At 73.7% G+C, this 226,967-nt stretch carries 217 protein-coding genes, 4 pseudogenes and 2 riboswitches (2 of these 223 only partly in view); of the genes and pseudogenes, 90 read left to right on the top strand and 131 right to left on the bottom strand.

Features of this window, described 5'->3' with window-relative positions; translation table 11 throughout:
* On the bottom strand, positions 1-51 hold the beginning of the coding sequence (locus tag FHX75_RS19830; RefSeq protein WP_154941762.1) for a hypothetical protein. 390 nt of this gene lie to the left of the window's left edge; the window shows 51 of its 441 coding nt (coding positions 1-51); it begins with the start codon at positions 49-51; its stop codon lies off the left edge, out of view.
* A 258-nt stretch (positions 52-309) separates the two neighbouring features.
* Here FHX75_RS19830 and FHX75_RS19825 point away from each other — a divergent pair, with 258 nt between their 5' ends.
* Complete coding sequence (locus FHX75_RS19825; RefSeq protein WP_154941761.1) at positions 310-726, top strand: helix-turn-helix domain-containing protein; 417 nt, start codon at positions 310-312, stop codon at positions 724-726.
* A gap of 33 nt (positions 727-759) precedes the next feature.
* Here FHX75_RS19825 and FHX75_RS19820 read toward each other — a convergent pair whose 3' ends face one another.
* The 4 genes from FHX75_RS19820 to FHX75_RS32015 all read right to left on the bottom strand — a co-directional run bounded on the left by FHX75_RS19820 (position 760) and on the right by FHX75_RS32015 (position 6,352).
* Entirely contained in the window at positions 760-1,932 is a 1,173-nt protein-coding gene (locus FHX75_RS19820; RefSeq protein WP_342799213.1) for a hypothetical protein, read from the bottom strand.
* The gene (locus FHX75_RS19815; RefSeq protein ID WP_154941760.1) at positions 1,925-2,152 is read right to left on the bottom strand and encodes a heavy-metal-associated domain-containing protein; all 228 of its coding nucleotides are present in this window, start codon (positions 2,150-2,152) and stop codon (positions 1,925-1,927) included. Before FHX75_RS19815 ends, FHX75_RS19820 begins: the two co-directional genes overlap by 8 nt.
* Positions 2,153-2,315: 163 nt before the next feature.
* The gene (locus FHX75_RS19810) at positions 2,316-4,436 is read right to left on the bottom strand and encodes a RecQ family ATP-dependent DNA helicase (protein WP_154941759.1); all 2,121 of its coding nucleotides are present in this window, start codon (positions 4,434-4,436) and stop codon (positions 2,316-2,318) included.
* 38 nt (positions 4,437-4,474) lie between these two features.
* A complete protein-coding gene (locus FHX75_RS32015) occupies positions 4,475-6,352 on the bottom strand; it encodes an AfsR/SARP family transcriptional regulator (protein ID WP_154941758.1) in 1,878 nt (625 codons plus the stop codon).
* Between the two features lie 142 nt (positions 6,353-6,494).
* Here FHX75_RS32015 and FHX75_RS19800 point away from each other — a divergent pair, with 142 nt between their 5' ends.
* Positions 6,495-7,289, top strand: a complete 795-nt coding sequence (locus FHX75_RS19800; protein WP_154941757.1) for a hypothetical protein — start codon at positions 6,495-6,497, stop codon at positions 7,287-7,289.
* Positions 7,290-7,349: 60 nt separating this feature from the next.
* Here FHX75_RS19800 and FHX75_RS19795 read toward each other — a convergent pair whose 3' ends face one another.
* The 6 genes from FHX75_RS19795 to FHX75_RS19770 form a co-directional block, all read right to left on the bottom strand.
* On the bottom strand, positions 7,350-8,474 hold the full coding sequence (locus tag FHX75_RS19795; protein WP_154941756.1) for a branched-chain amino acid ABC transporter permease: 1,125 nt from the start codon (positions 8,472-8,474) through the stop codon (positions 7,350-7,352).
* Complete coding sequence (locus FHX75_RS19790) at positions 8,471-9,361, bottom strand: branched-chain amino acid ABC transporter permease (protein ID WP_154941755.1); 891 nt, start codon at positions 9,359-9,361, stop codon at positions 8,471-8,473. The genes FHX75_RS19795 and FHX75_RS19790 overlap by 4 nt, the downstream gene beginning before the upstream one ends.
* Positions 9,358-10,086: an ABC transporter ATP-binding protein gene (locus FHX75_RS19785; RefSeq protein WP_154941754.1), complete on the bottom strand. Its 729-nt coding sequence runs from the start codon at positions 10,084-10,086 to the stop codon at positions 9,358-9,360. The genes FHX75_RS19790 and FHX75_RS19785 overlap by 4 nt, the downstream gene beginning before the upstream one ends.
* Entirely contained in the window at positions 10,083-10,826 is a 744-nt protein-coding gene (locus tag FHX75_RS19780; RefSeq protein ID WP_154941753.1) for an ABC transporter ATP-binding protein, read from the bottom strand. The genes FHX75_RS19785 and FHX75_RS19780 overlap by 4 nt, the downstream gene beginning before the upstream one ends.
* 3 nt (positions 10,827-10,829) lie before the next feature.
* On the bottom strand, positions 10,830-12,035 hold the full coding sequence (locus FHX75_RS19775; protein WP_154941752.1) for a substrate-binding domain-containing protein: 1,206 nt from the start codon (positions 12,033-12,035) through the stop codon (positions 10,830-10,832).
* A 697-nt stretch (positions 12,036-12,732) separates the two neighbouring features.
* Complete coding sequence (locus tag FHX75_RS19770) at positions 12,733-13,869, bottom strand: glycerophosphodiester phosphodiesterase (RefSeq protein ID WP_154941751.1); 1,137 nt, start codon at positions 13,867-13,869, stop codon at positions 12,733-12,735.
* 143 nt (positions 13,870-14,012) lie between these two features.
* On the opposite strand from FHX75_RS19770, the gene FHX75_RS19765 reads away from it, so the two are divergent.
* Positions 14,013-15,347: a TrkH family potassium uptake protein gene (locus tag FHX75_RS19765; RefSeq protein ID WP_154941750.1), complete on the top strand. Its 1,335-nt coding sequence runs from the start codon at positions 14,013-14,015 to the stop codon at positions 15,345-15,347.
* Positions 15,337-16,002 (top strand): potassium channel family protein, encoded by a 666-nt coding sequence (locus FHX75_RS19760; protein ID WP_154941749.1) that lies wholly within the window; start codon positions 15,337-15,339, stop codon positions 16,000-16,002. Before FHX75_RS19765 ends, FHX75_RS19760 begins: the two co-directional genes overlap by 11 nt.
* A gap of 39 nt (positions 16,003-16,041) precedes the next feature.
* Here FHX75_RS19760 and FHX75_RS19755 read toward each other — a convergent pair whose 3' ends face one another.
* The 7 genes from FHX75_RS19755 to FHX75_RS19725 form a co-directional block, all read right to left on the bottom strand.
* Complete coding sequence (locus FHX75_RS19755) at positions 16,042-17,688, bottom strand: serine/threonine-protein kinase (RefSeq protein WP_154941748.1); 1,647 nt, start codon at positions 17,686-17,688, stop codon at positions 16,042-16,044.
* A 71-nt stretch (positions 17,689-17,759) separates the two neighbouring features.
* The gene (locus FHX75_RS19750; RefSeq protein WP_154941747.1) at positions 17,760-19,313 is read right to left on the bottom strand and encodes a fused MFS/spermidine synthase; all 1,554 of its coding nucleotides are present in this window, start codon (positions 19,311-19,313) and stop codon (positions 17,760-17,762) included.
* A gap of 36 nt (positions 19,314-19,349) precedes the next feature.
* Positions 19,350-20,363, bottom strand: coding sequence for a coiled-coil domain-containing protein (locus tag FHX75_RS19745; RefSeq protein ID WP_154941746.1), 1,014 nt, complete (start codon positions 20,361-20,363; stop codon positions 19,350-19,352).
* 302 nt (positions 20,364-20,665) lie between these two features.
* Positions 20,666-21,475 (bottom strand): inositol monophosphatase family protein, encoded by an 810-nt coding sequence (locus FHX75_RS19740; protein ID WP_154941745.1) that lies wholly within the window; start codon positions 21,473-21,475, stop codon positions 20,666-20,668.
* The gene (locus tag FHX75_RS19735) at positions 21,468-21,920 is read right to left on the bottom strand and encodes a response regulator (RefSeq protein ID WP_154941744.1); all 453 of its coding nucleotides are present in this window, start codon (positions 21,918-21,920) and stop codon (positions 21,468-21,470) included. Before FHX75_RS19735 ends, FHX75_RS19740 begins: the two co-directional genes overlap by 8 nt.
* The gene (locus tag FHX75_RS19730) at positions 21,917-23,683 is read right to left on the bottom strand and encodes a sensor histidine kinase (protein WP_154941743.1); all 1,767 of its coding nucleotides are present in this window, start codon (positions 23,681-23,683) and stop codon (positions 21,917-21,919) included. The genes FHX75_RS19735 and FHX75_RS19730 overlap by 4 nt, the downstream gene beginning before the upstream one ends.
* On the bottom strand, positions 23,680-24,897 hold the full coding sequence (locus tag FHX75_RS19725) for a PP2C family protein-serine/threonine phosphatase (protein WP_154941742.1): 1,218 nt from the start codon (positions 24,895-24,897) through the stop codon (positions 23,680-23,682). The genes FHX75_RS19730 and FHX75_RS19725 overlap by 4 nt, the downstream gene beginning before the upstream one ends.
* Positions 24,898-25,168: 271 nt before the next feature.
* On the opposite strand from FHX75_RS19725, the gene FHX75_RS19720 reads away from it, so the two are divergent.
* Positions 25,169-27,613 (top strand): M28 family peptidase, encoded by a 2,445-nt coding sequence (locus tag FHX75_RS19720; RefSeq protein ID WP_425463502.1) that lies wholly within the window; start codon positions 25,169-25,171, stop codon positions 27,611-27,613.
* Between the two features lie 60 nt (positions 27,614-27,673).
* On the opposite strand, the gene FHX75_RS19715 is transcribed toward FHX75_RS19720, so the two are convergent.
* The 5 genes from FHX75_RS19715 to FHX75_RS19695 all read right to left on the bottom strand — a co-directional run bounded on the left by FHX75_RS19715 (position 27,674) and on the right by FHX75_RS19695 (position 31,503).
* Entirely contained in the window at positions 27,674-28,852 is a 1,179-nt protein-coding gene (locus FHX75_RS19715) for a PP2C family protein-serine/threonine phosphatase (protein ID WP_246158220.1), read from the bottom strand.
* A gap of 83 nt (positions 28,853-28,935) precedes the next feature.
* Positions 28,936-29,742, bottom strand: a complete 807-nt coding sequence (locus FHX75_RS19710; protein ID WP_154941740.1) for an alpha/beta fold hydrolase — start codon at positions 29,740-29,742, stop codon at positions 28,936-28,938.
* Positions 29,743-29,901: 159 nt separating this feature from the next.
* Positions 29,902-30,156 (bottom strand): Smr/MutS family protein, encoded by a 255-nt coding sequence (locus FHX75_RS19705; protein WP_030329768.1) that lies wholly within the window; start codon positions 30,154-30,156, stop codon positions 29,902-29,904.
* A 118-nt stretch (positions 30,157-30,274) separates the two neighbouring features.
* A complete protein-coding gene (locus FHX75_RS19700) occupies positions 30,275-30,643 on the bottom strand; it encodes a tetratricopeptide repeat protein (RefSeq protein ID WP_154941739.1) in 369 nt (122 codons plus the stop codon).
* Between the two features lie 89 nt (positions 30,644-30,732).
* The gene (locus FHX75_RS19695; protein ID WP_154941738.1) at positions 30,733-31,503 is read right to left on the bottom strand and encodes an ROK family protein; all 771 of its coding nucleotides are present in this window, start codon (positions 31,501-31,503) and stop codon (positions 30,733-30,735) included.
* 89 nt (positions 31,504-31,592) lie between these two features.
* Between FHX75_RS19695 and FHX75_RS19690 the strand changes: the two genes are divergently transcribed.
* Genes FHX75_RS19690 through FHX75_RS19680 form a run of 3 tightly spaced genes read left to right on the top strand, consistent with a single transcriptional unit; the run spans position 31,593 to position 34,370 of the window.
* Positions 31,593-33,230 (top strand): ABC-F family ATP-binding cassette domain-containing protein, encoded by a 1,638-nt coding sequence (locus FHX75_RS19690; RefSeq protein ID WP_154941737.1) that lies wholly within the window; start codon positions 31,593-31,595, stop codon positions 33,228-33,230.
* 38 nt (positions 33,231-33,268) lie between these two features.
* Positions 33,269-33,586, top strand: coding sequence for a hypothetical protein (locus tag FHX75_RS19685; RefSeq protein WP_154941736.1), 318 nt, complete (start codon positions 33,269-33,271; stop codon positions 33,584-33,586).
* A 58-nt stretch (positions 33,587-33,644) separates the two neighbouring features.
* Positions 33,645-34,370, top strand: coding sequence for a methyltransferase domain-containing protein (locus tag FHX75_RS19680; RefSeq protein WP_154941735.1), 726 nt, complete (start codon positions 33,645-33,647; stop codon positions 34,368-34,370).
* A gap of 21 nt (positions 34,371-34,391) precedes the next feature.
* On the opposite strand, the gene FHX75_RS19675 is transcribed toward FHX75_RS19680, so the two are convergent.
* A complete protein-coding gene (locus tag FHX75_RS19675) occupies positions 34,392-35,399 on the bottom strand; it encodes a LacI family DNA-binding transcriptional regulator (protein WP_154941734.1) in 1,008 nt (335 codons plus the stop codon).
* Positions 35,400-35,540: 141 nt separating this feature from the next.
* Between FHX75_RS19675 and arfA the strand changes: the two genes are divergently transcribed.
* Genes arfA through FHX75_RS19650 form a run of 5 tightly spaced genes read left to right on the top strand, consistent with a single transcriptional unit; the run spans position 35,541 to position 41,243 of the window.
* Positions 35,541-37,052: an arabinosylfuranosidase ArfA gene (arfA, locus tag FHX75_RS19670; protein WP_154941733.1), complete on the top strand. Its 1,512-nt coding sequence runs from the start codon at positions 35,541-35,543 to the stop codon at positions 37,050-37,052.
* A gap of 40 nt (positions 37,053-37,092) precedes the next feature.
* On the top strand, positions 37,093-38,421 hold the full coding sequence (locus FHX75_RS19665) for an ABC transporter substrate-binding protein (protein WP_154941732.1): 1,329 nt from the start codon (positions 37,093-37,095) through the stop codon (positions 38,419-38,421).
* Positions 38,422-38,427: 6 nt separating this feature from the next.
* Complete coding sequence (locus FHX75_RS19660) at positions 38,428-39,390, top strand: carbohydrate ABC transporter permease (RefSeq protein ID WP_154941731.1); 963 nt, start codon at positions 38,428-38,430, stop codon at positions 39,388-39,390.
* A 9-nt stretch (positions 39,391-39,399) separates the two neighbouring features.
* Positions 39,400-40,224: a carbohydrate ABC transporter permease gene (locus FHX75_RS19655; RefSeq protein WP_154941730.1), complete on the top strand. Its 825-nt coding sequence runs from the start codon at positions 39,400-39,402 to the stop codon at positions 40,222-40,224.
* On the top strand, positions 40,221-41,243 hold the full coding sequence (locus FHX75_RS19650; protein ID WP_154941729.1) for a glycoside hydrolase family 43 protein: 1,023 nt from the start codon (positions 40,221-40,223) through the stop codon (positions 41,241-41,243). The genes FHX75_RS19655 and FHX75_RS19650 overlap by 4 nt, the downstream gene beginning before the upstream one ends.
* Before the next feature lie 33 nt (positions 41,244-41,276).
* On the opposite strand, the gene FHX75_RS19645 is transcribed toward FHX75_RS19650, so the two are convergent.
* Positions 41,277-42,773 (bottom strand): amino acid permease, encoded by a 1,497-nt coding sequence (locus FHX75_RS19645; protein ID WP_154941728.1) that lies wholly within the window; start codon positions 42,771-42,773, stop codon positions 41,277-41,279.
* Between the two features lie 306 nt (positions 42,774-43,079).
* Here FHX75_RS19645 and FHX75_RS19640 point away from each other — a divergent pair, with 306 nt between their 5' ends.
* Both FHX75_RS19640 and FHX75_RS19635 read left to right on the top strand, forming a co-directional pair.
* Positions 43,080-44,744 (top strand): glycoside hydrolase family 10-like protein, encoded by a 1,665-nt coding sequence (locus FHX75_RS19640; protein WP_154941727.1) that lies wholly within the window; start codon positions 43,080-43,082, stop codon positions 44,742-44,744.
* Positions 44,745-44,917: 173 nt separating this feature from the next.
* Positions 44,918-45,457, top strand: coding sequence for a phospholipase (locus FHX75_RS19635; RefSeq protein WP_154941726.1), 540 nt, complete (start codon positions 44,918-44,920; stop codon positions 45,455-45,457).
* Positions 45,458-45,509: 52 nt separating this feature from the next.
* Here FHX75_RS19635 and FHX75_RS19630 read toward each other — a convergent pair whose 3' ends face one another.
* Complete coding sequence (locus tag FHX75_RS19630; RefSeq protein WP_154941725.1) at positions 45,510-48,341, bottom strand: ATP-binding protein; 2,832 nt, start codon at positions 48,339-48,341, stop codon at positions 45,510-45,512.
* 153 nt (positions 48,342-48,494) lie between these two features.
* Positions 48,495-48,716, bottom strand: a complete 222-nt coding sequence (locus FHX75_RS19625; protein WP_154941724.1) for an FmdB family zinc ribbon protein — start codon at positions 48,714-48,716, stop codon at positions 48,495-48,497.
* Positions 48,717-48,754: 38 nt separating this feature from the next.
* Between FHX75_RS19625 and FHX75_RS19620 the strand changes: the two genes are divergently transcribed.
* From FHX75_RS19620 to FHX75_RS19610, 3 genes are all read left to right on the top strand, one after another.
* Complete coding sequence (locus FHX75_RS19620; protein WP_154941723.1) at positions 48,755-50,239, top strand: lytic murein transglycosylase; 1,485 nt, start codon at positions 48,755-48,757, stop codon at positions 50,237-50,239.
* Positions 50,240-50,311: 72 nt separating this feature from the next.
* Positions 50,312-51,328, top strand: a complete 1,017-nt coding sequence (locus FHX75_RS19615) for a GNAT family N-acetyltransferase (RefSeq protein ID WP_154942055.1) — start codon at positions 50,312-50,314, stop codon at positions 51,326-51,328.
* A 97-nt stretch (positions 51,329-51,425) separates the two neighbouring features.
* The gene (locus FHX75_RS19610) at positions 51,426-54,698 is read left to right on the top strand and encodes a lamin tail domain-containing protein (RefSeq protein ID WP_154941722.1); all 3,273 of its coding nucleotides are present in this window, start codon (positions 51,426-51,428) and stop codon (positions 54,696-54,698) included.
* Positions 54,699-54,760: 62 nt separating this feature from the next.
* On the opposite strand, the gene FHX75_RS19605 is transcribed toward FHX75_RS19610, so the two are convergent.
* The 6 genes from FHX75_RS19605 to FHX75_RS19580 form a co-directional block, all read right to left on the bottom strand.
* A complete protein-coding gene (locus FHX75_RS19605; protein ID WP_154941721.1) occupies positions 54,761-55,261 on the bottom strand; it encodes a helix-turn-helix domain-containing protein in 501 nt (166 codons plus the stop codon).
* Positions 55,262-55,691: 430 nt separating this feature from the next.
* On the bottom strand, positions 55,692-56,675 hold the full coding sequence (gene hemB / locus FHX75_RS19600) for a porphobilinogen synthase (protein WP_154941720.1): 984 nt from the start codon (positions 56,673-56,675) through the stop codon (positions 55,692-55,694).
* Between the two features lie 12 nt (positions 56,676-56,687).
* The gene (locus tag FHX75_RS19595; protein ID WP_154941719.1) at positions 56,688-58,268 is read right to left on the bottom strand and encodes a bifunctional uroporphyrinogen-III C-methyltransferase/uroporphyrinogen-III synthase; all 1,581 of its coding nucleotides are present in this window, start codon (positions 58,266-58,268) and stop codon (positions 56,688-56,690) included.
* Positions 58,265-59,233: a hydroxymethylbilane synthase gene (hemC, locus tag FHX75_RS19590; protein WP_154941718.1), complete on the bottom strand. Its 969-nt coding sequence runs from the start codon at positions 59,231-59,233 to the stop codon at positions 58,265-58,267. The genes FHX75_RS19595 and hemC overlap by 4 nt, the downstream gene beginning before the upstream one ends.
* Entirely contained in the window at positions 59,230-60,600 is a 1,371-nt protein-coding gene (locus tag FHX75_RS19585) for a glutamyl-tRNA reductase (protein ID WP_154941717.1), read from the bottom strand. The genes hemC and FHX75_RS19585 overlap by 4 nt, the downstream gene beginning before the upstream one ends.
* Positions 60,597-61,367, bottom strand: coding sequence for a redox-sensing transcriptional repressor Rex (locus FHX75_RS19580; protein ID WP_154941716.1), 771 nt, complete (start codon positions 61,365-61,367; stop codon positions 60,597-60,599). The genes FHX75_RS19585 and FHX75_RS19580 overlap by 4 nt, the downstream gene beginning before the upstream one ends.
* 431 nt (positions 61,368-61,798) lie before the next feature.
* Between FHX75_RS19580 and FHX75_RS19575 the strand changes: the two genes are divergently transcribed.
* Positions 61,799-63,085: a sensor histidine kinase gene (locus FHX75_RS19575; RefSeq protein ID WP_154941715.1), complete on the top strand. Its 1,287-nt coding sequence runs from the start codon at positions 61,799-61,801 to the stop codon at positions 63,083-63,085.
* A 36-nt stretch (positions 63,086-63,121) separates the two neighbouring features.
* The gene (locus FHX75_RS19570; RefSeq protein ID WP_088960141.1) at positions 63,122-63,775 is read left to right on the top strand and encodes a response regulator; all 654 of its coding nucleotides are present in this window, start codon (positions 63,122-63,124) and stop codon (positions 63,773-63,775) included.
* A 24-nt stretch (positions 63,776-63,799) separates the two neighbouring features.
* Here FHX75_RS19570 and FHX75_RS19565 read toward each other — a convergent pair whose 3' ends face one another.
* Genes FHX75_RS19565 through FHX75_RS19555 form a run of 3 tightly spaced genes read right to left on the bottom strand, consistent with a single transcriptional unit; the run spans position 63,800 to position 66,329 of the window.
* Complete coding sequence (locus FHX75_RS19565; RefSeq protein WP_154941714.1) at positions 63,800-64,450, bottom strand: HAD family hydrolase; 651 nt, start codon at positions 64,448-64,450, stop codon at positions 63,800-63,802.
* Between the two features lie 21 nt (positions 64,451-64,471).
* Positions 64,472-64,726, bottom strand: coding sequence for a glutaredoxin family protein (locus FHX75_RS19560; protein ID WP_154941713.1), 255 nt, complete (start codon positions 64,724-64,726; stop codon positions 64,472-64,474).
* The gene (locus FHX75_RS19555; RefSeq protein WP_154941711.1) at positions 64,716-66,329 is read right to left on the bottom strand and encodes an AMP-binding protein; all 1,614 of its coding nucleotides are present in this window, start codon (positions 66,327-66,329) and stop codon (positions 64,716-64,718) included. Before FHX75_RS19555 ends, FHX75_RS19560 begins: the two co-directional genes overlap by 11 nt.
* 469 nt (positions 66,330-66,798) lie before the next feature.
* Here FHX75_RS19555 and FHX75_RS19550 point away from each other — a divergent pair, with 469 nt between their 5' ends.
* The 3 genes from FHX75_RS19550 (at position 66,799) to FHX75_RS19540 (ending at position 69,815) form a co-directional block, all read left to right on the top strand.
* Positions 66,799-67,731, top strand: a complete 933-nt coding sequence (locus FHX75_RS19550) for an ECF subfamily RNA polymerase sigma factor, BldN family (RefSeq protein WP_154941710.1) — start codon at positions 66,799-66,801, stop codon at positions 67,729-67,731.
* Positions 67,732-67,962: 231 nt separating this feature from the next.
* Positions 67,963-68,835: a DUF5667 domain-containing protein gene (locus FHX75_RS19545; protein ID WP_154941708.1), complete on the top strand. Its 873-nt coding sequence runs from the start codon at positions 67,963-67,965 to the stop codon at positions 68,833-68,835.
* Positions 68,836-68,939: 104 nt separating this feature from the next.
* Positions 68,940-69,815 carry an HAD family hydrolase gene (locus tag FHX75_RS19540; RefSeq protein ID WP_154941706.1) on the top strand — a complete coding sequence of 292 codons (876 nt, stop codon included), beginning with the start codon at positions 68,940-68,942 and terminating at the stop codon, positions 69,813-69,815.
* A gap of 120 nt (positions 69,816-69,935) precedes the next feature.
* Here FHX75_RS19540 and FHX75_RS19535 read toward each other — a convergent pair whose 3' ends face one another.
* The 11 genes and pseudogenes from FHX75_RS19535 to FHX75_RS19485 all read right to left on the bottom strand — a co-directional run bounded on the left by FHX75_RS19535 (position 69,936) and on the right by FHX75_RS19485 (position 80,753).
* Entirely contained in the window at positions 69,936-70,823 is an 888-nt protein-coding gene (locus FHX75_RS19535; protein WP_154942054.1) for a lysophospholipid acyltransferase family protein, read from the bottom strand.
* A 323-nt stretch (positions 70,824-71,146) separates the two neighbouring features.
* Positions 71,147-72,220: an NAD-dependent epimerase/dehydratase family protein gene (locus FHX75_RS19530; RefSeq protein ID WP_154941704.1), complete on the bottom strand. Its 1,074-nt coding sequence runs from the start codon at positions 72,218-72,220 to the stop codon at positions 71,147-71,149.
* A 120-nt stretch (positions 72,221-72,340) separates the two neighbouring features.
* Positions 72,341-72,442 carry a 30S ribosomal protein bS22 gene (locus FHX75_RS19525; RefSeq protein ID WP_007465623.1) on the bottom strand — a complete coding sequence of 34 codons (102 nt, stop codon included), beginning with the start codon at positions 72,440-72,442 and terminating at the stop codon, positions 72,341-72,343.
* Positions 72,443-72,661: 219 nt separating this feature from the next.
* Positions 72,662-72,871 (bottom strand): helix-turn-helix domain-containing protein, encoded by a 210-nt coding sequence (locus tag FHX75_RS19520; protein ID WP_088960133.1) that lies wholly within the window; start codon positions 72,869-72,871, stop codon positions 72,662-72,664.
* 258 nt (positions 72,872-73,129) lie between these two features.
* Positions 73,130-74,314 carry an ABC transporter permease gene (locus tag FHX75_RS19515; RefSeq protein WP_154941702.1) on the bottom strand — a complete coding sequence of 395 codons (1,185 nt, stop codon included), beginning with the start codon at positions 74,312-74,314 and terminating at the stop codon, positions 73,130-73,132.
* Between the two features lie 203 nt (positions 74,315-74,517).
* Positions 74,518-75,360: pseudogene (locus tag FHX75_RS19510) on the bottom strand (ABC transporter ATP-binding protein); the annotation flags it as partial.
* An 84-nt stretch (positions 75,361-75,444) separates the two neighbouring features.
* Positions 75,445-76,824 carry an efflux RND transporter periplasmic adaptor subunit gene (locus FHX75_RS19505; RefSeq protein ID WP_154941700.1) on the bottom strand — a complete coding sequence of 460 codons (1,380 nt, stop codon included), beginning with the start codon at positions 76,822-76,824 and terminating at the stop codon, positions 75,445-75,447.
* Positions 76,825-76,917: 93 nt separating this feature from the next.
* A complete protein-coding gene (locus FHX75_RS19500) occupies positions 76,918-78,456 on the bottom strand; it encodes a hypothetical protein (protein ID WP_170285407.1) in 1,539 nt (512 codons plus the stop codon).
* 611 nt (positions 78,457-79,067) lie between these two features.
* Positions 79,068-79,403: a YrdB family protein gene (locus FHX75_RS19495; RefSeq protein ID WP_154941698.1), complete on the bottom strand. Its 336-nt coding sequence runs from the start codon at positions 79,401-79,403 to the stop codon at positions 79,068-79,070.
* On the bottom strand, positions 79,403-79,969 hold the full coding sequence (locus FHX75_RS19490; protein WP_154941696.1) for a TetR/AcrR family transcriptional regulator: 567 nt from the start codon (positions 79,967-79,969) through the stop codon (positions 79,403-79,405). The genes FHX75_RS19495 and FHX75_RS19490 overlap by 1 nt, the downstream gene beginning before the upstream one ends.
* Positions 79,962-80,753 carry an alpha/beta fold hydrolase gene (locus FHX75_RS19485; protein ID WP_154941694.1) on the bottom strand — a complete coding sequence of 264 codons (792 nt, stop codon included), beginning with the start codon at positions 80,751-80,753 and terminating at the stop codon, positions 79,962-79,964. Before FHX75_RS19485 ends, FHX75_RS19490 begins: the two co-directional genes overlap by 8 nt.
* 81 nt (positions 80,754-80,834) lie before the next feature.
* On the opposite strand from FHX75_RS19485, the gene FHX75_RS19480 reads away from it, so the two are divergent.
* Entirely contained in the window at positions 80,835-81,239 is a 405-nt protein-coding gene (locus tag FHX75_RS19480) for a VOC family protein (RefSeq protein ID WP_154941692.1), read from the top strand.
* 1 nt (position 81,240) lies between these two features.
* Here the strand turns inward: FHX75_RS19480 and FHX75_RS19475 are convergent, their stop codons facing one another.
* On the bottom strand, positions 81,241-82,161 hold the full coding sequence (locus tag FHX75_RS19475) for a proline dehydrogenase family protein (protein ID WP_154941690.1): 921 nt from the start codon (positions 82,159-82,161) through the stop codon (positions 81,241-81,243).
* 141 nt (positions 82,162-82,302) lie between these two features.
* Here FHX75_RS19475 and FHX75_RS19470 point away from each other — a divergent pair, with 141 nt between their 5' ends.
* The 3 genes from FHX75_RS19470 to FHX75_RS19460 are packed head-to-tail and all read left to right on the top strand — an operon-like array spanning position 82,303 to position 84,347.
* Positions 82,303-82,581: a hypothetical protein gene (locus FHX75_RS19470; protein ID WP_246158216.1), complete on the top strand. Its 279-nt coding sequence runs from the start codon at positions 82,303-82,305 to the stop codon at positions 82,579-82,581.
* Position 82,582: 1 nt separating this feature from the next.
* Positions 82,583-83,749 carry a glutathionylspermidine synthase family protein gene (locus FHX75_RS19465; RefSeq protein WP_154941688.1) on the top strand — a complete coding sequence of 389 codons (1,167 nt, stop codon included), beginning with the start codon at positions 82,583-82,585 and terminating at the stop codon, positions 83,747-83,749.
* 19 nt (positions 83,750-83,768) lie between these two features.
* The gene (locus FHX75_RS19460) at positions 83,769-84,347 is read left to right on the top strand and encodes a CGNR zinc finger domain-containing protein (RefSeq protein ID WP_154941686.1); all 579 of its coding nucleotides are present in this window, start codon (positions 83,769-83,771) and stop codon (positions 84,345-84,347) included.
* Positions 84,348-84,387: 40 nt separating this feature from the next.
* On the opposite strand, the gene FHX75_RS19455 is transcribed toward FHX75_RS19460, so the two are convergent.
* The gene (locus FHX75_RS19455) at positions 84,388-85,194 is read right to left on the bottom strand and encodes a sugar phosphate isomerase/epimerase family protein (RefSeq protein WP_211364500.1); all 807 of its coding nucleotides are present in this window, start codon (positions 85,192-85,194) and stop codon (positions 84,388-84,390) included.
* Positions 85,195-85,270: 76 nt separating this feature from the next.
* Positions 85,271-86,215: a Ppx/GppA phosphatase family protein gene (locus FHX75_RS19450; protein WP_154941684.1), complete on the bottom strand. Its 945-nt coding sequence runs from the start codon at positions 86,213-86,215 to the stop codon at positions 85,271-85,273.
* 74 nt (positions 86,216-86,289) lie between these two features.
* Between FHX75_RS19450 and FHX75_RS19445 the strand changes: the two genes are divergently transcribed.
* A complete protein-coding gene (locus FHX75_RS19445; protein ID WP_154941682.1) occupies positions 86,290-87,099 on the top strand; it encodes a DUF3109 family protein in 810 nt (269 codons plus the stop codon).
* Between the two features lie 9 nt (positions 87,100-87,108).
* Here FHX75_RS19445 and rraA read toward each other — a convergent pair whose 3' ends face one another.
* The 5 genes from rraA to FHX75_RS19420 form a co-directional block, all read right to left on the bottom strand.
* The gene (gene rraA / locus FHX75_RS19440; RefSeq protein WP_154941680.1) at positions 87,109-87,591 is read right to left on the bottom strand and encodes a ribonuclease E activity regulator RraA; all 483 of its coding nucleotides are present in this window, start codon (positions 87,589-87,591) and stop codon (positions 87,109-87,111) included.
* A 179-nt stretch (positions 87,592-87,770) separates the two neighbouring features.
* Positions 87,771-88,163 (bottom strand): universal stress protein, encoded by a 393-nt coding sequence (locus FHX75_RS19435; RefSeq protein WP_154941678.1) that lies wholly within the window; start codon positions 88,161-88,163, stop codon positions 87,771-87,773.
* On the bottom strand, positions 88,160-89,665 hold the full coding sequence (locus tag FHX75_RS19430) for a tripartite tricarboxylate transporter permease (RefSeq protein WP_154941676.1): 1,506 nt from the start codon (positions 89,663-89,665) through the stop codon (positions 88,160-88,162). The genes FHX75_RS19435 and FHX75_RS19430 overlap by 4 nt, the downstream gene beginning before the upstream one ends.
* Positions 89,665-90,399, bottom strand: coding sequence for a tripartite tricarboxylate transporter TctB family protein (locus tag FHX75_RS31715; protein WP_246158211.1), 735 nt, complete (start codon positions 90,397-90,399; stop codon positions 89,665-89,667). Before FHX75_RS31715 ends, FHX75_RS19430 begins: the two co-directional genes overlap by 1 nt.
* Before the next feature lie 5 nt (positions 90,400-90,404).
* On the bottom strand, positions 90,405-91,412 hold the full coding sequence (locus tag FHX75_RS19420; protein ID WP_154941675.1) for a Bug family tripartite tricarboxylate transporter substrate binding protein: 1,008 nt from the start codon (positions 91,410-91,412) through the stop codon (positions 90,405-90,407).
* A 144-nt stretch (positions 91,413-91,556) separates the two neighbouring features.
* Here FHX75_RS19420 and FHX75_RS19415 point away from each other — a divergent pair, with 144 nt between their 5' ends.
* On the top strand, positions 91,557-93,206 hold the full coding sequence (locus FHX75_RS19415) for a sensor histidine kinase (RefSeq protein ID WP_246158210.1): 1,650 nt from the start codon (positions 91,557-91,559) through the stop codon (positions 93,204-93,206).
* The gene (locus FHX75_RS19410) at positions 93,203-93,877 is read left to right on the top strand and encodes a response regulator (protein WP_170285406.1); all 675 of its coding nucleotides are present in this window, start codon (positions 93,203-93,205) and stop codon (positions 93,875-93,877) included. Before FHX75_RS19415 ends, FHX75_RS19410 begins: the two co-directional genes overlap by 4 nt.
* Before the next feature lie 4 nt (positions 93,878-93,881).
* On the opposite strand, the gene FHX75_RS19405 is transcribed toward FHX75_RS19410, so the two are convergent.
* Together FHX75_RS19405 and FHX75_RS19400 are read right to left on the bottom strand one after the other, a co-directional pair.
* The gene (locus FHX75_RS19405; protein ID WP_154941669.1) at positions 93,882-94,565 is read right to left on the bottom strand and encodes a response regulator transcription factor; all 684 of its coding nucleotides are present in this window, start codon (positions 94,563-94,565) and stop codon (positions 93,882-93,884) included.
* Positions 94,566-94,585: 20 nt separating this feature from the next.
* Complete coding sequence (locus FHX75_RS19400) at positions 94,586-95,857, bottom strand: sensor histidine kinase (RefSeq protein WP_211364530.1); 1,272 nt, start codon at positions 95,855-95,857, stop codon at positions 94,586-94,588.
* 232 nt (positions 95,858-96,089) lie between these two features.
* Between FHX75_RS19400 and phoU the strand changes: the two genes are divergently transcribed.
* Entirely contained in the window at positions 96,090-96,743 is a 654-nt protein-coding gene (gene phoU / locus FHX75_RS19395) for a phosphate signaling complex protein PhoU (RefSeq protein WP_154941667.1), read from the top strand.
* Between the two features lie 48 nt (positions 96,744-96,791).
* On the opposite strand, the gene FHX75_RS19390 is transcribed toward phoU, so the two are convergent.
* A complete protein-coding gene (locus FHX75_RS19390) occupies positions 96,792-97,559 on the bottom strand; it encodes a phosphoglyceromutase (RefSeq protein ID WP_154941665.1) in 768 nt (255 codons plus the stop codon).
* A 151-nt stretch (positions 97,560-97,710) separates the two neighbouring features.
* On the opposite strand from FHX75_RS19390, the gene FHX75_RS19385 reads away from it, so the two are divergent.
* Both FHX75_RS19385 and FHX75_RS19380 read left to right on the top strand, forming a co-directional pair.
* Positions 97,711-99,042: an MDR family MFS transporter gene (locus FHX75_RS19385; RefSeq protein WP_154941663.1), complete on the top strand. Its 1,332-nt coding sequence runs from the start codon at positions 97,711-97,713 to the stop codon at positions 99,040-99,042.
* Between the two features lie 578 nt (positions 99,043-99,620).
* Positions 99,621-100,964: an MFS transporter gene (locus FHX75_RS19380; protein WP_154941660.1), complete on the top strand. Its 1,344-nt coding sequence runs from the start codon at positions 99,621-99,623 to the stop codon at positions 100,962-100,964.
* 417 nt (positions 100,965-101,381) lie between these two features.
* Here the strand turns inward: FHX75_RS19380 and FHX75_RS32265 are convergent.
* From FHX75_RS32265 to mshA, 3 genes and pseudogenes are all read right to left on the bottom strand, one after another.
* Positions 101,382-101,756 (bottom strand): annotated as a pseudogene (locus FHX75_RS32265) (hypothetical protein); the annotation flags it as partial.
* 948 nt (positions 101,757-102,704) lie between these two features.
* Entirely contained in the window at positions 102,705-103,220 is a 516-nt protein-coding gene (locus FHX75_RS19370; RefSeq protein ID WP_154941658.1) for a type III secretion system chaperone family protein, read from the bottom strand.
* A gap of 57 nt (positions 103,221-103,277) precedes the next feature.
* On the bottom strand, positions 103,278-104,642 hold the full coding sequence (mshA, locus tag FHX75_RS19365; RefSeq protein ID WP_154941656.1) for a D-inositol-3-phosphate glycosyltransferase: 1,365 nt from the start codon (positions 104,640-104,642) through the stop codon (positions 103,278-103,280).
* 182 nt (positions 104,643-104,824) lie between these two features.
* Here mshA and FHX75_RS19360 point away from each other — a divergent pair, with 182 nt between their 5' ends.
* Entirely contained in the window at positions 104,825-105,592 is a 768-nt protein-coding gene (locus FHX75_RS19360) for an SDR family NAD(P)-dependent oxidoreductase (protein ID WP_154941654.1), read from the top strand.
* Between the two features lie 31 nt (positions 105,593-105,623).
* Complete coding sequence (locus FHX75_RS19355) at positions 105,624-106,403, top strand: class I SAM-dependent methyltransferase (protein WP_154941652.1); 780 nt, start codon at positions 105,624-105,626, stop codon at positions 106,401-106,403.
* 149 nt (positions 106,404-106,552) lie between these two features.
* On the opposite strand, the gene FHX75_RS19350 is transcribed toward FHX75_RS19355, so the two are convergent.
* On the bottom strand, positions 106,553-107,644 hold the full coding sequence (locus FHX75_RS19350) for a UDP-N-acetylmuramate dehydrogenase (RefSeq protein WP_154941650.1): 1,092 nt from the start codon (positions 107,642-107,644) through the stop codon (positions 106,553-106,555).
* A 70-nt stretch (positions 107,645-107,714) separates the two neighbouring features.
* Here FHX75_RS19350 and FHX75_RS19345 point away from each other — a divergent pair, with 70 nt between their 5' ends.
* The 6 genes from FHX75_RS19345 (at position 107,715) to FHX75_RS19320 (ending at position 114,351) form a co-directional block, all read left to right on the top strand.
* Complete coding sequence (locus FHX75_RS19345) at positions 107,715-108,473, top strand: maleylpyruvate isomerase family mycothiol-dependent enzyme (RefSeq protein ID WP_154941648.1); 759 nt, start codon at positions 107,715-107,717, stop codon at positions 108,471-108,473.
* Between the two features lie 264 nt (positions 108,474-108,737).
* Positions 108,738-110,045 (top strand): ABC transporter substrate-binding protein, encoded by a 1,308-nt coding sequence (locus tag FHX75_RS19340; protein ID WP_154941646.1) that lies wholly within the window; start codon positions 108,738-108,740, stop codon positions 110,043-110,045.
* Positions 110,046-110,116: 71 nt separating this feature from the next.
* Positions 110,117-111,106, top strand: a complete 990-nt coding sequence (locus FHX75_RS19335; RefSeq protein WP_154941644.1) for a carbohydrate ABC transporter permease — start codon at positions 110,117-110,119, stop codon at positions 111,104-111,106.
* Positions 111,103-111,936, top strand: coding sequence for a carbohydrate ABC transporter permease (locus tag FHX75_RS19330; protein ID WP_154941642.1), 834 nt, complete (start codon positions 111,103-111,105; stop codon positions 111,934-111,936). Before FHX75_RS19335 ends, FHX75_RS19330 begins: the two co-directional genes overlap by 4 nt.
* On the top strand, positions 111,933-113,324 hold the full coding sequence (locus tag FHX75_RS19325; protein WP_154941640.1) for a GH1 family beta-glucosidase: 1,392 nt from the start codon (positions 111,933-111,935) through the stop codon (positions 113,322-113,324). Before FHX75_RS19330 ends, FHX75_RS19325 begins: the two co-directional genes overlap by 4 nt.
* Before the next feature lie 19 nt (positions 113,325-113,343).
* Positions 113,344-114,351 (top strand): LacI family DNA-binding transcriptional regulator, encoded by a 1,008-nt coding sequence (locus tag FHX75_RS19320; RefSeq protein ID WP_154941638.1) that lies wholly within the window; start codon positions 113,344-113,346, stop codon positions 114,349-114,351.
* A gap of 42 nt (positions 114,352-114,393) precedes the next feature.
* On the opposite strand, the gene FHX75_RS19315 is transcribed toward FHX75_RS19320, so the two are convergent.
* Together FHX75_RS19315 and FHX75_RS19310 are read right to left on the bottom strand one after the other, a co-directional pair.
* The gene (locus FHX75_RS19315) at positions 114,394-114,909 is read right to left on the bottom strand and encodes an O-acetyl-ADP-ribose deacetylase (RefSeq protein ID WP_154941637.1); all 516 of its coding nucleotides are present in this window, start codon (positions 114,907-114,909) and stop codon (positions 114,394-114,396) included.
* A gap of 1 nt (position 114,910) precedes the next feature.
* Positions 114,911-115,702: an EI24 domain-containing protein gene (locus FHX75_RS19310; protein WP_154941635.1), complete on the bottom strand. Its 792-nt coding sequence runs from the start codon at positions 115,700-115,702 to the stop codon at positions 114,911-114,913.
* A gap of 54 nt (positions 115,703-115,756) precedes the next feature.
* On the opposite strand from FHX75_RS19310, the gene FHX75_RS19305 reads away from it, so the two are divergent.
* On the top strand, positions 115,757-116,740 hold the full coding sequence (locus tag FHX75_RS19305; RefSeq protein ID WP_154941633.1) for a helix-turn-helix transcriptional regulator: 984 nt from the start codon (positions 115,757-115,759) through the stop codon (positions 116,738-116,740).
* On the opposite strand, the gene FHX75_RS19300 is transcribed toward FHX75_RS19305, so the two are convergent.
* Positions 116,731-117,648 (bottom strand): SDR family oxidoreductase, encoded by a 918-nt coding sequence (locus tag FHX75_RS19300; protein ID WP_154941631.1) that lies wholly within the window; start codon positions 117,646-117,648, stop codon positions 116,731-116,733. The genes FHX75_RS19305 and FHX75_RS19300 overlap by 10 nt on opposite strands.
* Positions 117,649-117,725: 77 nt before the next feature.
* Here FHX75_RS19300 and FHX75_RS19295 point away from each other — a divergent pair, with 77 nt between their 5' ends.
* Entirely contained in the window at positions 117,726-118,403 is a 678-nt protein-coding gene (locus FHX75_RS19295; RefSeq protein WP_154942047.1) for a nucleotidyltransferase domain-containing protein, read from the top strand.
* Positions 118,404-118,529: 126 nt separating this feature from the next.
* A complete protein-coding gene (locus FHX75_RS19290; protein ID WP_246158206.1) occupies positions 118,530-119,501 on the top strand; it encodes a GNAT family N-acetyltransferase in 972 nt (323 codons plus the stop codon).
* A 49-nt stretch (positions 119,502-119,550) separates the two neighbouring features.
* On the opposite strand, the gene FHX75_RS19285 is transcribed toward FHX75_RS19290, so the two are convergent.
* The 5 genes from FHX75_RS19285 to FHX75_RS19265 all read right to left on the bottom strand — a co-directional run bounded on the left by FHX75_RS19285 (position 119,551) and on the right by FHX75_RS19265 (position 122,818).
* The gene (locus FHX75_RS19285; protein WP_154941628.1) at positions 119,551-120,285 is read right to left on the bottom strand and encodes an alanyl-tRNA editing protein; all 735 of its coding nucleotides are present in this window, start codon (positions 120,283-120,285) and stop codon (positions 119,551-119,553) included.
* 11 nt (positions 120,286-120,296) lie between these two features.
* Complete coding sequence (locus FHX75_RS19280; RefSeq protein WP_154941626.1) at positions 120,297-121,184, bottom strand: alpha/beta fold hydrolase; 888 nt, start codon at positions 121,182-121,184, stop codon at positions 120,297-120,299.
* A complete protein-coding gene (locus FHX75_RS19275; protein ID WP_154941624.1) occupies positions 121,181-121,495 on the bottom strand; it encodes a DUF2516 family protein in 315 nt (104 codons plus the stop codon). The genes FHX75_RS19280 and FHX75_RS19275 overlap by 4 nt, the downstream gene beginning before the upstream one ends.
* A 73-nt stretch (positions 121,496-121,568) precedes the next feature.
* Entirely contained in the window at positions 121,569-122,237 is a 669-nt protein-coding gene (locus tag FHX75_RS19270; protein WP_154941622.1) for a hypothetical protein, read from the bottom strand.
* A complete protein-coding gene (locus FHX75_RS19265; protein WP_154941620.1) occupies positions 122,234-122,818 on the bottom strand; it encodes a helix-turn-helix domain-containing protein in 585 nt (194 codons plus the stop codon). Before FHX75_RS19265 ends, FHX75_RS19270 begins: the two co-directional genes overlap by 4 nt.
* Before the next feature lie 116 nt (positions 122,819-122,934).
* Here FHX75_RS19265 and FHX75_RS19260 point away from each other — a divergent pair, with 116 nt between their 5' ends.
* Positions 122,935-123,726 carry an alpha/beta fold hydrolase gene (locus FHX75_RS19260; protein WP_154942045.1) on the top strand — a complete coding sequence of 264 codons (792 nt, stop codon included), beginning with the start codon at positions 122,935-122,937 and terminating at the stop codon, positions 123,724-123,726.
* A 278-nt stretch (positions 123,727-124,004) separates the two neighbouring features.
* Here the strand turns inward: FHX75_RS19260 and FHX75_RS19255 are convergent, their stop codons facing one another.
* The 5 genes from FHX75_RS19255 to FHX75_RS19235 all read right to left on the bottom strand — a co-directional run bounded on the left by FHX75_RS19255 (position 124,005) and on the right by FHX75_RS19235 (position 128,216).
* Complete coding sequence (locus FHX75_RS19255) at positions 124,005-124,964, bottom strand: asparaginase (RefSeq protein ID WP_154941618.1); 960 nt, start codon at positions 124,962-124,964, stop codon at positions 124,005-124,007.
* 94 nt (positions 124,965-125,058) lie between these two features.
* Complete coding sequence (locus FHX75_RS19250) at positions 125,059-125,886, bottom strand: beta-keto acid cleavage family enzyme (protein ID WP_154941617.1); 828 nt, start codon at positions 125,884-125,886, stop codon at positions 125,059-125,061.
* 125 nt (positions 125,887-126,011) lie between these two features.
* The gene (gene ygfZ, locus FHX75_RS19245) at positions 126,012-127,124 is read right to left on the bottom strand and encodes a CAF17-like 4Fe-4S cluster assembly/insertion protein YgfZ (RefSeq protein WP_154941615.1); all 1,113 of its coding nucleotides are present in this window, start codon (positions 127,122-127,124) and stop codon (positions 126,012-126,014) included.
* A complete protein-coding gene (locus tag FHX75_RS19240; protein WP_088960086.1) occupies positions 127,121-127,525 on the bottom strand; it encodes a Fur family transcriptional regulator in 405 nt (134 codons plus the stop codon). Before FHX75_RS19240 ends, ygfZ begins: the two co-directional genes overlap by 4 nt.
* Before the next feature lie 31 nt (positions 127,526-127,556).
* On the bottom strand, positions 127,557-128,216 hold the full coding sequence (locus FHX75_RS19235) for a TetR family transcriptional regulator (RefSeq protein ID WP_154941613.1): 660 nt from the start codon (positions 128,214-128,216) through the stop codon (positions 127,557-127,559).
* A gap of 125 nt (positions 128,217-128,341) precedes the next feature.
* Between FHX75_RS19235 and FHX75_RS19230 the strand changes: the two genes are divergently transcribed.
* Positions 128,342-128,791 carry a helix-turn-helix domain-containing protein gene (locus FHX75_RS19230; RefSeq protein WP_154941612.1) on the top strand — a complete coding sequence of 150 codons (450 nt, stop codon included), beginning with the start codon at positions 128,342-128,344 and terminating at the stop codon, positions 128,789-128,791.
* 54 nt (positions 128,792-128,845) lie between these two features.
* Entirely contained in the window at positions 128,846-129,694 is an 849-nt protein-coding gene (locus FHX75_RS19225) for an aminotransferase class IV (RefSeq protein WP_154941610.1), read from the top strand.
* Between the two features lie 69 nt (positions 129,695-129,763).
* Here the strand turns inward: FHX75_RS19225 and FHX75_RS19220 are convergent, their stop codons facing one another.
* On the bottom strand, positions 129,764-130,366 hold the full coding sequence (locus FHX75_RS19220; RefSeq protein ID WP_154941608.1) for a heme-binding beta-barrel domain-containing protein: 603 nt from the start codon (positions 130,364-130,366) through the stop codon (positions 129,764-129,766).
* A gap of 64 nt (positions 130,367-130,430) precedes the next feature.
* Positions 130,431-130,535, bottom strand: coding sequence for a small membrane protein MtfM (gene mtfM, locus FHX75_RS32005; protein ID WP_267897534.1), 105 nt, complete (start codon positions 130,533-130,535; stop codon positions 130,431-130,433).
* A 12-nt stretch (positions 130,536-130,547) separates the two neighbouring features.
* Between mtfM and FHX75_RS19215 the strand changes: the two genes are divergently transcribed.
* The 3 genes from FHX75_RS19215 to FHX75_RS19205 all read left to right on the top strand — a co-directional run bounded on the left by FHX75_RS19215 (position 130,548) and on the right by FHX75_RS19205 (position 133,436).
* Positions 130,548-130,922: a DsrE family protein gene (locus FHX75_RS19215; RefSeq protein ID WP_154941606.1), complete on the top strand. Its 375-nt coding sequence runs from the start codon at positions 130,548-130,550 to the stop codon at positions 130,920-130,922.
* An 82-nt stretch (positions 130,923-131,004) separates the two neighbouring features.
* The gene (locus tag FHX75_RS19210; protein WP_154941604.1) at positions 131,005-131,385 is read left to right on the top strand and encodes an SCP2 sterol-binding domain-containing protein; all 381 of its coding nucleotides are present in this window, start codon (positions 131,005-131,007) and stop codon (positions 131,383-131,385) included.
* Positions 131,382-133,436 (top strand): amylo-alpha-1,6-glucosidase, encoded by a 2,055-nt coding sequence (locus tag FHX75_RS19205; protein ID WP_154941602.1) that lies wholly within the window; start codon positions 131,382-131,384, stop codon positions 133,434-133,436. The genes FHX75_RS19210 and FHX75_RS19205 overlap by 4 nt, the downstream gene beginning before the upstream one ends.
* Positions 133,437-133,525: 89 nt before the next feature.
* Here FHX75_RS19205 and FHX75_RS19200 read toward each other — a convergent pair whose 3' ends face one another.
* The 6 genes from FHX75_RS19200 to FHX75_RS19180 all read right to left on the bottom strand — a co-directional run bounded on the left by FHX75_RS19200 (position 133,526) and on the right by FHX75_RS19180 (position 138,002).
* Positions 133,526-134,368 carry a hypothetical protein gene (locus FHX75_RS19200; protein ID WP_154941600.1) on the bottom strand — a complete coding sequence of 281 codons (843 nt, stop codon included), beginning with the start codon at positions 134,366-134,368 and terminating at the stop codon, positions 133,526-133,528.
* Between the two features lie 121 nt (positions 134,369-134,489).
* Positions 134,490-134,810 carry a DUF1416 domain-containing protein gene (locus tag FHX75_RS19195; RefSeq protein ID WP_154941598.1) on the bottom strand — a complete coding sequence of 107 codons (321 nt, stop codon included), beginning with the start codon at positions 134,808-134,810 and terminating at the stop codon, positions 134,490-134,492.
* Between the two features lies 1 nt (position 134,811).
* Complete coding sequence (locus tag FHX75_RS19190) at positions 134,812-135,660, bottom strand: sulfurtransferase (protein WP_154941596.1); 849 nt, start codon at positions 135,658-135,660, stop codon at positions 134,812-134,814.
* 203 nt (positions 135,661-135,863) lie between these two features.
* A complete protein-coding gene (locus tag FHX75_RS32105) occupies positions 135,864-135,941 on the bottom strand; it encodes an Ms5788A family Cys-rich leader peptide (RefSeq protein ID WP_323135737.1) in 78 nt (25 codons plus the stop codon).
* A 118-nt stretch (positions 135,942-136,059) separates the two neighbouring features.
* Positions 136,060-136,848 carry an LmeA family phospholipid-binding protein gene (locus FHX75_RS19185; RefSeq protein ID WP_154941595.1) on the bottom strand — a complete coding sequence of 263 codons (789 nt, stop codon included), beginning with the start codon at positions 136,846-136,848 and terminating at the stop codon, positions 136,060-136,062.
* Between the two features lie 107 nt (positions 136,849-136,955).
* Positions 136,956-138,002 carry a hypothetical protein gene (locus FHX75_RS19180; RefSeq protein ID WP_154941593.1) on the bottom strand — a complete coding sequence of 349 codons (1,047 nt, stop codon included), beginning with the start codon at positions 138,000-138,002 and terminating at the stop codon, positions 136,956-136,958.
* Between the two features lie 249 nt (positions 138,003-138,251).
* Here FHX75_RS19180 and FHX75_RS19175 point away from each other — a divergent pair, with 249 nt between their 5' ends.
* From FHX75_RS19175 to pstB, 8 genes are all read left to right on the top strand, one after another.
* Positions 138,252-138,980, top strand: a complete 729-nt coding sequence (locus tag FHX75_RS19175) for a winged helix-turn-helix transcriptional regulator (protein ID WP_154941591.1) — start codon at positions 138,252-138,254, stop codon at positions 138,978-138,980.
* A gap of 212 nt (positions 138,981-139,192) precedes the next feature.
* Positions 139,193-140,056: a polysaccharide deacetylase family protein gene (locus FHX75_RS19170; RefSeq protein WP_154941589.1), complete on the top strand. Its 864-nt coding sequence runs from the start codon at positions 139,193-139,195 to the stop codon at positions 140,054-140,056.
* Positions 140,057-140,087: 31 nt separating this feature from the next.
* Positions 140,088-141,014 (top strand): mycothiol synthase, encoded by a 927-nt coding sequence (mshD, locus tag FHX75_RS19165; RefSeq protein WP_154941588.1) that lies wholly within the window; start codon positions 140,088-140,090, stop codon positions 141,012-141,014.
* Positions 141,015-141,035: 21 nt separating this feature from the next.
* Complete coding sequence (pstS, locus tag FHX75_RS19160; protein WP_154941586.1) at positions 141,036-142,082, top strand: phosphate ABC transporter substrate-binding protein PstS; 1,047 nt, start codon at positions 141,036-141,038, stop codon at positions 142,080-142,082.
* Positions 142,083-142,364: 282 nt separating this feature from the next.
* A complete protein-coding gene (gene pstS, locus FHX75_RS19155; RefSeq protein WP_154941584.1) occupies positions 142,365-143,468 on the top strand; it encodes a phosphate ABC transporter substrate-binding protein PstS in 1,104 nt (367 codons plus the stop codon).
* Positions 143,469-143,513: 45 nt separating this feature from the next.
* Positions 143,514-144,608 carry a phosphate ABC transporter permease subunit PstC gene (pstC, locus tag FHX75_RS19150; RefSeq protein ID WP_154941583.1) on the top strand — a complete coding sequence of 365 codons (1,095 nt, stop codon included), beginning with the start codon at positions 143,514-143,516 and terminating at the stop codon, positions 144,606-144,608.
* A complete protein-coding gene (pstA, locus tag FHX75_RS19145) occupies positions 144,605-145,693 on the top strand; it encodes a phosphate ABC transporter permease PstA (RefSeq protein WP_154941581.1) in 1,089 nt (362 codons plus the stop codon). Before pstC ends, pstA begins: the two co-directional genes overlap by 4 nt.
* Positions 145,694-145,713: 20 nt before the next feature.
* Positions 145,714-146,490, top strand: coding sequence for a phosphate ABC transporter ATP-binding protein PstB (gene pstB / locus FHX75_RS19140; protein WP_088960067.1), 777 nt, complete (start codon positions 145,714-145,716; stop codon positions 146,488-146,490).
* Positions 146,491-146,659: 169 nt separating this feature from the next.
* On the opposite strand, the gene FHX75_RS19135 is transcribed toward pstB, so the two are convergent.
* Positions 146,660-147,493 (bottom strand): NUDIX hydrolase, encoded by an 834-nt coding sequence (locus FHX75_RS19135; RefSeq protein ID WP_154941579.1) that lies wholly within the window; start codon positions 147,491-147,493, stop codon positions 146,660-146,662.
* A 69-nt stretch (positions 147,494-147,562) separates the two neighbouring features.
* On the opposite strand from FHX75_RS19135, the gene FHX75_RS19130 reads away from it, so the two are divergent.
* On the top strand, positions 147,563-148,531 hold the full coding sequence (locus FHX75_RS19130) for a Gfo/Idh/MocA family protein (protein ID WP_154941577.1): 969 nt from the start codon (positions 147,563-147,565) through the stop codon (positions 148,529-148,531).
* Between the two features lie 51 nt (positions 148,532-148,582).
* On the opposite strand, the gene FHX75_RS19125 is transcribed toward FHX75_RS19130, so the two are convergent.
* The 3 genes from FHX75_RS19125 to FHX75_RS19115 all read right to left on the bottom strand — a co-directional run bounded on the left by FHX75_RS19125 (position 148,583) and on the right by FHX75_RS19115 (position 151,332).
* Positions 148,583-149,587 (bottom strand): inorganic phosphate transporter, encoded by a 1,005-nt coding sequence (locus tag FHX75_RS19125; RefSeq protein WP_154941575.1) that lies wholly within the window; start codon positions 149,585-149,587, stop codon positions 148,583-148,585.
* A 4-nt stretch (positions 149,588-149,591) separates the two neighbouring features.
* Positions 149,592-150,218 carry a DUF47 domain-containing protein gene (locus FHX75_RS19120; RefSeq protein WP_154941573.1) on the bottom strand — a complete coding sequence of 209 codons (627 nt, stop codon included), beginning with the start codon at positions 150,216-150,218 and terminating at the stop codon, positions 149,592-149,594.
* Positions 150,219-150,348: 130 nt separating this feature from the next.
* Positions 150,349-151,332: a PPK2 family polyphosphate kinase gene (locus FHX75_RS19115; RefSeq protein ID WP_154941571.1), complete on the bottom strand. Its 984-nt coding sequence runs from the start codon at positions 151,330-151,332 to the stop codon at positions 150,349-150,351.
* 242 nt (positions 151,333-151,574) lie between these two features.
* On the opposite strand from FHX75_RS19115, the gene sigJ reads away from it, so the two are divergent.
* Positions 151,575-152,537, top strand: coding sequence for an RNA polymerase sigma factor SigJ (gene sigJ / locus FHX75_RS19110; RefSeq protein WP_425463521.1), 963 nt, complete (start codon positions 151,575-151,577; stop codon positions 152,535-152,537).
* A gap of 7 nt (positions 152,538-152,544) precedes the next feature.
* Here the strand turns inward: sigJ and FHX75_RS19105 are convergent, their stop codons facing one another.
* Positions 152,545-153,051: a DUF402 domain-containing protein gene (locus tag FHX75_RS19105; protein WP_154941567.1), complete on the bottom strand. Its 507-nt coding sequence runs from the start codon at positions 153,049-153,051 to the stop codon at positions 152,545-152,547.
* A gap of 120 nt (positions 153,052-153,171) precedes the next feature.
* Between FHX75_RS19105 and FHX75_RS32260 the strand changes: the two are divergent.
* Positions 153,172-154,530: pseudogene (locus FHX75_RS32260) on the top strand (ATP-dependent DNA helicase); the annotation flags it as partial.
* Between the two features lie 132 nt (positions 154,531-154,662).
* Positions 154,663-155,349 (top strand): annotated as a pseudogene (locus FHX75_RS32255) (ATP-dependent DNA helicase); the annotation flags it as partial.
* Positions 155,350-155,498: 149 nt separating this feature from the next.
* Here the strand turns inward: FHX75_RS32255 and FHX75_RS19095 are convergent.
* Positions 155,499-156,968: an AI-2E family transporter gene (locus FHX75_RS19095; protein WP_425463520.1), complete on the bottom strand. Its 1,470-nt coding sequence runs from the start codon at positions 156,966-156,968 to the stop codon at positions 155,499-155,501.
* On the opposite strand from FHX75_RS19095, the gene FHX75_RS19090 reads away from it, so the two are divergent.
* Together FHX75_RS19090 and FHX75_RS30880 are read left to right on the top strand one after the other, a co-directional pair.
* Positions 156,957-157,304 carry a GroES family chaperonin gene (locus FHX75_RS19090; RefSeq protein ID WP_154941561.1) on the top strand — a complete coding sequence of 116 codons (348 nt, stop codon included), beginning with the start codon at positions 156,957-156,959 and terminating at the stop codon, positions 157,302-157,304. The genes FHX75_RS19095 and FHX75_RS19090 overlap by 12 nt on opposite strands.
* 98 nt (positions 157,305-157,402) lie before the next feature.
* Positions 157,403-157,570 carry a hypothetical protein gene (locus tag FHX75_RS30880; protein WP_170285404.1) on the top strand — a complete coding sequence of 56 codons (168 nt, stop codon included), beginning with the start codon at positions 157,403-157,405 and terminating at the stop codon, positions 157,568-157,570.
* Positions 157,571-157,606: 36 nt separating this feature from the next.
* Here FHX75_RS30880 and FHX75_RS19085 read toward each other — a convergent pair whose 3' ends face one another.
* On the bottom strand, positions 157,607-159,088 hold the full coding sequence (locus FHX75_RS19085) for a PrsW family intramembrane metalloprotease (RefSeq protein WP_154941559.1): 1,482 nt from the start codon (positions 159,086-159,088) through the stop codon (positions 157,607-157,609).
* Between the two features lie 23 nt (positions 159,089-159,111).
* Positions 159,112-159,233, top strand: a riboswitch (SAM riboswitch).
* A gap of 48 nt (positions 159,234-159,281) precedes the next feature.
* On the opposite strand from FHX75_RS19085, the gene FHX75_RS19080 reads away from it, so the two are divergent.
* Entirely contained in the window at positions 159,282-160,553 is a 1,272-nt protein-coding gene (locus FHX75_RS19080) for an aminotransferase class V-fold PLP-dependent enzyme (RefSeq protein WP_154941557.1), read from the top strand.
* 52 nt (positions 160,554-160,605) lie between these two features.
* Here FHX75_RS19080 and FHX75_RS19075 read toward each other — a convergent pair whose 3' ends face one another.
* Positions 160,606-161,865, bottom strand: a complete 1,260-nt coding sequence (locus FHX75_RS19075; protein ID WP_246158340.1) for an FUSC family protein — start codon at positions 161,863-161,865, stop codon at positions 160,606-160,608.
* A gap of 65 nt (positions 161,866-161,930) precedes the next feature.
* On the opposite strand from FHX75_RS19075, the gene FHX75_RS19070 reads away from it, so the two are divergent.
* Positions 161,931-162,566 (top strand): HD domain-containing protein, encoded by a 636-nt coding sequence (locus FHX75_RS19070; RefSeq protein ID WP_154941553.1) that lies wholly within the window; start codon positions 161,931-161,933, stop codon positions 162,564-162,566.
* A 122-nt stretch (positions 162,567-162,688) separates the two neighbouring features.
* Here the strand turns inward: FHX75_RS19070 and FHX75_RS19065 are convergent, their stop codons facing one another.
* Positions 162,689-162,961: a DUF4031 domain-containing protein gene (locus FHX75_RS19065; protein WP_154941551.1), complete on the bottom strand. Its 273-nt coding sequence runs from the start codon at positions 162,959-162,961 to the stop codon at positions 162,689-162,691.
* Positions 162,962-162,996: 35 nt separating this feature from the next.
* On the opposite strand from FHX75_RS19065, the gene FHX75_RS19060 reads away from it, so the two are divergent.
* On the top strand, positions 162,997-164,397 hold the full coding sequence (locus FHX75_RS19060; RefSeq protein ID WP_154941549.1) for an FAD-binding oxidoreductase: 1,401 nt from the start codon (positions 162,997-162,999) through the stop codon (positions 164,395-164,397).
* Positions 164,398-164,427: 30 nt separating this feature from the next.
* On the opposite strand, the gene FHX75_RS19055 is transcribed toward FHX75_RS19060, so the two are convergent.
* Together FHX75_RS19055 and FHX75_RS19050 are read right to left on the bottom strand one after the other, a co-directional pair.
* A complete protein-coding gene (locus FHX75_RS19055; RefSeq protein ID WP_154941547.1) occupies positions 164,428-164,940 on the bottom strand; it encodes a hypothetical protein in 513 nt (170 codons plus the stop codon).
* Positions 164,941-165,016: 76 nt separating this feature from the next.
* Positions 165,017-166,849 carry a glycerol-3-phosphate dehydrogenase/oxidase gene (locus FHX75_RS19050; protein WP_425463501.1) on the bottom strand — a complete coding sequence of 611 codons (1,833 nt, stop codon included), beginning with the start codon at positions 166,847-166,849 and terminating at the stop codon, positions 165,017-165,019.
* 162 nt (positions 166,850-167,011) lie between these two features.
* On the opposite strand from FHX75_RS19050, the gene FHX75_RS19045 reads away from it, so the two are divergent.
* The 3 genes from FHX75_RS19045 (at position 167,012) to FHX75_RS19035 (ending at position 170,945) form a co-directional block, all read left to right on the top strand.
* Complete coding sequence (locus FHX75_RS19045) at positions 167,012-169,585, top strand: S8 family serine peptidase (protein ID WP_154941545.1); 2,574 nt, start codon at positions 167,012-167,014, stop codon at positions 169,583-169,585.
* Positions 169,586-169,631: 46 nt separating this feature from the next.
* Positions 169,632-170,552, top strand: coding sequence for a GNAT family N-acetyltransferase (locus tag FHX75_RS19040; RefSeq protein ID WP_154941543.1), 921 nt, complete (start codon positions 169,632-169,634; stop codon positions 170,550-170,552).
* Between the two features lie 150 nt (positions 170,553-170,702).
* Positions 170,703-170,945 (top strand): hypothetical protein, encoded by a 243-nt coding sequence (locus tag FHX75_RS19035; protein WP_238449538.1) that lies wholly within the window; start codon positions 170,703-170,705, stop codon positions 170,943-170,945.
* Positions 170,946-171,007: 62 nt separating this feature from the next.
* Here FHX75_RS19035 and groL read toward each other — a convergent pair whose 3' ends face one another.
* The 3 genes from groL to FHX75_RS19020 form a co-directional block, all read right to left on the bottom strand.
* Positions 171,008-172,630, bottom strand: a complete 1,623-nt coding sequence (gene groL / locus FHX75_RS19030) for a chaperonin GroEL (protein WP_154941541.1) — start codon at positions 172,628-172,630, stop codon at positions 171,008-171,010.
* A gap of 275 nt (positions 172,631-172,905) precedes the next feature.
* Entirely contained in the window at positions 172,906-173,949 is a 1,044-nt protein-coding gene (locus FHX75_RS19025) for a YciC family protein (RefSeq protein WP_170285403.1), read from the bottom strand.
* Between the two features lie 102 nt (positions 173,950-174,051).
* Positions 174,052-174,255, bottom strand: a complete 204-nt coding sequence (locus FHX75_RS19020; RefSeq protein WP_088960044.1) for a cold-shock protein — start codon at positions 174,253-174,255, stop codon at positions 174,052-174,054.
* 221 nt (positions 174,256-174,476) lie between these two features.
* On the opposite strand from FHX75_RS19020, the gene FHX75_RS19015 reads away from it, so the two are divergent.
* Positions 174,477-175,007 carry a GNAT family N-acetyltransferase gene (locus FHX75_RS19015; protein ID WP_154941537.1) on the top strand — a complete coding sequence of 177 codons (531 nt, stop codon included), beginning with the start codon at positions 174,477-174,479 and terminating at the stop codon, positions 175,005-175,007.
* Positions 175,008-175,191: 184 nt separating this feature from the next.
* On the opposite strand, the gene paaN is transcribed toward FHX75_RS19015, so the two are convergent.
* The 3 genes from paaN to thrC form a co-directional block, all read right to left on the bottom strand.
* Positions 175,192-176,865, bottom strand: a complete 1,674-nt coding sequence (paaN, locus tag FHX75_RS19010; protein ID WP_211364498.1) for a phenylacetic acid degradation protein PaaN — start codon at positions 176,863-176,865, stop codon at positions 175,192-175,194.
* Between the two features lie 67 nt (positions 176,866-176,932).
* Positions 176,933-177,952, bottom strand: coding sequence for a GNAT family N-acetyltransferase (locus tag FHX75_RS19005; RefSeq protein WP_154941533.1), 1,020 nt, complete (start codon positions 177,950-177,952; stop codon positions 176,933-176,935).
* Positions 177,953-178,365: 413 nt separating this feature from the next.
* A complete protein-coding gene (gene thrC / locus FHX75_RS19000) occupies positions 178,366-179,655 on the bottom strand; it encodes a threonine synthase (RefSeq protein ID WP_154941531.1) in 1,290 nt (429 codons plus the stop codon).
* 10 nt (positions 179,656-179,665) lie between these two features.
* Positions 179,666-179,798: riboswitch (SAM riboswitch) on the bottom strand.
* 135 nt (positions 179,799-179,933) lie between these two features.
* Here thrC and FHX75_RS18995 point away from each other — a divergent pair.
* Positions 179,934-180,635 (top strand): hypothetical protein, encoded by a 702-nt coding sequence (locus FHX75_RS18995; RefSeq protein ID WP_154941529.1) that lies wholly within the window; start codon positions 179,934-179,936, stop codon positions 180,633-180,635.
* Between the two features lie 54 nt (positions 180,636-180,689).
* On the opposite strand, the gene FHX75_RS18990 is transcribed toward FHX75_RS18995, so the two are convergent.
* The 3 genes from FHX75_RS18990 to FHX75_RS18980 form a co-directional block, all read right to left on the bottom strand.
* Positions 180,690-181,139 (bottom strand): DoxX family protein, encoded by a 450-nt coding sequence (locus FHX75_RS18990; RefSeq protein WP_154941528.1) that lies wholly within the window; start codon positions 181,137-181,139, stop codon positions 180,690-180,692.
* A 114-nt stretch (positions 181,140-181,253) separates the two neighbouring features.
* Positions 181,254-182,162 (bottom strand): ABC transporter permease, encoded by a 909-nt coding sequence (locus FHX75_RS18985; protein WP_154941526.1) that lies wholly within the window; start codon positions 182,160-182,162, stop codon positions 181,254-181,256.
* A complete protein-coding gene (locus FHX75_RS18980) occupies positions 182,162-185,029 on the bottom strand; it encodes an alpha/beta fold hydrolase (protein ID WP_154941524.1) in 2,868 nt (955 codons plus the stop codon). The genes FHX75_RS18985 and FHX75_RS18980 overlap by 1 nt, the downstream gene beginning before the upstream one ends.
* Positions 185,030-185,407: 378 nt before the next feature.
* Here FHX75_RS18980 and FHX75_RS18975 point away from each other — a divergent pair, with 378 nt between their 5' ends.
* The 7 genes from FHX75_RS18975 to FHX75_RS18945 are packed head-to-tail and all read left to right on the top strand — an operon-like array spanning position 185,408 to position 193,990.
* Entirely contained in the window at positions 185,408-186,610 is a 1,203-nt protein-coding gene (locus tag FHX75_RS18975; protein ID WP_154941522.1) for a hypothetical protein, read from the top strand.
* Complete coding sequence (locus tag FHX75_RS18970; protein ID WP_154941521.1) at positions 186,597-189,365, top strand: nitrate- and nitrite sensing domain-containing protein; 2,769 nt, start codon at positions 186,597-186,599, stop codon at positions 189,363-189,365. The genes FHX75_RS18975 and FHX75_RS18970 overlap by 14 nt, the downstream gene beginning before the upstream one ends.
* On the top strand, positions 189,362-189,832 hold the full coding sequence (locus FHX75_RS18965) for a roadblock/LC7 domain-containing protein (RefSeq protein WP_154941519.1): 471 nt from the start codon (positions 189,362-189,364) through the stop codon (positions 189,830-189,832). Before FHX75_RS18970 ends, FHX75_RS18965 begins: the two co-directional genes overlap by 4 nt.
* The gene (locus FHX75_RS18960; RefSeq protein WP_154941517.1) at positions 189,829-190,317 is read left to right on the top strand and encodes a DUF742 domain-containing protein; all 489 of its coding nucleotides are present in this window, start codon (positions 189,829-189,831) and stop codon (positions 190,315-190,317) included. The genes FHX75_RS18965 and FHX75_RS18960 overlap by 4 nt, the downstream gene beginning before the upstream one ends.
* Positions 190,304-191,047: a GTP-binding protein gene (locus FHX75_RS18955; RefSeq protein ID WP_246158199.1), complete on the top strand. Its 744-nt coding sequence runs from the start codon at positions 190,304-190,306 to the stop codon at positions 191,045-191,047. Before FHX75_RS18960 ends, FHX75_RS18955 begins: the two co-directional genes overlap by 14 nt.
* A 44-nt stretch (positions 191,048-191,091) precedes the next feature.
* On the top strand, positions 191,092-191,610 hold the full coding sequence (locus FHX75_RS18950; RefSeq protein WP_154941515.1) for a hypothetical protein: 519 nt from the start codon (positions 191,092-191,094) through the stop codon (positions 191,608-191,610).
* Between the two features lie 40 nt (positions 191,611-191,650).
* Entirely contained in the window at positions 191,651-193,990 is a 2,340-nt protein-coding gene (locus tag FHX75_RS18945; RefSeq protein WP_154941513.1) for an AAA family ATPase, read from the top strand.
* A 29-nt stretch (positions 193,991-194,019) separates the two neighbouring features.
* On the opposite strand, the gene FHX75_RS18940 is transcribed toward FHX75_RS18945, so the two are convergent.
* The 16 genes from FHX75_RS18940 to FHX75_RS18865 all read right to left on the bottom strand — a co-directional run bounded on the left by FHX75_RS18940 (position 194,020) and on the right by FHX75_RS18865 (position 204,977).
* Positions 194,020-194,388 (bottom strand): gas vesicle protein K, encoded by a 369-nt coding sequence (locus FHX75_RS18940; RefSeq protein ID WP_246158197.1) that lies wholly within the window; start codon positions 194,386-194,388, stop codon positions 194,020-194,022.
* Positions 194,385-194,645 (bottom strand): gas vesicle protein, encoded by a 261-nt coding sequence (locus FHX75_RS18935; protein ID WP_211364497.1) that lies wholly within the window; start codon positions 194,643-194,645, stop codon positions 194,385-194,387. The genes FHX75_RS18940 and FHX75_RS18935 overlap by 4 nt, the downstream gene beginning before the upstream one ends.
* A complete protein-coding gene (locus FHX75_RS18930; protein ID WP_154941511.1) occupies positions 194,639-195,457 on the bottom strand; it encodes a GvpL/GvpF family gas vesicle protein in 819 nt (272 codons plus the stop codon). Before FHX75_RS18930 ends, FHX75_RS18935 begins: the two co-directional genes overlap by 7 nt.
* Positions 195,441-195,809: a gas vesicle protein GvpJ gene (gene gvpJ, locus FHX75_RS18925; RefSeq protein WP_154941509.1), complete on the bottom strand. Its 369-nt coding sequence runs from the start codon at positions 195,807-195,809 to the stop codon at positions 195,441-195,443. The genes FHX75_RS18930 and gvpJ (FHX75_RS18925) overlap by 17 nt, the downstream gene beginning before the upstream one ends.
* Before the next feature lies 1 nt (position 195,810).
* Entirely contained in the window at positions 195,811-196,161 is a 351-nt protein-coding gene (locus tag FHX75_RS18920) for a gas vesicle protein GvpO (RefSeq protein ID WP_154941507.1), read from the bottom strand.
* A 5-nt stretch (positions 196,162-196,166) separates the two neighbouring features.
* The gene (locus FHX75_RS18915) at positions 196,167-196,520 is read right to left on the bottom strand and encodes a gas vesicle protein GvpG (protein WP_154941506.1); all 354 of its coding nucleotides are present in this window, start codon (positions 196,518-196,520) and stop codon (positions 196,167-196,169) included.
* Positions 196,521-196,523: 3 nt separating this feature from the next.
* Positions 196,524-197,300, bottom strand: a complete 777-nt coding sequence (locus FHX75_RS18910) for a GvpL/GvpF family gas vesicle protein (RefSeq protein ID WP_154941504.1) — start codon at positions 197,298-197,300, stop codon at positions 196,524-196,526.
* Between the two features lies 1 nt (position 197,301).
* Positions 197,302-197,736: a gas vesicle protein GvpJ gene (gene gvpJ / locus FHX75_RS32250; protein WP_154941502.1), complete on the bottom strand. Its 435-nt coding sequence runs from the start codon at positions 197,734-197,736 to the stop codon at positions 197,302-197,304.
* The gene (locus FHX75_RS32000; RefSeq protein WP_154941500.1) at positions 197,733-198,941 is read right to left on the bottom strand and encodes an SRPBCC family protein; all 1,209 of its coding nucleotides are present in this window, start codon (positions 198,939-198,941) and stop codon (positions 197,733-197,735) included. Before FHX75_RS32000 ends, gvpJ (FHX75_RS32250) begins: the two co-directional genes overlap by 4 nt.
* Positions 198,942-198,943: 2 nt before the next feature.
* A complete protein-coding gene (locus FHX75_RS18895) occupies positions 198,944-199,369 on the bottom strand; it encodes a hypothetical protein (RefSeq protein ID WP_154941498.1) in 426 nt (141 codons plus the stop codon).
* A gap of 287 nt (positions 199,370-199,656) precedes the next feature.
* Positions 199,657-200,166 carry a GNAT family N-acetyltransferase gene (locus FHX75_RS18890; protein ID WP_154941497.1) on the bottom strand — a complete coding sequence of 170 codons (510 nt, stop codon included), beginning with the start codon at positions 200,164-200,166 and terminating at the stop codon, positions 199,657-199,659.
* 154 nt (positions 200,167-200,320) lie between these two features.
* The gene (locus tag FHX75_RS18885) at positions 200,321-201,220 is read right to left on the bottom strand and encodes a hypothetical protein (RefSeq protein WP_246158193.1); all 900 of its coding nucleotides are present in this window, start codon (positions 201,218-201,220) and stop codon (positions 200,321-200,323) included.
* 219 nt (positions 201,221-201,439) lie between these two features.
* The gene (locus FHX75_RS18880) at positions 201,440-201,904 is read right to left on the bottom strand and encodes a DUF3263 domain-containing protein (RefSeq protein WP_154941495.1); all 465 of its coding nucleotides are present in this window, start codon (positions 201,902-201,904) and stop codon (positions 201,440-201,442) included.
* Between the two features lie 136 nt (positions 201,905-202,040).
* Positions 202,041-203,063 (bottom strand): ABC transporter permease subunit, encoded by a 1,023-nt coding sequence (locus FHX75_RS18875; RefSeq protein ID WP_154941493.1) that lies wholly within the window; start codon positions 203,061-203,063, stop codon positions 202,041-202,043.
* Positions 203,060-204,070 (bottom strand): ABC transporter ATP-binding protein, encoded by a 1,011-nt coding sequence (locus tag FHX75_RS18870; RefSeq protein WP_154941491.1) that lies wholly within the window; start codon positions 204,068-204,070, stop codon positions 203,060-203,062. The genes FHX75_RS18875 and FHX75_RS18870 overlap by 4 nt, the downstream gene beginning before the upstream one ends.
* Before the next feature lie 121 nt (positions 204,071-204,191).
* Positions 204,192-204,977 (bottom strand): DeoR/GlpR family DNA-binding transcription regulator, encoded by a 786-nt coding sequence (locus FHX75_RS18865; protein WP_154941489.1) that lies wholly within the window; start codon positions 204,975-204,977, stop codon positions 204,192-204,194.
* Positions 204,978-205,176: 199 nt separating this feature from the next.
* Here FHX75_RS18865 and FHX75_RS31270 point away from each other — a divergent pair, with 199 nt between their 5' ends.
* The 3 genes from FHX75_RS31270 to nagA are packed head-to-tail and all read left to right on the top strand — an operon-like array spanning position 205,177 to position 208,144.
* Positions 205,177-206,106 (top strand): SIS domain-containing protein, encoded by a 930-nt coding sequence (locus FHX75_RS31270; RefSeq protein WP_154941487.1) that lies wholly within the window; start codon positions 205,177-205,179, stop codon positions 206,104-206,106.
* Positions 206,103-207,032, top strand: coding sequence for an ROK family protein (locus FHX75_RS18855; RefSeq protein ID WP_281290817.1), 930 nt, complete (start codon positions 206,103-206,105; stop codon positions 207,030-207,032). Before FHX75_RS31270 ends, FHX75_RS18855 begins: the two co-directional genes overlap by 4 nt.
* Before the next feature lie 2 nt (positions 207,033-207,034).
* Entirely contained in the window at positions 207,035-208,144 is a 1,110-nt protein-coding gene (gene nagA, locus FHX75_RS18850; protein WP_154941485.1) for an N-acetylglucosamine-6-phosphate deacetylase, read from the top strand.
* Positions 208,145-208,451: 307 nt separating this feature from the next.
* Here the strand turns inward: nagA and FHX75_RS18845 are convergent, their stop codons facing one another.
* Positions 208,452-209,663, bottom strand: a complete 1,212-nt coding sequence (locus FHX75_RS18845; RefSeq protein WP_154941484.1) for a DUF4032 domain-containing protein — start codon at positions 209,661-209,663, stop codon at positions 208,452-208,454.
* Positions 209,664-209,774: 111 nt separating this feature from the next.
* Between FHX75_RS18845 and FHX75_RS18840 the strand changes: the two genes are divergently transcribed.
* Positions 209,775-210,542 carry a phosphatase PAP2 family protein gene (locus FHX75_RS18840; RefSeq protein ID WP_154941482.1) on the top strand — a complete coding sequence of 256 codons (768 nt, stop codon included), beginning with the start codon at positions 209,775-209,777 and terminating at the stop codon, positions 210,540-210,542.
* A gap of 10 nt (positions 210,543-210,552) precedes the next feature.
* Entirely contained in the window at positions 210,553-211,788 is a 1,236-nt protein-coding gene (locus tag FHX75_RS18835; protein ID WP_154941480.1) for an APC family permease, read from the top strand.
* Positions 211,789-211,928: 140 nt separating this feature from the next.
* Here FHX75_RS18835 and FHX75_RS18830 read toward each other — a convergent pair whose 3' ends face one another.
* Positions 211,929-213,710: a potassium channel protein gene (locus tag FHX75_RS18830; RefSeq protein WP_154941478.1), complete on the bottom strand. Its 1,782-nt coding sequence runs from the start codon at positions 213,708-213,710 to the stop codon at positions 211,929-211,931.
* 87 nt (positions 213,711-213,797) lie between these two features.
* Between FHX75_RS18830 and FHX75_RS18825 the strand changes: the two genes are divergently transcribed.
* The 3 genes from FHX75_RS18825 (at position 213,798) to FHX75_RS18815 (ending at position 216,935) form a co-directional block, all read left to right on the top strand.
* Entirely contained in the window at positions 213,798-214,289 is a 492-nt protein-coding gene (locus FHX75_RS18825) for an MSMEG_6728 family protein (RefSeq protein WP_088960012.1), read from the top strand.
* A 38-nt stretch (positions 214,290-214,327) separates the two neighbouring features.
* Positions 214,328-215,854 (top strand): FAD-dependent oxidoreductase, encoded by a 1,527-nt coding sequence (locus FHX75_RS18820; RefSeq protein WP_154941477.1) that lies wholly within the window; start codon positions 214,328-214,330, stop codon positions 215,852-215,854.
* Positions 215,855-216,491: 637 nt separating this feature from the next.
* Entirely contained in the window at positions 216,492-216,935 is a 444-nt protein-coding gene (locus FHX75_RS18815; RefSeq protein WP_154941475.1) for an HNH endonuclease, read from the top strand.
* 79 nt (positions 216,936-217,014) lie between these two features.
* On the opposite strand, the gene FHX75_RS18810 is transcribed toward FHX75_RS18815, so the two are convergent.
* Positions 217,015-217,635: a TetR/AcrR family transcriptional regulator gene (locus FHX75_RS18810; protein ID WP_246158190.1), complete on the bottom strand. Its 621-nt coding sequence runs from the start codon at positions 217,633-217,635 to the stop codon at positions 217,015-217,017.
* A 71-nt stretch (positions 217,636-217,706) separates the two neighbouring features.
* Here FHX75_RS18810 and FHX75_RS18805 point away from each other — a divergent pair, with 71 nt between their 5' ends.
* Entirely contained in the window at positions 217,707-218,291 is a 585-nt protein-coding gene (locus FHX75_RS18805; RefSeq protein ID WP_246158187.1) for a peroxiredoxin-like family protein, read from the top strand.
* A gap of 104 nt (positions 218,292-218,395) precedes the next feature.
* Here the strand turns inward: FHX75_RS18805 and FHX75_RS18800 are convergent, their stop codons facing one another.
* From FHX75_RS18800 to FHX75_RS18790, 3 genes are all read right to left on the bottom strand, one after another.
* Entirely contained in the window at positions 218,396-218,881 is a 486-nt protein-coding gene (locus FHX75_RS18800) for a DUF6228 family protein (RefSeq protein WP_425463500.1), read from the bottom strand.
* Between the two features lie 116 nt (positions 218,882-218,997).
* A complete protein-coding gene (locus FHX75_RS18795; protein ID WP_154941471.1) occupies positions 218,998-219,765 on the bottom strand; it encodes an enoyl-CoA hydratase/isomerase family protein in 768 nt (255 codons plus the stop codon).
* Positions 219,766-219,876: 111 nt separating this feature from the next.
* A complete protein-coding gene (locus FHX75_RS18790; protein ID WP_154941469.1) occupies positions 219,877-222,264 on the bottom strand; it encodes a M4 family metallopeptidase in 2,388 nt (795 codons plus the stop codon).
* 359 nt (positions 222,265-222,623) lie between these two features.
* Here FHX75_RS18790 and FHX75_RS18785 point away from each other — a divergent pair, with 359 nt between their 5' ends.
* The gene (locus FHX75_RS18785; protein WP_154941468.1) at positions 222,624-222,956 is read left to right on the top strand and encodes a protealysin inhibitor emfourin; all 333 of its coding nucleotides are present in this window, start codon (positions 222,624-222,626) and stop codon (positions 222,954-222,956) included.
* Between the two features lie 7 nt (positions 222,957-222,963).
* On the opposite strand, the gene FHX75_RS18780 is transcribed toward FHX75_RS18785, so the two are convergent.
* Positions 222,964-223,848, bottom strand: coding sequence for a LysR family transcriptional regulator (locus FHX75_RS18780; RefSeq protein WP_154941467.1), 885 nt, complete (start codon positions 223,846-223,848; stop codon positions 222,964-222,966).
* Between the two features lie 72 nt (positions 223,849-223,920).
* Here FHX75_RS18780 and FHX75_RS18775 point away from each other — a divergent pair, with 72 nt between their 5' ends.
* Entirely contained in the window at positions 223,921-224,583 is a 663-nt protein-coding gene (locus FHX75_RS18775; RefSeq protein ID WP_246158180.1) for a type 1 glutamine amidotransferase domain-containing protein, read from the top strand.
* A 70-nt stretch (positions 224,584-224,653) separates the two neighbouring features.
* Here FHX75_RS18775 and FHX75_RS18770 read toward each other — a convergent pair whose 3' ends face one another.
* From FHX75_RS18770 to FHX75_RS18750, 5 genes are all read right to left on the bottom strand, one after another.
* On the bottom strand, positions 224,654-225,079 hold the full coding sequence (locus FHX75_RS18770) for an ASCH domain-containing protein (RefSeq protein ID WP_154941464.1): 426 nt from the start codon (positions 225,077-225,079) through the stop codon (positions 224,654-224,656).
* A gap of 29 nt (positions 225,080-225,108) precedes the next feature.
* Complete coding sequence (locus FHX75_RS18765) at positions 225,109-225,723, bottom strand: histidine phosphatase family protein (protein ID WP_154941462.1); 615 nt, start codon at positions 225,721-225,723, stop codon at positions 225,109-225,111.
* Positions 225,724-225,795: 72 nt separating this feature from the next.
* The gene (locus FHX75_RS18760) at positions 225,796-226,461 is read right to left on the bottom strand and encodes a DUF998 domain-containing protein (RefSeq protein ID WP_154941460.1); all 666 of its coding nucleotides are present in this window, start codon (positions 226,459-226,461) and stop codon (positions 225,796-225,798) included.
* A gap of 13 nt (positions 226,462-226,474) precedes the next feature.
* Complete coding sequence (locus FHX75_RS18755) at positions 226,475-226,894, bottom strand: VOC family protein (RefSeq protein ID WP_154941459.1); 420 nt, start codon at positions 226,892-226,894, stop codon at positions 226,475-226,477.
* Positions 226,895-226,929: 35 nt separating this feature from the next.
* Positions 226,930-226,967 carry the end of a helix-turn-helix domain-containing protein gene (locus tag FHX75_RS18750; protein WP_154941457.1) on the bottom strand. It continues 367 nt past the right edge of the window, so only the last 38 of its 405 coding nucleotides appear in the window; its start codon lies off the right edge, out of view; it ends in the stop codon at positions 226,930-226,932.

Below are 226,967 nucleotides of genomic sequence, written 5' to 3'. Positions count from 1 at the left end.
CATACTGACCGCACCCGGGCGGTGCGGCACCGGAAGGACGGGGTCGGCCATGCTGCTCCTCATCGGTGCGCCGGGACTCGTCAGCGCCACGTCGCTGGTGGCGCCGGCGCGTCGAGCTTAGTTGATATCTGACTATCGACGCTGGACACCGGACCGGCACAAATGCCGGGATGCGGCGCCCACCGACGCCGAAGTCCTGTCGGCGGGACCTTCGGGTCGATCGGTCGACGGCTCCGACGCCTTGTCGTACTACCCTGGGAGGGGCGCACCGAATCTGGGCTCCGGCCGGAAAGGGAAGACCCCGCAGGAATGGGTTCCGCAGAGGTATCACCGCAGATGGCCTTCGCACGTTTCGTGCGACGTGCCATCGACGACGCCCGCGACGAGCGGGGTTGGACGGTGAGCGACCTGGCGGCGCACACCGGGGTCGGCCGCTCCACCGTCTTCCGCTGGCTCGCCGGCGACTGGCAGGACTATCCCGAGCTGGCCAAGGTACGCGGGTTCTGCGCGGCCCTCGACCTGCCCGTCGCGGCGGCGTTCCGGGCGCTCGGGCTGCCCGACGCCGGTCCCGCGCCGCGCCGCCGGGTCGACGACTCCCCGGTCGAGGCGGACGTGCGGGTCATCCTGGAGCGGCTGGCCGACCCGACCGTGCCGGCCGAGGAGAAGCACCACATCCGCGACCTGCTCCGCTACCTGGCCCGCCGGCCGGTCCGCCGAGCCGGCTGAGCGACCGGTCCCCCGGCCGCCCGTGCGCCGTCGTCAGGGCACGGTGACGGTGAACTCGGCGGTGCGCACCACGCCCGCCACCTGGAAGTCCAGGTACATCCGGTAGCGGCCCGGCCCGGGGGCGGTCACCCAGAAGGTGACCGTGTCGCCCGCCGGCGTCGCCACCGGGTGCACGTGCAGGTAGCCCAGGTCGCCCTCGCGGAGGGCGACCAGGTGGCCGTACGCGCCGAGGTAGCGTTCCAGCGCGGCGGGCGCGCCACCGGCGCTGACGGTGAAGCGCAGCGGGAGGGCCCTACCGACCTCCGGGGTGCCGTCGTACCCGACGGTGAAGCCGTCGACGGTCGTGGTGGGGGCCGGGGCGGGCAACGGCCGAGGGGCGTAGCCGCCGGGCGCGACCAGGTCCACCCCGAGGGTCGCCGCCGTCTGCCGGCCGTCATCGGCGACCGCGGTGAAGTCGGCGTACGCCCGCCAGACGCCCGGCTGCCCGAGGGTCAGCGGTACGGACCAGGTGCCGTCGGGCGCCATCGTCGGGTGCAGGTGCTGGTAGCCGCTGAGGTCCCGGCGCACCACGACCAGGTGCATCGGCTTGTCGTGCACGACGGCGAACCGGGTGACCGGCCGGCGCCGCTCGTCGCGTACCTGGAAGCGGAACTCGCCGGCCCGGCCGGCGCCGAACTCCACCGCCGACGGGGTGAGCGTGTAGCCGCCGGAGCTGACCGAGAGACCGCCCGCGCCGCTGTCGGCGGCCTGGTCGGTGCCGGCGCCGTGGTCGTGCGCGCCGGTGCCGGGGGCGTGGGTGTGGTCGGCGGTGGCCGCGGCGGCGCTCGTCGCCGAGGGCGTGCCCGGGCCGGGGTTGGCCCGGCCGAGGCCGAAGCCGAGCAGCACCGCGAGCACCAGCCCGCCGACGGTCAGCGCCAGCCGCAGCGTGCTCCGGTCCGCCCCCACCGGCTGCCCGCCGACTGCACCGGTCGGGAGTGCGTCGATCAGCTCAGCCCGCTCGTCGTCGGCCGGACGCACCCCGAACACCGGTGGACCCGCGTCGCCCACCGGGTGCGCGTCGGCCGGGCCGGACCGCCCGCCCTCGACCGGGGGCCCGTCGATCACCGGCGGGCGCGGGTCGGCCGCCGGTGGGGCGTCGGTCGCCCCGGAGCGCTCGCCGCCGGCGGACCCGGGAGGGACCGGCGGGGTGGGCGGGTGCTCAGGCACCGCCGACGGCCAGTTCGTACCCCGCCTCGTCCACGGCGGCCCGGACCGACGCCTCGGAGAGCGGCGCGGTGCTGGTCACCGTCGCGGTGCCGGCGGCCAGGTCGACCCGCACCTCGTCGACGCCGGGCAGCGCGGACAGCTCCTCGGTGACCGCGCGCACGCAGTGCTCGCAGGTCATCCCGGTGACGGCGTAGGTGTGCGTGACGGTTCCCTCGGCCATGCGCCCACGGTACCGCCGACCCGGCCGCCGTCCGCCGTCCCGACGCCCAGCGTGGCGACGGTCGCAATCCACCCGCGCCGGGAACTTTTCGCCCGCACCCGCCGACGACCAGCGGGAACGGTGCGACCGCGGGGAGCCGCGGGTTCCTCGGAAGGGGTGCCGTTCAGCCGGCCAAGGCGAGGGCGAGGGGGAGCACGTCCGGGGCGCCGGCCCGGCGCAGCAGCCCGGCCACCATGGTCAGCGTCCAGCCGGAGTCGACCAGGTCGTCGACGAGCAGCACCGGCCCGCCCAGTCCGGCCAGCGCGGCGGCGAGCTCGTCCGGCACGTCGAACGCGCCGTGCAGCGCGCGTACCCGCTGGGCGCTGTTACCGCGCGGCCCGCCGGCCCCGGCGGCGCCGGTCGGGACCACCTGGCCGAGCAGCGGCAGCCGGCCCACCGCGGCGATCCGCTCGGCCAGCGAGCCGACCAGCGCCGGGTGCGTGCGGGACCCGACGGCGACCACGCCGGCCGGGCGGCGCGGCCACGGGTCGTCGCCGTGCGCCCACGCCTTCAGCACCTCCACCACGGCCGCCGCCACGTCGTCGGGGACCGGGCCGTCGGCCGCGTCCGGGCCGACCAGACCGCGCAGCCGCCCACCCCAGCCCAGGTCCGACAGGCGTCCCACGGCCCGCCCGGGCAGCGCCTGCTCGCCGGGGGGAATCCGCCCCTTGAGGGGTACGCCGACCGCGTCCAGCCCGGTCGGCCAGAGCTTCTTCGGCGGGATCTCCACGCCGGGGCGGCCCAGGAAGGTCTGCGCGGCGGTCAACGCGGCGTCGGAGACCTCCGGGGTGAAGAGCGGCGCGGCGCAGCGGTCGCACCGCCCGCAGTCGCCCGCGCCGGCGTCGTCCAGGCACTCCCGCAGGTAGCGCATCCGGCAGCCGGAGGTGGTCGCGTACTCCCGCATGGCCTGCTGCTCGGCGGTGCGCGCCTGGGCGACGCGGCGCAACCGGGCCTCGTCGTAGACCCAGGGCTCGCCGGTGGCGAGCCAGCCGCCGCGGACCCGGCGGACCGCGCCGTCCACGTCGAGCACCTTGAGCATCAGCTCCAGCCGGGCCCGGCGCAGGTCGACCATCGGTTCGAGGGCCTGGGTGGAGAGCGGCCGGTCGGTGTGCAGCGCGCCGAGCACCGCCCGGACCTGCTCCTCCGGCGGGAAGGCGAGCGAGGCGAAGTACCGCCAGATGGCCGCGTCCTCGACGCCGGGCAGCAGCAGCACCTCGGCGTGCTCCACGGCCCGGCCGGCCCGGCCGACCTGCTGGTAGTAGGCGATCGGCGAGGGCGGCGCGCCGAGGTGCACCACGAACCCGAGGTCCGGCTTGTCGAAGCCCATGCCCAGCGCGGAGGTGGCGACCAGCGCCTTGATCTTGTTGTCGAGCAGGTCCTGCTCGGCGGCCCGCCGGTCGGCGTCCTCGGCCTGCCCGGTGTAGGAGGCCACCGACCAGCCCCGGGAGCGGAGGAACTCGGCCGTCTCCCCCGCCGCCGCCACGGTCAGGGTGTAGATGATCCCGGAGCCGGGGAGCCCGTCCAGGTGGTCGGCGAGCCAGGCCAGTCGGTGCGCCGGGCTGGGCAGGTCCAGGACGCCCAGCCGCAACGACTCGCGGTCGAGGGTGCCGCGCAGCACCAGGGCGTCGCCCAACTGCTCGGCGACGTCGGCGGTGACCCGCTCGTTGGCCGTCGCGGTGGTGGCGAGCACCGGGGTGCGCTCGGGCAGGTTGCCGAGGAAGGTACGCAGCCGGCGGTAGTCGGGCCGGAAGTCGTGCCCCCAGTCGGAGACGCAGTGCGCCTCGTCCACCACGAGCAGCCCGGTGGTGGCGGCCAGCTTCGGCAGCACGGTGTCCCGGAAGTCCGGGTTGTTGAGCCGTTCCGGGCTGATCAGCAGCACGTCCACCGCACCGGCGTGGATCTCGGCGGTGATCTCGTCCCACTCGTCCAGGTTGGCGGAGTTGATGGTGCGGGCCCGGATGCCCGCCCGGGCCGCCGACTCCACCTGGTTGCGCATCAGCGCCAGCAGCGGCGAGACGATCACGGTCGGCCCGTGCTCGCCGTGCTCCCGCAGCAGGGCCGTGGCCACGAAGTAGACCGCCGACTTGCCCCAACCGGTGCGCTGGACGCACAGCACCCGACGCCGGTCCACCACCAGCGCCTCGATCGCCCGCCACTGGTCCTCACGGAGCCGGGCGTGCTCGCCGGCCAGCCGGCGCAGCACCGCCTCGGCCCGCTCCCGTACCGCCGCCCGATCCTGGCTCATCCGGCATTTCTACCAGCCCCGGCTGACACCCCCGCCGGTCATCGGGGTCCGGCCGGCGCGGCCTCCCCCGATCCGACGTCGCCCGGGGGCGGGAGAAAGAGCAGGATGTCGCGGAGCCGGTCGGTCACCGCGAGCGGCAGCGGGCACCGCGCCGCCAGTTCCTCCATCGATCCGTACGGCCCGCGCAGCCACCGCTCCATCGCCACCTGCCGGCGTTGCTCGTCGGTGAGCCCCGGCAGCGTGGCGAGCACGGAGTCGGGTACGGCGTTGACGTCGACCAGCCCGCCGTCGTCGAAGGCGCGGGGCAGGTCCGGGCGACCGATGGCGAACTCCTGGCGGGCCGTGGGGTAGCGATGCACCAGATAACGCGCCTGCTCCCGGCGCAGCCGTTGCTCCTCGTCGCGGGCCCGGACCGCCAGGGGCCTGCCGGTGACCTTCCCCCAGACCCACCGGTTCAGCAGAACCACCTGCGCGGCGCCCACCAGCCAGCACAGGGTGACCAGGCCGAGCCCGAAGAACGCCTCCGCGACCGGCACCTCCGTTGTCGGATCGTCGGTGGCGATCAGGTACACCACCAGCGACGCGGCGGCGAGGTAGCCGACGGCCATCTGGCCGAGCCGCCAACTGCGCCGCCGCACCGCGTAGCCGAGGATCACCAGCCAGGTCACGAACCCGAACGACAGCAACACCAGGACGGTGCCGGCGATCGTGGCCATGGCGCTCACCCACCTCGGTAGCGGGTGGCGTTCCCGCCGCGGCCGTTCGGGCAGGATCGGGGGCACGCCGGCGGGGAAGCCGCCCGGTCCGGGGTACCGCGGCGGGGCGAAAGCCGCGTACGGCAGAGCCGGAGCGGGCTGCGGGGCCGGCGGGGCCGGCGGGGCCGGCGGTGGGACCGGAAGCGGCGGGGGCGGCTGTTCGATCGGGGGTGGGGCGGCGGCCGGTTCCGGAGCAGCCGGATGCCGGGCAGCCGGACCGGCGGGCGGCGCCGGCACCGGGGACGCCGCACCGTCGGCGGTACGCATGGTGGTGGTCGACGCGGGCAACCCCGGGGCCGGCTCGGCGGTGTCCGGAGGCGGTCCGGCGGGGCGGTCCGAGGCGGCGGCGGTAGTGGCCGGCGGCCCCGGGCGCGGGGACGGGACGGTGGGGGCGAGGGTCGGGTCGGCGCGGAGGATCCGTCGGTGCAGTCCCTGGAGCGCCTCGCCCGGCTCGATGCCGTACTCCTCGCGGAGCAGGTCGTCGATCTCCCGGTACGCGGCGAGCGCCTCGGCCTGCCGTCCACTGCGGTACAGCGCCAGCATGTACTGGTGGCGCAGCCGCTCCCGGACCGGGAACTCGGCCACCAGCTCAACCAGGCCGCCGATCAACTCCCGGTGCCGGCCCTGCTCCAACTCGAGCTCGGCCCAGGTCTCCAGCGCGGTGGCCCGAGTCTCCACCAGGCGCTGCCGGGCCGCCTCCAGCACCGGCCCGCTGAGGCCGCCGAACGGCTCACCGTGCCACAGCTCCAGCGCCGCGCGGAGCTCCGCCGCCGCATCGGCGGTACGTCCCGCTGCCCGGTGCCGCTCGGCCCGCCGAACGCCCCGCTCGAAGCGGACCGCGTCCACGGCCTCCGGATCCACCCGCAGCAGGTACCCGGCGTCGGTCAGGCTCAGCACCTGCCCGGGGGTACGGGGGGAACGGTCCGGCTCCAGCACCCGGCGCAGCCCGGCGACGTACTTCTGCACCACGTTGGGGCCGTTCGCGGGCGGCTCCTCCGGCCAGACGGCCTCCACAATTTGCCCGGTGGACACCGGACGACCGGCGGAGAGCAGCAGTACGGCCAGCACGGCGCGCTGCTTGCCGGGGCCCAGGTTGAGCTGCCGGTCGGCGTACCAGGCCCGCTGAGGCCCGAGGATCTCGAATCGCAGCGTTCCTGACATGCGAGTTTCCGCTCCTGACACCCCCATGGCTGCCGGACGGCAGTGCACGGCAGCCGGACGGCAGCATAGCGGCAGCCGAACCGCCGTGGCGGCCCGCAACATCGTCCTCGGCAGAAGCCACGCAGCGAGAAAGAGACGTGCGATGACACAGGCACCTGGCAGCGCCGGCACGATCCGACGGGCGGTCGGCACGGTCGCCGCCGCGCTGGCCGCGACCACCCTGCTCGGGGGTTGCGGGCCGAAGAGCGAACCGGCCGCCGAGCCCCGCACCAGCCCGAAGGAGGCCCTCCTCGACGCCGTCCCGGACGGGACGGAGGGCCCGTTCCGGTTCAGCGGAAAGGACTCGTCGAGCGCCGTCACCGGCCGAGTCGACCCGGAGTCGAAGGCCTTCGAGATCAACGCCGCCATGCCGCCGGACGAGGACGGCATCACCACGAAAACGTCTTTCCTGCTGATCGGCGACGACATCTGGATGAAGGCGAAGTTCACCGGGCACCCGGGCCTGCCGAAGTTCCCGGACAAGTGGATGAAGCTGGACCGCGCGAAGCTGACCGGCGACGCCGTCCCGGCCTACGACGGCGCGGATCAGGGCAACGCGGGTCCGCTCATCGACGCGGCCACCTCCGTCGAGGAGCAGGGTCCCGGCCGGTACGTCGGGCTCATCGACGTGAGCAGCGGAAACGCGGCGAAGGTGTTGGAGGACGGTGAGGCGGCGGCGCTCGGCGAGGCGGCAAAGCAGGTGCCGTTCACCGCGGCGGTCGGGCCGGACGGGCACCTGACCTCACTGACGCTGAAGATCCCCGCCGCCGGCAAGCGCAAGGCGTACGAGTACGTGGTCATGTACGCGGACTACGGCAGCACTCCGAAGATCACCGCGCCGACCGGTGGCGCGACGACGAAGGCGCCCGCGATGGCGTACGAGATGTTGAACAGCTGAGCCCGGGAGGCAGGGGGCGGCGGTCACACGGGGGACCGCCGCCCCCTGCTGCGTTGTCCCCTACGCGCGAGGGGTGGGGCGGAGAGCGCGGGTGAGGGGGGTGAGGCGGGAGGTGAGGCTGGCCAGGCCGCCGGGGAAGAAGTAGACGGCCAGGATGAAGACGGTGCCGAGGACGAACAGCGGCTGGCTCAGCGGGCGGCTGAGGACGGCCGGGAGGCTCTCCACGGCGTCGCTGGTGCCGAAGGCGGTGAGGCGGTGGTCCAGGTACATGTAGAGGATGCCGCCGAGCACCGGACCCCAGCGGGTGCCGGGGCCGCCGAGCACCACCATCACCAGCAGCGACAGCGTCAGCTCCGACGAGGTGATGTGCGGCGAGGCGCCGCCGACGATCAGGCAGTAGACCACCCCGCCGCTCGCGGCGAGGCCGCCGGCCAGGGTGAACGCCACCAGCTTGAACCGGTATGGGTCGAGCCCGAGCACCCCGATCCGCCGCTCGTCGTCGCGCAGCCCGGCCAGCACCCGCCCGGTGGGCGAGCCGGAGACCCGGTGCACCACCAGGACCACCACCGCCAGGTACGCCAGCGCCAGCCAGTACAGGTTGACCGTGTTGGTCACCCCGACCAGGGCCGGCGGCAGCCCGGACACGTCCAGCGGCAGCCCCTCCTCACCACCGGTCCACCCGCCGAAGTCCCGGGCCACCAGGATCGCGCCGACCTGGGCGAAGGCGAGCGTCACCATGGCGAAGGCGATCCCGACGGTGCGTAGCGCGACCGCGCCGAGCAGCGCGGCCAGGGTCGTCGCCCCGGTGACGGCGAGCAGCGCCGCCTGCCACAGCGGCAGGCCGGCCCGGGTGACCAGGATGTCCGTGCCGTACACGCCGGCGGCGAAGTAGAGCGCGTGCCCGAACGAGAGCATCCCGGTACGGCCGAACAGCAGGTCGTAGCCGGCCGCCAGCCCGCCGAAGACCAGGCAGACGGCGAGCAGTTGCAGGGTGCCCGGCGAGTTCAGCGGCCCTTCGAAGATCCCCGGCAGGCTGACCGTCGAGTACGGCAGGATCGCCGCCACCGCCAGCGCCGCCAGCGGCAGCCACGGCCGTACGCCGTGCCAGCGGCGGCGTCCCGGCGTCAGCTCGTCGGGCACCGCCGCGGGCGGGGCCGGGACCTCGGGACTCTTGACCTCGGTCATGCCGTTGCCACCTTTCCGGCGAAGCCCTGCGGACGCAGCAGCAGCACCACGGCGAGCAGCCCGACCACGCAGATGTCGCCCAGTCCGGACTCGCCGTAGTAGTTGACGAACTGTTGCAGCAGCCCCACCGCGACCGCGGCGTACGCGGACCCGACCACCGAGCCCATCCCGCCGATCACCACCACGATGAACGCGAAGATCAGCAGCGAGCCGCCCTGACCGGGCGAGACGGTGCCGAAGTAGACGCTGCCGAGCGCGCCGGCCAGCGCGGCGGCGGCCCCGCCGATCGCGAAGACCAGGGTGAACGCCTTGCGGACGTCGATGCCGAGCGCGGTCACCATCTCCCGGTTCTCCACCCCGGCCCGGATCACCAGGCCGTAGCGGGTCCAGCGGAGGAAGGCGAGCAGCGCGCCGAGCACCAGCACCGCGGCGACGATCAGCAGCAGCCCGCCGTTGGGCACGTTCGCGCCGAGGATCGAGGTCACCTGACGGGTCCACTCGGGGCGCGGGAACGGGCGCGCGTCGGCGCCCCAGGTCGCCTGGAGCAGCGCCACCCCGGCCAGTGACAGGCCGACGGTGACCAGCACCTGCTCGATGGTCCGCGAGTAGAGCGGCCGGATCAGCACCAGCTCCACCAGCACCGCGACGAGGGCACCGGCGAGCACCCCGAAGGCGACGGCCACCACGAAGCCGAACCCGTCGGAGCCGGCGCCGGGCAGGTTGCCCGCGGCCCACCAGGTCGCGTACGCGCCGACCCCGAGGAAGAGCCCGTGCGCGAAGTTGAGCACGTCGGCCAGGCCGAAGACCAGGGAGAGGCCGGAGGCGACCAGGAAGTAGAGCGCCGCCAGACCGAGCCCGGTCAGCGCCAGCAGGATCACCGTGGTCACGAGTGCACCTCCGCCGAGCCGACCCCGAGCAGCGACTTGGTCAGACCGGTCTCCAACAGCAGTTCCTGGGCGTCGCCGGCCCAGGCCACCTTGCCGGCGGCGAGCACCACCGCGTCGCGGGCGAGCCGCCGGACCACGGCCAGGTTCTGCTCGACCAGCAGCACCGGCACGGACTCGGCCACCCGTTCCAGCACCTCGGCCACCTCGGTCACCACCTTCGGCGCCAACCCCTTGGTCGGCTCGTCGACCAGCAGCAGCCGGTTGTCGTTGAGCAGCACCCGGCCGATGGCGAGCATCTGCTGCTGCCCGCCGGAGAGCGAGCCGGCCCGTTGCCGTCCGCGCCGGTCCAGCTCCGGGAAGAGCGCGAAGACCTTGTCGTACGCGGGGGTGGTGCCCCGCCGCTCGGCGAGCCGCAGGTTCTCCGCGACGGTGAGGCCGGTGAAGACGCAGCGGTCCTCCGGCACGTAGCCGAGCCCGCCGCGGACCAGCCGGTGGGTGGGGCGGGCGAGCAGGCTCTGCGCGCCCATCCGGATGGCGCCCCGGACCTCGCCGTTGCGCGGCGTCAGGCCGACGATCGCGCGCAGCGTGGTGGTCTTGCCGACGCCGTTGCGCCCGAGCAGCACGGTGACGCCGGTCGGCGCGACCGTGAACGACACGCCCTGGAGGATGTGCAGCCCGGCAATCCGCACGGACAGGTCCTCCACACTGAGAACCGGTTCACTCATAGCGATTCCCCCAGGTACGCCTCCTGGACGGTGGCGTTGGCCATCACCGTGTCCGGGGTGTCGCAGGCCAGCAGCGCGCCGTGGTGCATCACGGCGATCCGGTCGGCGAGTTCCAGGATCACGTCCATGTGGTGTTCGACCATCAGCACCGCCCGGCCGCTGTCGCCGGTCAGCGACTTGATCACCGCGACCAGCTCGGGCACGTCCTCGGCGCTGACGCCGGCCATCGGCTCGTCCAGCAGCATCACCCGGGGCTCCCCGGCGAGCAGCAGGGCGATCTCCAGCTTGCGCTTCTCGCCGTGGGCGAGGGTGCCGGCCAGCGCCGCGCCCCGGTGCTGCAGGCCGACGCGGTCGAGCGCCGCGTCGGCGGCGGCGGCCACCTCCCGGTCGGCCGCCGCCCGCCGCCACAGCTTCATCGAGCCCCCGCGGTACGCCTGCACCGCGAGCCGGACGTTCTCCCGGACGGTGAGCGAGCCGAAGACCGAGGACGCCTGGAAGGTGCGTCCCAGCCCGAGGCGGGCCCGCCGGTGCGGGGGGAGAGCGGTGACGTCCTCCCCGTCCAGCAGGATCCGACCCTCGGTGGGCCGGCGCAGGCCGGTGATCAGGTTGAACAGGGAGGTCTTGCCGGCGCCGTTCGGCCCGATCACGCCCAGGAACTCCCCGGGCGCCAGGTCGAGGTAGACGCTGTCGACGATGGCGACCTCTCCGATCCGCCAGGTCAGACCGCGGGTGGCGAGCACGGTTCAGCCCTTCATCTGGGTGACCGGCGGCGCGGTCTCGTCACCGGTCAGGCTCTTCTGGGCGGCGGCGGTGAACGCGGTGCCGCTGCCGGAGAGCTTGGCCTGGTACATCGGCTGGAGCAGCGCGTGGTCACCGGCCCGGATGGTCATCGACCCCTTCACGCCGTCGAACGTCCAGCCTTCGAGGGCCTTGACCATCTTCTCGACGTCGTCGCCCCCCTCCTGCACGGCGCGGACGACCATCTGCGCGGCGGCGAAGCCGTCCGGGTGGAACAGGTCGATGGTCCCGCCGGGGATCTTCGCCTTGGCGGCCTTCGCGGCCTCGGTGTCGCTGGCCCCGTCGAAGTAGTGCGACAGGAAGGAGATCTTGCTGCCGGCGGCGCCGAAGGTCGGCCAGGAGGCGCGGATGTCCAGACCGGTGACGACCGTGGTCGAGCTCAGCACGCCCTGCTGGTCGAGGGTCTGCCACATGGCCGGGGCGGTGGTGCCGGCCCAGGCGACGAAGAGCAGGTCCGGCTTGGCGGCCTTGATCTGGCTGGCGAACGGGGTGAACTCGGTGGCGCTGGCGGGGGCGCGGACGCTGCTGACGCTGGCCCCGGCGCCGCCGATCACGGCCTTCACGGCGGCCTCGTTGGCGTCGCCGAAGGCGCCGTCCTGCGCGAAGACGACGACCTTCTTGCCGGCCGGGTCGCCGATGAACGACTTGGCCGTCACCACGTCCTGGTACGACTGCCGGCCCGAGCGGAACGTGTACTTGTTCGCGCCGGTGATCGCGTCGGTGGCCGCCGGACCGGAGATGAACAGCACCTTGTTCTGGGCGGCGATCGGGGCCACCTGGAGCGCGACGCCGGACGCGGTCGAACCGGCAATGATCTTCGCACCCTTGCCGATCAGGTCCTTGGCGGCGGAGACCGCCTTGGCCGGGTCGCCGGCGTCGTCGACCTCGGTGAGCTCGATCTTGCGGTCACCGACCTTGCCGGTGCCCTTGGTGGCGTGGTCGAGGCCGGCCTTGAACCCCTCGATGTACTGCTTGCCGTAGCTGGCCAGCGCACCCGACTGGGAGTACACCAGGCCGACCTTGACCGGGGCGGCGGAGTCACCGCCACCCGAGGCGGTGTCCTGCGGGCTGCCGCAGGCCGTGGCGGCGAGCGCCGCGGCCATCATCGTGGCGGCGGAGAGGAACGCCCGCCGCGTGTGCCGGACCGTCATCGCGACTCCAGGTGAGGACAGGAAGCATGTGTCGGCTCACGCTAGAAGTGACGTCACCCACGAGCTATGTGGCCCCGGCACACAAGTGATACGGACGGGGTGGCCGTCCGTAACAATCACCGGGCGGGTGAAGGTTACCTCCCGCTTCGTGGTGGCTTGTGCCGCCACCACCCGGCCCGCCCCTGTGTCGCGTCCCGCCATCGCCCCCCGACAGCTGCGGCCGTTTCTCATTCCGCCCGCCCTCCGCTGTCGCTCGCCACGTTCGCCGCCACCCGCTCGGCACAGTAGGGGTTCTGAGCCTGTCGAGCTGATGTCGTAAACGACTCAGCCGATTCGATGCCGTGCGCCATCCCGCAGGATCATGCTCATCGGCCTGGTAGTGGCCCGCTGAGGCCGAGCGACACCACCACTTCCGGAATGGAGCGCACTCTCCGCCCGTCGCGGCACCCACCCCGACAGGGCTGATTCGTTCACGTCATCAGCTCCACAGGGCCGCATGACACCACCCCACTCCCCGCAGCGACTGCTGCTCGGCCCAGGCCATCAGGCGCCGCTCGGATAGCCCGGCCCCGCTCGGCTCCGTTCCGCCGAAAAGGGGGCGCCCGGCTGGACCGGACACCCCCTTTTCGCGTACCCGATGGGGACCGTTCGCCACCGCGAGCCGTCCCGGTGGGCGCGGCTCGCGGTGGCGCGGCGGTCAGCGCCCGGCGAGGCCGGCGCGGGCGGCGACCGCGGTGTCGGGCTGGTCGGCGAAGACGCCGTCCAGGCCGAGGCCGTAGAAGAGCTCGTACTCGGCGGTGATGTCGCCGCGGGCGTTCGGGTCGGCGCCGATCCGGAAGTCGGCCGGGAGGAACTGGTTTTCGGCGCGGAAGGTCCAGGCGTGCACCACCAGGCGCTCCCGGTGCGCGTCCCGGACCACCGTGGTCGGCGTCCGCAGCTTGCCGGTGGCGTCGCGGGGCACGATCAGGTTCTTGTTCAGGCCGACACCGTCGGCGTAGTCGGCGATCCACGCCAGCCCGGCCGGGGTAGCCAGGTCGGCGTAGGTGCGGGCGTCGCCGGCGGCGGTGAAGTCGTACGGGCGACCGGCGGCGTCCAGGAGCTGCACCAGCGGCACGTCGATCAGCGCGTCCAGCTTGCGCAGGTTGGCGGTCTCGAAGGACTGCACGAAGACCGGGTCGTTCCGGTGGGTCAGCCCGTTCCTACGCAGGACCGTGACCAGCGGCTCCTCCAGCGGCAGCCCGATGGCGGCGAAGTAGCTGGGGTGCTTGGTCTCCGGGTAGACGCCCACGGTGCGGCCCCGCTGCCGGCTCTCGGCGCGGGCCAGGTCGATGACCTCCTGGAACGTCGGCACCTCGAACCGGCCGTCGAAGGCGGTGTTCGCCACCCGGACCTGCGGCAGCCGCTCCTTGGCGCGCAGCGTCTTCAGCTCGGCGAGGGTGAAGTCCTCGGTGAACCAGCCGGTGACGGCGACCCCGTCGATGGTCCGGGTGGCCTTGCGGCCGGCGAACTCCGGCCGGGTCGACACGTCGGTCGTACCCGAGATCTCGTTCTCGTGCCGGGCGACCAGCACGCCGTCCTTCGTCGAGACCAGGTCCGGCTCGATGTAGTCGGCGCCCATCCGGATCGCCAGCCGGTAGGCCTCCAGGGTGTGCTCCGGGCGGTAGCCGCTCGCGCCACGGTGGCCGATCACGATGGGCCGATGGCTGGCCCGGTCCCGGCCGGCCTGGTCCGCGCGGTCGGCGTCGTCCTCGCGGGCCGACGCCGAGCCGGGAACGGCGACGGCCACCGCGAGCAGGGCGGCGGCCAGGCCGAGGGCGGAAAGGGTACGTCGCAACGCCGTCTCCTGTCGTCGAATGGTCGCCGCCCAGCAGACCGGTCCGGGCTGACCGCCAGTTGGTCGGCGACTGACCAGCCGGTGAACCCTGCGGGATACGCCATTCACCGACCCCAAGATGCCCGGAACCGGAAGATTGTCTGGTGCGCCGGTTCCTTCGTCACCCCGTCCGGCTGGTGCCGCTCGGCTTCCTGGTGGCGATCGCGATCGGCACCGGCCTGCTGATGCTGCCCTGGGCGACCAGCGAGCAGCGCTACACCCCGCTGGTCACCGCGCTGTTCACCGCGACCTCCGCCGTGTCGGTCACCGGTATGGCCGTCAACGACACCCCGAACTACTGGAACGGGTTCGGGCTGGCGATGATCACCGTGCTCACCCAGGTCGGCGGCCTGGGCATCCTCACCGGCGCGGCCCTGATCAGCCTCGCGGTGTCCCGGCAGCTCGGGCTGCGCAACCGGCTGCTGGTCCAGGCCGAGACGGCCGAGTACGGCGTCGGCGACGTCGGCTGGCTGCTGGCGCGCATCGCGATGACGGTGGTGGTCACCGAGGCGCTGATGACCCTGATCGTCAGTGGGCGGCTCTGGCTGGCCTACGGCTACCCGCCCGGCCGGGCGCTCTGGTCCGGCACCTTCCATTCGATCCAGGCCTTCAACAACGGCGGGTTCACGCTCTACTCCGACGGGCTGCTCGCCTTCTCCCGGGACCCCTGGGTGGCGCTGCCGCTGGGAATTGGCGCGATCATCGGTGGCCTCGGCTTCCCCGCCCTGTTCGAGGCGGCCCGGCACTGGCGCCGTCCGGGCCGCTGGGCGATCGCCACCAAGCTGACCATCTGGGGCAGTGTGGTGCTGGTGGCGGGCGGCTTCCTCGCCCTGCTGCTCGCCGAGTGGGGCAACCCCCGCACCATCGGCACGTACGACGCGCCCGGCAAGGTGCTCGCCGCGTTCACGCAGATCGCCCTCAGCCGCACCGGCGGCTTCGACGTGATCAACATCGAGTGGCTGAGCGAGGAGAGCTACCCCCTGCTCATCGCCCTGATGTTCATCGGCGGTGGCAGCGCCAGCACCGCCGGCGGCATCAAGGTTTCCACGTTCTTCCTGCTCGCCTTCGTGATCTGGGCGGAGGTGCGCGGCGAGCCCGACGTCGTGGTGGGCCGGCGGCGGGTGGTCGGGTCGAGCCAGCGGCAGGCGATCACCGTCGCGCTGCTCAGCGTCGCGCTGGTGGTCATCGGCACGGTCGGGCTGATCCTGATCACCGAAGGGGTCCGGTTCAACGAGTCGCTCTTCGAGGTGACCTCGGCCTTCAGCACCACCGGCCTGTCGGTGGGGCTCACCCCGAAACTGCCCGAGCTGGGCCAGTACGTGCTGACCGTCCTGATGTACATCGGCCGGGTCGGGCCACTCGCCCTCGGCTCGGCGATCGCCTTGAACACCCGGCGCCGGCTGTACCGCTACCCGAAGGAGCAACCCATTGTCGGCTAGAGGAACGAGCGACGGCGACATCGCCGTGATCGGGCTGGGCCGGTTCGGCTGCCACCTGGCCGGCGCGCTGACCCGGCTGGGCCACGAGGTGCTCGCCGTCGACCGGAACCCCGAACAGGTCCAGCGCTGGGCGCCGCACCTGGAACGGGTGGTGCAGGCGGACGCGACCGAGGAGCACGCGCTGCGCCAGCTGGGCCTGACCGACTTCCGGCGGGTGGTGGTCGCGATGGGCGTGTCACTGGAGGCGAGCGTGCTCACCGTCGTGGCGCTGACCGAGGTCGGCGTGCCGCAGATCTGGGCCCGGGCCACCTCGGACAAGCACGCGAGGATCCTCGCCTCGGTCGGCGCCCACCACGTGATCTTCCCGGAGGCGGAGACCGGGGAACGGGTGGCGCACCTGATCGTCAGCCGGATGCTCGACTTCATCGAGTTCGGCGACGACTTCGCCATCGCCAAGGTGCCGGTGCCGCCGTCCCTGGTCGGCCGGTCGCTGCGCGACCTGGGCCCCGAGCGCTACGGCGTGCTGGTGGTCGGCGCGAAGCTCCCCGGGGAACGCTTCCGGTACGCCACCGCGGACACCCGGATCAGCAAGGACACCGTGCTGATCGTCGAGGGGACGATCGCTCAGGTGCAGCAGTTCGCCAACCTCGGCTGACCGGTCACTTCCCCTTGCTCCTGCCCCCCTTCGTCGTCGCTACCGGCCGCCTTTTCCCTTGCTGTCACCCGACCCCTTGCCCTTGCCGGAGGTGCCGGATTTCGCCTTCGACGTGCCGGACCCACCGCTGCCCGAGGACTTGACCGTGGTCTTCGCCGGCGGCTTCTTCGTCGTCGCCTTCGGGGGTGCCTTCGGCGGCGCCTTCGGGGTCGGCGCGGTGGTCGGCATCGCCCCGGCCACCCCGGAGACCCGTACGCCGCAGGTGCTCTCGCCGATCTTGAATTCCAGCGGCAGCGGGTTGCCGCCGGCGTACCGGCCGGACAGGGCGATCTTCTCGGAGGCCCCGGGCGCCAACGACTCCCGGCCGGCGGCCGGGTCCACCCGGACCGTCCGGCCCTCCTGCCGCACCGTCGGGCCGGGGGCGGTGAGCGTCTGCTGGCCGGGGAAGGCGAAGCTCATCGTCCAGTCCCGCAGCTCGCGGGTACCGGTGTTGGTGAGGGTGAGCTGGGCGGCGAAGTCCTTGCCGGAGTCGCTGCGCAGCGCGTACTCGACCTCGCAGGGGGTCGGCTGCTCCAGGCCCATCCGCGCCTCGGTGGGCTGGTCGACGCCACCGCTGGCCGGGGTCTTCGAGGTCATCCCCCACATCGCCGCGGTGACCGCGACCAGGCCGGCGGCGGCCACCCCGGCCTCCACCCGACGCCGCCGGGTCGCCGCCCGGCGGCTGCGGGTCCGACCGGAGAAGGGCAGTGCGTCGGTGTCGGTCGACCAGGGCAGGATCGTGGTGCCGGCGCTGGCCAGCAGCGCCGGGTCGAGCGTGCCGGGCGCCGGGGAGACCGGCACGGCCGCGATCATCCCGGCCGCCTCGGCCAGGGTACGGGCCAGCTCGGCGGTGGTCGGCCGGTCCTCCGGCTGCTTGGCCAGGCAGCGGTGCGCCAGCTCGGCCACCTCGGCGGGCAGCCCCGGCACCTCCGGCATCGGCTCCGGGTCGTTGTACATGTGCGCCCGGAGCATCTCGGTGGTGGTGCTGGCCTCCCACGGCAGCCGGCCGGTCAGCATCCGGTAGAGCAGCAGCCCGACGGCGTACACGTCGGTGGCCGGCGAGACCTGGCCGTTGTCCAGCCGCTCCGGCGCCAGGTAGGCGGGGGTGCCCAGCAGGGTGCCGTCCGGCCCCTTCTCGCTCTCCCCCACCAGCGCGGAGATGCCGAAGTCGACGACCTTCACCCCGTTCGGGGTCAGCATGACGTTGCCGGGGGTGACGTCCCGGTGGACCACGCCCCGGGCGTGCGCGGTGGCCAGCGCCGAGGTGACCTCGGCGGCGATGGTGACCGCCTCGCGCCAGGCCAGCTTCCCGTCCCGGCCGAGCCGCACGGTCAGCGGGGCGCCGTCGACCAGCTCCATCACGACGTAGGGCACGGTCAGGCCGATCTGCTCGGACTCGCCGTAGTCGTACACGTTGGTGATGTTGGGGTGGCAGAGCCGCGCGGCGGCCTGGGCCTCGACCCGGATCCGGTGCCGGAAGGCCTTGTCGCTGGCCAGCCGGGAAGCGAGCACCTTCACCGCGACCTGCCGACCCAGCACCTCGTCGTAGCCACGCCACACCACGGACATGCCGCCGGCACCGAGCTGCTCGATCAGCCGGTACCGCTCACCCAGCAGCTGCGCGCCGTTCCGGATTCCACCACCCATGGTCGGACGTGTTGCCCGGGAAGGACCCCGCTACACCTCGCTGGTCGTAATCGGTCAGCGGATTCACCCGATCAGGCTGTCGCGAGCAGTTGGTCCACCGGCGCGTAGTCGTCGGTCAGGACCAGCGCGTCGTCGACGAAGGCGGCCAGCTCCCCACCGGCCAGCAGGTCCGGCACCGTGTCGAGGCGGCCCAGCCGCTGGGTGAGCGCGTCCACCGGCAGCGGCGCGTCCGAGGCGACGATGAGGAAGTTGGAACCCTGCTGACCGGCGATCGCGGCGGCCGGGGCGACCAGCGCGACGTGGCGGAACTCGGCGGCGACCGTGGCCAGCTCGCTGCGGATGAAGCGGCCCGGCGGATAGTCGATGACGTTCTGCACGTACATCCCGCCGGGCCGGAGCACCCGGCGGACCTCGGCGGCCATCTCCCGGGTCGCCAGGTGCCAGGGCACCACCAGGTGGCCGAAGGCGTCCCCGACCACGAAGTCGCGGCTGTCGGTGGGCTCGCCGCCGACCAGCATCCGGGCGTCACCCACCACCGCGCGCAGCCCCGGCCCCGGCCGTACGCCCAGCAGCCGCCGGTCCAGCTCGACCAGCTCACCGTCGATCTCGAAGACCACGTTGTCGGTGCCGGGGCGGGTGGCGCTCAGGTAGCGCGGCATGGTGAAGCCGCCCCCGCCCAGGTGCAGCGCGTCCAGCCGCCGCCCCGCCGGCGCGACCACGTCCGCCGCCGCGCCGATCCACCGCGTGTACGCGTACTCCAGGTGGGTGGGGTCGGCCAGGTCCACGTACGAGTGCTCGCCGGAGTTGAGGTAGAGCACCCGCCCGCTGGCGCGGGACGGGTCGTCGGCCACCCGCGCGCAGTGGTACGCCGTCTCCACGTCGCACGGGTTCGGGGCGACCGCGCTGAGTCCCGCCCCGAGCAGTCCGAGCACCGCGAGGGTGGCCTTGGTCCGGGTCGCGCCGGGCAGCCCGGCGCCCTCCTGCCGGCGCAGGTGGAACCCGAGCGCGAGGCCGGTGACCCCGAGCAGCACCGCCAGCGCGATCAGGATGACCGTGCTGGGCAGCGCTGCCACCAGCACGAAGCCGGTGACCAGGGTGGCGGTGATGCCGCCCAGCGTGCCGATGCCGGAGAGCCGCCCGACCACCTGCCCGGTGCGGCGCAGGTCGGCCAGTTGGAGCTTCACCACCAGCGGGGTGACCGCCGCGAGCAGGGCCGCCGGGACGAAGACGGCGAGCGCGGTGAGCAGCAGGATGGCGCTGGCGGCGCCGCCGCGCAGCACCTCACCGGCGTACCGGACCACCGGCAGGGTGACCGCCGTGGCGATGCCGGCCAGCACCAGCGCCGGGGCCAGCAGGCCGCGCGGGTCCCGCCGGTCGGCCAGCCAACCGCCCGTCCACGCCCCGTACGCGATGGCGGCCAGCGCGATGCCGATCACCGAGCTGGTGACCTGGAGGGTCACCCCGACGTATGGGCCGACCAGGCGGAGCGAGACCGTCTCCAGCACCAGCACGGCCCCGCTGGAGAGGAAGACCAGGAACGCGGCGAGCCCGTTGGGCAGCGCGCGGGCGGTGGCCGGGCCGGCGGAAGCCGGGCTGACCACGACGTCGGACGATGAGCTGCTCACCGTCGCGATGGTACGCAGCGTTCCTGGCGCTCCGGGTCAGTACATCGAAAGATGAACATGGTTTGTGTGGTCGGCGGCCGGGCTGCCGGAGCCGCTGTACGACCGCCAGCCCGTGTTCGGCATCCAGATCTGCCGGTACCAGATCACGTAGAGCACGCCGAGCCGGCTGGCGTTGTTCTTGAGGTAGTTGGCCAGGCTGTCGCCGTACGCCTTGTCCCCGCCGGTGGCCGTGCGGTCCTCGAACCCGCCGGTGGCGGCGGCGAAGTCGCAGGCCCGCCCCTTCGGGTGCTCACCGTCGCCGCCACTGCGGAAGCAGGAGACGTACCGCTTGTAGCCGGCGGCCTGGGCCTGCCGGAGGGCGTGCAGGGTGCGCGGGGTGATGCAGCCGTCGGTGGTCGGGTCGTTGACCGAGCAGGACTCCGACGGCCAGGACCCGTCCGAGTTGCGCGGCGCCGGGCTCGCCGAACGCGAGCCGCCGCTGAAGCCGGAACTCGTGCCGGAGCTGACCGTGGCGAGCGCCCGCTCGGCGTCCCGCTTCCGCTTGGCCAGCGCGGCGAGCTGCTTCTGCTGCTCGCGCACCTCGTTGTCGATGGCCGCCTTGGCCTGCGCGGCGGCCTGCTTGGCGTCGGTCAGCTCGCGCAGTCGCTTGGCGTCCCGCTGGCCCATCACGTCCAGCTCGGCGGCGCGTTGCAGCAGCGCCTGCGGGCTGGCGCTGTTCAGCAGCGCCGAGGCGGTGCTCAGCCGACCCAGCCGGTACGACTGCGCGGCGACCTCGCCGACCTGGGCGTTCAGCCCGACCAGCCGCCCCTCGACCGTCTTCAGCTCGCCGGTCAGGGCGGCCTGGCGACGCTTGGAGTTGTCCAGCTTCGCCTTGGCCTCGATGTGGCCCTTGGCGGCGGCCTCCAACGCCTCACGGAGCTTCTTGGTGCCACCCTCGTTCGGCTCGGCGGCGGCCGGCGCGACGCCGGCGCCGAGCAGCAGCGCCACGACGGCAAGCAGCACGATCAGCGGCCGGCGGGCAGCCGGCCTGGTGAGGCTGGTCCTCGGCACGACAGTGTCCTTCCTCGGCCGCCAGGGGGACGGCGGCGCGGCGGCGGCCCCGCCGGGCTCCGAAAGGACGGGCCTGCTGGCGGCGACCGCCGGACACGATACCGGACCCAGGCCGGTTGACCAGGCCCGCGACCGCCGAGGGCATAGATCGTCGACGCAGCGTCCCGACATCGTCGCGCAGCGCCGCGACAGCCGGCCGGCCTCGTCCGCACCGGCGTGATCCACTCCGATTGCGGTGTGTCGCGGCATCCGGCCGCCCCGACACCCCGACACGCCGCACAGCGCGCGCCGGAGGGGTCGGGTCAGCCGCCGAGGAGGGCGTCACGGACCTCGTGCCAGGTCCGCTCGTCGGCCGCGACCAGCAGCCCCTTGTCGTCGTCGGCCGGGTGGTACTCGGCGCCGTCGAACCGGCGGGCCACCCCGCCGGCCTCTCGCACCAGCAGCACCCCCGGGGCGTGGTCCCAGGGCAGGGTCCGCCAGAAGAGCACGAACTGCTGGTCGCCGGTGAGCAGGTCGAGGTACTCCCGCCCGGCGCAGTGCTGCCCGGCCAGCAGTTCGCCGATCCGCTCCCCACCCGCCTCGGCGGTCCGCCGGGTCTCCGGCGGCAGGAACCGGGTCATCGCGGTGCCGCGCAACGCGCCGAGCGGCGGTACGCCGTCGGCGGTACGCACCGGCCGGCCGTCGAGCAGGGTGCCCTCCCCGGCGACGGCCACCGCCAGCGTCTCCGCCAGCGGGTCGAGCACCCAGGCGGCGGCCAGCTCGCCGTCGGTGAGCAGCGCGACCATCAACGCGAACGGGCGTCGGCCGGCGGCGAAGTTGCCGGTGCCGTCGACCGGGTCGACCACCCAGACGTCGCCGTCGCCGCGCAGGTGGCGCAGCAGGGACGGATCGTCGGCGACCGCCTCCTCGCCGACGACGACCGAACCCGGTCGCAGCCGGCGCAGCGCGGCGGAGATCTTTTCCTCCGCCCGCCGGTCGGCCACCGTGACCAGGTCGCCGGGGGCCTTCTCGGCGACGTCGGCGTCGTCCAGCCGGCGGAACAGGGGCAGCACGACCTCGGCCGCGGTTTCCCGCAGCAGCTCGCCGACGTCGTCCCGCAGCCGGTCAGCCACGCGGCGGGAGCTTGACCACGCTGACGAAGAACTCGTCGATCTGCCGGACCACCGAGATGAAGCGCTCGAAGTCGACCGGCTTGGTCACGTAGGCGTTGGCGTGCAGCTGGTAGCTGCGCAGGATGTCCTCGTCGGCCTGGGAGGTGGTGAGCACCACGACCGGGATGCGGCGGAGCTGCTCGTCCTCCTTGATCTCCTCCAGCACCTCGCGGCCGTCCCGGCGGGGCAGGTTCAGGTCGAGCAGGATCAGGTCCGGCGTCACCGCGTCGCCGTACGGGCCCTCACGGCGCAGGTAGGCCAGCGCCTCGGCGCCGTCGGAGACGACGGTGAGCCGGTTGCGCAGCTTGTGCTCCTCGAACGCCTCCTGGGTCATCAACACGTCACCCGGGTCGTCCTCGACCAGCAGGACCTCGATCGGGCTCTTGCCGTCCGCTGGCGCGGTCATCTCACCGTCTCCTTCATGCCACCCGTTGTACCGTGCTCCGGTGCCGCCTCACGCGTGTCTGCGCCCGCCGGGCCGTCCGGCTGCCGGCCCACGGTCGGCGCGGAGGTCTCCGGCTCACCGTCGGCGTCAACCTCGCCCATCGCGGCCAGGTCGTCACCCGCCGGCTCCTCGCCGGTGACCGCCTCGGCCTCCGCCGCCGCGCGGGCCGCCTCGACGTCCTCGGGCAGCGCCGGCAGGGTGAAGCGGATCGCGGTGCCCTCGTCGGTGTCGGTGTCCACCCAGACCCGGCCACCGTGGTACTCCACGATCTTCTTGACGATCGCCAGGCCGATGCCGGTACCCGGGTACGCGTCCTTGGCGTGCAGCCGCTGGAAGATCACGAAGATCTTGTCGGCGAACTCCGGCTCGATCCCGATGCCGTTGTCCTGGCAGGTGATCTCCCACTCGTCGTCGACGAGTCGGGCGGAGACGTGCACCTTCGGCGTGACGTCCGGGCGGCGGAACTTGATCGAGTTGCTGACGAGGTTGGCCAGCAGGTTGGTCAGCAGCGGTTCCTCGCCGCGGATCACCGGCATCTCGTCCCAGGTCAGCTCGGCGTCGGCGTACTGGCGGGCGGCCTCGGTCTGCCCGGCCACGTCGCCCATCACCTTGTTGAGGTCGACCTCGGTGAAGCCGGTGGTGAGCCGGCCGATCCGGGAGAAGGCCAGCAGGTCGTTGATCAGGCGCTGCATCCGCTGCGCGCCGTCGACCGCGAAGGCGATGTACTGGTCGGCCCGCTCGTCGAGCTGGCCGGCGTAGCGGCGCTGGAGCAGCTGGCAGAAGCTCGCCACCTTGCGCAGCGGCTCCTGGAGGTCGTGCGAGGCCACGTACGCGAACTGCTCCAGGTCGCGGTTGGAGCGGGTCAGCTCCTCGGCCTGCTTCTGGAGCTGGCTGTTGACCCACTCGATGCTCTCGCGCGCCTCGCGCACCTCGGCGAGTTCCCGGGCGATCTTCTGCCGCATCGCGTCCACGTCGCCGGCGAGCTGTTGGAACTCCGGTGGGCCGGACCCGGCGATGCGGTGCTGGTAGTCGCCCTCGGCGACCTCCCGAATCTGCTCGGCCAGCCCGGTCAGCGGCTTGATCACCATCCGGTCCAGCGACAGCAGCAGCACCGAACCGGCCACCGCCACCACCACCGCCGCGACGATCAGCAGGACCACCAGGATGTTGCTGCTCTGGTAGACCTTGTCCGCCGTGCGCTGCCGCTCGTCGAGGATCTCGGCCTGGAGCACGCCGGCCGAGGCCCGGATCCCGTCGAACTGCTGCCGCGCCTGGTCGGTGATGAGTGCCTGGCCGGCCGCCGTGCCGTCCCGCTCGGTGGTGGTGATCACCGGCTGGGCGATGGAGCTGCGCCAGTCGGCCGCCTGCTGCTCCACCACGGCCAACGCCCGCTGGATGTCCGGATAGTCACCGATCAGCGCGTTCATCTTGCTGACGGTCTCGCGCTCCTGCTGGAGGCCGCTGTCGTACGGGGCGAGGTCGGCGCGGTCGCCGCTGACCGCGTACCCCCGGACGGCGGTCTCCTGGTCGAGCAAAGCGTTGAGCAGTTCCTGGCCCTGCACCCGCAGCGGGCCGGTCTTCACCAGCACCGCGTCCATGTTCTGCCGGGTCTTGGCGGCCAGCGCGGCCTCGGCCGCGGCGAGCCCGAGCAGCAGCACCACGACCACGGTGAGCAGCACGCTCACCCGCCGGCGCAGCGTCCAACCGGGGCGGTACGAGTTCACCGGCCACCGCCGCGGGTGACCAGCAGCATGGCGACGTCGTCGGCGAGCGGACCGCCGTTGATCTGCTCGGCCCGGCCGACCAGCCAGGCCGGCAGCTCGGCCAGCGGCACCGCCTGGTTGGCCGGCTCCTCCAGCAGGCCGGTCAGCCCCGGCACGTCCAACCGGTCGTCGCCGTCGCCCACCCGTCCCTCGATCAGGCCATCGGTGTACATCAACAGGGACCAGTCATCGGTGTCGAACTCCAGGTCGAACGCTACGGGTCGGCGAGGTCGTACCCCGAGGAGCAGGCCACCGCGCGCCGGGACCGGCGCGACCTTGCCCCCGGAGAGCAGCAGCGGCGGCGGGTGCCCGGCCAGCCGGACGGTGGCCCGGTTGCCGTCCAGGTGCAGCCGGACCGTGGCGACGGTGGCGAAGATCTCCTGGAGCCGGCGCTCGCTCATCAGCACCTGTTCCAGGGCGGGCAGCACGTCGTCGTCGGCGACCCCGGCCAGGATCAGCGCCCGCCAGGCGACCCGCAGCTCGACGCCGAGCGCGGCCTCGTCCACACCGTGCCCGCAGACGTCGCCGACGATCAGGTCGACCCGGTCGGGCCGGGTCTGCACGACGTCGAAGAAGTCCCCGCCGATCAGGGCGGCGTGCCGGCCGGGACGGTAGAAGGTGTGCACCGACACCTCGTCGGTGCTCATCAGCGGCTGGGGCAGCAGGCCGCGCTCCAGGCGGGCGGACTCGGCCTGGCGCAGCTCCACCTCGCGCAGCCGCCGGGCGTTCTCGTCGGCCCGCTTGCGTTCCACCGCGTAGCGCAGCGCGCGGGTCAGCAGGACGCCGTCGACCTGCCCCTTGACCAGGTAGTCCTGGGCGCCCTCGGCGACCGCGACGATGCCCAGGTGCTCGTCGGAGCGGCCGGTCAGGACGCAGACCGCCGCGCCGCTGGACATCTCCAGCACCTTGCGCAGGCCGTCCAGGCCCTGGGCGTCGGGCAGCCCGAGGTCGAGCAGCACGCAGTCGACGCCGGCGACCCGCTGCCGGGCCTCGCTGAGGCTGGTGGCGACCAGCAGGTCGATCATCGAGTTGGTCTCGGCGAGCAGCTCACTCACCAGGAAGGCGTCGCCCTCGTCGTCCTCGACCAGCAGAACCCGCAGCCGCTCGCCGGGCGGCAGGTTGGGGTTCGGCCCGAGGCCCCCCTGCGGGTACGGCGCCACGGAGGGACCGGCCATGCCGGGCCCCCGGTGCGGCCGGGTCACCGCCGCGAGACGCGGGAGTTCGCTGGTGATGTCGGGCTCCTTCCGAGTGCCCCGCTGATCCTGTATTAGACAACGGTCGCACACAACACGGCCGTGGCGGCACGGGCGTACCCGGGCAAGGCCGTCACACGGACAGCGGTCGGGCGGGAAGGAGCGTTACGGGAGGCCCCGGGGTGTCGCGGCTCACCCCCGGCGGGGTGCAGGATGATCCTCACCCTTCGCCCCACCCACCGAGGAGCCCGCCGTGGGCGCACCCGTAGTTCCCGCCGCCGAGGAGTCCGCCGGGCGCACCCCCGTGGTCCGCGCCGTCGACCGGGCGCTCGCCCGGCCGCGCCGTCGAGCGCTCGCCGCCGTCGCCGCGCTGGTCGCGCTGCTCGCGGTCGGTGCCGCCGTCCTGGTGGACCTGCGCACCCCGGAGCCGCGTCCGGCGGACGCGCCGGCCGGCGAGTTCAGCGCCGCCCGGGCGTACCGGACGGTGCAGACCGTCGCGGCACGCCCGCACGTCGCCGGCAGCCCGGCAAACGATCAGGTACGCGAGCACCTGGTCGGCGCGCTGCGCGGCCTCGGGCTGGAGACCGAGGTGCAGGACACCGTCGCCCCGGAGGCCGGCCAGCTCCAGCGGGGCAACGGCAACTACTCGATGGGCCGGGTCCGCAACGTGGTCGCCCGACTTCCCGGCACGGACCCGACCGGCAGGATCTTCCTGGTCGCGCACTACGACTCGGTGCAGTCCGGGCCGGGCGGCAACGACGACGGCGCCGGCACCTCCACCATCCTGGAGGTGGCCCGCGCGCTGACCACCGGGCCCCGCCCCCGTAATGACATCGTCTTCGTGCTCACCGACGCCGAGGAGGCGTGCCTGTGCGGCGCGTCGGCCTTCGTCTCCAGCCATCCGCTGGCCAAGGACGGCGGAGTGGTGCTCAACCTCGAGGCGCGCGGCTCGACCGGGCCGGTGATCATGTTCGAGACCTCGCGGAACAACGCAGACCTGGTGAACCTGTTCGGCCGGGCGGCGCCCCATCCGGTGGGCACCTCGTTCGCGGTGGAGATCTACCGACTGCTGCCGAACGACACCGACTTCACCCCCTTCCGCGACCAGTACGACCTCGACGACCGCCCGCGCTTCATCGGGTTGAACTCGGCCTACATCGACGGCGGCGCGATCTACCACACGTCCCTGGACACCCCGGAGGCGATGGACCGGGGCAGCCTCCAGCAGCACGGCGACAACGCGCTCGGCCTGGCCCGGGCGCTCGGCCGCTCCGACCTGCCGACGCTCTGGTCCGGAGACGACGCCACCTACTTCCCGGTTCCGGGTGGGCTGGTCCGCTATCCGGGCTGGCTGACCTGGCCGCTGGCGCTGGCCGCGGTGATCGGCGTCCTCGCGCTGGGCCGGCTCGCCCGGTCGCGGGGCCGGACCACCGGGAAGCGCCTGATCGCCGGCTTCGGCCTGGCGCTGGTCCCGATCGTCCTCGCCCCGCTGACCGCCCAGCTGTTCTGGGCGGCGGTCACCGCGATCCGCCCCGGCCATGCCGAGCTGCTCGACCCGTACCGGCCGACCTGGTACCGGCTGGCCGTGGTGGCGCTCGCCGCGACGGTGCTCCTCGGCTGGTACGCGCTGGTCCGGCGCTGGGCCGGGCCGATCGCGTTGGCGATCGGCGGGCTGGCCTGGCTGGCCCTGCTCGGGGTGCCTCTCTCCGTGTTCGCACCGGGCGGGTCGTACCTGGTCGTCCTGCCCGCCGTGGCCGGCGTCGTCGCCGGCTTCGTCGCGCTGAACGCCCGGATCGAGGGGCCGTGGCCGGTGGTCGCGGTGACCGCGGCCGCAGCGGTGGGGGTGGTCATCCTGCTGCCCACCGTGGTGCTGCTCTTCCCCGCGCTGGGCATGGCGATGGGCGGGGTCGCCGCCCTCTTCGCGGTGCTGCTCGGCCTGGCCGCGCTCCCGGTGGTCGACCTGCTGCACCCGCAGGCCGGTGGGGAGCGGGGGATGCGCGCGCTCCGCGCCCGGAGGCTGGGCGCGTTGCCGGTCGGCGCCGCCGCGCTCGCGGCGGCGGTCTTCGCCGGGGTGGGGCTGTCCGTCGACCGCTTCGACGCCGCGCACCCGGCGCCGACCCATCTGATGTACGCCATGGACGCCGACACCCGGCAGGCGCGCTGGCTCAGTCACGAGGAGGACCCGCAGCCGTGGACCGCGCAGTACGTCGGCGGGGTGGCCAGGGTCGGTGGCGAGTTCCCCGGCCTCGACGACGCGGAACTGCGCTCGGGGCCCGCGCAGCCGGCCGACCTGCCCGCTCCGAAGCTGGAGGTGTTGAGCGACACCGCCGACGGTGACGTGCGCCTGCTGCGACTGCGGGTGACCCCCCAGCGGCAGGTCCGCCTGCTCACCATGCACGTGGACGGGGAGAGCGCCGAGGTGCTGAACGCCGAGGCGGAAGGTCGGATGAACGAGCTCTCCGGGCCACCGCCCAACCCACCGTGGACCGCGGGGTTGACCTTCCACGCGCCCCCGCCGGAGGGGATCGAGGTCACCCTGAAGCTGCTGCGCAAGGGCGAGCGGGTCCGGATCCGGGTGATGGACGTCAGCGACGAACTGGACGGCCTGCCCGGCTTCCGCCCCCGGCCCGCGGGTGTCGGCGTGGCCGGCTCGCACAGCTCCGAGATGCTGGCGGTGGCTCGGACGTATCCGTTGTAGCCGGACCGGTGGGGGCCCGGCCTTCCGGTCGGGCCCTGTGGAGCTGATGTCATGAACGACTCAGGCAGCGCGCCGAGTGGGTGGGGCGCTGATGGCCATGACGGCGGTGTCGTCGGTGAGCCCGGCGCCGAAGGTGCCGAGCAGATCGGTGACGGCGGCGACGGCGTTGGCGGCGTTGGTGGGTGCGAGATTGGCGCCGAATCGGGCGAGGGCCGCGGTTCCGTACCGGCCGTCGGGGGTCTCGCTGCTGCCGGTACGGGCCTCGGTGAGTCCGTCGCTGTAGAGGAGCAACGTGTCGCCGGGGTTCGCCACGACGGTGGTGTTGGTGTACTCGGAGTTCGGAAAGGCCCCGACGATGCGGCCCTTCGTGCACTGGTAGTCGGCGGAGCCGTCGGCCCGTAGCAGCAGTGGTTCGGGGTGTCCGCCGCTGGCGATGACCGCGGTGAACCCGCCGACGGCCGGCGTGGGTGTGAGGATGCCGAAGACGACCGTGCAGTAGCGCGCGTCCTCGCGGTATTCCTGCCAGAGCACGGTGTTGAGGTTGTGCAGCGCGATGGCGGGGTCGGGGTTGTAGACGGCTGCGGCACGCAACGTGTAGCGGGCCAGGGCGGTGACGGCGGCCGCTTCGACGCCTTTGCCGCTGACGTCGCCGAGAAAGAATCCCCAGCGGCCGTCGTCAAGGGGGAACAGGTCGTAGAAGTCGCCGCCGACTTCGTCGGTGGAGGCCATCCGGTAGTACGCGGCGCTTTCCAGTCCGGGCGGGGTCTGCAGCACGGCGGGGAGCAGGCTTCGTTGCAGTTTGCTGACGAGTTGCCGCAGCCGTTCGTCCTCGCGTTCCGCGGCTCTGCGGGCGTCGAGGAGTTCTCGTTCGTAGCTGCGGCGTTCGGTGGCATCGAAGATGGCCGTGCGGATGAGTTGGGGTTGGCCGTCGCTGCCGGCCTTGACGACGGAGGTGACGAGGACCGGCATGCGGGAGCCGTCCCTGGTGCGAAGCTCCAGGGCGATACCGCGGATCTCGCCCTGCATGGCCAGCATGGGTGCGAAGTGGGTTTCGTGATAGATGCGGCCCCCGCCGGTGAGCAGGTCGCTGAAGCGGCGCCGGCCGACGAGTTCCTCGCGGGAGTAGCCGAGCCAGGCCAGCAGGGTACTGTTGATCTTCGCAATCGTGCCGTCCAGCAGGGTGGACAGGTTCCCGCAGGGCGCGTTCTCGTACAGGTCTTCGAGGTTGTCCTCGAGCAACGAAGGGAACCCCGCCTCGCTCGGCCGGGCGCTCCCGTCATCGCTCGGACCTTGGCCGTAGGGATCACGCCCGGCAGAGGGGGTCACCGGTAAGCGGCCCTGACGAATGACGTGATCGCTGCGGTCGTGGCCTCCGGAGCGCTCAACTGCGGGCAGTGCCCGGTCGCGTCCAGGGTGACCAGCCGACTTCCGGCGATCTGCGCGTGCACGAACGCGCCGACCTCAGGCGGCGCGATGGCGTCCTGGGCGCACTGCAGGATCAGGGTGGGAACCTTCACGGCGGCGAGGTCGGCACGGTTGTCGGACAGGAACGTGGCGCGGGCGAACACCTGCGCCATCGCGGGATCCGTCCGGCAGAAACTCGCCGTCAGCTCTTCACTGAGCTCCGGCCGCTCCGGATTGCCCATGATCAGGGGAGCCATGCTCGACGACCAGCCGAGGTAGTTGCTGTCGAGCGACTCGAGCAACTCGTCGATGTCGTCGCGGGTGAAACCGCCTCGGTAGTTCGCGTCATCGATGTAGCACGGCGACGGGGTGACCAGGACGAGTGCGGAGAAGCGGTCCGGTTCGCGGTTCGCCGCGAGGACGCCGATGCTCGAACTGACCGAGTGTCCGACGAAGATCGGCTGCTGAAGGTCCAGGTCCTGGCAGATGCTCAGCACATCATCGGCGTAGCCGTCCAGGGAGGCGTACCGATCGGCGTCCCAGGCCGCCGGGTCAGCCTTGCCTGATCCGACGTGATCGAACAGCACCACCCGGGCCCATTGTCCGATTTCGGCCGTCACGTGGCGCCACATGTGCTGGTCGCAGCCGAAGCCGTGCGCGAGCACGACGGTGGGACCGTCCTCGCGACCGACCACCCTCACGTTGTTGCGGTTCCGCACACGCATTCACCTATCTTCCATCCCCGGCACCTCGGGACCAAGTGCCCGCTCACCTGGGCAAATTCCGTCGTGCCCGGCCTGCGAGCTCCGCAGGACGGCACACCCGAGCGCGGGCAACGGCGGAAGATGCCGGGGGTGGTGTGGGGGGCCGGCGAGCCGGGACTCCTACTTCCAGCGGAAGTGCACGAAGAGCCGGCCGAAGTTCTTCGAGTCCTTCTCGACCCGGTGGTAGAGCTGCTTGACGTCCTTCTGGTCGAGGAACCGCAGCACCCGCTTCTTGAGCTGCCCGGAACCCTTACCGGGGATGATCTCGACGAGGGTGGCCTTCTTCGCCACCGCCTCGTCCATGATTCCGCGCAGCGCCCGGTCGATGTCGTGGCCCTTGTTGAAGATCTCGTGCAGGTCCAGCTTCAGCTTCATGCCGCGCCCACCGCCAGGTCAGCTCCCATGCGCACAATCGTAGGCGGGCCGGCGGGCGGCCTGCGGACACGCGTCGGGGCGGCCCCCGCCCCCGCAGGGCCGCCCCGAGGATCGTGCGTCAGCGACCGAGCCCGATCCGGGTCTCCACCCGGCGCAGCGCGGTCGTGTAGTCGTCGTTGGTCGAGTGCATCGCCGCGGCGATCCGCAGGTGCCGCAGCGCGTCGGCGTGCCGGTTCAGCCGCTCCAGCGTGCGGCCCAGCACGTGGTGCGCGTAGTGGTCGCTCGGGTCCCGCTCGACCAGCTCGCGCAGCTGTTCCTCGGCCCGGTTGAGCTGGGCCGACTGGAAGTACGCGCGGGCCAGCAGCTGGCGTACCGAGGAGTTGCCGGGCTCGGCCTCCACGATCGGCTCGAGCAGCCGGGCCGCTCCGGTCGGGTCACCCGCTTCGAAGAACATGGTCGCCCGCCGGTACTCCGCCAGAAGATCCATCCGACCCACCTCCTCCTGTCGAGCCGCCTCTCGTCCGACGCTGGCACAACACCGGCCGCTCCGCGAGTGTTCCGGGGCCGGAATCGCGCTCAGGGGGCCGGGTCGTACCGGCCGTCGATCAGCTCCCACGCCCGGACACCGCCCACGATCCCGGCCGTGTTCGGGACGACCACGACATCCTCGCCCATTCGGGCCAGTTGCTCCGGCCGGATCAGCCGGGAGTTGCCCCCGCCCAGGTAGAGCCGGTCCCAGCGGAACACCGGGCGCAGCCCTTCCACCACCTGCCGGATCCGGCGGGACCAGAACGCGTCGCCGAGCCGGCGCCGCTCCGGCTCCCCGACGTACGTGTCGTAGGTGGTGCCCCAGCGCACCGGTGCGTGCGACAGCTCCAGGTGCGGGGCGAGCCGCCCGCCGTCGAACAGCGCGCTGCCCAGCCCGGTGCCGAGGGTCAGCACCAGCTCGCAGCCGGTCCCGGCGACCACCCCGGCCCCGTGCACCTCGGCGTCGTTGAGCACCAGCGCCGGCACCCCGAAGGCGTCGCCGAGCGCGCTGCGGACGTCGTACCCGGACCACTCGGTGACCAGGTCCGGGTCGACCCGGCTGCGCGGCCCGGACCGGGTCACGTAATGCGGGGTGGCCACCACCACGCCGTGCCGGATCATGCCGGGCATCCCGACGGTCACCCGGTCCGCCGCGGGCAGCCGGGCGCCGAGTTCCACCAGCGTCTTGACGAAGAGCGCCGGCGGCAGGGGGTACGGCGTGGGCACCCGCAGCGGCCGGGCGCGCATCGTGCCGGCGGCATCCAGCACGCTCGCCTTGATCCCGCCACCGCCGCAGTCGATCGCCAGTGTGGTCACCACGGGAGTGAGTCTGCCTCGCGTCCCGGGGCCGCGTACCGCGGGTCGCCCGATCCGGGCGGGCGCGGCGGCGACGGTACGCTCGGCTCCTCATGAGCGCCACGCTGATCGTCAAGGACCTCGCCGCCGGCCACGGTGACCGGCTGCTCTTCTCCGACCTGGAGCTGGTGGTCGCCCCCGGCGACGTGGTCGGGCTGGTCGGGGTCAACGGGGCCGGCAAGTCCACCCTGCTGCGCACCCTGGCCGGGCTGCTGCCGGTGGAGCTGGGCAGCGTGTCGCTGAACCCGCCCACCGCCACCGTCGGCTACCTGCCGCAGGAGCCCGAGCGCCGGCCGGGCGAGGCCGTCCGCGACTTCCTGGCCCGGCGGACCGGGGTCACCGCGGCGCAGGCCGCGCTGGACGCGGCCACCGAGGCGCTGACCGCGGGCGGACCCGGCGCGGACGACGCGTACGCGGACGCGCTGGAGCGCTGGCTCGGTCTCGGCGGCGCGGACCTGGAGGAGCGGGCGGAGCAGGTCGCCGCGGAGCTGGGGCTGACCGTCGACCTGGACCACCCGATGACCGCCCTCTCCGGCGGTCAGGCGGCCCGGGCCGGGCTGGCGTCGCTGCTGCTCAGCCGGTACGACGTCTTCCTGCTCGACGAGCCCACCAACGACCTGGACCTGGCCGGTCTGGAACGGCTGGAGCGGTTCGTCACCGGGCTGCGCGCCGGCACGGTGCTGGTCAGCCACGACCGCGAGTTCCTGACCCGGACGGTGACCCGGGTGCTGGAGCTGGATCTCATCCAGCAGCAGGTCCGGCACTACGGCGGCGGATACGCGGCGTACCTGGAGGAGCGGGAGGTCGCCCGCCGGCACGCCCGCGCGGACTACGAGGAGTACGCCGACACCCGCGCGGCGCTGGAGGCCCGGGCCCGCACCCAGCGCGCCTGGATGGAGAAGGGCGTGAAGAACGCCCGGCGCAAGGCCACCGACAACGACAAGATCGGCCGCAAGTTCCGGGCCGAGGCGACCGAGAAGCAGGCGGCGAAGGCGAAGCAGACCGAGCGGCTGATCGAGCGGCTGGACGCGGTCGAGGAGCCGCGCAAGGAGTGGGAGCTGCGGATGGAGATCGCCGCCGCGCCCCGCGCCGGCGCGGTGGTGGCCTCGCTGCGCGGCGCCGTCGTCCGCCGGGGCGGCTTCACGCTCGGCCCGGTGGACCTCCAGATCGACTGGGCGGACCGGGTGGCGATCACCGGGGCGAACGGCTCCGGCAAGAGCACCCTGCTCGCCGCGCTGCTGGGCCGGCTGCCGCTGGACACCGGGCACGCCGCGCTCGGCCCGGGCGTGGTGGTCGGCGAGGTCGACCAGGCCCGGGGGCTCTTCCTCGGCGACCAACCCCTGCTGGACGCGTTCGGCGCTGCCGTACCCGAGCTGACCCCGGCGGACGTGCGGACGCTGCTGGCCAAGTTCGGCCTGCGCGCGGAGCACGTGCTGCGGCCGGCGGCGACCCTCTCCCCCGGCGAGCGGACCCGGGCGGCGCTGGCGCTGTTGCAGGGGCGCGGGGTCAACCTGCTGGTGCTGGACGAGCCGACCAACCACCTGGACCTGCCGGCGATCGAGCAGCTGGAGTCGGCGCTGGCCAACTACCCGGGCACGCTGCTGCTGGTGACCCACGACCGGCGGATGCTGGACGCGGTGAGCGTCAACCGGCGGCTGCGGGTGGACGCCGGACGGATCGCCGAGGATTGATCCGTGCCGACCGGCGCGCGGCGGGTGAGAATGAGCCCATGCTCAAGTGGGAGTACGCGCTGCTGGTGCGGCGACGTCAGGCGGCCACCAACGACATCGGCTGGGAGGTCGTCTTCGTCTGGTACGGCCCGGACGGCTCGATGGTCGACGTCACGCCGTACGGCGACACCGCGCTGGCCCACCTGAACCGGGCCGGCGACCAGGGCTGGGAGCTGGTGGCGATGAGCGAGGACCCGTCGCTGCCCGGCAACAACGAGCTGCACCGCTACCACCTCAAGCGGCCGAAGGCGAGCGCGGCGCCACGCCAGCGGATGCGGGGCGGCGGCCGGTCCGCCCGGCGCACCATTTCCGGCTGAATCGGGCGCGCCACGCATACCGGGCGGCGATGCGGGTAACGGCCGGCGGGAGGTGGCCATGGTCGCGCTGGCTCAACCGCCGCCCTCGGCCGACCGGCTGCGGGCGATCGACGGATTCCTCGCCGAGGCCTGGGCGGACCAGGTCCGCCACGACGAACGGCTGCGGGGGCTCGCCGTGGACGTGCGGTTCGACCGGGGGGTCGCCCACCTGACCGGTGCGGTGGCCGAGCCGGCCGAGCTGCGGATGGTCCGCGACCTGGTGGGCCGGCTGGCCGGGGTCTACGGCGTGTGGTGCCGGGTCGGCGTGGGCGGCCGGGAGCCGGTGGTGGTGGACCTGGGCTGCGGCGGCCAGAAGCAGTACCCGACCAACCTGGGGCTGGACATCTTCCCGGCGCCCGGGGTGGACGCCGTGGCGGACCTGTCCGGCTCGCTGCCGCTGGCCGACGACTCGGTCGACGTCTTCTTCGCGGTGCACATCCTGGAGCACCTGATCGATTTCCTGCCGCTGGTGGACGAGTGCCACCGGGTACTGCGCCCGGGCGGCGTGCTGCACGTGATGAGCCCCTGGTGGGGGCACGTCAACGCGGTGGCCGACCCGACCCACGTACGCCTGCTCGACGTGCAGACGATCAAGGGGATCTGCGGGCAGCGCCCGCCGGGCACCCCGCGCTGGTACCCCCTGCACGCCGGCTGCGACGGCGCCTCCATCTTCGCCGACCTCACCCCCCTGCCTCCCAGCGAGCCCCCACCCTCCCCCTCCCACCTGGCCCGCTTCTTCGCCTGACCCCCGCCAAGGAGAACGGGGTCAGTGGGGGTGGGTGCTCTCGCGGGGGGTGAGGCGGTAGGGGGCGGTGAGGTCGCGGGGTGGGGTCTCGCGGTCGCCGTCGACGCGGGCGGCCAGCATCTCGACCGCGAGCCGGCCGATGCGCTCCTTGTCGGGGGCAATGGTGGTCAGCGTGGGCACGCTGAACCGGCCGTCCTCGATGTCGTCGAAGCCGGCCACCGCGACGTCCTCGGGCACCCGCAGGCCGGCCTCGTGCAGGGCGCGTAGGGCGCCGAGGGCGAGGGTGTCGTTGAAGCAGAAGACGGCGTCGGGGCGTACCCCGGCGGCGAGCAGGTGGCGGACGGCGGCGGCGCCGTCCGCGCGGTGCCAGGCCGGCGCGGGCGCCACCAGGGCCTCGTCGTAGGCGATGCCGGCGTCGGCGAGCGCGGCGGCGTAGCCGGCCAGGCGCAGCCGGGCGCTGGCGCCCTCGGGGGTGCGCTGCGACCCGACGGCGGCGATCCGGCGGCGGCCGAGGCCGACGAGGTGGGCGGTGATCTCCCGCGCGGCGGCCACGTTGTCGATGCCGACGTGGTCGGCCGGGCCGTGGTCCACCCGCTCACCCAGCAGCACCATCGGCGTGCCGTCCAGGCCGGCGAGGTCCTCGGCGGTGAGCGCCAGCGGGCTGAGGATCAGGCCGTCGATCATGTGGTCGCCGATGCCGGCGGCGGCGACCCGCTCCCGCTCGGCCCCACCGCCGGTCTGGTCGATCAGCACGGTCCACCCGCGTTCGGCGGCGGCGGTGACCACGTGCCGGGCCAGTTCCGCGAAGTACGGGATGTCCAGCTCCGGCACGGCCAGCGCGATGACGCCGGTACGCCCCTTGCGCAGGTTGCGGGCGGAGAGGTTGGGCCGGTAGTTCAGCTCGGCGATCGCCTCCTCGACCCGGGCCCGGGTGTCCGGCCGGACGTGCAGGTAGCCGTTGACCACGTTCGAGACCGTCTTGACCGACACGCCGGCCCGCTCGGCCACGTCCTTGAGCCTGTGTCGCACGATCTCATCCCTCCCCGGGGTCGTCGTCCCCGGACTCTATCGCGCGCCGCCCTCTTTACAACGTTGCTTACAACGTTGTAGAAACCTGTGGTACGGGGTGACCGCAGTCACCCCGGGTACGACCAGGAAAGGTGGCACCCCTTGCGCAACGCCCGGCTGACGATCGATCCGGCCTTCGCGATCGGCCCCGCTGACCGGCGGCTCTTCGGCTCCTTCGTCGAGCACATGGGGCGCTGCGTCTACGGCGGGGTCTACGAGCCCGGCCACCCCACCGCCGACTCGCGCGGCCTGCGCGGCGACGTGCTCGCGCTCACCCGTGAGCTGGGCGTCTCCGTGGTCCGCTACCCCGGCGGCAACTTCGTCTCCGGGTACCGCTGGGAGGACGGCGTCGGCCCGGTCGGCGACCGCCCGCGCCGGCTCGACCTGGCCTGGAAGACCATCGAGACCAACGCCTTCGGGCTGGACGAGTTCATGACCTGGGCCGCCGAGGCCGACGTCGAGCCGATGATGGCGGTCAACCTGGGCACCCGGGGCGTGCAGGAGGCCTGCGACCTGCTGGAGTACGCCAACCACCCGGGCGGCACCCAGCTGTCGGACCTGCGCCGCAAGCACGGCGCCGAGGAGCCGTACGGGGTGCGGCTCTGGTGCCTCGGCAACGAGCTGGACGGCCCGTGGCAGGTCGGCCACAAGACCGCCGACGAGTACGGCCGGCTCGCCGCCGAGACCGCCCGGGCGATGAAGATGATCGACCCCTCGATCAGCCTGGTCGCCTGCGGCAGCTCCAACCGGCGGATGCCCACCTACGCCTCCTGGGAGGCGACGGTGCTGGAGCACACCTACGAGCACGTCGACTACATCTCCGCGCACACCTACTACGACCCGTCCGACGGCGACCGGGCCAGCATCCTGGCCTCGGCGGTGGACATGGACAACTTCATCCGCGAGGTGGTCGCCACCGCCGACCACGTGGCCGCCAAGCAGCGGCACCGGCGCAAGCTCAAGGTCTCCTTCGACGAGTGGAACGTCTGGTACGAGTCCCGGCTCAAGGCCGACCTGGACCGGCGCGGCTGGGTCGAGGCGCCCGCACTGATCGAGGACGACTTCACCGCGGTCGACGCGGTGGTCGTCGGTGACCTGCTGATCACCCTGCTCCGGCACGCCGACCGGGTCGGCGTCGCCTGCCAGGCACAGCTGGCCAACGTGATCGCCCCGATCCGCACCCGCACCGGCGGGCCGGCCTGGCGGCAGAGCATCTTCCACCCGTTCGCCCTCACCGCCCGGTACGCCCGGGGCACGGTGCTGCGCACCGAGCCGGTCACGCCGGACTACGAGACGAAGCGGTTCGGCGCGGTGCCGGTGCTGGACACCGTGGCGGTGCACGACGAGGAGTCCGGCGAGCTGACCGTCTTCGCGGTCAACCGGGGCTCCGACGATCTCCCGCTCGACCTCGACCTGCGCGGCCTGCCCGGCCTGCGCGCGGTCGAGCACCTGAGTCTCGCCGCCGGGGACGACCCGGAGGCGATCAACACCGAGGCCGAGCCCGACCGGGTGACGCCTCGCGCACTACCCACCCCCACCCTCGACGGCGGTCGGTGCTCCGTGCGCCTGCCCGCGGTCTCCTGGAACGTGCTGCGCTTCGCGTCTCGGCTCTGACCAGGGAATACTTTATCCCGTCCCCCAAGGAGAGAACCGCATGATGCACAACGAAATGAGCCGCCGGCGCCTGCTCGGGCTCGGCGTGGGCCTCGGCGCGGCCGCTTCGCTGACCCTGGCCGGTTGCGGCGGCGGCAGCGCCAGCAAGTCGACCGCGACCGGCAACGGTGGCAAGGAGTACACCGGCCCCAAGGTCTCGCTGAACCTGTGGAACGGCTTCACCGGCGGCGACGGCGACATCTTCAAGAAGCTGGTCGAGCAGTTCAACGCCGAGCACCAGAACATTGCGATCGCGGTGAACACCTACCGGTGGGACGACTACTACAGCAAGCTCCCCGGTGCGGTCTCCAGCGGCTCGGGCCCGGACATCGCGGTCATGCACATGGACCAGCTGGCCACCTTCGCCGCCCGCGGTGTGATCACCGAGCTGGACGACGTGGCCAAGGCCCTGGAGCTCAGCGAGAGCGACTTCGCGCCGACCGTCTGGAAGGGCGGGCTCTACAACAACAAGCGGTACGGCATCCCGCTGGACATGCACCCGCTCGGCTTCTACTACAACAAGGCCGTGATGCAGAAGGCCGGCCTGGACCCGAACAAGCCGCCGACCACCCGGGACGAGTTCACCGCCGCGCTGACCGAGCTGAAGAAGTCCGGCGTGCAGGGCTTCTGGATCAGCCCGTTCCAGTTCACCGGCGGCATGACGTTCTACTCGCTGCTGCACCAGTGGGGCGGCACCCTCTTCGACGCCGAGGTCACCAAGGCCACCTTCAACTCCGACCCGGCGGTCGAGGCGTGCACCTGGCTGGTCGACCTGATCAAGCAGGGGCACTCGCCGTCGAACGTCGGCCAGGACGGCGACTACCTCGCCCTCAAGAGCGGCAAGAACGCCTTCAACTTCAACGGCATCTGGCAGATCAACGACATCGCCAAGGACCCGAGCGCGCAGATCGGCGTCGCCGAGCTGCCGCAGATCGGCAGCCAGAAGGCCGCCTGGGCGAACTCGCACAACTTCACCATCGTCAAGCAGCGCAGCGCCGACAACAACAAGATCTCCGGCGCGAAGGTGTTCATCAACTGGCTCAGCGAGCACTCGCTGGACTGGGCGAAGGGCGGTCAGGTTCCGGCCCGCAAGGAGGTCCGGGAGGGTGCCGAGTTCAAGGCCATCCCGAACGTCGCCACCCTCGCCCCGGAGCTGGACTACGCGGCCTTCCCGCCGGCCGTTCCCGGGCTGGGCGAGGTGGTCACCACCTTCTACACCTCCTTCAACGAGGCCGTGCTGGGCAAGAAGTCGCCCAAGCAGGCCCTCGACGACGGCGCGGCCAAGGCGACCAAGCAGCTGGAGGACAACCGCAAGAAGTACGGGAGCTGATTTCCCGTGGCGGACGTGATCGAGGTCGGGGCGGCGCGCAAGGACGCGCCGCCCCCGGCGGGCGGGAAGAACCGCCGGGGCGCGACGGAGCGGGGCAGCCGCGCGACCCCGTACCTCTTCCTCGCGCCGTACCTGCTGCTCTTCCTGGCGTTCGGGCTGCTGCCGATCCTCTTCGGCGTCTGGCTGAGCGTCCACCAGTGGGATCTCCAACTGCCCAACCGGCCCTTCGTCGGGCTGGACAACTACCGTGACCTCTTCGACAGCGAGTCGGCCATCTACGGCGACTGGTGGTCCAGCGTCCGGGCCACCGCGATCTTCACGGTCTTCTCGGTGCCGCTGCTGGTGGTCGTACCGCTGGGGCTGGCGCTGCTGCTCAACCGGTCGTTCCCGGGGCGGACGTTCTTCCGGGCGCTCTACTTCGCGCCGTACGTGCTCGGGGTGGCGGTGATCGGCCTGCTCTGGCGCTTCCTGCTCGACGCCAACCTGGGCCTGGTCAACCGGCTGCTCGGCGCGGTCGGCCTGCCGTCGGACACCCCGTGGGTGACCGACGTGCCGTGGGCCTGGGTGTCGCTGGTCGGGGTGACCGTCTGGTGGACCTCCGGGTTCAACGCGGTGATCTACCTGGCCGGCCTGCAGGACATCTCGCCGGAGCTCTACGAGGCGGCGAGGATGGACGGGGCGAACGCCTGGGACCGGTTCCGCAACGTCACCCTGCCCGGGCTGCGCCCGGTCATGCTCTTCGTGCTGACCACCACGATCCTCGCCTCGGCGAACGTCTTCGGGCAGTCGTTCCTGATCACCCAGGGCGCGCCGGGCCAGCAGACCCGTACCGTGGTCTGGCGGATCGTCGACGAGGGGCTGCGGGACAACGACGCGGGCCGGGCCGCGGCGATGAGCATCGTCTTCGCGCTGGCGCTCACGGTGATCAGCATCGTCAACTTCCGGTTCTTCCGGTACCGGGAAGACTGAGGGGCCGACATGACGACTCTCCGCCGCTTCACGCGCTACGCGGTCCTGGTACTCCTGGCCCTGGTCTTCCTGACCCCGTTGCTCTGGATGGCGATCACCTCGGTGAAGACCTACGGCGACGCCCAGAAGATCCCGCCGAGCTTCGTGCCCCAGCCGTTCTCCACCTACGGCTACGAGCAGATCCTCGGCAACACCTCGAACCCGGTGCTGCGCTGGTTCGTCAACAGCATGCTGGCGGCCACCCTGCACGCGCTGCTGGTGCTGGTCACCGCCTCGATGGCCGCGTACGCGCTGGCCCGGCTCCGGTTCCGCGGCCGGGCGGTCAGCTTCGCGCTGATCGTCGGGACCCTGTTCATCCCGCCCACCTCGCTGATCATCCCGAACTTCGTGATCGCCGACCGGCTCGGCTGGCTGGACACCCTGACCGTGGTGATCGTGCCCGGCGCGGCCAGCGCGTTCGGGGTGTTCTTCCTGCGGCAGTTCTTCCTCAGCATCCCCGCCGAGTTGGAGGAGGCGGCGGTGCTGGACGGCGCCAACCACTGGCAGATCTTCACGCAGGTGCTGCTGCCGCTCTCCAAGCCGGCCCTGGCCACGCTGGCGGTGCTGTCGTTCCTGACCAACTGGAACGACTTCCTCTGGCCGATCTACGTGCTGTTCAGCCCGGAGCGGCTGACCCTGCCGGCGGGCCTGGGCCTGCTCCAGGGCGCCTACGTCAGCGACTACCCGGTGATCATGGCCGGGGCGGTGCTGGCCAGCGTGCCGGTGCTGATCCTCTTCGTGGCGGCCCAGCGGCACATCATCCAGGGCGTCTCGCGCAGCGGCCTGAAGGGATGAACGCCGGGCACACCCGGCTACGCGGTGCGGCGGCGGTTCTCGCCGCCGCACTGCTCGTCGCCGGCTGCGGCGAGAACGGTGCGGACGACCCAACGAGTACGCGGAGCGACCCGAGCATGTTCACCAACCCCGTGGTACGCGCCGACGCCCCCGACCCGCAGGTGATGCGGGCCGGCGACGCCTGGTGGCTGTTCCACACCAACAGCGGCGGCCGCAACGTGCCGGTGCGGCGCTCGGCCGACCTGGTCGCCTGGAGCGAGGCCGAGGACGCCCTGCCGGAGCTGCCCGACTGGGCGGACCCGGGGAAGACCTGGGCGCCGGAGGCAATTCAACTCGCCCCGGACCGGTACCTGCTCTACTACACCGTCGCCGGGCGGGATTCCGGCCGGCAGTGCGTGGGGCGGGCGGTGGCCGGCAGTCCGCAGGGGCCGTACCGGGACGACTCGACCGAGCCGTTCATCTGCCAGGCCGAGCTGGGCGGGGCGATCGACGCCAGCCCGTTCCGGGACACCGACGGCAGCCTCTGGCTGCTCTGGAAGAACGACGGCAACGCGATCGGGGTCGACACCTGGCTCTGGTCGCAGCGCCTCTCCGACGACGGGCTGAAGCTCATCGGCGAGCCGACGAAGCTGCTGAAGCAGACCGAGCCGTGGGAGGGCACCCTGATCGAGGGCCCGTTCTTCCACCGCCACGACGGGCGGTTGTATCTCTTCTTCGCCGCCAACGCGTACGACCGGGCCACGTACGCCGAGGGCTACGCCGTCTGCGAGAGCCCGACCGGCCCCTGCGTGAAGGCCGCCGAGAACCCGATCCTGAAGACCAACGAGGTCGCCTCCGGCCCCGGCCACGCCTCGATGGTCGTCAAGGACGGCCGGACCTGGCTGGTCTACCACGCCTGGCCGCCCGGCCAGGAGGGCAGCACGGACCCCGGCCGCCAGGTCTGGCTCGACGAGGTCACCTGGGAGAACGGCAAACCCGTCGTGAAGGGCCCCACCGCCACCCCCCAACCCCGCCCCTGACACCCCACACCCCCGCCCGTCGAGGGGGGTGGGTCAGCTGGTGGGGGTGGGAGTGCGGGGGGTGGGGGCGGGGTTGGCGGTGGCGAGGCGGTTGCGGCGGTAGCCGTAGCCGAAGTAGATGAGCGCGCCGAGCAGCATCCAGATCAGGAACCGGATCCAGGTCTCCACCGACAGGTTGAGCATCAGGTAGAGGCAGGCGAGCGCCGAGACGATCGGCAGCACCGGGGAGAACGGCACCTTGAACGGCCGGTCCAGGTCGGGGCGCTTGCGGCGCAGGATCGGCACCGCGACCGAGACCAGCACGAACGCGCAGAGCGCGCCGATGCTGACCAGGTCGGCCAGGGCCGACAGCGGCAGGAAGCCGGCGAGCAGCGCGACCGCCACCGTCATCACCGCGGAGATCCGGTACGGGGTGCCCCAGCGGGGGTGCACCTTGGCGATCGACGGCGGGATCAGGCCGTCCCGGGAGATGGCGAAGCCGATCCGGCCCATGGCCACCAGGTCGACCAGGATCACGCTGGTCAGGCCGGCGATGGCCGCGATGGAGACCAGCACGCCGGCCCAGCCCGCGCCGGCCGCCTTGAAGGCCGAGGCGATCGGGGCGCCCCGGTCGATCTCGGTGTACGGCACCATGCCGACCACGACCAGCGAGACGCCGATGTACAGCACGGTGGAGATCAGCAGCGTGCCGAGCAGGCCCAGGGTGAGGTCACGCTTGGGACGGCGGGTCTCCTCGCCGAGGTTCGCCACCGCCTCGAAGCCGGTGTACGCGAAGAAGACCACCGCGGCGGCGCTGAGCACCCCGACGAAGCCGAAGACCGAGGGCTCCAGCCCGAACAGCGCCTGGGTGACGGGCTGCTTGATGCCGTCGTCGGCGGCGCCGGCGGGCTCCGCGGGCGGGATGAACGGGGTGAGGTTGGCGGCTTTCACGAAGAACAGCCCGGCGGCCACGATGAAGACGCAGATGGCGACCTTGACCAGCACCAGCAGGTTGGTGACCCGGGCGGACTCCCGGATGCCGACGATGGCGACCACGCCGAGCAGCAGCACGATGCCGATCGCGCCGAGGTTGACCACGCTGCCCTCCTCGCCGAACCAGGCGGTGGGCAGGCCGAAGAGTTCCGCGAGGTAGCCGGACCAGCCCCGGGCCACCACCGCCGCGCCGAGGGCGAACTCCAGCAGCAGGTCCCAGCCGATGATCCAGGCGACGATCTCGCCCATCGTCGCGTACGCGTAGGTGTAGGCGCTGCCGGCGGTCGGCACGCTGGAGGCCAGCTCGGCGTAGCAGAGCGCGGCGAGCAGCGCGACCACCCCGGCGATGGCGAACGAGATCACCACGCCGGGCCCGGCGCTGTCCCGGGCCTCGATGCCGGTCAGCGTGAAGATGCCGGTGCCGATCACGATGCCGATGCCGAAGCCGGTGAGGTCGCGCGCGCCGAGGTGGCGCTTCAGCCCGGGCTTGCCGTCGCCCCCGTCGGCCTCGCCCTGGGCCAGCACGTCCTTGATCGGTTTGGTGCGCAGCACGGACACCGGCGTTCACCCCTTCCTTGACCGCCCCGTGGCGGCCGGTGACCGGCGATGCTACCCAGCACAGACCCTCGCCAATCACCACTTCACGGGCCGATCGGGCGCCGACCGGGCGTGTGGGGACCGTCACGGATCGCACCGTGGCCGGCTCGGCCACCCCGGGCGAGTTTGCCGGTATCCGGACATCCAGGTCGGACCCTTGCGCGAAGCCCATCAGGTGTGAAAATTTCCTACCAGCGGTAGATAGCCGCTGGCGAATCTTGCCACGGACGCCGCGACAACCGGGAGCCCGACGAAGGGACACACCGCATGAAGGCAACTCGGCTCCGAGCCGCCGGGCTGGCCGTGGCACTGCTCGGCGCGCTGGTCGCCGGCTCGCCCGCGAGCGCCGCACCGGACACGGCGGCCACCGAACCCGCCACCACCGACTGCATCACCGACCCGGCCACCCCGAAGCGCCAGTTCCGGGCCATGTGGATCGCGTCGGTCACCAACATCGACTGGCCCAGCAAGGCCTCGCAGACCGCCCCTGACCAGGTCGCCAAGCAGCAGGCCGAGTACCTGGCCTGGCTCGACCTGGCGCAGAAGCTCAACCACAACGCCGTCGTCGTCCAGGTCCGGCCGACCGCGGACGCGTTCTGGCCGTCGCCGTACGAGCCGTGGTCGGAGTACCTCACCGGGGTGCGCGGCCAGGACCCGGGCTGGGACCCGCTGAAGTTCCTCGTCACCGAGTCGCACAAGCGGAACCTGGAGTTCCACGCCTGGTTCAACCCGTACCGGGTCTCCATGCCGGCACCGGGTGGCGCCGGCGCGGACCTCACCAAGCTCGCGCCGAACCACCCGGCGCGGCAGCACCCGGAGTGGACCTTCGCCTACCCGCCGGCCGGCGTGGCCGGCAGCCGGCTCTACTACAACCCCGGCATCCCCGAGGTCCGCGAGTTCGTCCAGACCGCGATGATGGACGCGGTCAACCGGTACGACGTCGACGGCGTGCACTTCGACGACTACTTCTACCCGTACCCGAGCGGCACCCACCAGGTGCCGGACGACGCCACCTTCGCCGCCCACAACCGGGGCTTCACCGACAAGGCGGACTGGCGGCGGGACAACATCAACCTGCTGATCCAGGAGATGAACGCCAAGATCAAGGCGGTCAAGCCGTGGGTCAGGTTCGGGGTCAGCCCGTTCGGCATCTGGCGTAACAAGTCCGCCGACCCGCTGGGCTCGGACACCACCGGCAGCCAGTCGTACGACATCATCTCCGCCGACACCCGCAAGTGGATCAAGCAGGAGTGGATCGACTACGTGGTGCCGCAGCTCTACTGGTACATCGGCCAGTACCCGGCCGCCGACTACGCCCGACTGGTGCCGTGGTGGGCCGAGACGGTACGCGGCACCCGCGTGCAGCTCTACATCGGCCAGGCCGACTACAAGAGCGGTGACCCGGTGTACGGGCCGTTCTGGCAGAACCCGCGCGAGCTGTCCGACCATCTGACGCTCAACCGGTCGTACCCGGAGGTGCTCGGCAACGTGCACTTCTCGGCCGTGCAGGTACGGGCCAACCGACTCGGCGCCACCGACATCTACGCCGCCGAGCACTACTCCCGGCCGGCGCTGGTGCCGGCGATGCCGCACCTGCCCGCCAAGCCGCTGCTGCCCCCGGTGGTCACCGGGGCGGAGCGGTCCGACGACGGGGTGCGGCTGAGCTGGCGGCAGCCGGCCGACGGCCGGGGCCCGTTCGGCGACGCCACCTCGTACGCGGTCTACCGCTTCGACTCGGGCGAGCGGGTGGACGCCTGCGGCTTCGCCGACGCGTCCCACCTGGTCGGCACCCTGCGCGCCGACGACGCCACCGCGGTGCAGTCCTTCGTGGACGCCACGGCGGAGCCGGGGCGGACGTACACGTACCACGTGACCGCGCTGGACCGACTCTGGAACGAGAGCCTGCCCAGCCCGGCGCGGGTGGTGCGCTGACCCAGCCGCGAATGCCCCGGGCGGTCGCCGCCCGGGGCATTCGTCTGTTTCATCGTCTGTCATCAATAGTACCCGCCGGTAACACATCGAGTTATGGGAATTGCTCGAAACTGGTCCGACCCACGGTGACCCACCGGTCACCGGTCGTAGGCCACCCCCGCGGAGGTACCCGAATGCCCAGACGACTTGCCACCCTCTTCGCCGCCGGCGCGTTCGCACTGCTCGCCATGCTCGGCGTGAGCTCGCCCGCGTTCGCGGTGACCCCTGAGCAGAAGCTCTCGGTGCTCTCCAGCTGGACCCAGACCAGCGCCACCAGCTACAACGCCTGGAACTCCGCCCGGCTGAACAAGGCCGCCTGGGCCGACTACGCCTTCGACTGGTCCACCGACTACTGCTCGTCCAGCCCGGACAACCCGCTCGGGTTCAACTTCAGCCTCTCCTGCTACCGGCACGACTTCGGCTACCGCAACTACAAGGCGATGGGCCAGTTCTCGGCCAACAAGTCCCGCCTCGACAGCGCCTTCTACGCGGACCTGAAGCGGGTCTGCGCCACGTACAACATCGTGGTCCGGCCGGCCTGCTACAGCCTGGCCTGGACGTACTACGAGGCGGTCAGCGTCTTCGGTTCCGTCGCCGCCGTCCAGCAGTCCGACATCGACCGGGCCGCCCGGATGAAGGCCGACGCGGAGCGCCGCGCCGCCCTGCGCGGCTGACCCCGCCGCCGTCGACTCCGCCGGGCGTCCCAGACCGGGGCGCCCGGCGGTGTCAGGCCCGCTCCCGGCGGTCCAGCTCCTGCCGGCCCGGGCCACCCTGCCGGGGCGCGGCCGCCCCGGCGGTGCGGAACCGGATCGAGTCCGCCCCCAGGTCGGGGTGCTCCACCGCCAACGCCAGCGCCGCCGCCTCCTCCAGGCCCAGCTCGCCCCCCTCGCCGTACGCGGCGTCGAAGGCGGCGTCGCCGAGCACCCGGCGCAGCTCGGCCTGGCGCTCCAGCCAGTAGCTGCCGTAGATGCCCGGCGTGGCCCGCAGTTGCGCCCGGGTCGCCTGCGCCGCGCCGAAGAGCCGGGCGGCGGTGCTCAGCTCACCGCCGGCGGCGCAGCGGACCGCCACCGCGTTGACCGTGTCGCAGGCCCGGCCGTGGTAGCCGTGGCTCATCCGGGACCGGAGCGCCACCAGCAGGTGCTCGTGCGCGGCGACCAGGTCGCCCCGGGCCAGGGCGACCATGCCGAGCAGCATGTCCACCGACCGCCGGCCCCGCTCGACCGGTCGCGCCGCCTCCACCGGGCGGGCCGCGCCGAGCAGCTCCGCCGCCTCGTTCAGCGCGCCCCGCCGCCACAGCAGCTCGGCCAGGTTGTAGATCGCGAAGAGCGCGTCGCCGGTCACCTGCTGCTCGTGCGCCCAGTCGATCACCTCGCGACAGACCCGCTCCGCCTCGGCGAACTGCCCCATGTCGATCAGCGGCGCCGCCCGCCCGGCCAGCACCCGGGCGAGCAGCCCGGCGTCACCGGCCTGCCGGGCCGCCGCCTCCGCCCGCTGCGAGTAGCGCAGCTCCTCGGCGAACTCCCCGTCCGCACCGGCGTGCAGCGAGTGCAGGTGGTACGCCGCCGCCAGCTCCGCCTCCGGGATCGCCTCGCCGGTCTCGGCGATCCGCCCGTAGAGCCGGAACAGCCAGAGCCGCGCCTCCCGGGGCAGCCCCCGCTCCCGCCACCACTGGTCCAGCCCGCCGGCCAGCCGCAACCCGGCCCGGGCGCTGCCCCCGGTGGCGCACCACCGCAGGGCGGCCCGCAGCTCACTGGCCAGCGGGTCGAGCGCGTACAGCGAGAGGGTCACCGGTCGGCCGTCCGGGCCCAGGTGGGCGCGCTCCAGCGCGTGCGCCGACCAGGCGACGTGCCGGTCCCGCGCGGCCTGCTCCTCGCCGGCCTCCACCAGCCGGCGGGCCGCGTACGCCCGGATCGGGTCGAGCATCCGGTAGGTGCTGCCCGACGCGTGCGGCTCGGCCAGCAGCATCGACTTGTCCACCAGCACCGACAGCGGGTCGAGCGGGTCGTCGTCGAGCAGCCACTCCACCGTGGACAGCTCCACCGGACCGGCGAAGACCGCCAACCAGCGCAGCAGCCGCGACGCGCGCGGCCCCAACGTCCGGTACGACCAGGTGACCGTCGCCTGCATGGTGAGGTGCCGCTCGGTGGCGGAACGCTGCACCGCCCGGTGCGCGGCCGACGGGGGCACGGCCCCGGCCGCCGCGGCGACCAGGTCCACGGTGTCCTGCTGGTTGCCCATCCAGCCCCGGTCCGCCGGCGGCTCCGGCACGACCCGCCCGGCGTCCAGGGTGCCGAGCACGTCGTCGAGGCGGGCGGCGAGCTGCCCGGCGGAGAGCACCCGGAGCCGGGCGGCGGCCAGCTCGATCGCCAACGGGAGGCCGTCCAGCCGCCGCACCACCCGGCGCAGGTCACCGGCCTCCGCCCAGTCCGGCGGCCGGCCGCCCCGGGCCGCCGCCGTCCGGTCCAGCAGCAGCGCCACCGCGTCGCTCTCGGTACGCCCCGGCTGCGGGTCCACCGACAGCGGCGGGATGCGCCAGACCACCTCGCCCGGCAGGCCGAAGGATTCCCGGCTGGTGGCCAGCACCCGCACCCCGCTCCCGCCGGCGAGCAGCCGGGAGATCACCTCGGCGCAGGCCGCGGGCTGGGCGTCGCAGGTGTCCAGCACCACCAGCATCTGCCGGGCGGCGGCGTACTCGACCAGGGTGTCCAGCATCGGGCGGCCCGGCTCGGGCCGCAGCCCGAGCACCGCGGCGACCGCGAACGCCACCAGCCCCGGGTCGGTGACCGTGGCGATGTCGACGAACCAGACGCCGTCCGGGTACGCCTCGACCATCCCGCCGGCCAACTCGACGGCCATCCGGGTCTTGCCGGCGCCGCCGGCCCCGAGCACGGTGACCAGCCGGTGCCGGCGTACCAGCAGGTCGAGCTCCGCGCGCTCGGTCTCCCGGCCGATGAAGGAGGTGACCTGGGTGGGCAGGTTGTGCGGCACCGCGTCGGCGGTGCGCGGCCGGGGGAACTGCCGTTCCAGGCCGGGCGCGACGAGCTGGAAGAGCCGCTCCCGGTCGTCGAACCCGCGCAGCCGGTGCAGGCCGAGGTCGAGCAGGGACGCGCCGGACGGCAGCGGTTCGGCGTGCCGGGCGGTCGCCGCCGAGCAGAGCACCTGCCCGCCGTGGGCGGCGGCGGCCACCCGGGCGGCCCGGTGCACCTCGGGGCTGGCGTACTCGCCGTCGCGCGGCTCCGCGTAGCCGGTGTGCAGCCCCATCCGCACCTTGGGGGTGGCCTCCGGGGTGGGCCAGTCGTGGGTGGACAGCGCGCGTTGGGCGGTCAGGCAGGCGGTCAGCGCCGCCGCCGCGTCGGGAAAGGCGAGGAAGAACGAGTCGCCCTCGGTCAGCAGCTCCGCGCCGTCGGTGCCGGCGAGGGTGTCCCGGAGCAGCCGGCGATGCTCCCACAGCACGGGGCGGTAGCCCGACCCGAGCAGCTGGGCCAGCCGGGTCGAACCCTCGATGTCGGTGAACACGAAGGTCACCCACCCGCTCGGGAGGTGGATCCGTGGCGACATGCGTGGAACCTCCGCCCCTGACGTCGGCTTCATGCTGCCCTATGGTCGGGCCGTCACGCATCGTGAGAACGGCCGGGCGGCGTCCGCCCCAAGGTGCCATTGCCGCCGGTCAGCGGCAAGGTCTGCGCCGCCGAACGGGCCGGTCGTGGCCGCTCAGCAGCAGCCGCCACCGCCGCAGCAGCCACCGGCCGGCGCCGGCGGGGCGCCGCCCACCGGTCCACCACCGCCCCGGCCGGTCACCGCGACGGTGGAGAGCAGCTTGACCGTGTCGGCGTGTCCCTGTGGGCAGGACGCCGGATCACCGGCCCGGGCCATCGGGCGGTTGACCTCGAAGGTGTCGCCGCAGGCGCGGCAGCGGAACTCGTACCGGGGCATGCTCCCAGCGTACGGCCGGGCCTGACGGTCGCACCCGGATGGGTGATACTCGACGGGTGGCGAGCGGCGAGGAACCATCGACGGTGCGACCCCTGCGACCGGCGACGCCGCCCGACGGGCCGCTCGGCAGCTCCGGCGCCGCGCCGGACCCGACCCCGGTTCCCCGTCCCCGCCGCCCCTTCCTCGACCCGTCCGCCGCCGAAGCGTCGACCGCGACCGCCGCCGGCAGCGCGCCGACCACCGTGGAGTCGACCGACGGTGGCGCGGCGCAGGCCGGGCCGGGAGCGCACGGCACGGCGAAGGCGGGCGCCGGAACGACCGATGTGGCGGCGGCCGGCCGGGAGGACGCCGGCGCGAGCAAGGCCGGCGCGGACAAGACCGCCGAGACGAGCACCGGCGCGGACAAGACCGCCGAGACGAGCAAGGCCGGCGCGGACAAGACCGGCGCCGAAGCCGCGGCCACCCCCACAGACGGCTCGGAGAAGGACCTAGCCAAGGACGGCGCGAACGCGGCCAAGGACGGCGCGGAGCCGGCGAAGGACGATGCCAAGGCCGGCGGCGAGCCGGGACGGCGTCGCCGAGTGCCGTTCGCGCACGCCGTGCGGTTCCCCCCGCCCCGGCAGGCGGTCGTCGGCGCGGCCCGGGCCACCCGGGCCTGGTCCCGACGCCCGAGCGGCCGGCTGACCCTGCCCGGGGTGTTCCTCGTCGCGCTGGTCGCCGCCACCGCGGTGGTGGGCGCCGTGGTGGTGCCGTCGGCCGTCCGGTCGCCGAAGCCGGTGGCCGTGGACGCGACCGACGGCGCCGTGGTCGTACCCGCGCCGGGTGCGCTGCCCGGCGCGACCGCCGTGCCGGTGCTGCCCGGCGGGACCGCGCTCCCCGGGCTGCCGCCCGCGACCGCGCTGCCCGGCGGCGTGCCGCCGACCGGGCCGGTCGCCCCGCCCGTCACCGGCCGCCCGGCGGACGCCCTGGCCGCCTGGGCCCAGACCACCGGCGCGCGGGTCGACATCTCGCCGGTGGCCATGCAGGCGTACGGCTACGCCGAGCTGGTACTCGCCGAGACCAACCGCAGCTGCCAGCTGAGCTGGACCACGCTCGCCGCGATCGGGTACGTCGAGTCGCGGCACGGGCAGGCCAACGGCGCCAGCCTCCAGTCGACCGGCCGGGCCGAACCGGAGATCATCGGCGACCCGCTCGACGGGCAGGGCGGCCGGTCCCGGATCACCGACACCGACCGGGGGCTCTTCGACCGGGACACCGTCTACGACCGGGCGATCGGGCCGATGCAGTTCATCCCCACCACCTGGCAGGAGATCGGCGTCGACGCCGACAACGACGGCCGCAAGGACCCGCACGACCTGGACGACGCGGCGCTCGCCGCCGCCCGGTACCTCTGCAAGGGCGGGCGGAACATGACCATCCCCGGCGACTGGTGGGGCGCGATCCTGTCCTACAACGATGTGCGCCGGTACGCCCAGGATGTCTTCGACAAGGCCAACCAGTACGGGGTGGCCAGCCGTACGTGACGTGATCGTTCGCATACATTGCCGGACCGGACACTTCCCCCCGGCAGCCGATGACGGCAAGCTAGACGGGTGATGGTGCGCGAGTGGGATCCCCGGACCGCGTCGTCCGACGAGGTCGCGTCCGTGCTGGACACGCTGAACGCGGTCCTGGCGGCGGATCTCCCGCAGGACCCGCCCTGGCGGGAGAGTTCCCTGCGGGAATACCTCTCCGAGGTGATGCCGGGTGAGCGGCGGATCTCCTGGGTCGCCCAGGCGGAGCCCGGGTCGGACGGCGAGCCCGGCCCGATCCTCGGCCACGTGCACGTGCTGCTGCTCGGCGACATCGGCGTGCTGGAGGTGCTGGTGCACCCCGACGTCCGGCGTTCCGGGCTGGGCCGTGAGCTGGTCCTGCTCGCCGCCCGCCGGGTCTACCAGGAGGGCTTCCAGTCGATCGGCGTCGAGGTGGTCGGTGACACGCCGGCCGTCGCCTTCTACGAGTCGCTCGGCTTCACCCGGGAGTACGTCGAGACCCGCAGCGTGCTCGACCTCGGCGCGGTGGACTGGCCGGCGCTGGCCGAGATGGCCACCGGCATCGGCGCCGGCTACCACCTGGAGTTCTGCCCGGGCGGCCCGCCGGACGACCTGATCGAGGCGTACGCGCGGGCCAAGGCCGAGGTGCGCGACGTCGATGACGGCGAGCTGCGCCCCAGCTCGTACGACCCGCAGCGGCTGCGGGACAGCCTGGACACGCTGCACCGGCGGGGCATGAAGCCGTACATCGTGCTGGCCCTGCACGAGCACAGCGGCGAGGTCGCCGGGCTGACCGAGGTGGTGGTGCCGGCGCAGCACCCCACCCGGGCCGACCAGTACGACACGATCGTGGTGCAGGACCACCGCGGCTACGGCATCGACCGGGCGATCAAGGCCCGGATGCTGCTGGAGCTGCGCTCGGCCGAGCCCACGCTGGCCGAGGTGCAGACCTGGAACGCCCAGGCCAACGAGGCGATGCTCAAGGTGAACGCCGAGCTGGGCTACCGCCCCGACCGGGAGTGGTGCGAATACAGCGTGGACGTCGCCGAGCTGGTGCACCGACTCGACGCCGCCCGCTGACCGCGAGTTCACCACACCGCCCCCGGCGGGGGATGGACGGCGGCCAGCAACGACACTTAACGTGCGTTAGTCCCCGTCCACCCATCGTGGAGGCCTTATGCGCCCGCGCCGCAGATACGCCGCGCTCGCAACCGCCGCCGCCGTCACCCTTCCGGTCATCGGCGTCGCACCCACCGCGGCCATCGCCGCGCCCACCGACCTGTTCATCTCCGAGTACGTCGAAGGCTCGTCGAACAACAAGGCGATCGAGCTGTTCAACGGCACCGGCTCCCCGGTCGACCTCGCCACCGGCGGCTACCAGCTCCAGCTCTACTTCAACGGCTCGACCACGCCGACGAACGTCGCGCTCAGCGGCACCGTCGCCGCCGGCGACGCCTTCGTCTTCGCCGCCTCCTCGGCCGCCCCGGCGGTCCTCGCCCAGGCCGACCAGACCACCGGCGCGTCGCTGTTCAACGGGGACGACGCGATCGTGCTGCGCAAGGCCGGCGCGGTGCTCGACTCGATCGGCCAGGTCGGCGTCGACCCCGGTACCGAGTGGGGCAGCGGGCTGACCAGCACCGCCGACAACACGCTGCGGCGGCTGCCGTCGGTCTCCATCGGGGACACCGACCCGTCCGACGCGTTCGACCCGGCCGCCCAGTGGACGGGCCTGCCGAGCGACACCTTCGACGGTCTGGGCGCGCACACCGTGGACGGCGGCGGCCCGGTCGACCAGCCGGCCACGCTCAACTGCGGCGGCGCGCTGACCCTGGAGGCCGGCGCGACCGCCACCCGCCAGGTCACCGCCACCGACCCGGACGACACGATCACCGACCTCGCCGTCACCTCGGTCAACCCGACGCCGGCCACCGGCTCGATCAGCCGGACGGCCTTCACCCCGGCCACCGCCGCCGGCGGGACCGCCACCGCCACGGTCACCGCGACCGGCCTGCCCGCCGGGGCGTACGCGGTGACGCTGACCGCCAATGACGCCGAGGGCGGCACCGCCACCTGCACGCTGACCGTCCAGGTCACCACCGTGCTCTCGGTCGGCGAGGTGCAGGGCCCGACCCGGGACGACGAGAACGGCCACACGGACCGCTCCCCGCTCGCCCCGGCCAGCGGCAACGGCACCAGCTCCACGCTGTACGACGTGCGCGGCGTGATCACGCAGAAGTCGCTCACCCGCACCTCGGCCGGCGCCGACCAGTACGGCTTCTACCTGCAGAGTCGTACGGGCGCCGAGGACGGCGACCCGCTCACCTCGGACGGCCTCTTCGTCTTCACGGGCTCGTTCACCACGCTGATCGGCGGCTACGCGCCGACCGTCGGCGACGAGGTGGTGCTGCGCGGCCGGGTGTCGGAGTTCTTCAACCAGACCCAGCTCTCGGGCGCCTCGCTGGTGCGCAAGCTGGACTCCGGCCTGGACGTGAACACCGCCGTCGCGGTGGACGACGCGGTCCCGCCGGCCGAGGCGGCCGACGCGAATCGGTTCTGGGAGCGACACGAGGGCACCCGGATGCGGGTCCGATCGGGCAGCGGGGTGTCCGCCCCGCGCCACATCTTCGCCTCCACCGCCGACTCCGAGATCTATGTGGTGGACCGCGAGGACCCGATCATGAAGCGGACCGACCCGTACGCCCGGCGGGTGTTCCGGGACGCCCACCCGCTGGACGACATCCCAGGCACCCTCTTCGACAACGGCAACAACCAGCGCGTCCTGCTGGGCGCGGGCGGGGTCAAGGCCACGGCCGGCGACTCGGCCGCACTGCTGCCGCCGGCCCGCACCTTCGACACCCTCGCCACGGACGCGTTCGGCGCGGTCTCCTACGGCTTCAGCAAGTTCACCGTGCAGCCGGAGACGCTCTCCCTCACCGCGGGCGCCGACCCGTCGGCGAACAACCCGCCGCAGCCGGCCGACCGCAACCGTGAGGTCGCCGTCTCGACCTACAACGTGGAGAACCTGTACGACTTCCGGGACGACCCGTTCGACGGCTGCGACTTCACCGGCAACCCCGGCTGCACCGGGGTCCGGCCGCCGTTCGACTACGTGCCGGCCGACGAGGCCGACTACCGGGAGCACCTGGCCGCGCTCGCCGACCAGATCCGCACCGACCTGCACTCCCCGGACCTGATCCTGGTGCAGGAGGCCGAGGACCAGGACATCTGCACGGTCTCCGGCACCGAGCTGGCCTGCGGTGACAGCAACGACGCCGACGGCGCTCCGGACACCCTCCAGGACCTGGCGCTGACGATCGCGGCCGCCGGTGGCCCGGCCTACGCCGCCGCGTACGACCGGACCGGCGCGGACGCCCGGGGCATCACCTCCGCGTTCCTCTACCGCACCGACCGGCTCTCGCTGGCCGAGGCGACCGCCACCGACCCGCTGCTCGGCGCCACGCCGACGGTGGAGTACCGGTCGGCGGGGCTGCCGTCCAACGCGGACGTGCAGAACCCGAAGGCGCTCAACGCGCAGCTGCCCGCCGACACGGACACCTCGACGGGCAAGGACGGCGACAACGTCTTCACCCGCGCCCCCCAGCTGGGCAAGTTCGTGGTGCGGGCGACGCCGGACGGCTCGGAGTCCTACCTGCTGTACGCGCTGAGCAACCACTACTCGTCCGGCCCGGACACCAGGGTCGGACAGCGGACCGAGCAGGCGACGTACGGTGCCGCGATCGTCACCGCGATCGAGGAGTCGGACCCGCACGCCCGGGTGGTCTACGGCGGCGACATGAACGTCTTCCCCCGCCCGGACGACCCGATCGCCACCGCGGCGAACCCGACCCCGTCGGACCAGCTCGCCCCGCTCTACGAGGTCGGCCTGCACAACCTCTGGGACGACCTGGTCGCGGACGTGCCGGCGGCGGCGTACTCGTACACCTTCAGCGGGCAGGCGCAGACGCTGGACAGCATCTTCGTCAACGACGCGCTCCACGCCGACCTGGTGCAGGTGCGGACGGCGCACGTCAACGCCGACTGGCCGTCCGACGTCAGCGGCGACGGGTCGCGTGGCGCGAGCGACCACGACCCGTCGGTCGCGCGGTTCCGCGCCCAGCCGTCGCTGCGGGTCGGCGACGCCTCGGTGGTCGAGGGCGACAAGGGCGACAGCACGCTGACGTTCACCGCGACCGTGTCGCGGCCGCTGTCGGTGCCGACGACGATCTGTGCCGCCGCCGTCGGCCTGACCGCCACGGCCGGGTCGGACTTCGACCCGTACGTCGGCTGCAAGGTCCTGCCCGCCGGGCAGACCTCGCTGGCCTTCCCGGTGACCGTGCGCGGTGACCGGAAGGTCGAGGCGGACGAGAAGATCGCGTTCGCGGTCGCCGGCCCGCTCAACCTGCGGTTCGCCGACCCGCTGGCGGTCGGCACCATCACGAACGACGACTGACAACGTTCGACGTACGGGCGACGGCCCGCCGACCCGGGTTCTTCCCGGGACGGCGGGCCGTCTCAGTACCGCTCCCGCATGTCCTTCGGCGGCGGCAGGTGGCGGTGTTGCGCCACTCGCACCTCCCATTGGCTGCGGCGCCGGCGGGCCTCCCGGTCGATCGGGCAGCGGTGGAAGGTCTCCGGCGGCCGGGCCAGGCCGTAGATGTCGCCCCACCACTCCCCCGGCTCGGGGTCGAGGATGGTGTCCAGGTGGGAGGGGTATCGACGCCCCGCGCCGTCGCGGGTGTCGTCCCAGTCCGCCATCGGCTGGATGACCCGGCCGTCAGGGTCGACCACGGCGAGGTAGAGGCCCGCCGCGCCGAGCAGCCGTTCCAGCACCGCGAGACTGGGAGTCATCTCCCCCGTCTCCACTCGGCCCACCGTCGACGGGGCGACCCTCGCGAACCGGGCCATCTGGCGCTGCCCCAGGCCGGCGATGCGTCTGGCCTTGCGGACCAGCCCGGCGATCGGAAACTGGCCGACGGTGGGGCCGGTGGGCGGCGGGTCGAGCGCGGAAGCCATGCCGGCACCCTGCCGGCCGCCCTCCACCGGCAGCAATCCCTGTGGACGGGGCTGTGGAAAACCCGTGCCGCTGTGGTGGAGGCTGACGCACTGGCCGGCCGCCCGGATCCACCGACCACCCCCCTCGGACGCTTTGCTCTGCTGCCCCGACGGCAACACTGGAAGCGCTCCACCGTTGCGGGGGCGGCAGCAGAGCAAAGCGTGCGGGACAGGGAGGTGGCGGCAGCGGCCGAGTACAGGGCGTGCGCCACGGGCAGGGGCCGACTACGCCACAGGCAGGGGCGCTGACTACCGCCGCAGGCGAGGGGCCGCCGACGCCACAGGTAGGCACACCACCACTTACGCGACAGGACAGCGGCCGGCGGCAGCCGCCGGCGGGGCTACCGGTTGGCCGGGTTCACCGTCGCGGGCTCGGCGCCCGCGCCGGCGCTCAGTAGCGCTGGCGGAGCAGCTGGGCGGCCTCGACCGCCCAGTAGGTGAGGATGATCTGCGCGCCGGCCCGGCGGATCGAGGTGAGTGTCTCCAGGATCACCCGCTCCCGGTCGATCCAGCCGTTCGCGGCGGCCGCCTCGACCATCGCGTACTCGCCGGAGACCTGGTAGGCGGCGACCGGGACGTCCACCGCGGCCCGGACCGCCGCGACCACGTCGAGGTAGGGCAGCGCCGGCTTGACCATCACCATGTCGGCGCCCTCGGCGACGTCCAGCTCGACCTCGCGCAGCGACTCCCGCAGGTTGGCCGGGTCCTGCTGGTAGGTGCGGCGGTCGCCCTCCAGCGCCGACTCGACGGCGTCGCGGAACGGACCGTAGAAGGCCGAGGCGTACTTCACCGCGTACGCCAGCACCGCGACGTCCTGGTGACCGGCGGCGTCGAGGGCCCGGCGGACCACGCCGACCTGGCCGTCCATCATTCCGGACGGCCCGACCACGCCGACCCCGGCGGCGGCCTGGGCCACCGCCATCTCGGCGTACGCAGCCAGGGTGGCGTCGTTGTCGACGCCGCCGTCCGGGGTGAGCAGCCCGCAGTGCCCGTGCGAGGTGAACTCGTCCAGGCAGAGGTCGCTCATCACCACGGTGGCGTCGCCCACCTCGGAGACGATGTCCCGGATGGCGACGTTGAGGATGCCGTCCGGGTCGATGCCGCCGGAGCCGGTCGCGTCCCGCGACGCCGGCACCCCGAAGAGCATGATCCCGCCCACCCCGGCCTGGACCGCCTCGACGGCGGCCTTGCGCAGCGAGTCCCGGGAGTGCTGGAGCACTCCCGGGAGCGACGCGATGGCCCGTGGCTCGGTCAGCCCCTCCTTGACGAACATCGGCACGACCAGTTCGGCCGGGTCGACGCGGGTCTCGGAGACCAGCCGCCGCACGGCCGCGTTACGGCGCAGCCGGCGGGGCCGGATCTCGGGGTACGGCACGACAGCCTCCTGTCAGCGGAACCTCAGAGCGGTCGGCCCCTGCACCTTCGAGCCGCGGCGCTGCTTGGCCGGCATGGCGGCCAGCTTCTCGCGCAACTCGACGGCGTAGGCGGCGAGCGCCTCCACCAGGTCGGGCACCGAGGCGTGCGCAGGCTGCACGTCGACCCGCAGGCCGAACTCCGTCGCCGTCTCCGCCGTCTTGGGCCCGATGACTGCAACAACGGTACGCGCGTGCGGCTTCCCGGCGATACCGACCAGGTTCCGGACGGTGGAGGACGAGGTGAAGAGCACCGCGTCGAACCCGCCGGACTTGATCGCGTCCCGGATCTCGGCGGGCGGCGGGGCGGCCCGGACGGTCCGGTACGCGGTCACGTCGTCGACCTCCCAGCCGCGCTCGGTGAGCCCGGCGGCGAGCGTCTCGGTGGCGATGTCGGCGCGCGGCAGCAGCACCCGGCCCACCGGGTCGAGGATCTCGTCGTGCGGCGAGAACTCGGCCAGCAGCCCCTCGGAGGACTGCTCCCCGGACGGGATCAGCTCCGGCTGGATGCCGAAGGCGCGCACCGCGTCGGCGGTCGCCTCGCCGATGCAGGCGATCTTGACGCCGCCGAAGTGGCGGGCGTCCAGGCCGTGCTCGGCGAACTTCTCCCAGACCGCCCGGACGGCGTTGACCGAGGTGAAGATCACCCAGGCGTACCGGCCGTCGACCAGGCCCTTGACCGCCCGCTCCATCTGGGCGGGGGTGCGCGGCGGCTCGACCGCGATGGTCGGCACCTCGCACGGGATCGCCCCGTACGCGCGCAGCCGGGCGCTCATCGCACCGGCCTGCTCCTTGGTGCGGGGCACCAGCACCTTCCAGCCGTACAGCGGGCGGTTCTCCCACCAGCTCAGCTTGTCGCGCTGGGCGACGCCCTCACCGACGGTGAGCACGACCCGGCCGGTGAAGCCGAGCGCCGCCGCGACGAAGGAGTCGACGGTCGACGTGGTGGTGTACTGCGTCTCGCCGGTGCCGTCGCCGGTCACCCCGACGCCGGTGGTGCCGTCCACCCCGGCGGCCAGCAGGCCGTCCCGGATGGCGGCGAGGTCGCCCGCGTCGACCGCGAGGGCCAGCGAGCCCCGGCCGACGGCCGCGGCCAGCGCGTCGAAGTCCAGCGTGCTGACGTCCTCGACGTCGGCGGCGGTGCGCACGCCCGGCAGCGGAACACCGGCGTACGTGGCGACACCCTCGGCCTGGCCGACCCCCGGGACCACCTCGAAGTGCGCGGCGGTACGCGCCACCGCCTGCACCTCCTTGACCACCGAGTCGTGGCCGAACGGGTCACCGGCGACCAGGTGCACCGCGTTCAGCCCGGACCGGGCGGCGGAGATGAGCACCTTGGCCACGTCGCCCGGCGCACCCTCGGCGGGCGTGAACTGGGCGTCGGACCTGGCCTGGGCGCGGACGGCGTCGAGCAGCGACTCGGGGACCCCCCGGTCGTACACCACCTGGTCGGCGTCGACCAGGGCGTCGTGCGCCCGGCGGGTCAGCAGGCCCGGGTCGCCGGGGCCGGCCCCGACGAACGCGATCCGGCCTACGGGCTTACGGGTGCGGGTCATTCTGTGCTCCCAAATTGCTGGGTCCCCGGGCCGGTGTGTCCTTCGTGGCCGAGGATCGAGTCGGCGCCGAGTTCGAGGAGTTCGGCGGCGAGTGCCTTGCCGATCTCCGCCGCGTCGGCGGGCGTACCGGTGCGGGACAGCCGGAGGTCTCGGGTACCGTCCGGGCTGATCACCGCCCCGCGCAGGTAGATCTCATCACCGGCGTCGCCCTCGGCGAGTTCGGCGTAGGCGGCGACCGGAGCGGAGCATCCGGCCTCCAGGGTGGCCAGCAACGCCCGTTCCGCGGTGACCGCGGCCCGGGACGGTGCGTGGTCGAGCACCGCGAGCAGCTCGACCAGGTCGTGGTCGTCGGCCCGGCACTCCACCGCCAGCGCGCCTTGGGCGGGCGCGGGCAGCATCAGCATCGGGTCGAGCGTTTCGGTGATCACGTCGGTCCGGCCCAGCCGGGCCAGGCCGGCCCGGGCCAGGACGACGGCGTCGAGGTCGGCCTCCGGGCCGAGCACCCGCCGCAGGCGGCTGTCCACGTTGCCCCGCATCGGGGTGACCTCCAGCTGCAACCCGAGGGCGTGCAGCTGGGCGATCCGGCGCAGCGCGCCGGTGCCGACCACGGCGCCCGGCGGCAGCTCGGCGAGGGTACGACCGCCCGTGGCGACCAGCGCGTCGCGCGGGTCCTGCCGGGGCGGCACCGCCGCGATGTGCAGCCCGGCCGCCGCGGCGGTGGGTAGGTCCTTGTACGAGTGCACCGCGAGGTCGATGGTGCCGGCGGTCAGCGCGTCGCGCAGCGCGGAGACGAAGACGCCGACGCCGAGCCGGTGCACCGGGGCCGACGAGCGGTCACCGGCGGTGACCACCTCGACCAGCTCGACCTCGCGGCCGGTGGCCGCGGTCAGGGCCTCGGCGACGTGGCCGGACTGGGCCATCGCCAGGGCGCTGCCCCGGGTACCGAGGCGCAGGGGCGTGCTCATCGCTCACCTCCGGTGGGCGGGACGTCGACGACGTCGAAGGAAGGCCGGCCGTCGGCGTTCTCGACGACGTCGGGAACGGTGTCGACCGGCGAGGTCTGCGGCACCTGGAGGTCGAACAGCTCCCGCAGCAGGGCGGCGTACTGGTCGCCGCCGGGCTCGGCGGCGAGCTGGCGGACCCGCACGGTGGGCTGGTGCAGCAGCCGCTGCACCACCCGGTGCACCGTCCGGGCGACCTCGGCGCGCTGGTCGTCGTCGAGGTCGGGGCGGCGCTGGGCGAGCCGGCGCAGCTCGGCGGTGACCACGTCGTCGGCGCGGCCCCGCAGCGCGGCCACGGTGGGCGCCACGTCGGCCCCGCGCAGCCAGCTCAGGAACGACTCGACCTCGCCCGCGACGATCCGGGCGACCTCGGCGGCGTCGGCGGCGGCGGGCCCGTCGGCGAGGAGCGCGGCCATCCGGTCGATGTCGATCACCTCGACGCCGGGCAGGTCGGCCACCCCGGGCTCGACGTCGCGCGGCACGGCCAGGTCGAGCAGGACCAGCGGGCCCCGCTCCGCGTCGCGGCCGGCCAGCGCCCGGGTGACCCGGTCGAGGGTGAGGACCGGTTCGGTGGCCGCGGTGGCGGCCACTACGATGTCCACTGTGGAGAGCGCGTCGACGAGCTCGGCCATCGGCACGGCGTTCGCCCCGTACGACTCGGCCAGGCGTACCGCCCGGTCGGCCCCCCGGTTGGTGACGGTGAGCGGCCCGGCGCCCAGCCGGGACAGCGTCGCCACGCCCAGCGCGCCCATCGCGCCCGCGCCGACCACCATGGCGGGGCGGCCGGAGAGCTCGCCGTCGAGGTGATCGGCGGCCAGGTCCAGCGCGGCGGTGACCACGCTCTGCCCGGCGCGGTCGATGTTCGTCTCGGCGTGCGCCCGCTTGCCCACCCGCAGCGCCTGCTGCATCAGCTCGTGCAGCAGCCGCCCGGCCGAGTCGGCCCCGGTGGCCCAGTGGTACGCGTCGCGCAGCTGGCCGAGGATCTGCGCCTCGCCGACCACCATCGAGTCCAGCCCGGCGGCGACCCGGAAGACGTGGTCGACCGCGGCGGCGTCGTAGTGCACGTAGAGGTGGCTGGCCAGCGCCGCCGGCGGGGCGCCGGCCTGGTCGGCGAGGACGGCGCAGATGTCGCCGAGACCGCCGTGGAAACCGGACACGGCGGCGTAGACCTCCACCCGGTTGCAGGTGGAGACCAGCACCGCCTCGGCGACGTACGGCTGGGCGATCAGGCGGTCCAGCGTGCGGGTGAGGTCGGCGGGGGCGACCGCCAGCTGTTCCAGGGTGGCGACGGGGGCGGTGCGGTAGGACGCGCCGACGACGAGCAGTTTCACGTGCCGATCGCCTCCTGGGTATCGGTGGCCGCGAGCCCGCCGGGCAGAGCGGTGAGGGCGGACCCGCCGGTGGCGGGGAGCGCGGTCAGCGACGCCTTGCGGTGCTCGTGGAAGGACAGGATCTGCAGCTCGATGGCGAGGTCGACCTTGCGCACGTCGACCCCCTCCGGCACCGAGAGTACGCACGGCGCGAAGTTCAGGATGCTCGTCACGCCGACGGCGACGAGCTGGTCGGCGACCGGCTGGGCGGCCGAGGCCGGGGTGGCGATCACGCCGATCGAGATCAACTCCTCGGCGGCCACCCGGGCGAGGTCGTCGACGTGCTGCACGACCAGGCCGTTGATCACCTCGCCGACCCGGGACGGGTCCGCGTCGAAGAGCGCGGCGATCCGGAAGCCCCGGCTGGCGAAGCCGTCGTAGCCGGCCAGAGCGTGACCGAGATTACCCACTCCGACCAGGGCGACGGCCCGGCACTGGGTGAGCCCGAGCACGTACTCGATCTGCTCGATCAGCAGCGTGACGTCGTAGCCCACGCCCCGGGTGCCGTACGAGCCGAGGTGGGAGAGGTCCTTGCGGAGCTTGGCCGAGTTGACCCCGGCGGCGCTGGCCAGCCCCTCGCTGGAGACGGTCTCGTGACCGCTGTCGGCGAGGTTGTGCAGCGCGCGGAGGTACTCGGGGAGCCGCGCGACGGTCGCCTCCGGAAGATCCGGGAGCGCCGGTACGGCACCGGCGCGGCCGGGCGCGCCAGGGTGACGGTGCTGACTCATGAGACTCCGTGCGGTGCGATCCTCGGCCAGCTCCGGTGCCCGGCCGTTTCGGGACCCCCGCTCGCGGCCGAGAGTGCCGGCCGTGCTAGCGGGGCGCGTCGGAACTACAGAGTAGGCGCTTGTGAAGACGTGCACAAATCGCGATCTTGCTGACTCGCGACGCCCCTCCACCAGGCCCTCCATTCCGCAAGATCGATCCGGCGGCCTTGGCCGGCGCCGCTCGGCGATTATTGCTCAATCCCGACTTCTCTGACCAATCACACAAGGCGCGGCGGGCCCGTGGCGTACCCCTCACCAGCGCCGGAGCCGGTTTCACCCGGCGCGCCGGCCGGGCCCGGCGTGCGGTGCCGACCGGGGTAGGGCCAACCCGACCCCGAACGGGGCAGCCCGCCGGATGGGCATTCCGGGCCCGGCGTCCCTAGCCTCGGAGCATGACCACCGCCACCGCGGTCACGCAGGTACCGAGCGTGAGCCGCCAGCTGATGCGCGACACCGGGTACGTCCTGCTCGGCCTCCCCCTGGCGCTGTTCGGCCTGGTGGTGCTGACGGCCGGCCTCGCGCTCGGCGTCGGGCTGGCGGTGCTGGTGGTGGGCGTGCCGATCATGACCGGCACGCTCTACACCGCGCGCGGCCTGGCCGACGTGGAGCGGCTGCGGCTGCCCACGGTGCTCCGGATGCCCCGGATCCGCCCCCGCTACCTGACCCCGCCACCGGCGGCCGGCCCCTGGCGACGGATCTTCACCCCGATCCGGGACGGGCAGTCCTGGCTCGACCTGGCGCACGGCATCGCCCGGTCGGTGGTGGCGGTCGTCACGTTCGCCATCACCGTCGCCTGGTGGGTCGTCGCGCTCGCCGGCACCCTCTACCCCGCGTACGACTGGGCCCTCCCCTACGGCCCGGGCGACCGCAGCCTGGCCGACCTGCTCGGCCTCGGCGACGGACCGGTGGCCCGGATCGGCCTGAACACCGCGATCGGCCTGATCTTCCTGCTCACCCTGCCGATCGTGGTCCGCGGCTGCGCGCTGCTCCAGGCCGGCTTCGCGCGCGGCCTGCTCACCGGCGTGGCCGAGATGCGCGACCGGATCACCGTGCTGGAGGAGCAGAAGCGGGCGGCGGTGTCGGCCGAGGCGGCGGCCCTGCGCCGGCTGGAACGGGACATCCACGACGGCCCCCAGCAGCGACTGGTCCGGCTGGCGATGGACCTGAGCCGGGCCCGGCAGCAGCTCGCCACCGACCCGCAGGCCGCCGCCCGGACCCTGGACGAGGCGATCGCCCAAACCCGGGACACCCTGGCCGAGCTGCGCGCGCTCTCCCGGGGCATCGCGCCGCCGGTGCTGGTCGACCGGGGCCTGCCCAGCGCGGTGGCCGCCCTGGCCGGTCGCAGCCTGGTGCCGGTCGACCTGACCCTCGACGACCGGCTGGGCAACCCGAAGGGCCGGCTCGACCCGCTGGTGGAGAGCACCGCCTACTTCGTGGTCGCCGAGGCGCTGACCAACGTGGCCAAGCACAGCGGCGCGACCGGCTGCGCGGTGACCGTGCAGCGCCACGACGACCAGCTCGACGTCACCGTCAGTGACGACGGGGCCGGTGGTGCGCACGTGGCGAAGGGGCACGGACTCGCCGGCATCGCCGACCGGGTACGCGCCGCCGGCGGCGTGCTCCGGGTGGACAGCCCGGTCGGCGGCCCGACCGTCGTGCGGGCCGTGCTGCCGCTGTGACCCCGGCACCCGCCCGGACGTGGTAGACACCGCGACATGCGAGTACTGATCGCCGACGACGCCGTACTGCTCCGCGAGGGCCTGGTCCGGCTGCTCACCGAGCAGGGACACGAAGTGGTGGCCGCCGTCGGGGACGGTGAGGCCTTGGTGGAGGCGGTGGTGGCGCACCGGCCGGACGTCTCGATCGTCGACGTGCGGATGCCGCCCACCCACACCGACGAGGGGCTGCGCGCGGCCGTCCGGGCCCGCGAGCTGGTCCCCCGTACGCCGATCCTGGTGCTCTCCCAGTACGTCGAGGTGTCGTACGCCGACGACCTGCTGTCCACCGCGGGCGGGGGCGGCGGCGGGATCGGCTACCTGCTCAAGGAGCGGGTGGCCGCGATCGACGAGTTCCTCGACGCGCTGGCCCGGGTGGCCGCCGGCGGCACCGTGCTCGACCCGGAGGTGGTCGGCCAGCTGCTGGTCCGACGCCGCCGGGACGACCCGCTGGGCGAGCTGACCCCGCGCGAGCGGGAGGTGCTGGCGCTGATGGCCGAGGGCCGTTCCAACGCCGCCATCGCGAAATCCCTGGTGGTCACGGACGGCGCGGTGGAGAAGCACGTCCGCAACATCTTCACCAAGCTCCACCTGCCCCCGGACACCGACCACCACCGCCGGGTCCTGGCCGTCCTCGCCCACCTCCGCGCCTGACCCCGCGGCGGCGGGGGCCAGGAATCAGGGGAGACGGGTGGCCAGGGTCACCGCTTCGGTGAGGGTGTCGGCCGTGGGGTGGGGGGTGGCGCGCAGGGCGGCGGGGTCGGAGAGGCCGCCGGTGTAGAGGACGCAGCGGGCGCCGACGCTCTCGGCGGCGTGCGCGTCGTCGACCGAGTCGCCGATCAGCACCACCGACTCGCCGGCCAGGCCCAGCTCGGCCAGGTGCTTCTCCAGCCACTCCGCCTTGTGGCCGCCGCCGACCGTGGCGCGCAGCCCGTCCACCCGGGCGAAGTGCGGGGTCAGGCCGTAGGTGTGCACGGTCGGCACCAGCTCGTCGTGGAACCACATCGACAGCAGCGACTGGCTGCCCGGCCAGGCGGCGATCGCCGCCAGCGCGTCGTCGGCCAGCGCGCAGCTGGTCAGCCCGGCCCGGTACGCGTCGTGGAAGATCCGGTCGAGCGCGCCGAACGCCTCCGCGTCGATCGCCCGCCCCAGCATCTCGGCGTAGTAGTCGACGATCGGCCGGCGGAACCGCACCCGGTGCTCGTCGACGGTCACCGACGGGCCGCCGGCGCTGGCGAAGGCCACGTTGGTGGCCTGCACCACCAGGCTGAGGTCGTTGAGCAGGGTGCCGTTCCAGTCCCACACCAGGTGGTCGCGCGCAGGGGTCATCGCAGCAGCCTAAGGGCCCCCTCAGAGCTGCGGCGTGGTCAGGTCCCGCAGCAGCCGATCCTCCTCGACCCGCCAGTAGCCGTGCTCCTTGCCGTCGAGCAGCACCACCGGCAGCCGGTCCCCGTAGTCCCGCTCCGCCTCGACGTCGCCGGTGACGTCCTTCTCCACCCACTTGTCGCCGGTGACCGCCACCACCCGGTCCAGCGCGGCCTTGGCGTCCTCGCAGAGGTGGCAGCCGGGCCGGGTGATCAGGGTGAGCCGGGCGTCACTGGACATCGGGGACCTCCGTGCGTCGGGGCCGGGGCGGCGTCGCCGGGGACGGCGCCGACCGCAGCTGGGTCTTGCGTACCTTCCCGATCACCGAGTACGGCAGTTCGTCGACGAACTCGACGGCGGTCGGGCACTTGAACCGGGCCAGGTTACGCGCGCAGTGGGCGAGCAGCTCCTCGCCGGTGACCGGACGCCCCGGCGCCGGCACCACGTACGCCCGCACAGTCTCACCCGTACGCGGGTGCGGCACACCCAGGACGGCCGAGCCGACCACCCCCGGGTGCGCCTCGAGCACCAGCTCGACCTCGCGCGGGTAGACGTTGAAGCCGTTGACCAGGATCAGCTCGCCCAACCGGTCGACCAGGAACAGGTCGGAGTCGTCGTCGGCGTAGGCGACGTCGCCGGTGGCCCACCAGCCGTCCGCGTCCGGGCCGCCCCGGCCGTCCGGCCAGTAGCCGGCGAACAGATTCGCCCCGCGGACCACGATCTGGCCGGGGTCGGTGCCGGGCGAGGAGTCGGCGAGCCACGGGTCGTCGTCGGGGTCGTCGTCCGGCTCGGCGACGCCGTCGCGCCACAGGTCGGTCCCGTCGGCACCGACCAGGCGCAGCTCGACGCCGGGCAGCGGCCGGCCGATCGAGCCGGGTTTCGGCTCGCCGCCGACCAGGGTGGTGGTGAGCACCGGCGCGGTCTCGGTCAGGCCGTACCCGACGTGCACCGGATGCCCGGTGACCTCGGTGAAGCGCGCCGCAGCGGCCGGGTCCAGCGGCGCCGCGCCGCAGACCGCGACCCGCACCGACGCCATCGCCGCGACGACCGCGTCGGCGTCCGCCGTGGACCAGGCCAGGAACATCGACGGTACGCCGACCAGCACGCTGACCCGGTGCCGGGCGATCTCGTCGAGCGCGCAGCCGGGGCCGAGCTCGTCGACCAGCACCCCGGTCGCGCCGTGGTGGATCACCGCGCCCAGCCCCGTGTTCAACCCGTACGCGTGGAACAGCGGCAGCGCGAGCAGCACGGTGTCCTCGGGCCCGACCACCGGCGGGGAGATCCGGCCCACCTGGTCCTGGTTGGCGGCCAGCGCCCGGTGCGGCAGCATCGCGCCCTTGGGCTGCCCCTCGGTGCCGGAGGTGTAGAGCAGCACCGCGAGGTCGCCGCCCGGTCGCGCCGGCGGCTCCCCCGCCTCCTCGGGCAGGGTGGTGTGCACGGCGGTGAGCGCCGGCAGCTCGAGACCGGCCACCCGGTCCCGGACGGCCTCGGTGCCGCAGAGCAGCGTCGCGCCGGAGTCGGCGAGCACGTGCCGCAGCTCGCGGGCGGTGAGGCCGGGGTTGACCGGCACCGCGACCAGCCCGGCGCGCAGCGTGGCGAGGTAGGCGACCACGAAGTCCGGCGTGTTCGGCAACGCGATCGCCACCCGCGCCGGCGGGTCGGTCGGCGCGGCCGGCCCGGCGGCGACCAGGGCCCGGGCCACGGCGCTCACCCGGGCGTCCAGTTCGGACCAGGTCAGGGTCTGCTCGCGCCAGTGCAGCGCGGGTCGGTCGCCGTGGTCGGCGGCCGCCCGGCGGAGCCGGTCGGCGAGGTCGGGCGCGGAGCTGTCGGTGGCGTCCTGCACGGTCGCTGAGTCTGGCACAGCAGCCCCCGAGGGACCATGCTTGCGCCGGGGGCACGCCGCCCGTCCGGCGACACGCCGACACGCCGAAGGCGGTTCACTTCCGCTCCGACCTGGACTTTCCACTCGGGATCAAGGCGCGACGTGAAAGTCAACCGCACACGACGGACAACCGGTCCGCCATCTGTGCGACGGGGCGGGAAATACTTTGGCCCTGTGTAACGGACTTGCCACGCGCGGGTGACGTTGGCCCTATCATCACTCGGGTCGGCTCACCCCATTTGCCGTGAGTCGACACCCCTCAGCCCGAGGAGGCCCCCGTGCCTGTGAGCGCATTGGACCAGCACCTCAGGGGGATCTGCCGCCCGTCGGCACACCCCTGTGCGACCCTGCCCGCCCGAGGCGGACCGGACGCCGTGGCGACCCGTCGCCGCACCGCCCGGCCGGCCGGCGCGCGGACCGGGGAGGCGCGGTGACCACCTTCGGCTACGCGGAGCGGCCCGCCGGCCTGACCGGCCCGACACCCCGGACGTCGCCCAACGAGCGGTTGGACCCGGGGCACGGCTCCGATCGGCGCAACCGGCACAACGAGGCCCCGGCCCGGCCCGCCGTACCCGGTGGGAACGCGAAACCGGCCGGTGGCCGGGTCGCGTCCCCGGCCCGCCCGACCATGCCGGCGCAGAGCCGGCGGGTCGGCGAGCCGCCGGCGGTGACCGACCCGTCCGGCGCCGAGACCGCCGTGCTGCCGGCCGTGCCCGCCGCCGACACCGCCGTGCTGCCCGCCGTGCCGGCGACCACGACGCCGGCGACCGGCTTCCCGAGCCGGCCCGACCCGTCCGACCCGGCGACCGAGGTCTGGGCGCTGGTGGAGCGCGCGCAGGCCGGCGAGGCCGAGGCGTTCGGCCTGATCTACGACCGGTACGTCGACACCGTCTTCCGCTTCGTCTACTTCCGGGTCGGCAACCGCCAGTTGGCCGAGGACCTCACCTCGGACACCTTCCTGCGGGCCCTCAAGCGGATCGGCAGCTTCACCTGGCAGGGCCGCGACCTCGGCGCCTGGCTGGTCACCATCGCCCGCAACCTGGTGGCGGACCACTTCAAGTCCGGCCGCTACCGGCTGGAGGTCACCACCGGCGACGTGCTCGACGCCGACCGGGAGGACCGGGGCCCCGAGGGCAGCCCCGAGGCGGCGGTGGTCGAGCACATCACCAACGTCGCGCTGCTCACCGCCGTCAAGCAGCTCAACCCGGAGCAGCAGGAGTGCATCGTGCTCCGCTTCCTCCAGGGTTTCTCAGTTGCCGAGACGGCCCGCGCGATGGGCAAGAACGAGGGCGCGATCAAGGCACTGCAATATCGCGCCGTCCGCGCCCTGGCCCGCCTGCTCCCGGACGGTTTCCAGCCCTGAGCCCCTGCGACGACGATCACTCTTCGTGATTTCGGCAGCGGCCGGCCCGTAACCCGTGCCCGTCGCGGACCGTTTCTCCGGGTGCGACCGGTGGTTGCCCCGGCGCCCCCGGACCACCCGGTCCGGAGCAGCGCGGCCGGCCAACACCTTCGTCCGTCGGCGTACGCCGCCGCCGGTCGCTGGGAACCACCGCGGCCGACCGGCCGTGACCAGCGAGAGGGGGTGCCTGCGGTGGACAGTGACCTCTTCTCCCGTCGTCGGGCCGCACGTTTCGCCCAGCTTCTCGACGAGGCGAACGGCGGCCGGCGTCACCATGTCCGGTCCCGCGCCGACGACCGGCTCACCGCCCTGGTGGCGGTCGGTCAGCGACTCGTCGCCGAGCGGCCGGACGTCGAGGTGGACGCGGAGTTCCGCACCGGGCTCCGGGCCATGCTGGTGGCGACCGCGGAGCGGGAGGGCATGGCCGCGGCGACCGCGACCACACCCGCCCGCACGACCGAGGCGGCTTCGCGTGGCTCGCTGCTGGGCGCGGTGACCGCCCGCCAGATCCGCGCCCGGGGCGCCATCCTGGTCGGCATCGCCGCCGGCGCCGTCGCCGTGTCGGGCATCTCCGCCGCCAGCGAGGACGCGGTACCCGGCGACGCGCTGTACGGCATGAAGCGCTCCACCGAACGCGCCCAACTCGCCCTGACCAGCTCCGACCTCAGCCGGGGCCAGCTCTTCCTCGACTTCGCCCGTACCCGGCTGGACGAGGCCGGCATGCTCCGCGGCGATCTGGCCGGGTTCAGCGCGGTGCTGGACGACATGGACGCCGACACCCGCCAGGGCGTACGGCTGCTCACCACCGCCGCCGCCCAGCGCTCCGACCCGGCCGGGCTGGACGTGGTGAACACCTTCGTGTCCGGGCAGCGCAAGGCGGTCGGTGGCCTGCTCGACGGGGCCAGCCGCGCCGAGCGGGACCGGACCCGCCGTTCACTGGCCCTGCTGGACGCGATCCGGAAGCGCTCCGACGCGCTGCGCGCCGCCATCGCCTGCGGCCTGCCCGCGCCGGTCGGCAGCGACGCGCTCGGCCCGGCCCCGGCGACCTGCCCGAACGACCGCTGAGCGGCAGAGCCGTTCACGCCACACTTCCACCTTCGGACGCCCGCCCGTAACCGACCCCCGACTACCCTCAGGGGTGCAGCGGTCGTCGTACGGAGGGAGGTCGGATGGCCCGCACCCGCAAGGTCACGGTCAGCACCGACGTCCACGGGCACACCGCCGGCTGGGCCGACGCCGAGCTCGACCGGCCCGTCCCCGCCGAGCCGGACCCCACCGCCGCGGCCTTCTTCGACGTGGACAACACGATGATGCAGGGCGCCTCGATCTACTGGTTCGCCCGTGGGCTGGCCGCCCGCAAGTACTTCACCACCGGCGACCTGGCCCGGTTCGCCTGGCAGCAGGCCCGGTTCCGGCTGCTGGCCACCGAGAACGCCGTCGACATGTCGCAGGCCAAGGAGGCCGCCCTGGCCTTCATCGAGGGCTGGCGGGTGGACGAGATCGAGCGCCTCGCCGAGGAGATCTTCGACGAGCTGATGGCCCCGCGCATCTGGGCCGGTACCCGCCGGCTCGCGCAGCGGCACCTCGACGCCGGCGAGCGGGTGTGGCTGGTCAGTGCCGCCCCGGTGGAGATCGGCCGGGTGATCGCCACCCGGCTCGGCCTGACCGGTGCGGTCGGCACGGTGGCCGAGGTGGTCGACGGCGCGTACACCGGGCGGCTGGTCGGCGACCTGATGCACGGGCCGGCCAAGGCGGAGGCGGTCGCCCAGCTCGCCGCGGTCGAGGGGCTGGACCTGACGCGCTGCGCCGCCTACAGCGACTCGGCCAACGACCTGCCGATGCTCACCGCCGTCGGGCGGGCGGTCGCGATCAACCCGGACGGGACGCTGATGCGGCAGGCCCGCGAGCGGGGCTGGGAGGTGCGGGACTTCCGCACCGGGCGACGGGCGGTCAAGATCGCCGTACCGTCGACCGCCGCGGCCGGGCTGCTCGCCGGCGCGGTCAGCGCCGGCCTGGCCCTGCACCGCCGCCGCCGCACCCCCTGACCCCCACCACGAAGCGCCCACTCTTACCGACAAAGCGTGGCTATTCGCTGAGGAATAGCCCCGCATTCTCTGTAAGTGCGCCTCGGTAGGAGGGGCGACGGCCCCCCGGGGGGGGGTGGGTCAGGGGCCGAAGGGGTCGGGGCGGCGTTCCAGGAGTTTGTGCAGGGTGTGCTGGATCGTTTCGCGGACCTGGTCGGCGAGGTTGAACACGACCAGCGGGTCGTCGGCGGAGTCGGTGAGGTGCGCCGTCGGGATCGGCGGGCAGAACTCGATCAGCCACTTGCTCGGCAGCGGCACCATGCCGAGCGGCCCGAGCCACGGGAACGTCGGCGTGACCGGGAAGTACGGGAGCTTCAACAGCCGGGCGAGCGGCTTGATGTCGGCGAGCATCGGGTAGATCTCCTCGCCGCCGACGATGGCGACCGGCACGATCGGGGTGCCGGTACGCAGCGCCGCCGAGACGAAACCGCCCCGACCGAAGCGTTGCAGCTTGTAACGGTCGGAGTAGAGCTTGCCGATGCCCTTGAAGCCCTCGGGGAAGACGCCGACCAGTTCACCGTTGCCGAGCAGCCGCTCCGCGTCCGGGTTGCAGGCGACCGTACCGCCGGTCTTGCGGGCGATCTCGGAGACCACCGGCATCCGGAACACCAGGTCGGCACCGAGCAGCCGCAGGTAGCGGCGCGCCGGATGCTGGTCGTGCAGGGCGGTGGCGAGGATCAGCGCGTCCAGGGCCACCGTGCCGGAGTGGTTGCCGACGACCAGGCCCGCCCCGTCGGCCGGCACGTTCTCCAGGCCGGTGACCTCGGTGCGGAACCAGTCCCGGTAGAGCAGGCGCAGCAGCGGGTGGAAGACCGAGTCGGTCAGGTCCGGGTCGAAGCCGAACTCGTCGACCTCGTACTCGCCGGAGAGCCGTCGGCGCAGGAAGGCCAGGCCGGCGGCGACCTTGCGGTCCCAGTGGTCCCCCGGCCGGTCCGGCACCGCCGCCCCGGCCGGCGGGTCCGCCGTCATCCGCCCGGCCTCGTCGCCCTGGGTGGACCGGTCCCGCGCCCCGGTCGCCGGCTCGTCGGCCCCGCTGTTCAGCTCGTCGGTTCCGGTGCCGGGCTCGTCGGTCCCGGCGTCCGGCTCGTCGTTGGTGGACGGGGTCGTGCCGGCCCGGGCGGACGGGACCGGCTCGTCGGTGGCGGAGGTGTCCGGCTCGGCCGGGGCCGCCGGCTCCGGGGCGGCGGCGGCCGTGGCGCGCCGGTGCCCGTTGCTTCGCGCCGGCTGGACGTCCGGCCCGGCCACGGTCAGCGGTACGTCGTACCGGCCGTCGGGCCGCTCCTCGGACCGGCTCACGAGCGCTCCCGGACGGCCGACCGGACCTGGCGGATGCTCTCCAGCACCAGTTGCTCGGCGGTGGCCAGGCTGTCCCGGGTGAGCACCACGCCGCCGTGGTGCGCCCGGATGAAGTCCTCGAACGCGGCGGCGGTGGAGCGCGGGGTGAAGCCGTACTCCTGCTCCAGCCGGCTGGTGTCGACCACCCGGCCGTGCACGAAGAGGTCGACCTGGTCGAGGCCGTAACGGCCGAAGCCGAGGTTGCGGGCGAGCGCGGCGGCCCCGGACAGGCCCGGCTCCAGCACCGGCACGGCGACCCGACCGGCCCGGCGGATCGCCTGGGAGAGCGAGAGCACCCCCGGCCCGGCGACGTTGTAGGTGCCCGGGTGCTCCTCGGCGATGGACCGGTGCAGCACCTCCAGGGCGTCGTCGAAGTGCACGAACTGCAACCGCGGGTCGCGCCCGAAGACGGTGGGCACCACCGGCTGGGAGAAATAGCGGGTGAGCGTGGTGTCGGCGGTGGAGCCGATGAACGGCGCGAAGCGCAGCACGGTCGCGGTCACGTCGGGACGGCGGCGGCGGAAGCCGCGGACGTACCCCTCGATGTCGAGGATGTCGCGGCCGAAACCGCCGCGTGGCACCTCGCGCGGCTCGGTCTCCTCGGTGAAGACCGCCGGGTCGCGGAAGGACGCGCCGTACGCGGCCGTGGAGGAGCGGACCACCAGCTTGCGCAGTCGCGGCGCCCGCTGGCAGGCGGCGAGCAGCTGCATGGTGCCGATGACGTTCTGTTCCTTCATCGCCGCCCGGCCGCCGTGCTGGGGGTCGGGCGAGCTGACCAGGGCGAGGTGCACCACGGCGTCGACGTCCAGGTCGACGAGGAGCCCGCCGAGCGAGCCGAGGTCGAGCCGGACCCGCTCGACCCGGTCGAGCAGGTCGGTGAACTCGGGGCCGGGGGTGGCCGGGTCGACGCCGATCACCCGCTCGATGCGCGGGTCGGCGGCGAGCCGGGCGGCGACGTGCGCGCCGAGATAGCGGCCGACCCCGGTCACGACGACGACCCCCGGAGCACCTGAGGTGCCACCGGGGGTCATCTCGTACGCCCTGACCGGCAGACGGGACCGAGCCGGGACGTCCGCGGCCTGATCACCTGAGCCTCCGAGGGTCGACAGTTGGCAAGTGGTGCCGGAAGCCGGGCCGTGGCCCGGCCCCGGTCACTTGCCGAGACGGCGACGCTGGACGCGGGTCTTGCGCAGCAGCTTGCGGTGCTTCTTCTTAGCCATGCGCTTGCGGCGCTTCTTGACCACCGAGCCCATACGACAGCCTTTCAATGCAAACGTGCGGGGCGGACGAGTGGCGCCACGTCGGTGGCGCCGGTGACCGCTTGCGGACAACGGACCGGACCAGCCTGGTGGCGTCGGGGCTCACCGGCGAGGGTCACGATCGGCTCCAGGGTAGCCGGAGTGCGTCAGCAGGACCAACGCGGCCCCGTCGATGCCCGTTACGTCGCAGTCGGCGCACCGCCCGGCGACGGCTCAGGCGGTTTCCTGAAACGCGCCCCGGAGATAGTCGTGCACCGCGTGCTCCGGCACCCGGAACGACCGGCCGACCCGGACCGCGGTGAGTTCACCGCTGTGCACCAGGCGGTAGACCGTCATCTTGGACACCCGCATGACCGACGCCACCTCGGCGACGGTGAGGAACTTGACATCCGACAGCCGACCGTCGGACTGTGACCCGGCCATGGCTCACCCGACCCATCCCATGCCCGGCGCGTACCGAGCGACCGGAGCTTCCGTCCGGGCCGGCAACGCGCGTGTTACCAGTACGGTAGCGGGGCCGCTGTGACCGGCGCGATCCCTTCGTACAACTGATCATGCGTCGACCGCCGTTCACCCGACCGTGACCTGCCGTTTCGCCCCCGCCTGCGCCCAGCGTCCCGTTCCCGGGACCGGTGGCGGGCACCGGTCCCCGCGAGGCCCGCGCCGGCGGACGCGGGCGGCTCACTCGGCGCGCAGCGCGACCACCGGGTCGAGCCGGCCGGCCCGCTGCGCCGGCACCACCCCGAAGACGATGCCCACCGCCGCCGACACCCCGAACGCCAGCGCCAGTGACCACCAGGTGATCGCGGCCGGGATCGGCGACAAGGCGTCCACCAGCAGCGCGGTGCCGACGCCGAGCGCCATCCCGGTCAGCCCGCCGATCGCGGTGAGCAGCACCGCCTCCAGCAGGAACTGCACCCCGATGTCGCGGGGGCGCGCGCCGACGGCCTTGCGCAGGCCGATCTCCCGGGTCCGTTCGCGCACCGAGACCAGCATGATGTTGGAGACGCCCACCCCGCCGACGAGCAGCGAGATGCCGGCGATGGCGGCGAGCACGCCGGTGAGCACCCCGAGGATGTCGCCGAGCACGCCGAGGATCTGCTGCTGGGTGACCGCGCTGAACTCGGTGTCCGGGTGCCGGCGGGACAGCTCGGCGACGATCCGGTCGCCCAGCTCGCCGATCCGCTCCCGGTCCGGGGCCTTGACCGCGATGCCGTCCACCCGCTGGGTACCCCAGAGTCGCTGGGCCGCGGTGACCGGCACGTGCACCTCGTCGTCCCGGTCGACGCCGAGGCTCTGCCCGAGCGGCGCGAACACCCCGATCACCCGGAACCGGACGCCGGCGAGCGCGACCTGCTGGCCGAGCGGATCCCGGTCGGGAAAGAGCGCGCGGGCCACCGAGTCGCCGAGCACCGCCACCCGGCGGCTGGTGTCCACGTCGGCGCCGGTGAGGTAGCGACCCCGGGCGAGCGAGCGGGTGAAGACCGTCGGGGTGGTCTCCAGCACCCCCTGCACTGTGGTGAAGTCGGAACGGTTGCCGGCGCGGGCCGTCGCGCCGGAGGCGATGGTGACCGCGACCCGGCTGGGGTCGCCGACCACCCGGGAGACCGCGTCGACGTCGGCGAGGGTCAGCGGGGAGACCACCGGCGCGGTGCCCACGTCGATCCGGCCGGGTACCACCAGCAGCAGGTTGGAGCCGAGCCCCTCGACCTGCTGTTCGACCTTCTGCTTCGTACCGGTGCCGATGGCGACCAGCAGCACCACGGACGCCACCCCGATGATCACGCCGAGCATGGTCAGCGCGCTGCGCATCCGGTTGGCCCGCAGCGCGTCCAGCGCCACCCGCCACGCCTCGGCGAGCCTCACGACGCCCCGCCGGCCCGCTCGCCGCCCACCCGGTCCGCCCCGGCCGCGTCCACTCGGGAGGCGCCCCGGGTCGCGGCGTCCGCGCCGGATCCTGGTCCGGCCGCGGGGTCCGCGTCCGGTCGTGGTCGGTCGGCGGCGTCCACCCCGGATCCCGGTCCGGCCACCTCGGGGGTACGCCGGTCGGCCTCCGGATCGCGCGGAAGGCGTCCGGTGGCTCCGGTGGCGCCACCGGAGCCACCGGACGGGTGCCCCGGGCCGCTTCCGGACGCGGACCGGGGCTCCGCGCTGGGAGCGGCCCCCAGTGTGTCAGGTGCCGCCACGGGCCCGGATGCCGGTCGATCATGAACGGTCGAGGCGCTGTCCGACACCACCACCCCGTCGCGCATGACGATCCGCCGCCGGGCCCGGGCCGCCACCTCGTTGTCGTGGGTCACCATCACCAGCGCCACTCCGGACTCGACGTTGAGCTGCTCCAGCAGGGCCAGCACCGCCTGGCCGGTCACCGTGTCCAGGTTGCCGGTTGGCTCGTCGGCGAGCAGCACCGTCGGGTCGGTGACCAACGCCCGGGCGATCGCCACCCGCTGCTGCTCGCCACCGGAGAGCTGGTTGGGGCGGTGGTCCAGCCGGTGCCCCAGGCCGACCCGGCCGAGCATCGCGGCCGCCCGCTCGCGCCGCTGCCGCGCCCCGACGCCGCGGTAGACCAGCGGCAGCGCCACGTTGTCCACCGCCGACGTCCGCGGCAGCAGGTGGAACGCCTGGAAAACGAAGCCGATGGTCTCGTTGCGCAGCGTCGCCAGCTCCGGCGCGGAGAGGGCGCCGACGTCCCGGCCGCCGATCACCAGCCGACCGCCGGTGGGCTGGTCCAGCCCGCCGAGCAGGTGCATCAGGGTCGACTTGCCGGAGCCGGACGGCCCGACCACGGCCACGTAGTCCCCCGGCGCCACGGTCAGCGAGACGCCACGCAGCGCCGGCACGGAGACACCGTCGAGCTGGTACGTCCGGGAGACGTCCACCGCCTCGATCGCCGCCGGACCGCTCACGGCCATTCCCCCGTTGGCATGGTTCTCGGGCTCACCGGGTCACCTTCGTTCGCGACTGCGGGGCTCGCAGAACCGGCTCACTCCTCGCGCTCACCGGACTTCCTGGCCGTCCTGGACCTGGTCGGTGCCGCGCACCACGACGCGGTCGCCGGCCTGCACCCCGTCGAGGATCTGCACCAGGTCCTGCCCCTGGACGCCCACCGTCACCGGCGCCCGGTCCGCCCGGCCGTCGCGGACCAGCCAGACGGCGTCCCGGCCGTCGGCGGAGAAGACCGCCGAGGCGGGGACGGTGACTGCGTGGGCGGCCTCGCGTACCCGAAGGTGCACCACGGCGTTCATGCCGGGGCGGGGCGCCGGTGCGGCCTCGTCCTCGCCGAACCGGCCCGCGCCGAGCGAGAGCCGCACCCGGTAGGTGACCCCGCCCCGGGCGGAGCTGGTGGGCAGCACGTCGACCGAGCGAACCGTGGCGTCGTAGCTGGCGCCGGTGACCGCGTCCAGTTCGACGTCGGCGACCAGGCCGGGGCGGACCAGCAGCACGTCGGTCTCGTCGACCTCGGCGAGCAGACCGAGCGCGCCGGTGTCCACGATGGTCAGCACGGGCGTGCCGGCGGTGACCCGGCCGCCGGCGACCACCGCGTCGTCCACGCCCGGCGGCGGCCCGGCGCGGGACGGGGTGAGCGCCGACGGGTCGATCCCGGCGGGCACCTGCCCGCCGCCGAGCAGGGCAGACAGGTCGGTGCCGCCACCGGCGGGGGTGCCGCCGGGCTGCACGACTCCCCCGATCGGGGCGCGCAGGGTCAGCGCGTTGACGGTCGCCTTCGCCAGGTCGTACGCCTGCCGTGCCTGGAGCCGTTGCGCGGCCGACAGCGCGCCGACCGCCGAGTTGAGACCGGCGATTCCCCGCTGCACCGAGCGGACGGCCTGATCGGCGGTGCGCGCCGCGGCGGCGTACTGCTGCTGGGCGGAGGTCACCTGGGCGAGCAGCGCGTCCCGTACCTTCTGGTCGGCGATTTTTCCGGCGGCGTCCCGGGCGGCGTCGAACGCCTCGTCGGCGGCCTTGTCGGTGCCGCGACGGCGGGTGCCCAGGTCGCCCACGCCGACGCCCCGGCCGGCCCGTTCGGCGGCCCGGAGGGCGTCGCGGGCCTGGCGGAGGCGCTCCTGAGCGGACGGGGAGCTGATCACGGCGAGCACCTGACCGCGCCTGACCCGCTGGCCGGGCTGGACCCGCAGGCTGCTGACGGTGCCGTCGGCGGGTGCGGTGAGGGTGGCCGCGGCACGGGCGGTCACGGTGGCCGGAGCGTCGATCACCTCGGCGACGGCGGCCCGGCTGGCCGGGGCCAGCGCGACGGCGGACTCGTCGTCCCCGCAGGAGGCGGCGGTGGTGCCGGTGAGGACGACGACGGCGAGCAGGGCGGTGAGCAGGCGGGGCCGCGTGGCTACGGGGGGCCGCGGCGAATCGGGGCGGCGCACGGGCCAACCTTAGCCCGGCGTCGATACGACGCCGAGCGGCGCGATCGGCCTACCGGGCGGATCGCGTCCACCCGGCGACGGGTCCGTCCGCTGTCATCGGACGGTTGCCCGGACGTAGGCGACGCACTCGTCGTGCAGGGCGGTCCACGGGTCGCCGAGGACCTGCTCGGACGCGTCGTCCAGCGACCGCCGGTCGTGCACCACGGCCCGGAAGAAGTCGAGCACCTGCTGCTCGCCGTACCGGTCGACGAGGTGGCGGACGGCCAGGTAGCCGACGCCGTAGCTGCCGCCGACCCGGTCGGCCGGGGCGGCGTCGGCCGGGGTCAGGGCGTCCAGCCGGCCGTTCCACCCGCCGGCGACGAGCTGCCCGGCCTCGTCCAGCCCCTCGTAGCGGCTCACCGGTGCCCCGTCGGCGCCGGCGTACTCGGCCAGCCCCTCCACCAGCCACCAGGTCTGCTTGCCCGGGTAGCCCCGGGCGGGCAGCGAGGCGGCGTGGGTCAGCTCGTGCCGCAGCAGCTCCCCGGTGGCGGTGGCGGTCAGCCCGTCGGCGTTGAGCACCACCTCGTGGTGGCCGCCGCCGACGGTGACCGCGTACCCGGCGGTCCACTTCGGGCGGCCGCCGCCGTACCAGCGTCGCCACTCCGGGCCGCCGGCGTAGAAGATCCGGTAGCGGTCCGGCGGTGGGCCGGCGACCGCGTACCGGTCGGCGACCGTCGCCGCGGACTCGGCCTCGGCGAGCAGGCCGGGCAGCTTCCCGCGCAGCGCCGGGGTGGTGGCCACCATGGTGCGCGGGCCGACGGCGACGACCAGGTCGCTGACCTCCCAGGGTCGGACCCCGGCCTGCGCGGAGCGGGACTCCTCGACGGCGACCAGCAGCGGTGCGCCGCCGGTCTCCCGCCAGCGGGTGCCGATCAGGACCGGGCTGGGAGCGCAGTCCGGCACGAGGAAGCAGTACCGGAAGGTCACCAGTTGCCGCCACTGCCCCGCCTGCCCGGCGACCGGGGTGGGCAGCCCGGACGGCTCGGCCCGCCACACTGTCACCCGGAGCGCGCGCAGTGCGGCGAAGCGGCGGCCCAGGTCGGCGCGGGCGGAGGGGTCCGCGACGGCGAGGAAGCCGCGCCGATCCCCACCGAGCAGGGCGTCGGCCTGCCGGGCGAGCTGCGCGGAGAGCTGGTCGCCCATCCGGCGGGCAGCCGCCGTGGCCGGATCGGGCGTGCGGGCGGCGGGGCGGTCGACCGTGGCGCGGTCGGCGGTGCGGTCGACCAGGCCGGCCAGCAGCGCCGCCGGCACCCCGCAGCCCACCATCGCCAGCACCACCGCGACGGCGGCCCAGAGCGGCCAGCGGCGGCGTGGGTCCGGCTCGTCCACCTCGTCGGCCGGGCGCGACTCGTCGACCCGGTCCGTTGGGTGCGGCTGGTCAACCCGGCCAGTCGGACGCGACTCATCGCCGTCGACCGGACGCGGCTCGTCGCCGTCGACCGGACGCGGCTCGTCGCCGTCGACCGGACGCGGCTCGTCGCCGTCGACCGGGCGCGGCTCGTCGCCGTCGGTGAGGCGCGATTCGTTGCCGTCAGTAAGGCGCGACTCGTCCGCCCTGTCGGTGAGGCGCGGCTCGTCATGCCCGTCGGTCACCGGCGAAGGGTACGACCAATCGGGGCGATCCGGCCAGAGGCGCCCGCGCGTCGGCAGCATGCCGGCGGCGCCTGCACACGCGGTACGAGCCTCCTGCCGCATGACGGTGGCCTGCACGGACGGTGACCGGCGCGGCGTCGGAAGGGGTGGCTACTCGCCTATCGAGCTGATGACGTGAACGACTCACGGAAGGCCGACCCGGAGGCGGTGGCGACAGACGTCGTCTCTGCCGTCCGACAGAGAGCGGCGTCACCGGCCGCCGGACGACAGCCACGCGCGCGACGAGGTGGCCCGAATCGTTCACGACATCAGATCGAAAGGGCGCGACCACCGCAGGTGGGGTGCCGTGGACGCACCGCGCACGCAAGCCACCACCAGCGGTCGCTGTCGGCCGGTCACCCGAGCAGGCGCCGGGATCGGGCACGCCAGCAGCCACCACAGGAGGCGGGGCCATCAGTCACAAGCAGGCGCCGGGATCGGCCCGGCCAGCAAACCCACAGGAAGCGGGACCATCAGCCACCGGCAGGCGCCGAGGTCCGACCCGCCAGCAGACACCACCGGGAGGGAGGGCCACGAGTTGCCCGGCGGCCCGAGCAGGTGATCGGGGGCGGTCAGGCCGGGTGGCCGCCGTGGCTGAGCAGCGCCCGGTCCACGGCCCAGAGGGCGACCAGACCCACCGCGAGCAACGGGTGCCCGGCGAGGGCGAGCAGCACACCGGCGGCGAGGAAGCAGGCCGCCTGGACGGCGTACTTGGCGGGCGGGGCGAGCCGGACCCGGGCCCGGGGCGAGCAGAAGATGCCCCAGACCACGGCGATCAGCAGCGGCGCGCCGAGCCCGGCGAGCAGCCGGACGGCCAGGCCCGCATCGAGGGTGAAGCCCCACCAGCCGGCGGCGACGAGCATCGCCACCTCCACCAGGAAGGCGATCGTCAGCAGCATGGCCCTCATCAGGCCCTCCAGTCCCGGTACGCGGTGTCCAACGCGGCCACCAGCTGGTCGAAGGACCGGTCGATGCCGCGGGGCAGGCCGAAGCCACCGGCCGCCTCCAGGGTGATGAAGCCGTGCACGGCGCTGCGGAACAGGCGTGCGGCGTCGACCGCCGCGTCACCGGTCAGGCCGTACCCGCGCAGGATCGCGTAGATGGTGTCGAGGGCCCGCCGGCCGGCCGCGACGTGCTCGGGGTCGGCCGGGTCGGGCACCCGCTGCGCCGCCGGGTAGCGGCCGGGGTGCCGGCGGGCGTAGTCGCGCCAGGCGGTGGCGACCGCCCGCAGCCCGTCCACCCCGGCGCGCCCGGCGGCGGCCGAGGTCATCGCGTCGGCGAGTTCGTCGACGGCCAGCGCGGCCAGCTTCTGGCTCAACGCGTCGGCACCCTTGACGTGTTTGTAGAGGCTGGGCAGCGCGACGCCGAGGCGGCCGGCGAGCGCGGCCAGGGTCAGCCGCTCATAACCGACCTCGTCGGCGAGGCGGGCCGCCTCGCGGACCACCGTCGACGGGGTGAGCCCGGCCCTAGGCACGCGTGGTCACCGCCAGGAACTCGACCAGCTGCGCAGCGGTGGCCGCCGGCTGGTCGGCGTGCGGGTAGTGGCCGGAGTCGGCGATCATGCGGGCTTCGGCGGTGACGAAGAGGCGGCGGGCGGCGCGCGCCTCGCCCCCCGGGTCGGCGAAGTCGGGGTCCTTCGCACCCATCAGCACCAGCACCGGCTGCCGCACGTCGGCCGCCCGGGCCGTCCAGTGCGGGGCGACCGGCGCGACCACACCGCGGACCGCCGCCATCCGGCCGCGCAGGCTGGCGACCAGCTCCTTGCGGTACGCGGCGTCGTCGGCGGGCCGGCCACCGGGAAAGAGCGTCCGGTGGAACATGCCGAACAGCCGGGGACTGCGCAGCACCGCCGCCTGGGCGAGCCGCATCGCCGGGTTGGGCCTGGGCTGGGCGACGAACGCGCCGATCTGCACGATGCCGTTGACCAGCTCGGGCGCGTCCCCGGCGGCGAAGACGACGGCCGCCGCGCTGGACGAGCTGCCGACCAGGGTGGCCGGGCCGCCGAGGGTACGCACCACGGCCAGCAGGTCCGAGCCGACCTCGGCCGGGGCGTACGACGGCCAGTGGGCGCTGGAGTCGCCGTGCCCCCGGACGTCCACCGAGGCCACCCGGTAGCCGGCCGCGACCAGCAGCGGGATCAGGTGGCGGAAGGATCGCCGGTTCTCCCCCATGCCGTGCGCGAGGACCACCAGCGGCCCCTCGCCGTGCACCTCGTACGCGATGGTGCCGCCGTCCCGCTCCACCTGGCTAATACTCATAGCCGTAAAGCTAAGGGCATTAGCCTAACCTGTCAACGGCGGGCTTGACCTGAAGTCCGGTACAGGTCCGATGATCACCGCATGACGTCGACGGCAAGCCCACACCTTCGCATCGCCCGGCCGAGCCGCGACCTCGGTGCGGCCGAGCGCTTCTGGGTCGACGGGCTCGGCCTGAGCGTGCTGTACCGGGGCGAGGCCGCCGGGCCCGGTGAGCACGACCTGGTCATGCTGGGCTGGCCGGAGGCGGCCTGGCACCTCGAGCTGGTCGGCGGGGAGCACCTGACGGTCGCGCCCCGGCCGACGGAGGAGGACCTGTTCGTGCTCTACCTGGACGGGCCGGTCGAGGCGGACCTGGTCACGAGACTGGAACGGGCCGGCGGGACGAGAGTCTCCGCCGGCCCGTACTGGGACCGCTGGGGGGTGACGGTGGCCGATCCGGACGGCTACCGGTTGGTGCTGAGCACCCGGGGCTGGTCGAACGCCTGAGTCACTTCTTGGAGATCAGGGCCCGGCCGAAGAACATCAGGTTCGCGGGGCGCTCGGCGAGCCGGCGCATCAGGTAGCCGTACCAGTCCTCGCCGTAGGGCAGGTAGGTCCGCACGGTGTAGCCCTCGCCGACCAGCCGGGCCTGCTCCTCCGGCCGGATGCCGTACAGCATCTGGAACTCGAAGCGGTCCGGGCCGCGGTCGAACCAGCGGGCCCGGTCCTCGCCGATGGCGATCAGGCGCGGGTCGTGGGTGGCCAGCATCGGGTAGCCGTCCCCGGACATGAGCACGTTCAGGCAGCGGACGTAGGACTTGTCCACCTCGCGGGCCGACTGGTACGCCACCGACTCCGGCTCCTTGTACGCGCCCTTGCAGAGCCGTACCCGGGACCCGGCGCCGGCCAGCTCGCGGCAGTCCGACTCGGTCCGCCGCAGGTACGCCTGGAGCACCGCACCGGTCGACGGGAAGTCCTTGCGCAGGTTGGCCAGCATGCTCAACGTCGAGTCGGTGGTGGTGTGGTCCTCCATGTCGAGGGTGACCGTGGTGCCCGCCTCGTCGGCCGCCAGGCAGATCGCCCGCGCGTTGTCGTACGCCAGCTGCTCGTCGAACTTCTGGCCGAGGGCGGAGAGCTTCACGCTGACCTCGGCGGGCGGGGTGAGCCCGGCGGCGGAGAGCAGCTTCAGCAGCCTGAGGTACTCGTCGCGGGTGGCGTTGGCCTGCTCGGGGGTGACGGTGTCCTCGCCGAGGTTGTCGATGGTGACCGCGAGGCCGTCGGCGACGAGTTCGCGGGTGGCGCGCAACGCGTCGTCGGTGCCGGCGCCGGCGACGAACCGGCGGACGACGTCCCGGGTGAACGGGGCCGTCGCGATGAGCCGCTCGACCTGGGTTGACCGGGAGGCGGCGAGGATGACGGAACGGAGCATGAGCCGAGCGTAACGCCCGTGCACCGCGCTCCGTCGGGGGGCGGCCGAGCCGCCGCGACGACTCGTGACAGGCGTCCCAATGGCATCACGAGCACCGCCCGGGGGGCGACGGAAGTGGCGTCGATCAGCTACAACGATGCCGTGGATGGACACCCCCGCCGCCGGCTCCGGTCGGCCTCCGTGCAGCTGGGCGCGCTCACCGCCCTGGCGCTCGCGCTCTCCGGCTGCAACATGACCTCCGACGACGACGATGATGACGACTGCGCCCTGGGTCCGGCCGGCGGCGGGGACACGGTCGCGCTGGCGATGCGGGTACCGGCGGTCACCACCGGCACCACCGGCGCCGAGCCCCGGCCGGTCGCCGCGGCCCTGCCCGAGCGGGGCGGCTTCGGCACCCACCTCGCCTCCTGCGGGGGCTGAGGTGCGGCGCGAGGCGGCCACCCCCCGCCCGGGCTGGGACGCCGCCATCCGCGAGCAGGGCCTGGTGTACGTCGACACCGAGCTGCCCGACGGCGGGACCATGTCGTACTGGGACGAGACGGCGGCGTACGCCTTCGACCTGGCCGAGGTGCTGCGGCTGGAGGAGGCCACCGAGGAGCTGCACCGGATGTCGGTGGCCGCGGCCGAGCACGTCGTCGCCCGCGGCCGGTACGCCGAGTTCGGCATCCCGGCCTGGGCCGCCGAGGCGGTGGCCCGGTCGCTGCGCGAGCGGCCGCCGACCCTCTACGGCCGCTTCGACCTCGCCTACGACGGCAGCTGGCCGCCGAAGCTGCTGGAGTACAACGCCGACACCCCGACCGCGCTGGTCGAGGCGAGCATCATCCAGTGGTACTGGCTGGAGCAGACCCACCCGGACGCCGACCAGTGGAACAGCCTGCACGAGCGACTGGTGGGCGCCTGGGCCAAGATCGGCGCCGACCTGCACGACCGGCGGGTGCACGTGACCTGGTCGAACGAGGAGGAGTCGGGCGAGGACCAGATCACCGCCGGGTACCTGGCCGAGACCGCCCGCCAGGCCGGGCTGGACGTCACGCTGCTGCCGATCCAGCACGTCGGCTGGGACGGCCGGCGCTTCGTCGACGCCGACGACCGACCGCTGACCACCTGCTTCAAGCTCTACCCCTGGGAGTGGATGCTGGCCGAGCCGTACGGGCCGGCGGCGCTGGAGCCGGGCACCCCGACCACCTGGATCGAGCCGGCCTGGAAGCTGTTGCTGTCCAACAAGGCGCTGCTCGCCGTGCTCTGGGAGCTGTACCCGGGGCACGAGTACCTGCTGCCGGCGTACCTGGACTCGCCGCGCGGGATGCCGGAGTACGTGGCGAAGCCGCTGCTCGGCCGGGAGGGCGCCGCGGTGCGGATCGTCACCGGCGACACCGAGATCACCAATCCGGGCGACTACGGCGCCGAGGGCTTCTGCTACCAGGAGTTCCGGGCGCTGCCGGACTTCGCCGGCAACCGTACGGTGCTGGGGAGCTGGATCGTCGACGGCGAGTCGGCCGGCGTCGGCCTGCGGGAGAGCGAGAGTCTCATCACTGACGGTTACGCGCGGTTCCTGCCGCACTACATCGACGCGCCGCGCGCCCCGTGAGTCGTCTACCGTTGGTGTCGTGAACTTCGACGCGTACGCCCGGACCGGCGTTGATCTCGTCAACGCCCGCCTGGACGACCTCGACGACCTGCGGGCCATCTTCCCGGACGACAACGCGTGGATGCGCGACGAGGTCGCCGAACGGGACCTGGTGATCTTCCGGCGGGCGCAGAAGCGCCTGCGCGACGTGTTCGAGTTCGGCACCTCCGGGCGGGACGTCCAGGCGGTGGCCGAGCTGAACGCCCTGCTGGAGGCATTCCCCGTGCAACCGCGGATCTCCGGCCACGACTCCAGCGACTGGCACATGCACGTGACCAGCCGGGGCGCGTCGGTCAGCGCGGAATACCTGGCCGGCGCGGTCTGGGGCCTGTCGGTCTGGCTCTGCGAGTACGGCAGCGCCCGGTTCGGGGTCTGCGCGGACGAGCGCTGCGGCAACGTCTACCTGGACACCTCGTCCAACTGCTGCCGCCGGTTCTGCTCGGAGCGCTGCGCCACCCGCTCCCACGTGGCCGCCCACCGCGCCCGCAAGCGCGCCGCGGTCGGCGAGCAGCAGCTCCCCGTCCCCGCCCAGGCCGACTCCCTCACCCCCGTCCCCTGACCCACCCGACCGCGCGGTCGCGGCGGGGGCCGGGAGCGGGTCAGGCGTCTACCGGGGAGGGGGCGGTGAGGTGGGCGCGGGCGAAGGCGAGGGCCTCGCGGAGGTCGGCCTCGCGGTCGGCGCGGCTCTTCGCGCCCCGGGTGGTGACCTCGACGGCCACCGAGCCGGTGAAGCCCCGGCCGGCCAGTGAGCGCAGCAGCTCCGCGCAGGGCTGGCTGCCGCGCCCGGGCACCAGGTGCTCGTCGCGCCCCTCGCCGGTGCCGTCGCCGAGGTGCACGTGCGCCAGCCGGTCGCCCATCCGGTCGGCCATCGCCAGCGAGTCGGTGTGCGAGGCGGCGCAGTGCGACAGGTCGAGGGTGTACGAGGCGTACCCAGCCTCGGTCGGGTCCCAGCCCGGCACGTACGGCACGAACTGCCGGCCGGCCATCCGCACCGGGTACATGTTCTCCACCGGGAAACGCAGGTCCGGGTACTCGCCGGCGATCGCGTCGAGCCCCTCGGCGAAGTTGCGGGCGTAGTCCCGCTGCCAGGTGAACGGCGGGTGCACCACCACGACCGGCGCGCCCAGGGTGGTGGCCAGCTCGGCCGAGCGGCGCAGCCGCTCCCAGGGGTCGGGGCTCCACACCCGCTGGGTCACCAGCAGGCACGGCGCGTGCACCGACAGGACCGGCACGCCGTAGTGCTCGGAGAGGCCGCGCAGCGCGCCGGCGTCCTGGCTCACGGCGTCGGTCCAGACCATCACCTCGACGCCGTCGTAGCCGAGCGCCGCGGCGAGCTGGAACGCCGCTGCGGTCCGCTCAGGGAAGACCGAGGAACTGGACAGGAGCACGGGGACGCGGGAAGTCACACCCCTCAGGGTAGCCCGACCGGTCGCCACGCTTCAGGACGAGCGGCCTCAAATGACGCAGAACGACCGACGCGGATCACATCGGCTCGAGCTGATCCAACCGACGGAGGATGACGCCCTCACGCAGCGCCCACGGGCAGATGTCCAGCGCCGGGACGTCCAGGCGACGCATCACCGCCTCGGCCACCACCGCCCCGCCGAGCAGCTGGTGCGCCCGACCCGTGCTGACCCCCTCCAGCTCGGCCAGCTGGGCCGGCGGGATGTGCCGGATGAAGCCGAGCACCTGCTGCAGCCCGGTGCGGGTGAGACTGCGCCGGGCCCAGAGCCCGGCCGCGGACGGCGCCGCGCCGGCCAGCCGGGCCAGCATCCGGAAGGTCTTGGAGGTGGCGACGGGGCGCTCCCAGCCCACCCCGGCGAGCTTCTCCACCACCGGGTCGAGCAGCCCGTCGACGTACTCCCGCAGCTCCTCCACGGCCTCGGCGGAGGGCGGCACCTGCCCGGCCGGGTCCACCCGCAGCCGCTCCCGGCTCAACCGCCCGGCCCCCAACGGCAGGGAGACCGCGACGTCCGGGTCCTCGTCGATGCCGGCCGCCAGCTCCAGCGAGCCGCCGCCGATGTCCATCACCAGCAGCCGCCCCGCGGACCAGCCGAACCACCGTCGCACCGCCAGGAAGGTCATCCGCGCCTCGTCGGCGCCGGAGAGCACCTCCAGCCGTACGCCGGTCTCGTCGCGGACCCGGGCCAGCACCTCGGCGGCGTTGGTGGCGTCGCGCACCGCGGAGGTGGCGAAGGCGAGCAGGTCGTCGGCGGCCAGCCCGGCGGCGGCGGTACGCGCCATGCCGACCGCCTTGACCAGCCCGTCGGCGCCCTCCTCGGTCAACGCCCCGTCCGGGCCGATCTGCTCGGCCAGCCGGAGCACCACCTTTTCCGAGTGCGCCGGCCAGGGGTGCGCCCCGTGGTGGGCGTCGACCACCAGCAGGTGCACCGTGTTGGAACCGACGTCGAGGACACCCAGTCGCATGCTGTCGACCCTAGGGCCAACACGTTTCCGCGGCTCGCCGGCCGGCCCCGGTCACCCCGCGTACGCTGGTCCGGGTGACGAGCCAGGTGGAACTGCACGTACTGGTGGACGACCCGGGCGACCCGCGCAGCCGTGAGGTGGAGCTGGACTTCCCCCGCGAGTGGATCGAGTTCGTCGACCCGGCCGACGAGCGACACCTCGTCCGCGCCGACCTGACCTGGCTGCTGTCCCGCTGGACCTGCATCTTCGGCAAGGGCTGCCACGGCATCATCGCCGGCCGGGCCAGCGACGGCTGCTGCTCGCACGGCGCGTTCTTCACCGACGGCGACGACGAGAAGCGGGTCCGGGCGGCGGTCAAGCGACTCACTCCGCAGACCTGGCAGCACTTCCGCCGGGGCGTCAAGAACTGGACCGCGGACGACACGATCGACGGCAAGAACCCGGCCCGGCGCACCGCCACCCGGGACGTGGACGCGCCGTGCGTGTTCCTCAACGACGCGGACTTCCCCGGCGGTGGCGGCTGCGCCCTGCACGGTCAGGCGCTGCGCGACGGGGTTCACCCGCTGGAATACAAGCCGGACGTCTGCTGGCAGCTGCCGATCCGCCGCGAGCAGGACTGGACCAAGCGACCCGACAACACCAAGGTGCTGGTCTCTACGCTGACCGAGTTCGACCGGCGGGGCTGGGGCGCGGGCGGGCACGACCTGGACTGGTGGTGCACCTCGTCCACCGACGCGCACGTCGGCACCGAGCCGATGTACGTCTCGTACGGCCCGGAGCTGACCGCGCTGATCGGCGCACCCGCGTACGCCAAGCTGGCGGAGCTGTGCGGGGCGCGGCTGCGCCAGGGCCAGGTCGCCCCGCACCCGGCCAGCGAGGGCTGACCGCGGCCGCTACTCCCGCGCGTCGGCCGGCAGGACGACCACCCCGTCGTCGTCGCTGTGCACCTCGGCTCCCGGCGTGAAGACGCAGTTGCCGAACGACACCGGCACGTCCCGCTCGCCGGCTCCCGCCTTCGCGCTCTTGCGCGGGTTGGCGCCGAGCGCCTTGATGCCGATCGGCAGGGCGGCCAGCGCGGTGACGTCCCGGACCGCGCCGTTGATCACCACCCCCGCCCAGCCGTTCGCCGCCGCGGTGCCGGCGATCAGGTCGCCCATCAGGGCGGTGTGCACCGACCCGCCACCGTCCACCACCAGCACCCGGCCCTCCCCAGGCTCGGCGACGATCGACTTGAGCAGGGCGTTGTCCTCGAAGCAGCGCACCGTCACGGCCGGCCCGGCGAAGGCGCGGGCGGCACCGAACTGGCGTAGCTGGGTGTCGCACGAGCCGAGCACGTCGCCGTACCGGTCGTAGAGGTCGGCGGTCGGAGTCAGCATGGTTCTTCCCTCTCTGGACGGGGTGTCGGATCGGGGGTGGACCCGGGTGCAGTCCGGTCGCGCGGCGAAAAGGTGGCCCGCCTGCACCACGACGGTGTGCGCGAGCAGCAGGCCCGTCTGGGTACGCACGGGGACCCCGGTCAGCCCGGGATCCCCGTGCGCGACGCGCGACATCCCACTCAGTCGGCCTTCACGGCGAGCACCGGGCAGGGCACCCGGAGCAGGATCTCCTGCGCGGTCGATCCCATGATCAGCTTGCCCACCGGGGTGCGGTGCCGGATGCCGATCACCACCAGCGAGATCTCCTCCGCCTCGGCGATCTCGGCGATCTCCTCGGCCGCGTCCCGGCCCCGCATGAGCTGCCGCACGGTGTGCGGCACCCCGTCGGCGGTCAGCTCGCGGACCACCCGGGCCAGGTCGCCCTCCTGGGCGAAGCGCGGGTCGACGTAGGCGTCGCCACGCGAGGTGTTCACCACGAGCACCGGCTCGTCGCGGAACCGGGCCTGCTCCACGGCGGCCCGCAGGGCCGCCTCACCCAGGGCCGAGGGGACGTACCCCACCAGCACGGTCATCGGGTCACCAGCCTTTCCCGAACTCCTCGGACGACGAAGCGGCCGAGCACCGGCCAGAGCAGCACCACCAGGACGACGGCGTAGATCGTCCAGGACACCCAGCCGCCGAGCAGGCCGTGCAGCTCGCCGCCGGAGAGCTGCAACGCCCGCCGGCCCTGGAGTTCGGCGCGCGGGCCGAGGATCACCCCGACGATCAGCGGCAGGATCGGCAGCCCGAACCGCCGCATGCCGAATCCGAGCAGGCCGAGGGTGAGCAGCAGGAACAGGTCGAACGGCTGGGCGTTGACCGCGTACGCGCCCATCGAGGCGAAGAAGAGGATCCCGGCGTAGAGGTACGGGCGGGGGATCCGCAGCAGCCGCGCCCAGGCGGGCGCGAGCGGCAGGTTCAGCACCAGCAGCAGCAGGTTGCCCACGAAGAGGCTGGCGATCAGCGTCCAGACCAGACCGGACTCCCGCTCGAAGAGCAGCGGGCCGGGCTGGATGCCGTACTGCTGGAAGGCGGCCAGCATCACCGCGGCGGTGGCGTTGGTGGGCAGGCCGATGGCCAGCATCGGCACCAGCGTGCCGGCGGCGGAGGCGTTGTTGGCCGCCTCCGGGCCGGCGACGCCCTCGATCGCGCCCCGGCCGAACTCCTCCGGGTGCTTCGTCAGCTTCTTCTCGGTGGCGTACGAGAGGAACGTCGGGATCTCCGCGCCGCCCGCCGGCAGCGCCCCGAACGGGAACCCGTACGCGGTGCCGCGCAGCCACGGCTTCCAGGACCGCTTCCAGTCCTGCCGCCCCATCCAGGGGCGGCCGACCGGGATCACCTCGGCGGCGCGGCGGCGCAGGTGCGCGGCGATCCAGAGCGCCTCGCCGACGGCGAAGATGCCGACCGCCACGACCACCACGTCGATGCCGTCGGCGAGTTGCGGGATGCCCAGGGTGAGCCGCTGCTGGCCGCTCACCGCGTCGATCCCGATGGTGCCGATGACCAGGCCGATCAGCAGCGAGGCGAAGCCGCGGACCCGGGACGCCCCGAGCACCGCGGTGACGGCCACGAACGACAGCAGCATCAGCGCGAAGTAGTCCGGCGCGCCGAGGCTGATCGCGAACTGCACCACCGGCGGGGTCACCACCACCAGCAGCAGGGTGGCGATGGTGCCGGCGACGAACGAGCCGATCGCGGCGGTGGCCAGCGCCTGCGCCGCGCGTCCCGCCTTCGCCATCTTGTTGCCCTCGATCGCAGTCACCACCGAGGACGACTCGCCGGGGGTGTTCAGCAGGATCGAGGTGGTCGAGCCGCCGTACATGCCGCCGTAGAAGATGCCGGCGAACATGATGAACGCCTGGGTGGGCTCCATCCCGTAGGTGACCGGCAGCAGCAGTGCCACCGTCATCGCCGGGCCGATGCCGGGCAGCACGCCCACGGCGGTGCCGATGGTGACCCCGAGCAGCGCGATCAGCAGGTTCATCGGGGTCACCACGTTGGCGAACCCGTCGAGCAGGTTTCCGAGGTTGTCCATCACAGGATCCCTTGCAGCACGCCCGCGGGCAGGTTCACGCCGAGCCCGATGGCGAACGTGTAGAAGGTGATCAACGACAGCGCGACGGCGATCAGCAGGTTGCGCACGTGGTGCCGGTTGCCCAGCGCGAAGGCCGAGCCCCAGAAGAGCAGCGTCCCGCTGATCACCCAGCCGAGCCGGTCGATGAGCACCGCGTTGACCAGGAACGCGCCGATCAGCAGCAGTACCGTCCGCCAGTCGATCGGGGTGGTCAGGTCGACGTCCTCGCCGGCCTCCGGCTCACCGCTGCCGCCGCGGGCCACGTCCACCGCGTAGATCGCGGCGACGATCAGCAGCAGCACACCGAGCAGGATCGGCACCGGCTTCGGGCCGATCGGGTCGGCGGTGCTGATCGCGTGCCCGGTGCGGGCCGCGTCGACGATGACCAGCCCGCCGACCAGCGCCAGGAACGCGCAGACGGCGTACTGCGCCCGGTCCGGCTGCCCGGTCCGGGCCGCACCGTCGGCCGGGTTCGCGGCCGCGGGCGCGTCGTCGGCCGCGGCGGGCCGCACCACGGCCGGCAGGTCCGGCGTACGCTCCGCGGCCGGCGGGACCGCCTCGGCCCCCGCCGCGGGGGTCGCCGGATCGGCGGCCCCCGCGGTCGGCTGCGCCGGGATCGGCGGTACGGCGGGGACGGTCTCCCCGCGCGCCGCCGGGCGGGGCGGCGGGTCGCCACCCCGGTCCGGTGTCGTCATGCCGCTCATGCCAACCCGAGCTGCTTGAGCAGGTCGGCCACGGACTTGTCCTGCTCGGTGAGGAAGGTGGCGAACTGGTCTCCGGTGACGAAGGCGTCGGTCCAGCCCCGCTTGGCCAGCTCGGCCTTCCACTCGTCGGACTCGTGCATCTTGGTCAGCGCGTCGATCCAGACCTTCTTGTCGGCGTCGCTGATGCCGGGCGGCGCGACGATGCCCCGCCAGTTGGTGAAGACCAGGTCGATGCCGGCGGACTTCAGCGTCGGCACGTCCTTGAGCGCGTCGATCGGCGCCTCGCTGGTCACCGCGAGGACCCGGATCTGGCCGGCCTCGACCTGGTCGAGGAACTCGCCGAAGCCGCTGGCGCCGAAGGCCACCTTGCCACCGAGCACCGCCGGCAGCAGTTCGCCGCCGCCGTCGTACGAGACGAAGTTGACCTGGCGCGGGTCGATCCCGACGGTCTTGGCGAGCTGCATCGGCAGCAGGTGGTCCGGGCCACCGGGGGACGAGCCGCCGCCGACCGCGATGCCCTTGGGGTTGGCCTTCCAGGCCGCGACGAGGTCGCCGATCGTCTTGTACGGCGAGTCCTTCGGCACCACGATGGCGCCGGCCTCCTCGATCAGCTTCGCCAGCGGGGTGGTCTGGGTGAGCGTCGCCGACGACTTCGAGGTGTACGAGGCACCGACCACGCCCAGCCCCATCTGCATGGCGAGCTTGCCGTTGCCCTTCTCGTTCACCGTGCGTTGCAGGCCGACGGTGCCGCCCGCGCCGGGCAGGTTGAAGACCTGCACGCCCGTGGCGATCTTGGCGTCCTCCATCACCTTGGCCGCAGTGCGGGCGGTGGTGTCGTACCCGCCGCCGGGGGTGTTCGGCACCATGATCCGAAGTCCGGTGGCCGGTTTGCCGTCGCCGCCGGACCCGCCCTCGTTCTTGTCCGCGGTGGCCCCGCAGGCGCCCAGCGCCAGCGCCGTGGCGGCGGCGACGCCCATGACCAGCAGGTTTCTCCGAGTTGCCATCTTGTTTCTCTTCCGTTTCGAAGGAGTCCGGCGGCAAGATGATGACCCCCGGGCAGATCCCGCGTCTGCCTTGTGTCACCAGCGGAAATTGAGGTCTTTGTGGTCGCGGTCACGCCCCGCCGTACCTTGGCCGGGCAGTTGCTCGTGCTCCAGCTCGCGATCATCGTCGTGGTGCTGGTGGCCGTCGCCGCCGTGTCGCTCGCCCAGTCAGCGGCCACCTTCAACCGGGTCGAGGGGCGCCGGGTCGCCGACCTCGGCGAGCAGCTCGCCGTCAACCCGCTGCTGCGCGACGGGCTCACCCAACCCGCGCCGGGGGAACTCGTCGCCCCGTTGGTGCAGAACACACCGACCCAGTTCGGGGTGACCTCGGTGACCGTGGCGGACGCCCGGGGCCGGGTGGTCAGCTCCACCGACCCGACGCTGGTGGGCAGCCCCCTGGTGCTCGGCGACCCCCGGGTGGCGCAGGGTCGCAGTTGGTCCGGCGAGCTGGAGATCGACGGGTCGCGCGAGCTGGTGGCCCAGGTTCCGGTGATCGGCAGCGACCCGAAGAAGAACCTGGGAAAGCACCTGGGCGTGGTGGTGGTCGGTGAGGCGTCGCCAACCTGGTCACAGCGGCTGGTCGGCGCCTCGTCGTACCTCTTCACCTATCTCGGCATCGCCAGCCTGCTCGGGGTGGCCGGGTCGTGGCTGCTGGCCCGGCGGATCAAGCGGCAGACCCTGGGCCTGGAGCCACGGGAGATCGCCGGCCTGGCCGAGCACCGGGAGGCGCTGCTGCACGGCATCGCCGAGGGGGTGATCGCGCTGGACCCGCAGCAGCGGGTCACCCTGGTCAACGCGGTCGGCCGCCGGCTGCTCGACCTGCCCGAGCACTGCCTCGGCCGCAGCCTCGCCGACCTGGGGATCTCCGGGCGGCTGCGGGACGTGCTGGCCGGCGCCGACGGCGGCCCGGAGGCCCGCGACGAGGTGGTGGTCCGGGGCGGCCGGGTGCTGGTGATGAACCGGATGACGGTCGCCAAGGACGGCCGCCGGCTCGGCTCGGTGACCACCCTGCGCGACCGCACCGAGCTGGCCCGGCTGGAGCAGGAGATCGGCTCGTTCCGCAGCACCACCGAGCTGCTCCGGGCGCAGACCCACGAGTTCGCCAACCAGTTGCACACCATCTCGGGGCTGATCCAGATCGGTGAGCACGACGAGGTGGTCCGGTACGTCGACGCGCTCAGCCGGCACCGGGCCTCGCTCGACCTCACCGTCACCAGCCGGATCCACGACACGGCGGTGGCGGCGCTGCTGATGGCGAAGTCGGCGCTGGCCGCGGAGCGCCGGGTGGAGCTGCGGATCTCCGAGCGGACCGGCCTGGACCGGCTGGAGCCGGAGGTCGCGGCGGACGTGGCGACGGTGCTGGGCAACCTGGTCGACAACGCGGTGGAGGCGGTCGCCGGCGGCCGGGACGCACCGCTCGGCGCGACTACCGGTGGTCGCGACGGCGCTGCGGCCGGCGAGCCTGACCCGGACCGGCCGGCCTGGGTGGAGGTCGAGCTGCGTCGGGACGCCTCCTCGGTGGAGATCGTGGTCCGCGACTCCGGCCCGGGGATCGCCCCGCAGCTGGCCCAGGAGGTCTTCACCCACGGCTTCACCACGAAGGCGGCCCGGGGCGGCGAGCGGGGCATCGGGTTGGCACTCACCCGGCTGGTCTGTCACCGTCGCGGCGGCGAGGTGGCGGTGGCGAACACCGAGGAGGGTGCGATGTTCACGGCCCGGATGTCGGTGACCGGCACTCTGGAGGGGGTCCGGTGATCGACGTACTGGTGGTCGACGACGACTTCATGGTGGCCCGGATCCACCGGGGCTTCGTCGAGCGGATCGACGGCTTCCGGGTGGTGGGCACGGCCAGCACCGGCGAACAGGCGATCGCCGCCGTCGACGAGCTCCGCCCCGACCTGGTGCTGCTCGACCTCTACCTGCCGGACATGTTCGGCCTGGACGTGGTGACCCGGCTGCGGGCCGCTCGGCACGACTGCGACGTGCTGGTGATCAGCGCGGCCCGGGAGGCCGAGGCGGTCCGTCGGGCGGTCCGCTACGGCGCGGTCAACTACCTGCTCAAGCCGTTCGGCTTCGACGAGCTGCGGACCCGGCTGGAGCAGTACGCCGCCCGGCGCAACGCGCTGCGCGCCACGGTGGTGAGCGACCAGGCCGACGTCGACCGGGTGCTGTCCCGCAGCGGCGCGCACATCGCCACCTCGAAGCTGCCCCGGGGCCTCAGCGCGGAGACCGCCGAGCTGGTCGAACGTACCCTGCGGGGACACTCGGGGACGTTCTCCGCCGCCGAGTGCGCCAACGCGGTGGGCATCTCCCGGGTCAGCGCCCGGCGTTACCTGGAGCACTTCGCCGACACCGGGCGGGCCGAGGTCAACCTCCGGTACGGCTCCGCCGGCCGTCCGGAGCGTCGCTACGGCTGGGTCTCCTGACGGCCTACGGCTCGAACTTGTAGCCGAGGCCGCGCACGGTGACGATGAACCGCGGCGCGGACGGCTCCGGCTCGACCTTCGAGCGCAGCCGCTTGACGTGCACGTCCAGCGTCTTGGTGTCGCCGACGTAGTCGGCGCCCCAGACCCGGTCGATGAGCTGCCCCCGGGTGAGCACCCGGCCGGCGTTGCGCAGCAGCAGCTCCAGCAGCTCGAACTCCTTCAGCGGCAGCTGGACCGCGGCGCCGTCGACGGTCACCACGTGCCGCTCGATGTCCATCCGGACCGGGCCGGCGGCCAGCGTCGGCGCGCCCGACTCGGTCACCTCGGGGCTCTGCCGGCGCAGCACCGCCCGGATCCGGGCCACCAGCTCCCGCGGCGAGTACGGCTTGGTGACGTAGTCGTCGGCCCCGATCTCCAGGCCGACCACCTTGTCGATCTCACTGTCCCGGGCGGTGACCATGATGATCGGTACGTGCGAGCGCTGCCGCAGTTGCCGGCAGACCTCCGTCCCGGACATCTCGGGGAGCATCAGGTCGAGCAGGACGATGTCCGCGCCGGTCCGGTCGAACTCGGTGAGGGCGGAGGGACCCGTCGCGGCGACGGACACCTCGAAACCCTCCTTGCGGAGCATGTACGACAGGGCGTCGGAGAACGACTCCTCGTCCTCGACCACCAGAACGCGGCTCAACGGTGCTTCCTCTCGTGCGGTCAGACCTGGCGGAGCTCGGCCGGGCCGGCCTCGATCCCAGCCGACGGCAGTATCGTCTCCAGGTCGGCCGGGGGGCTGGCCGGTAACCGGAGAGTGAACGTCGAGCCCCCTCCAAGAGTGCTCGCCACCTCCACCCGGCCGCCATGGTTGCTGGCGATGTGTTTGACGATGGCCAGGCCGAGGCCGGTGCCACCGGTGGAGCGGGAGCGGGCCTGGTCGGCCCGGTAGAACCGTTCGAAGATCCGGTCCACCTCGTTGGGGGCGATGCCGATGCCCTGGTCGGTGACGGCGATCTCGACGTGTTCCTCGTCGGCCCGGGTGGCGACCCGGACGGTGGTGCCCTCGCCCGAGTAGTTGATCGCGTTCTCCACCAGGTTGGCCACGGCGGTGGCGATCTGGGCGTCGCTGCCGTACACGGTCAGCCCCTTCTGGCCCTCGGTCACCACCTGGATCTGCCGGGCGGCGGCCGTGGTCCGGGTCCGGTCGAGCACCTCGGCGACCACCCAGTCGACCGCGACCGGCTCCGGCGCCGGTTGCGGCTCCGCTCCCTGCAGCCGGGTCAGCTCCAGCAACTCCTGCACCAGCCGGCCCAGCCGGGTCGACTCGTGCTGGATCCGTTCGGCGAAGCGGCGGGCGGCGACCAGGTCCTCGGAGAGGTCCGGCGCGGCCGCCCCGGCGGGTTCGGTGGCGTCGAGCAGCGCCTCGGCGAGCAGTTGCAGCGCCCCGATGGGGGTCTTCAGCTCGTGGCTGACGTTGGCGACGAAGTCCCGGCGGACCCGGGCCAGCCGGTGCGACTCGGTGACGTCGGCGGCCTCGATCGAGATGTAGCCGGCGCCGAGCCCCATCGCCCGCAGGTGCACCCCGAGCGGGTTCACGCCGGGGTTGTCGCGGCCGCGCGGCAGGTCCAGCTCGATCTCGCGCCGCACGCCGGTGCGGCGCACCTGCCCGGCGAGGGTACGGATCAACGGGTGAGCGGCGATGGAGCCGGGCGTGGGGCCGGTGCGGAGCAGGCCCATCGCCCGGGCGGCCGGGTTGACCAGCACCGGCACGTCGTCCGGGTCGAGCACGACCACGCCGGCGCGCAGTGAGTCGATCGTCTTGCGGCCGAGCCCGGTGAGGCCGCCCTGCTGATCGTCGGGAATCCCGAGCCTCCCTGAGCTCCAGCGGGAGCCACCGCTCCCCGACGACGCCGCCCGGCGCCGCCGCTCGCGGACGGGCCCGGACAGCAGCAGACCGGCGACCAGGCCGGTCGCCAGCGCCACGGCCACCACGACCGCCACCACCCATTCCACCCGGCGATCGTAGGGTCATTGTTAACCTGGCTATCGCCCATAACGGGACGAATCATCCTCACTTCCGCAGAAGTTCACTCCCGGGTCCCGCGTCGTTCACCGGAGTTCACCTAAGGTCCGCTCCCCCCGCCTACGGTTGGCGCGCACCCGCTCGACCCGAATGCCGGACGCCCCTGCGCGGGGCCGGCGGCACCGACCCCAGGAAGTGACGATGCGCGACGAGTTCCGGGCCGACCTGCAGATTGTCAGCCAGCTGCTGGTGGACATGGCGGAAGGGGTCCGCGCCGCGATGCGCCAGGCCACCCGCGGCCTGCTGACCGCCGACCGCGAGGCGTCCGAGGCCGTGATCGCGCGGGACGCCGAGATCGACGACCTCTACCGGCACGTCGAGGAGCGGGTCTGCGACCTGCTCGCCCGGCAGGCGCCGGTCGCCTCCGACCTGCGGGCCATGATCACCGCACTGCACGTCGCGGCGGACCTGGAGCGGATGGGCGACCTGGCCGACCACGTGGCCAAGACGGCGCTGCGCCGGCACCCGTCGCCGGCGGTGCCGGCCGAGCTGCGGCCGGTCTTCACCGACATGGCCGCCATCGCCGACCGGATGGCGGAGAAGATCGGCACGGTGCTGGCCAAGCCCGACGCCGACCTCGCCGCCGAGCTGGACCGCGACGACGACGCCATGGACGACCTGCACAAGAGCCTGTTCGGCGTGCTGCTCGGCGACGACTGGCCGTACGGGGTGGAGACGGCGATCGACGCCACCCTGCTCGGCCGCTTCTACGAGCGCTTCGCCGACCATGCGGTGAACGCCGGCGAGCACGTGGTCTACCTGATCACCGGCGAGTCCACGTCCGCGCCGAACTGACCGGGCACGACGAAGGCCCCCGGCGGACCGGGGGCCTTCGTCGTGGCGTCAGCGGCCCTGGTTGGCCACCGCCGCGGCGGCCTCCTTGGCGGCGGTCGGGTCGAGGTAGGTGCCGCCCAGGGTGTGCGGGCGCAACTGGGCGTCGAGGTCGTAGCGCAGCGGGATGCCGGTGGGAATGTTCAGCTTGGCGATCGCCTCGTCGCTGATCTGGTCGAGGTGCTTGACCAGGGCGCGCAGCGAGTTGCCGTGTGCGGCCACCAGCACCGTACGGCCGGCCAGGATGTCCGGCACGATCGAGTCGTACCAGTACGGCAGCATCCGCTCGACGACGTCCTTGAGGCACTCGGTGCGCGGCATCAGCTCGGACGGCAGCAGCGCGTAGCGCGCGTCGCCGACCTGCGAGAACTCGTCGTCGTCGGCGATCGGCGGCGGCGGCGTGTCGTACGACCGGCGCCAGAGCATGAACTGCTCCTCGCCGTACTCCTCCAGGGTCTGCTTCTTGTTCTTGCCCTGGAGGGCGCCGTAGTGCCGCTCGTTGAGCCGCCACGACCGACGCACCGCGATCCAGTGCCGGTCGGCGGCGTTGAGCGCCAGCTCGGCGGTGCGGATCGCGCGGCGCATCACGCTGGTGTGCACCACGTCGGGCAGCAGGCCGTGCTCGCGCAGCAGCTCGCCGCCGCGCCGCGCCTCGTTCTCGCCCTTCTCGGTCAGGTCGACGTCCACCCAGCCGGTGAAGAGGTTCTTGGCGTTCCAGTCACTCTCGCCGTGCCGCAGCAGGACCAGCGTCCCGACGGTGGGCCCCTCGCTCGCAGTCATGCCGATCATCCTGCCGCACCCCGCCGGTGGACACGCGGGTGGTGGCCGTGACGACCACCACGTGGAAAAACCGATGACCCGCGTTCCGCGCCAGCACTAGGTTGTAAGGCGCTTAGAACATGGCGGTCATTACCGAAGCGGGGGCGCGGGCGTGCGGACGGTGCGAAGTTGGTTCCGGGACACCACCGGAGGGCTGCCGAGGACCTTCTGGTACCTCTGGACCGGCACCCTGATCAACCGGCTCGGCTCGTTCGTCCTGGTCTTCCTCGCCATCTACCTCACCCAGGAACGCGGCTTCTCCCCCACCCAGGCCGGCCTGGTGCTGGGCCTGTGGGGCGTCGGCGGCGCGGTCGGCACCACCGTCGGCGGCACGCTCACCGACCGCTGGGGACGGCGGCCCACGCTGCTCACCGCGCACCTCGGCGCTGCCACCATGATGCTCGCGCTCGGCTTCGCCCGGCCGCTCTGGGCGGTGGCCACGGGCGCGCTGCTGCTCGGCATGTTCGCCGAGGCGGCCCGGCCGGCGTTCGGCGCCATGATGATCGACGTGGTGCCGGAGAAGGACCGGTTGCGCGCCTTCTCGCTGAACTACTGGGCGATCAACCTCGGCTTCGCCTGCGCCGCGGTGCTCGCCGGGTTCGCCGCCCAGGCCGGCTACCTGCTGCTCTTCATGGTCGACGCGGCCACCACCGTGGTCACCGCGCTGATCATCTTCACTCGGGTGAAGGAGACCCGCCGGGCCTCGGCCGCACCCGCCCGCCCCGGTGCGGTCGCCCCGGCCGGTGCGCTGCGCACCATCGCGACCGACCGGGTCTTCCTGGGCTTCGTGGTGCTGAACCTCTTCGGCGCGCTGGTCTTCCTCCAGCACATCTCGATGCTGCCGATCGCGATGGGCGACTCGGGCCTGAGCGCCGCCACGTACGGCTCGGTGATCGCGCTCAACGGTGTGCTGATCGTCGTCGGGCAGCTCTTCGTGCCCCGGCTGATCAGGGGGCGCAGCCGGTCGCACGTGCTCGCCCTGGCCTCGCTGGTGATGGGCGTCGGCTTCGGCCTGACCGCGTTCGCCGACGCCGCCTGGTTCTACGGCCTCACCGTGCTCATCTGGACCCTCGGCGAGATGCTCAACTCGCCGTCCAACGCCACCCTCATCGCCGAGCTCTCCCCCGACCGGCTGCGCGGCCGCTACCAGGGCGTCTTCTCGCTGTCCTGGCAGATCGCCGGTGCGGTCGCGCCGATCCTCGGCGGCCTGGTCCGGGAACGGGCCGGCAACACCGAACTCTGGCTCGGCTGCGCCGCCATCGGCGCGCTGATGGCGGTGGCCCACCTGGTCTCCGGGCCGGCCCGGGAGCGGCGGGCCGCCAAGCTCCGGCCGGCCACACAGCCGGTCACGCCGGTCACCGCCATCCGGCAGCCGGCCCCACAGGCGGCCGAGGCCGCCGCCACCGCCCCGGCCGAGCCGGTCGCGGCCCACACCCCTTCCTGAGTACGCCGACCGCCGGCACCCCGATTGGGCACGCGGACCGCCAGGCCGCTGCCGCCCTACCGACCGCCGCACCCGACAGGACGCGCGGACCAGCCAGGGCCGCCGCCGCACCCGACAGGAACGCGCGGACCGGCCAGGGCCGCCCTGCCGACCGCCCCACCCGACAGGACGCGCGGACCAGCCAGGGCCGCCCTGCCGACCGCCGGCACGACCGGACGCCCGGACCAGCCAGGGCCGCCCTGCCGACCGCCGGCACGACCGGACGCGCGGACCGGCCGCGGCCGCTACCGCCCGCCCGGCGGCCTGCCGGGCTCGGACGAGGCAGGGCGCCCTGCGGGCCCTGTCGAGCTGATGACGTGAACGAATCAAGCCCATCGGACCCGGAGCCTGAATCGTTGACGACATCAGCTCGACAGGACTCCGACCACCGTCCCGCCTCCGGCCCGCCCGAACCCACCGTGCGGTAACGCGGGACACCGCCGGCGGGCCGCGCTGGTGATCACCGACACGGTGGCGCGGTCGGGCGAGGCTGCATACGGTCGGGAACGTAAATGGTTAACAAGGTTTCTGGAGGACGGGTGCGCGGGTTGCGGCGCTGGTGGGACGGAACTGCCGGCGGTCTGCCCGCCACCTTCTGGTACCTCTGGGCGGGGCTGCTGGTCAACCGGGCCGGCGCCTTCGCGGTGCTCTTCCTGTCGCTCTACCTCACCGCGGCGCGCGGAGCCAGCGAGTCGCTGGCCGGCGCGGTGGTCGGTGCGTACGGAGCGGGCGGGGCGGTCGGGGTGCTGCTCGGCGGGGTGCTGGCGGACCGCTGGGGCCGGCGGGCCACCCTGCTCGCCGCGCACCTGGCGGCGGCGGGGCTGATGGTGGGGCTGGCGTTCAGCCGGCACCTCGCGGTGATCGCGGCGCTGGCCGCGCTGGTCGGGATCGCGCACTCGATGCCGAGCCCGGCCTTCGTCGCGGCGATCGTGGACGTGGTCCCCGAGCACCGCCGCTCCCGCGCGTTCAACCTCCAGTTCTGGGCGTTCAACCTCGGCATGGCGGTGGCCTCGCTGCTGGCCGGACTGCTGGCCGAGGCGAGCTTCCTCGCGCTCTTCCTGGTTGACGCCGCCGCCACCCTGGCCGCCGCCGCGCTGATCGCCTGGAAGGTCCCGGAGACCCTGCCCCGCCGCCGCAGCGGACCGGCGGGGAGCCGCCCGCACCAGGCCGGGACCGGACGGGCTGCCGGGGAGCCGGTAGCCACAGACGCCCCGACTGTCGGCGAGCCGGTGGCTGCTGGCGCCGGGCGGTCCCGGCCGCCGGGGCTGCACACCGCGCTGACCGACCGGACCTTCCTGGTCTTCGTCGGGCTCACCTTCGTGCTGGCCGTGCTCACCATGCAGACCTCGACGATCATGCCGCTGGCCATGCGCGCGGACGGCCTGAGCCCGTCGGCGTACGGGACGGTGGTGGCGTTGGGCGGCGCGCTGATCGTGGTGGGGCAGCTCTTCGTACCCGGGCTGATCGACCGGCGTCGGGCGCACCGGGTGCTGGCCCTCTCCACCGGCCTGCTTGCGGTGGGGTTCGGTGCGCTGGCCGTCGCCGACCAGCTCTGGGTCTACCTGGCCGCCGCGGTGGTCTGGACGGTCGGCTCGATGCTCGCCGCGCCGCCGAACGCGCAGATCAACGCCGACCTGGCCCCGCCCGAGCTGCGGGCGCGCTACCAGTCGGTGTTCTACCTGACCTTCCCGGCCGCGTCCTTCGTCGCGCCGACGCTGGGCGGGGTGAGCCTGCAGTACCTCGGGGAGCGGCACTGGCTGGTGGTGGCGGCCCTGGGTCTGCTCGCCGCGGGCGGGCACCTGCTGGCCGGGCCGAGCCGGGAGCGCCGGGTGGCGGCGCGGCGGGTGGCCGCACCGGCGCGCGCCTCGCAGCCGGTGGGCTGACGGCTCCAGGCCGGAGCACTGGAGCCGTCGGCGCCGGCACCTTGGCCGCAACGGCAGAAGGCCCACCACGACCGTGGTCGTGATGGGCATCCGCACCGCTTGCCCGGCGGCGGCGGGCGACACTCACCCCCGTAAGCGTCGCCCGCTCGCGCCGCCGGTTCCACGGGTGGCACCGTCCCCCAACGATGTGCTCCACCCGTTTCTTGCGCCTCACTCAGTGCTCGGATCTGATCGATCCGCCGCTCCCCCGAACGGTTCCGAGCGTGGCGCGGTGCAATAAAGTTAGTTCGCCCGGATTCCGGATTCAACCCGGATCGCTGTCTCGCCGGTCACAGCGCCGGCCTGGCGTCCGACGCCCCTGCTCCGGGCCTCGCAACGGTCAACACGGCATACCCGGCGACCATTCCCGTAAACACCTCAGGCGTCCTCCCGATCGGGTGACTCCGTCCGGAAGAAATTGCTCTGCCGACCGTCGCGCAGCTCCTCCTGGTAGATGAGGTTCAGCCGGCGGGTGTCGAAGGTCCGGAACCAGTCGTCCCAGCTGATCACCTGGACCCGACTGCTCTCCCGGTAGCCCGGGATCTCGAAGGTCAGCACCCCCGGCCGGCCCTCGCGCTCGGTGCCGGCGATGGTCGCCGGTTGGGCGCCACGGGCCCGCGCCCAGTTCTGGATCACCTCGTGGTTGCTGGTGACCAGGCTGCGGCCGGGGCGCTCGGGGCGGTCCGCCGGGGAGGAGATCACCTGCGACGACCGTACCGACCGGGAACTGGACCGGCCGGTCCGTACGCCGGTGGTCCGGGCCGTGGCGGCCGCGCCGACGGCGGCCGGCGGGGCAATGACCCGCTGGGCGGGCGCGGCCCCGGCCTTCGCCGGCGTGGCCTTCGCCCGAGCCCCGGCCTTCGCCGGCGCGGCCTTCCTCGCCGGTGCGGTCTTCTTCGCGGGCGCGGCCTTCGCGCGTGCGCCCGCCTTGGCCGGCGCGGCCTTCGCCCGGACGCCCGCCTTGGCCGGCGCGGCCTTCTTCGCCGGGGCCGCCTTGGCCCGGGCGCCGGCCTTTGCCGGGGCCGTCTTGGCGCGAGCGCCGGCCTTCGCCGGTGCGGTCTTCTTCGCCGGCGCGGCCTTCGCGCGAGCGCCCGCCTTCGCGGCTGCGGTCTTCTTCGCCGGCGCGGCCTTGGCGCGAGCGCCCGCCTTCGCGGGCGCGGCCTTGGCTCGGGCCGCCTTGGCCGGTGCCGCCTTCGCCCGGGCGGTCGTCGCCTTGCGGGCCGCCGGGGCGGCCTTGCGGGCCGGCGCCACCTTGCGGGCGGGGGCCGGCGCGGCCTTCGCCCGGGCGGTCGTGGTCTTCCGAGCGGTCGTCTTCTTCGCGGCGGCCTTCGTCGCGCCGGCCTTCTTGGCGGGCGCCCGGCCCGCCGGGCCGGTGGCGCGGCGGGCTGCGGCGCCGGGGCGACCCTCGGACCGCAGGGTCCGCGCGAGCGTCTTGACCAACTCGGGCTTGCGCAGAGCGGAGATGCCGGAGACACCGCGACGCCGCAACTGGCCCCGGATGTCGTCGACCCGCATCCGCGAGATCTCCGACTCCGAGATCCCCGGGGTGTTCGGCGTCTGGTTGCCCGCCTGCTGTTTCGTCCTGGTCGCAGTTCCGCCGCGACCTGAGCTGTTCCGCTGAGCCATCGCACGCTCCTCGACAGTCCGTCTCGGCCTGCGGCGGGTCCCGTTTCGCCGCACCGCAGCGGTGCGGCATACCCGTCAGGACCGGTCCGAACCTCCGGCGGACGGCTCGAAAAGGTGGGCGAAGGCGGCGAGGTTGGCGGTGGACTCGCCCCGCTTGACCCGCCACTCCCACTCCCGGCGGATCGAGCTGCCGAAGCCGATCTCCAGCATCGTGTCGAACGACTCGTCCGCGTAGGTGAGCACCGCGCCGAGCAGCCGGTCCAGCTCGTCGGCGTCGATCCCGGCCGGGTTGACCCGCCCGGTGAGGTAGACGTCGCCCACCGCGTCGATGGAGAACGAGACGCCGTACATTCGGGCGTTGCGCTGCAGCAGCCAGGCCCACAGCTCCTCGCGCCGCTCGTCGGGCTGGCGCATCACGAACGCCTCGACCCGCAGCGCGTGCTCACCGACGATCAGGTTGCAGACCGTCTTGAGCTTGTGCGTGCCGGGCAGGGTGACCGCGTAGGAACCCTCGCCGGTCGACTCCCAGTCCAGCTCACGGTCGGTGCAGACGGACTCGATCAGGGCGGCCAGGTCGCTCTTCGCGCTCATCGCACCCACTCTACGGGCGCCCGCCGGAACGCACCGGACGCGCGGGAGTGGCCGGAGTCACCAGGAACAGGACAGCGCCGGGTCTCCCGCGAGCTGGGCGGCCAGCCGTCCCCGGTGCTGGGCGATCGCCTCCCCGTAGACGGCGAGCAGGCCGGAAACGGTGCGCTGCCAGGAGAAGTTACGGGCGTGCCGGGCCGCACCCGCCGCGAGGTCGGCCCGCAGCGCCCGGTCGGGCAGCAGGCGGGCGAGCGTAGCGGCCCAGTCGGCCGGGTCGTGGCCGTCGACGAGCACCCCGCTGACCCCGTTCCGCACGGCGGTGACCAGACCACCGACGGCGGCCGCCACGACGGGCGTACCGCAGGCCTGGGCCTCCAGGGCGACCAGGCCGAACGACTCGTTGTACGAGGGCACCGCGACCAGGTCGGCGGCCCGGTAGAGGGAGGGCAGGTCCTCGCCGGTCTGCGGGGGCAGGAAGCGCACCCGGTCGGCGACACCGAGCGATCCGGCCAGCTCCATCAGCGAGGTGGGCCGGTCGAGCCCGCTCCCGCTCGGGCCGCCGCAGATCACCACGGTCAACTCCTCGGCGAGGGCCGGGGCGCACTCGCGCAGTGCGGCGACCGCGCGGACCAGCACGTCGGGCGCCTTGAGCGGCTGGATCCGGCCGACGAAGGCCACCACGTACCCGTCGGTGGGCAGGCCCAGCCGGCGGCGGGCGGCGCGGGTGGCCGCGACCCGGTCGCCGGGGGCGGGACGGAAGCGGTCGAGGTCGACGCCGGGCTCGACCACGGCGACCCGGGCCGGTTCGGCGTCGTAGCGGCCGATCAGGTCGGCCGCCTCCACCCGGGTGTTGGCCACCAGTCGGTCGGCCTCGGCGACCACCTGCTCCTCGCCGATCACCCGGGCCTTGGGCTCGGGGCGGTCACCGGCGGCGAGCTGGGCGTTCTTGACCTTCGCCAGGGTGTGCGCGGTGTGCACCAGCGGCACTCCCCAGCGTTCCTTGGCCAGCCAGCCGACCTGGCCGGAGAGCCAGTAGTGCGAGTGGATCAGGTCGTAGTGGCCGGGCGGGCGGGCCGCCTCGGCGCGCAGCACGCCGGCGGTGAAGGCGCAGAGCTGCCCGGGCAGCTCCTCCTTGGTCAGCCCCTCCAACGGCCCGGAGGTGACGTGCCGGACGTGCACGCCGGGCGCCATCTCGACCACCGGGGGCAGGTCACCGGAGGTGGCCCGGGTGAAGATCTCCACCTCGACGTCGGCCTCGGCGAGCCGCCGGGCGACCTCCAGGATGTAGACGTTCATCCCACCGGCGTCACCGGTGCCGGGCTGGTGCAACGGGGAGGTGTGCACCGACAGGGTGGCGATCCGCCGGGGGCGCGGCCACGGTCGGGCACCTCGCTGACGACCGACGCCGGTGTGCATTTCCGCCACTTCCGCTCCTTCTGTCACGGTTTATGCCGTCCCGCACGACCGGCGCTTCTCGGTCAACTCACGCGCCGGGTGTCATCTTCCCCATCGGGCTACGGAAATGCGCCCGCACTCTCCCCCGGCGTGATCCAGTTCATCGACGGCCCCCGCCCCGGCCGGTCCGCGGCGGAGGGGACAATGTCCGGATGACCTCTGTCGCGATCGTCACCGGGGCGTCCAGCGGGATCGGCGCGGCGACGGCCCGCCGGCTGGCCGCCGAGGGCTTCCACGTGCTGGCCGCCGCCCGGCGTACCGACCGGCTGGCCGAGCTCATCAAGGAGATCGAGGCGGCCGGCGGCGCGGCCACGGCGGTGGCCTGCGACGTCACCTCCGACGAGTCGGTGGCCGGGTTGGCCGCCGCGGCGCAGGCGGCACCCGGACCGGTCACCCTGCTGGTGAACAATGCCGGCGGAGCGCGCGGGCTGGACCCGGTGGAGTCCGGCGCGATCGGCGACTGGCAGTGGATGTACGACGTCAACGTGCTCGGCACGCTCCGGGTCACCCAGGCGCTGCTGCCCGCGCTGGAGGCGTCCGGCGCCGGCACCATCGTGATCGTCTCCTCCACCGCCGGCTTCACCGTGTACGAGGGCGGCGGCGGCTACGCCGCGGCCAAGCACGCGCAGACCGCGATCGCCGGGACGCTGCGGCTGGAGCTGTGCGGGCGACCGGTCCGGGTGATCGAGATCGACCCGGGCATGGTGCGGACCGACGAGTTCGGGCTGGTCCGCTTCGGCGGGGACGCCGACAAGGCCGCCGCCACGTACGCGGGGGTGCCCGAGCCGCTGGTCGCCGAGGACGTGGCCGACTGCATCGCCTGGTGCGCCACCCGCCCGCACCACGTCAACGTGGACCGGCTGGTGGTCCGCCCGCTGGCCCAGGCCGCCCAGCACAAGGTGCACCGGGTCGGGCAGTGAGCCGGGCCGGTCGCGGGTGAGGACCGGGCCGGTGCGGCCCCAGGGCGTGGTGACCCGGGGGACGACGAACCCCAACCGGCTGCGGCGGGTGGACAACTGGATCGTGGCCACCTGCGGCGACCGGCTCCGCGCCGCCGCCGACCCGCTGGTGGTGGACCTCGGCTACGGCGCCACCCCGGTCACCGCCGTGGAGCTGCGCGCCCGGCTGGCCACCGGGGTCCGCGCCGACGTGCGGGTGGTCGGGCTGGAGATCGATCCGGTACGCGTGGCCGCCGCCGCGCCCGCCGCCGACCCGCCCGGGTTGACCTTCGCCCGGGGCGGCTTCGAGCTGGCCGGCCTGCGTCCGGTCCTGGTGCGCGCGTTCAACGTCCTGCGCCAGTACGACGAGAGCGAGGTCGCCGCCGCCTGGCGTACGGTCACCGACCGGCTCGCCCCGGGCGGGGCGCTGGTCGAGGGGACCTGCGACGAGCTGGGCCGGCTGGGCAGCTGGGTACTGGTCGACGCGGCCGGCCCGCGCACGCTGACCCTGGCGGCCCGCCTGGCGACCCTGGAGACCCCGGCCCAGCTTGCCGAACGCCTGCCCAAGGCGCTGATCCACCGCAACGTCCCCGGCGAGCGGGTGCACGACCTGATCCGCGCCCTCGACGACGCCTGGCAGGCCGCCGCCGGCTACGCCCCGTTCGGCCCCCGCCAGCGCTGGCTCCGCGCGGTCGGCGCCCTCAAGCAGGCCGGCTGGCCGGTCCTCGACCGCCCGCACCGCTGGCGCCAGGGCGAACTCACCCTCCCCTGGCCCGCCGTCGCCCCCCGCTGACCCGCCCGCCGCCCGACCACCCCGCCCGCGCCCGCGCCCGGGCCCGCACCCGGGTGATCAAGAAGTTTTGGTCAGGAATCCGGCCTGGGGTGACGCAAACTTCTTGATCAACACGGCCTGGGCCCGGAGGGGCGGGGGCCGGGGGTGGGTCAGATGGTGCAGTTGATCAGGACGGGTTCGGGGTGGAGGGTGACGGCGAAGCGGGTGTGGACCGTGTCGCGGATGTCGCGGGCGAGGGCGATCAGGGCCGCGGTGCTGGCCGTGCCGGTGTGGTTGGTCAGGGCCAGGGTGTGCTTGCTGGAGATCGCGGTGCCCTCGGGGCCGGGGTGGCCCTTGGCGAAGCCGGCCTTGTCGATCAGCCAGGCGGCGCTGACCTTCACCATGTCACCCGGGCAGGGCCAGGAGGGCGGCTCGCCCAGGTCGGTGGCGCGTTCGCGCAGCAGCTCGTACGCCTCCCGGTCGAGCACCGGGTTGGTGAAGAACGAGCCCACCGACCAGGTGTCCGGGTCGGTGGCGTCGAGCACCATGCCCTTGCCGGCGCGCAGCTTCAGCACCGTCGCGCGGGCGTCGGCCAGCGGCACCCGGTCGCCGACCTCGACGCCGAGCGCCCGGGCCAGCTCGGCGTAGCGCACCGGGCCGGAGAGCGTCGAGCGGCGCAGCCGGAAGTCGACCGAGAGCACCACCCAGCGGTCGTTGTACTTGAAGATGCTGGACCGGTAGGCGAAGCCGCAGTCCGCCGCCTCGACCCGGCCGAGGCTGTCGCCGGCGCGGTCGTACACCTGGACGCCGGTGATGCTCTCGGCGACCTCCTGGCCGTACGCGCCGACGTTCTGGATCGGGGTGGCGCCGGCCGAGCCGGGGATGCCGGAGAGGCACTCCAGCCCCGACCAGCCGTTGTCCACGGTGGCGGCGACCAGGTCGTCCCAGGGCTCGCCGGCCTCGACCCGTACGGTGACGGTGTCGGCGTCCTCGGCGACCACCCGCAGCCCCCGCGACCGGACCAGCACGACCGTGCCGGGGAAGCCCTCGTCGCCCACGACGACGTTGCTGCCGCCCGCGAGGATGAGGACGGGCTCGTCCCGCTCCCGCGCCTGGCGTACGGTTCGTACGATTTCCTCGGCGCTGGTGGCGGTCTCCAGCCGGCCGGCAGGGCCGCCGAGGCGCAGCGTGGTGTATCTCGCCAGGGTGGCCGGGTCGGCGGGGTCGGCTCCGGTTGTCGGCTGGGCGTAGACGTCTGACACGCCTCTCACCCTAGGCTGAGGGGTAGCCGCGGCACCCACTGGTGGCCCGGTCACCCCCGGGAGGATTGCGATGAGCAGGTTGCACGGCACGAAGGACTTCTGGATCGGGGCGCTCCGGGTGGACGGCCCGGCGTTCGCCGCTGCGGTGGCCGAGGCGCCGCCCGAGACACCGGTGCTGTCCTGTCCGGGCTGGACGGTCGCCGACCTCACCCTGCACCTCGCCGGCATCTACCACTGGGTGCACTCGTTCGTCGGCTCCGGCGAGACCGCCCAGCCGGCCCGCCGGGACCGCGCGGAGCTGCCCAGCGGGGTGTCCCCGCTCCAGCTGTGGCAGCACGGGTACGACCAGCTGATGACCCTCTTCGACACCCTCGACCCGGAGGCGCCGGCGTGGAACTGGGCGCCGCAGCCGAAGAAGGCCGGCTTCTGGCCGCGCCGGATGGCGCACGAGACCGCGGTGCACCGCTGGGACGCCCAGCTCGCCATCGCCGCCGGTGAGCCGATCGAGGCCAAGCTCGCGGCGGACGGGATCAGCGAGGTGCTGGACACCTGGCTGCCCGCCGGGCGCCGGGCGGTGCCGGGCCAGTGGCACGGGGTGGTGCAGCTCACCGCGACCGACGCCGCGCAGGACTGGTACCTGCGGCTGCGCGGCGAGGGGGTGGCCCTGCTCGACACCGCCACGGTCTTCGGCCACGAGGACCACCACGCCCGGGTCCAGGTCACCGGCACCGCCAGCGACCTGCTGCTCGCCCTCTGGGGCCGGATCGGGTACGACGCCCTGGGCGTCACCGGCGACCGCACCCTCCTGGACGGCCTGCGCACCGGCTGACCTCACCGGACCTCCCGGTCCGCGCTATCCGCGAAGAGTGGCCATTCCCCGCGAATGGCCACTCTTCGCGTATCCGGGGGTCGTCAGGTCACGGCTCGGACGTGACGAGAGAGCGCTCTCTTGACACCGGCCAAGGGAGCCGCAACGCTGTCGTGAGAGCGCTCTCTCAGCCCCTCACGATCGCCTCAGGACCCGGGCTGCGACTCGCTCACCAGCAGGTCCACCCGCTCCACCATCGATTGACCTGAGAGGAATCCGAGGAAGATGGGTACCTTTTCGCGCCGCCGTCTGGCGGCGGTGGCCCTGGTGGCCACCACCGCGCTGCTCGGCACCGCCGCCTGCGCCGGCGAGGACGACACCGCCAAGGACGGGCCGATCACGCTGACCGTCGACGTCTTCGGCCAGTTCGGCTACGAGGAGCTCTACAAGGAGTACATGGCCAGCCACCCCGACGTGAAGATCGTCGAGCGGGGCACCGGCAGCAACCTGGACGAGTACTCGCCGAAGCTCACCCAGTGGCTCGCCGCCGGCAAGGGCGCGGGCGACGTGGTGGCCATCGAGGAGGGGCTGCTGGTCGAGTACAAGGCCAACCCGCAGAACTTCGTCAACCTGCTCGACCACGGGGCCGCCGACCTCAAGGGCAACTTCCTCGACTGGAAGTGGAACCAGGGGCTCACCGCCGACGGCAAGCAGCTGATCGGCCTCGGCACCGACGTCGGCGGCATCGCGATGTGCTACCGCAAGGACCTCTTCGCCAAGGCCGGCCTGCCGACCGAGCGGGACCAGGTCTCCAAGCTCTGGCCGACCTGGCAGGACTACATCGCCACCGGCGAGAAGTTCAAGGCCGCCAACACCGGGGCGTCCTTCCTCGACGCGGCGACCAACACGTTCAACACGATCCTGCTCCAGACCGCCGGCAACACCTCCGGCTACAGCTACTACGACACCAGCGACAACCTGGTGGTCGACAGCAACCCGGCCGTGAAGCAGGCCTTCGACACCACCGTCGACATCATCGACTCCGGCCTCTCCGGCAAGTACGGCTCCTGGTCGGAGGAGTGGGTCTCCGCCTTCAAGCAGTCGAAGTTCGCCACCATCGCCTGCCCCGCCTGGATGACCGGCGTCATCGAGGGCAACGCCGGCCCGGCCGCCAAGGGCAAGTGGGACATCGCCCAGGTCCCCGGCAACGGCGGCAACTGGGGTGGCTCCTTCCTCGCCGTGCCGAAGCAGAGCAAGCACCAGGCCGAGGCGATCGAGCTGGCCAAGTTCCTGACCAGCGCCAAGGGCCAGATCGGCGCGTTCAAGGCCAAGGGCCCGCTGCCCTCGTCGCCGCAGGCGCTCGACGACCCGGCGATCGCCGACTCGACGAACGCGTACTTCTCCGCCGCCCCGGTCGGCAAGATCTTCGGCACTGGCGCCAAGAGCCTGAAGCCGGTCTACATGGGCCCGAAGAACCAGGCCGTCCGCACCGAGGTGGAGAACGCGGTGCGCACCGTCGAGCTGGGCCAGCGCACCCCCGAGCAGGGCTGGAACGACGCCGTCAACAACGCGAAGAAGGCCGCCGCCAAGTAGCCCGAGCCAGGCGGGCGGGCGGGATTCGGCGTCGCCGGTCCCGCCCGCCCGGCGGAGAAGGAGTCCACGGCATGGCCGTCCAGCTCGACGCGCGCCCCCCGGTCGTACCGGCGCCGCGCCACGCCCGCTCGAACCGGGGCAACCGGCTCGCCCGGTTCGACACCCGGTACTCGCCCTACCTCTACATCGCCCCGTTCTTCCTGCTCTTCGCGGTCTTCGGGATCTACCCGCTGGTCTACACCTTCTGGGTCTCGCTGCACGACTGGGACCTGCTCGGGGTCGACCCCACGTTCATCGGGGCGCAGAACTACACCCAGCTGATGGCCGACCCCGACTTCTGGCACTCGGTGGTCAACACCCTCGGCATCTTCGTCATCTCGACCGTCCCGCAGTTGCTCCTCGCGCTCTGGCTGGCCAACCTGCTGAACCGGCACCTGCGGGCGCGGACGGGCTGGCGGATGGCGGTGCTGATCCCCAACGTCACCTCCACCGCCGCGGTGGCGATCGTCTTCGGCGTGCTCTTCGGTCGCGAGTTCGGCATGATCAACTGGCTGCTCGACCTGGTCGGGATCGACGCCATCGACTGGAAGTCCAACCGGTTCGCCTCCTGGGTGGCCATCTCGACCATGGTCGACTGGCGGTGGACGGGCTACAACGCGCTGATCTTCCTGGCCGCGATGCAGGCCATCCCGCGCGACCTGTACGAGTCCGCCTCGATCGACGGTGCCGGCCGGGCCCGGCAGTTCTGGTCGATCACCGTGCCGCTGCTCAAGCCGACGATCATCTTCGCGGTCATCATCTCCACCATCGGCGGGCTCCAGCTCTTCACCGAGCCCCGCCTCTTCAACTCCGGCACCAACGCGATCCGGGGCGGGCCGCTGCGCGAGTCGCAGACGGTGACCATGTACATGTTCGAGAACGCCTTCGCGCCGCACTACAACTTCGGCTACGGCTCCGCCATCGCCTGGCTGCTCTTCGCGCTGATCGCGGTGGTCGCGGCCATCAACGTGCTGGTCCTGCGCCGGCTCGGCGGCGGCGGGCGCAAGGAGGAATCCCGATGACCCGACTCTGGTCGGCCGGCCGGCTCACCTACGCGGCACTGACCCTCACCGCCCTCCTGTCGATCTTCCCGATCTACTGGATGTTCGTGGTCGCCAGCCGCACCAGCGACGCGATGGGCGAGGTGCCACCCCCGGTCACCCCCGGCGGCAACCTGGGCGCGAACATCGCCCGGCTCTTCGCCAACACCGACGCGTACTTTTTGACCGGCCTGGTGAACTCCACGATCGTGGCGGTGTCGGTCACCGTGTCGGTGGTCTTCTTCTCCACCCTGGCCGGCTTCGCCTTCGCCAAGCTGCGGTTCCGTGGGCGCAACGCGCTGCTGATGGTCATCATCGCGACGATGATGGTGCCCACCCAGCTCGGCGTCATCCCGCTGTACATGCTGATGACGAAGCTGAACTGGAACGACCGGCTGCCGGCCGTGATCGTGCCGGCGCTGGTGACCGGCTTCGGGGTGTTCATGATGCGCCAGTACGCCGGCCAGGCGGTCAGCACCGAGCTGATCGAGGCCGCCCGGATCGACGGGTGCAGCACCGCGCGGATCTACTGGAACGTGGTGCTGCCCGCGCTGCGTCCCGCCGCCGCCGTCCTCGGCCTGCTCACCTTCATGACCACCTGGAACGACTTCCTCTGGCCGTACGCGGTGCTCAACGACCCGGAGAACCCGACTGTGCAGCTGTCGCTGCGGGCCCTGTCGGACGGGTACTACCAGGACATGTCGCAGGTGTTCACCGGTACGGCCATCGCGACCCTGCCCCTGCTGCTGGTGTTCATCGTGTTCGGCCGCCAGATCATCGGCGGCATCATGGAAGGTGCGGTCAAGGCGTGAGCGCGACGAGCGAGCTGCGTTTCCCCGAGGGCTTCGTCTGGGGCGCCGCCACCGCGGCGTACCAGATCGAGGGCGCGGTCCACGACGACGGTCGCGGCCCGTCGATCTGGGACACCTTCAGCCGTACGCCGGGGAAGGTCTTCCAGGGGCACACCGGCGACGTCGCCTGCGACCACTACCACCGGTACGCCGACGACGTGGCGCTGATGGCGGAGCTGGGGCTGGGGGCGTACCGCTTCTCGGTGGCCTGGCCTCGGATCCAGCCGGACGGCACCGGCCCGATCAACCCCCGTGGGCTGGACTTCTACGACCGGCTCACCGACGCGCTGCTCGACCAGGGCGTCGACCCGATCGTCACGCTCTACCACTGGGACCTGCCGCAGGCGCTGCAGGACCGGGGCGGCTGGACCAACCGGGACACCGCCGAGCACCTCGCCGACTACGCCGTCGCCGTGCACCGCCGGCTCGGCGACCGGGTCCGCACCTGGACCACGCTCAACGAGCCCTGGTGCTCGGCCTATCTCGGGTACGGCAACGGGGTGCACGCGCCGGGCGAGCGGGAGGCGGGGGCGGCCTTCGCCGCCGTACACCATCTCCTGCTGGGGCACGGCCTGGCGGCCCGCGCGCTGCGCGCGGCCGGCGCGCCGACCCTCGGGATCACCCTCAACCCGGCCGACGTGCAGCCCGCCGACCCGGCCAGCGCCGCCGACGTCGCCGCCGCCCGGCTGGTCGACGGCCTGCACAACCGGATCTTCCTCGACCCGCTGACCGGCGCCGGCTACCCGGACGACGTGCTGGCGCACCTCGGCCGGCTGGTGGAGCCGACGTTCATCCGGGACGGCGACGAGAAGCTCATCGCCGCGCCGATCGACCTGCTCGGAGTGAACTACTACGCCCCGACCTACGTCGCCGGCCGGCCGGACGCCGCCGGGGGCGGCGGGGCGTACCCGGGCACCGAGGGCGTGGTGGAGTTCCTGCCGCCCACCGGCCCGCTGACCGACATGGGCTGGATGATCGAGGCGACCGGGCTGACCCGGCTGCTGGAGCGGATCGCCCGGGACTACCCGGGACTGCCGATGCTGATCACCGAGAACGGCGGCGCCTTCCCGGACAAGCCCGGCGCCGACGGCCCGGACGGTCTCGGCCAGGTGATGGACACCGACCGGATCGCCTACCTCGACGGGCACCTGCGGGCGGCGCACCAGGCCATCGCCCGGGGGGTGGACCTGCGCGGCTATCTCGTATGGTCGTTGCTGGACAACTTCGAGTGGGCCGAGGGCTATCGGAAGCGGTTCGGGATCGTCCACGTCGACTACCTGACCCAGCGGCGCACACCGAAATCCAGCGCCCGGTGGTACCAGGAGGTGATCTCCCGGAACGGGCTGTGACGAGGTGGTGGTGACGGGGATGACGACCGCGCAGCGACCGACCCTGGAGGCGGTCGCCCGCCGGGCCGGGGTGTCCCGGGCGACCGTGTCCCGGGTGGTCAACGGCTCCACCACGGTGGCCGAGCCGATCCAGGAGGCGGTCCGCCGGGCCGTGGCCGAGCTGGGGTACGTGCCGAACCTGGCCGCCCGCAGCCTGGTCACCCAGCGGACCGACTCGGTCGCCCTGGTCATGCCCGAGGAGGCCACCCGGGTCTTCTCCGACGACCAGGTGTTCCCGGGGATCATCCGGGGGGCGGCCCAGGAGCTGGAGGCGGCCGACAAGCAGCTGGTGCTGATGCTCGCCGGGTCGGCGGCCGGTCACGAACGGGTCGAGCGGTACACCACCGGCCGGCACGTCGACGGGGTGCTCTTCGCCTCGCTGCACGGGGCGGACCCGCTGCCCGGCACCCTGGCCCGGCTCGGCATCCCGGTGGTCTGCGCCGGCCGCCCGCTCGACGGCGCGCGGGTGCCGTACGTCGACGTCGACAACGTCGGCGGGGTGACCCGGGCGGTGCGGCACCTGATCGAGAACGGTCGCCGCCGGATCACCAGCATCGCCGGCCCACAGGACATGATCGCCGGCATCGAGCGGCTCACCGGCTACCGGGAGACGGTCACCGCCGCCGGGCTGCCGGAGCTGGTCGCGTACGGCGACTTCACCCGGGAGTCCGGGGCGGCGGCCATGCACCAGCTGCTCACCGCGCACCCCGACCTGGACGCGGTCTTCGCCGCCAGCGACCTGATGGCGCACGCCGCCCTGCGGACCCTGCGCGAGGCGGGGCGGCGGGTGCCGGACGACGTCGCGGTGATCGGCTTCGACGACATCGAGACGGCGGCCTACACCGAGCCGCCGCTGACCACGGTGCGCTGGGAGATCGTGGAGCTGGGCCGGGAGATGACCCGGCAGTTGCTGCGGCTCGCCGCGGGCGAGGCGATCGAGGAGTCGGTGATCCTGCCGACCGAGCTGGTGGTGCGCGAGTCCGCCTGACCCAGCCTGTTGGCCGCGCCTAGGTCAGCTGAGCCGAACCGGTCAGTCCTCGGCGAGGACCCGCTGCGCGGTCGCGTGGGTGGCGGCGCCGAAGAGCACCAGCCGGGCCTCGGTGACGTGCGCCGGGGTTGCCGCGCGCAGCACGGTCAGCGCCTGGCGTACGGCGTCGTCGACCGGCCAGCCGTAGACGCCGGCCGAGATCAGCGGGAACGCCACCGTGGCGGCACCCAGCTCGTCGGCGGTCCGCAGGCTGTTGGCGTAGCAGTCGCGCAGCAGCGCCGAGCGGTCCTCGGTGGCCGAGAAGACCGGCCCGACGGTGTGCACCACCCAGCGGGCGGGCAGGTTCCCGGCGGTGGTGGCGACCGCCTGCCCGGTGGGCAGGCCCCGGCCGTACCGGGAGGCGCGCAGGGCGCGGCACTCCGCCAGGATCGCCGGGCCGCCCCGCCGGTGGATCGCGCCGTCCACTCCCCCGCCGCCGAGCAGGGACGAGTTGGCGGCGTTGACCACCACGTCGACCCGCTGCGCGGTGATGTCGCCCTCGACGAGGGTGATCTCCATGTCAGCTCTCCTGGACCGATTGACCGAGCGACCGGCGGGTGAGCAGGGTGGCCCCGGCGACGGCGGCCGGCATGACCAGCACCGCGCCGAGCGGGATCAGGAAGCAGAGGAAGACCGCCACGCCGAAGCCGAGCGTGGTGGGCCGGTCCGCCTTCAGGATCGACCGGCGGTCGGGCAGCCGCAGCCCGCGCCGGGAGAACGGCGCCCCCACCAGCTCGACGGCGAGCAGCCAGCCACCCACCGCCGCCCCGATCACCGGCACCACCGTCTGGCCGACCACCGGGATGAACCCGGCGGCGAAGAGCGGGATGCCGAACAGCACGGACAGCCCGACCAGCCGCAGCGAGTCGACGACGCTGCGCCGCAGCGAGGCCCAGAACGGCACCTCCACCCCGCCCGGGGTGCCACCGAGGCGCTCCTCCACCCGCTCGGAGATCTTCTCGTAGAACGGGTCACCGATGACCAGGGTGACCGCGGTGAAGCTGACCACCGCCAGCAGCCCGCCCAGCCCGAGGAAGGCCAACCCGGCGATCACCCGGACCAGGCTGCGCGCGGTGGTCGACCAGTCGTCGGCGAACGGGGTGACCAGCGCGGCCAGGTCGTCCACGAAGTACACCAGGGCGGCGAAGGCGGACAGGAAGACCGCACCGGAGATCAGCGCCGGCACGATGCCGAGCAGCATCAGCCCCGGGCTGCGGACGTAGAGGCCGAGGCCGCGCAGGAGCAGCCCGACGCCGGAGAGGAACCGACCGACGGCGCCGGTGACCGGCGCGGCGATGCTGGGTGCGTTCACGAGCGGAGAGCCTAGTGCTCACCGGCACGCCCCGCGTCCGGGCAGGATGGTCGGGTGCGCGCGTCCCGACTGATCTCCCTGGTGCTGCTGTTGCAGTCCCGCGAGACGATGACCGCCGCCGAACTGGCCCGCGAACTCGAGGTGTCCGAGCGGACGGTCTACCGGGACGTGCTGGCGCTCTCCGCCGCCGGGGTGCCGGTCTACGCCGACCGGGGCCGGGCCGGCGGGTACCGCCTCCTCGGCGGCTACCGGACCCGGCTGACCGGCCTGACCCGGGACGAGGCGGAGGCGCTCTTCCTCTCCGGCCTGCCCGGGCCGGCCGGTGAGATGGGGCTGGCGGACGCGGTGGCGGCCGCCGAGCTGAAGGTGCTCGCCGCGCTGCCGCCGAGCCTGCGGGACGCCCCCGCCCGCGCCGGGCAGCGGTTCCACCTGGACGTGCCGGGCTGGTTCCGGGAGTCCGCGCCGCCACCGTGGCTGGCCGAGCTGGCCCGGGCGGTCTGGCGGGACCGGGTGGTCGAGCTGCGCTACCGGCGCGGCGACCGGGAGGTCACGCGGGAGCTGTGCCCCTACGGGCTGGTCCTCAAGAGCGGGATCTGGTACCTGGTCGGCTGCGTCGGCGACCGGTACCGGACGTACCGGGTGGACCGGGTGACGGGCGTCGAGGTGGGCGGGGAGAGCTTCGACCGGGACGACAACTTCGACCTGGCCGCGTACTGGCGGGAGCAGGCCGAGGCGTTCCTGCGGAGCATGCTCCGGGCCGAGGTGACGATCCGCCTGAGCCCCGCCGGCCTGCGCCGGCTCCGGCACCTCGCCGACGCCCCCTTCGTGTACGCCGAGGCGCTCGCTGCCGCCGGCGAACCCGACGGGCTGGGGTGGGTGGTGACCCGGCTGCCCGTCGAGTCCGTCGAGGTGGCGTACTCCCAACTGCTGGGGCTGGGCCCGGAGGTGGAGGTTCTGGACCCGCCGGAGCTGAGGGAACGGCTGGCGGACGCCGCGAGGCGGTCCGCCGCCCTCTACCTCCCCACCGGTCAGCGGTAGCCCGTGACGTCGGCGGGCTTGCCGGCGTCGACCACCTCGGCGATGTAGCGGAAGGCGTCCGGCCGGCTGCCGTCGACGTCGGTGAACCCGTACACCTGGGACAGCTCGCCGGCCGAGACGGAGGCCTGGTTCCAACGGGCCTTCCCCTCGTCGGCGGCGAGCGCCGCGACCGCGCGTCCGACGAAGGCCGGGGTCTCCGAGATGAGGAAGTGCGGGTCCTTCGCTGCGCCGTCGCGCCAGTTTTCCTCGGTGACCTCGTAGTGCTCCAGCATGGCCTCGGACCGGATCCAGCCGGGAGTCAGCGCGACGGCCGTGCCCCCGTGCGGCTTCAGCTCGTGCCCCCAGCTGAACGCGAGCCGGTTCACCGACACCTTGGCCAGGTCGTAGAAGACCGAGAGCCGGTAGTTGGCGTCGTTGTACGCCTTGGTGCCGTCGCCGATCTCCACCACCAGCCCGCCTGGACGGCGGATCAGCAGCGGCAGCGCGAAGTGGCTGGTGATGATGTGCGTGTCGATCGCCAGCCGCAGCGTACGGAAGCCCGCGTCCAGGGGCTGTTCCCAGACCGGCTTCTCCCAGGTGATCAGCGGGTCGCCGCCCCAGATGTCGTTGACCAGCACGTCCAGCCGGCCCTGCTCCGCGTCGATCCGGGCGACCAGCTCGCGGACCTGCTCGGGCACCAGGTGGTCGACCCGTACCGCGATGCCGGTGCCGCCGGCGGCGGTGACCAGCTCGGCGGTCTCCTCGATGGTCTCCGGCCGGTCCATCTCCGAGCGGCCGGCGCGGCTGCTGCGGCCGGTGGCGTAGACGGTCGCCCCGGCCGCGCCGAGCTGGATGGCGATCTGCCGGCCGGCGCCCCGGGTCGCCCCGGCGACCAGCGCGACCTTCCCTGTCAGCGGTGTCGTCGTCATGAGTCGAGCCTGGCACCGATACCTGACAGCCGAAGTCCGGTTTTGCGGACGGGGTGGCGTCGGTCATGCTCACCGGCATGCACCTGCTGCTCTCCGGGATCGTCGGCTCGGTCGCGTACGGGCTGGCCGGGCCCGGCTCGGACACCGACCGGATCGGGGTCTTCGCCGCGCCCACGGTGGCCTTCCACGGGCTGCACCCGCCCCGGGAGTCGGTGGTCACCACCGACCCGGACGTCACCCTGCACGAGGCCGGCAAGTACGCGAAGCTGGCGCTGAGCGGCAACCCGACCGCCACCGAGCTGATGTGGCTGCCGGAGGACTGCTACGAGACCCGGACGGAGTTCGGCGAGCGGCTGATCGCGATCCGGTCGGCCTTCCTCAGCGCGCCCCGGGTCCGCGACGCCTACCTCGGGTACGCCACCCAGCAGTTCCGCAAGCTCACCACCCGCGACTCGTCAGTCGGCGGACGGCGGCGCTCCGCCAAGCACGCCCGGCACCTGGCCCGGCTGCTGCACCAGGGCCGGGTGCTCTACGCGACCGGCGTGCTGGAGATCCGGCTGGCCGATCCGGAGTGGTTCCGGGCCTTCGGCGAGCGGGTGGCCGGCGGCGCGTTGGACGAGGCGGAGGCGCTGGTCGCCGCGGCGCAGCGGGACTTCGACACCATCCGTACGCCGCTGCCGGAGCGCCCGGACGAGGCGACGGTGGAGGGTTGGCTGCTCGACGTGCGCGCCGCCCACCTGCCGCCGGCCGGCTGAGCGGTCACTGTCCCTCCGCTGCCCGGCCGAAAACCGCTCGGCCGGGCGCCGGCCCCGCGCTAGGCTTCGGCCCGCGTCCTCGATCAGCGAAAGGGAGGTGAGCGCGATGTCGACCACGACTGTCATGTGCTCCCACCCGACGGCGAGGACGCCGAGGTCCTGAACCGGGAGCACGTCACCACCCGGAAGGATCCCATGACCGACCTGGTCATCCGCCCGATCACCGCGGGCGAGGAAAAACTCTTCGACTCCCTGCCCGACCCCGCCCTCGTCGGCCGCGCCGCGTTCGGCGAGCGCTACCTCGACATGGCCGCAGCCGGCCAGTACCGCCCCGAATGGACCTGGGTCGCCCTGCGCGACGACGTCGTCGTGGCCCGCGCCGCCTGGTGGGGTGGGCCGGACGACGACCAGCCACTGGCTCTCGACTGGTTCGACTTCACCGACACCGACGCCGCGGTGGAGCTGCTCCGGACCGCACCGCTGCGGGCGGAGTACTCGCTCTCGCTGCCACCCGGCTGGCGCGACGATCCCGCCGTCCGGGCACAGGCGCAGGCGCGGATCGACGCCGCCACGGCCGCCGGCATGTCGGTGCTGGTCGAGCGGTACCGGTACCGCTGGACCACCGGGTGTGGACTGCCCGACCGGCCGGGTCGGCTCACGTTCCGCCCCGAACCGGACGACGCCGTGATCCTCGATGTCCTCCGCCGCGTCGGCGAGGGCAGCCTGGACGCCCACACCCGGCACACCGCCGCCACCTCGGGGCCGGACGCGGCGGCCCGGGAGGAACTGGATTTACTGCTCTGGCTGCCGAGCCCGCGTGACTGGTGGCGACTGGCCTGGACCGCGAGCGGCGAGCTGGTCGGCATCATCGTGCCGGCCCGCAACCACACCGATCCGATCATCGGCTTCGTCGGCGTGGTCCCCGAGCAGCGCGGCCACGGATACGCGTACGACCTGCTGGTCGAGGGGACGCACCTGCTGGTCGAGGGCGGCGTGACGGAGATCGTGGCCGCCACGGATCAGACCAACCACCCGATGGCCGCCGTCTTCGCCCGGGCGGGCTACCCGATCGAGCGGGAACGCGTGGACCTCGTCTGACCCGGCGTCCCCGGCACCGGTCCACCGGTGCCGGGGACACACCATCCGCTCAGTCCGCCAACCTGACCCGGACCCGGCGGTTGGCGCGGCCCTTGCTCTCCACCTTGACCACCTGCACCTTGCCGATCTGGGCGGTCGAGGCGACGTGGGTGCCGCCGTCGGCCTGCACGTCCAGCCCGACGATGTCGACGATCCGGACCTCCTGCTCGTCCGGCGGGATCAGGTTGGACTGGGTACGGATGATGTCCGGCAGGGCCAGCGCCTCGGCCCGGGGCAGCACCCGCACGGCGACCGACCGGTCGGCGGCCACCTCGGCGTTGACCAGCTCCTCGATCCGGGTCTTGAAGTCCGGCGGCACCTCGGGCAGGTTGAAGTCCATCCTGGCCTCTCCCGGCTCCATGTTGCCGCCGGTGACCAGCGCGCCGAAGTCGCGGAACACGACGCCGCAGAGCACGTGCAGGCCGGAGTGGGTGCGCATCAGGCGGCTCCGCCGCTCGTCCTCCACCGCGCCGGTGACCGTGGTGCCGACCGGCGGCACCGGATCTCCCTCGGCCGGGATCAGGTAGAGGTCGTCGCCCTTGCGGGTGCCGACGATCCGGGTCTGCACGCCCTGCCAGAGCAGCACGCCGTGGTCCGGCGGCTGGCCGCCGCCGCCCGGGTAGAACGCCGACCGGTCCAGCACGAGGCCCTGCTCGTCGGCGGCGAGCACCGTGCACTCCCACTCCCGCAGGGTGGGGTCGGCGAGGTCGAGACGGTGGGTACGGCCGTGGTGTGTGACGCCCATGACAGCAGACGCTACCCGTTGAGGAACCCCGAGATCCGCTCCCGCAGGTCGGCGCGGTCGGTCCAGGCGAAACCCGGGCGGTCGTAGAGGTGCAGGGTGGCGTGCGGCAGCGCGGCGGCCAGCTCCTCGGCGACGTGCGCCGGGTGCAGGTCGTCGCCGGCACAGCCGATCACCAGCGCCGGGGCGGTCACCGCGGCGAGCGCGGAGACGTCCCGCAGTGGGGCCTGCTCCGGCAGGTCGGCCAGCCCGGGGGCGAGCCCGTCGCGGAGCAGCTGGTCGAGCCGCTGCCGCAGGTACGCCCAGCCGGCCGGGGTGTTGCGCACCGCCGCCGGCACCTCCAGCGAGACCACGTCGGCGACGGCCGAGGCGTCACCGTCGGCCACCGCGTCCAGCAGGTCGGTCAGCCGTTGCCGGGCGACCGGGCCGCGCGGTTTGTCGAGCACCGCGGGCAGGAAGAAGACCAGCTTCTCGAAGCGGTCGGGACTCTCCAGCAGCAGCCGGCAGAGCGCTCCGGCCCCGAGGCTGGCTCCGAACGCCCGGGTGGCGCCACCGAGGTCGGCGACGGCCCGCAGGTCGCGGGCGAGGTCCAGGTAGCTCCACGGGCCCGGCGGCGCGTCGGAACGCCCGTGCCCGCGGAACTGGAAGAAGATCTTGCGGCCGGTGACGGCGCTGCCGAACGGGCGGGTGGTGGCGATGCCGTTGCCGAGCCCGTGCGCGAAGACGGTGGCCGGGTCACCGGCGCCGGTGACCAGCCGCTCCAGCCGTACGCCGTGCGGCGTGGTGACCAGCTCGGTCTCCGGCTCGGGCAGGGCCGGTCGGCCGGTACGCGGCGCTCCCGGACCGGGCCCCCAGGTGCGGGGTCCGCCGTCGGGCGGCGGGGGCCAGCGGAAACCTCTCACCAGAATCCTTTGCCGTCGTGCAGGTCGCGCAGCCCGACCCGGACGTCGAGCAGGTAGATCAGGCCCGCCGCGATGCCGATCAGCCCGAAGATGCTGAGCGCGCCGAAGCCGAGCAGGGTGAGCACCAGACAGACCGCCAGGATGGCGATCCAGCCGCCCTTGGGCAGGGTGCCGATCGCCGGAAACGCGTCGGACCGCTGGGTGATCGCGTGCACCAGGGCGACACCCTGCACGATCAGCGCGAACACGAGCAGGATCCGGTCGATCACGAAGACGACATCGAAGACGAAGATCGGCGCGGCGATGGCCATGCCGGCCAGCATATGCCGACGACCCCGGAAACGTCCCACAGGACGCTTCCGGGGTCGTACCGGTTTGCGACGGTTACTCGGCGGCCGGACGGGTCCGCTTGGTGGCCTTCGGCAGCTTCGCCGACGGGGTGGCGGCCGGCTTGGCGGCCCGCGCCCGGGGGGTCTTCGCGGTGGCCGGCTTGGCCTCGACGACCTCGGCCACCTCGGCCGGGGTGGGGATCTCCGCCTCGGCCGGTGCGGCGGTGGCGGTCGTCGCGACCTCGTTCTTCACCTCGGCCGGGAGGGTGGCGTCGGTCGCCTCGATGTCGGCGTTGACGGTGTCGGCGGCCTCCAGCACGCCGGCACCGACGACGCGCTCGCCGCGGGCGATCAGCGCGCCGTACGCGGCCAGCGCGCGCTCCTGGGCGGCCTGCGCACCGACCAGCAGCGCGGCGGCGTTGCGGGTGGCGGCCTCGCGCAGCTTGTCCAGGTCGAGGTCGGCCGGGACGGCCTTCTCGCGCAGGCCGGTCGCCGTCAGGTTGGCGGTCTTGAAGGTCTCGGTGGCCTTCTGGCGCAGCTCGAAGCCGGTGACGACGGCCTTGCCGCCGATCTCGGTGACCGCCTTGGTGCCGTCGGCGACGACCTTGGTGCCCAGCTCGCTCACCACGGTCGGGAGCTTGCGGAGCTGCTGGTACGCCAGCTCGCCGGCGCCGGCGGCGGCGTAGAGCGGGGCCGGGATGCGGTTGGTCTTCGGCTGGGTCATGACTTCTCCTCCTCGGCCGCTCCCGCGGCCTTGCTGTCGGGGGTGACGGGGGCGGGCGCGGAGCCCGCCTCGGTGACGGCGACCGATTCCAGGACGGCCTCGGTCGGGGTGCCGTCGGGGGTGGTGGGGCCGGTCGCGGCCGGCGTGACGGTGGCGGCCGCCCCGGTCGGCTGGGCCGGTGCGCTGGGTTCCGCCGCCGGAGTGGTCTCCGGGCCGGCCGCGGCGGTCGCCTCGGCGAGCCGGACGTTCTCCCGGCGGAAGGTCTCGTAGATCTGGGTCAGCGACTGCTTCTGCGCCATCGTCAGGTCGGGGTCGACGGCGATCGCCGCGAGCACCCCCTGACCCTCCTTGTCGTCGAGCAGCCCGGCGCGCAGGTACATCGCCGGGGTGGAGACCCGCAGCGCGCTGGCGAGCTGCTGGAGCACCTCGGCGCTCGGCTTGCGCAGCCCGCGCTCGATCTGACTCAGGTACGGGTTGCTCACCCCGGCCTGCTCGGCGAGCTGGCGCAGCGAGATCTTGGCATTCCGGCGCAGGTCACGGATGAATCCGCCGACGTCGGGTAGATCCTTGGGTGCGGCCATGGGCCCAACAGTAGTCCGCGGTGCTAACTACAGCAAGCAAAGCGCTAGCCAGAGTTAGCAAGGTAACAATAGGCGGTTGCGGACCCGATGTCCGCTGGTAGCTTGCACGCGTGACGATGATCGACATCAACGGTGCCCGGCTCGCCTACGACGACCTGGGCAGCGGCAGCCCCGTGCTCCTGCTCCACGCCGGCATCGCGGACCGGCGGATGTGGCGGCACCTGGCGCCCGCTCTCGCCGAACGGCACCGGGTGATCGCGCTCGACCTGCGCGGCTACGGCGACTCCGAACTGCCGCCGGCGTCCTTCGCCCACCACGACGACGTGGTCGCGGTGCTGGACGCGCTGGGCATCGACCGGGCCGCCCTGGTCGGCTGCTCGTTCGGCGGGGCGGTGGCGATCGACACCGCGCTGACGCACCCGAAACGGGTCTCGGCCCTCGCGCTCTTCGGCTCGGCCGTCGCCGGCAACCAGTGGTCCGAGGAGGCCGAGCAGCTCTGGGAGACGCTGGTCGGCGAGGTGGACCCGGAGGACTTCGCGGCGAGCGCGGCCGGCGAGGTGCGGTTCTGGGTGGTCGGCCCCGGCCGCCGCCCGGAGGACGTCGACCCGGGCCTGGTCGCCTTCGCCGAGGAGATGGACCAGCGGGCGCTCGCGGCCGAGCAGGCGCTCAGCGCGGTGGAGGTCGACGACCTCGACCCGCCGGCGATCGAGCGCCTCGGTGAGCTGCGGCTGCCGGTGCTGGTCACCGCGGGCGCGGCCGACGTACCGGACATCTCCCGGCTCGCCGATCGGATCGCGGCCGAGGTGCCCGGCGCGGTGCGCCTGCCCGACATGCCGGACGCCGCCCACCTGCTGCCGCTGGAGCGCCCGGAGGCGGTCGACGCCGCCCTGCGCGACTTCCTGGGCTGATCGGCCCGACGGCCGCGGGTGTCGCCTGCGGGCTGTCCCGGCGGCGGGACCGCGATTGCGGGCATGTCGCGGTCGCCGGGACATGGGGTCGGTAAGCGGTGTTCCTGTCAGGCATATTCATGCCTGACAGGATTGAAGCTCATCCGGGTGCGCCGTCGGACCGACGTCACGGTCCGTAGCCACCCACCGCCGTGCGAACGCCGCAGCGGTCAAAGGTCCTGGCCGCGCCGGCCGCGACACGCGCCCCGCGCGTCAGGCGGCCGGGCGCGGGCCGGGCGTCACCAGGCGGCCCGCACGACCCCGACCGGCAGGCCGCCGCCGAGCAGCGGCAGTTCGGCGTACTCGGTCAGCACCGGGGCGTCGACGCCGAGCCGGCGCAGCGCGGAGACCAGCACCGGCATCCGGGCCCGCGCGGCGCCGTCGTCGATCTTGAGAGCGACCGCGCCCACGCCGGGCACGGCCGCGGCGATCACGCCCTCCGCGCCCACCTTGGCCAACGCCCCGGGTACGCCCCGCATCAGCCGGGTGTCCTCGGCCCCGGTCCCACCGACCAGCTCCGGGTACGCCCGCATCGCGTCGGCCACGGTCCGCTCCACCGACCCCGGCTCGGCGGAGACCAGCCGCAGGTACGCCCCGGCCAGCCCGGTCAGCGAGACGGCGAGCACCGGCGCGCCACAGCCGTCCACTCCCACGGCCGCCACCTCCTCGCCGGTGAACTCCTCGATCGTGGCGGTCAGCCGCTGCTGCAGGGGGTGCTCCGGCCGCCAGTAGCCGTCCAGCGGCCAGCCGGCCGCCACGCAGGTCAGCAGCATCCCGCTGTGCTTGCCGGAGCAGTTCATCTGCACCCGGGTGGGCCCGCCGCCGGCGCGCAGCACCGCCTCCCGGGCGGCCTCGCCCACGGGCAGGTCGGGCGGGCAGTGCAGGGCCGAGCCGTCCAGCCCGGCCCGGGCCAGCAGCGCCGCCACCCGGGCCAGGTGGAACTCCTCGCCGGCGTGGCTGGCGGAGACCAGCGCCACGTCGGCCGGGTCGGTCAGCGGCAGGCCGGCGCGCAGCATCCCGATCGCCTGCATCGGCTTGCTCGCCGAGCGCGGGAAGATCGGCGAGGTGACGTCCCCCGCCCCGGCCACCGGTGCGCCACCGGCGTCGAGCACCACCACCGAGCCGCGGTGCACGCCCTCCACGAAGCCGGACCGGACCACCTCGACGAGCGGCACGCCGCCCTCGTACGTCTTTCCCACGAAGTGGACGGTACCGACGCCCCGGCAGGGCTCGGCAGCCGGGTGACCAGGGACGTCGGCGGTGGCCGTACAGGGGTGGGTGGCGGGGCCGGCCTTACAGGCCGAGCAGCGTACGGGCCTCGGCGGTGGTCAGCGGCGGACGCTGGGCGAGCTGGGCGAACCCGACCGCCCGGGCGACCAGCTGCATGTTGGACTCGACCGGCTGGCCCTTGGCGTAGGTGACCGTGTCCTCCATGCCGACCCGCAGGTGGCCGCCGGCCGAGAGCGAGGCCAGCAGCACCGGGATCGTGCTGCGCCCGATGCCGGTGGCCGAGAAGGTGGTGCCCTCCGGCAGGTCACGCAGCGCCTGGTGGGCGGCGACCAGCGCCTGGGTGGTGCCCGGCATGCCGCCCGGCACGCCCATCACGAAGTCGACGTGCACGTGGCCGCCGTGCGGCAGCCCGTACTTGCCGAGCAGCCGCTGCAGGGCGGTGAGGTGGCCCAGGTCGAAGATCTCGTACTCGGGGACGATGCCGCGCTCCTGCATCCGGGTGTGCAGGTCGACGATGAACTCCCACCGGTTGAGGAAGACGTCGTCGCCGAAGTTGAGCGTGCCCATGGTGCAGGAGGCCATGTCCGGCCCGGCGTCGAGCACGGCGAGCCGGGCGGACTCCGGGTCGGTCACCGCGCCGCCGGAGGAGAGCTGCACGATCAGGTCGGTGTTCTCCCGCAGCGCCGCCACGGTGTCCCGCAGCCGGCCCTGGTCCAGCGTCGGCCGCGCCTCGTCGTCACGGATGTGGACGTGGATCACGGCGGCGCCGAGCGCCTCGCACTCCTTGGCGGTCAGCAGCAGCTCGTCGAGGGTCACCGGCAGCGCCGGCACCTCCGCCTTGGCCGACTCCGCGCCGGTGGGGGCAACCGTGATCAACGTCCCTGTGCTCATGCCGGGATCCTAGCCGCCCCGGCCGGCTCCGGTCGACGGCCGGAGCCGGGATCGACGGAAGAATGGCGGGACCGCGCCCGGCGGGAAGGAAGACTTCCTGCAATGTGAGCGCGGGCCCGGCACCCTTACTCCCGGTCGATCGCCGCGGCGGTCTCCCCCACCAGCAGGCGGGCGTCGTCGCCGACGTTGCGCTTGACCACGGCGAGGGCGACCTGCCCCAGCTCGTAGTGGTGCACGGCGGTGCCGACGAAGCCGACCGCCCGGCCGTCCAGAATCACCGGCGTGCCGGCGGCCGGCGGCTGGTCGGTGGTCACCCCGTCCAGATGCAGCAGTACGAGCCGGCGCGGCGGCTTGCCCAGGTTGTGCACCCGGGCCACCGTCTCCTGCCCCCGGTAGCAGCCCTTGTTCAGGTGCACCGCCGGGGCGATCAGACCCACCTCGGCGGGGATGGTCCGGTGGTCGGTGTCCACGCCCACCCGGGGCAGCCGGGCGGCCGCCCGCACCGCCTCGTACGCCCACAGCCCGGCCACCGGCACCCCGTTGCCGCGCAGCTCGGCGACGACCTGGTCCATGGCGGGCCGGGGCACCAGCAGGTCCACGCCGAGCGGGCCCCGGCGGGCCCAGCCGCCGACGGGCAGCGGCCGCACGTCGTACACGACGGTGGGCCGCGACGGCAGCTCGTCGGAGCGGAACTTCGGACCCGGCACCGCGACCACGTCGGGGTCGGCCAGCCCGGTGACGCCGAGCGCCGCGACGGCCGCGACCGCCTCCGGACCGACCAGCGAGAGCAGCGCGTGGTCGGCGGTGGCGTCGCGCGGTTCGACCCGGCTGAAGAACCGCATCTTCTCCAGGTACGACAGCAGCCCCTCGGTGGCGCCCGGCTCGGTGTCGAGCCAGGTGGTCTCGCCGTCCTCGGCGACCATCGCGTGCTGCTCCACGTGCCCGTGCGGGCTGAGCACCAGCAGCTCGGTGCCCTGCCAGGGCTTCAACGCGTTGAGGTGCTGGCTGGTCAGCGTGTGCAGCCAGCCGATCCGCTCCTCGCCGGGCACCGCGACCACCCCGCGGTGCGACCGGTCGACCAGGCCGACCCCGGTGGCCAGGGTGCGCTGTTCGCGCATCGGGTCCCCGTAGTGCGCGGCGACGCCCCGGACCCCGGCGGCGCGGTGCGCCGGCTCCGGCTGGTCGCGACTGGCCTCGTCGATGGCCTCGACGGCCACCGCTCCCGCGATGTCGATCATTTCGGTTCCCCGTCCTCGCAGTGGCCGCAGACGCCGAAGAGCGCCACGTGCCCGATGTCGACCCGGAACCCGCGCTCGGCCACGAGCTGGTCGGCGAGGGGACGGAGCAGCTCGGGATCCATCTCGTCGATCGCCCCGCACTCGCGACAGACCAGGTGGACGTGCTGGTGCTCACCCGCCGCGTGGTAGGTCGGCGACCCGTGTGACAGGTGGGTGTGGGTCACCAGCCCGAGCCGCTCCAGCAGCTCCAGGGTCCGGTAGATGGTGGTGATGTTGACGCCCGCGGCGACCTCCCGGACCGCCGTGTGCACCTGCTCCGGCGTGGCGTGCCCCAGGTCCAGCACGGCCTGGAGCACCAGCTGCCGCTGCGCCGTCAGCCGCAGCCCACGGGAGCGGAGCATTTCCGCGAGGGAGGATTCGGACACCGTCCGATCATAGTTCGGCGCCGGCGGGTCGTTCCGGCGCGGAAAGCTCCAGGCTCGCCGGGATGGCCCTGAAGGCGCGCGCGACCCGCTCGACGAGGGTCGGCAGCCCGCCCTGGCCGCCGCCGTGCACCCAGGCCCGGGCGGCCAGGCGCCAGGCGGTGGTGGTGACCTCGGCGAGGACCTGGGGCCGGAGGTCCCCGGCCGGCAGCGCGAGCTTGCCGGCCAGCCGGTCGGCGATCCGCTGCTCGACCTCGGCGCGGTAGTGGGCGGCGTACGCCAGCAGGGCGGGCGAGGTCAGCACGAGCCGCCGGGTGGCGACGTAGCGGTCCGCCCAGTCGGCCCCGAGCCCGGTGACCACCTCGCCCAGCAGGTCGCTCAGCTCGGTGAGCACGAGGCCGGACAGGGCGCGCCGCTCCAGGGCGGCCAGGTAGGCCGACCAGAGCTCCGCCTCCGCCTCGATGGCGGCGGCCTCCTTGGCCGGGAAGATCCGGAAGAAGCTGCTCCGGGACACCTCCACCGCGTCGACCAGCTCCTCCACCGTGGTGGCCTCGAAGCCCCGCTCGGTGAACATGCGCAGCGCGGCGTCGGCGAGCGCGCGCCGGGTCCGCAGCTTCTTGCGCTCCCGCAGCGGCAGGGACCGGTCGGACGTCGAGGAGTCGGCGGTCATGGCCGCAATCTAGCCGCATCCCGCCCGGGATGAGACCTGCCACCCTTAGAAACCAGTTGCCAAATGAGACTGCGTCTCAATATGCTCTGAGTATCGAAACGGTGGAGCGAACGAAGGAGCGACCCATGTCGACCACTCCCACCCTCAACGGCCAGGTCGTCGGCCTGGCCCACTACGCCACCCGCGCGGTCCTCGAACGCGAGCTGGCCCCGACCGGCACGTCCTTCCCGCAGGCGCTGGCCCTCAACGCCGTCGCCAACGCCGACGGGACGCTCGACCGCTCCCGGCTGGTCGACCGGATGACGAGCACCTTGAAGGTCGACGCGGCGGCGGTGCTGGCGACGATCGCCGAGTTGGCCGCAGCCGGCCTGGTGCGGGTGCTGCCCGCCGACGAAGTCCGGGTGGACCTGACCGACGCCGGCCGGGCCCGGCAGCGGCGAATCGCCGAGATCAGCGCCGGCATCGCCGGCCGGGTGTACGCGGACATCCCCGCCGCCGACCTGGCCGTCACCGCCCGCGTGCTGACCCTGGTCACCGAGCGGGCCAACGCCGAACTGGCCGCCGCGCGGGGTTGACCCGGGCAGCCGGCCGCGACCCGGCGCCCCGGCCACTGTCTAGGCTCGACGGTCATGGAGGCAACCAGGGTCGCCGTGCTCGGCCGGGGCGTCGTACCCGGTGGGGAGCCGGTGCTGCGCGGCGACGACCTCGGCGTGCTGCACGGCGACGGCCTCTTCGAGACCATGCACCTGCGGGGCGGGCGGCCCTGGCTGCGCGCGGCGCACCTGGCCCGGATGCGGGCCGGCGCCGCCGCCGTGGAGCTGGCGCTGCCCGCCGAGGACGCCCTGGTCGAGCTGCTGGAGAGCGTGGCCGCCGGCTGGCCGGCGGAGGTGGAGGGCGCGCTCCGGCTGGTCTGCACCCGGGGCCCGGAGGGCGGCGGCCCGCCGACGGTCTACGCCACCCTGGGCGAGGTCCCGCCGTCCGCCCGACGGGCCCGACTCGACGGTGTCGGCGTGGCCACCCTGCCCCTCGGCGTGGCCGCGACGGCCCGGCCGGAGCTCGGCTGGCTCCCCACCGGCGTCAAGTCCACCTCGTACGGGGTGAGCAGCGCCGCCCGACGCTGGGCCGCCCGCACCGGCGTGGACGACGTGCTCTGGACCTCCACCGACGGGTACGTGCTGGAGGGGCCGAGCGCGAACGTGGTGTGGCTGGAGGGCGGGACGCTCTGCACCGTCCCGGCCGCCGCGACGGGCATCCTCCCCGGCGCCACCTGCGCCTGGCTGCTCGCCCACGTCGGGGAGCTGGGCTTCGCCGCCGCCGAGCGGATGGCCACGCCGCAGCGGCTGGTCGAGGCCGACGGCGTCTGGTTCACCTCGTCGGTGCGCGGCCTGGCGGAGTTCCGCAGCCTCGACGCCACGCGCCTCCCCCGCTCCCCGCACACCCCGGCCCTCCAGGCCCTCCTGGCCCACCCCGTCCCCTGACCCCAACCGGGTCCGGGGACGCGGAGCTGTCGACCACCGCGGTCCGGGGTGGGCGTGCCGGACGGTGGGTCAGCCGGCCACGCGGATGAGGCGGGCGGAGAGGTGCGGCGAGAGGGGTTGGCCCATGCCGGCCATCTCCTGGGCGTAGAGCAGCGCGCCCTCGACGATGCCGAAGAGCCGGGCGCCGGCCGTGACCTCCTTGGCGGTGGAGGTCCGCACGACCGCGTCGGTGGCGAACTCGATCTGGGTGCCGGTGCGCTTGCCGATGTAGAGCTCCATGATCCCGGTGGGGCTCATCATCAGCGCCTCCAGCTCGTCGGTGGCCCGGTCGCCGCTGAGCACCGGACGCCACCAGCCGACCTCACGCCCGGCGGGCCGCACCGGGCGGCTCTGCTCGTCGAGGATCCACGCCCGCGACTCGTAGAGCAGGAATGGCCGGCCGTCGTGGCTGATCCGGATCTCCTGGGCGAAGTCGAAGTCCTCGATGGTGGGGAAGCCACCCCGGCCGCGGCCCCGCCACACCCCGACGTACGGCAGCAGGCCGTCGAGCGCCGGGTGCAGCTTCGGGCCGACCCGCAGGTCGTGGCTCTCCTCGTACGGGTACTCCTCGACCGGCGGCGCGTTCAGCCACGGCGGCTGCAGCGGGTTCTCGTCCGACGGGTTCGCGCTCACCGGTTACCTCGGCTTTCCTTCGTTCGCGACTGCGGGGCTCGCAAACCCGGCTCACTCCTCGCGCTCACCAACGTCCTCTCGAAATGCGTACGGCAAGGTAGACCAGGCCACCGGCGAGCGCGCCGAGGCCCGCGACCAGCAGGCTGACGAACCCGATCTCGGTAACCATCATGGTCATCCTATGCTGGGCGTCATGGCCCGCACTCTCGTCGTCAAGGCCACCGCCGGGGCGGACGCGCCGGAGCGGTGCGCCCAGGCCTTCACGGTCGCCGCCACCGCCGCCGCAGCCGGGGTGGAGGTGTCGCTCTGGCTGACCGGCGAGTCGACCTGGTTCGCCCTGCCCGGTCGGGCGGAGCAGTTCGAGCTGCCGCACTCCGCGCCGCTGGCGGAGCTGCTGCACGTCATCCTCACCACCGGTCGGGTCACCGCCTGCACCCAGTGCGCCGCCCGCCGGGACATCGGCCCCGGCGACGTGCTGCCGGGGGTACGCATCGCGGGTGCGGCCGTCTTCGTCGAGGAGGCGATGGCCGAGGGGGCCCAGGCGCTGGTCTACTGACCCACCCCCGGACGCTTATGTCCGATCTGCGCGGACTGCCGATACTGTCCCGACTTGTCAGTCCGCTGCCTACCATTCGGTTGTGAACGAGGCGATAGAGGAGTTCTTCGCATCGCTGCCGGCGCGCGCCCCGGCGGTGCTGCGCACCCCGTTCGCCGGGACCATCCAGATCAACCTCACCACCGACAACCGCACCGACCACTGGCTGGTCCAGATGAGCCCCGGCGAGGTCATCGTCACCCGGGCCCGCGGCCCCGCGGACGCCATCTGGACCAGCAGCGCGGACCTCTTCGAGCGGCTGGTCACCGGTCGGGCCGAGGCCGTATCCGCGGTCCTGCGCAATGAGTGCACCTTCGGGGGCAACTCCGCGCTCTTTCTCGCCTTCCGCCGGTTCCTCCCCGACCCGCCCGGTGCCCGGGATCCCCGGGAAAGCGCCCGCGAGCAGGTCGGACGGTCGGGGTGAGGCAGCCGGTCAGCATCCTCGACGGCAACACCTTCGTCGTCTGCGACCGCCGCGGCGACATCGAGCCGTCGTTCGACTTCCCCACCGGGCTCTTCTCGTTCGACACCCGCTTCCTCTCCACCTGGCTGCTCACCCTCGACGGGGAGCGGCTGCACGCCCTGTCGATCGACGACTCGCAGTCCTACCGGACCCGGTACTTCCTGGTCCCCGGCGAGCCGACGCACTACCTCGACGCCAAGGCGTCGGTGATCCGCAGGCGGGCCATCGGCGGCAGCCTCGGCGAGGAACTCACCGTGCTCAACCACTCCGAGCGGGAGATGCGCTTCAACCTCCGGCTGGAGATGGGTTCCGACTTCGCCGACCTCTTCGAGATCAAACACAAGCGGCGCAAGGTGGGCCGGACCACCGCCACCGTCGCCGAGAACGAACTGCGGTTGACCTACCGGCGGGAGGCGTTCCACCGGGAGACCGTGATCACCAGCACCACCCCCGCCGAGGTGGACCCGGGCGGGATGACCTGGACGATCCTCGTCGGCCCGCACGCCGAGTGGAGTACCCGGCTGCACGTTTCGGCGTTGATCTACGGCGCCCGCGGGGAGGACTTCCGCGCGACCACCCCGCTGAGCGGCAGCCGCAGCCCCGCCGCCATCCTGGCGGAGCAGCAGGAGCTGGTCGACAGCGCGCCCAAACTGGGCTGCGACTGCGAGCCGCTGGCCACGGCATACCGGCAGAGCCTCACCGACCTCGCCGCGCTGCGCTACGAGTCGATCACCCTCCGCGTACGCCTGCTCGCGGCGGGCCTGCCCTGGTTCATGACCATCTTCGGCCGGGACAGCATCCTCACCTCGCTCCAGGTGCTGCCGTTCCTGCCCGAGCTGATCCCGCCGACCATCATGATGCTGGCCGGGTTGCAGGGACACCGCCTGGACGACTTCCGCGACGAGGAGCCGGGCAAGATCCTGCACGAGCTGCGCTACGGCGAGACGGCCGGCTTCGAGGAGCAGCCGCACTCGCCCTACTACGGCTCCGCCGACTCCACCCCGCTCTTCCTGATCCTGCTCGACGAGTACGAGCGGTGGACCGGCGACGCCGACCTGGTGCGGAAGCTGGAGTTCCCGGCCCGGGCGGCGCTGGCCTGGATCGACAGCTACGGCGACCTGCTCGGCACGGGCTACCTCTGGTACCGCACCCGCAACCCGGACACCGGCCTGCAGAACCAGTGCTGGAAGGACTCGTGGGACGCGATCTCCTACTCCGACGGCCGGCTGCCGGACTTCCCCAGGGCCACCTGCGAACTCCAGGGGTACGCGTACGACGCGAAGCTGCGCGGCGCCCGGATGGCCCGGCAGTTCTGGAACGACCCCGCCTACGCCGAGCGGCTGGAACGCGAGGCCGCCGCCCTCAAGGAGCGCTTCAACCGGGACTTCTGGATCCCCGAGCGCGAGTACTTCGCGCTCGCCCTCGACCCGGAGGGGCGGCACGTGGACGCCCTCTCCTCCAACATCGGGCACCTGCTGTGGAGCGGCATCGTGGACGAGTCCCGGGCCGAGCGGATCGCCCGCCTCCTGCTCGATCCCCTGCTCTTCTCCGGCTGGGGGGTACGCACGCTCGCCGCCGACCAGGGGCGGTACAACCCGGTCGGCTACCACGTCGGGACGGTCTGGCCGTTCGACAACGCCTTCATCGCCTGGGGCCTCGCCCGGTACGGCTTCCGCGAGGAGGCCGGACGCATCTGCGAGAGCATGCTCAGCGCCTCCCGGTACTTCAACGGACGGCTCCCGGAGGCGTTCGCCGGCTACGACCGCCACCTCACCGAGTACCCGGTGCAGTACCCCACGGCGTGCAGTCCGCAGGCCTGGTCGGCGGGGACGCCCCTGCTGCTGCTGCGGGTGATGCTCGGGCTGGAACCCCAGGGCGAGCACCTGATCATCGACCCGGCGGTGCCGGAGGGCATGGGCCGGGTGGAACTGCTGGACATCCCCGGCCGGTGGGGCCTGGTGGACGCCCTCGGCCGCAGCCGCACCCCGCACGACCCCCGGCACGACCGCTGACGTGCGCCGACGCCGAGGGGATGAGCCAGCGCTGACCGCGCGGGCGTCACGGGGATCAGCAGCGCCGACCGCGCCGGCGCCGAGCGGGATCAGCAGCCGGTGGAGGCGGAGACCCGGACCTGCTCGCCGGTCGCGTCGGCCAGGACGACGGCCGTGCCGCGCCGGTAGGCGTACACCTCGGGGGTGTCCACCACCGCGCCGCCGGCGGCCAGCGGCTTCAGCCCCGCCAGCGGCGCCGGCGCGGCCCCGGCGGCGACCCAGGCGGTCCGGGCGACCCCGCCGCCGGGGCAGGGCGCGACGACCTGTTCCGGGGTGCCCGCCGGGCGGCCGAGCGCGCGCAGCGCCTCGTCCAGGGCCGGCTCGCCGGCGTAGCCGGGAAGGAGTGTCGCGGATGCCACGTCGTCCGGGCGGCAGCCGGTGTCCACCGTCAGCCGGACCCGGCCGGGAGTGACCACCCGGCCGTGCACCGCGACGAACTCACCGGCGTCGGCCCGCAGCCGGGGACCGTCGGAGCCGAGGTGGACCCCGGCGCGCCAGTCCGCGGGGAGCCGTTTGGCGACCGCCTCCAGCAGCGCCCGTTCCCCGCCCTCGGCCACCACCACGTCCAGGTCCCGGGCCAGCGACGCGCCGTCGTCCATCGGGGTGACCCGACAGCCCCGGTCGAACCGCGGCGCGGCCAACTGCCAGGCCCCGTCACCGGTGGCGGCGACGAGACGGCCGACCGCCCGGTCGACCACCGGTACAGCCTCGGCGAGGGTGCGCTGCTCGCGCACGGTCGGCGGGTCGTGCCGCACGGACCACCAGGTCAGCGCGCCCAGCAGCACCGCCCAGAGCACGGTCGCCACCAGCAACCAGCGCGGCCACCCTCGGGTGGGCGCCGGCTCGGAAGGACCACTCGGCGGGGCCCACCCCGCCTGGACAGCACCGCTCACCCGCCCATCGTGTCACGCGCCCGCCGTCGGGCCGGCCGCCCCCTGCGGCGGAGACCGGGCGGACGACCGGGGCCGGTCACCCCGGGTGGGGTGACCGGCCCCGGGCCGATCAGAGCGTGGGTCAGGCGACGGTCACGGAGACCTCGTTGATGCCCCGTCCGGCGGTCACGGCGGTGTCGCCGTTGCCGTGCCGGGACAGCGCCCGCAGCGTCCAGCTGCCCGGCGCGGCGAAGAACCGGAACTGCCCGGCCGGGGAGGTGACCACCTCGGCGGTGAACTCACCGGTCGAGTCGAGCAGCCGGACGTACGCGCCCGGCACGGTCTCGCCCGCGTCGGAGCGGACCACACCGGTGATGACGGTTTCCTTCTCCAGGTCCAGGCTGGCCGGCAGCGGCGCGGCCTGGTCGGGAGCGGCGCAACCAGCGGCGGTGGGTGCAGTCATCTCAGGCCTCCCCAGGCTCGTCGCCGAGCGCCACCGGCACACCGACCAGCGAGCCGTACTCGGTCCAGGATCCGTCGTAGTTCTTCACGTTGCGGTGGCCGAGCAGCTCCTGGAGCACGAACCAGGTGTGCGAGGAGCGCTCACCGATCCGGCAGTAGGCGATGGTCTCCTTGCCGTCGTCCAGCCCGGCGTCGGCGTAGATCCGGCGCAGCTCGTCGTCGGACTTGAAGGTGCCGTCCTCGTTGGCCGCCTTCGACCACGGCACGCTGATCGCGGTGGGCACGTGGCCGGCCCGCTGCGCCTGCTCCTGCGGCAGGTGGGCGGGGGCGAGCAGCCGGCCGGCGTACTCGTCGGGGCTGCGCACGTCGACCAGGTTCTTGGTGCCGATGGCGTCGACCACCTCGTCGCGGAAGGCGCGGATCGAGGCGTCCGGCTCCTGCGCGACGTACTCGGTCCGGGGGCGGGTCACCGGGTCGGCGACCAGCGGACGGGCGTCCAGCTCCCACTTCTTGCGGCCGCCGTCGAGCAGCTTGACGTCGCGGTGGCCGTAGAGCTTGAAGTACCAGTAGGCGTACGCGGCGAACCAGTTGTTGTTGCCGCCGTAGAGGATCACGGTGTCGTCGTTGGCGATGCCCCGCTCGGAGAGCAGCGCCTCGAACTGGGTCTTGTTGACGAAGTCCCGACGGACCGGGTCCTGCAGGTCGGTCCGCCAGTCCAGCTTGATCGCGCCGGCGATGTGGCCGGTGTCGTACGCCGAGGTGTCCTCGTCGACCTCGACGAAGACGACGCCCGGGGCGTCGATGTTCTTCTCGGCCCACTCGGCCGAGACGAGTGCGGTGTCGCGACTCATCGAATCACTCCCTGGTGAGGATGGATGGTGAGCCTGCGCGGGATCGAAATCGGTGATTGTCGCACCACGCGCGGGACCCATAGAGGAACGGATCACGGGTTCGTGCGACGGCGCCGCTGCCGGGCGTGCGGTGGGAAGAGCACCGGAGGGTGGAGAGACCCTGAAGCCGGTTGGCCGCTAGGCGGCCGGAGACAGCCCCGCCGTCAGATGACGGAGCGACACAGGCAGGTGGCCACGCGGCACAGGTCGACCGCGCGCCGTTTGGTGAGGTGCGTCCCCATGAGCAGGGAGCCTAGCAGCCGTCCCGGAGAGCGCCACCGGTCCGACCAGCATGCGGGACACGACGCGGGACACGACGACGGCCCGGCCGGGCGGCCGGGCCGTCGTGCGGATGCCCGGTCAGCGGGCCGAGTTGATCGGTACGTTCGCCGCGTCGGCGGTCACCATCAGGCCCTCCGGCCTGGGCTCGACCTTGCGGACGTTGAGCTGGAACGGCAGCTCGGGCAGGGGCACGTCGATCGAGATGCCCTTGGCGTAGTTGCTCAGCAGCGTCCGGGCCAGCGGCACCGCCGGCAGCCCTTCGGCGGTCAGGTCGTTGAAGCGCAGCGCGACCTTGTTGCCCTCGGCCACGGTCACGTCGGCGGTGCCGGTGACGGTGAGCTTCTGCCCGAGGATGTCCACCGGGGCGGTCACGGCGAGCTTGCCGTTCTGCTCGCCGAGCTTCAGACCGGGGCGGTCCAGCAGGGCGGCCAGGCTGTCGTAGGTGACGGTGCCGGTGCCGTCGACCTTCTCGGCGACCACGTCGCCGCTGCCCGAGCGGAGGGTGTCCAGCGAGGCCCGCACGTTCCGGGCGTCCACGTCCAACCGGGGCACGCTCACCGCGTTGCCCTCGACCGAACCCCGCACGTCGGTCAGCACGATGGAGATCCGCTCGTAGCGGCCGTCGAGCACCTGGGTCAGGAACGGGAAGCCGCCGACGTCGACCTTGGGCGGGGCGGACTGGGCGTCCTGCTTGGCGACCTCCTGCTTCACCTGGTCGGCGATGGCGCGCTCGGCCACCCCGGCCGCCACCCGATCGGCCACGACCAGCAGCCCGACCAGCAACAGCAGGAGGACGACCAGCGTGACCAGCACCTTGCGCCCCCGCCGCCGGGGACGCTCCTCGTACGCGGGGTACGCCTCTGCCACGCCGCCTCCTCGTCCGTCGCCGTCGCTGTCCCGCGACGTCCGTGTCCACCGCGCCACCGGCGCGGGCGCACCGTTGGTACCCGAGCGGTGTGACGCTCAACCGTAGGTCAGAGGAACAGCACGCACATGGCGTACGCGGCCGGCGCGGCGAGCGCGAACCCGCCGAGCGGACCCTGCATGTGCCGGGCGATCCACAGCGTCGGCGGCTCGCCGGCCATCAGGCGGCCCGCCTCGGCGTACCCGACGGCGAGGTCGGCCAGCACGGCGGTGGCGGCGGTGACCAGGCCGATCAGCGCGGCGCTGGTCGGGGTGAAGCCGACCAGGTAGCTGCCGAGCACCGCGCTGGTCAGGGTGCCGATCATCGCCCCGGCCACCACGCCGGCCGCGCCGCGCGGCACCTGCGGGGCGAGCCGGGGCCAGGGCAGCACGGCGTCGGTGAGCCGGGCGACGGTGAGCGCGACGCCGGTGGCGGCCAGGCAGACGGTGATCGCCTGGGTGCCGGCCGGGATCCGGCTGAGCGTGATCAGGGTGGCGAACGCGACCACCCCGACCACGATGAGCAGGGTGGTGCCGAGCGAGTCGGTGACCCGGATCCGGTCCACCCGGCGGACGAGCTGACCCAGCACGCCGAGCAGGAATCCGCCGGCCGCGACGTATCCGAGCGGCGCGAGGGCGGCGATGTCCGACTGCACCGCGGCGACGTCCGCCGCGCCGGCGACGGCGGCGCTGACCACCGCGACCAGCAGCAGGGCGGGCGGGCGCATGGCCATCGTCCAGGCGAGGACGAAGAGCAGCTGCACGCCGAAGACGATGAAGGCGAAGGGCAGCCGGTGCCCCGGTCCGGCGGTCTGGGCGCCGAGCACCAGGCCGACCCCGAGCAGCGCGGCGAAGCCTGCGACGGTCAGCGAGAGCGGCTTGCGCACGTCGACCGGCTCGACGACCTCCGCCTCCGGCTCCGCCGGCTCGTCGTCGGGCCGGCGGGGCGCGCCGCCCTTGCGGGCCCGGCGCGGCCCACGCTCCCGCCGCGGCTCGCCGTCGTCGGTCGGCCCGGTACGCGGGCCGGGCGGGAGGCCACGGGCAGGGCCGGCCGGCCCCGAACGGGCGTCGTCGGGCCACGGGTCACGGCCGGTCTCGGGCGAGGTGGAGGGAAACACGCCCCGATCGTGCCAGACCAGGTGGCTCCGGCGGAGGTCACGGTTTCGGCAACGTTAAAACCTGCGGCGCGATCATGGGCACATCCGACAAACAGGAAAGGACGAGCGGGACTCACCTGGGCCATCGGTTACGCTCAAGCCGTTACCCGCCCGTCAGCGACGCCGGGACCCACGCAGTTCGCAGCGCCACGCCCTCCGGGCTGCCGCTGGTCGCGCGCGGCTTCGCCGCCGCCGGACGGAGGTGATCGTGTGGAGATCCTGTTGCTGGTGACCGCGCGCGCAGGTGAACCATCGGCAGTGCTGCCGGCGCTCGACCTGCTGCCGCATTCGGTCCGCACCGCACCCCGTGACGTCCGCACCCTGGTCGCCGGTCCGAGCCCGGACGCGGTGCTGGTGGACTCGCGGTCCGAGCTGAGCGAGGCGCGGGCGACCTGCCGGATGCTGCACGCCACCGGCCTCGGCGTGCCGCTGGTGGCGGTGGTGACCGAGGCGGGGCTGATCGCGTTGAACGCCGACTGGGGCGTCGACGACGTCATCCTGGCCAGCGCCGGCCCGGCCGAGGTGGAGGCCCGGTTGCGCCTCGCGGTCGGCCGGCTCAGCAACGCCACCGCCGGCGCCGGCGGCTCGATCCGGGCCGGCGAGCTGACCATCGACCCGGACACCTACGCGGCCAAGCTCAAGGGCCGGCCGCTCGACCTCACCTACAAGGAGTTCGAGCTGCTGAAGTTCCTGGCCCAGCACCCGGGCCGGGTCTTCACCCGGGACCAGCTGCTCCGCGAGGTCTGGGGGTACGACTACTTCGGCGGCACCCGGACGGTGGACGTGCACGTCCGGCGACTGCGGGCCAAGCTCGGCTCGGAGTACGAGTCGATGATCGGCACGGTCCGCCAGGTGGGCTACAAGTTCGTGGTTCCGCCGTCGCGGTCGCTGCCGGAGGCGGAGCACAGCCCGCGGCCGGTCCGGGCGGAGCACGCCTGATCACCGGTCTGCACGATCGGGCCGCATCGCCGGTTTGAGCCGCGACCGTCGCGGTTCCACCCGTCCGGAGCACTGTTTCCGATCCGCCCCTTTTGCCCTTCTTGTCGGTCCTATTCTCAGGGCGAGTTGGCGGCGAGAGGGGCGACGGTGCGGGCACTGACCACAGGGGCGACGAGGGGACCGGCCCACGGTCCACACCGGCGGTGGCACTGATGGGCCCCCGGAGCACCGGCCGCGCCGTGGGCGTCGTCGTCCTCGTGCTGGCGGCCCTGCTCGGCACCGCGTACGTGCTCGGTCGGAGCCTGCTCCCCGACCAGCCCCGATCCCGGACCGGCGTCACGGCCAGCGTCCACGACACCGAGTACGCCGACCAGTCGCCCGGGTCCGGCATCCCCGGGGACGCGCCGTCGGGCCGCGCCGAGGCCGGCCAGGAGCCCGACGCCCCTCGCGCGACCGAGAACCCGGACGACGGCCTGTTCGGCACCCGGGTGACCACCGGCTCCCCCGAGGTGGCGCTCACCTTCGACGACGGGCCGGACCCGCAGTACACCCCGCAGGTGCTCGAGATCCTCCGTCAGTTCCACGTCCGGGCCACCTTCTGCGTGGTCGGCGAGAACGCGCAGGCCCACCCGGACCTGATCCGGGCGATCGTGGCCGACGGGCACACCCTGTGCAATCACTCCTGGCAGCACGACGTGCAGCTGGGGCAGCGCTCCCCCGCCACGATCCGCGCCGACCTGCTGCGGACCAACCAGGCGATCCACGAGGCCGTGCCCGACGCCCCCATCGCCTGGTACCGGCAGCCCGGCGGCGCCTGGACGTACCCGGTGGTGTCGGTCGCCAAAGAGCTGGGGATGACGTCGCTGCACTGGAACGTGGACCCGGTGGACTGGGAGGCGCCCGGCGCCGCCCGGATCGCCACCCAGGTCACCCAGGGCGTCGGGCCCGGCGCGATCGTGCTGTTGCACGACGCCGGCGGGGACCGGCAGGGGACGGTCGACGCGCTGCGTCACATCCTGCCCGACCTGACCAGCCGCTTCCGCCTGGAGGCACTGCCGGTCGACGGCACCACCTGAGCCCCCGCGCCGATGGGGCTACGGTGACTGGGTGAGCAGCGCGGAACCGACGACCGACCGGGTGGCCCGGGCCGACCGACTCGCCCCGGCCGAGGTGGCCGAGGCCCTGGCGCTGGCCCGCCTCGCCGGCGACGCCGACGGCGCGGACCCGTTCGACGAGCACACGCTGCTGCGGCTGCGGGACCCGGAGGCGCCGGCCGTGCATCTGACCGCCCGCGCCACCGACGGCACCCTGACCGGGTACGCCCACGTGGACACCTCCGACCCGGCGGCCGGCGTCGGCGCGGAGCTGGCGGTCCATCCGGCGTACCGGCGGCGGGGCACCGGCCGGGCGCTGGCCCGGGGCGTGCTGGCGGCGGCGTCCGGGCCGGTGCGGGCCTGGGCGCACGGGGACCACCCCTCCGCCGCGGCGCTCGCCGTCGACCTGGGCTTCACCCGCGCCCGGGTGCTCTGGCAGCTGCGCCGCTCGCTGGCCGCCGCGCTGCCCGCGCCCCGGCTGCCGGACGGCGTCGTGCTGCGCGCCTTCCGCCCCGGCGCGGACGACGAGGCCTGGCTCGCGCTGAACACCCGCGCCTTCGCCGCGCACCCGGAGCAGGGCCGGTGGGCCCCTGCCGACCTGCGCGCCCGGCTGGCCGAACCGTGGTTCGACCCGGCCGGTTTCCTGCTCGCCGTCGAGGAGGCCAGCGGCCGACTGCTCGGCTTCCACTGGACCAAGGTGCACGAACGTCCCGGCTCGGCCCGGATCGGCGAGGTCTACGTGCTCGGGGTGGACCCGGCGGCGCACGGCGGCGGGCTCGGCCGGGCGTTGACCACCGCCGGCCTGGCCCACCTGCGGGACGCGCGCGGACTGGACCGGGTGATGCTCTACGTCGACGAGTCGAACACCAGCGCGGTGGCGCTCTATGAGCGGATCGGTTTCGCCCGCTGGTGCGGGCACGTCAACTACCAGCTGGGCTGAGCCGGCGTGCGCGGCGGTCGGGTGGCAGCTGGCCTCGGCGCGCTGCTCCTGGTCGCCGGTTGCGGCAACCAGGCCCGGTCCGACGGCGGGCCGGTGCCCGCCCGGCTGTGCGTACCCGGCACGCTCGACGCCCAGGGCTCGTCGGCCCAGCGCAACGCGATGGACCTGTGGCGCGCCGACTACCAGCGCTCCTGCCCCGGCGCCACGGTCAACTACGACCCGTCCGGCTCGGGGACGGGCATCCGGGCCTTCCTCGCCGGCACGATCGACCTGGTGGGGACGGACTCCCCGTTGAAGGCGATGGAGCAGGCCCAGGCGGACGCGCGCTGCTCGGGTGGCAAGGCGGTGAGCCTGCCGATGGTCGTCGGGCCGGTCGCGGTGGCGTACCGCCTGGGCGGCGTGGCCGAGCTGCGGCTGAGCCCGGCCACCCTGGCGAAGGTCTTCGGTGGCGCCATCCGGCGCTGGGACGATCCGGCGATCCGGGCGGACAACCCGGGTGTCGCGCTGCCGCCCACCCGGGTCCGCGCCGTGCACCGGCAGGACTCCTCCGGCACCACGGAGACCTTCACCAGCTTCCTCACCGCGAGAGCCGGGCCGGACTGGCCCTTCGGCTCCGGGCGCGACTGGCGGGCGCCGGACGGCACCGGCGCGGCCGGCTCGGAGCGGGTGGCGAGCGCGGTCCACCACACCGAAGGGGCGATCGGCTACCTGGAACTCTCGTACGCCCGGCCGCGGGGGTTGGCGGTCGCCGCGGTACGCACCGGCGCGGACCGGTTCGTCGTACCCTCCGGCGAGGCGGCGGTCCGCAGCGTCCAGGTGCCGTCCAGCGGCCTGGCGGTGCGGGTGGACCCCACTCCGACGGACCCGGCCGCGTACCCGATCGTGCTGATCACCTCGGAGGTCGTCTGCGACCGGGGGCGGTCCGCCGACAAGACGGCACTGATGAAGGGGTTCCTCGGCTACGCCGCCAGCGAGGACGGGCAGCGGTCGATCGCCCGGCAGGGCTACGGGGCGCTGCCGGAGGAGCTGCGGATCCGGGTGCGGGCGGCGGTCGACGGCCTCGGCTGAGGGCCGTCCGGGCGATCACCGCGCGGTAACGGCGACGCGTCGGCGGGATAACGGCCGTCCCGGCAAGTCGGGATAAATGGCGATAGCAGGCCGGCAGTTCACCTATCGGACAACCGGTCCTCAGGCCATGGCCACCCCGTCGGCCGCGCTTGTTCATCTTCCGTTCACTTCTGACCGGCGAACCGTCTACCTGGCACTCCTAGCTTTCGTGTCAGCCGGTCAGCGCCGGCGCCCGGGCCCTTCCGGGCGACCTGACCAAAGACGTGAAGGGAAACCCCTCAGGTGAAGCTCCAGCGGCACGGCACCATCGCCTGCCTCGCTCTTACCGCGGTGCTCGGTCTCAGTGCATGCGGCTCGGACAACAACGAGCCGACCGGCACGTCCGCCTCGGGTTCCGCCAGTGCGGCGGACTGCGCCAAGGGCACGCTGAACGCGCAGGGCTCCTCCGCGCAGAAGAACGCCATGGCCGAGTGGATCAAGGCGTACCAGCAGAAGTGCGCCGGTACGACGATCAACTACGAGCCGACCGGCTCGGGCGCCGGCATCCAGGCCTTCCTCGCCGGCACCGCCGACTTCGCCGGCTCCGACTCCGCCCTGAAGGAGGAGGAGAAGCCGCAGGCCGACGCCAAGTGCGCGGGCGGCCAGGCGCTCAACCTCCCGATGGTGATCGGCCCGGTCGCGGTCGTCTACAACGTCGACGGCGTGGACAACCTCCAGCTCACCCCGACCACGCTCGCGAAGATCTTCGCCGGCAAGGTCACCAAGTGGGACGACGCGGCCATCAAGGCCGACAACCCGACCGCGAAGCTGCCGGCCACCGCGATCCAGACGGTGCACCGCTCCGACGAGTCGGGCACCACGGACAACTTCACCAAGTACCTCTCCAAGACCGCCACCGCGGACTGGACCTTCGGCAACAACAAGGCGTGGAAGGCCCCGGGTGGCGTCGGCGCCGCGAAGTCGGACGGCGTGGCCAGCAAGGTCAAGAGCACCGGCGGCACGATCAGCTACGTCGAGTGGTCCTACGCCGAGAACTCCAGCCTCAAGAAGGCCAAGATCCAGAACGGCGCCGGCGAGTTCACCGAGCTGACCGCCGACTCGGCCGGCAAGACCATCGCCGGGGCCAAGATCGAGGGTCAGGGCGACGACCTCAAGATGTCGATCGACTACAGCACCAAGGAGGCCGGGGCCTACCCGATCGTCCTGGTGACCTACGAGATCGTCTGCAGCAAGGGCCTCGCGGCCGACAAGCTCCCGCTGGTCAAGGGCCTGCTCGGCCACGCCGCCAGCGCGGAGGGCCAGGCCGACCTGGTCGAGCTGGGCTACGCCCCGCTGCCCGACTCGGTCCGCACCAAGGTCGAGGCCGCGGTCAAGAACCTCGGCTGACCTACCCCGAGCGACACCACCTCTCAATTCGAAGCGAGCGAGCAGATGGGTGAAACCCCTCACCGCTCGGCACACGCCGGCACCGGCGGGACGAGCGTGACCTCAGGTCACGACCGGCTCGCCGGTGCCTCGGCGCGTGTGACCGAGACCTCCGTCAGTGGCGGCCGGATTCCGGGCGGCGACGGGCTGGGCGGCGGCGGCGCGCTGCCCCGGGCCCGGGCCTTCGGTGCCGAACGGGCGTTCCGCGGCCTGACCCTGGCCGCCGGAACCACCGTGCTGGTCATCATCGCGGCCATCGCGGTCTTCCTGATCGCCAAGGCCGTTCCCGCGTTGCAGGCCAACACCGAGAACTTCTGGACCTTCGAGGGCTGGTTCCCCAACGAGAACCCGCCCACGTTCGGCATCGGCGCGCTCGCCTTCGGCACCGTGCTCTCCGCGCTGCTGGCACTGCTCATGGCGGTGCCGGTGGCGCTGGGCATCGCCCTCTACCTCTCCCACTACGCCCCGCGCCGGCTGGGCAACGGTCTCGGGTTCCTGATCGACCTGCTGGCCGCCGTGCCGAGCGTGGTCTTCGGGCTCTGGGGCCGGGACTACTTCGTCGGGCCCATCTCGGACCTGTCGGCGTGGCTGAACAAGTACTTCAGCTGGATCCCGATCTTCGGCGGCGACGGACCGTTCGGGAACTCGATCCTGCTCGGGTCGGTGGTGTTGGCGATCATGGTGCTGCCGATCATCACCTCGCTCTCCCGGGAGGTCTTCCTCCAGACCCCGACCGCCAACGAGGAGGCCGCCCTCGCGCTGGGCGCCACCCGCTGGGAGATGCTGCGCACCGCGGTGCTGCCGTACGGGCGGCCCGGCATCATCGCCGCCGTCATGCTCGGCCTCGGCCGGGCGCTCGGCGAGACCATCGCGCTGGCGCTGACCCTCGGCTCCACCTACGCCATCTCGTTCAACATCCTGGAGAGCGGCGGCAACACCATCGCGGCGAACATCGCCAACCGGTTCGCCGAGGCGAACGACACCGGCCGGGGCGCGCTGATCGCCTCCGGTCTGGTCCTCTTCGCCATCACCCTGATCGTCAACATCACCGCCCGGGCGATCATCTACCGCCGCCGCGAGTTCACGGAGTCGGCCGCATGACCACCACTCTCACCTCACACCGTCCCCGCCCGCCGGCGCAGCCGGTGACCCTGCGGGCCCGGCGCCTGCCCGCGTACGCCGCCCCCGCGATCGCGGTGGCGGCCCTGCTGCTCGCCGCCGGGATCGTCTACGGCGCCGACCTCGGCGGCCCGGTCCTGGTCGTCGTCGTCGGCGCGCTGCTCTACCTGGCCGGCCTCTTCGCCGCCGCCAACGCGGTCGAGGGCCGCCGGTCGGCCCGCAACCGCACCTGGAGCGCGCTGATCCACTCCGCCTTCGTGCTGGCCGTACTGCCCCTGGCCTCGGTGGTCTGGACGCTGTTCAGCAAGGGCACGGAACGCCTCGACGGCAACTTCTTCGGCACCTCGATGAACAACATCGGGGCCCGGGACGCCAATGGCGGCGCCTACCACGCCATCATCGGCACGCTGGAGCAGGTCGGCATCGCCACCCTGATCACCGTCCCGCTCGGGGTGCTCTGCGCGATCTACGTGGTCGAGTACGGGCGGGGCCGGTTCGCCTTCGCGATCCGGTTCTTCGTCGACGTGATGACCGGCATCCCGTCGATCGTCACCGGCCTCTTCGTGCTGGCGTTCTGGGTGCTGATCGTCTCGCCGTGGTTCAACGACGGCCGGCCCGGCTTCTCCGGTTTCGCCGCCGCGCTGGCGCTCAGCGTGCTGATGCTGCCGACCGTGGTCCGCTCCACCGAGGAGATGCTGCGCCTCGTCCCGGCGCCGCTGCGCGAGGGTGCGTACGCCCTCGGCGTACCGAAGTGGAAGACCATCCTGCGGGTCGTGGTGCCGACGGCGCTGCCGGGCATCGTCACCGGCATCATGCTCGCCATCGCGCGGGCCGCCGGCGAGACCGCCCCGGTGCTGCTCGTCGCCGGTGGCGGCGCGGCGATCAACTTCAACCCGTTCGAGAACAACCAGTCGTCGCTGGCCCTCTTCGTCTACCAGCAGGCCGGCGAGGCCTCGAAGTACTCGCCGGCGCGGGCGTGGACCGCGGCGTTGACCCTGGTCGTCCTCGTACTCGTCCTCACCATCGCGGCGAAGTTGCTGGCCCGTCGCAACCGGCTCGCCCGATGATCCCCGGAGGTACCGCCACCATGGCCAAGCGCATCGACGCCACCAACGTCACCGCCTACTACGGCGGCTTCAAGGCGATCGAGAACATCAACCTGACCGTCGAGCCCAAGACGGTGACCGCCCTGATCGGCCCGTCCGGCTGCGGCAAGTCCACCTTCCTGCGCTCGATCAACCGGATGCACGAGGTGCTCCCGGGCGCCCGGGTCGAGGGCAGCCTGACCATCGACGGTCAGGACATCTACGACCGGGACGTGGACGTCACCGCGGTGCGCCGCATGATCGGCATGGTCTTCCAGCGGCCGAACCCGTTCCCGACCATGAGCATCTTCGAGAACGTGGTGGCCGGGCTGCGCCTCAACGGCGTCCGCCGCAAGTCGATCCTGGACGAGGCCGCCGAGAAGGCGCTGCGCTCGGCCAACCTCTGGGACGAGGTGAAGGACCGGCTGGGCAAGCCGGGCGCCGGCCTCTCCGGCGGTCAGCAGCAGCGGCTCTGCATCGCCCGCACGATCGCGGTCGAGCCGCAGGTGGTGCTGATGGACGAGCCCTGCTCGGCGCTGGACCCGATCTCCACGCTGGCCATCGAGGACCTGATGTTCCAGCTCAAGGACAAGTTCACCATCATCATCGTCACGCACAACATGCAGCAGGCCGCCCGGGTGTCGGACCGGACCGCCTTCTTCTCGATCGAGAAGACCGGCGACCCGGGCCGGCTGATCGAGTACGACAACACGCAGAAGATCTTCAGCAACCCGAGCGTGAAGAAGACCGAGGACTACATCACCGGCCGCTTCGGCTGAGCCGCTGGTTCCCGGTCCGCGAGGGGCGTCGGTCGCACTGACCGGCGCCCCTCGGCGTCTCCGGGGACCGGCGCGCCTCGGGCGGGTGACCGGCGCGCTTTGCGGCGGGTCGGGGTGTCCCGGTCGCCGGATACCCCGACCCGCCGCAAACGGCGGCCGGCGCGCGGGGTCAGCCCAGCACGAAGCGGGGCTCGCCGTCGTCGGGGAGGTCCAGGCGCGGGGTGACCGGGGTGGCGGCGTCCCGGTCGGCCGCCGCCCGCGCCACGCCGGCCAGGTCGCCGGCGGCGACCACCTGGGCCAGGGTGACCAGCGTCGGCGGCAGCATGGTCAGCTCGCCGGCCTCGGCCCGGGCCAGGGCGTCCGCCGGGCGGATCCACATGGTGTGGTCGGCCTCGCCGGAGACGTCCCGGGTCCGCTGCCCCTCGGGCAGCAGCGCCACGAAGAAGTACGTGTCGAAGCGGCGCGGCTCGAACTCCGGGGTGATCCACCGGCTCCACGGCAGCAGCAGGTCCGACCGGAGGGTCAGCCGCCGCCCGGCGAGCAGGTCGGCGAAGCCCACCCGGCGGGCCTCCAGGTCCTGCCGGGCGGCCTCCCACTCGTCGCCGCTGACGTCGCCGACCACGGTCGCGGCGTCCGGGCCCGCCAGCAGCACGCCGGCCTCCTCGAAGACCTCCCGCGCGGCGGCGCAGACCACCGCCTGGGCGGCCGCCGGGGCCACGCCCAGCCGGCCGGCCCACTCCGTCGGCTCCGGGCCGGCCCAGTCCAGGTGCGCCTGGGAGTCGGAGCGGTCCACGCCGCCGCCGGGGAAGGCGTACATCCCGCCGAAGGCCATCGCGGCGACCCGGCGGATGACGTACACCTCGAAGTCGTCACCGGCCGGGCGCAGCAGCAGCACGGTGGCCGCGACCCGCGGCACCGCCGGGGTGCCACCCTCGGCGCGGAACCGGCGGGCGTGCTCGACCAGGGCGGCCGGGGCGGCGAAGCCGTCACTGTCGATCGTCATCCCGCGAGCCTAGTTCCCGAGCTGTGGATCGCCGACCGGCCGGTCGGCGATCTTCGTTAGCCTGCCGGCATGACACGTTGGGGAATCCTGGCCACCGGGTACATCGCCGGCCGCTTCGCCGAGGACCTGCGCCTGGTGCCGGGGGCCGAACTGGTCGCGGTCGGCTCGCGGACCGCCGAGAGCGCCGAGCGGTTCGCCGCCCGGCACGGCATTCCCCGGGCGTACGCCTCGTGGGCCGAGCTGGCCGCCGACCCGGACCTCGACGTGATCTACGTGGCCACCCCGCACGCCGCCCACCACGAGGCGACCCGGGTCTGCCTGGACGCCGGCCGGGCGGTGCTGGTGGAGAAGCCGTTCACCCTCGACCTGCCGAGCAGCACCGAGCTGGTCGAGTCCGCCCGCGCCCGTGGGATCTTCCTGATGGAGGCCATGTGGATGCGGACGAACCCGCTCGTCCTGCGGGTGGTCGAGCTGATCGCCGACGGGGCGATCGGCGAGGTGACCAGCGTCCGGGCCGACTTCGGCGCGGCCGGGCCGTTCCCGCCCGAGCACCGGATGCGGGCCCGCACCCTCGGCGGCGGCGCCCTGCTCGACCTCGGCGTCTACCCGGTGAGCCTGGCCCACCTGCTGCTCGGCGTGCCGCAGCACGTGCACGCCTGGGCGAAGCTCGGCCCGGAGGGCGTGGACGAGAACACCGGCATCGTCCTCGGGTACGACTCGGGCGCGGTCGCCACGCTCGGCTGCGGCATGGTCGGCGCGACCGCGATCACCGCCTCGATCACCGGCACCACCGGCCGGATCGACCTGCCCGAGCCGTTCTACCGGCCGGGGTCTGCGGTGCTGCACCGGGCCGGCGCCGAGCCGGAGATCATCCCCGCCGACCTCACCGGTGGCGGCTACCAGCACGAGGCCGCCGAGGTGCAGCGCTGCCTGGCGGCGGGGCTGACCGAGAGCCCGCTGGTGCCGCACTCCGCCACGTGTGAGGTGATGGGGCTGCTGGACGGCATCCGGGAGCGGATCGGCGTGCACTACGCGTGAGGGGCCCCCTGCCGTTGGCGGGGAGCCCCTCGACGGGCGGTACGGCCGGGATCAGAACAACGGCCGGACCACCAGGTAGGTCAGGCAGGCGATCAGCGCGGCGGCCGGGAAGGTGACGATCCAGGCGAGCACGATGTTGCCGGCGACGTTCCAGCGGACCGCGGAGAGCCGCTTGGTGGCACCCACGCCCATGATCGCCGAGGTGATCGTGTGGGTGGTGGAGATCGGGGCCTTGAGCACCAGGGCGTTGAAGTAGAGCACCGCGCTGGCCACCGTCTCGGCGGCGAAGCCCTCCGGCGGACCCAGGTCGATGATCTTGCGGCCGAGGGTGCGGATGATCCGCCAACCGCCCGCGTAGGTGCCCAGCGCCAGCATGGTCGCCGAGGTCCAGAACACCCAGCCGGGGATGTGCGTCTTGTCGTCCTGGAAGCCGCCGGTGTAGAGGGCCAGCACCACGATGCCCATGGTCTTCGCGGCGTCCTGCATGCCGTGGCCGATCGACATGGCCGCCGCCGAGGCGGTCTGCGCCCAGCGGAAGCCCCGGTTGAGCTTGCCCGGCTGCCCCTTCCGGAACAGCCAGAGGATGGCCAGCATCAGCAGGTAGCCCAGGGTGAGACCGACGATCGGCGACAGGATCATCGGGACGATGACCTTCTGACCGATGTTCACCCACTGCACCACGCCGCCGGTGGCGAGCAGGGTCGCCCCGACCAGGCCGCCGAAGAGGGCGTGCGAGGAGGACGACGGCAGGCCGAAGTACCAGGTGATCAGGTTCCACGCGATGGCGCCGAGCACCCCGGCGAAGACCACCCCCAGGCTGGCCACGCCCGTGGGCAGGGTGACCAGGCCGTCGCCGACGGTCTTGGCCACCCCGGCGCCGAAGTGCGCGCCGACGAAGTTGCCGACCGCGGCCAGGAGCAGGGCGATCCGGGGTGTCAGCGCCCGGGTGGAGACGCTGGTCGCGATCGCGTTGGCGGCGTCGTGGAAGCCGTTGGTGTAGTCGAACACCAGGGCCACCGCGATCACCGCCAGCACGGCGATGAGTTCGGGACTCACAGGATCAGGACTCCTTGACCGCGATGGTCTCGACGGTGTTGGCCACGTGCTCGAAGGCGTCGCAGGCGGCCTCCAGCTCGTCGGCCACCTCCTTCATCTTCAGCACGGTCAGCGCGTCGTACTCACCGGAGAAGAGCCGGACCAGCAGCATCCGGTACACCTGGTCACCGGTGTTCTCGAGCCGGTTGCACTCGATCCAGTAGTCCTCGAGATCCTTCATCGACTTCAGCCGGGGCATCGCCTCGGCGGTCAGCTTGGCCTGCTGGTCGAGGACGTTGACCATCTCGTGCATCTCGCGGGGCAGCGAGGGGAGCTTGGTGAGGCCGTACAGGTAGAGCAGGTTGCCGACGGCCTCGAGGTGGTCCATCACGTCGTCGAGCAGCGAGCCCAGGCGGTAGATGTCCTCCCGGTCGAACGGAGTGATGAAGGTGGAGTTGATCTTCTTGTACAGCTCGTGGGTGATCTGGTCGCTGTCGTGCTCGACCTCGGTCAGCCGCTCGCTCACCGACTGCACCTCGACCCCGGGCAGGGCCAGCTCGTTCAGCAGCTCGGTGCCCTTCACCAGGTTCTGCGCGGCCCTGGTGAAGAGCTCGTAGAAGGCGCCCTCGGTAGGACGGAAGGAAAACTTCACAGCACGGACCTCGTCGTGTCGGTGGAAGGGTGGCCGACGCCGCCGGGGCGTCTGCTCTGGGCATGCTAAGGACACGGGAAAACCGGGCATTCCCCGGCCCACCCCCGGTCAGGCCCGATTCACCGCTCGTTCACCCGCCGTTCACCTTCACCCCTTCATCGTCGGCCCGCAACCGGTCGCGCTCGCGCTCGACGTCGAAACCGGCAGCCGGATACCCCAGATGCAGACCGGCGAACGTCTCCCGCAGCAGGTGGGCCACGGCCCAGTCCCGGTACCACTTGCGGTCCGCCGGCACCACGAACCAGGGCGCGGACTCCGTGCCGCACCGCTGGAGCGCCTCGGCGTACGCGGCCTGGTAGTCGTCCCAGCGGGCCCGGGAATCGAGGTCCGACGGGTTGTACTTCCAGTGCTTACGCGGGTCGGTGAGCCGCTCCAGCAGCCGCTCGCCCTGCTCCTCGCGGGAGATGTGCAGCATCACCTTGACCAGGGTCACCCCGGCGTCGACCAGCTCGTGCTCGAAGGCGTTGATCTCGTCGTACCGGGCCCGCCAGGTGGCCTCGGGGACCAGCTCCGCCACCCGGGCCACCAGCACGTCCTCGTAGTGTGAACGGTTGAACACGCCCACGTACCCGGGCGGGGGCAGCGCCCGCCGGATCCGCCAGAGGAAGTCGTGCCGCAGCTCCTCCTCGGTGGGCGGGCCGAAGGAGCGGATGTGCAGGCCCAGCGGGTTCATCGCGCCCGCCACCCGCTTGACCGTGCCGTCCTTGCCGCCGCAGTCCATCGCCTGGAGCACCAGCAGCACCCGGCCCGGCCGGCCCGGGGCCAGCTCCGCGCCGCCGGTGGTGGGCGCCGACGCGGGCGCGTCCGGCTCGCCGGCGGCCTTCGCGGTGGCGAAGAGCATCTCCTGCTGTTCGCCCAGCTCCGCGCCGAGCAGTTCGACCTGCTCCCGGGCCCAGGCCTTGCGGGCCCGGGAGCCTCCGGCCGCCGCCGGCAGCCCCGGGGTCGAGCGGGGATCGACCGTACGCGGGTCGACCGCGCCCGGTGAGACCCGGAGCAGGTCCCGCATCTTTCCGCCGTCGGGTGCCACGATGTCCGGTCCATCGACTGCGCTCATCCCGCGATCATCGCCCACCTCGCCCCCCTCCGCCTCCCGAGCAACCACCCCTCCCCTCCCGACCCGCCCGAGATCCGCACACTTTCGGAGAAGGAGTGGCCTCGCGGCGCTGCGAGGCCCCGCTTTCTCGGAAAGTGCGCGTTGGTGGACGGGGGTCGCGGGAGTGGGTGTCACGTTTTGGGGCGGTGGGGCGTCCGGTGGGCGGGGAGAATGCCGTCGGGTGGGAGGGTGCGACTGTGACGGTGGACGCGGTGAGCGAGTTCGAGGCCGAGCGCGGGCGGCTGATGGCGGTGGCCTACCGGATGCTGGGCAGCCGGAGCGAGGCCGAGGACGCCGTGCAGGAGACCTGGCTGCGCTACGCCACTGCCCTCCGCGACCCGGCCGCCCGCGCCGAGGTGCGGCACCTGGGCGGCTGGCTCACCACCACCTGCGCCCGGATCTGCCTCGACCTGCTCCGCTCCGCCCGGGTACGCCGGGAGACGTACCCGGGGCAGTGGCTGCCCGAGCCGCTGGTGACCCCGCTGGGCGCGGCCCCGGAGCCGGACGGCTTCGCCCCCGACCCGGCCGAGCGGGCCGTGCGCCGCGACCAGCTCGGCACCGCCCTGCTGGTGGTGCTGGAACGGCTCACCCCCGAGCAGCGGGTGGCCTTCGTGCTGCACGACGTCTTCGCGGTGCCGTTCGGCCAGATCGCCGAGGCGCTCGGCACCAGCCCGGAGGCGGCCCGGCAGCTCGCCTCCCGGGCCCGCCGCGCGGTCAACGCCCCGGACGCGCCCCGGCACACCGCCGACCCGGCCGAGCAGCGGCGGGTGGTGTCCGCCTTCGTGGCCGCCACCGAATCCGGCGACCTGGCGGGGCTGATGCAGGTGCTGGCGCCGGACGTGGTCCTGATCGGCGACGGCGGCGGGCACGCCCCGGCCGCCCGCAACCCGATCGCCGGGGCCGACAAGGTCGCCCGGTTCACCCTCGGCCTCTTCAGCCAGGCCGGCCGCTTCGGCCACCGGGTGCGCGCCCGGCCCGTGCTGGTGGACGGGGCGCTCGGGTTGCAGATCGAGACCAGCCGGCCCGACGGGCGGATGCAGCGGCTGGTCACCGCGTTCGCCGTGGACGGCGGGCGGATCACCGGCATCTTCAACCAGCTCAACCCGGACAAGCTGACCCGGGTGGCGGAGATCGGCGCCGGGGACGACTGGCCGCAGCGCTGGTGAGCCCGGCTCAGAGCACCAGCGCCAGCCACTTCCGGTACGACGTGGCGAACGGCTCGGTGCCGTCGCCCAGCGCGCCGAGCAGCCAGCGCGACGCCGCCTCCGCCGCGGCCACCAGGTCGTCGGGGTAGCCGAACCGCTCCCGGTGCTCGGCGAACTCGTCCTCGTCGCGCAGCTCGACCGTCCCGGTGGCGCGCCGGCGCACCACGTCCAGGTCCAGGTCGAACAGGTGCACGGTGTCGTCGCCCTCCCAGCGGGCCGGGGTGGTGATGTCGCAGTAGACCTCGCTGGTCCGCGGCGGCGGGTTGAACATGCCCGTCCACCAGGCGTGGTGCGGCACCAGGAGCACGAAGGGGATCTGCTCCACCGAGGGCCGGCCGTGGTAGACCGACTCGGTGCCGGCCGGCACACCCAGCCAGATCCCCAGGTCGTCCTCGGCGAGCCGGCGGGCCGGGTAGTCGCGGTGGGCGCTGCCGTCGTACTTGCGGTAGATCACACGGACCACGTCGCTCGGCATGAGTCGCACCCTAACCGATTCCGCCCAACGGTCGCTGCGCGGAAGTAACCGGTCACGATCGGGTATCCCACGCGGCCGGGTGGCGCGCCCGGTGTCGGCATCGGCGGGTACCGTCGCACGGTGACTCCGCCGCGCACCGCCACCGGTTCCGCCACCCCGTCGGCCCGCGGCCGGCGTCGGGGCGCCCGGCCCAGCGGCGGCGAGCTGCTGGCCGCCGCGGTCGGCGCGGTGCCCGGTGGCGCGGCCCGCCCCGGCCAGCAGCAGATGACCGAGGCGATCGAGCGCAGCATCGGCTCCGGGGAGCACCTGCTGGTGCAGGCGGGCACCGGCACCGGCAAGTCCCTGGCCTACCTCGCCCCCGCGCTGACCGTGGACGGCCCGGTGGTGGTCTCCACCGCCACCCTGGCGTTGCAGTCCCAGCTGGTCGACCACGACCTGCCCCGGCTGGCCGACGCGGTGGAGCCGCTGCTCGGCCGGCGGCCCACCTTCGCGGTGCTCAAGGGACGGCACCACTACCTCTGCCTGGCCCGGCTGGACAACTCCACCGAGGAGGAGCCGGAGGACACCCTCTTCGACGCCCCGGCGGCGCGGCCCGGGGGCGGCACCAAGTGGCTCGGCGAGGCCGGGCGGTTGGGCAAGCAGGTCCAGCGGCTGCGCGACTGGGCCGACGAGACGGCCACCGGTGACCGGGACGAGCTGGACCCGGGCGTCGACGACCAGGCCTGGCGGCTGGTCTCCATGCCGGCGCGGGAGTGCGTCGGCGCGTCCCGCTGCCCGTTCGGCCAGGAGTGCTTCGCCGAGGCGTCCCGGGCCCGGGCGCGGGAGGCCGACATCGTCGTCACCAACCACAGCCTGCTCGCCGTCGACATGATCGCCGGCCGGCACATCGTGCCGCCGCACAAGCTGCTCATCGTCGACGAGGCGCACGAGCTGGCCGACCGGGTCTCCTCGGCCGCCCAGGCCGAGCTGGTCCCGGAGCTGGTCGACCGGTCCGCCCGGCGGGCCCGGCCGCTGCTGCGACCGGACGTCGCCGAGCGGCTGACCGAGGCCGGCGACGCGCTCGCCGTCGGGCTGGCGGAGGCGCCGGCCGGGCGGATCACCGCCGGGCTGCCGGCTCCGCTGCGCGAGGCGTGCACGCTGCTCGACGCGGCGACCCGGGCCGCGCTGGACGCGATCGGCGACATCAAGGCCGACGACCCGGACCCGGTGCGCAAGCAGCAGGCCAAGGCGGTGCTCGACGAGCTCTCCACCACCGCCCAGCGGCTGCTGGAGGAGGCCGACCACGACGTGGCCTGGGTGGAGAAGCCGGAGAACGGCAGCCGCCGGGCGCTGGTGGTCGCGCCGCTGTCGGTCGCCGGCACCCTCGCCACCCACCTGTACGACGAGCGCACCGTGGTCGCCACCTCGGCCACGCTGGCGCTGGGCGGGCGCTTCGACACGGTGGCCCGGGCGTTGGGGCTGGACGCTCCGCCGCCCGCCCCGCCGTCGCCGGCCGCCGCCGCGATGGCCGTGACCGCCGCCGCCGGCCGGCCGGGCGTCACGCCGGGCGCCGGACCGGAGGCCGGCGGGGTGGCGGTCGCCGCGGGCAGTCGGGCCGCGACCGGCACCGTGCCCGCCACCGAGGGCCCGGGCTGGCGGTCGCTGGACGTCGGCTCCCCGTTCGACTACGCCCGGCAGGGCATCCTCTACGTCGCCGCGCACCTGCCCCGCCCGAGCGTGTCGGGGCTGCCCGAGGCGGCGGGCGAGGAGCTGCTGGGGCTGGTCGGCGCGCTCGGTGGCCGTACCCTCGGGCTCTTCTCCTCCCGGCGGGCGGCGCAGCAGGCCGCGGAGCTGCTGCGCGCGCGGACCGACCTGCCGGTGCTGCTCCAGGGCGAGGAGGCGCTGCCGCTGCTGGTCCGCCGGTTCCGGGAGGAGCGGTCGAGCTGCCTGTTCGGAGTGATGTCGCTCTGGCAGGGGGTGGACGTCCCCGGCGACGCCTGCCAGCTCGTGGTGATCGACCGGCTGCCCTTCCCACGCCCGGACGAGCCGCTGGCCGCCGCCCGGGCGGCGGCGGTGGACGCCGGCGGCGGCTCCGGTTTCGCGGCGGTCAGCGTGCCGATCGCGGCCGTCCGGCTGGCCCAGGGGGTCGGCCGACTGATCCGGGCCACCGGCGACCGGGGTGTGGTCGCGGTGCTCGACTCGCGGCTGGAGACGGCGCGCGGCTACGGGCCGTTCCTGCGCCGCTCGCTCCCCCCGTTCTGGTACACCACCCGCCCCGAGGTGGCCCGCGGCGCCCTCGAACGCCTCGCCAAGGCCTGAGCCCTCTGCCGGCGCCGTCCGGCACGCCCGCTTCTGCGGCAAGCCGGCAACCGCCGCGAACGGCGGGGCGTCGAGAAGGCGCGGCACGGCCTGCGACGAAACAGGCCCGCCCCGGGAAGGGACGGGCCCGTTTTTGCGGGTCTGCGCGGTCAGGGCGCGTGGGAGGCGACCACCACCGCGTCCGGCGGGGTGTCCGGGACGGTACGCGCGGCCAGCCGGCGGACGGCGGTGTTGAGCACCGCGATCAGCGGCACCGCCACCAGCGCGCCGGTGATGCCGGCCAGCACCACGCCGGCCGCGATCCCGATGATCACCGCGAGCGGGTGGATGGCCACCGCCCGGCCCATGATCAGCGGCTGGAGGATGTGCCCCTCGACCTGCTGCACCCCGATCACCGCACCCAGAATGATCAACGCGGTCACCGGGCCGCTGTCGACCAGCGCCACCAGCACCGCCACCACACCGGAGAGCGCGGCGCCGACGATCGGGATGAACGCGCCCAGGAAGACCAGCGCGGCCAGCGGGAACGCGAACGGCACGTCGAAGATGACCAGGAAGATGCCGATGCCGACCGCGTCGATGAAGGCGACCAGCACCGTGGCCCGCACGTACGCGCCGAGCGTGGCCCAGGAGGCCCGGCCGGCGTCGTCGACCTTCCAGCGGGCGGCCACCGGCAGCAGCCGGACCAGGAAGCGCCAGATGTTGTTGCCGTCACGCAGGAAGAAGAAGGTGGCGAAGAGCACCAGGACGGTGCCGGTGAGCACCTCGGCCAGCGTGCTCGCGGTGGCGAGGGCGCCGCTGGTGAACTTCTCGGTGTTGCCGTTCACCCAGGCCTGCGCCTCGTCGATGTAGCGCTCCAACTGTCCGTCGGAGAGGTGCAGCGGGCCGGTCTTGAGCCAGTTCTGGATCTGCCGTACGCCCTGCGACGACTTGTCGCTCAACTCCGGCACGCCCTGGATGAACTCGTTCACCACCAGGGTCAGCGTGCCGACCACCGCCGCCAGGCCGCCGACCAGCACCACGGCCGTCGCCAGCGACCGGGGGAAGCGCGCCCTGAGCAGCCAGCCGACGGCCGGCGCGAGCAGCGCCGAGAGCAGCAGCGCCACCGCCAGCGGGATGATCACGATGCTGATCGTGCCGACGATCTTCAGCACCGCCCAGGTGACCACGCCGATCACGATCAGCCGCCACGACCAGGCGGCGGCGATCCGCAGCGCGTGCGGCACGTCCTCGTCGTCGCGGCTGCTGGTGGAGGTGTGCATCGCGGCGGGCGGCTCCGCGCCGACCACCGTCGCCGACCTCGGCGCGGCCGGCCCCGGGGACGCCGGCGAGGCGACCCGGGCCTCCTCGGGTACGTCGGCGGGGGCGGAACGACCGGAGCGCACCGACTCCCGCCCGGACTCGTACGCGCGGCGGAGTCGACCGCGTACCCGCTCGAAGCGGCTCAAGCGCACCTCCTCAGGATGAAACCGGGCCGCCCAGGACGACGGTCCGGACAGGGTACGTCCGACAGCGACACCGTAGGGCAGTTCCGCCACACATTGCCCCCGCCCAGCACCGCTCAACCACGGCGACGACCGCCCCCGGGCACGCGGTAGCGTCTTCGCGTGACCGCCGATCAGAACCTCGACTCCGGCCTGCCGATCCGCCTGCTGCACGACCGCGTGCTGGTGCGGGTCGAGGGCAGCGAGGGTGAGCGCCGCTCCACCGCCGGCATCGTGATCCCGGCGACCGCCGCCGTGGGCAAGCGGCTGGCCTGGGCGACCGCGGTGGGGGTCGGGCCCAACGTCCGCGCGATCGTCTCCGGCGACCGGGTGCTCTTCGACCCCGACGACCGCTCCGAGGTCGAGCTGCACGGCCGGGGGTACGTCCTGCTGCGCGAGCGCGACGTGCACGCCGTCGCCGCCGAGCGGGTGGAGATCGAGTCCACCGGCAAAACCGGCCTCTACCTGTAGCGGGCCGCGCACCGGCCGCGCCCGCGCGGGGGGAGTGCCGCCGTTTGTGGGGCTTCCCGGCGGGAAGCCAGGCACGTCCAGCGCCCTGGGGAGGGACGATGCCGGTATTCGTGAAGAAGCTGCTGCTCTGGGGCTTCGTCGCCTTCCTGATCTACTTCATGGCGTTCCGGCCGGACGGCGCCGCGCAGATGTTCAAGGGAATCGGGGCGGCGCTGATGGCGATCGCCCAGGGGCTCGGCGACTTCCTCACCAGCCTGATGACCTGACCGCGCCGCCGCCGGAGTCCGGCCGCCGCCGCCGGGTCACGCCCGGCCCGGCCCCCAGGGCACGGCCGGGGGCGGGCCGTACCAGCCGGGTGGGGGGTGACCGGCCGAGAGCGGCGGCGGGGCCAGCACCACCGGGATCGGCACCACCGGAGAGTCCGGGGCGTCCACCGCCCGCCGCGACCCGTCCGGGAAGCGCAGGTGGTAGCGCTGCCCGTCCCAGACCCCGACCGGCGCCTGCGGGTCGCGCCCGACGAAGTACCCCCGGTACGCGGCGATCGCCTCCAGCAGTTCCCGCTCCTCCCGGACGGTGCGCTCCCGGTCGGCCGCCTTGCGGTCCAGCCCCCGGCGCATCCCGTCGCGCAGCAGCGCCAGCCGGGTGGCTGCGAACTGGTAGCCGCGCATCGCCCGCAGTCCGGCGTCGCCACCGACCCGGCGGGCCCAGACCCGGGCGGCGTGCCGCCGGCCGAGGCTGCCCAGGGCGGCCACCTCGGGCGGGCTGAGCCAACCGGCCCGCACGTAGTCCGGCAGCGTCCGCTCGGTGAGCCGCCCCTCCCAGGCCCGCAGCCAGACCGCGAAGCCGACCATGCCGAAGAAGATCGGCACCATCAGCGCGACCATGCCGTACATGAAGATCACCAGCTCGCCGGTGGCCTGCACCAGCGTCGGGATCAGGTTCCAGGTGCCGTGCAGCATCATCGCCAGCAGCAGGCCGGCGGCCGGCGCGAGGAACCGCACCCGGCGGTCCGCCGTCCGGGCGGCGATGCCCAGCCCGACCCCGGTCATCGAGGTGAACAGCGGGTGGGCGAAGCCGAAGAGCAGGATCCGGGTGATGAAGATGGCGAACACCTGCCGGAAGCCGGTGGCCGGGCCCCACTGGTCGGCGCCCGTGGCGTAGCCGTAGCCGCCCAGGTAGAGGATGTTCTCCACCATGGCGAAGCCGACCGCCGAGAGCCCGCAGTAGACCAAGCCGTCGGTGATGCCGGACCACTCCCGCCGCCGGAAGACCAGCAGCAGGATCGGGCCGAGCGCCTTGGTCAGCTCCTCGATGAACGGCGCCACCAGCACACCGGTGAGCGCCTGCGGCAGCCCCCAGTCCTTGAACAGCCCGGCCGCGGTCTCGTTGACCGTCAGCGAGGCGGCGGTGGAGACGAACGCGCCCCAGGCGAAGCAGAAGATCAGATACTTCAGCGGCTCCGGCTCGTACCGGTCGAGCCAGAGGAAGCAGGCGACCAGCACCGGCACCGGCAGGATCGCCGCCACCAGGCCGATGAGCAGTGCCTCCAGCCCGAGGTTGGAGCCGAGCACGAAGAGCATGTAGACCGCGCAGGCCGCGATCAGCAGCACCACCCCGGCCAGCGCCAGGACCCGTCGCCAGCCGAGCCGGCGCAGCGGCATCCGGGGCAGGGCTCCACCCGACGGCGGGAGGGCGGGCGCGAGCGGCGGCGGCGCGGGCGAGCCGGGCGGGGTGTCGGCCATGCGGTCAGCGTAGTCATCCCCGGCCCACTGGTCCGGGCGCATCGGTGGTGGTTATGCTGCGGTCAGGTCACGAGCGCCAGCGTCAAGCCCCGGCTTGCTGGCCGGCAACCCTCGTCGAGGTTCGCGGTGGGGTGCCCCGGGTGATGACCGGGCCCAGCCCGATCCACGTGCTGGGCAAGCGCGGACCCCGTCCCGGTGTGCCCACACGCGGGGTCCCTGGACCCCGGAGGCCCACATGACCCTCACCCTCGTACCGCCCGCCGCCCCGGCCACCGTCGCGCCGACGTCGACCGGGCCGGATCCGCTCGGCGTGCTCGGCGTACCCGGGCAGGTCAACCTGGACCACGCCGCCAGCGCACCCTGCGCGCGGGCCGCGGCCGACGCGGTGGCCGAGATGCTGCCCTGGTACGCCAGCGTGCACCGCGGCGCCGGGGCGCTGTCGCGGCGCTGCACCCTGGCCTACGAGCGGGCCCGGCAGACGGTCGGCGACTTCTTCGGCGCCCGGCCCGACGACCACGTGGTGTTCACCCGCAACACCACCGACGCGCTCAACCTGCTGGCCAGGGCGCTGCCCCCGGGCACCACGGTGGTCACCTTCGCCGGGGAGCACCACGCCAACCTGCTGCCGTGGCCGCGCGGCTCGGTCCGCCTGCCGGTGCCGGAGAGTCCCGCCGGGGCGGTCCGGGCGCTGGACGCCGCCCTGGCCGAGCTGCGCCGGGGCGCCACGTCCGGGCTGCCGGTGCTGGTCGCGGTGACCGGGGCGAGCAACGTGACCGGCGAACGCTGGCCGGTGGCCGAGCTGGCCCGGGTGGCCCGCCGGCACGCCGCCCGGATCGTGGTGGACGCCGCCCAGCTCGCCCCGCACGCGCCGGTGGACGTCGCCGCGCTGGACGTCGACTACCTGGCCGTCTCCGGGCACAAGCTGTACGCCCCGTTCGGCGCGGGGATCCTGCTCGGCCGGGCGGACTGGCTGGACGCCGCCCCGCCGTACCTGGCCGGGGGCGGCGCCACCAGCCACGTCGGCGCGGCCACCCACGAGGTGCGCTGGACGACCGGCCCGGCCCGGCACGAGGGCGGTACGCCCAACCTGCTCGGCGCGGTCGCCCTGGCCGCCGTCTGCGCGGCGCTGGCCGGGGCGGACCGGGCGGCGCTGCACGCCCACGAGCAGCGGCTGGTGGACCGCCTGCGCGACGGGCTCGCCGCGCTGCCGGACGCCGTCGAGCTGCGCACCTTCTCCCCCGACGCGCCCCGGGTGGGCATCGTGTCGTTCGTGCTGGCCGGCCGGGACTCCGCCGAGGTGGCCGCGTACCTGGCCCGCGAGCACGACATCGGGGTGCGCGACGGCCTGTTCTGCGCGCACCCGCTGGCCCGGCGGCTGCTCGCCGAGGCGGCGGCGCGCGTCGGGCGGGACGACCTGCCGCCGACCGCGCTGCGGGCCAGCCTCGGGCTGGGCAGCACCGTGGCGGACGTGGACCGGCTGCTGGCCGCGCTGGCCGCCCTGGACTGAGCCCGAGCGCGCGGGCCTGCCGGCGCTCAGGCGGGGCCGGTGCGGGCGGGATTCAGCCGATCGGCGGGGCGGTGGGGGGCTTCGGGGCGCCCTGCCGCTCCGCCGGCTCGCCGGCCGGCTTCTCCTGGTCGCCGAAGGACCTCCGGACCAGCCGGTTCGCCTCCTCCTGGTCGATGCCGGAGGCGACCAGGAGGTCGCTGGCGGTGGTACGGACCTGGGCGACCACCACGCTGCCGGAGAAGCCGACGCCCTCCGCGTAGGCCCGGCCGGCCTCGCTGACCGCGCGCAACGAGCGTTCCCGGGCCTTCTCCGGTTCCTCACCGACGGCGAACTCGTGCCGGAGCAGGCGCACCGCCTCGGCGAGGTGGGCCGTCGCGTCCGGCAGCGGATCCGGCACCGGCTCCTCGTCCTCGATCATCGTGACGGCGCGCCGGATCAGGGTGCCGCTGTTGCGCATGGCCCGGTCGATCGGGTCGGCGGCCTCCGCGTAGTGGGTCAGCTCGCTGCGCCGGTGCCAGCGGGCCGGCGAGAGGGTGCTGGTCTCCTTCGCGCCCTCGATCGCCTCGGTGAAGTTGGCCAGCTCCTCCTTGTTCTCGCGGAGCCGTTCCAGCGCCCGCTGGGCACTGCCGCGGTCCCGGTTGCGCAGCGCCTCGGCGGTGATGTCGAGCTGGGCGGCGAGCAGGTCCAGCGCCGGCCGGGCGGCCCGGTTGATCACGCGTAGCGGGTTCAGCGGCAGCAGGATCGCCGTCACCAGCAGCGCGATGCCACCGCCGATGAACGCGTCGATGAAGCGGGGTATCTCCAGGTCCTGGGTGGAGGGGCTGAGCGTGACGATCAGCACCGCGGTCGCCGCGGCCTGGATGACGATGGCGACGCTGGCGCCGAAGAAGATGGTCAGCAGGATCGCCGAGGTCACCACCAGGCCGAGCTGCCATCCCCCGGTACCGAGGAAGTAGATCAGGACGTCGCCGAGGAAGACCCCCACCGCGACCCCGATGATCAGCTCCACCGTGCGGCGCAGCCGCTGGCCGACCGAGGCGGCCAGGGTGCCGACCGCCGAGATCGGCGCGAAGACCGGCTGCGGATTGTTCAGGAACTCGTGAGAGACGACCCAGGCCAGCGCCGCGGCGACCCCGGCCTGGAGAGCGAGGCCCACGGCCATCCGGACCCGGTGCAACCGGTCGTGCAGGGTCGCGCGGCTGCGGTGCCGCAGCTCCTCCATCGCGTCGGCGATGCGGATCGAGTCGACGTCGGACTCACCGTCGCGCCGGCCGAGCCGACGCCACAGCGGTAGTCGTCGGTCCCGGGCCACGGCCATGGCCGGGACTACCCGTACCGCCGCGATTCATCCCCGCCCGCTCGGGCAGACTCGGCGAGGTGACGGAGCTGATCGACCGCTGGCGGACGGCCGCGCGGGACGCCGGCGCCCCGGACGGGCCGGCGCTGGCCCGGGCCGGGGAGGAGTTGCTGGCCCGGTGGCGGGAGCCGCAGCGGCGCTACCACACCGTGCGGCACCTGACCGCCGTGCTCGACGTGGTCGACGCGTACGCGGAGCTGGCCGACCGGCCGGACCTGGTCCGGCTGGCCGCCTGGTGCCACGACGCGGTCTACGACCCCCACGCGGCCGGCGAGGCCAACGAGCGGGACAGCGCCGCGCTCGCCGGCACGCTGCTGACCGCGTTGGGGCTGCCGGCCCCCGCGGTGGCCGAGGTGCGCCGGCTGGTGCTGCTCACCGCCGGGCACGCCACCACCGCCGACGATCGGGACGGCGCCCTGCTCTGCGACGCCGACCTGGCGATCCTCGCCGCGCCCCGGCAGGAGTACGACGCGTACGCCGCCGCGATCCGCGCGGAGTACGCGCACGTGCCGGAGCCCGACTTCCGGGCCGGTCGGGCCCGCGTGCTGACCGCCCTGCTCGCGCTCCCCGCCCTCTACCGGCTCCCCCCGCTCGCGGCCCGCTGGACCGACCCCGCCCGCGCCAACCTCACCCGCGAACTCGCCACCCCGACCTGACCCTCCGACCCGGCCACCCGGCGGCGTGATCCACTCCCCGTTTGCGGCATGTCGCGGTCTCCGCGCGGCCGGACACCGCGACACGCCGCAAACCGCGACGGCGCCGGGCAGGGGCGAGGGGGTCAGCGGGCGGGGCGGGTCAGGTGTTTGGGGCGGCGCAGGCCCGCGTCGCGGAGCAGGCGGACCAGCTCCCGGCTGGGGACCACCCGGGCCCCGAGCCAGACGGCCATGGCGAAGCGCTCGGCGGGGATGTCGTAGTGGTCGCGGTCGAAGCCGCGCCGGGGTGCGCCCAGCGCCTCGGCGAAGGCGTGCAGCTCCGCGAGGGAGACGTCGCTGATCAGGTGGGACCAGAGCCGTCCCCGCGACGGCCAGGCGGGCCGGTCCAGGTACAGCATGGCGGCCAATCTAGCCGCCGGTTAGCCTCTCCCGCATGGCCGGATCCCCCCTCCTCGACGACCTGCGTGCGGCGCTCGGCGACGACGCCGTCCTCACCGACCCCGATCTGCTCCGGATGCACCAGCGCGACGAGGCGGACCTCTGCCCTGCCGGTACCCCGCTGGTGGTGACCCGGCCGCGCGACACCGCCCAGGTGGTCGCCGTGGTCCGGGCCGCCGCCCGGCACGGCGTACCGGTGGTGCCGCAGGGTGCCCGGACCGGCCTGGCCGGCGCCGCGAACGCGGTCGACGGCGCGGTGGTGCTCAGCACGGTGGCGATGGACGCCATCCTGGAGATCGACCCGGTGAGCCGGATCGCTGTGGTGCAGCCCGGCGTGGTCAACGCGACGCTGGCCGCGGCGGTGGCGAAGCAGGGCCTCTACTACCCGCCGGACCCGGGCTCCTGGGAGTCCTCCACCATCGGCGGCAACGTCTCCACCAACGCCGGCGGCATGTGCTGCGTCAAGTACGGCGTGACCACCGAGTATGTCCTCGGCCTGGAGGTGGTGCTCGCCTCCGGCGAGGTGCTGCGCACCGGCCGGCGCACCGCCAAGGGGGTCGCCGGGTACGACCTGACCCGGCTCTTCGTCGGCTCGGAGGGCACCCTCGGGGTGCTCACCGAGATCACCGTGTCGCTGCGCCCGGCGCCGGAGGAGTCGCTGACCATGGTGGCGGTCTTCGGCTCGACCGCCGAGGCGGGCACGGCGGTGGCCCAGATCGCCGCCCGGGGGCTCACCCCCAGCCTGCTGGAGCTGCTCGACCAGACCCACCTGCGGGCCATCGAGGCGTACCGGCCGATGGGGTTGCGGACCGACGCGCAGGCGCTGCTGCTGGCCGCCGCGGACACCGGCGCCCGGGCGGCGGACGACCTGGCCCGACTGGCCGAGGTCTGCGAGGCCGCCGGCGCCGAGGAGGTGTACGCGGCCACCGACGCGGTCGAGGCGGCGGCGCTGCTCCAGGCCCGCCGGCTGGCGCACCCGGCAATGGAGAAGTTCGCCGCGGACGCCTTCCCCGACGGCAACGGCGGTCTGGTGATCGACGACGTGGCGGTGCCGCGCGGCTCGCTGGCGGCGTTGCTCGACGGGGTGGCGCGGATCGCCGAGGAGTGCGACGTGCCGATCGGCGTCGTCGGGCACGCCGGGGACGGCAACATGCACCCGAACATCGTGGTGGACCGGGCCGACCCGGCCAGCCTGGAGCGGGGCCGGCGTGCCTTCGACGAGATCATGCGGCTGGGCCTGGACCTCGGCGGCACCTGCACCGGCGAGCACGGCGTCGGGCTGCTCAAGCGGGACTGGCTGGCCCGGGAGATCGGTCCGGTCGGGGTACGGGTGCACCAGGCGATCAAGGCGGCGCTCGACCCGGCCGGGCTGCTCAACCCGGGCAAGGTGCTCTGAGGCGCGGCCCGGCCGCGGCCGGGGCGCGGGTCAGGCGGTGGGCTCGGCGGGGGTGGCCTGGGTGAGCAGCAGCAGGATCTCGTTGGCCACCGGCGGCCGATCCTCGCCCGGGCAGTCCTGCGAGGTGATCAGGCCGGCCGAGGTGAGCAGGCTGGAGGTCAGCGCGTCGATGCAGCTGACCCGGTAGCGGCGGGCCTCGTCGGTCTCCTGACGCAGGCGCGGGTCGGCGAGCAGGTCGTGCAGCCGCTTCACCTGTTCGGGGTCGAGGCTGCCCGTCGAGGTCACCCCGTCGCCGGCGCAGTCGTCACACTCCCAGTGGCCGTCCGGCTCGACGTTGAGCGACCGGAGCGGACCGTCCTGACCGAGCTTCTGCACCAGGCTGACCCGGTTGGCCGCCCCGGCGCCGGGGGAGGCCGTCGCCGCCGCGGCCTTGTCCGGTGTGGAATCCGGGCCCCGGTCGAACACCGAGCAGGCGGTGAGGGCGATCGTCAGGACGGCACCGGCGCAGACCATGAGCATGCGTGACCACTGGTTGGGAATCACGCGCCGGAACTTACCCCACCGTAGGTAGCGACCGGTACCCGCCGACCGGACGGGCATCGATGGATGTAACGGTCGGTCAGCGGGACGAGGTGGGCAGCCCGGCGCTGTCCCCGTCGACGCCCCGGTCGGCGGCGAATCCCCGCACGTCCGGCGCGCCGAGCCGGGCCGCGTCGGCGGTGGCGTCGTCCGGCATCAGCTGGGACTCCCGCTCCGCCTCGACCCGGGCCCGGTAGTGGGTGATCTCGCGCTCGCGGGTGGCCGCGTCCCAGCCGAGCACCGCGCCCATCAGCTCCGCGGTGTGCCCGGCCGACTCCAGGCCGCGGTGGGTGGTCTCGAAGGAGATCCGGGTACGCCGGGTCAGCACGTCCTCCAGGTGCAGCGCCCCCTCGGCGCGGGCCGCGTACGTCACCTCGGCGGCCAGGTACTCCGGTGCGCCGGCCAGCGGCGAGGCGAGCAGCGGGTCGGCGTCCACCAGGGCCAGCAGCTCCCGGGTCAGCGTGCCGTACCGCTCCAGCAGGTGCTCGACCACGCCGACCGGCACCCCGTGCCGGCGGGCCAGGTCGGCCCGGTCCCGCCACATGGCCTGATAGCCGTCGGCGCCGAGCAGCGGCAGGTCGGCGGTACGCGAGGGGCGACCGCCGCCGAGCCGGCGGACCGCCCGGTCCACCACGTCGGAGGCCATCACCCGGTACGTCGTGTACTTGCCGCCGGCGACCAGGAGCAGCCCCAGCATCGGCTCGAAGACGGCGTGCTCGCGGGAGAGCTTGGAGGTGGAGTCCGCCTCGCCGGCGAGCAGCGGGCGCAGCCCGGCGTAGACGCCCTCGATGTCCGCCGTGGACAGCGGCCGGTCGAGCACCGTGTTGACCTGGTCGAGCAGGTACTGGATGTCACGGGCGGAGGCGGACGGGTGGGACCGGTCCAGCCGCCAGTCGGTGTCCGTGGTGCCGATGATCCAGTGCCCGCCCCAGGGGATGACGAAGAGCACGCTGGTGGCCGTCCGCAGGATCAGCCCGGTCTCGCCGGTGATCGCCGAGCGGGGGACGACCAGGTGCACGCCCTTGGAGGCCCGCACCCGGATGCCGGGGCGCAGTCCGACGTCGTTGAGCATCCGCGACATGTCGTCGCTCCACACGCCGGTGGCCCCGATGACGGTGCGCGCGCGTACCTCGAACTCGGCGTCCGGCGAACCGGCGGGCGCCTCCAGGTCGCGGACCCGGACCCCGGTCACCTCGCGGGCCTGCCGGATCAGCCCGACCGCGCGGGCGCTGCTCACCACGGTGGCGCCGAGGCTGGCCGCGGTGCGGGCCAGGGTCACCACCAGCCGGGCGTCGTCGACCTGGCCGTCGTAGTAGCGGATGGCGCCGGCCAGCGAGTCGCCCCGCAGGCTGGGGAAGATCCGGCGGGCGCCCTCGCGGGTCAGGTGCCGGTGCAGCGGCATCCCCCGCCCACCGCCGAAGACCCCGGCGAAGACGTCGTACGCGGCCACGCCGGCGCCGTAGTAGGAGCGGCGGAACGCCCGGGCCGGCAGGTCCCGCAGGCCACGGCCGGCGGGCAGCGGCACCAGGAACGGCACCGGCCGGACCAGGTGCGGAGCGAGCCGGGTAGCGAGCAGGCCGCGCTCGGTGAGCGCCTCGTGGACCAGGTGGAACTCCAACTGCTCCAGGTAGCGCAGGCCGCCGTGGATCAACTTGCTGGACCGGCTGGAGGTGCCGGCGGCGTAGTCGCGCGCCTCCACCAGGGCCACCTTCAGCCCCCGGGAGGCGGCGTCCAGCGCGGCGCCCGCCCCGGTCACCCCACCACCGATGACCAACACGTCGAACCGTTCGGACCGGAGGCGGCGCAGGTCCGCGGCGCGGCGCTCCGGGGAGAGCTGGCCGGCGGCGGATCGGGTCACGTTGGGGTCGCGCACAGATCCACCGTAACCGCCCGGGGCCCCTGGGAGCAGGCCCTGTCCCCCGGCAGGGGCAGGGAGAGGCATTGATCACCCACCGCGCGAGCGGGATCGCGCGATCCGGGCACGCCGGGACGGCACGGACGTCCGGGGGCGGGTCGGGCGTCGTACTGTTTCCGGATGCGGCCCGAGCCACCTCCCACCGGAAGCGACGGGACCGCCGGGTCCGCCAACCCCTGGGCGGTGGTGGCGGCCGTGCTGGCGGGCGGCTGGACGGTGGCGACCACCGTGCTGCTCCAGGTCGCCGGCTGGTCCGTCGACCAGGTACGACTCGTCAGCGGGCTGGACCGGTGGCCGTGGCTCTGGCCGGTGGTCTCCCTGGCCGGCGTCCTGCTGGTCGGCCTGCCGGCCCTGCTGCTGGCGCTGCTCCCCCGGTCCCGGGCGCTGAGGGCCACCGGCCGGGCCTGGCTGGCCGGAGCGCTGGCGCTCGGCGCGCTCGGCGCGCTACGCGCCCTCCCGCCGGTGCACCACGAGCTCTACCTGGCGGCGCTGGCCGCCACCGCCGCCGGGCTGGCCCTGGTCGCCGCCCGGCTGCCGGCCCGACGTCGCGCCCTGCCCGAGGGATTGGGTGGCGAGCCCGGGCCTGCCGCCACACCCGATGCACCGGGGGGCGAGCCCGGGCCGGCGACCGCCGCCGAGGACGGCGAGCCGGGACCGGCGATGACCACCGATGAACCGGACGGCGCGGGTCGCACCGCGCGGCGGGCGAGCGCCGCCGGCGGGGCAGACCGTCGCCGGCCCGATCCGATCACCCTGCTCGCGGTGGCCGCCGGGCTGGCCCTGCTGCTCCCGTGGGCCTGGCTCGGCGCGCTGGGCGGCCTGCTGGAGACCGTGCTCGCCGCGCTCGCCGCGGCGGCGCTCGGCGCGCTGGCCGGGGTGCTGCTCGACGGGCGGTTCTGGTGCCGGCTCGGGGGTGGCGAGCCACCCCGGCCCGCCCGGCTGGTGTTCCTCGGCGGGCTGGTCGGCGGGGTCACCCTGCTGCTGCTGGCCGCCGGCACCGGGCAGTCCGGGGCCCAACTGCCCGCCCTGCTCGCCGTGCCGCCGATCGCCTTCACGCTGGCCGCCCTGTACGCGGCCACCCGCCGGGCCGGCACCCGGGCCGCGACACCGGTCCGCTGGCTGGTCGGCCTGGCACTTTTCGGCCCGCTCGCCCTGGCCGACCCGGAGGAGGTCTCGGTCCTCCTGGCCACCACCCGCGACGTGCCGTTCTGGGTGGCCGCCGCCGCGGTCGCCGGGCTCGCCGTCGCGGTCCTGCTCGCCGTCGGGTACGGCGTCCTGCTCGCCCGGCCCCGGGCGGTCACGCCCAGCCGGCGGGTGGCCGTGCTGGTCGCCGGAGTGCTGCTGATCGCGGTCGGGGTGGTCGACGTGGTCCCCGGGCAGCCCGGGCTGCACGGCGAGCGGCTGCTGGTGGTGCTGCGCGAGCAGGCCGACCTGACCGGCATCCCGGCTGGTACGCCGGGCCGGGCCGGTCGGGACGCGCGCGCCGCCGAGGTGTACCGCCGGCTGGTCGCCACCGCCGAGCGGACCCAGGGCGACCTGCGCCGGGAGCTGTCCCGGCTGGGCCTGCGCCCGAGGCCGTACTACCTGGTCAACGCGATCGAGATCGACGGCGGGCCGGTGGTGCGGGCCTGGCTGTCGGGCCGTTCCGAGGTCTCCCGCGTGCTGGTCAGCCAGCGGGTACGGCCGCTGCCCGCCCCCGCCCCGACCAGCCCCGGCGACGCACCGGCGCCGGCCGGCCCGGCCTGGAACATCCGGCTGCTCGGGGCCGACCGGGTCTGGTCGGAGCTGGGGGTGACCGGTTCGGGCGTGGTGGTCGGCAGTTCCGACTCGGGCGTGGACGGCCGCCACCCGGCGCTGGCCGACGGCTTCCGGGGCGGCGACGACTCCTGGTACGACCCGTGGGACCGCACCCGCTCCCCGAACGACGCGGGCGGGCACGGCACCCACACGGTGGGCAGCGCGGTGGGTCGGGACGGCATCGGGGTGGCCCCGGGCGCGCGCTGGGTGGGCTGCGTCAACCTCGACCGCAACCTCGGCAGCCCCGCGCACTACCTGGACTGCCTCCAGTTCATGCTGGCCCCCTTCCCGTCCGGCGGGGACCCGTTCACCGACGGCCGCCCGGCACGCGCGCCGGACGTGCTGACCAACTCCTGGGGCTGCCCGCCGATCGAGGGCTGCGACCCGCGGGCGCTCCGGCCGGCCACCGACGCGCTGGCCGCCGCCGGCATCCTGGTGGTCGCCGCAGCCGGCAACACCGGCCCGTACTGCGGCTCGATCGCCGACCCGCCCGCGCCGTACCCGGACGTGTTGACCGTCGGCGCGGTGGACCGGAACCGCCGGGTGACCCTCTTCTCCAGTCGCGGACCGGCCCCGGGCGGCGCGGCCAAGCCGGACGTGCTCGCCCCGGGCGCGGGCGTGCTCTCCGCGATGCCGGGCGGCGGCTACGCCACCCTGGACGGCACCTCGATGGCGACGCCGCAGGTGGCGGGCGTGGTGGCGCTGATGTGGTCGGCGAACCCGGCGCTCGTCGGCGACCTGGAGCGCACCCGCCGGATCCTGCGGGAGACGGCGCAGCCGGCGCAGCCGAGCTACCGCTCCCGCACGCCGCAGGACGCCTGCGGCGGCGACGCGAACATCACCGGCGCGGGCCTCGTCGACGCGTACGCGGCGGTGCGGACGGCCCGAGCCGGCTGATCGGGTCTTGCGCCCACCCGTGGTGGTTGATCTAGGGTCGGCCACCATGGAGTTCACCCTCGCCGACCTGCCCGCCGACCGGGTCCCCGCCGTCGTCGCGCTCTGCGGACGCGCGCTCGACCTGCCCGAGGACGCCGCCGAGGCGGAGTCCGTCGTCACCGCCCTCTGGCCCCGGGCCTCGGCGGACCGGACGGTGCTGGCGGTCGGGGCGTACGCGGGGGACGAACTGGTCGGGGTGCTGATCGGATCGGTCTCGGCGGCGGACCCGCGCCTCGGGCACGTGGACCTGCTGGCCGTCGCGCCGCAGCGGCGGCGCCGGGGGGTCGGCCGGGCGCTGGTGGCCGAGGCGGAACGGCGGCTCGCCGGCCTCGGCGCCGCCGAGCTGCTGCTGGCCGGGAACCCGCCGTACTACGCCTGGCCGGGCATCGACGTGCGGTACACCCCGGCGGTCTGCCTGGCGCTCGCGCTGGGCTACCGGCAGGACCGTACGGCGTGGAACATGACGGCCGACCTGTCGTACGACGGGTCGCCGGCGCTGCGCACGACGGAACCGGCGGAGACGCGGCTGGCCGGCCAGGGCGTGACGGTACGCCGGGCGGAGCCGGCGGACCTGCCGGCGCTGGCCGCGTTCGCCCGCGCCACCTTCGGCGGCGCCTGGGACGGTGAGCTGGCCGGCTCGGTCGGCCGCGCCGACGCGGGCTGTCACCTCGCGGAGCGGGACGGCGAGATCCTCGGCTTCGCGGCCTGGGGATCGTCGCGGCCGAGCTGGTTCGGGCCGATGGGCACCGCGCCGGCCGCGGAGGGCTCGGGCATCGGCGGGGTGCTGCTGCGCCGCTGCCTGCGCGACCAGCACGAGGCCGGGATCAGTGCGGCGCAGATCGGCTGGGTGGGCCCGGTGCCGTTCTACTCCGGCAGCGCGGGCGCCCGGATCGAGCGGGTCTTCTTCCTGTACCGCCGCACGCTCTGACGGACCCGCCGGCCGGCCGGACGCGGCGCGCGGCCCCGGTAAAGACCGCGACGTATCGATAAACGGGCGAATGGGATATAGACCCTGATAATGCCATTCGCCCGCATGGGTGATGGCCGCCCCCTACCGTTTCGGTAGAGGAGGCGACCCATGACCACGGACGACGAACAGACCGACGAGCCGTTGCCCCGCACCTGGGTGCCGGTCGGCGACCCGCCCATCGCGGTGCCGTTCGACCGGCGGGACTACGGCGACGCGGAGCAGCTCGCCGAGATGACCGGCGTCGACGAGCCGGAGGCCGAGGACCTGGTGACCGTGGTGGACGAGCCGGTCGCCATCCGACCGCCGTACGACCGGGCGCAGAAGCGGCGTAACCAGCGCAGCCTGCCCTGAGGAGACGGAAAGGGGCGGACCGCTCGCGCGGCCCGCCCCTTTCGGCGTTGGTGGAGCTGGACTCAGAAGTCCATGTCCCCGCCACCCGGACCAGCCGGGGCGGCCGGGGTCTTCTCCGGCTTGTCCGCCACGACGGCCTCGGTGGTGAGGAAGAGCGCCGCGATCGACGAGGCGTTCTGCAGCGCCGAGCGGGTCACCTTGGCCGGGTCGATGATGCCCGCGGCCAGCAGGTCGACGTACTCGCCGTTGGCGGCGTTGAGGCCGTGACCCGGCTCGAGGTTGCGGACGTGCTCGACGACGACGCCACCCTCGAGGCCGGCGTTGACGGCGATCTGCCGCAGCGGGGCGTCCAGCGCGATCTTGACGATCTGCGCGCCGGTCGCCTCGTCGCCGGTCAGGTCCAGCTTGTCGAAGGCGGTCTTGCCGGCCTGCACCAGCGCGACGCCACCACCCGGGACGATGCCCTCCTCGACGGCGGCCTTCGCGTTGCGGACGGCGTCCTCGATGCGGTGCTTGCGCTCCTTCAGCTCGACCTCGGTGGCCGCGCCGACCTTGATCACCGCAACACCGCCGGCCAGCTTGGCCAGGCGCTCCTGCAGCTTCTCGCGGTCGTAGTCGGAGTCGCTCTTCTCGATCTCGGCCCGGATCTGGTTGACCCGGCCCTGGATCTGCTCGGCGTCGCCGGCACCGTCGACGATGGTGGTCTCGTCCTTGGTCACCACGACCTTGCGGGCGCGGCCCAGCATGTCGAGGCCGACGGCGTCCAGCTTGAGGCCGACCTCCTCGCTGATGACCTGGCCACCGGTGAGGATGGCGATGTCGGCCAGCATGGCCTTGCGGCGGTCACCGAAGCCCGGCGCCTTGACGGCGACCGACTTGAAGGTGCCCCGGACCTTGTTGACGACCAGGGTCGCCAGGGCCTCGCCCTCGATGTCCTCGGAGATGATCAGCAGCGGCTTGCCCGACTGCATGACCTTCTCCAGGATCGGGAGCAGGTCCTTCACCGACGAGATCTTGCTGTTGACGATCAGGAGGTAGGGGTCGTCGAAGACGGCCTCCATGCGCTCCGGGTCGGTCATGAAGTACGCGGAGATGTAGCCCTTGTCGAAGCGCATACCCTCGGTGAGCTCGAGCTCCAGGCCGAAGGTGTTGCTCTCCTCGACGGTGATGACGCCTTCCTTGCCGACCTTGTCCATCGCCTCGGCGATGATCTCGCCGACGGTGCTGTCACCGGCGGAGATGGAGGCGGTGGAGGCGATCTGCTCCTTGGTCTCGACGTCCTTGGCGAGCTTCGACAGCTCCTCCGAGACGCTGGCCACGGCGGCCTCGATGCCCCGCTTCAGGGCCATCGGGTTGGCGCCGGCGGCCACGTTGCGCAGGCCCTCGCGAACCAGGGCCTGGGCCAGGACGGTCGCCGTCGTCGTGCCGTCACCGGCGACGTCGTCGGTCTTCTTGGCGACCTCCTTGACCAGCTCGGCGCCGATCTTCTCGTAGGGGTCCTCGAGCTCGATCTCCTTGGCGATGCTCACACCATCGTTAGTGATGGTGGGAGCGCCCCACTTCTTCTCGAGCACGACGTTGCGGCCCTTGGGGCCGAGCGTCACCTTCACGGCGTCGGCGAGCTGGTTCATGCCCCGCTCGAGGCCGCGGCGCGCCTCTTCGTCGAACGCGATCATCTTGGCCATACGGCGTTGTCCTCCTGGACACTCACGGGCCACCCGAGTGTTTGTGCCCCGGATGGGCCGCCTGGTGTACGCACCTTGGGACGTCGCCACCTGGCGACGACGACGTCCTTCGGCCGGGCCGGATAGCCCGCGACGACCGGCCGTGTGCCCCATCGGCGTCTCCAACGCCGCTGGAACCTTGGCCCCACCGTCCCGACCACTGGCACTCACGGTATGCGAGTGCCAATGACTTGTTTAGCACTCTCCCCTGCCGAGTGCAAGCACGATCGGGCCGGTCAGCCGAGTTCCGCCGCCAGTCGCGCGGCGTTCACCGGCCCCTCGTGGACCCGCTGCTCGGCGTACGTCACGATCAGCCCGACCAGCTGGACCAGGTAGACCGGGACGACCAGCACCGCGGCCAGCGTGACCACCGCGACGGCGCCCACCGCGGTGCCCGGCGCCGCGAACGGGTCGGTGCCCAGCGGCGCCGTGCCGACGGCCTCCAGCACCGCGCCGACCACGGTCCCGGCGACGACCGCCGCCGCCACCAGCGCGACCCGGGCCGCCACCATGCCGAAACGGCTGCGGAAGAGGCGGAAGGAACGCCCGATCGGGTTCTGCCGCTCGAAGAGGTAGACCGGGCCGGCCAGGGCGAGCGCGAAGGCGAGGTAGACGCCGGGAATCACGCAGAAGCAGAAACCGACCGTGACGAGCAGACCGACCAGCAGGGTCCAGGCGTACAGCCCCGGCGCCCGGCGCAGGCCGTAGCGCAGCGCGCCGCCGAGGTCGGCCGGCTCGCCGGCCGCCTGCCGGGTGACCACCCAGGTCCCGGCCGCCCAGCCCACGCTCTGCAGCAGGTAGAGCAGCAGGACGGCGACCAGCGTCGCGCCCCCGAACGTCAGGAAGTCACCCAGGTAGCCCGGGGGCAGCGAGCCGTCGGCCGGCACCCGCGAGGACGGCTCCAACCCGAGGGTGATGATCGAGACCACGGCGGCGGGAAGCGCCTGGGTGAGCAGCATGATCGGCAGCAGCGTGCGCCAGCCCCGACGCAGCGCGCCGGCGCACCGGGTGACCCAGCCGTCGACGCCGGCGTGCGGCGGGTTCACCAGCGGGTCGGCCGGGTCCCAGCCGCCGGCGGCCGGCCAGCCGTACGGGAGGTGGCCGGCGTACGGCGGGTAGCCCGGCGGGAAGCCGGCGTACGGGTCCGCCCCGGGCGGGTAGCCGCCGGTGGGTGGGAAGACCCAACCCTGGTACGGGCCGGCGGGCCCGACCGGGCCGACCGGCGCGGGCGGGTCCACGGGATCGGGTCCGGGCGGACCCGACGGGGACTGGTCGGACATGAGCGCTCCTCAGCGACGGCTGGATCGGCCCACGATCTTCCCTGGTGCCCGCCCGCGCCGCTGCCCCGAGGGGCCCGGCCGACGAGCGGAACCGGACGCGACTCAGGCGATGACGCGCACCCGCTCGGCCTGCGGGCCCTTCTGGCCCTGGGCGATGTCGAACTCCACCCGCTGCCCGTCGTCCAGCGCCTTGTAGCCGTCCATCTCGATGGCGGAGAAGTGGACGAAGACGTCCTGGCCGCCGTCGACGGCGATGAAGCCGTAGCCCTTCTCGGCGTTGAACCACTTCACGGTGCCCTGTGCCACGGTGCACTTCCTCACTCTGCGCGGCGTTCCACGACCCCGGGGCCGGCGGAGCGGCACCGGAGGACCACCGCTTCGGCGATCGGTGAGGGCCGCTGAATCGGTGACCGAAATCGCACGCTACACGAGGCGTGACGGCGGCGCACGACCACAAATCGGGCATATTCCGGTGCTCCGCCGACCGTCCGTCCATCGGCGGTAGTCGCTGCGGTATGCATGCGGACATGACACCTGCCCCGGCCCCGCCGGAAGCCCGGAGAGCCACCGTCCGCCGGGTACGCCCCGAGGACGCCGCCCGGATGCGGGCGCTGCGGCTGGAGATGCTCGCGGACGCGCCGCTGGCGTTCCTGGAGACCGTCGCCCAGGCCGCCGCCCGCCCGCACGCCGACTACGCGGCCCGGATCGCGGCGGTCTCCCGGGGCGACCACACCGCGCAGTTCGTCGCCGACCCCGGTGGCCGGCTGGTCGGCCACGCCGGCGGCACCGCCTCTCCCGAGGAGCCGGGCCTGACCGTCGTCTACGCCGTCTACGTGACCCCCACCTGGCGGGGCAGCGGCCTGCTCGCCGACCTGATCGACGGGGTGGCCGCCTGGTCCCGCGCCGCCGGCCGCCCGGAACTGCTGCTGGAGGTGGTGGTCGGCAACGACCGCGCCTACCGCGCCTACCAGCGGCTGGGCTTCACCGACACCGGCGTACGCGTGCCGCACCCCACCGTCCCCGCCCTGCGCGAACTCCAAATGCGCCGCCCCGCCTGACCCCAACCAGGGGACCTCACGCAGGGCAGCACCCGGATGAGCCACACCCCCGGTCCCGGCAGCGACGCCCGAAGCGCCCACCGCACGGGTTTCCGGGGGGAGCCCGCCCGCGGAAGGATCAAGCCTGACCGCCTGGAGCGGGTGGGCTCCCCCCGGAAACCCCGACCTGGACCAAAGGCGAAACCTAGACGTGCCGCCGACTCTGCACGATCCGGAACCGGTTAGCCACGTACGCCCCATCGGTCAGCGCGGCGTTCGCGGCCGGGTTGGCGCCGCTGCCGTGGAAGTCCGAGAACGCGGCCGACTGGTTCACGAAGACCCCGCCGGTCAGGTTGCAGGACAGGTGCACGCCGACGTCGACCGCGGCGGCCTCGGTCGCGTCGAGCACGGCCTCGTCGGTGGAGTAGACCCCGGCGGTCAGCGCGCCCTTCTCCCCCACCGTCGCGCGCATGATCTCCAGGCTGTGCGCGGTGGAGTCGGTGGCGATGACGAAGGAGATCGGCCCGAACCACTCCCGGCCGTAGGTCGCGGTATCGTCGGCGGCCAGCTTCACGATGGTCGGCGTCCGCACCACCGCGCCGGGCAGCGCCGGGTGCTCGACGGTACGGGACTCCAGCACCGGCTCGCCGACCTTGGTCACCTCGTCGAGCCGCTCCAGCACCCCGTCGTTGACGATGGCGCCGGTCAGCTCGACCCCGCGCGCCGGGTCGGCGGTGAGCTTGCCGACCGCGCCGGCAATGCCGGCGGCCACCTCGTCGAAGCTCTTGTGCCCCTGGTCGGTCTCGATGCCGCCGGCCGGGATGAGGATGTTCTGCGAGGTGGTGCACATCTGGCCGCTGTACAGGGTGAGCGTGAAGCCGAGGTTGCGGCACATGCCGGCGAAGTCGTCGGTGGAGTCGACCACCACCGTGTTCAGGCCGGCCTTCTCGGTGTAGACGGCCGCCTGTCGGGCGTTCGCCTCCAGCCAGTCGCCGTACTCGGTGGAGCCGGTGAAGTCGACGATCTTCACGGCGGGGTGCAGCGCCAGGGTGGAGGCGAGCTTCTCGCCCGGCCCCTCGGGGGCGAGCAGCACCAGGTTGGGGTCGAAGCCGGCATCGGCCAGCACCTCACGGGCGTACCGGACGGTGATGGCCAGCGGCAGCACCGCGCGCGGGTGCGGCTTGACGACCACCGGGTTGCCGGTGACCAGCGAGGCGAAGAGCCCCGGGTACGAGTTCCAGGTGGGGAAGGTGTTGCAGCCGATCACCAGCGCCACGCCCCGGGGCACCACGTGGAACGTCTTGGTCATCCGCAGCGGGTCGCCCTTGCCGGCCGCCTTCTCCCAGCCGGCCGTCCCCGGGTGCCGGGTCATCTCGGCGTACGCGTAGGCGAGCGCCTCCAGCGCGCGGTCCAGCGCGTGCGCGCCGCCGGCCTGGAACGCCATCACGAACGCCTGGCCGCTGGTGAACTGCACCGCGTTGGCGAGCTCGAAGATGTGCTTGTGCAGCCGGTCGAGGATCTCCAGGCAGACGCCCACCCGGGCCTGCGGGCCGGCGTCGCGCCAGGCCGGCAGGGCGGCCGAGGCGGCGGCGACCAGCTCGTCGGCGCCGGCGTGCGGGTAGCGCACGTTCAGCTCCAGCCCGAAGGGGCTGGTCTCGGTGGCGACCCGGTCGCCCGAGCCGGGCTGGTCGAGGGGGAAGTCGCCGTTCAGGTACGCCTCGAAGGCGGCCTTGCCGTCGGCGGCGGCGGTCTCGCCGTACACGCGGGGGCTGGGTGACTCGGGATAGGCGGACCAGTATCCCCGCTCCGTGATGGCGGTCAGCGCACGGTTCAGGGTGTCGGCGTGCCTGTCGTACAGGGGGTGCGGGGTCTCCGTCATGCCCGCCATCATGCAACAGGTTGGTCCCAGATCAGTAGAGCAGTGTCACAAGTGAGATCGTCACCCGTCAGAGCGCCAGCTGCCACTCCGTCGAGGCGTCGACCGGCCGGAAGCCGAGCTGCTCGTTGATCCGGATCATGTGTTCGTTCTCCGCCGCGTTGAAGGTGTCGATCGCGCGCAGCGCCGGCTCGTACGCGAGGGCGTGCCCCAGGTTCTCGATCTTGGTGAGCAGACCGAGCCGGTGGCCGCGGTGGGCCGGGTCGACGATGGTGATCTGCTGCCAGGCGTGCCAGGCCGCGCTGGCGCCGAGGCTGAGCATGCTCCAGGCGACCAGCCGGCCGGAGCCCTCGTCGACCGCCGCGACGTGGTAGCGGCGGCTGCCCCGGAGGTCGAGCGCCCTTTCGATGCCCCGGATCCGGTCCGCGTCGACCCGCTCCTGCTCCCACTCCAGGTCGCCCAGGGGCGCGTCGGTCATCAGCCGGCCCTCCAGGTAGGCGACGTCGTCGACGTACTCCTCAGGGGTGGACTGCTGCCAGCGGACCGCGCGGTAGCCGGCGGCCGCGCTCCGGGCGCCGGCCAGCAGGGTGTCCAACGCGGCCCGGTCGAGCGTGGTGGTGTCCAGCCGGCGGCGTACCGCCGCCAGCGCGGGACGGGCGCCGACCACGGCAGCGAAGGCCGCTCCGGCGGGGTCGCGCGCCGGGCCGCCGGGCAGGGCCGAGACGACCTCCCCCACCACCCGCTTGCGCCCCGCGTCGCGCAGCAGCCGCACCCCGTGCTCGTGCAGCGCCCGGCCGACGCCCCGCCGCCGGTACGCCGGATGCACCACCAGCTCGGCGACGGCGTTGTCGGTGTTGTCCAGTTGCGGCAGCTCGAGGCGGAGCCAGCCGGCCGGCACCCCGTCCAGCCGGGCCACCGCCCAGTGCACGACGAGGCCCGGCATCGGGTGCCGGACCAGCGCCTCGAAGCGCCGCCGGCAGTACGGCGGGAGGTCCGGCGCGTCCGCGTCGGTGACCGCCGCCCCGATCAGGTACGCCGCGTCGACGGCGGTCTGATCGTTCGGCTCCAGCGCCGTGATGGAGATGCCCATGCCGGTGAGCCTGCGGCACCGGAAAGCGAACGGGCCAGCGAATTTCTTCGCTGGCCCGTTCGGACGTTGGTCGGGAGGGACGTCCACACAACGCCTCCGGCGTTGGGTCGTAAGAACTCAAAGTCTCCGGCGGATCGCCCTCCCGCACGGAGCATCTTGCGCCGTCCGGTTCCTGCCGTCAAGTCCTTGTCGGCGGGTTTTCCACACTCACAGCGAAAAGCCAGTTACCCGGCGGATCGACCCGATCCCCCGTCCGGGCGATCCGCCCATCCCCCGCGCGGCCGACCGTCGCCGGAGGCGCCGCGCTGTCCGCCGCTCCCCGTTCGCGGCGTGTCGGGGTGTCCGGGCGGCGGAAGACCCCGACACGCCGCGAACGGGGGTCGATCAAGCGGGCCGACCTACGGGCGGGGGCGTCAGGCGAGGAGGCCGGCGTCGCGGGCGGCGCGCAGCGAGGGCTTGATCCGGTGGGTCGGGCCGACCTGGCCGGCGACCGCGTCGATGGTCTTCAGGCCTTCGCCGGTGTTGAAGACGACGGTCTCGGCGGTCGGGTCGAGCCGGCCGGACTCGACCAGCTTGCGCAGCACCGCCACGGTCACCCCGCCGGCCGTCTCGGCGAACACCCCGGCGGTCCGGGCGAGCAGCCGGATGCCGGCCCGGATCTCCTCGTCGTCCACGTACTCCATCCAGCCGCCGGTGCGGCGCACGGCCTCCAGCGCGTAGAGGCCGGCGGCCGGGTCGCCGATGTTGAGCGACTTGGCGATGCCGGTCGGCTTCACCGGGACGATGGTGTCGCTGTCGCCGTGCAGCGCCACCGCGATCGGGTTGCAGCCGGCGGACTGGGCGCCGAAGACCTTCCAGCCACCGGCCGGCGCCTCGACCAGGCCGATCTCGACCAGCTCGGAGAACGCCTTGTCGATCTTGGTGAGCAGCTCGCCGCTGGCCATCGGGATGACCACCTGGGCCGGGATCCGCCAGCCGAGCTGCTCGGCCACCTCGTAGCCGAGGGTCTTGGAACCCTCGGCGTAGTACGGGCGGACGTTGACGTTGACGAACGCGGTGTCCTCGAACTCGTCGGTCTCCACCAGCTCGCCGCAGAGCCGGTTCACGTCGTCGTACGACCCGTCGATGGCGACCAGCTCGCCGCCGTAGACGGCGGTGGTGATCACCTTGCCCTGCTCCAGGTCGCCGGGGATGAAGACCACCGAGGGCACGCCGGCCCGGGCCGCGTGGGCGGCCACCGAGTTGGCCAGGTTGCCGGTGGAGGCGCAGGCGAACCGGGTGAAGCCGAGCGCCCGGGCGGCGGTCAGCGCCACCGAGACCACCCGGTCCTTGAACGAGTGGGTCGGGTTGGCGCTGTCGTCCTTGACCCAGAGCGGCGCGGTGATGCCCAGCTCGGCGGCCAGGTGCGGGGCGGCGACCAGCGGGGTCAGCCCCGGGTCGAGCGTCACCCGGGTGGCCGGGTCCTGGCCGGCGGGGAGCAGGGCGGCGTACCGCCAGATGTTCTGCGGGCCGGCCTCGATCCGCTCCCGGGTGACGGCGGCCAGGGCGGCGGTGTCGTAGTCGACCTCCAGCGGCCCGAAACACTCGTAGCAGGCGTGCTGGGCGGCGAGCGGGTAGCGCGCGGAACAGGCGCGGCAGACCAGGGCGCGGGCCGGGCTGGCGGTGGTGTCGATGCCGGGGGCGGCGGGAAGCGTCGACGTCATGTCGAGAGTCCTCTCATCTTTCCCCGCATCGCACCCTGCGGCGGGGACGGAATTGGCACCTGCCCGCGTCCGCTCGTCATCGAGCGTGCGGGTGGTTGCCGGGGCGTCGTCGGGCCGTATCCCTCAGCCCCTCTGGATGAGGTATGCAGTTGTGCCACCGAGTCTAGGAGTTCGGCGGCCCGAACCCGACCCCGGTTCCCACGCTGTGAGCTGAGGCCGTGGGTGGCGGGGGGTCAGTACGGTGCGGGCGATCCCGTCGAGAGAGGAACCCTCCGCCCATGCGCCGGACCCTGCCGAGCTTCGCGGCCGTCACGCTGGTCTGCCTGCTCACCGCGTGCGGAGGTGACACCGGGACGACCGACACCGCGTCCACCACCGTCACCCCGTCCGCGGACGCGTCCACCGCCGCGGCTCCGGCCGCCATCGCCCCCAGCGCCACGCCGACCACGGCGGCGCCGGCCGCGCCCGCTGCGGCGGAGACCCTGACGGCGAAGCCGAAGCCGCCCGCCGCCCCCGCGCTGACCTGCAAGCAGCTCGCCGGTGCGCACGTCGGCAGCGCCAAGGTGCCCTACAACGGCTACCCGGACCACCTGCCGCTGACCGAGGGGCAGTGGTCCGGCGAGGACGGCGCGACCGTGCTGCTGCAGAAGCCGTGCGGGATCGGCGACCTCGACGGGGACGGGGCGGCCGACGCGGTCGGCGTGGTCGCGTTGAACGGCGGGGGCAGCGGCACCTTCTTCACCGTGCTCGTCTGGCGAAACAGCGGCGGCAAGCCGGCCTTCCGGGCGCTGGCCGATCTCGGCGACCGCACCCCGGTCCTGTCGGTCAAGGTGGCCGGGCAGCGGGCCACCGTCGTCTGGCTGACCCGCAGCGACGGCAGGAGCATGGCCGAGCTGGACATCAGGCGCACGTCGACGTACCAGCTCTCGGGCACGACCTTGGTTGAGGTGGGACATACCGACGCGCCGTACACGCCCTGACCGCAGCGCCGCCGGAGCCGTACGGAACGGCTCCGGCGGCGGACGGCCGGCGGGTCAGGCGGGTACGGAGTTCCGGCCCGCCGGCGCCGGGGTGGCCACGCCGGTGCGGCGTCGACCGATCAGGCGGTCGAGCGCCCAACTGCCCGGCCCGAGCACGACCACCAGGGCGAACGCCCAGCAGAACAGGGCGGCGAGCTCGCCGTTGTTGTGTATCGGCAACAGGCCGTCCGGCTGATGCACGACGAAGTAGGCGTACGCCATCGAGCCGGAGGCGAGCAGCGCGGCGGGCCGGGTGAGGAGCCCGACCAGCACCAGCGTGCCGCACACCGCCTGGATCAGCGCCGCCCACCAACCCGGCCACTGCCCCACGGGCAGCGACTCGCCTGTGCCGCGGGCGCCACCGAGCACGCCGAAGAGCGACGACAGGCCGTGGCAGAGGAACAGCAGGCCGATGACCATACGGAAGAGGGACAGGGCGGGTCCGTTGAACCGGTCGAGATTCATCTCGCTACCTCCGGGTGAGTGGAACGGGTGCACCCAGGATCAGCCAGGAAATATCGGACCTTATAAACTTTCTGTTAACGAACGGGTCGTCCGGGGGAGTTAACGCTCAAGTCGTCAGCTCGTGACATCCTTTCGGGTGAACCGCCAGAAGGCCAGCCCCCAGAAGAGCGTCGCGTAGCTCACCGCCGAGATCGCACCCCGCACCACGTCGTCGGTCTGCACCGGAGTGGAGAGCAGGCCGAGCCAGGCGGTGCTGTAGTGCGTCGGCAGGAAGTTGCGCAGCCCGCCGAGGGCGGTGATCTGGTCCAGGATGCTGGAGAGGATCCAGAGCAGCACCGCGCCGCCGACCGCGCCGAGCGCGGCGTCCGTGGTCACCGACAGCAGGAAGGCCAACCCGGCCACCACCAGCAGGACGACCGCCAGGTAGCCGAGCACCGCCAGCAGCCGCAGCAGCCCGTCGGTCGGCGCCAGTTCCGCGGCGACCTGGCTGCGCAGCGGCTCCCAGCCGTACCGCAGGGTGCCGGCGAGCAGGGCGGTGCCGGCCAGCAGCAGCAGGGCCAGCGCCGAGTACGCGAGCGCGACCAGCAGCTTCACCGCGAGCAGCCGGGACCGGGGCACCGGCACCGCCAGCAGGTAGCGCAGGCTGCCCCAGCTCGCCTCGCTGGCCACGGTGTCCCCGCAGAACAGGGCCACCACCACGACCAGCAGGAACGACGCCGAGACGAAGATCGAGAACAGGGCGAAGTTGAGCCCACCCGAGGTGGCCAGCTCGACCAGGCTGCCGAACTCGTTGCGCCCGTTGTCGTCGTCGCCGCCCGACTCGAACTGGAAGGCGGTCAGGATGATCAGCGGCAGCAGCACCATGAACCCCAGCGCGAGCTGGGTACGCCGCCGCGACGCCTGCCGGCGGAACTCGGCCGCGAACGGCAGGGTCGCCGACGGCCGGTAGCCGACGGCCGCCCCGCCCGGGCCGACCCGGCCGGCGTCGGCCGGACCCGCCGTGTCGATGGATGAGCCCGCCATCACCGGTCCCCGCTTCCCCGAGAGTTCTCGCCCACCAGGGCGAGGAACGCGTCCTCCAGGCGGCGCCGCGGCACCACCCGGTCCACCCCGATCCCGGCCCGGACCAGCTCCGCCACCACCTCGCTGCGCGCGGTGCCGTTGGTGTCGACCACCAGGCCGCCGTCACCGTCGGGCAGCACCCGGACCCCCGCCAGGCGGTCCAGCACGACCCGCGCGGCGGCCGGGTCGGTCACGTCGAAGAGCACGCTCGGCGAATCGCCGACGATCTCCTCCACCGGCCCCGAGGCGACGATCCGGCCCTTGTTGACCACCACCGCGTGGGTGCAGGTCTGCTCCACCTCGGCGAGCAGGTGGCTGGAGACCAGCACCGCCCGGCCGTCGGTGGCGTACCGCTGGAGCACCCTGCGCATCTCGGCGATCTGCGGCGGGTCGAGCCCGTCGGTCGGCTCGTCCAGCACCAGCAGCTCCGGCAGGCCGAGCATGGCCTGCGCGATGGCCAGCCGCTGCTTCATGCCGTGGCTGTAGTTCCTGATCCGCCGGTGCACCGAGTCGCCCAGCCCGGCGATCTCCAGCGCCTCGTCGAAGTGCGCGTCGGCAGCCGGCCGCCCGGTGGCCCGCCAGTACGCCTTCAGGTTCTCCAGCCCGGACAGGTGCGGCAGGAAGCCGGGCCCCTCGACCAGCGCGCCGATCCGGGACAGCACCGGCGAGCCCGGCACCAGCCGGTGCCCGAAGACGTAGATCTCACCGGCGGTGGGCTGGGTCAGCCCCATCAGCACCCGCAGGGTGGTGGTCTTGCCGGCGCCGTTCGGGCCGAGCAGGCCGACCACCTGGCCGGGGTGCACCTCGAAGTCCACGTTGGAGACGGCGACGAAGCCGTCGGCGTACTCCTTGCGGAGCTGGCGGACGGCGAGCGGGACACCCGCGTACTCCGGGTGGACCGAGCTGTCCTGGCGGCGGTGCCGGCGGCGGGCGACGGCGACGACCACGGCGAGCCCGACCGCGATGGCGGCGAGCAGCCCGACCAGCACCCAGCGCCAGACGGTGGCGGTGGTGGGGATCGGTTCGGCGTCGACCGTCGGCAGGCTGACCGGGGCGTCGCCCGCCGCCACCGTGTAGACGGTCGGCTCGGCGGGCGTGGTGTACGCCTGGTCGGAGGTGGCGACCACGACCCGCAGCCGGTGCCCGGCCTCGATCCGGCGGACGATCGCCGGCAGCGTGACGGTGACCGGCCGCGCGCCGTCAAGGCTCTTCGGCAGGCCGGTCAGCCGCACCGGGGCGACCAGTCCGTCGGGGAGCGTCGCGGCGCCGTTCGGGTCGACGTCGTAGAGCTTGACGAAGAGCACCGCCTCACCGGTCGGCGAGGCCGCCCGGAGCGCGAAGGTGGGCGACCCGGCGACGTCCAGCGGGTCGGCCAGCGGGGCCGACTCGAACCGGGCGTGCTGGCCGGGAACGTCGCCGGCCACCCCGCCGAGCAGCGAGCCGAGCGCGCCGGCGAAGGGCACCGAGGAGATCGCCGCCGGGTTGCCGTTCGGCGGGTTGGCGATCGGCTGGGCCGGGCCGGTGACGGCGATTTCGCGCCGGGCGTCCCCGGCGACGCCCGGGTAGTCGGCGGTGCGGTAGCCGGTGGCCACCAGCCCCCGGTCGAGGGCGTCGAAGCCGGCGATCCGGGAGAAGGTGAAGCCGTCGCCGGGAGCCGCCCCCTCGCCCTTGACGTAGTGGTCGAGCCACTGCGCGGTCAGGAACTTCACCCGGTCGGAGTCGCTGGTCGGCCCGGTGCCACCGTCGTGGCCGCCGGTGAACCAGGCGACCCGCACCGGGGTGCCGGCGGCGGCGATGCCGCGCGCGTTGGCGTCCGCCTCGGTCAGCGGGAAGAGGCTGTCCGCCTCGCCCTGCACCAGCAGGGTCGGCGCCTTGATCCGGTCGAGGACGCCGGCCGGGGAGGAGCGGCGCAGCAGGTCCACCGCCGCCTGGTCGGCCCGCCCGGTGGTGGCGATCCGCAGGTACGCGGCGCAGACGTCGGCGGCGAACCGGCCGCAGGACGGGTCGGCGGCCGGTGCGGGGCCGGGCCCCGGACCGGTGCCCGGTCCCGCGCCCGGCGCCGGGCTGGCCGGTCCGGCGGAGGCGGGAGCGCCCTCCGGCTGGGCGGCCGAGGTGCCGGAGAGCCCGGCCGGCCCGGAGCCCGCGTTGCCGCCGCCGCCGAAGAAGATCCCGGCCCAGCCCCGCTTGAACACGCCGTCGGTCGCCGGCCGGCCGGTGCTCTCCGGGAGGAAGGCCCGGGCGAGGTCGTTCCAGGTGATCATCGGGACGATCGCGTCGACCCGCTGGTCCTGGGCGGCCAGCAGCAGGGCCAGGCCGCCACCGTACGAGCCGCCGACCACGCCCACCCGGGGGTCGCCGGCGGCGTCGGTGCGGATCTCCGGCCGCTCCGCGAGCCGGTCCAGCAGCCGCTGGGCGTCCCGGATCTCGTAGTCGGGGTGGTCCAGGTGGATCTCACCGCCGCTGCGGCCGAAGCCACGCGCGGTCCAGGTCAGCACGGCGTAGCCGCGGGTGACCAGGTCCTCCGCGTCGGACCGGACCGAGTCCTTCGTACCGCCGAAGCCGTGCGCCAGCAGCACCGCCGGCACCCTGCGGTCGGCCGAGGCGTCGTCGGGCAGCCAGAGCGTGGTGTCCAGTTCGACCGGCTGGTCGCCGGCCGGTCCGGATCGGACGGTGACCAGGGCGGACTCGGTGCGGAAGCCGGGCCGGTCCGGTCGGGCCGCCCAGACGGCGGCGGCGGCCAGCAGCACGACTACCACCGACGCGACGGCGACCCGGCGACGGCTGGCCAGGACGCGCCGCAGCCACGCGGCCGACAGCGGTGATCTCATGTGGCTCACGGTACGGCCCGGTTCCTGAGCGTTGGCTGGGATCCTCCGTACGTCCGTCCGGTTCGTCCGATCGACGAGCGGGGTTGATCGACCGCGCGCCGTCCAGACCATTACCGGCGGGACGACTTCGGATCACGTGAATTCCGATCTTCAATCCGAAATCGACTCGGATCAGACCATGACGGCTACCCCGACGGCACTTTCCGTGGTGATCGGTGAACGGCATGTGACATCGCTCGTAGTGACGCGAAACTGACTGAACAACCACGGCATGTGCCAGGGCCGGGTCGGTTAGTTTTCCGGTCCGGTGTACGGGACTCCATCGGCGACCCCCGACACCCGGACCGATCCCCCGCCGTCGCCGGAGGAGACAGACCCATGACCGTCCCCGCGCAGCGGGTCCGTCGACGGCCCTCCGGCCGCGTGCTGCCGCTGCTGCTCGTCGTGGCGATGCTGGCGCCGGTGGCCTTCCTCTTCGCGCAGCACCACCGGCTCACCGGCGACGACCGGGACCTGGCGGTCCGGGAACGACTCGGCGTCGAGTACCTGCGCGCGCTCGGCCCGGTGACCGAGGCGCTGGTGGACGCCCAGTCCGCCGCGGTGGCCGGCCGCCCCGCCGGCCGCGACGCGCTGGACCGGGCCGTCCGGGACGCCGCCGGGGTCGACGCGCGCATCGGCGACGAGCTGCGCAGCCACGAGCGGTGGGCCGGCCTGCGCGCCAAGCTGGAGGCGTTGCCGGAGCGGCCGCTCACCGACCCGGAGGCCGCCTTCGTCGCGTACGGGGAGGTCACCGACCTGCTGCTGGCCCTGCACCGCAAGGTGCGGGAGAGCTCCGGCCTGGTCCGCGACCCCCGGCAGGACTCCTTCTTCCTCCAGGACAGCATCGGCCTGGACCTGCCGACCGCGATGGTCGCCGCCGGCCGGCTCGCCGACCTGAGCGCGCTCGGCGCCGCCCGGCCGGCCGCCGAGCGCGCCCGCACCCAGGGCGAACTGGCCGAGCTGCGGGTCGGCGCGCTCGCCTCCGCCACCGACCTGGTCGCCGACCTGCGCGAGGCGGTGGACAGCTCGGAGAGCACCGACCTCGGTGCCAACGTGCTCACCCCGCTGGACACCTACCAGCGTGCCGTCGAGGCGCTCGCCGCCTTCTCCGGGCCGAGCGCCGGGTCGAAGACCGGGCTCGCCGACCCCGGCCAGGTCGCCGCCGCCCGGCTCAACGCGCAGTCCGCCGCCCGGCAGCTCCAGCCGGTCATCCTCGACCAGCTCGACGCGCTGCTGAAGGAGCGGATCGACTCGTACGACCGGGACCGCCGGCTGGCCGCCGGGGCCGCCGCCACGGCGGTGCTGCTCGTGCTGCTCCTCACCGGCGTGCTGATCGCCGCGTACCGGCGGGCGCGGCGGCACGCCGCCGAGGCCCGGCGCGCGGGCGACGGCGACACCGACACGGTGCCCGACCCGCAGCGCTGGGCGCCGCCGACGGCGGAGCGGGGCATCCGTCCGGAGGACCACCGGCTGCTCCAGCCGGCCGGCTCGGGCCGCGACGGCGGATCCGAACGCTGGGGGCCCTTCGATGCTGCTCGCTAGGCTCCGGATCCGGGGAAAGCTCGCCCTGCTGGTCTTCATCCCGCTGCTCAGCACGGTCGGGCTGGCTGTACCGGTGGTGCTCGACCGGGTCGCCGCCGCCCAGCGGGCCGGCGAGACCGCCGACACCGTACGGCTCGCCAGCCGGATCGGCAGCCTGGTCCAGGACCTCCAGCAGGAACGCGTCATGTCGGTGGGGCTGCTGCTCGGCCGGGTGCAGCGCAGCGAGCTGATCCAGAAGGCGGCCACGGTGGACGACCGGGTCGCCGACCTGCGCGCCGACTACGCCGGCCGGCTCTCCGCCGAGACCACGGCCGCCCTGGACGGGGTGCACGAACTCGCCGAGCTGCGCACCCTGGTGCTCAGCCGGGCCGCCACCCCGACCCAGGTGATGGAGGCGTACGGGCCGATCGACATGGCCCTGATCGACTCGTTGCAGCTGCCGTCGAAGGTGGACACCACCGTCCCCGCCGGGCGGCAGGTGCTGGCGCTGGACGCGCTGCTGCGGGCCGACGAGGGGCTGGGCGCCTGCGCCACCCTGATCGTGCTGGTCAAGGCGACCAGCAACCCGCGGGTGTCCGCCTCCTACATCGCCTGCATGGCCGCGCTCCAGGTGGACAACCTGCGGTTCCGCAGCCTGATCACGCCGGAGCAGTTGAAGCTCGCGCTGCTGGACGACGCGGCGGTGGCCGCCCGGACCAGCCCGACCTTCCTCGTCGACAGCGTCCAGGACCCGATCGCGGCGATCCGGGACGTCCCGCTGGACGCGCTCTTCCCGTCGGTCCGCTCGATGATCACCCTCGGGCAGTTCGTGGAGAAGAAGGTCGTCGCCGACGTCATCGCCCAGACCACCGCCGACAAGCGTTGGGCCCTCACCACGGCCTGGCTGGTGGCCGGGGCGGCCGGCCTGGTCCTGCTGACCGTGATGCTGCTCAGCGTCGCGGTGGCCCGTACGGTCGCCCGGCCGCTGACCCGACTCACCCGCTCCGCCGACCGGGTGGCCCGGGTCGCCGAGGCCGAGCTGGTGCGGGTCGCCGACGACGAGTCCGACACCGGCCCCCCGGTACGCCTCGACCCGGTCGACGTCCGGGCCCGGGACGAGATCGGCGACCTGGCCCGCGCCTTCGAGCGGGTGCAGAGCACCGCCGCCCGGCTGGTCGAGCGCCAGGTGGCCGGCCGGCGCAACGTGGCGCAGATGTTCGGCCACGTGGGACGGCGTACCCAGAACCTGGTCGGCCGGCAGATCGCGCTGATCGACCGGCTGGAACGGCAGGAGACCGACCCGGGCCGGCTGGCGCACCTGTACCGGCTGGACCACATCTCCAGCCGGCTGCGCCGCAACGCGGGCAGCCTGGTGGTGCTCTCCGGCGCGACCGGCAGCGACGGGCACGTCGCCCCGGTGCCGCTGGCCGACGTGGTACGGCTGGCGCTGGGCGAGATCGAGGACTACACCCGGGTCGACGTGCGGGTGCCGGCCGAGGTCTCCGCCGCGCCCGCCATCGCCGGCGACCTGGTGCTGGCGCTGGCCGAGCTGATGGAGAACGCCACCGTCTTCTCCCCGCCGCACACCCGGGTGGTGGTCTCCGGCGAGCTGACCGAGATCGGCGCCCGGATCTGCGTGGTGGACCGGGGCATCGGCATGACCGAGGACCGGCTGGCCGAGGAGAACGCCCGGCTGAACCGCCGGGAGCGGCTGGACCTGGCCCCCACCGAGGTGCTCGGCCTCTTCGTGGTGGGCCGGCTGGCCCGCCGGCACGGCTGGACGGTGCGCCTCGCCCCGACCGCCGGCGGCGGGGTCACCGCCCGGCTGGACGTGCCGCACCCACTGCTGGTGGTACGGCCGGCCGACCCGGCCGGCTCGACCGTGGCGCGGGCCGCCGTACCGGCTCGGGACCGGCGGTCGCCGGCCGCCGCGATCGACCCGACCCGGTCCGGCCGCGCACTCACCGCGGCGCCGGCCGACAGCCCGGCCGCCACCTTCGATCCCGCGCTGCTGAGCCGGGCCACCCGCACGATGGCGGCCGGCGAATCCTGGGACGCCTTCGGCGCCGGGGCGGCACCGACCGGGGGCACCGCGTTCCTGGAGATCCGGCAGCCCGACGCGGACGCCGCGGAGGACTTGACCACCCCCGGCGGGCTGCCGCGACGGCGCCGGCCCGACGAGGTCGCCGACCGGCCCACGCCGACCGGTGCGGACGTGCCGGTCGCCGGCCGGCCGCCGGCCCCCGCGCCGCAGTCGGTGGAGATGTCGCTCGCGCCGTCGCTCTTCCCGCCGGCGGCCGACCCACCGTGGGCGGAGGCGCCGCCCGCCCCGGCGGCACCCGCGCCGTCGCTCTTCGCGCCGGCCGGCCCGCCGGCCTGGCCACCGCCCGGCGGGGCCGCGACGCCGACGGTCCGGCAGCGGGTGCCGGGGGCGACCCTGCCACCGGCCGAGCCGGCGGTCGGCCCGGTGGACGCCAGCGGCGCGGACCCGGACGCCGCCCGGACACTGGTCGAGCAGTTCCAGTCCGGGGTACGCCGGGCCGAGCAGTCCGGCTGGGCCGACCTCGGCGCCACCCCCGGCCGGCCACGGCTGAGCCGACGGGTGCCCGGGGCCAACCTGGCGGTCACCCCGCCGCAGCAGGCCCCGGTGAGCCAGCCGCCGCAGGACCCGACCGAGGTCCGGGAGCTGATCACGGAGTTCGAGGCGGGCGTCGCCCGGGCTCTGCGTGAAGTCAACACCGACCACCGCCACGACGAAGAGGAATCATCACGGTGACCAGCCCCTTCCTGCACGACAACGTCGACCACCCGACCCACGCCGGGCCCGACCTCAGCCCGGAGGCGCGCACCTTCAACTGGCTGCTGGACTCGTTCACGTCGAGCACCGCCGGCGTCCTGGAGGCGATCGCCGTGTCCTCGGACGGGCTGCTGATGGCCATGTCGGCCATCAAGGACCGGTCCAACGCCGAGCGGCTCGCCGCCGTCGTCTCCGGCATGACGAGCCTGGCCGGCGGCGCGGCGAGCTGGTACGCCCTCGGCGGCCTGAACCGGGTGATCGTGGACATGGCCGACGGCTACCTGCTGATCAGCGCGATCAGCAGCGGCTCGGTGCTCGGCGTCGTCGCCGACCGGTCGGCCAACCTGGGCACCGTGGCGTACGAGATGACCCTCTTCGCCGGGCGGGCCGGCGGCGCCCTCAGCCCGACCCTCATCGCCGAGCTGAAGAACGCCGTTCAGCAATGACCCCGCAGGCCGCCGGCGAGGAACCGGACCCGGACCCGATGGTCCGGATCCGGCCCTACCTGCGGACGCCGGCACCGACCGGCGGGGGCGTACCGGCGACGAGGCCGGCGCCCGGGCCCGACCCGCAGGCCGAGCAGCCGGCCGGCCCGCGACCGTTCGTGCTCACCGCCGGGCGGGTCACCGGCACCGACCCGGCGATCGGTCTGGAGACCCAGGTGACCGCGCGACCGGGGGGCGGCCCGTGGACGGCCACCCCGGCGGCCCGGCTCGCCCCGGAGCTGCAGGCGATCATCGCGCTCTGCGGTGAACCGATCTCGGTCGCCGAGATCTCCGCCCGGATGCGGATGCACTTCGGCGTGGCGTGCGTCCTGGTCGGCGACCTGCGGGCCGCCGGCCACCTCGACGTGCACGTCGGGGACGTCGACGATGCCCTCGACCCCGACATCATCCTGCGAGTGATTGAGGGACTCCGTGCGATCTCCTGAATGGCCGGTCGCCCCGCTGGGCGGGGTCTCCTCGAACAGCGCCGCCACCCGCTACGGCAGCCCGGCGGGCGGTGGGCAGGTCGTACCGCCCCCGCCGGCCGCGGCCCCGCCGCCGCCGTACCGCCCGCCGGCCGCCGCGGGCGGGGCGGCCCGGACGGCGCCGGGCGGCCGGCCGCCGATCCCGGTGAAGATCCTGATCGCCGGGGGCTTCGGCGTCGGCAAGACCACCACGGTCGGCGCGATCTCCGAGATCGCCCCGCTGACCACGGAGGCGTCGATGACCAGCGCGGGCATCGGCGTGGACGATCCGGGCGTACGGAGCGCGAAGACCACCACCACGGTGGCGATGGACTTCGGCTGCGTCACCATCGACCGCAGCCTCAAGCTCTACCTGTTCGGCACCCCCGGGCAGGCCCGGTTCGGGTTCATGTGGGAGGACCTGGCCCGGGGCGCGCTCGGCGCGCTGGTGGTGGTGGACAGCGCGCGGCTGGACGACTGCTACCCGGCCATCGACTTCTTCGAGCGGGCCGGGCTGCCGTTCGTCGTCGGGGTGAACGCCTTCGACGGACGGCTGGCGCACGACCTGGGGGCGATCCGGTGGGCGCTGGCGATCGGCGACCACGTGCCGCTGGTGCGGTTCGACGCCCGGGACCGGCTCTCGGTGCGGGACGCGCTGCTGGTCGTCCTGGACCGCGCGCTGGACCGGGCCACCCGGGAGAGGGGGACGTGAACCGTTCGCCGGTACGACCCGTTCATCAGGAAAAGGGGGACGTGATGAGAGGTGGTCTGGACGAGACGCTGGCCCGGCTGGCCCGCCGGGAGGAGGCGCTGCGGCGCCGGGCGGGCGAGCCGGGCGAGGAGGCCGGGGCGTCGACCGTCGCCTTCGAGACGACCGGCCACCCCGGACGGTCGGACAGCCCGGGGTGGGACCGAACCGGCCGGTCGGCGGCGACGCGGACCGGGGTGGGACGGTCGGCCGCCGATGAGCGCGACCCGGTGGAGGAGGTCGCCGAGGCGGTCCGCCTGGTGGTGGCCGAGCACCCGGGGTTGTCGGTCGTCGTGCGGGTGGAGCACGAGGGCCGGACGTACCCGCTGCGGATCGACTGGGCGGACACGGCGGTGACGGTCGCCGCGGAGAACACGACCACGCCCCCGCCGCCCTGGCCGAGGCCGGTCAACACCGGGCCGGTGTGGTCGGCGGGACGGGACGGAACGGGCGCCGACCCGGCGGCCCGGCTGGCCGAGATGATCCGCCGGGACCCGGCGCTGCTCGCCGACGACCGGCGACCGTGACGGCCGGGCGGGCCGTGTCGGGGGCCGCTACTGTCGGGCGATGGCCGAACCGGACCTGACCCTCACCGCGAGCCTGCGGCCTGCCGCGCTGGACGCCCGGCGGGGCATCGTGCGGCTGCACCCGGAGGTGCTGACCGCGCTGGCGCTGCGCCCCGGCGACCCGGTGCGGCTGGTCGGCCGGCGGGTGACCGCCGGCATCGTGGCGCCCGCCGAGCCGACCGCGAGCGCCGCCCTGCTCTACGCCGACGACCTGGTGCTGGGCAACCTCGGGCTGCGCGACGGTGGCCGGGTGACGATCGGCCCGGCGCCGGTGGTCCCCGCCCGCCGGGTGACGCTGAGCGGCCCGGTGGCGGTGGTGGCCGCGGTGTCACCGGAGATGCTGCGGCTCGCGCTGCTGGGCAAGATGGTCACCCCCGGCGACGACGTCTCGCTGCTGCCGCAGGACGTGCTCCCGGACGCCTCGGTGCGCAGCCTGGTCGAGGCCGCGCGACGCAGCCTCGCCAACACCGTCGGGTACGCCTGGACCAGCACCCTGCTCACCGTCGTGGAAGCCGAGCCGGACGCGGGCGCCCTGGTCACCATGGACACCGTGGTCGGCTGGGAGCACGGCCCGGCCACCCACGGCTCACCGGGACCGGCCCGCCCCACCACCACCCGCCTCGCGCCCGGCGGCCACCCCGCCGCCGGGACCGGCCGGAACGGCACGGCCCAGGACCCGACCGGGACGCTCCGGTACCGGAGCGGTACCGGCCTCGACGGCGCCGGGCTCGACAGCACCGGGCTGGACGGCCCCGGGACGGTCGTGGCGGACGAGGCGCCGCACGTGGACGAGCTGCCCGGGCTGCGTACCCAGGCCGAGGAGCTGACCGAGCTGCTCGACCTCGGCTTCCACCACCGCGAGGTGCTGGGCCGGCTCGGCACCACCGTCTCGCTCGGCGTGCTGCTCAGCGGCCCGGCCGGCTCGGGCAAGTCGGCGCTGGTCCGGGCGGTCGCCGCCGCCGTCGGCGCACGGGTGCGCCCGCTCTGGGCGCCCGAGCTGGCCGCGCTGAGCAACGACGCGGCGGCCCGCCGGCTCCGCGAGGCCGCCACCGAGGTACGCGCCGGCGGACCGGCCGTGCTCCTGGTCACCGACGTGGAGGCGCTGGCCCCGGCCGAGGAGCCCGGTCCACTGGCCACCGTGTTCCGCCAGGCGATCGCCGAGACCGTCCGCGCCGGGGCGGCGGTGGTCTGCACCACCTCCCGCCCCGAGGCGGTCGACCCGGCGCTGCGCGCCCCGGACCTGCTCTCCCTGCGGATCACCGTGCCGCTGCCCGATCCCGCGCTGCGCCGCGAGCAGCTCACCGTGCTGACCCGGCAGGTGCCACTGGCCGAGGACGTCCGGCTGGACGAGGTCGCCGGTCGTACCCCCGGGTTCGTCGCCGCCGACCTGGCCGCGCTGGTGCGCGAGGCCGGGGTCCGCGCGGCCCTGCGACAGAAGGCCGTCGAGCGGCCGACGGTGGCGATGGCCGATTTCACGGCGGCGCTGGAGGTGGTCCGGCCGACCACCATGGCCGCGTCCACCCTGGAGCTGACCTCGGTCACCCTGGACGACGTCGGCGACCTGGTCGAGGTGAAGCAGACCCTCACCGAGTCGGTGCTGTGGCCGTTGACCTATCCGGACACCTTCGCCCGGCTGGGCGTGCAGCCGCCCCGGGGCGTGCTGCTCTACGGGCCGCCCGGGTGCGGCAAGACCTACCTGGTGACCGCGCTGGCCGGGACGGGCCGGGCGAACGTGCTGTCGGTGAAGGGCGCGGAGCTGCTCTCCAAGTGGGTCGGCGAGAGCGAACGCGCCGTCCGCGAGCTGTTCCGCCGGGCCCGCGAGGCGGCCCCCACGCTGGTCTTCCTCGACGAGGTGGACGCGCTGGCCCCGGTGCGTGGCCAGGCCAGCGACGGGGGTACGACCGACCGGGTGGTCGCCGCGCTCCTCACCGAGCTGGACGGGGTGGAGGCGCTGCGCAACGTGGTGGTGGTCGCCGCGACCAACCGGCCGGACCTGGTCGACCCCGCACTGCTGCGCCCCGGCCGGCTGGAACGGCTGGTCTACGTGCCGCCGCCGGACGGTCCCGCCCGGGCGGAGATCCTGCGCGCCGCGTCCCGGACCGTGCCGCTCGCGCCGGACGTGGACCTCGCCGCGCTCGGCGGGGAGCTGGACGGCTTCTCGGCGGCGGACTGCGCCGCGCTGGTCCGGGAGGCCGCGCTGGCCGCGATGCGCGAGTCGCTGGCCGCGTCCACGGTCACCGCCGCCCACGTGGCAACCGCCCGGCGGCGGGTGCGCCCCTCACTCGACCCCGCGCAGGTGGCCTGGCTGGCCGCGTACGCGGAGAAGCGGGCGGCACGCTGACCGACACCTGTCGGGGGCGGCCGGGGCCCTCAGTCGGTGGGCAGCAGCGGGCCCAGCGGGCCGAGGTCGAGGTTGAGGTCCTCGGGGGCGAGGCCGAAGTACTGGCGCAGCTCGGTCATCTGCTCCTCCAGCGCCATCAGCGTGGTGCCCACCCGTTCGATCTGCTCCTCGGTGAGGTCGCCGAGGTCGACCCGGCGCAGCGCCTGCCGTTCCATCAGCTGGCGCAGCAGCTCGATCACGGTGAGCACGAGACTGGCCAGCCCCCGCTCGACGGAGTCCTGGTCGACGGCGAGCCGACGGTCCAGCGGCGTCACCCGGGGCGCCCGCCAGGCGGCCGTCTCGCCGAGGGCCGCGGCCAGGTCGGCGGCCTCGTCCCGGCGCGGACCCGGCCCGGTCACCCGACCTCCCCGGGCAGCACCCCGACACCGGGCGACCCGAGCGGATCGGGCAGCTCGGGTGGGGTGAGCGCGCCGACCGACGCGACCAGTGCGCGCAGCGAGATGCGGACCAGGTCGATGTCGGCGATGGCCAGGGTGATGTCGCCGGAGATCACCACGCCGGTGGCGAGCACCCGGTCGAGCAGGTCGACCAGCGCCACCGGGCGGTAGGCCAACGGGTCGTCGGCACTGCTCGGGGCGAGCGAGGTGGTCACCACGCCGGCTCCCGCACCGGGTGCGCGGGCTCCGCCGGCCCGTCGGCCACAAAGGAGTACGGCGGCCACGGGCCGGTCAGCTCCAGTCGGATCTCCGGGTGCCGGTCGGCGAGTTCCCGGACCAGCGCGGCGAAGCCCTCCACCCCGGCGGTCTCCACCAGGTACGCGCCGTTGAGCACCATGGCGGTCGGGGCGCCGGAGAGCCGCCGGTCCTGGGGGGCGTGCCGGCGCGCGGCGGCGGCGTACCCGGCGAGGGCGGCGTGCACCGCCGCGGCCGCCTCGCCGGCGATCCGCTGCCCCTCGTCCCGGGCGGTCAGCTCGGCCCGGCGCCGCCGCAGGTACGCCGCGCCCGCCCCGCCCCCGCCGTCGGCCGCCTCGGTGCGGGGCAGGGCGCCCGGCACCACGTACCCCTTGACGCCCCACTCGCCGCGGCCGGTCAGCCGGTGCAGCGTCCCGGCCAGTTCGGCCTGCCGCTCGGCGAGCATGGCGGCGACCCGGGTGTCGTCGTGGTGCACGGTGGCCAGCCGGGCGGGCACCACCGCGCCGGCCCGGCTGAGCGCGTCCACCACGGCGTGGTGCGCCCGCGCCGCGCGCTCCAGCCAGGCCAGGTCCTCCAGGTTGCGGCGCAGCGCCTCCTCGCCGTACTCGGTCAGCGGCGCGGCGCTGACCACCGCCGCCAAGCCGGCGGCCCGGACGGCCCGCACCGGCCCACCGTCCATGCCGGGGACCGCGGCCAGGGCGGCCGGGTCCGGGTCGCGGACCACACCGTGCAGCCAGGCGCCGACGGTGACCGCCGGATCAAGTGCCGTACTCATTCCACCCCTCCCGTGCGGCCGCCCGCCGGGCCACCCGGGGCCGGCGTTCCGCCTCCACCTGCTCCGGATCGCGCGGCCCCGGCTCGACCGGCGGGCGGGCCTTCGAGCTGAGCCACGGATCGTGCTCCCACCAGTCGATGCCGATCTGCCGGGCGGTGTCCACCGAGGCGATGACCAGCCGCAGCTTCAACGTCAGCAGCTCGATGTCGAGCAGGCTGACCCGGATGTCGCCGGCGATCACGATGCCCCGGTCGAGCACCCGTTCGAGGATGTCGCCGAGGTTCGCCGGCTCGTGCCCGGCGCCCATCACCTGGCCGGTGTTCTGCACCACCGCTGGCCGCGGACTGGTCATCTCAACCCCCGTCGCCCTTGCCCCGCTGATAGCGGCGCGTCCGCCGGTAGCCCAGCAGGCCACCCGCCATGTCGAGTTCGACCTCGTAGAGGCCGAGCAGGTCGGTGGAGGCCGGGATGCGGTGGTCCTCCACCACCTCCACCCCGACCCGCCAGCCGTCGTCGGTGGGCTGGATCGAGGTGACGCCGAGCGGGTCCTTACCGGTCAGGCCGACGACCTGGCGCAGCCCCTCGCGGGCCGCCTCGGCGGCCGAGACCGGCTCGTAGTCCTCGTCGTCGTACCGGTCGTCCTGCGGCACCGGCTCCTGCCGGCGCTCGCGGTCGCCGTCTCCCCGGACGCGTCCTGGGGCCATCCCGCTCACCTCCCTCGCCGTCGTTCGGGGTCGTCCCGCCGGTCCACCCGCCGTGCCTGACCCGCCGCCTGGCGGCGGGCGGCCGGCCGCCGGGGCGGGCGGGCCGGCGCGGCGGCGGTGTCCGCCCCACCGCCGCCCGCGCCGGTCAACCGGTCCAGGACCCGCTGCTGCCCCCGGTCCCGTTCTTCCGGGGTGATGTCGCCGGCCTCCGCCGCCCGGTCCAGCTCCTCCAGCTCGCGCCGGATGTTGGCCGGGTCGTACTGCCGCGACTCCGCCTCCCGGGCGATCACCTTGACCACCGAGGTGAGCCCCCGCACCGGGGCGTACGGCAGGGTCAGCAGCGTCCAGAGGATGTCCACCGGTCACTCCACCAACTGGTGGGCGCTGACGAAGTCGTACGGGGCGAGCGGCCCGAGCAGCCGCATCCGGATCAGGCCCCGACGCTGCTCGGCGAACTCCTCCAGCACCCGGACGAACTCCTCCTCCTCGTCGACGTCGACCAGGAAGGCGACGTTCATCGCGTCCAGCTCGCTGCTCGGCGGGCGCGGCGCGTGCGCCACCGCGTACGGGGTGAGCGTGTCGATCAACGCCCGGTTCTCCGCCTCCCGGCGCAGCTCCACCCCCTGGCTGATCATCTCGCCCAGCCGGATCCGCTGTTCCCGGCTCTCCACCTCCGGCCGGCCGCGCACCTGATCGGCGAGCGCAGCGGCGGAGCTGTTCTCGGCGAGGAAGTCGCTGATCATCTCCTCCTCGTCGAAGCGACCGTGCACGGTGTACTGCACCCGGTCCTCGAACTCGTCGAGGGCGGCGGCGAACCGGTCGTGGTGGGCCTCCAGCAGGTCCTCGACCGCGTCCGCCCCGGTCACCACCGTGCCGAACCGGACCGGCAGCACCGGCGCGACGGCCGCCGTCCCGTCCAGCAGCGTCTGGTACGCGGTCAGGTCGGCCGGACGGCCCATCGGCTCCTCCAACCCCACCTCGCTGACCAGCGCGGCCAGCTCGCCGTGCCGGACCGCGGTCACCTCGCCCGGCGGGTTGCCGACCCCTTCCGCGTCCGGGGTCGGCTCCACGTCGGACGGCACGATGCCGTAGATGAACAGCCCGAGCTCGCCGCCCGGCTGAGCCTGCTCGTCAGTCATCTCACCGCTCCTCGTCCCGGCGTCGGCGTGGCCGCTCCCGCTCCCGGTCCCGGCCGCGGTCGCTCAGCGAGTCCGCCACCGCGCCGCTGATCTCCTGGGCCGCCTTGCCCAGGCCGGAGATGGCCTTGCCCTTGGTCGCCGCCCCGGCGGCGTCCCCCACCAGGTCGGGCAGCCCCTTCTGGTTCTTGGGGGTGATGCTCAGCCGGTCGACCGCCTCGGCGAACCGCAGGTACGTCTCCACGCTGGCGATCACGATCCGGGCGTTGATCTCCAACAACTGGATGCCGACCACGGCGACCGAGACCTGGGCGTCGATCACCACGCCCTTGTCCAGCACCGTCTCCACCACGTCGGCGAGGGTGCCCCCGGCACCACCGCCTCCGCCGCGTTCCAGGGCGCTACCGCCCTGGGCGCCGGTCGTCGTCGCGATCGTCATTCGCCACGCTCCTCACGCCGGCGGCGGACCACCGGGCGACGCGGGGCCTCCGGGGCACGTCGGGCCGCCGGGCGCGGGCGCTCCGGCTCCTCGCGCGGAGGCTGGGGTCGGCGGGCCCGTTCGGGTCGCCGGCGCGGCGGCGGGGGCGGCGGCTCCTCCTCGAGTTCCGCCTCGTCGTACCCCTCGTCGTAGTCCTCGCCCTCGTCGTACTCGTCGTACTCGTCCGCCGGGGGCCGGCGGCGCTCCGGCGGTCGACGGCGGCCGCGCTCGGCGGGCCGGCGCTCCTCGCGCTCCTCCTCGGGCTCCTCCGGCTGCTCCTCGGCCTCCTCGGCCCGGCCCCGCTGCTCCTGCTCCTCGCGGGCTTCCTGCTCCTCGCGCAGCGCGGTCTCGTGGTCCTTGACCACCTGGGAGTCCTCGATCTCGCCCCGCCAGCCCTGGACGGAGTCCGGGTCGAGCACGGTGTTGGTCATCACGTGCCGGACGAAGTGCTTCAGCTCCAGCCGGACCCGTCGGCCCTGGGCGCGCCAGAGATTGCCGGTGTGCTCGAAGAGCCCCTGCGGGTGGTACTCCAGGACCACCAGGATGCGGGTCAGGTCGGGGGTCAGCTCGTGGAAGCTGACGGTGCCGTCCACCGAACCCTTCTCACCCTTGGACCGCCAGTGGATGAGCCGGTCCGGGATCTGCCGGACGATGGTCGACTCCCAGCTCCGGTGCGACCAGAAGACCTGCGCCTTCCAGGTCATCTTCTCGTCGGAGTCGTTCTCCGCCTGCTCGACCTTCTTCATGAAGCTGGGGAAGTCGCCGAACTGGGTCCACTGGTTGTACGCGACCCGGACCGGCACGCCGACCTCGATCGTCTCGACGATGTTGGTGACCTTGAGCTTCTTGCCGCCCTTGCCACCCTTGCCGCCGCCACGACCGAACGCCGACATCACCTTCTCCTTACCGCCGGCCAGGCCGGCCCGGAACATGGCCTTCATGGGGGATTTGCCCTCGGCGAGCTGCTGCGCGCCGGTGGCGGCGGCGATCAGGCCGGGGCCACCGCCCTGCTTCGCGTACTCGCTGAGTCGGCCGGTGGCGCCGGTGATCCGCTCGGTGACCACCGAGACGGCCCGCTCGCCGATCGCGGACGCCAGGTCCCGCAGGTCGGCGCCGAGCTGCTCCTTCGCCCGGTTGGCCAGGGCGCCGGGATCGTTGGCCGCCATGGTCACCGCCCCCGCTTCGGCGTCGCCGGGTCGGCGCCGCCCTCACCCGGCTGCGGCTGGTCGCCCAGCTCCTGCTCCTCGTCGGGCGCGGACCGCTGCCCGTCGTCGCCCCCGCCTCCGCCGGACCTGCGGCGCAGGGCGTCCGCGCTACCGCGCAGCTTGCCGCTGATGGCGTCGATGCCACTGCCGGCGGCCGCGCCCGCGGCGGCCTTGCCGGCCGAGGCGAGCGGGCTGCCCAGCTTGCCGAGGCCCGACAGGTGGGGGGACGAGGTCAACAGGTCAGTGCCGCGCTTGAGCAGGTGGGGATCACGGCTGGCCCGCCCCGCGGCGACGGCGGCGGCCAGGGTGAGGGCGGTACGCAGCTTCTTCCGCCGGCCGAGGACGTATCCGAGGCCGACCGCGAGGCCGACCCGCATTCCGCTCTTCATCGGTTCTCCTTCACTCCCCGGTGGTCGGGACGACCCGATTCCACCGAGGGCCGGAAACCAGCACCGGGGAATTGCGCACGGCGGTCCTGCGTCGGGACGTCCCGTTGTTACGGACCCGGCCGGCAGTACCCGCCCGCCCCTACGCAAAACATTTTCGGCAATTCCCGCTCGCATTACAGGGAGGAGCGGGAAGGAGTCGTCCAGGCGGCGACCAAGGCCGCAAACCGGGCAGTCAGAGCGCGTCAACCAGGAAGGACGCGAGATGGATCAAACCTCGCGAAGAATTGTCAGAATGCCGGCGGGGTGGCGTCGAGGCAGATTTCGGCGTGGACCTTGTCGCCATTTTCGATCAGTTTTGCGCCGCATTTCTTCAGCACCTGGACGGCCCCCATGTTGTCCCGGGTGGTGTCCGCGACCACGGCGTGCATGCCGGCCGCGGCGGCCTCGTTGAGCAACTCGCGCAGGGCGCCGACGCCGAGGCCCTGGCCGCGCGCCGAACGCCCCAGCCACATCCCGGTCTCCACCACGCCGGGCTCCTCGCAGCGGCTCATCCGCACCATGCCGACCACCTCGCCACCGGCGAGGATCGCGTACATGCGGGTGCGGGTGGGACCGTCGAGCCCGGCGAAGTTGGCCCGGTGGAACTCCCGGAACGCCTCCCGACGGGCCAGCGACCAGCCGGCGGGCGCCTCGACCGGGGGCATCACGTCACCCGGCTCCGCCTCGGCCACCGCTACGGAGAGCAACGGCTCCAGGTTCCGCTCGTCCAGTGGCTCCAGTCGTACCGCACCCGTCACAGTGCCGCAGTCTGCCGGCACCGCCGCCGGTCGTCCAGCCCTTTGGGCCGCGAATGGCCCTCTGGTCGCAGGTACCGGCCGGTCGTCCCATCGGGGTGTTCCGCGTCACGCTCCGCTGTCGGCGGCGAGAGCCGGCACCGGCCGGGTCGCGGGCTCAGGCTCGGGACGGGAACTCGCAGAGCACCGCCGAGGCGTCGTCGGCGCGCTTGTGCCGGCGCAGCCGATCGGGATGGTCGCGCTCCGCGGCGCGTACCTGGTCGATGAGCGCGCCGGGCCCCTGCGCGGTCACCAGGTCGAGCAGTCCGGCCCAGTCGAACAGGCCGAACTGCTCCACGGCACTGGAGGCGCCGTCGGAGAGCAGCACCGCCCGGCGGACCGCGTCCGACCCGCGCAGCGGCAGGGTTCCGGTGACCGCGTGGTACGCGGCGTCCGGGTCCGTCGCGGCCACCCAGTAGCCGTGGGTGCGGTTCATCCGCTCCCGCTGCACCTGCACCGCCTGCCGGAACCGGGTTTCCGCGTCGACCTCCCCGGCCGGCAGTCCTGCCGCGATCCGGCGCAGGTCGGCCAGCGCGTCGTCCAGCCGGTCGTCGGAGATCACCTCGACCCGGCCGCCGACGTCGAGGACCAGTGGGCTGTCGCAGAGCACCAGGTAGTCGATCTCGTCGCCGCCCTCCCGGAGCAGGCAGACCGTCGCCGACGGGGTGCCCGGATGGTCCAGGTCGCAGGCGTCCCCGTGGTCGGCGCGCACCGCCAGCAGTGCCGCGGCGAGGCTGCTCACCAGGGTCGCCGCCGGCCGGGCGGCGACGGCCAGCCCGATCCGGGCGGCCAGGTGGCGGACGAACCACGCGGGCCCGTGCATGCAGCCGGTGTCGAAGCCCTCCGGCACGGTCGCCCCGTCGAGGACGCCCACCAGCGGACCGAACCGGAACACCACGTCCTCGTTCTCCGGGCGGCCGGGCGCCGCCACCGAGGCGGACCGCACCCGCATCGCGTACGCCTCGCCGACGGTCCGCACCGTGTGCCCCGCCGGGTGCCGCGCCTCCGGTCCCACCATCAGCCCGCTCCCCTCGCCGTCGTCCGAGCCCGGCTACCCGGCCCGGCCCACGCCATGCCCGCCCCCGGCGCCGCCGGCATTCGGACGAACCCGCCGGTACGCGCCGGTCACGCACCGTAGCGTCAGCACCCCGCGCAGCGCTGCCGGGGCAACAGCACACCGGATGGGCACCGAGCTACCCGGCCCCACCTGCAACGGCCTGCACACGGACGGAAGTGGTCAGCGCCGGCGGTTGCGGGCCCGCGAGGAGCGCAGCCGGCGCAGCCGCCCGACCAGCACCGGCTCGGCGGCGAGCGCGGCGGGCCGGTCCAGCAGGGCGTTGAGCAGTTGGTAGTAGCGGGTGGCGGAGAGGCCGAAAGTGTCCCGGATGGCCTGTTCCTTGGCCCCGGCGTGCTTCCACCACTGCTGTTCGAAGGCGAGAATCCGCTGCTCCCGCTCGGTGAGGGTGTCCGCCGTGCCCGGTCCGCGCTGCGCGGGCACCGGTTCGGCCGACGGCCCCTCGACCTCCGGCGCGTCGTCCGCCATGGCGGCGAGGACGGCAGCGGCGTCGACGGGCTCCGGGGCGTCCTCAACCGGCGGCGCGCTGCGCGGCGGGGGGACGACGGCCCCGGGCCGCTGGTCGGTGACGGCCTGCCCGGACGGCTCCGGCCGGTCGCTGGCGGCCGCGGACGCGTCGGCGGGCATGATCGCTCCTCACACAGCGCGGACGGCCGGCGACTCCGAACGCCGACCGGGGGGACCCCAGCGTAACCAGGGCCGCTGTCCGACGCACCCGACGCGCGCCGGGCCCCGCGCGGTGGCGCGGGACCCGGCCGGCGGGTCAGGAGATGTCGCGCCGCCGCATCGCCCAGAGGGCCGCGCCGAGCAGCACGACCAACCCGCCGATCAGCAGGGTGGACGAGTGCTGCCAGGTGATGTCGAGGGTCTCCGGCTTGCACTCCCCCGAGTACGAGACGTTGTTGCAGGAGTCCCAGTTCTCCAGGGTCACCTTCTTCTGCATCCAGGCCAGCGCGTAGGTGGGCAGCAGCCACGCCTCCACGAACGTCACGTTGGCCATGCTGAGCAGGATCCCGACGCCGAACTGGCCCACCACGGCGAGCGCGATCGCGCCGCCGAGCGCCATCGCGGTGTGCCGACCCAGCGACGCCAGCGCGAAGCCGATCGTCGCGGCGGTCAGCACCAGCAGCAGCCCCCGCAGCCCGGTGAGCGCGAAGGACTGCCACGCCCCGGACGTCGTCTTCGCGGTGGTGCCGCGGAAGGTGCCGACCAGCCAGAACCCGACGGTCCAGACCACCGCCGAGGTCAGGGCCAGGGTGAGCAGGCCGGTCAGCAGCGCCGCCAGCTTGGTGAGCAGTACGGTGAGCCGCTTCGGCCGCCACAGCAGCAGGTTCATCATCCCGCCGGTGCTCCACTCGGCCCCGACGAAGGAGGCGCCGACGACGAACCCGACCAGCGCCAGGATCGCGGTGAAGGGCACCAGCGTCTCGTCGAAGGTCTTGCGGAAGTCGAAGGTGGACGGCAGGAACCACTGCGCCTGGAACGCGTCCCGCGGTGGCGGGCTGATCATCTCGCAGTCCGGCGGGAACCGACCCTCCTTGTTGGGCGTGCCCGCCGCCTGGGCCTGCACGCAGGCCGCCTTCTCCTGCTCGGCCCAGCGGACCTGCTCCTGGTACTGCTGCTCGGCCTGGCGCTCGGCGCGGGCCCGCTCGGCGGGACCGATCTTGTGGTTGGTCAGGAAGACGCCGGCGAGCACCGCCAGCAGCACCAGCACCCCGGCGAGGGTCATCCAGCGGGTGAAGCGCCGCTTGGTCAGCCGGCGCAGCTCCGTACGGTAGAGACTCATGCTCCCCAACCTCCTCCGGTGGCGCCGGCCTGCTCCGACCCACCGACCTTCGTGGACTGGTCGACTTGGCGGTGCTGACCGGGCACCGGCGCGGTCGCGGTCAGCTCCAGGAAGACGCTCTCCAGGTCCACCGCGACCGGGGCCAGTTCGCTGACGTACAGGTGCTGCTCGGCGAGGAGCCGGCTGACCGAGGCGGGCTTGTCCACGCCGGCCAGCATCAGGTGGTCGGGGTGCCGGGTCACCGACACGCCGGAGCGGTCCAGCAGGTCGGCGGCGGCGGCGAGGTCCTCGGCCGCCTCCAGCCGGACCCGGACCCCGCCGTGGGAGTGCGCGGCGAGCACCTGGTCGACCGGGCCGAAGGCGACCCGCCGGCCCAGCGAGATGATGGTGACGGAGTCGCAGATGAGCTGGATCTCGCCGAGGATGTGGCTGGAGAGCACCACGGTCATCCCGGATTCGGCGAGGGTGCGCATCAGGGTGCGCATCTCCCGGATGCCGCCGGGGTCGAGGCCGTTGGCCGGCTCGTCGAGGATCAGCAGCTTCGGGTTCTTGAGCAGGGCCGAGGCGACCGCGAGCCGCTGCTTCATGCCGAGCGAGTACGTCCTGACCCGCTCACCGGCCCGGTCGCGCAGGCCGACCAGCTCCAGCACCTCGTCGACCCGGTTGACCGGCACCTCGCCTGCACCGGCGAGCAGCGACAGGGTGTCGCGCGCGGTGAAGTGCGGGAAGAACTGCGGGCTCTCGACGATCGCGCCGACCTGACCGGCCACGGTGGGCAGCGCCGCGGGCACCTCGTGCCCGAGGATGGTCATCCGGCCGCCGTCGGGCCGGATGAGGCCGAGCAGGGTCCGCAGGGTGGTGGTCTTGCCCGACCCGTTGGGGCCGAGGAAGCCGTGCACCTGGCCCGCCTCGACCCGCATGTCGAAGCCGTCCAGCGCGTTGCGGGTGCCCCGCCGGCGGCTCTTGTACGTCTTACGTAGACCTTCGATCTCCAGGACAGCCGACAAGCTGCGCCTCCCCCGATGGTTGGCTTATGACAGCGGTCACCATACTCGGTATGCTCCGGAGGGCAATACCCGGTATGCATCGGGGCGTCGAGTCGCTACCGACCGTGTATCAACGAGCCACTCAGGCGCAGATGACGTTGACCCCGGCGGCGCGGAACGCCTCCACCACGTCGACCGACGCACCCGAGTCGGTCACCAGCGTCTCCACCCGGTCCACCGGGCAGATGCGGGCGAAGGCGTGCCCGCCGAGCTTGGACGAGTCCGCGATGATCACGACGCGCTTGGCCCGGGCCACCATCAGGTTGTTCATCGCCGCCTCGCCCTCGTGGTGGGCGGCGGCGCCGAGCTGCGGGTCGACGGCGTCCACGCCGAGCAGGGCGACGTCCAGGGTGACCTCGCGCAGCAGCGCGCCGCCCAGCGGGCCGACCAGCTCGAACGACTTCGGGCGCACCACCCCGCCGGCGACCACGACCTTCATCCGGGAGCGGACCAGCAGCTCGTTGGCGATGTTCAGAGCGTTGGTCACCACGGTCAGCTGGGCGCCCTCGGCGCTGGTGTTCAGGTCGGGGCGGACGGCCAGGGCGCGGGCGACCTCGGTGCTGGTGGTGCCGCCGTTGAGGCCGACCACGGTGCCCGGGGAGACCAGGGCGGCGGCGGCCGCCCCGATCCGCTGCTTCTCGGCGGAGTGCTTCGCGGTCTTGTAGCGCAGCGGCAGGTCGTACGAGACGCCGTTGGCGACCGCGCCGCCCCGGGTCCGGGTGATCATCTGCTGCTGGGCGAGCTGGTCGAAGTCACGGCGGATGGTGGCCTGCGAGACGTCCAGCCGCTCGGCCGCCTCCTCGACGCTGACCCGACCACTGTCGGTCAGCATTTCGAGCAGAGCGTTCCATCTGGCGTACCGGTCCACCGCGGGGGCCTCCGTTGACTCTGCACGAACGGTGATTGATTGCGTGCACAGTAGTGCGCGAAACTACGAGGGCGCAAAACCACCACCTGCGCGATCTGGGAGCTGGTTGCCACGGCCACCCGGGTTCGCGCAGAATGACGCGCGAAAGACGGCTGTAATGAGCCGTATTGCGCACCGCCGCCCTGTGCGAGGAGTTCTCATGGCGTACGTCGACGCGGAGATCGCGAGCCAGCCCGACTGCTGGCGGGAGGCGGCACAGCTCGCCGGCACCGTCGCCGCCGACCTGCCGCGCCCCGGCGAGCGGGTCGCCGTCGTCGGGTGCGGCACCTCCTGGTTCATGGCGTCGGCGTACGCCGGGCTGCGCGAGCGCGCCGGCCACGGCGAGACCGACGCCTTCCAGGCCAGCGAGTTCCCCACCGGCCGCCGCTACGACCGGCTGATCGCGATCACCCGCTCCGGCACCACCACCGAGGTGCTCGACCTGCTCGCCGCGCTGCGCGGGCAGACCCCCACCACGGTCCTCGTCGGAGACCCCGCCTCGCCCGCCACCGGGCTGGCCGACGCGGCGGTGACCATGCCCTTCGCCGACGAGCGGTCGGTGGTGCAGACCCGCTTCGCAACCACCGCCCTGGCGCTGCTCCGCGCCCACCTCGGCGACAACGTCGAGGCGCTCGCCGCCGACGCCGAGGTGACCGTCCGGGCCCCGCTGCCGATCGACCCGGCCCGCATCGAGCAGGCCACCTTCCTCGGCCGTGGCTGGACGGTCGGGCTGGCCCAGGAGGCCGCGCTGAAGTGCCGGGAGGCGGCCACCTTCTGGGCCGAGGCGTACCCGGCGATGGACTACCGGCACGGCCCGATCTCGATCGCCGCACCCGGCCGGCTGGTCTGGGCGTTCGGCGAGCTGCCCGAGGGGCTGCCCGAGGACGTGGCGGCCACCGGCGCGGCGTTCGTGCACAGCCGCCACCACGGCTGCCGCACCGTGCTGGGCAGCTGGGCGGCGGGGCGTACCCCGGTCGACCCGATGGCCGACCTGATCCTGGCCCAGCGCTTCGCGGTCGCCCTGGCCACCAGCCGCGGCCTCGACCCGGACGCGCCCCGGCACCTGAGCCGCTCCGTGGTCCTCGCGTGACCGACGCCCCCGACGGTGTCCCGGTCGTCGTCGCACTGGACGTCGGCGGCACCGGGATGAAGTGCGCGCTGGTCCGCCCGGACGGCGCCGTGGTGCACGCCGAACGGCACCCCACCGGCGCCGAGCGCGGCCCCGCCGCCGTGGTCGACACCATCCTGGAGGTGGCGGAAGGGCTGGCCGGCAAGGCCCGCGCCGACGGCCTCACCCCGATCGCCTGCGGCATCGGGGTGCCGGGGCTGGTGGACGAGGCCGCCGGGGTGGCGGTCTGGTCGTCCAACATCGGCTTCCGGGACGTACCCCTGCGGGAGCTGGCCGCCACGCGGCTCGGACTGCCCACGGCGCTCGGCCACGACGTGCGCGTCGGTGGCCTCGCCGAGAGCCGGCTCGGCGCCGGCCGGGGCGTCGGCCACGTCCTCTTCGTCGCCGTCGGCACCGGCATCGCGGCCGCCCACGTGGTCGGCGGTTCGGCCGCCGCCGGGGCGCACGGCGCCGCCGGCGAGCTGGGCCACATCCAGGTACGCCCCGACGGACCGCGCTGCGGCTGCGGGCGGCCCGGCTGCCTGGAGGCGATCGCCTCGGCCTCGGCCGTCGGCCGCCGGTACACCGAGCTGGCCGGCACCCCGCTGACCGCCGCCGAGGTGGCCGACCGCGCGGCGGCCGGTGACGAGCTGGCCGGGCAGGTCTGGCGGGAGGCCGTCGAAGCGCTCGCCGACGGGCTCGCCACCGCCCAGGCGCTCTACGACGTGGAGACCATGGTGATCGGCGGCGGGCTGGCCCGGGCCGGCGCGCGGCTGTTCGACCCGCTGCGGGCGGCGCTGCGGGAACGGATGACCTTCCACCGGGAGCCGCGCCTGGTCGCGGCGGCCCTCGGCGACGAGGCCGGCTGCCTCGGCGCCGCCCTGCTCGCCCTCGACAGACTGGAGTAGTGATGGCCCTGCGGGTGAACGGCAAGGTGGTGACCCCGACCGGTGTGATCCGGCAGGGGTGTGTGGAGATCAACGGCGACCGGATCACCGCGGTCGCCGAGTACCCGGCGAAGCGCGACGGGCACTGGATCGTGCCCGGGTTCGTGGACATGCACACCCACGGCGGCGGCGGGCACACCTTCACCACCGGCGACGCCGACGCCGCCCGCGCGGCGGCCGCCTTCCACCTGCGGCACGGCACCACCACCCTGCTGGCCAGCCTGGTCAGCTCCCCGTTCGAGCTGATGCGGGACGCGACCGCCGCGTTCGCCCCGCTGGTTAGCGAGGGGGTGCTCGCCGGCGTCCACTTCGAGGGGCCGTACCTGTCGGCGACCCGGTGCGGCGCGCAGAACCCGGAGTACCTGCGCGACCCCTCCACCGACGAGCTGGCCGAGCTGATCGAGCTGGGCGCCGGCGCGGTGCGGATGGTGACGCTGGCCCCGGAGCGGGCCGGCGCGCTGGACGCGGTCAAGCTGCTCACCTCGCACGCCGTGGTCGCCGCGGTGGGCCACACCGACGCCACGTACGACGAGACCCGGGCCGCCGTGGCGGCGGGCGCGAGCGTCGCCACCCACCTGTTCAACGGCATGCGGCCGCTGCACCACCGCGAGCCCGGCCCGATCGTCGCCCTGCTGGACGCCCCGAACGTGGTCTGCGAGCTGGTCGCCGACGGCGTGCACCTGCACGACGGGATCCTCACCTTCGCCACCGCGACCGCCGGCGCGGAGCGGGCCGCGCTGATCACCGACGCGATGGCCGCGGCCGGGATGCCCGACGGCGAGTACGAGCTGGGCGGCCAGGCGGTCACCGTGGCCGACGGGGTGGCCCGGCTCGCCCGCGACGGCGCGATCGCCGGCAGCACCCTGACCATGGACGCCGCGCTGCGGCACGCCGTGGACGCCGGCATCCCGATCGCCGACGCGGTCCGCATGGTGGCCACCACGCCGGCCCGCGCGATCGGCCTCGGCGACCGGCTCGGCGCGCTCCAGGTCGGACTCCGCGCCGACCTCGTGGTGCTCGACGACGAGCTGAACGTGGTCCGGGTGATGCGCGGCGGCTCCTGGCTGGAGTGAGCCCCTCCGTGGGAGCGGCACACCCCGTCGACTCCCTCTGGAGCTGATGTCGTAGACGAATCACCGGTCATCGGTCCGTGATTCACTCCGTTTCGCCGAGGTGGCGCCATCCCCCCGGCCCCGGACACCGCCACACCGGCGAGACGCAGTGGACAGATGCGGCCGGGCCGCCGGCGCGAATCGTTTACGACATCAGCTCCAAAGGACGCGGCACCACACACGCCGCCCGGGTCGAGCCGACGCCACGGAGCAGCCACGGAACGGCCGCCGGGCGCGAATCGAACCGGGCGGGCATGGGCCGTGGGCGTCAGCCCGCGGTGGGGACCTCGACGCCCAGCACCGCCTGCTCGTCCGGACGGTGCACCAGCACGTCGGCCAGGTACGACTGCACCGCCGGGCCCATGCCCACGTCCCGCCCGGCCTGCTCGGAGAGCAGCCACTTGTGCTCGATGATCTGCGCGAACAGCTCCTGCGGCTCCAGCTTGCGGCGCAGGTGCGCCGGCACCGCCCGGACCACCGGCTCGAAGACCTCGGTCAGCCAGCGGTGCGCCGCCTGCTGCTCGTCGGTCAGGTCGCTCTCCATCCGGTAGGCGTCCAGGTCGTTGAGCAGCCGCCGGGCCTGGTTCTCCTCGGCGTCCAGGCCGGTCAGCCGGAGCAGCCGCCGGGTGTGGTAGCCGGCGTCGACCACCTTCGGGCGGACCAGGTACCGGCCGTTGTCGGCGGTGGACATGGCCACCTCGGCCACGTCGAAGCCCAACTCGTTGAGGCGGCGGATCCGCCCCTCGATGTCGTGCCGGGCCTCCCGCTCGACCTGCTGCTCGTAGGTGATCTCGTGCCAGAGTCGCTCGTAGCGCTGCACGACCTCCTCGCAGACCACTTCCGGGTCGATCGACTCGTGCAGCAGCCCGGCAGCCTGGAGGTCCAACGCCTCGCCGAAGATGTTGACCCGGGCGATCTCCAGGTCCTCGCCGCGCTGGCCGTTGGAGAGGGAGCTGTGCAGGGCGCCGGTCTCGGCGTCGACCAGGTAGGCGGCGAACGCCCCGGCGTCCCGGCGGAACAGCGTGTTCGACAGCGAGCAGTCGCCCCAGAAGAAGCCGGTCAGGTGCATCCGGACGATCAGGGCGGCGAGCGCGTCGAGCAGCCGGCTCATCGTCTCCGGGCGCAGGGTGTGCGAGAAGAGCGCCCGGTAGGGCAGCGAGAACTGCAGGTGCCGGGTGATCAGCACCGACTCGAGGGGTTCCCCGTCCTCGGTCTGCCGGTCGGCGACGATCGCCACCGCCTCGACCGACGGGAAGTCGATCCGCTCCAGGGCCCGGAGCAGGTCATACTCCCGTTCGGCGATCCGCTCGCGAGTCTCCTTGAACGCGTACACGTAGTCGCCGAGCCGGACGAACCGGACGATGTGCCGGGAGATGCCCTGGGGCAGCGCCACCAGGTGCTTGGCAGGCCACTGCTCCAGCGGCGTCGACCAGGGAAGGTCGAGCAGCGCCGGGTCGACGAGGGCCGAGGTGATCCGCACGGGGACAAGTGTGAAGGGTGCCCCCCGCCCAACGCTTCCCTTCGTGGCTCGGCACACAGCCGCCACGGCCCGCGCCGGCCGGCCGCCGCCCGCGGCCGGTAGCGTGATCGCGTGCGGGAGACCACGACGGTACGCGGCGCGTCCCGACCACCGCGGGTACGCCCCGCCGGCTGGTGGTGGGACGCCCTGCTGCTGGCCGGGCTGGTCGGGCTGACCGTGGCGCTCGCCACCGACCACTTCTTCGGCATCGACCGGGCGGTGGCCGACTGGGCCGGGGAGCACCGGCCGGCGGCGGCGTACTGGGTGGCCCGGGTGTTCAACTTCCTCGGCCAGGGCACCCCGTTGACGCTCCTCGCCGCCGGGTTGGGCGTTCTGCTGGCGGTCCGGCTGCGTTCGGTCCGCCCGGTGCTGCCCCCGGTGGCCGCCTTCGCGCTGACCTACCTGACGATCGGGCCACTCAAGGTGTGGACCGCCCGCCCCGCCCCCAGCGCGAGCATCAAGGAGCCCTTCCTGCCGCCCGAGCAGACCCTGCCGCTGTTCCAGCACGACCTGCCGGTCAGCTACGCGCAGTCCTACCCGTCGGGCCACGTCGCCAACGCGATCGTCTGGTACGGCATGCTGGCGCTGCTGGTCGCGCCGCTGCTGCGCAGCTTCGGCCGGCAACTGCCGACCTGGCTGGTCACGGTCGTCCGGGTGGTGCCGCCGCTGGTGGTGCTGACCACCACCACCTACCTGGGCTGGCACTGGCTGACCGACTCGGTGGCCGGGCTGCTGCTCGGGCTGCTGCTGGACCGGCTGCTGCACCGGGTGCCCTGGGACCGCCTGCCCCTCCCCGGCCGGTTATGCGCCTGGGACCGTCCGTTCACCTCGATCACCTAGCCTGCAGCCCGTGGAGCGACTGAGGCGCCGGCTGGGCGTACCCGACGCGGTGGTGATCGGGCTGGGGTCGATGCTCGGCGCGGGCGTCTTCGTGGTCTTCGCCCCGGCCGCCGCCGCGGCCGGCGGCGCCGGGCTGCTGGTCGCCCTGGCGCTGGCCGGCTTCATCGCCTTCTGCAACGCGACCAGCTCGGCCCGACTGGCCGCGCGCTACCCCGAGTCGGGCGGCACGTACGTCTACGGGCGGGAGCGGCTGAACCCGTTCGCCGGCTTCCTGGCCGGCTGGGGGTTCGTGGTCGGCAAGACGGCGAGCTGCGCGGCGATGGCGCTGACCATCGGGGCGTACCTCTGGCCCGGGCAGGCCCGGCTGGTCGCCGTCGCCGCCGTGGTCGCGGTGACCGCGGTGAACCTGCGCGGCATCGGCAAGACCGCCGCCGCGACGAAGGTCCTGGTGGTCGTGGTGCTGGCGGTGCTGGCCCTGGTCGCGGTGGCCGGGGTGGCGGCCGGCGACGTCCGGCTCGACCGGCTCACCGAAGCCGGCGGCTCGGTCCGGGGCGTGCTCACCGCGGCCGGGCTGCTCTTCTTCGCCTTCGCCGGGTACGCCCGGATCGCCACCCTCGGCGAGGAGGTACGCGACCCGGAGCGGACCATCCCCCGGGCGGTGCCGCTGGCTCTCGGCGTGGTGCTGGCGGTCTACCTGCTCCTCGCCGTGGTCGCGGTCGGCGTGCTCGGGGCCGACCGGCTGGCCGCCTCCGCCGCGCCCCTGGTCGACGTGGTGACCGCCGCCGGGCTGCCCGACCTGGCCTGGCTGGTCCGGGCCGGGGCGACCGTCGCGGTGACCGGGGTGCTGCTCTCCCTGCTCGCCGGCGTCGGCCGGACCCTGCTGGCGATGGCTCGCCGGCACGACCTGCCCGGCGCGCTGGCCGCGGTGCACCCGGTCCACCGGGTGCCGCACCGGGCGGAGCTGGCGGTGGCCGCCGTGGTGATCCTGGTGGTCGCGCTCGGCGACGTACGCGGCGCGATCGGCTTCTCCAGCTGCACCGTGCTGGTCTACTACGCGATCACCAACGCGTCGGCGCTGACGCTCGGCCCGGACCCGACCCGGAAGCTGCCGGTACGGGCGCTGGCCGTCGCGGGGCTGGTCGGCTGCCTGCTGCTCGCGGTCAACCTGCCGCCGGCCAGCGTGCTCGCCGGCTTCGGCGTGCTCGCCCTCGGCGCCACCTGGTACGCCCTCCGACCCAGACCCTGACCCCACGCCCGTCCCCGCGCGGCGCCCGGGGCCGGGCCCACGCGCTTTGCGGCGTGTCGGGATGTCCGGGTCGCGGGACACCCCGACCCGCCGCAAACGGAGTCGATCAACAGACCGACGCGGCCCGACCGACCGCCAGGTCATTCCTCCGGTTCGCGGGGGGCGGGCGGGCCGGCCGGCGCGGTGGGCAGCGGGGTGGTCTCGCGCAGCAAAGCGCTCAGCCCGGCCCGCCGGGCGACCACGGTCAGCCGGTCCCCCGAGTTGATCACCATGCGCGGGTCGGCGGACCAGTCCGTCCGCTGCCCGGCCCGGGTGTGCGCGAGCAGGCGCACCTCGCCGGGGCGGGCCACGGCGGCCAGCGGCCGGCCGTCCAGCGGCGCGCCGGCCACCACCGGCACCTCCACCACCAGCAGCGCGTGCCGGTCGACCGGGATGGTGGCGATCACCGCCCGGTCCAGCAGCGCCGCCGCGAACGCGGGCGCGGCCAGGTACGACACGCTGCGCGAGATGCCGATCCCGAACGCCTGCTGGATCCGCTCGGCGAAGTCGCCGTCGAAGAGCCGCAGCACCACCCGCAGTTCGGCGTTGAGCGCCCGGGCGTTGAGCGCGGCGCGCAGGTTGACCCCGTCATCGGTGGAGACGACCACCAGCGCCTGGCAGGTCTCCACCGAGGCGGAGCGCAGGGTCTCCTCCCGGGCCGCGTCCCCGACGATCAGCGGTACGCCCAGCCGACGGGCCAGCGCCGCGCCGCGCGCCTCGGCGGTCCGGTCGATCGCCACCACCTCGACGCCGAAGTCGCGCAGCTGGGCCATCACCCGGGTGCCGATGTTGCCCAGCCCCACCACCACGACGTGCCCGGTGCGCTGCGGCTGGATCCGGCCGGCGTGCAGGGCGAGCCGGGCGTTGACGATGCCGTCGACCACCACGGCGGTGATCAGCGGGATCAGCGCCAGCCCGGCGAGGTTGAGCACCACCTGCATGATCTGCGCGGCGGCCGGCTTGCTGACGTCCGGGTCCTGGCCGCTGAGCGTGGTGACCAGGGTCAGATAGAGCGCCTCGGTCCAGCTCACGTCCACCGCGCGGGAGTTGAGCCAGCCGAGCACCGCGATCACCGCGAGCAGCACCATCACCGCGATGCCGATCTTGCGGGTGGCGAAGCTGCGGACCGCCCGGAGCAGCACCGCGACCGGCTGCCGGCGGCGGCGGGCCCGGACCAGCCGGCGGGCCGCCAGCTCGGTGCCGGCCGGCTGGCCGGTCGCCTCGGCGAGCACCACGTCGGCCGCCGGCTCGTCGGCCGGCAGCACGCGGACCAGGGCCGGATCCGTGGTGACGGCCAGGCCGCAGACGACGTCGCCGGCGCGTACGTCCTCGCGGCGGGCCACGTAGAGGGTGCGCCCGGCGTGCCGGAAGTGGGTGGGGGCGACCTCGCCGAGGGCGGCGGCCACGAACGCGGGGGCGGCGATCGAGGCGTCGGAGAGCACCGCCGAGTCGGGGAAGAGCTCGCGCAGGCCGTTGGCCAGGCTGGTGTTGAACATGCGCACCACCAGGCGCAGCCGGGGCTCGACCTCCTGGGCGCAGAGCGCCGCGTGCATGTTGCCCACGTCGTCCTGGTGCAGCAGGGCCAACCCGTCCGCGCCGGCCAGGCCGGCCCGGCGGAAGGCGGCCTCGTCGAGCCGGTCGGCGCGGACCACCTGGATGCCGTCGACGTCGCGGCCGTCCGGCCCCTCGGAGCGACGGCGCTCGGGCACGACGAGTGTGATGCGGACCCGGCCCTGCGCCAGCTCGGTGGCGAGCAGCGCCTTGACCACCCAGTAGGCGAGCGGGTCGTTGCCGCAGACGACGTAGTGCGGCCGCGTCTCGCCGTTGGCCCGTAACCGCCAGCCGGTCGCGCGGCGCGCGCGGTCGCGCAGGGGTTCCGCCATGACCGGATCGTAGTCAGCCGGTCGCACCGGGCGCAGCCCCGCTGATCATGAGCGCATGTCGGGGCGTACGGCGGGTAGTGCAGCGGCATGCAGACGTTCCTCCCGTACCCGGACTTCCTGGCGAGCGCCCGGACGCTGGACCAGAAGCGGCTGGGCAAGCAGCGGGTGGAGACCATCCAGGTGCTGCGCGGGCTGACCCGGCCCACCTACGGCTGGCGCAACCATCCGGCGGTGAAGATGTGGGCCGGCTACGAGGAGGCGCTGACCCGGTACGGGCTGGACATGTGCGCCGTCTGGTGCGAGCCGGGCCGGGCGGACACCTGCGCCGGCACCATGACCACCGACCTGGCCGCCGCCTGCGGGATCGAGCGGATCCGGACCCAGGCCGAGCTGGCCGGGGCCGGCGAGCTGCCACCCTGGCTGGGCCGGGAGGACCTGCACCTGAGCCACCGCTCGTCGCTGCTGCGCAAGGACCCGGAGCACTACCGGCCGCAGTTCGGCGACATCCCGCCCGACCTGGAGTACGTCTGGCCCGCCTCGGACCGGGAACGGCGCTGTCTGCTGCCGTCCGAGGGCTGACCGGGCAGACTGAGATTTCCTCGGCCGGGAAGGTGCACATGGCGCTGTCACAGATGCTGGGCCGGCTCATCGGCGTACGGCAGCGGGTGGTCGACCCCGGCGGCGGTGGCGCCGCCCGCGTGCCGCGCCCGGTCGAGGCCGTGGTGGTCGGCGGCGGGATCGCCGGCATGTCCGCGGCGGTGGTGCTCGCCGAGCGGGGCGTGGCGGTGACCGTGCTGGAGGCCGCGCCGACGCTCGGCGGCCGGCTCGGCGCCTGGCCGGAGGCCCTGACCGACGGCACCCAGCTCATCGAGCACGGGTTCCACGCGTTCTTCCGGCAGTACTACAACTGGCGGGCGATCCTGCGCCGGGTCGATCCGGGCCTGGGCTTCCTCAAGCCGATCCCCGGGTACCCGATCCTGAGCGGGCAGTGGCCGACGGAGGAGTTCGGCCGGCTGCCGCCGGCCCCGCCGCTGAACCTGCTCGCCCTCCTGCTGCGCAGCCCCAGCCTGCGCCTGGCCGACCTGCGCCGGATGGACTCCGACGCCGCGCTGCCGCTGCTCAGCTACCACCCGGAACGCACCTACGCCGAGTTCGACACCGCCACCGCCGACCAGCTGCTGACCTCGCTGAAGCTGCCGGACCGGGCCCGGGCGATGCTCTTCGAGGTCTTCTCGCACTCGTTCTTCAACCGCGAGGCGGAGATGTCGGCCGCCGAGATGATCGCCCAGTTCCACTTCTACCTGCTCGGCAACCCGGAGGGGCTGGCCTTCGACTGCCCGGACGAGGACTACGCGACGGCGATCTGGCAGCCGCTGACCCGGCACGTCGAGAAGCACGGCGGCCGGGTGGTCACCGAGGCCGCCGTCACCCGGCTGGACCGGGAGCCCGGTGGCTGGCGGGTGCGGACCGCGGACGGCTCGGCGTACCGCGCCGCGCACGTGGTGCTCGCCGTCGACCCGCCCGCGCTGGCCGCCCTGGTCGCGGCCTCCCCCGGCCTGCCCGGGGCGGCGCCCCGGCTGGTGGCGCGGATGCCCGCGTTCGGCCGGCCCGGCCCGCCGTACGCGGTGGCGCGGTACTGGATGGACGGGGACGTCCGCGCCGACCGGGCGGTGTTCAGCGGGGTGTCCCGGCAGCCCACCCTGGACTCGGTGACCCTCTACCACCGGCTGGAGAACTCCTCCCGCCGGTGGGCCGAGCGGACCGACGGCTCGGTGCTGGAGTTGCACGCGTACGCCTGCGACGAGGGCGTGCCCGCCGAGGAGCTGGCCGAGCGGATGCGGGTCGAGCTGACCATGCTCTGGCCGGAGGCGGCCGGGCTGCGGGTCCGCGAGCTGCGGGCCCGGGTGGAGGCCCAGGCTCCGGCCTTCACCCCGGGCAGCCACGCCGACCGACCGGGGGTACGCACCGACGCGAACGGCCTCTACCTGGCCGGCGACGGCATCCGGACGGAGTTCCCGAGCGCGCTGATGGAGCGCGCGGCGGCGACCGGCATCATCGCCGCCAACCACATCCTGCGGGCCGAGGGCGCGGCGGCCGAGCCGGTCCGCTCCGTCCGGCCGCGTGGACTGCTGGCCCGACGCTGAGCGGTCGGACCCGTCGGCTCCCCCGGCCGGGTCCGCCGACGGTCGGGAACCGGACAGCGTCCCCTGGACCGGGGCACCGGCGCCGGGACGCTGATCTTCCAGGCCCGGCTGGAACAGCTCGCCTGGTACCACTGGACCGACGACCCGAAGGACCTCAGCTACGCCGGGTGCCGCAATCCCCGGGCGTCCCGGCCGGACAGCATCAACCTGAACCTGGTCCGGAAGACGCCGGTCACCTGCTGCCAGCCCGACCCGGGCGACCCCACCGTCGTCAACTACCTCCAGATCCTGCACAACCGATTCCGGGCCACGCCGCCCTCGGTGGAGGTGCGGGTCTGGTCGGTCTCCGGCTGAGCCGGCCCCGGGCGGGCATCGAAATGCGTTGCCGGCCCGCCCGGGCCCGCCCTACCGTGATCGCGCAAGGTCAACCAGCCCGCCGGGAGTCAGTCATGTCGTTGTCGCACGTCAGGTGCGCGTGGTCGACGCTGCCGCTCGATGGTTGCCGAGCTGAAGGTCCCCGGGACGGGTGGCCCGACTGACGCGTGCCCGCACGCGCTCCAGCCGCCCGTCCCCAGCCGGACCGGGCGGCTTTTCGCTGTCCGGCCCGGTCCGCCGCCGATCGTGAAGGGAGAGCCCGGTGGACGCCGTCCTCGTCATCAACGCCGACCTCGGCCCGCTGCACCGGGTCACCGTCCAGCACGCGATCCGGATGCTGTGTCGCCGGGTCGCGGAGATCCACGAGGCCGAGCCGGACCAGGTGATCGGGGTCTTCCCGGTTCCCCGGGTGGTCCGCCTCGTCCGGTACGTGGTCACCCGCTGGCGGTTCCACGCCGGGCCGGCCTGGTCCCGCGCCGCCGTGCTGCGCCGCGACGACCGGTGCTGCGCGTACTGCGGCGGCCCGGCCAGCACCATCGACCACATCCTGCCCCGCTCGCGCGGCGGCCGGAACACCTGGAAGAACACGACCGCCGCCTGCTACGCCTGCAACCAGCGCAAGGGCGACCGGACGCCGGCCGAGGCGGGCATGCCGCTGCGGCGCGAGCCGGTGACGCCGAGCTGGGCCGCGTTCGCCGGGCGGTGACCCGCCGGCCGGCGGGCACAGGGGGCCGCGTCGGAGGGGTACGCCTCCGGCGCGGCGCCCGCCGGTCCCTCCGCCCCGGTCAGTCGGAGGAGACGGCCAGGCCGCGCAGCAGAAGGTCGAGTCCACCGTCGAACTCCGCGTCCGGTCTCACCCGGCGGGCGTCGGCGGCGGTGGCCGACAGATGCGGGAACTCCGCCGGGGACAGTCCCGCCATCGCGTCGGTGCCGCTCCCCGAGAGTGGGCCCAGGTGTTCGAGCTGGATCGCGCCGACGGCGTACGCGAGCAGGGCGCGCAGCGCGACCACCCGGCGGGTGCCGGCGAAGCCCGCCTCGGCGAGGACGCCGAGCACGGTTTCCGTCCAGCGCAGCACGGTCGGCGACCGGTGCCGGTGCACGGGGAGCAGCGGCACCACGGCGGGATGCCCACCGATCGCGACCCGCATCCGCTGGACCAGCACGCCCACCCGGTCCTGCCAACTTTCGTCCGGCGGAGCGGCGGTGTCGACGGTGGACAGCACCTCCTCCACGACCAGCGCCTCCAGCTCGTCCCGGTCGGCGACGTAGCGGTAGAGGGCCATCGGGCTGGTGCCCAGCTCCTGGGCGACCGCCCGCATGGTGAGCGCGGAAAGCCCGTCGCGGTCGATGACGGCCAGCGCGGCCGAGGCGAGTTGGGCCGGGGTGAGTGAGCGGGGGCGAGGCATGGCCTTGACAGCGTACAACGTAAGCCTAACCCTGTAGGAGTACGTCGTACGCCTACGACAGGGAGGCAACCGTGACTCGCCCGTCTGCCCCTGGTTCGACCGTGTCCCGCCGTCGGCTCACCCCGGTTTCCGGGCCGCCGGTGGCCGTCCCCGACGCCGAACGCCTGGTCCACCTCCAGTTCCGTCGGTTCGCCGGCTGCCCGGTCTGCAACCTGCACCTGCGCTCGATCGTCCGCCGGCACGCCGAGATCGAGGCGGCCGGGGTTCGCGAGGTCGTGGTCTTCCACTCCCCCGCCGACGAGCTGCGGGAGCACACCGACGACCTGCCCTTCGCCGTCATCGCCGACCCCGACAAGCGGCTCTACCGCGAGTTCGGCGTCGAGCCGGCCGTGCGCGCGCTGCTCAGCCCGCGCGCCTGGCTGCCGATCCTGCGTGCGGTGCTGCGCAGCTCGTGGGCCGTCCTGCGGGGCCGGGAGCGCCCACCGGCGGCCGTCCCGCACGGCGGGCGGTTCGGGCTTCCCGCCGACTTCCTGATCGCGCCGGACGGCTCGGTCCTGGCGAGCAGGCACGGCGAGCACGTCTACGACCAGTGGTCGGTCGACGAGCTGCTGAGGCTCGTCACGTCGCCTCCGCCGGCTCCCCGGGCCGACGGCTGACGGACCCCCCCCACACGTCCACATCGCCGGAGCTCACTGCCGCCCCTGACGGGCCGGCGCCGGAGAGGGGTTGCCGACGCTACAGACCTGATGTCGTGGACGACTCACGGCTTGGGCAGGAACTCGCGGAGGTCCGCGGCAAGTCGGCTCATCTGCTCGCCGGCTTCGAGCCAGGTCGTGATCGACGCCCGCCACGTGTCCGCACGCGACGCCCAGGGTTGGAGGTCCCAGGTCAGTGCGACGTGGCCTCGGGAATGGAAGACGGCACGGACAGCCAGGTGGTTCGTCTGCCAACGACGATCCTCGGTCCAGCCCTGATAGTCAGCGGCCAGCTGACCGATGAAATCAGGCAGCCACGCGTCGTCCCAGACCCAGACCTCCACTGCGGGAAGCTCGGCACGCAGGCCGTCGGCCCGGGCCTCGACCGAGAAGCCGACGCCGTACTGGTCCGGGAAGTGGCGACTGTGCAGGCGGACGGACACCCCCGGATCCGCTTGGCATCGGATCGTCACGTCGAGCTCGTCGGCAGGCGGGCGAAGGTGCGGCACGCAGGGACAGTAAGGCGTCCGGGGTACGCATGGCAGGCGCATTCCCGGCTCGACGTCGACATGGCGATCCGTCTACGTCATCAGGTCCGTAGCGTCCGGGAGGTGTCTGAGGGTGCCGGGCCGGACCCTCGAACCGACGGGACCACGATCAGCGGCGGTCAGGGGCGGTCGGACGGTGACCAGGCGAAGTTCGGCGCGCGTCGCTCGCGGTGGGCGGCGACCCCTTCGCGGGCCTCGCCGCTGTCCCGCACCTTCCGGTGCCACCAGGCGATCCGGGCCGGCCCGGCCCGGTCGTCGACGATCTCCTTGGCGGCGGCGACGCTGAGCTGCGAGCGCTGCGCGATGGCGGTGGTGATCGCGGCCACCCGGCCGGCCAGGTCGTCGACCACCTCGTCCACCAGGCCGACCCGCAGCGCCCGCTCGGCGTCGATCAGCTCGGCGGTGAAGAGCAGAAACTTCGCCGTCGCCGGACCGACCAGCCGGGTCAGCCGGCGGGTGGTCGGGGCCGGGTAGACCAGCCCGAGCCGGGCCGGCGGCACGCCGAAGCGGGCGTCCGGGGCGGCGACCCGCAGGTCGCAGGCCACGGCGAGCTGGCAACCACCGCCGACGCAGGGCCCCTGCACGGCGGCGACCGTCGGCTTGGCGAAGGCGGCCAGCCGTTCCTCGGCGACGACCGCGATGCTGTGGTCGCCGGCGTCCAGCAACTCGTCCAGGTCGCCCAGGTCGGCGCCGGCGCAGAAGGTGCCGCCCGCGCCGGTGAGCACCAGGGCGCGTACCGCCGGGTCGGCCTCCAGGGCGTCGAGCAGCACCGGCAGCCGCCGCCACATGTCCGGGGTCATCGCGTTGCGCCGGGCCGGGTTCCGGATCGTCACCGTCGCCACCGCGCCGGTCACCTCGACGGTCAGTTCCGCGTCCGACACCGACACCACCCCTTCCGCCGGCCGGCGCGCGCCGACCCGGTCCGGCGACCATAACGGCGCGGGCCCGACGACCACCCGCGAGGGGTGGCCGCCGGGCCCGCCGACGGTGAGGTCAGGTCAGGAGACGTTGACCGCGGTGTCGTCGACCACGAAGGACGTCTGGAGCGAGGAGTCCTCGGTGCCGGTGAACTTCAGGGTGACGGTCTGGCCGGCGTACGAGGCCAGCGAGAACGACTTCTGCGAGTACCCGGTGGCCTTGTTCAGGTTCGAGTAGGTCGCCAGGGTCGCCAGCACGGTCCCGGAGGAGTTGAGCACCTGCACCTTGAACGTGTCGTACGCGGTGCCGGTGGTGGTCTCCGCCGAGTCGATGTGCAGCCAGAAGGTGAAGTTGTACGACGTGCACCCGGCCGGCAGGGTCACCGCCTGCGAGAGCGTGTCGGTGTGGGTGCTGCCGTAGCCGTTCAGCCAGGCGTTGCGGGTGCCGGTACGGGCGGGCTGGCCGGTGAACGAGCCGATGACGCCCGAGGTCGACGCCCACGGGGTGGTGCCGGACTCGAAGCCGGGGTTGCCGAGCTTCTGGCCGGCGCCGGTGCAGCCGCCACCGGTGCCGTTGACGGTCAGCGTGTAGGTCGCCGTCCGGTTCACCGAGCCGGCGCCGGTGACGGTCACCGTGTAGGTGCCGGCCGGGGTGCTGGCCGAGGTGGCGATGGTGAGGGTCGACGAGCCGCCCGAGGTGACCGAGGTCGGGTTGAACGTGGCGGTGGCGCCGGTCGGCAGGCCGGACGCGGAGAACGTCACGGTCTGCGCGGTGCCACCGGTGGTGGCGGTGGCGACGGTGGTCGAGACCGAGCCGCCCGCGGTCACCGAGCCGGAGGTCGGGGAGAGCGAGACGGAGAAGTCGTTACCGGTCGACGAGCAGGGCGCGTCGTTGCCGGAGACGGCCACCGCGGTCCACGCCGCCTGGACGGCCTTGTACTCGGTGGAGCAGTTGCCGTACAGGTCGGTCGCCGCGCGGAGGCTGTAGGCCCGGGCGGTGTTCGACGGCGTGGTGGTGTTGACGTACGAGGTGTTGGAGGTGAAGTACACGTCCAGGGCGCGGAACCAGATCTTCTCCGCCTTGGCGCGACCGATGCCGGTCACGGCGGGGGCGGAGCCACAGACCGGCGAGGTGCCGTACGGGGTGGCCCCGGTGCCCTCGGCCAGGTTGAAGAAGAAGTGGTTGGCCACGCCGGACGAGTAGTGCACGTCCTTGTTCTTGGTGCCGGTCGTCCAGCAGGTGTCGGACGAGCCGTCCAGCTTCGGGTCGTACATGTAGCGCAGCGGCGTACCGTTGCCGTTGATGTTGATCTTCTCGCCGACCTGGTAGTCACCCGGGTCGGCGGTGGTGTTGGCGTAGAACTCGACCATGTTGCCGAAGATGTCGCTGGTGGCCTCGTTGAGGCCGCCGGACTCGCCGGAGTAGGTCAGGCCGCCGGGGACCACGTTCTCGGTGACGCCGTGGCTCATCTCGTGCGCGGCCACGTCGAGCGAGACCAGCGGCCGGGCGTTGCCGGAGCCGTCGCCGTAGGTCATCCGGGAGCCGTCCCAGAAGGCGTTGACGTAGTTGTTGCCGTAGTGCACCCGGCTGGGCACGCCGCGACCGTCGCCGAAGATGCCGTTGCGGCCGTGCACGTTCTTGAAGTAGTCGAAGGTCTTGGCCGCACCGAAGTGCGCGTCGACGGCGGCGCGCTGGCGGGTGTTCGTGTCACCCCAGCTGTTGTCGTTGTTGGTGAACGTCGTGCAGGTCGACGTCCCGTTGTTCATGTCGCAGGTGCTGCCGTTGCCGTGCGACGGGTCGATCATCTGGTACGTGCTGCCGGAGAGCGTGGTGTCGATGGCGACCGTGCCGGAGTAGACGCTCTGGCCCGTGCCGGCCACCATCTCGATCTCGTCGTACGAGCCGATCACCTTGCCGCTGATCGCGTCGCTGATGACGTGGAACCGCGACGGGGTCTGGCCGTCGGTGTGCCAGCCGGAGAGCACCGTCTCGTAGGCGAGGCGGCCGGTGCCGGAGCTGGCGTCGACGAAGAGCTCCGGGGCGCCGACGCTCTCCAGCTTGCCGGAGAACGCCTTCCTGGCCGTCGCCTTGGCCCTGGCCGGCGTCACCTTCGGCGCGGTGCCGAGGGTGAGCGGCGCGGCGAGGCCGACCGAGGAGCCGGCGTAGCCACCGGTGGGCGTCGTGTGGATGACGAAGTCGCCACCGTAGACGCGCAGGCCCTGGTAGGTCCGGGTGTAGCGGGTGTGCGCCGCGCCGTTCGCGTCCACCTTCGTGCGAACCGCCTGGTACGACTCTCCGCTGACGCCCTGGACGGCGCCGGGGTTGTTGCGGAGCAGGCTTTCGGCACGAGCTGCGGGTGAGGTGTCCGGGGCGGGGGCGCTAGGGGCCGCCTGCGCTGCGGTGGCGACGCAGGTCAGCATGCCGCTGGTAAGCAGCGCTGCGCTGACGGCGGCGAGGGTTCTCTTCACGTGCCCTCCTGACAAGGAAAGATGTGACGGGGGTAGTCACGCATGTAAATATGCAGATACATCAAAGAAAAGAGAAGAGGGGAAGCGCTTCCATCCCGCGACACTGGCCGAACGGAGGATGAGCCCTGGTGAGGGAACCCGGCGGCGTCGATGCACGTCCGAACGGCATGAGATCATCCGTCCTGGCCATTGTCAAGATCGTAACTGTGGCCGGACTCCTGACCGGCTGCTCAGCAACCGGTTCCGGCTCACCTGCCCCGGCGTCGGACACCCCTACCGGTGGGACCGCCACGGCCACGCCAGGCACCGCCACACCGGGCGGCACGGCCACCGCCGCCCCCGCCGCGACCGCCTCCCGGGTGACGCTGACCCGCAGCGGCGGCATCGCGGGCGGCGCGGAGACGGTGACCGTGGAACCGGACGGGCGATGGACGGCGACCGGTCGCACCGGAACGGCCCGGACGGGTCAGCTCTCCCCGGCCGATCTCGACCGGCTGCGCGCGCTGGCGGGCAGCGCCCCCAGCGGCGGCGGCCCCGGCCGCCCCGACGTGCGCTGCGCGGACACCTACACCTACCGGCTGACCATCGACGCGAACACGGTCGAGTGGGCCGACTGCCCGAGTGGCCCCCAGCCGCCGGCCGCCGCCTCCGCCCTGGCCGACCTCCTGCTCCGGGCCGGCGCCCTGCGCTGACGCCGGGCTACCAGCCGGCCGCCGCCGTGAGCAGCGCCCGCCGTACCGCCTGCACCTCGCGCCGCCCCGCCACCGCGGGCCGGGCGGCCAGGAAGAGCGTGTTCAGCGGGGGCACCGCCGGGCTCGACAGCGGACGCAGCGCGCCGGAGGCCAGCTCACCCCGGCACAGGTACGTCGGCAGCACGCTCGCCCCGGCGCCGGCCACCACGGCCGCCAGCACCGCGCGCAGGTCGGCCACCACCAGGTTCGGCGTACGGGTGAGTCGGGTGTCGAAGACCGTCCGCCACCAGCGGCGCAGGATCGGCGCCTCCTCCGCGTAGGCGACCAGCGGCACGTCCCGCAGGGCCTGCGGGGTCACCGGGTCGGGCAGCCGCTCGCCCCAGGCGGGCGCGGCGACCAGGGCGAACTCCTCGTCGTAGAGCGGCTCGACGGCCAGCCCCCGCCGCCGGGGGCGCACACTGCTCACCACCAGGTCGAGCCGGCCGGCGGCGACGTCGTCCAGGAGCTGCTCGGGCAGTCCCGCGGAGACCCGCAGCTCCAGGCCCTCGGCGACCAGACCGGCCACCGCCGGCAGCGCCAGCTCCGCGAGGAACTCGGCCGGCCCGCCGAGGAAGACCGTCCGCGGGTACGGCGTGGCCGTGTCGTCGGCGAGTACGACGTCGAGGCGGTCCAGCGGATCGGCCACCCGGCGGGCCAGCTCGTCGCCGGCCGGGGTGGGCAGCACGCCCCTCGGCAGGCGGTCGAAGAGCGGCCGACCCACCGCCTCCTCCAGCGCGCGGATCTGGGCGGTGACCGTCGGCTGGGCCAGCCCGAGCAGCTCCGCGGCCGCGGTGATCGAACCGGCCCGGTGCACGGCCAGGAAGCTGCGGAGCAGGTCGAGCGACACCTTCACATCAGCAAACCTATCGCCGCTGTGTCGTTCGCCTATTGGTCGGCTATGGATTCGCGCGCCAGCATGGTCGACATGACACGTGCACTCATCGCTCTGACCAGCCACCGCCAGCTCGGCACCACCGGCCGCGAGACCGGCTTCTACGTCGGCGAGGCCGCAGAGCCGTGGGAGGTGTTCCGGGCCGCCGGCTGGGACGTCGACCTGGTCTCGGTGGCGGGCGGTCAGCCGCCGCTGGACGGCCGGGACGAGAACGACCGGACCCAGAACGACTTCCTGGCCACCGCCGGCGTGGAGCACACCGCGAAGGCCGCCGACGTCGACCCGACCGGGTACGACGTGATCGTCTTCGCCGGCGGTCACGGCACGATGTGGGACTTCCCGAACGACCCGGACCTGGCGCGCATCGCCGCGACCGTCTACGAGCGGGGCGGAGTCGTCTCGGCGGTCTGCCACGGCCCGTCCGCGCTGGTGAACCTGAAGCTCTCCGACGGCTCCCACCTGGTGGCGGGCAAGCGGGTGGCCGGCTTCACCAACGACGAGGAGAACGCCGTCGGCCTCAGCGACGAGGTCCCCTTCCTGCTGGCCGACAAGCTCACCGAGGCCGGTGCCGTCCACGTACCGGCGCCGAACTTCACCGAGCACGTCGTCGTCGACGGCCGCCTGGTCACGGGCCAGAACCCGCAGTCCGCCCGGGCCATGGCCGAAGCCGTCGTCAGGACCGTCGCCTCCCGCTGACCCCCCTCGGCGGGTGCGGACGCCCGGAGGAGTGGCCGTTCCCGGTGGAACGGCCACTCTTCCGCGGCTGTCAGAGGCGCTGCAGGAGGCGGAAGCGTTCGGCGACCGCGAGGGTGTCGTCGGTCACGGTGAAGTCGGGGTCGCCGAGCCAGCCCCGGTAGTCGGGGCCGTGCCAGTACGCCTCGTGCCCGGCGCGCCAGGCGGCGACGGAGTCGTACCCCTCGCCCTCGTCCCGGGCGTGGTCCAGGTCGACGTCGCCGAGCCGGAGGACGCGCACCTCGGTCAGCTCGATGACCGCGACCGGGCGGTCGGCGGAGTCGACCACCACCGAGCGGGCGCCGACCACCGGCAGCGGCTCGCCGTCGCGCTCGTGGTCCTGGAACAGACCGGTGGTGGAGGTCTTCGCGCCGGAGAGGACGGCCGCGACGAGCTGGTCCCGCAGCGGCCCCGGGAAGGCGAACTCGGTCTTCGGCAGGTCGGGCGGCGGCGTCGTCATCCGGCGACCGTAGCCGCCAGCGCGCCCGGTCACACCCGATAATCGCTGGGCAGTCCGGTGCCGCGCAGCTCGGGCGGCAGGTGGGTCACGTCGTTGAAGGCGATCAGGCTGGGCGGCCCGGTCGAGCTGTAGCGGATCACGGTCAGCCCGGCGTTGTGGTGGTTGAGGCCCAGCCAGCGCCGCTCCGGGGCGTCCAGGGCGTGCCGGACCAGCCAGGCGATCAGGAAGTTGTGCGTGATCACCAGCTCGCGGACGTCACCGTCGATCGGGGCGGTGGCGAACCGGGCGACGGCCTCCCGCGCCAGTCGCGGCCCGTCGGCCCGCTCGCGCGCCGAGAAGCCGGCCAGGAAACTCGCGTACGCCACCGGCAGCCCGGCCGGGTCGGTGTCGTGCGGCAGGTGATCGCCGGCCAGCTCGGTCGCGTACACCGGGACCGTGGGCAGTGACCCGGCGACCAGCTCGGCGGTCTCGACGGCCCGGCGCAGCGGGCTGTGGTGGACGGCGCGCAACGGCACGGCCCGCAGTCGCTGACCGAGCAGCGCGGCCTGCCGGCGGCCCCGCTCGGAGAGCCCCACCTCCGGCGACTCGATCTCCGGGCGGTCCTGCTCGCCGTGCCGGGCCAGGTAGAGCAGCCGGGTGGCCATCGTCGCCTCCTCGTGCGGCCGGGAGGCGCGATGCTAACCCGCGCCTCCCGGCCGTCGCCGCCCCGATCACGCTCAGCGAGGCGACCGTCGCAGCGCCGCCGCGAACGTCGCGGTCACCCAGGCCCAGCCGGCGGTCACCGCCAGACCGAAGGCGACCATGGCCACCGGGCCGGGCCGGACCATCAGCGCGCCCCAGGCGAGCGCGAAGAACACGCCGGTCGCGATGCTGGTGACGGCCGACACCCGGTCGCCGTCGCGGGCGGCCCGGCGGCCGGCGACGACCGTCGCCACGATCAACGACCCGAAGGCGACCGCCGCCGCGAGGAAGTGCAGCCCGCCGTGCCAGCTGATCTGCCCGGGCCCGCGCGGCGTGCCGGCCGGGAAGCCGTCGGCCGGGTCGGCGCTGAAGACCCCGGCCGCCATCAGGCCGAACCCCCAGAGGGCGAGCAGCCGGGGCAGCCAGGTCGAGCCGGTCACCGGCCGGCGGCGCACCGCGGCGGCGGCACCGACGCAGAGCGCCCCGGTGGCCAGGAAGGTGGCGATCTGGAGCCAACCCAGGTCGCCCGTGCTCAACATGCTGACCGGGTGCCGCCGGAAGTCGAAGCCGTCCCGGGTGACGCCCTGGGCCAGCGCGGACACGGCGAAGACCGGGCCGGCGAGGACGCCGCCGGCCAGCAGGGCCCGGTCCCGGCCGAGGGCGGCCGGTCCGGCGGCGGGCAGGGTGATCGCGTCGGTCACGGCCCCGCTCCCCTCAGGCCCGCGGGAACATCTGGCCGATACGGATCCTGTTGCCGAACGGGTCCCGGATGCCGAAGTCGATTCCGTACGGGCGCTCCATCGGCTCGTCGGTGATCTCGACGCCCTTGGCGACCAGGTCCTCGTGCGTCTTGCGGGCGTCGTCGGTGGTCATGAAGAGGGAGCCGGGCAGCGCCCCCTTGGTGAGCAGCTCCCGGACCTGCTCGGCCGTGGCCGGGTCGAGCGCCGGCGGGCCGGGCTTCTCCAGCAGGACCTCGCGCTCCGGGTCGCCGGGCAGGTTGACCGTGAGCCAGCGCATGAAGCCGAGGTCCTGGTCGGTGTTGACCTCCATGCCGAGCTTGCCGACGTAGAAGTCGAGGGCCTCGTCCTGGTCGAGGACGTAGATCTGGGAGCGGCTGATCGCGTTCATCGTCATGCCCATCACGCTAGAGGGTGGGCCTGACCTGCCGCTTATCCAAAACTGCTCGGTCTGGTCCAGGCCTTCGTGA

This window comes from Micromonospora palomenae, from assembly GCF_007829925.1.
Lineage (GTDB): Bacteria > Actinomycetota > Actinomycetes > Mycobacteriales > Micromonosporaceae > Micromonospora > Micromonospora purpureochromogenes.
This window is presented reverse-complemented; position numbering and strand designations above follow the sequence as displayed.

Coding starts and splice junctions, on each gene's coding strand:
- FHX75_RS19420 (WP_154941675.1), bottom strand. CDS start 91,412: ATGGCAACTCGGAGAAACCTGCTGGTCATGGGCGTCGCCGCCGCCACG.
- hemC (WP_154941718.1), bottom strand. CDS start 59,233: ATGAGCACGCCCCTGCGCCTCGGTACCCGGGGCAGCGCCCTGGCGATG.
- FHX75_RS19685 (WP_154941736.1), top strand. CDS start 33,269: ATGCTCAAGTGGGAGTACGCGCTGCTGGTGCGGCGACGTCAGGCGGCC.
- FHX75_RS19710 (WP_154941740.1), bottom strand. CDS start 29,742: ATGCGTGTGCGGAACCGCAACAACGTGAGGGTGGTCGGTCGCGAGGAC.
- FHX75_RS19045 (WP_154941545.1), top strand. CDS start 167,012: ATGCGGCCCGAGCCACCTCCCACCGGAAGCGACGGGACCGCCGGGTCC.
- FHX75_RS18970 (WP_154941521.1), top strand. CDS start 186,597: ATGCTGCTCGCTAGGCTCCGGATCCGGGGAAAGCTCGCCCTGCTGGTC.
- FHX75_RS19610 (WP_154941722.1), top strand. CDS start 51,426: ATGCGCCCGCGCCGCAGATACGCCGCGCTCGCAACCGCCGCCGCCGTC.
- FHX75_RS19690 (WP_154941737.1), top strand. CDS start 31,593: ATGAGCGCCACGCTGATCGTCAAGGACCTCGCCGCCGGCCACGGTGAC.
- FHX75_RS19810 (WP_154941759.1), bottom strand. CDS start 4,436: ATGAGCCAGGATCGGGCGGCGGTACGGGAGCGGGCCGAGGCGGTGCTG.
- nagA (WP_154941485.1), top strand. CDS start 207,035: ATGGCCCTGCGGGTGAACGGCAAGGTGGTGACCCCGACCGGTGTGATC.
- FHX75_RS31715 (WP_246158211.1), bottom strand. CDS start 90,399: ATGACGACACCGGACCGGGGTGGCGACCCGCCGCCCCGCCCGGCGGCG.
- FHX75_RS18885 (WP_246158193.1), bottom strand. CDS start 201,220: ATGGTGGGACCGGAGGCGCGGCACCCGGCGGGGCACACGGTGCGGACC.
- FHX75_RS19190 (WP_154941596.1), bottom strand. CDS start 135,660: ATGAGTCGCGACACCGCACTCGTCTCGGCCGAGTGGGCCGAGAAGAAC.
- FHX75_RS19320 (WP_154941638.1), top strand. CDS start 113,344: ATGACGACCGCGCAGCGACCGACCCTGGAGGCGGTCGCCCGCCGGGCC.
- FHX75_RS19025 (WP_170285403.1), bottom strand. CDS start 173,949: ATGTCCGACCAGTCCCCGTCGGGTCCGCCCGGACCCGATCCCGTGGAC.
- FHX75_RS18820 (WP_154941477.1), top strand. CDS start 214,328: ATGGCGCTGTCACAGATGCTGGGCCGGCTCATCGGCGTACGGCAGCGG.
- FHX75_RS19295 (WP_154942047.1), top strand. CDS start 117,726: ATGCACCTGCTGCTCTCCGGGATCGTCGGCTCGGTCGCGTACGGGCTG.
- FHX75_RS19795 (WP_154941756.1), bottom strand. CDS start 8,474: ATGACCGAGGTCAAGAGTCCCGAGGTCCCGGCCCCGCCCGCGGCGGTG.
- FHX75_RS19665 (WP_154941732.1), top strand. CDS start 37,093: ATGATGCACAACGAAATGAGCCGCCGGCGCCTGCTCGGGCTCGGCGTG.
- FHX75_RS19540 (WP_154941706.1), top strand. CDS start 68,940: ATGGCCCGCACCCGCAAGGTCACGGTCAGCACCGACGTCCACGGGCAC.
- FHX75_RS32105 (WP_323135737.1), bottom strand. CDS start 135,941: ATGGGGACGCACCTCACCAAACGGCGCGCGGTCGACCTGTGCCGCGTG.
- FHX75_RS31270 (WP_154941487.1), top strand. CDS start 205,177: ATGGCGTACGTCGACGCGGAGATCGCGAGCCAGCCCGACTGCTGGCGG.
- phoU (WP_154941667.1), top strand. CDS start 96,090: ATGCGCGACGAGTTCCGGGCCGACCTGCAGATTGTCAGCCAGCTGCTG.
- groL (WP_154941541.1), bottom strand. CDS start 172,630: ATGGCCAAGATGATCGCGTTCGACGAAGAGGCGCGCCGCGGCCTCGAG.
- FHX75_RS18825 (WP_088960012.1), top strand. CDS start 213,798: ATGCAGACGTTCCTCCCGTACCCGGACTTCCTGGCGAGCGCCCGGACG.
- FHX75_RS19330 (WP_154941642.1), top strand. CDS start 111,103: ATGACCCGACTCTGGTCGGCCGGCCGGCTCACCTACGCGGCACTGACC.
- ygfZ (WP_154941615.1), bottom strand. CDS start 127,124: ATGATCGACATCGCGGGAGCGGTGGCCGTCGAGGCCATCGACGAGGCC.
- FHX75_RS19300 (WP_154941631.1), bottom strand. CDS start 117,648: ATGACGACGACACCGCTGACAGGGAAGGTCGCGCTGGTCGCCGGGGCG.
- FHX75_RS19345 (WP_154941648.1), top strand. CDS start 107,715: ATGAGCAGGTTGCACGGCACGAAGGACTTCTGGATCGGGGCGCTCCGG.
- FHX75_RS19335 (WP_154941644.1), top strand. CDS start 110,117: ATGGCCGTCCAGCTCGACGCGCGCCCCCCGGTCGTACCGGCGCCGCGC.
- FHX75_RS18990 (WP_154941528.1), bottom strand. CDS start 181,139: ATGAATCTCGACCGGTTCAACGGACCCGCCCTGTCCCTCTTCCGTATG.
- FHX75_RS19530 (WP_154941704.1), bottom strand. CDS start 72,220: ATGACCCCCGGTGGCACCTCAGGTGCTCCGGGGGTCGTCGTCGTGACC.
- FHX75_RS19235 (WP_154941613.1), bottom strand. CDS start 128,216: ATGACCGCCGACTCCTCGACGTCCGACCGGTCCCTGCCGCTGCGGGAG.
- FHX75_RS19485 (WP_154941694.1), bottom strand. CDS start 80,753: ATGAGTATTAGCCAGGTGGAGCGGGACGGCGGCACCATCGCGTACGAG.
- FHX75_RS18960 (WP_154941517.1), top strand. CDS start 189,829: ATGACCCCGCAGGCCGCCGGCGAGGAACCGGACCCGGACCCGATGGTC.
- FHX75_RS19195 (WP_154941598.1), bottom strand. CDS start 134,810: ATGACTGCACCCACCGCCGCTGGTTGCGCCGCTCCCGACCAGGCCGCG.
- FHX75_RS19620 (WP_154941723.1), top strand. CDS start 48,755: ATGGGTGATACTCGACGGGTGGCGAGCGGCGAGGAACCATCGACGGTG.
- FHX75_RS19450 (WP_154941684.1), bottom strand. CDS start 86,215: ATGCGACTGGGTGTCCTCGACGTCGGTTCCAACACGGTGCACCTGCTG.
- FHX75_RS18755 (WP_154941459.1), bottom strand. CDS start 226,894: ATGACGATGAACGCGATCAGCCGCTCCCAGATCTACGTCCTCGACCAG.
- thrC (WP_154941531.1), bottom strand. CDS start 179,655: ATGACGTCGACGCTTCCCGCCGCCCCCGGCATCGACACCACCGCCAGC.
- FHX75_RS32015 (WP_154941758.1), bottom strand. CDS start 6,352: ATGTCAGGAACGCTGCGATTCGAGATCCTCGGGCCTCAGCGGGCCTGG.
- FHX75_RS19085 (WP_154941559.1), bottom strand. CDS start 159,088: ATGCGCCCGGACCAGTGGGCCGGGGATGACTACGCTGACCGCATGGCC.
- FHX75_RS18765 (WP_154941462.1), bottom strand. CDS start 225,723: ATGGCCACCCGGCTGCTCTACCTGGCCCGGCACGGCGAGCAGGACCGC.
- pstB (WP_088960067.1), top strand. CDS start 145,714: ATGGCCAAGCGCATCGACGCCACCAACGTCACCGCCTACTACGGCGGC.
- FHX75_RS19520 (WP_088960133.1), bottom strand. CDS start 72,871: ATGGCCGGGTCACAGTCCGACGGTCGGCTGTCGGATGTCAAGTTCCTC.
- FHX75_RS18985 (WP_154941526.1), bottom strand. CDS start 182,162: ATGGCGGGCTCATCCATCGACACGGCGGGTCCGGCCGACGCCGGCCGG.
- FHX75_RS19315 (WP_154941637.1), bottom strand. CDS start 114,909: ATGGAGATCACCCTCGTCGAGGGCGACATCACCGCGCAGCGGGTCGAC.
- FHX75_RS19655 (WP_154941730.1), top strand. CDS start 39,400: ATGACGACTCTCCGCCGCTTCACGCGCTACGCGGTCCTGGTACTCCTG.
- FHX75_RS18910 (WP_154941504.1), bottom strand. CDS start 197,300: ATGACTGACGAGCAGGCTCAGCCGGGCGGCGAGCTCGGGCTGTTCATC.
- pstA (WP_154941581.1), top strand. CDS start 144,605: ATGACCACCACTCTCACCTCACACCGTCCCCGCCCGCCGGCGCAGCCG.
- FHX75_RS19230 (WP_154941612.1), top strand. CDS start 128,342: ATGTCGACCACTCCCACCCTCAACGGCCAGGTCGTCGGCCTGGCCCAC.
- FHX75_RS19535 (WP_154942054.1), bottom strand. CDS start 70,823: ATGACGGCGGACCCGCCGGCCGGGGCGGCGGTGCCGGACCGGCCGGGG.
- FHX75_RS19650 (WP_154941729.1), top strand. CDS start 40,221: ATGAACGCCGGGCACACCCGGCTACGCGGTGCGGCGGCGGTTCTCGCC.
- FHX75_RS32000 (WP_154941500.1), bottom strand. CDS start 198,941: ATGGCGGCCAACGATCCCGGCGCCCTGGCCAACCGGGCGAAGGAGCAG.
- FHX75_RS19495 (WP_154941698.1), bottom strand. CDS start 79,403: ATGAGGGCCATGCTGCTGACGATCGCCTTCCTGGTGGAGGTGGCGATG.
- FHX75_RS19595 (WP_154941719.1), bottom strand. CDS start 58,268: ATGACCCGCACCCGTAAGCCCGTAGGCCGGATCGCGTTCGTCGGGGCC.
- FHX75_RS18830 (WP_154941478.1), bottom strand. CDS start 213,710: ATGGCGGAACCCCTGCGCGACCGCGCGCGCCGCGCGACCGGCTGGCGG.
- FHX75_RS19580 (WP_154941716.1), bottom strand. CDS start 61,367: ATGAGTCAGCACCGTCACCCTGGCGCGCCCGGCCGCGCCGGTGCCGTA.
- FHX75_RS19285 (WP_154941628.1), bottom strand. CDS start 120,285: ATGGGCGTCACACACCACGGCCGTACCCACCGTCTCGACCTCGCCGAC.
- FHX75_RS19370 (WP_154941658.1), bottom strand. CDS start 103,220: ATGAGCGCGAAGAGCGACCTGGCCGCCCTGATCGAGTCCGTCTGCACC.
- FHX75_RS18945 (WP_154941513.1), top strand. CDS start 191,651: ATGGCCGAACCGGACCTGACCCTCACCGCGAGCCTGCGGCCTGCCGCG.
- FHX75_RS19270 (WP_154941622.1), bottom strand. CDS start 122,237: ATGACCCAGCCGAAGACCAACCGCATCCCGGCCCCGCTCTACGCCGCC.
- FHX75_RS19130 (WP_154941577.1), top strand. CDS start 147,563: ATGACACGTTGGGGAATCCTGGCCACCGGGTACATCGCCGGCCGCTTC.
- FHX75_RS19700 (WP_154941739.1), bottom strand. CDS start 30,643: ATGGATCTTCTGGCGGAGTACCGGCGGGCGACCATGTTCTTCGAAGCG.
- FHX75_RS19135 (WP_154941579.1), bottom strand. CDS start 147,493: ATGACGATCGACAGTGACGGCTTCGCCGCCCCGGCCGCCCTGGTCGAG.
- FHX75_RS19735 (WP_154941744.1), bottom strand. CDS start 21,920: ATGACCGCGCCAGCGGACGGCAAGAGCCCGATCGAGGTCCTGCTGGTC.
- FHX75_RS19240 (WP_088960086.1), bottom strand. CDS start 127,525: ATGCTCCGCTCCCGTGGGCTGCGGCTGACGGCGCAGCGGCAGCTGGTG.
- FHX75_RS18975 (WP_154941522.1), top strand. CDS start 185,408: ATGACCGTCCCCGCGCAGCGGGTCCGTCGACGGCCCTCCGGCCGCGTG.
- rraA (WP_154941680.1), bottom strand. CDS start 87,591: ATGCTGACTCCGACCGCCGACCTCTACGACCGGTACGGCGACGTGCTC.
- FHX75_RS19480 (WP_154941692.1), top strand. CDS start 80,835: ATGACGTCGACGGCAAGCCCACACCTTCGCATCGCCCGGCCGAGCCGC.
- FHX75_RS19560 (WP_154941713.1), bottom strand. CDS start 64,726: ATGTCCAGTGACGCCCGGCTCACCCTGATCACCCGGCCCGGCTGCCAC.
- FHX75_RS19390 (WP_154941665.1), bottom strand. CDS start 97,559: ATGACTGCGAGCGAGGGGCCCACCGTCGGGACGCTGGTCCTGCTGCGG.
- FHX75_RS19605 (WP_154941721.1), bottom strand. CDS start 55,261: ATGGCTTCCGCGCTCGACCCGCCGCCCACCGGCCCCACCGTCGGCCAG.
- FHX75_RS30880 (WP_170285404.1), top strand. CDS start 157,403: ATGCCGGTATTCGTGAAGAAGCTGCTGCTCTGGGGCTTCGTCGCCTTC.
- FHX75_RS19775 (WP_154941752.1), bottom strand. CDS start 12,035: ATGACGGTCCGGCACACGCGGCGGGCGTTCCTCTCCGCCGCCACGATG.
- FHX75_RS19035 (WP_238449538.1), top strand. CDS start 170,703: ATGACCACGGACGACGAACAGACCGACGAGCCGTTGCCCCGCACCTGG.
- FHX75_RS19065 (WP_154941551.1), bottom strand. CDS start 162,961: ATGCTGTACCTGGACCGGCCCGCCTGGCCGTCGCGGGGACGGCTCTGG.
- FHX75_RS19215 (WP_154941606.1), top strand. CDS start 130,548: ATGCTGGGCGTCATGGCCCGCACTCTCGTCGTCAAGGCCACCGCCGGG.
- FHX75_RS18800 (WP_425463500.1), bottom strand. CDS start 218,881: ATGCGCCTGCCATGCGTACCCCGGACGCCTTACTGTCCCTGCGTGCCG.
- FHX75_RS19680 (WP_154941735.1), top strand. CDS start 33,645: ATGGTCGCGCTGGCTCAACCGCCGCCCTCGGCCGACCGGCTGCGGGCG.
- FHX75_RS19630 (WP_154941725.1), bottom strand. CDS start 48,341: ATGTCGCCACGGATCCACCTCCCGAGCGGGTGGGTGACCTTCGTGTTC.
- FHX75_RS18930 (WP_154941511.1), bottom strand. CDS start 195,457: ATGAGTACGGCACTTGATCCGGCGGTCACCGTCGGCGCCTGGCTGCAC.
- FHX75_RS18920 (WP_154941507.1), bottom strand. CDS start 196,161: ATGGCCCCAGGACGCGTCCGGGGAGACGGCGACCGCGAGCGCCGGCAG.
- FHX75_RS19340 (WP_154941646.1), top strand. CDS start 108,738: ATGGGTACCTTTTCGCGCCGCCGTCTGGCGGCGGTGGCCCTGGTGGCC.
- FHX75_RS19015 (WP_154941537.1), top strand. CDS start 174,477: ATGACACCTGCCCCGGCCCCGCCGGAAGCCCGGAGAGCCACCGTCCGC.
- FHX75_RS18875 (WP_154941493.1), bottom strand. CDS start 203,063: ATGAGTCTCTACCGTACGGAGCTGCGCCGGCTGACCAAGCGGCGCTTC.
- FHX75_RS19815 (WP_154941760.1), bottom strand. CDS start 2,152: ATGGCCGAGGGAACCGTCACGCACACCTACGCCGTCACCGGGATGACC.
- mtfM (WP_267897534.1), bottom strand. CDS start 130,535: ATGGTTACCGAGATCGGGTTCGTCAGCCTGCTGGTCGCGGGCCTCGGC.
- FHX75_RS19525 (WP_007465623.1), bottom strand. CDS start 72,442: ATGGGCTCGGTGGTCAAGAAGCGCCGCAAGCGCATGGCTAAGAAGAAG.
- FHX75_RS19575 (WP_154941715.1), top strand. CDS start 61,799: ATGACCACCGCCACCGCGGTCACGCAGGTACCGAGCGTGAGCCGCCAG.
- FHX75_RS18775 (WP_246158180.1), top strand. CDS start 223,921: ATGACACGTGCACTCATCGCTCTGACCAGCCACCGCCAGCTCGGCACC.
- FHX75_RS19040 (WP_154941543.1), top strand. CDS start 169,632: ATGGAGTTCACCCTCGCCGACCTGCCCGCCGACCGGGTCCCCGCCGTC.
- paaN (WP_211364498.1), bottom strand. CDS start 176,865: ATGACGGAGACCCCGCACCCCCTGTACGACAGGCACGCCGACACCCTG.
- FHX75_RS19060 (WP_154941549.1), top strand. CDS start 162,997: ATGGCCGGATCCCCCCTCCTCGACGACCTGCGTGCGGCGCTCGGCGAC.
- FHX75_RS19755 (WP_154941748.1), bottom strand. CDS start 17,688: ATGGGTGGTGGAATCCGGAACGGCGCGCAGCTGCTGGGTGAGCGGTAC.
- gvpJ (WP_154941509.1), bottom strand. CDS start 195,809: ATGACCAGTCCGCGGCCAGCGGTGGTGCAGAACACCGGCCAGGTGATG.
- FHX75_RS19430 (WP_154941676.1), bottom strand. CDS start 89,665: ATGGACAACCTCGGAAACCTGCTCGACGGGTTCGCCAACGTGGTGACC.
- FHX75_RS18770 (WP_154941464.1), bottom strand. CDS start 225,079: ATGACGACGCCGCCGCCCGACCTGCCGAAGACCGAGTTCGCCTTCCCG.
- FHX75_RS18980 (WP_154941524.1), bottom strand. CDS start 185,029: ATGAGATCACCGCTGTCGGCCGCGTGGCTGCGGCGCGTCCTGGCCAGC.
- FHX75_RS19615 (WP_154942055.1), top strand. CDS start 50,312: ATGGTGCGCGAGTGGGATCCCCGGACCGCGTCGTCCGACGAGGTCGCG.
- FHX75_RS19265 (WP_154941620.1), bottom strand. CDS start 122,818: ATGGCCGCACCCAAGGATCTACCCGACGTCGGCGGATTCATCCGTGAC.
- FHX75_RS19080 (WP_154941557.1), top strand. CDS start 159,282: ATGACCCTCACCCTCGTACCGCCCGCCGCCCCGGCCACCGTCGCGCCG.
- FHX75_RS18810 (WP_246158190.1), bottom strand. CDS start 217,635: ATGCCTCGCCCCCGCTCACTCACCCCGGCCCAACTCGCCTCGGCCGCG.
- FHX75_RS19005 (WP_154941533.1), bottom strand. CDS start 177,952: ATGGGCATCTCCATCACGGCGCTGGAGCCGAACGATCAGACCGCCGTC.
- FHX75_RS19785 (WP_154941754.1), bottom strand. CDS start 10,086: ATGAGTGAACCGGTTCTCAGTGTGGAGGACCTGTCCGTGCGGATTGCC.
- FHX75_RS19565 (WP_154941714.1), bottom strand. CDS start 64,450: ATGACCCCTGCGCGCGACCACCTGGTGTGGGACTGGAACGGCACCCTG.
- FHX75_RS18895 (WP_154941498.1), bottom strand. CDS start 199,369: ATGAAGAGCGGAATGCGGGTCGGCCTCGCGGTCGGCCTCGGATACGTC.
- FHX75_RS18950 (WP_154941515.1), top strand. CDS start 191,092: ATGAGAGGTGGTCTGGACGAGACGCTGGCCCGGCTGGCCCGCCGGGAG.
- FHX75_RS19475 (WP_154941690.1), bottom strand. CDS start 82,161: ATGCTCCGTTCCGTCATCCTCGCCGCCTCCCGGTCAACCCAGGTCGAG.
- FHX75_RS18880 (WP_154941495.1), bottom strand. CDS start 201,904: ATGCCCGCCGACGCGTCCGCGGCCGCCAGCGACCGGCCGGAGCCGTCC.
- FHX75_RS19105 (WP_154941567.1), bottom strand. CDS start 153,051: ATGCCGAGCGACGTGGTCCGTGTGATCTACCGCAAGTACGACGGCAGC.
- gvpJ (WP_154941502.1), bottom strand. CDS start 197,736: ATGACGATCGCGACGACGACCGGCGCCCAGGGCGGTAGCGCCCTGGAA.
- pstC (WP_154941583.1), top strand. CDS start 143,514: ATGGGTGAAACCCCTCACCGCTCGGCACACGCCGGCACCGGCGGGACG.
- FHX75_RS19250 (WP_154941617.1), bottom strand. CDS start 125,886: ATGAGCACAGGGACGTTGATCACGGTTGCCCCCACCGGCGCGGAGTCG.
- FHX75_RS19275 (WP_154941624.1), bottom strand. CDS start 121,495: ATGGCCATCGCCGCGCCGATCTTCGTCTTCGATGTCGTCTTCGTGATC.
- FHX75_RS19705 (WP_030329768.1), bottom strand. CDS start 30,156: ATGAAGCTGAAGCTGGACCTGCACGAGATCTTCAACAAGGGCCACGAC.
- FHX75_RS19225 (WP_154941610.1), top strand. CDS start 128,846: ATGGAGGCAACCAGGGTCGCCGTGCTCGGCCGGGGCGTCGTACCCGGT.
- FHX75_RS19825 (WP_154941761.1), top strand. CDS start 310: ATGGGTTCCGCAGAGGTATCACCGCAGATGGCCTTCGCACGTTTCGTG.
- FHX75_RS18995 (WP_154941529.1), top strand. CDS start 179,934: ATGCGCCGGACCCTGCCGAGCTTCGCGGCCGTCACGCTGGTCTGCCTG.
- FHX75_RS19625 (WP_154941724.1), bottom strand. CDS start 48,716: ATGCCCCGGTACGAGTTCCGCTGCCGCGCCTGCGGCGACACCTTCGAG.
- FHX75_RS19170 (WP_154941589.1), top strand. CDS start 139,193: ATGGGCCCCCGGAGCACCGGCCGCGCCGTGGGCGTCGTCGTCCTCGTG.
- FHX75_RS19800 (WP_154941757.1), top strand. CDS start 6,495: ATGACACAGGCACCTGGCAGCGCCGGCACGATCCGACGGGCGGTCGGC.
- FHX75_RS19435 (WP_154941678.1), bottom strand. CDS start 88,163: ATGACCGTGCTGGTGGGGTACGTCCCCTCGGCCCTGGGTGAGGCGGCC.
- FHX75_RS19360 (WP_154941654.1), top strand. CDS start 104,825: ATGACCTCTGTCGCGATCGTCACCGGGGCGTCCAGCGGGATCGGCGCG.
- FHX75_RS19115 (WP_154941571.1), bottom strand. CDS start 151,332: ATGAGCGCAGTCGATGGACCGGACATCGTGGCACCCGACGGCGGAAAG.
- FHX75_RS19635 (WP_154941726.1), top strand. CDS start 44,918: ATGCCCAGACGACTTGCCACCCTCTTCGCCGCCGGCGCGTTCGCACTG.
- FHX75_RS19260 (WP_154942045.1), top strand. CDS start 122,935: ATGATCGACATCAACGGTGCCCGGCTCGCCTACGACGACCTGGGCAGC.
- FHX75_RS19725 (WP_154941742.1), bottom strand. CDS start 24,897: ATGGCCGGTCCCTCCGTGGCGCCGTACCCGCAGGGGGGCCTCGGGCCG.
- FHX75_RS19570 (WP_088960141.1), top strand. CDS start 63,122: ATGCGAGTACTGATCGCCGACGACGCCGTACTGCTCCGCGAGGGCCTG.
- FHX75_RS19640 (WP_154941727.1), top strand. CDS start 43,080: ATGAAGGCAACTCGGCTCCGAGCCGCCGGGCTGGCCGTGGCACTGCTC.